The organism is Cupriavidus necator A5-1, assembly GCF_000744095.1.
In the GTDB taxonomy this organism is placed as follows: Bacteria; Pseudomonadota; Gammaproteobacteria; order Burkholderiales; family Burkholderiaceae; genus Cupriavidus; species Cupriavidus necator_A.
In genome coordinates, this window is sequence record NZ_JQLI01000001.1 from 2,912,811 (window position 1) to 3,141,439 (window position 228,629).

209 protein-coding genes and 5 pseudogenes (2 of these 214 cut by a window edge) are annotated in these 228,629 nt (G+C 65.6%); 114 read left to right on the plus strand and 100 right to left on the minus strand.

Going from position 1 to position 228,629, the window contains the following annotated elements; all coding sequences use genetic code 11:
* Window positions 1-1,069: the beginning of a PAS domain-containing protein gene (locus K307_RS44405; protein WP_155301138.1), read on the minus strand. It extends 1,754 nt beyond the left edge of the window; the window shows 1,069 of its 2,823 coding nt (coding positions 1-1,069); its start codon is at window positions 1,067-1,069; the stop codon falls past the left edge of the window.
* A gap of 236 nt (window positions 1,070-1,305) precedes the next feature.
* Between K307_RS44405 and K307_RS12935 the strand changes: the two genes are divergently transcribed.
* Window positions 1,306-2,265, plus strand: coding sequence for a substrate-binding domain-containing protein (locus K307_RS12935; protein ID WP_042878701.1), 960 nt, complete (start codon window positions 1,306-1,308; stop codon window positions 2,263-2,265).
* 313 nt (window positions 2,266-2,578) lie between these two features.
* Here the strand turns inward: K307_RS12935 and K307_RS12940 are convergent, their stop codons facing one another.
* The 4 genes from K307_RS12940 to K307_RS12955 all read right to left on the minus strand — a co-directional run bounded on the left by K307_RS12940 (window position 2,579) and on the right by K307_RS12955 (window position 7,073).
* Window positions 2,579-2,815 (minus strand): hypothetical protein, encoded by a 237-nt coding sequence (locus K307_RS12940; protein WP_155301139.1) that lies wholly within the window; start codon window positions 2,813-2,815, stop codon window positions 2,579-2,581.
* A gap of 526 nt (window positions 2,816-3,341) precedes the next feature.
* Window positions 3,342-3,974: a response regulator gene (locus tag K307_RS12945; protein WP_042878705.1), complete on the minus strand. Its 633-nt coding sequence runs from the start codon at window positions 3,972-3,974 to the stop codon at window positions 3,342-3,344.
* The gene (locus K307_RS12950; RefSeq protein ID WP_051974850.1) at window positions 3,971-5,980 is read right to left on the minus strand and encodes a response regulator; all 2,010 of its coding nucleotides are present in this window, start codon (window positions 5,978-5,980) and stop codon (window positions 3,971-3,973) included. Before K307_RS12950 ends, K307_RS12945 begins: the two co-directional genes overlap by 4 nt.
* A 226-nt stretch (window positions 5,981-6,206) precedes the next feature.
* Window positions 6,207-7,073 carry a LysR substrate-binding domain-containing protein gene (locus K307_RS12955; protein WP_042878707.1) on the minus strand — a complete coding sequence of 289 codons (867 nt, stop codon included), beginning with the start codon at window positions 7,071-7,073 and terminating at the stop codon, window positions 6,207-6,209.
* 125 nt (window positions 7,074-7,198) lie between these two features.
* Here K307_RS12955 and K307_RS12960 point away from each other — a divergent pair, with 125 nt between their 5' ends.
* The 4 genes from K307_RS12960 to metC all read left to right on the plus strand — a co-directional run bounded on the left by K307_RS12960 (window position 7,199) and on the right by metC (window position 11,797).
* Window positions 7,199-7,786 (plus strand): hypothetical protein, encoded by a 588-nt coding sequence (locus K307_RS12960; RefSeq protein WP_042878708.1) that lies wholly within the window; start codon window positions 7,199-7,201, stop codon window positions 7,784-7,786.
* A 107-nt stretch (window positions 7,787-7,893) separates the two neighbouring features.
* Window positions 7,894-9,516, plus strand: coding sequence for a rhodanese-like domain-containing protein (locus K307_RS12965; protein WP_042878709.1), 1,623 nt, complete (start codon window positions 7,894-7,896; stop codon window positions 9,514-9,516).
* A gap of 44 nt (window positions 9,517-9,560) precedes the next feature.
* Complete coding sequence (locus tag K307_RS12970; protein ID WP_051974851.1) at window positions 9,561-10,559, plus strand: Bug family tripartite tricarboxylate transporter substrate binding protein; 999 nt, start codon at window positions 9,561-9,563, stop codon at window positions 10,557-10,559.
* A 20-nt stretch (window positions 10,560-10,579) separates the two neighbouring features.
* The gene (metC, locus tag K307_RS12975; protein WP_051974852.1) at window positions 10,580-11,797 is read left to right on the plus strand and encodes a cystathionine beta-lyase; all 1,218 of its coding nucleotides are present in this window, start codon (window positions 10,580-10,582) and stop codon (window positions 11,795-11,797) included.
* 37 nt (window positions 11,798-11,834) lie between these two features.
* Here the strand turns inward: metC and K307_RS12980 are convergent, their stop codons facing one another.
* A complete protein-coding gene (locus K307_RS12980; protein ID WP_042878710.1) occupies window positions 11,835-12,740 on the minus strand; it encodes an NAD(P)-dependent oxidoreductase in 906 nt (301 codons plus the stop codon).
* Window positions 12,741-12,775: 35 nt separating this feature from the next.
* Window positions 12,776-13,759 (minus strand): aldo/keto reductase, encoded by a 984-nt coding sequence (locus tag K307_RS12985; protein WP_042878711.1) that lies wholly within the window; start codon window positions 13,757-13,759, stop codon window positions 12,776-12,778.
* Between the two features lie 111 nt (window positions 13,760-13,870).
* Here K307_RS12985 and K307_RS49420 point away from each other — a divergent pair, with 111 nt between their 5' ends.
* On the plus strand, window positions 13,871-14,581 hold the full coding sequence (locus K307_RS49420) for an MlrC C-terminal domain-containing protein (RefSeq protein WP_268989194.1): 711 nt from the start codon (window positions 13,871-13,873) through the stop codon (window positions 14,579-14,581).
* Window positions 14,582-14,965: 384 nt separating this feature from the next.
* Window positions 14,966-15,946, plus strand: coding sequence for a Bug family tripartite tricarboxylate transporter substrate binding protein (locus K307_RS12995; RefSeq protein ID WP_051974854.1), 981 nt, complete (start codon window positions 14,966-14,968; stop codon window positions 15,944-15,946).
* An 82-nt stretch (window positions 15,947-16,028) separates the two neighbouring features.
* Here the strand turns inward: K307_RS12995 and K307_RS13000 are convergent, their stop codons facing one another.
* The 14 genes from K307_RS13000 to K307_RS13075 form a co-directional block, all read right to left on the minus strand.
* Complete coding sequence (locus tag K307_RS13000; RefSeq protein ID WP_042878714.1) at window positions 16,029-17,351, minus strand: IS110 family transposase; 1,323 nt, start codon at window positions 17,349-17,351, stop codon at window positions 16,029-16,031.
* Between the two features lie 472 nt (window positions 17,352-17,823).
* The gene (locus tag K307_RS13010; protein ID WP_051974855.1) at window positions 17,824-19,383 is read right to left on the minus strand and encodes an amidase family protein; all 1,560 of its coding nucleotides are present in this window, start codon (window positions 19,381-19,383) and stop codon (window positions 17,824-17,826) included.
* A 158-nt stretch (window positions 19,384-19,541) separates the two neighbouring features.
* Window positions 19,542-20,816, minus strand: coding sequence for an oxalate/formate MFS antiporter (oxlT, locus tag K307_RS13015; RefSeq protein ID WP_042878719.1), 1,275 nt, complete (start codon window positions 20,814-20,816; stop codon window positions 19,542-19,544).
* A gap of 106 nt (window positions 20,817-20,922) precedes the next feature.
* Window positions 20,923-22,503, minus strand: coding sequence for a gamma-glutamyltransferase family protein (locus K307_RS13020; RefSeq protein WP_042878720.1), 1,581 nt, complete (start codon window positions 22,501-22,503; stop codon window positions 20,923-20,925).
* Between the two features lie 240 nt (window positions 22,504-22,743).
* Window positions 22,744-23,817: a GntR family transcriptional regulator gene (locus K307_RS13025; RefSeq protein ID WP_329955855.1), complete on the minus strand. Its 1,074-nt coding sequence runs from the start codon at window positions 23,815-23,817 to the stop codon at window positions 22,744-22,746.
* A gap of 26 nt (window positions 23,818-23,843) precedes the next feature.
* Window positions 23,844-24,761 carry a 2OG-Fe(II) oxygenase gene (locus tag K307_RS13035; RefSeq protein WP_230625649.1) on the minus strand — a complete coding sequence of 306 codons (918 nt, stop codon included), beginning with the start codon at window positions 24,759-24,761 and terminating at the stop codon, window positions 23,844-23,846.
* A 16-nt stretch (window positions 24,762-24,777) separates the two neighbouring features.
* Window positions 24,778-25,434, minus strand: coding sequence for a hypothetical protein (locus tag K307_RS13040; RefSeq protein ID WP_080745014.1), 657 nt, complete (start codon window positions 25,432-25,434; stop codon window positions 24,778-24,780).
* Window positions 25,435-25,565: 131 nt separating this feature from the next.
* Window positions 25,566-26,942 carry a cytochrome-c peroxidase gene (locus tag K307_RS13045; RefSeq protein ID WP_042878726.1) on the minus strand — a complete coding sequence of 459 codons (1,377 nt, stop codon included), beginning with the start codon at window positions 26,940-26,942 and terminating at the stop codon, window positions 25,566-25,568.
* A gap of 144 nt (window positions 26,943-27,086) precedes the next feature.
* A complete protein-coding gene (locus tag K307_RS13050; RefSeq protein WP_042878728.1) occupies window positions 27,087-29,363 on the minus strand; it encodes an alkaline phosphatase family protein in 2,277 nt (758 codons plus the stop codon).
* A gap of 491 nt (window positions 29,364-29,854) precedes the next feature.
* A complete protein-coding gene (locus K307_RS13055; protein WP_042878730.1) occupies window positions 29,855-30,664 on the minus strand; it encodes an NAD-dependent epimerase/dehydratase family protein in 810 nt (269 codons plus the stop codon).
* A 105-nt stretch (window positions 30,665-30,769) separates the two neighbouring features.
* Complete coding sequence (locus K307_RS13060; protein ID WP_042878733.1) at window positions 30,770-32,062, minus strand: MFS transporter; 1,293 nt, start codon at window positions 32,060-32,062, stop codon at window positions 30,770-30,772.
* Between the two features lie 150 nt (window positions 32,063-32,212).
* The gene (locus K307_RS13065) at window positions 32,213-33,154 is read right to left on the minus strand and encodes an SMP-30/gluconolactonase/LRE family protein (protein WP_042878735.1); all 942 of its coding nucleotides are present in this window, start codon (window positions 33,152-33,154) and stop codon (window positions 32,213-32,215) included.
* Between the two features lie 37 nt (window positions 33,155-33,191).
* Entirely contained in the window at window positions 33,192-34,736 is a 1,545-nt protein-coding gene (locus K307_RS13070) for a UxaA family hydrolase (protein ID WP_042878738.1), read from the minus strand.
* Between the two features lie 45 nt (window positions 34,737-34,781).
* Window positions 34,782-35,810 carry a Bug family tripartite tricarboxylate transporter substrate binding protein gene (locus K307_RS13075; RefSeq protein ID WP_042878739.1) on the minus strand — a complete coding sequence of 343 codons (1,029 nt, stop codon included), beginning with the start codon at window positions 35,808-35,810 and terminating at the stop codon, window positions 34,782-34,784.
* A gap of 259 nt (window positions 35,811-36,069) precedes the next feature.
* On the opposite strand from K307_RS13075, the gene K307_RS13080 reads away from it, so the two are divergent.
* Window positions 36,070-36,951 (plus strand): LysR substrate-binding domain-containing protein, encoded by an 882-nt coding sequence (locus tag K307_RS13080; RefSeq protein WP_042878741.1) that lies wholly within the window; start codon window positions 36,070-36,072, stop codon window positions 36,949-36,951.
* A gap of 49 nt (window positions 36,952-37,000) precedes the next feature.
* Here the strand turns inward: K307_RS13080 and K307_RS13085 are convergent, their stop codons facing one another.
* From K307_RS13085 to K307_RS13110, 6 genes are all read right to left on the minus strand, one after another.
* Window positions 37,001-37,732: a ribonuclease activity regulator RraA gene (locus K307_RS13085; RefSeq protein ID WP_042878742.1), complete on the minus strand. Its 732-nt coding sequence runs from the start codon at window positions 37,730-37,732 to the stop codon at window positions 37,001-37,003.
* A 30-nt stretch (window positions 37,733-37,762) separates the two neighbouring features.
* Complete coding sequence (locus K307_RS13090) at window positions 37,763-38,698, minus strand: dihydrodipicolinate synthase family protein (protein ID WP_042878743.1); 936 nt, start codon at window positions 38,696-38,698, stop codon at window positions 37,763-37,765.
* A 79-nt stretch (window positions 38,699-38,777) separates the two neighbouring features.
* Window positions 38,778-39,563, minus strand: a complete 786-nt coding sequence (locus K307_RS13095) for an SDR family oxidoreductase (protein ID WP_042877178.1) — start codon at window positions 39,561-39,563, stop codon at window positions 38,778-38,780.
* 107 nt (window positions 39,564-39,670) lie between these two features.
* Window positions 39,671-40,612: an NAD(P)-dependent oxidoreductase gene (locus tag K307_RS13100; protein WP_042878744.1), complete on the minus strand. Its 942-nt coding sequence runs from the start codon at window positions 40,610-40,612 to the stop codon at window positions 39,671-39,673.
* Window positions 40,613-40,624: 12 nt separating this feature from the next.
* Window positions 40,625-42,376 carry an IlvD/Edd family dehydratase gene (locus K307_RS13105; protein WP_042878747.1) on the minus strand — a complete coding sequence of 584 codons (1,752 nt, stop codon included), beginning with the start codon at window positions 42,374-42,376 and terminating at the stop codon, window positions 40,625-40,627.
* Window positions 42,377-42,396: 20 nt separating this feature from the next.
* Window positions 42,397-43,410 carry a Bug family tripartite tricarboxylate transporter substrate binding protein gene (locus K307_RS13110; protein ID WP_042878750.1) on the minus strand — a complete coding sequence of 338 codons (1,014 nt, stop codon included), beginning with the start codon at window positions 43,408-43,410 and terminating at the stop codon, window positions 42,397-42,399.
* Between the two features lie 347 nt (window positions 43,411-43,757).
* On the opposite strand from K307_RS13110, the gene K307_RS13115 reads away from it, so the two are divergent.
* On the plus strand, window positions 43,758-44,747 hold the full coding sequence (locus K307_RS13115) for a Bug family tripartite tricarboxylate transporter substrate binding protein (RefSeq protein ID WP_051974856.1): 990 nt from the start codon (window positions 43,758-43,760) through the stop codon (window positions 44,745-44,747).
* 206 nt (window positions 44,748-44,953) lie between these two features.
* On the opposite strand, the gene K307_RS13120 is transcribed toward K307_RS13115, so the two are convergent.
* The 4 genes from K307_RS13120 to K307_RS13135 all read right to left on the minus strand — a co-directional run bounded on the left by K307_RS13120 (window position 44,954) and on the right by K307_RS13135 (window position 49,385).
* Complete coding sequence (locus K307_RS13120; protein WP_042878751.1) at window positions 44,954-45,586, minus strand: helix-turn-helix transcriptional regulator; 633 nt, start codon at window positions 45,584-45,586, stop codon at window positions 44,954-44,956.
* A gap of 82 nt (window positions 45,587-45,668) precedes the next feature.
* Window positions 45,669-47,123 carry an N-acyl-D-amino-acid deacylase family protein gene (locus K307_RS13125; protein WP_042878752.1) on the minus strand — a complete coding sequence of 485 codons (1,455 nt, stop codon included), beginning with the start codon at window positions 47,121-47,123 and terminating at the stop codon, window positions 45,669-45,671.
* A gap of 130 nt (window positions 47,124-47,253) precedes the next feature.
* The gene (locus K307_RS13130) at window positions 47,254-48,366 is read right to left on the minus strand and encodes a DSD1 family PLP-dependent enzyme (RefSeq protein WP_042878753.1); all 1,113 of its coding nucleotides are present in this window, start codon (window positions 48,364-48,366) and stop codon (window positions 47,254-47,256) included.
* Between the two features lie 47 nt (window positions 48,367-48,413).
* Window positions 48,414-49,385, minus strand: coding sequence for a Bug family tripartite tricarboxylate transporter substrate binding protein (locus K307_RS13135; RefSeq protein WP_063771675.1), 972 nt, complete (start codon window positions 49,383-49,385; stop codon window positions 48,414-48,416).
* A gap of 411 nt (window positions 49,386-49,796) precedes the next feature.
* On the opposite strand from K307_RS13135, the gene K307_RS13140 reads away from it, so the two are divergent.
* Complete coding sequence (locus K307_RS13140) at window positions 49,797-50,552, plus strand: sulfite exporter TauE/SafE family protein (RefSeq protein WP_042878755.1); 756 nt, start codon at window positions 49,797-49,799, stop codon at window positions 50,550-50,552.
* Between the two features lie 70 nt (window positions 50,553-50,622).
* On the opposite strand, the gene K307_RS47785 is transcribed toward K307_RS13140, so the two are convergent.
* The 5 genes from K307_RS47785 to K307_RS13160 all read right to left on the minus strand — a co-directional run bounded on the left by K307_RS47785 (window position 50,623) and on the right by K307_RS13160 (window position 56,774).
* Window positions 50,623-50,730: a CstA-like transporter-associated (seleno)protein gene (locus K307_RS47785; protein WP_155301223.1), complete on the minus strand. Its 108-nt coding sequence runs from the start codon at window positions 50,728-50,730 to the stop codon at window positions 50,623-50,625.
* A gap of 66 nt (window positions 50,731-50,796) precedes the next feature.
* A complete protein-coding gene (ggt, locus tag K307_RS13145) occupies window positions 50,797-52,404 on the minus strand; it encodes a gamma-glutamyltransferase (protein WP_042878757.1) in 1,608 nt (535 codons plus the stop codon).
* Between the two features lie 271 nt (window positions 52,405-52,675).
* The gene (locus K307_RS13150; protein ID WP_419187117.1) at window positions 52,676-53,665 is read right to left on the minus strand and encodes a tripartite tricarboxylate transporter substrate binding protein; all 990 of its coding nucleotides are present in this window, start codon (window positions 53,663-53,665) and stop codon (window positions 52,676-52,678) included.
* Between the two features lie 290 nt (window positions 53,666-53,955).
* A complete protein-coding gene (locus tag K307_RS13155; RefSeq protein WP_051974857.1) occupies window positions 53,956-56,274 on the minus strand; it encodes a molybdopterin cofactor-binding domain-containing protein in 2,319 nt (772 codons plus the stop codon).
* 20 nt (window positions 56,275-56,294) lie between these two features.
* Window positions 56,295-56,774: a (2Fe-2S)-binding protein gene (locus K307_RS13160; protein WP_042878759.1), complete on the minus strand. Its 480-nt coding sequence runs from the start codon at window positions 56,772-56,774 to the stop codon at window positions 56,295-56,297.
* A gap of 229 nt (window positions 56,775-57,003) precedes the next feature.
* Between K307_RS13160 and K307_RS13165 the strand changes: the two genes are divergently transcribed.
* From K307_RS13165 to K307_RS13195, 7 genes are all read left to right on the plus strand, one after another.
* Window positions 57,004-57,906: a LysR family transcriptional regulator gene (locus K307_RS13165; protein WP_042878761.1), complete on the plus strand. Its 903-nt coding sequence runs from the start codon at window positions 57,004-57,006 to the stop codon at window positions 57,904-57,906.
* An 87-nt stretch (window positions 57,907-57,993) separates the two neighbouring features.
* Window positions 57,994-58,623 (plus strand): helix-turn-helix transcriptional regulator, encoded by a 630-nt coding sequence (locus K307_RS13170; protein WP_042878762.1) that lies wholly within the window; start codon window positions 57,994-57,996, stop codon window positions 58,621-58,623.
* A complete protein-coding gene (locus K307_RS13175; RefSeq protein ID WP_042878763.1) occupies window positions 58,613-59,584 on the plus strand; it encodes an ornithine cyclodeaminase family protein in 972 nt (323 codons plus the stop codon). The genes K307_RS13170 and K307_RS13175 overlap by 11 nt, the downstream gene beginning before the upstream one ends.
* Window positions 59,585-59,742: 158 nt before the next feature.
* The gene (locus K307_RS13180) at window positions 59,743-60,726 is read left to right on the plus strand and encodes a Bug family tripartite tricarboxylate transporter substrate binding protein (protein ID WP_042878764.1); all 984 of its coding nucleotides are present in this window, start codon (window positions 59,743-59,745) and stop codon (window positions 60,724-60,726) included.
* Window positions 60,727-60,740: 14 nt separating this feature from the next.
* A complete protein-coding gene (locus K307_RS13185) occupies window positions 60,741-62,279 on the plus strand; it encodes a M81 family metallopeptidase (protein WP_042878766.1) in 1,539 nt (512 codons plus the stop codon).
* A 32-nt stretch (window positions 62,280-62,311) separates the two neighbouring features.
* A complete protein-coding gene (locus K307_RS13190; protein ID WP_042878767.1) occupies window positions 62,312-63,448 on the plus strand; it encodes a DSD1 family PLP-dependent enzyme in 1,137 nt (378 codons plus the stop codon).
* A gap of 167 nt (window positions 63,449-63,615) precedes the next feature.
* Entirely contained in the window at window positions 63,616-64,449 is an 834-nt protein-coding gene (locus tag K307_RS13195) for a MurR/RpiR family transcriptional regulator (RefSeq protein ID WP_042881964.1), read from the plus strand.
* Here the strand turns inward: K307_RS13195 and K307_RS13200 are convergent.
* Window positions 64,436-65,287: an HAD-IIA family hydrolase gene (locus tag K307_RS13200; RefSeq protein ID WP_080745015.1), complete on the minus strand. Its 852-nt coding sequence runs from the start codon at window positions 65,285-65,287 to the stop codon at window positions 64,436-64,438. The two genes, K307_RS13195 and K307_RS13200, sit on opposite strands and share 14 nt — an antisense overlap.
* Window positions 65,288-65,641: 354 nt before the next feature.
* Here K307_RS13200 and K307_RS13205 point away from each other — a divergent pair, with 354 nt between their 5' ends.
* The 4 genes from K307_RS13205 to phnE all read left to right on the plus strand — a co-directional run bounded on the left by K307_RS13205 (window position 65,642) and on the right by phnE (window position 70,782).
* Entirely contained in the window at window positions 65,642-67,792 is a 2,151-nt protein-coding gene (locus K307_RS13205; RefSeq protein ID WP_042878769.1) for a phosphocholine-specific phospholipase C, read from the plus strand.
* Window positions 67,793-67,909: 117 nt separating this feature from the next.
* Window positions 67,910-68,857, plus strand: a complete 948-nt coding sequence (locus K307_RS13210; RefSeq protein WP_042878771.1) for a phosphate/phosphite/phosphonate ABC transporter substrate-binding protein — start codon at window positions 67,910-67,912, stop codon at window positions 68,855-68,857.
* 97 nt (window positions 68,858-68,954) lie between these two features.
* The gene (gene phnC, locus K307_RS13215) at window positions 68,955-69,737 is read left to right on the plus strand and encodes a phosphonate ABC transporter ATP-binding protein (RefSeq protein WP_042878773.1); all 783 of its coding nucleotides are present in this window, start codon (window positions 68,955-68,957) and stop codon (window positions 69,735-69,737) included.
* 22 nt (window positions 69,738-69,759) lie between these two features.
* Window positions 69,760-70,782: a phosphonate ABC transporter, permease protein PhnE gene (gene phnE / locus K307_RS13220; RefSeq protein ID WP_042878774.1), complete on the plus strand. Its 1,023-nt coding sequence runs from the start codon at window positions 69,760-69,762 to the stop codon at window positions 70,780-70,782.
* A 12-nt stretch (window positions 70,783-70,794) separates the two neighbouring features.
* Here the strand turns inward: phnE and K307_RS13225 are convergent, their stop codons facing one another.
* Complete coding sequence (locus K307_RS13225) at window positions 70,795-71,742, minus strand: LysR substrate-binding domain-containing protein (RefSeq protein ID WP_042878775.1); 948 nt, start codon at window positions 71,740-71,742, stop codon at window positions 70,795-70,797.
* A gap of 262 nt (window positions 71,743-72,004) precedes the next feature.
* On the opposite strand from K307_RS13225, the gene K307_RS13230 reads away from it, so the two are divergent.
* Window positions 72,005-73,054: a Bug family tripartite tricarboxylate transporter substrate binding protein gene (locus K307_RS13230; RefSeq protein ID WP_063771702.1), complete on the plus strand. Its 1,050-nt coding sequence runs from the start codon at window positions 72,005-72,007 to the stop codon at window positions 73,052-73,054.
* An 84-nt stretch (window positions 73,055-73,138) separates the two neighbouring features.
* A complete protein-coding gene (locus K307_RS13235; RefSeq protein WP_042881970.1) occupies window positions 73,139-74,740 on the plus strand; it encodes a gamma-glutamyltransferase family protein in 1,602 nt (533 codons plus the stop codon).
* A gap of 120 nt (window positions 74,741-74,860) precedes the next feature.
* On the opposite strand, the gene K307_RS13240 is transcribed toward K307_RS13235, so the two are convergent.
* A complete protein-coding gene (locus K307_RS13240) occupies window positions 74,861-75,805 on the minus strand; it encodes a COG4280 domain-containing protein (protein ID WP_051974858.1) in 945 nt (314 codons plus the stop codon).
* Between the two features lie 253 nt (window positions 75,806-76,058).
* Between K307_RS13240 and K307_RS13245 the strand changes: the two genes are divergently transcribed.
* The 5 genes from K307_RS13245 (at window position 76,059) to K307_RS13265 (ending at window position 84,111) form a co-directional block, all read left to right on the plus strand.
* A complete protein-coding gene (locus K307_RS13245) occupies window positions 76,059-77,285 on the plus strand; it encodes an efflux RND transporter periplasmic adaptor subunit (protein WP_051974859.1) in 1,227 nt (408 codons plus the stop codon).
* A 14-nt stretch (window positions 77,286-77,299) separates the two neighbouring features.
* A complete protein-coding gene (locus tag K307_RS13250) occupies window positions 77,300-80,464 on the plus strand; it encodes an efflux RND transporter permease subunit (RefSeq protein WP_051974860.1) in 3,165 nt (1,054 codons plus the stop codon).
* A 1-nt stretch (window position 80,465) separates the two neighbouring features.
* Window positions 80,466-81,920 carry an efflux transporter outer membrane subunit gene (locus K307_RS13255; RefSeq protein WP_042878777.1) on the plus strand — a complete coding sequence of 485 codons (1,455 nt, stop codon included), beginning with the start codon at window positions 80,466-80,468 and terminating at the stop codon, window positions 81,918-81,920.
* 105 nt (window positions 81,921-82,025) lie between these two features.
* A complete protein-coding gene (locus tag K307_RS13260; RefSeq protein ID WP_042878779.1) occupies window positions 82,026-82,706 on the plus strand; it encodes a response regulator transcription factor in 681 nt (226 codons plus the stop codon).
* Window positions 82,699-84,111 carry a sensor histidine kinase gene (locus tag K307_RS13265; RefSeq protein ID WP_051974861.1) on the plus strand — a complete coding sequence of 471 codons (1,413 nt, stop codon included), beginning with the start codon at window positions 82,699-82,701 and terminating at the stop codon, window positions 84,109-84,111. The genes K307_RS13260 and K307_RS13265 overlap by 8 nt, the downstream gene beginning before the upstream one ends.
* Here K307_RS13265 and K307_RS13270 read toward each other — a convergent pair.
* From K307_RS13270 to K307_RS13280, 3 genes and pseudogenes are all read right to left on the minus strand, one after another.
* Window positions 84,099-84,928, minus strand: a pseudogene (locus K307_RS13270) (MFS transporter); the annotation flags it as partial. The gene K307_RS13265 and the pseudogene K307_RS13270 overlap by 13 nt on opposite strands.
* A gap of 104 nt (window positions 84,929-85,032) precedes the next feature.
* On the minus strand, window positions 85,033-85,671 hold the full coding sequence (locus K307_RS13275) for a PQQ-binding-like beta-propeller repeat protein (RefSeq protein ID WP_042878781.1): 639 nt from the start codon (window positions 85,669-85,671) through the stop codon (window positions 85,033-85,035).
* Window positions 85,672-85,683: 12 nt separating this feature from the next.
* Entirely contained in the window at window positions 85,684-86,904 is a 1,221-nt protein-coding gene (locus K307_RS13280) for a hypothetical protein (protein WP_042878783.1), read from the minus strand.
* 117 nt (window positions 86,905-87,021) lie between these two features.
* Between K307_RS13280 and K307_RS13285 the strand changes: the two genes are divergently transcribed.
* Together K307_RS13285 and K307_RS13290 are read left to right on the plus strand one after the other, a co-directional pair.
* Window positions 87,022-87,801, plus strand: a complete 780-nt coding sequence (locus tag K307_RS13285; RefSeq protein WP_042878784.1) for a DUF899 domain-containing protein — start codon at window positions 87,022-87,024, stop codon at window positions 87,799-87,801.
* Window positions 87,802-87,809: 8 nt separating this feature from the next.
* Window positions 87,810-88,589, plus strand: coding sequence for a DUF2182 domain-containing protein (locus tag K307_RS13290; protein ID WP_042878786.1), 780 nt, complete (start codon window positions 87,810-87,812; stop codon window positions 88,587-88,589).
* Window positions 88,590-88,802: 213 nt separating this feature from the next.
* Here the strand turns inward: K307_RS13290 and K307_RS13295 are convergent, their stop codons facing one another.
* Window positions 88,803-89,750, minus strand: coding sequence for a LysR family transcriptional regulator (locus K307_RS13295; RefSeq protein ID WP_042878788.1), 948 nt, complete (start codon window positions 89,748-89,750; stop codon window positions 88,803-88,805).
* A gap of 139 nt (window positions 89,751-89,889) precedes the next feature.
* Here K307_RS13295 and K307_RS13300 point away from each other — a divergent pair, with 139 nt between their 5' ends.
* The 7 genes from K307_RS13300 (at window position 89,890) to K307_RS13330 (ending at window position 96,492) form a co-directional block, all read left to right on the plus strand.
* On the plus strand, window positions 89,890-90,870 hold the full coding sequence (locus tag K307_RS13300) for a Bug family tripartite tricarboxylate transporter substrate binding protein (protein WP_042878790.1): 981 nt from the start codon (window positions 89,890-89,892) through the stop codon (window positions 90,868-90,870).
* Window positions 90,871-90,928: 58 nt separating this feature from the next.
* A complete protein-coding gene (locus tag K307_RS13305) occupies window positions 90,929-92,299 on the plus strand; it encodes an MmgE/PrpD family protein (protein WP_042878792.1) in 1,371 nt (456 codons plus the stop codon).
* 2 nt (window positions 92,300-92,301) lie between these two features.
* Complete coding sequence (locus K307_RS13310) at window positions 92,302-93,267, plus strand: D-2-hydroxyacid dehydrogenase family protein (RefSeq protein WP_042878793.1); 966 nt, start codon at window positions 92,302-92,304, stop codon at window positions 93,265-93,267.
* Between the two features lie 96 nt (window positions 93,268-93,363).
* Window positions 93,364-94,353, plus strand: a complete 990-nt coding sequence (locus tag K307_RS13315) for a 2Fe-2S iron-sulfur cluster-binding protein (RefSeq protein ID WP_042878795.1) — start codon at window positions 93,364-93,366, stop codon at window positions 94,351-94,353.
* 85 nt (window positions 94,354-94,438) lie between these two features.
* Complete coding sequence (locus K307_RS13320; protein WP_042878797.1) at window positions 94,439-95,692, plus strand: aromatic ring-hydroxylating dioxygenase subunit alpha; 1,254 nt, start codon at window positions 94,439-94,441, stop codon at window positions 95,690-95,692.
* A 2-nt stretch (window positions 95,693-95,694) separates the two neighbouring features.
* Window positions 95,695-96,165, plus strand: a complete 471-nt coding sequence (locus K307_RS13325; protein ID WP_042878798.1) for an aromatic-ring-hydroxylating dioxygenase subunit beta — start codon at window positions 95,695-95,697, stop codon at window positions 96,163-96,165.
* Window positions 96,166-96,174: 9 nt separating this feature from the next.
* Window positions 96,175-96,492: a non-heme iron oxygenase ferredoxin subunit gene (locus K307_RS13330; RefSeq protein WP_042878799.1), complete on the plus strand. Its 318-nt coding sequence runs from the start codon at window positions 96,175-96,177 to the stop codon at window positions 96,490-96,492.
* Window positions 96,493-96,498: 6 nt separating this feature from the next.
* Here the strand turns inward: K307_RS13330 and K307_RS13335 are convergent, their stop codons facing one another.
* On the minus strand, window positions 96,499-97,401 hold the full coding sequence (locus tag K307_RS13335) for a LysR family transcriptional regulator (protein WP_042878801.1): 903 nt from the start codon (window positions 97,399-97,401) through the stop codon (window positions 96,499-96,501).
* Between the two features lie 452 nt (window positions 97,402-97,853).
* On the opposite strand from K307_RS13335, the gene paoA reads away from it, so the two are divergent.
* The 3 genes from paoA to paoC are packed head-to-tail and all read left to right on the plus strand — an operon-like array spanning window position 97,854 to window position 101,654.
* Window positions 97,854-98,498, plus strand: a complete 645-nt coding sequence (gene paoA / locus K307_RS13340; RefSeq protein ID WP_042878802.1) for an aldehyde dehydrogenase iron-sulfur subunit PaoA — start codon at window positions 97,854-97,856, stop codon at window positions 98,496-98,498.
* On the plus strand, window positions 98,495-99,445 hold the full coding sequence (locus K307_RS13345; protein WP_042878804.1) for an FAD binding domain-containing protein: 951 nt from the start codon (window positions 98,495-98,497) through the stop codon (window positions 99,443-99,445). The genes paoA and K307_RS13345 overlap by 4 nt, the downstream gene beginning before the upstream one ends.
* A gap of 4 nt (window positions 99,446-99,449) precedes the next feature.
* Window positions 99,450-101,654 carry an aldehyde oxidoreductase molybdenum-binding subunit PaoC gene (paoC, locus tag K307_RS13350; protein ID WP_042878806.1) on the plus strand — a complete coding sequence of 735 codons (2,205 nt, stop codon included), beginning with the start codon at window positions 99,450-99,452 and terminating at the stop codon, window positions 101,652-101,654.
* Window positions 101,655-101,694: 40 nt separating this feature from the next.
* Here the strand turns inward: paoC and K307_RS13355 are convergent, their stop codons facing one another.
* The gene (locus K307_RS13355; RefSeq protein ID WP_042878807.1) at window positions 101,695-102,522 is read right to left on the minus strand and encodes a universal stress protein; all 828 of its coding nucleotides are present in this window, start codon (window positions 102,520-102,522) and stop codon (window positions 101,695-101,697) included.
* 26 nt (window positions 102,523-102,548) lie between these two features.
* Complete coding sequence (locus K307_RS13360) at window positions 102,549-102,968, minus strand: Hsp20/alpha crystallin family protein (protein WP_042878808.1); 420 nt, start codon at window positions 102,966-102,968, stop codon at window positions 102,549-102,551.
* Between the two features lie 415 nt (window positions 102,969-103,383).
* Here K307_RS13360 and K307_RS13365 point away from each other — a divergent pair, with 415 nt between their 5' ends.
* Complete coding sequence (locus K307_RS13365; protein ID WP_042878809.1) at window positions 103,384-103,839, plus strand: universal stress protein; 456 nt, start codon at window positions 103,384-103,386, stop codon at window positions 103,837-103,839.
* A 337-nt stretch (window positions 103,840-104,176) separates the two neighbouring features.
* A complete protein-coding gene (locus K307_RS13370) occupies window positions 104,177-105,292 on the plus strand; it encodes a phosphoribosyltransferase family protein (protein WP_230625654.1) in 1,116 nt (371 codons plus the stop codon).
* A gap of 57 nt (window positions 105,293-105,349) precedes the next feature.
* On the opposite strand, the gene K307_RS13375 is transcribed toward K307_RS13370, so the two are convergent.
* The 5 genes from K307_RS13375 to K307_RS13395 all read right to left on the minus strand — a co-directional run bounded on the left by K307_RS13375 (window position 105,350) and on the right by K307_RS13395 (window position 110,145).
* Window positions 105,350-106,492: a 3-deoxy-7-phosphoheptulonate synthase gene (locus tag K307_RS13375; RefSeq protein WP_042878812.1), complete on the minus strand. Its 1,143-nt coding sequence runs from the start codon at window positions 106,490-106,492 to the stop codon at window positions 105,350-105,352.
* 398 nt (window positions 106,493-106,890) lie between these two features.
* Window positions 106,891-107,307 (minus strand): organic hydroperoxide resistance protein, encoded by a 417-nt coding sequence (locus tag K307_RS13380; protein ID WP_042881975.1) that lies wholly within the window; start codon window positions 107,305-107,307, stop codon window positions 106,891-106,893.
* A gap of 73 nt (window positions 107,308-107,380) precedes the next feature.
* Window positions 107,381-107,743 carry a hypothetical protein gene (locus tag K307_RS13385; protein ID WP_042878814.1) on the minus strand — a complete coding sequence of 121 codons (363 nt, stop codon included), beginning with the start codon at window positions 107,741-107,743 and terminating at the stop codon, window positions 107,381-107,383.
* Window positions 107,744-108,091: 348 nt separating this feature from the next.
* The gene (locus tag K307_RS13390; RefSeq protein ID WP_051975053.1) at window positions 108,092-109,351 is read right to left on the minus strand and encodes a sensor histidine kinase; all 1,260 of its coding nucleotides are present in this window, start codon (window positions 109,349-109,351) and stop codon (window positions 108,092-108,094) included.
* Between the two features lie 53 nt (window positions 109,352-109,404).
* Window positions 109,405-110,145: a response regulator gene (locus tag K307_RS13395; RefSeq protein ID WP_042878817.1), complete on the minus strand. Its 741-nt coding sequence runs from the start codon at window positions 110,143-110,145 to the stop codon at window positions 109,405-109,407.
* Window positions 110,146-110,391: 246 nt separating this feature from the next.
* Between K307_RS13395 and K307_RS13400 the strand changes: the two genes are divergently transcribed.
* The 3 genes from K307_RS13400 to K307_RS13410 all read left to right on the plus strand — a co-directional run bounded on the left by K307_RS13400 (window position 110,392) and on the right by K307_RS13410 (window position 112,459).
* On the plus strand, window positions 110,392-110,931 hold the full coding sequence (locus K307_RS13400) for a thioredoxin family protein (protein ID WP_042878819.1): 540 nt from the start codon (window positions 110,392-110,394) through the stop codon (window positions 110,929-110,931).
* Window positions 110,932-110,986: 55 nt separating this feature from the next.
* Window positions 110,987-112,021 carry an alpha/beta fold hydrolase gene (locus tag K307_RS13405; protein WP_042878820.1) on the plus strand — a complete coding sequence of 345 codons (1,035 nt, stop codon included), beginning with the start codon at window positions 110,987-110,989 and terminating at the stop codon, window positions 112,019-112,021.
* A gap of 117 nt (window positions 112,022-112,138) precedes the next feature.
* Window positions 112,139-112,459 (plus strand): fimbrial protein, encoded by a 321-nt coding sequence (locus K307_RS13410; protein WP_196251549.1) that lies wholly within the window; start codon window positions 112,139-112,141, stop codon window positions 112,457-112,459.
* Window positions 112,460-112,605: 146 nt separating this feature from the next.
* On the opposite strand, the gene K307_RS50620 is transcribed toward K307_RS13410, so the two are convergent.
* The 3 genes and pseudogenes from K307_RS50620 to K307_RS50630 form a co-directional block, all read right to left on the minus strand.
* Window positions 112,606-113,946: a fimbria/pilus outer membrane usher protein gene (locus K307_RS50620; protein ID WP_329955857.1), complete on the minus strand. Its 1,341-nt coding sequence runs from the start codon at window positions 113,944-113,946 to the stop codon at window positions 112,606-112,608.
* A 12-nt stretch (window positions 113,947-113,958) separates the two neighbouring features.
* Window positions 113,959-114,984, minus strand: a complete 1,026-nt coding sequence (locus K307_RS50625) for a fimbria/pilus outer membrane usher protein (protein WP_329955858.1) — start codon at window positions 114,982-114,984, stop codon at window positions 113,959-113,961.
* 116 nt (window positions 114,985-115,100) lie between these two features.
* A pseudogene (locus K307_RS50630) lies at window positions 115,101-115,870 on the minus strand (fimbria/pilus periplasmic chaperone).
* 197 nt (window positions 115,871-116,067) lie between these two features.
* Between K307_RS50630 and K307_RS50635 the strand changes: the two are divergent.
* Together K307_RS50635 and K307_RS13430 are read left to right on the plus strand one after the other, a co-directional pair.
* Window positions 116,068-116,421 carry a LuxR C-terminal-related transcriptional regulator gene (locus K307_RS50635; protein WP_051974863.1) on the plus strand — a complete coding sequence of 118 codons (354 nt, stop codon included), beginning with the start codon at window positions 116,068-116,070 and terminating at the stop codon, window positions 116,419-116,421.
* Between the two features lie 280 nt (window positions 116,422-116,701).
* Complete coding sequence (locus K307_RS13430) at window positions 116,702-117,007, plus strand: zf-TFIIB domain-containing protein (RefSeq protein WP_042878821.1); 306 nt, start codon at window positions 116,702-116,704, stop codon at window positions 117,005-117,007.
* 87 nt (window positions 117,008-117,094) lie between these two features.
* Here the strand turns inward: K307_RS13430 and K307_RS13435 are convergent, their stop codons facing one another.
* Complete coding sequence (locus tag K307_RS13435; RefSeq protein WP_042878823.1) at window positions 117,095-118,753, minus strand: hypothetical protein; 1,659 nt, start codon at window positions 118,751-118,753, stop codon at window positions 117,095-117,097.
* Between the two features lie 142 nt (window positions 118,754-118,895).
* On the opposite strand from K307_RS13435, the gene blaOXA reads away from it, so the two are divergent.
* A complete protein-coding gene (blaOXA, locus tag K307_RS13440; RefSeq protein ID WP_042878825.1) occupies window positions 118,896-119,732 on the plus strand; it encodes an OXA-1206 family class D beta-lactamase in 837 nt (278 codons plus the stop codon).
* Window positions 119,733-119,951: 219 nt separating this feature from the next.
* Window positions 119,952-120,662: a hypothetical protein gene (locus K307_RS13445; protein ID WP_080745017.1), complete on the plus strand. Its 711-nt coding sequence runs from the start codon at window positions 119,952-119,954 to the stop codon at window positions 120,660-120,662.
* A gap of 40 nt (window positions 120,663-120,702) precedes the next feature.
* On the opposite strand, the gene K307_RS13450 is transcribed toward K307_RS13445, so the two are convergent.
* On the minus strand, window positions 120,703-121,047 hold the full coding sequence (locus K307_RS13450; protein WP_042878827.1) for a hypothetical protein: 345 nt from the start codon (window positions 121,045-121,047) through the stop codon (window positions 120,703-120,705).
* Between the two features lie 219 nt (window positions 121,048-121,266).
* On the opposite strand from K307_RS13450, the gene K307_RS13455 reads away from it, so the two are divergent.
* The 11 genes from K307_RS13455 to K307_RS13510 all read left to right on the plus strand — a co-directional run bounded on the left by K307_RS13455 (window position 121,267) and on the right by K307_RS13510 (window position 134,856).
* Window positions 121,267-122,535, plus strand: coding sequence for an ROK family protein (locus K307_RS13455; protein WP_042878829.1), 1,269 nt, complete (start codon window positions 121,267-121,269; stop codon window positions 122,533-122,535).
* Window positions 122,536-122,548: 13 nt separating this feature from the next.
* Window positions 122,549-124,111, plus strand: a complete 1,563-nt coding sequence (locus K307_RS13460) for a sugar ABC transporter ATP-binding protein (protein ID WP_042878832.1) — start codon at window positions 122,549-122,551, stop codon at window positions 124,109-124,111.
* 267 nt (window positions 124,112-124,378) lie between these two features.
* A complete protein-coding gene (locus K307_RS13465; protein WP_042878834.1) occupies window positions 124,379-125,410 on the plus strand; it encodes an ABC transporter permease subunit in 1,032 nt (343 codons plus the stop codon).
* Between the two features lie 70 nt (window positions 125,411-125,480).
* The gene (locus K307_RS13470) at window positions 125,481-126,413 is read left to right on the plus strand and encodes an ABC transporter substrate-binding protein (RefSeq protein WP_042881981.1); all 933 of its coding nucleotides are present in this window, start codon (window positions 125,481-125,483) and stop codon (window positions 126,411-126,413) included.
* 40 nt (window positions 126,414-126,453) lie between these two features.
* Window positions 126,454-127,938: a glucose-6-phosphate dehydrogenase gene (zwf, locus tag K307_RS13475; protein WP_042878836.1), complete on the plus strand. Its 1,485-nt coding sequence runs from the start codon at window positions 126,454-126,456 to the stop codon at window positions 127,936-127,938.
* Between the two features lie 24 nt (window positions 127,939-127,962).
* A complete protein-coding gene (gene pgi / locus K307_RS13480) occupies window positions 127,963-129,603 on the plus strand; it encodes a glucose-6-phosphate isomerase (protein ID WP_042878838.1) in 1,641 nt (546 codons plus the stop codon).
* A 37-nt stretch (window positions 129,604-129,640) separates the two neighbouring features.
* Window positions 129,641-130,558 carry a carbohydrate kinase family protein gene (locus tag K307_RS13485; RefSeq protein WP_042878839.1) on the plus strand — a complete coding sequence of 306 codons (918 nt, stop codon included), beginning with the start codon at window positions 129,641-129,643 and terminating at the stop codon, window positions 130,556-130,558.
* Between the two features lie 245 nt (window positions 130,559-130,803).
* The gene (locus K307_RS13490; RefSeq protein ID WP_042878841.1) at window positions 130,804-131,151 is read left to right on the plus strand and encodes a toxin-antitoxin system TumE family protein; all 348 of its coding nucleotides are present in this window, start codon (window positions 130,804-130,806) and stop codon (window positions 131,149-131,151) included.
* Window positions 131,148-131,513: a MarR family transcriptional regulator gene (locus K307_RS13495; protein WP_419187118.1), complete on the plus strand. Its 366-nt coding sequence runs from the start codon at window positions 131,148-131,150 to the stop codon at window positions 131,511-131,513. The genes K307_RS13490 and K307_RS13495 overlap by 4 nt, the downstream gene beginning before the upstream one ends.
* A gap of 422 nt (window positions 131,514-131,935) precedes the next feature.
* Window positions 131,936-133,045 carry an ABC transporter substrate-binding protein gene (locus K307_RS13505; protein ID WP_042878847.1) on the plus strand — a complete coding sequence of 370 codons (1,110 nt, stop codon included), beginning with the start codon at window positions 131,936-131,938 and terminating at the stop codon, window positions 133,043-133,045.
* Complete coding sequence (locus tag K307_RS13510) at window positions 133,045-134,856, plus strand: PAS domain S-box protein (protein WP_042878849.1); 1,812 nt, start codon at window positions 133,045-133,047, stop codon at window positions 134,854-134,856. The genes K307_RS13505 and K307_RS13510 overlap by 1 nt, the downstream gene beginning before the upstream one ends.
* A gap of 80 nt (window positions 134,857-134,936) precedes the next feature.
* Here K307_RS13510 and K307_RS13515 read toward each other — a convergent pair whose 3' ends face one another.
* From K307_RS13515 to K307_RS13530, 4 genes are all read right to left on the minus strand, one after another.
* Window positions 134,937-135,419, minus strand: a complete 483-nt coding sequence (locus tag K307_RS13515; RefSeq protein WP_051974865.1) for a bacteriohemerythrin — start codon at window positions 135,417-135,419, stop codon at window positions 134,937-134,939.
* Between the two features lie 102 nt (window positions 135,420-135,521).
* A complete protein-coding gene (locus K307_RS13520) occupies window positions 135,522-136,052 on the minus strand; it encodes a cupin domain-containing protein (RefSeq protein ID WP_042878851.1) in 531 nt (176 codons plus the stop codon).
* Window positions 136,053-136,077: 25 nt separating this feature from the next.
* On the minus strand, window positions 136,078-137,202 hold the full coding sequence (locus K307_RS13525) for an alcohol dehydrogenase catalytic domain-containing protein (protein WP_230625656.1): 1,125 nt from the start codon (window positions 137,200-137,202) through the stop codon (window positions 136,078-136,080).
* An 81-nt stretch (window positions 137,203-137,283) separates the two neighbouring features.
* Window positions 137,284-138,348: a porin gene (locus tag K307_RS13530; RefSeq protein WP_042878853.1), complete on the minus strand. Its 1,065-nt coding sequence runs from the start codon at window positions 138,346-138,348 to the stop codon at window positions 137,284-137,286.
* Between the two features lie 279 nt (window positions 138,349-138,627).
* Here K307_RS13530 and K307_RS13535 point away from each other — a divergent pair, with 279 nt between their 5' ends.
* The 4 genes from K307_RS13535 to K307_RS13550 all read left to right on the plus strand — a co-directional run bounded on the left by K307_RS13535 (window position 138,628) and on the right by K307_RS13550 (window position 143,888).
* Window positions 138,628-139,980 carry a Rieske 2Fe-2S domain-containing protein gene (locus tag K307_RS13535; RefSeq protein ID WP_042878855.1) on the plus strand — a complete coding sequence of 451 codons (1,353 nt, stop codon included), beginning with the start codon at window positions 138,628-138,630 and terminating at the stop codon, window positions 139,978-139,980.
* 25 nt (window positions 139,981-140,005) lie between these two features.
* Complete coding sequence (locus tag K307_RS13540) at window positions 140,006-141,028, plus strand: FAD-binding oxidoreductase (RefSeq protein WP_042878857.1); 1,023 nt, start codon at window positions 140,006-140,008, stop codon at window positions 141,026-141,028.
* 38 nt (window positions 141,029-141,066) lie between these two features.
* Window positions 141,067-142,395: a M20 family metallopeptidase gene (locus K307_RS13545; RefSeq protein ID WP_042878858.1), complete on the plus strand. Its 1,329-nt coding sequence runs from the start codon at window positions 141,067-141,069 to the stop codon at window positions 142,393-142,395.
* 83 nt (window positions 142,396-142,478) lie between these two features.
* Window positions 142,479-143,888, plus strand: a complete 1,410-nt coding sequence (locus K307_RS13550; RefSeq protein ID WP_042878860.1) for an amidase — start codon at window positions 142,479-142,481, stop codon at window positions 143,886-143,888.
* Window positions 143,889-143,939: 51 nt separating this feature from the next.
* Here the strand turns inward: K307_RS13550 and K307_RS13555 are convergent, their stop codons facing one another.
* The 4 genes from K307_RS13555 to K307_RS13570 all read right to left on the minus strand — a co-directional run bounded on the left by K307_RS13555 (window position 143,940) and on the right by K307_RS13570 (window position 147,119).
* A complete protein-coding gene (locus K307_RS13555) occupies window positions 143,940-144,503 on the minus strand; it encodes a winged helix DNA-binding protein (protein ID WP_042878862.1) in 564 nt (187 codons plus the stop codon).
* 153 nt (window positions 144,504-144,656) lie between these two features.
* Window positions 144,657-145,304 (minus strand): 4-carboxy-4-hydroxy-2-oxoadipate aldolase/oxaloacetate decarboxylase, encoded by a 648-nt coding sequence (locus tag K307_RS13560; RefSeq protein ID WP_042878864.1) that lies wholly within the window; start codon window positions 145,302-145,304, stop codon window positions 144,657-144,659.
* A gap of 71 nt (window positions 145,305-145,375) precedes the next feature.
* Entirely contained in the window at window positions 145,376-146,386 is a 1,011-nt protein-coding gene (locus K307_RS13565) for a Bug family tripartite tricarboxylate transporter substrate binding protein (protein ID WP_042878865.1), read from the minus strand.
* A gap of 64 nt (window positions 146,387-146,450) precedes the next feature.
* Window positions 146,451-147,119 carry an RraA family protein gene (locus K307_RS13570; protein WP_051974867.1) on the minus strand — a complete coding sequence of 223 codons (669 nt, stop codon included), beginning with the start codon at window positions 147,117-147,119 and terminating at the stop codon, window positions 146,451-146,453.
* Between the two features lie 87 nt (window positions 147,120-147,206).
* On the opposite strand from K307_RS13570, the gene K307_RS13575 reads away from it, so the two are divergent.
* The gene (locus tag K307_RS13575) at window positions 147,207-148,100 is read left to right on the plus strand and encodes a LysR family transcriptional regulator (RefSeq protein WP_042878866.1); all 894 of its coding nucleotides are present in this window, start codon (window positions 147,207-147,209) and stop codon (window positions 148,098-148,100) included.
* 18 nt (window positions 148,101-148,118) lie between these two features.
* Here K307_RS13575 and K307_RS13580 read toward each other — a convergent pair whose 3' ends face one another.
* Window positions 148,119-149,021, minus strand: coding sequence for a LysR family transcriptional regulator (locus K307_RS13580; RefSeq protein WP_042878867.1), 903 nt, complete (start codon window positions 149,019-149,021; stop codon window positions 148,119-148,121).
* A gap of 224 nt (window positions 149,022-149,245) precedes the next feature.
* On the opposite strand from K307_RS13580, the gene K307_RS13585 reads away from it, so the two are divergent.
* The 5 genes from K307_RS13585 to K307_RS13605 all read left to right on the plus strand — a co-directional run bounded on the left by K307_RS13585 (window position 149,246) and on the right by K307_RS13605 (window position 154,565).
* Window positions 149,246-150,448, plus strand: a complete 1,203-nt coding sequence (locus K307_RS13585) for a CaiB/BaiF CoA transferase family protein (RefSeq protein WP_042881986.1) — start codon at window positions 149,246-149,248, stop codon at window positions 150,446-150,448.
* 13 nt (window positions 150,449-150,461) lie between these two features.
* Window positions 150,462-151,424, plus strand: a complete 963-nt coding sequence (locus K307_RS13590; RefSeq protein WP_042878869.1) for a hydroxymethylglutaryl-CoA lyase — start codon at window positions 150,462-150,464, stop codon at window positions 151,422-151,424.
* Window positions 151,425-151,446: 22 nt separating this feature from the next.
* Window positions 151,447-151,833: a VOC family protein gene (locus K307_RS13595; RefSeq protein WP_042878870.1), complete on the plus strand. Its 387-nt coding sequence runs from the start codon at window positions 151,447-151,449 to the stop codon at window positions 151,831-151,833.
* Between the two features lie 94 nt (window positions 151,834-151,927).
* Complete coding sequence (locus K307_RS13600) at window positions 151,928-152,905, plus strand: Bug family tripartite tricarboxylate transporter substrate binding protein (protein WP_042878871.1); 978 nt, start codon at window positions 151,928-151,930, stop codon at window positions 152,903-152,905.
* 211 nt (window positions 152,906-153,116) lie between these two features.
* Complete coding sequence (locus tag K307_RS13605) at window positions 153,117-154,565, plus strand: sensor domain-containing diguanylate cyclase (protein WP_230625658.1); 1,449 nt, start codon at window positions 153,117-153,119, stop codon at window positions 154,563-154,565.
* Between the two features lie 34 nt (window positions 154,566-154,599).
* Here the strand turns inward: K307_RS13605 and K307_RS13610 are convergent, their stop codons facing one another.
* A complete protein-coding gene (locus K307_RS13610) occupies window positions 154,600-155,541 on the minus strand; it encodes a LysR family transcriptional regulator (protein WP_042878873.1) in 942 nt (313 codons plus the stop codon).
* 103 nt (window positions 155,542-155,644) lie between these two features.
* Here K307_RS13610 and K307_RS13615 point away from each other — a divergent pair, with 103 nt between their 5' ends.
* The 11 genes from K307_RS13615 (at window position 155,645) to K307_RS13665 (ending at window position 165,586) form a co-directional block, all read left to right on the plus strand.
* The gene (locus tag K307_RS13615) at window positions 155,645-156,313 is read left to right on the plus strand and encodes an RraA family protein (RefSeq protein ID WP_042878874.1); all 669 of its coding nucleotides are present in this window, start codon (window positions 155,645-155,647) and stop codon (window positions 156,311-156,313) included.
* Complete coding sequence (locus tag K307_RS13620) at window positions 156,310-157,557, plus strand: pyridoxal phosphate-dependent aminotransferase (RefSeq protein WP_042878875.1); 1,248 nt, start codon at window positions 156,310-156,312, stop codon at window positions 157,555-157,557. Before K307_RS13615 ends, K307_RS13620 begins: the two co-directional genes overlap by 4 nt.
* A 158-nt stretch (window positions 157,558-157,715) precedes the next feature.
* Window positions 157,716-158,537: an alpha/beta fold hydrolase gene (locus K307_RS13625; RefSeq protein ID WP_051974869.1), complete on the plus strand. Its 822-nt coding sequence runs from the start codon at window positions 157,716-157,718 to the stop codon at window positions 158,535-158,537.
* A gap of 60 nt (window positions 158,538-158,597) precedes the next feature.
* On the plus strand, window positions 158,598-159,509 hold the full coding sequence (locus K307_RS13630; RefSeq protein WP_042878877.1) for a LysR family transcriptional regulator: 912 nt from the start codon (window positions 158,598-158,600) through the stop codon (window positions 159,507-159,509).
* 307 nt (window positions 159,510-159,816) lie between these two features.
* The gene (locus K307_RS13635; RefSeq protein WP_051974870.1) at window positions 159,817-160,788 is read left to right on the plus strand and encodes a Bug family tripartite tricarboxylate transporter substrate binding protein; all 972 of its coding nucleotides are present in this window, start codon (window positions 159,817-159,819) and stop codon (window positions 160,786-160,788) included.
* 29 nt (window positions 160,789-160,817) lie between these two features.
* On the plus strand, window positions 160,818-161,540 hold the full coding sequence (pxpB, locus tag K307_RS13640) for a 5-oxoprolinase subunit PxpB (RefSeq protein ID WP_230625659.1): 723 nt from the start codon (window positions 160,818-160,820) through the stop codon (window positions 161,538-161,540).
* The gene (locus K307_RS13645) at window positions 161,537-162,514 is read left to right on the plus strand and encodes a biotin-dependent carboxyltransferase family protein (protein WP_042878878.1); all 978 of its coding nucleotides are present in this window, start codon (window positions 161,537-161,539) and stop codon (window positions 162,512-162,514) included. The genes pxpB and K307_RS13645 overlap by 4 nt, the downstream gene beginning before the upstream one ends.
* 45 nt (window positions 162,515-162,559) lie before the next feature.
* Complete coding sequence (locus tag K307_RS13650) at window positions 162,560-163,339, plus strand: LamB/YcsF family protein (protein WP_042878879.1); 780 nt, start codon at window positions 162,560-162,562, stop codon at window positions 163,337-163,339.
* Between the two features lie 7 nt (window positions 163,340-163,346).
* On the plus strand, window positions 163,347-163,814 hold the full coding sequence (locus tag K307_RS13655; RefSeq protein WP_155301145.1) for an acetyl-CoA carboxylase biotin carboxyl carrier protein: 468 nt from the start codon (window positions 163,347-163,349) through the stop codon (window positions 163,812-163,814).
* Window positions 163,807-165,165 (plus strand): acetyl-CoA carboxylase biotin carboxylase subunit, encoded by a 1,359-nt coding sequence (gene accC / locus K307_RS13660; protein ID WP_042878881.1) that lies wholly within the window; start codon window positions 163,807-163,809, stop codon window positions 165,163-165,165. Before K307_RS13655 ends, accC begins: the two co-directional genes overlap by 8 nt.
* Before the next feature lies 1 nt (window position 165,166).
* Window positions 165,167-165,586 carry a hypothetical protein gene (locus K307_RS13665; RefSeq protein WP_042878883.1) on the plus strand — a complete coding sequence of 140 codons (420 nt, stop codon included), beginning with the start codon at window positions 165,167-165,169 and terminating at the stop codon, window positions 165,584-165,586.
* A gap of 242 nt (window positions 165,587-165,828) precedes the next feature.
* Here K307_RS13665 and K307_RS13670 read toward each other — a convergent pair whose 3' ends face one another.
* Window positions 165,829-166,329 (minus strand): DUF6496 domain-containing protein, encoded by a 501-nt coding sequence (locus tag K307_RS13670; protein WP_042881993.1) that lies wholly within the window; start codon window positions 166,327-166,329, stop codon window positions 165,829-165,831.
* A 235-nt stretch (window positions 166,330-166,564) separates the two neighbouring features.
* Entirely contained in the window at window positions 166,565-167,467 is a 903-nt protein-coding gene (locus K307_RS13675; protein ID WP_042878885.1) for a LysR family transcriptional regulator, read from the minus strand.
* Window positions 167,468-167,603: 136 nt separating this feature from the next.
* On the opposite strand from K307_RS13675, the gene K307_RS13680 reads away from it, so the two are divergent.
* The 4 genes from K307_RS13680 to K307_RS13695 all read left to right on the plus strand — a co-directional run bounded on the left by K307_RS13680 (window position 167,604) and on the right by K307_RS13695 (window position 171,733).
* Window positions 167,604-168,905 carry an alpha-hydroxy acid oxidase gene (locus tag K307_RS13680; protein WP_419187119.1) on the plus strand — a complete coding sequence of 434 codons (1,302 nt, stop codon included), beginning with the start codon at window positions 167,604-167,606 and terminating at the stop codon, window positions 168,903-168,905.
* Entirely contained in the window at window positions 168,902-169,582 is a 681-nt protein-coding gene (locus tag K307_RS13685) for an RraA family protein (RefSeq protein ID WP_042878891.1), read from the plus strand. The genes K307_RS13680 and K307_RS13685 overlap by 4 nt, the downstream gene beginning before the upstream one ends.
* On the plus strand, window positions 169,579-170,658 hold the full coding sequence (locus tag K307_RS13690) for a hydroxyacid dehydrogenase (protein ID WP_230625661.1): 1,080 nt from the start codon (window positions 169,579-169,581) through the stop codon (window positions 170,656-170,658). The genes K307_RS13685 and K307_RS13690 overlap by 4 nt, the downstream gene beginning before the upstream one ends.
* 70 nt (window positions 170,659-170,728) lie before the next feature.
* The gene (locus tag K307_RS13695) at window positions 170,729-171,733 is read left to right on the plus strand and encodes a tripartite tricarboxylate transporter substrate binding protein (RefSeq protein WP_042878893.1); all 1,005 of its coding nucleotides are present in this window, start codon (window positions 170,729-170,731) and stop codon (window positions 171,731-171,733) included.
* A gap of 12 nt (window positions 171,734-171,745) precedes the next feature.
* On the opposite strand, the gene K307_RS13700 is transcribed toward K307_RS13695, so the two are convergent.
* Window positions 171,746-172,750: a LysR family transcriptional regulator gene (locus tag K307_RS13700; RefSeq protein ID WP_230625662.1), complete on the minus strand. Its 1,005-nt coding sequence runs from the start codon at window positions 172,748-172,750 to the stop codon at window positions 171,746-171,748.
* Between the two features lie 101 nt (window positions 172,751-172,851).
* Here K307_RS13700 and K307_RS13705 point away from each other — a divergent pair, with 101 nt between their 5' ends.
* Both K307_RS13705 and K307_RS13710 read left to right on the plus strand, forming a co-directional pair.
* Complete coding sequence (locus K307_RS13705) at window positions 172,852-173,907, plus strand: aromatic ring-hydroxylating dioxygenase subunit alpha (RefSeq protein ID WP_042881996.1); 1,056 nt, start codon at window positions 172,852-172,854, stop codon at window positions 173,905-173,907.
* Between the two features lie 4 nt (window positions 173,908-173,911).
* Window positions 173,912-174,859 (plus strand): PDR/VanB family oxidoreductase, encoded by a 948-nt coding sequence (locus K307_RS13710; RefSeq protein WP_042878897.1) that lies wholly within the window; start codon window positions 173,912-173,914, stop codon window positions 174,857-174,859.
* A gap of 80 nt (window positions 174,860-174,939) precedes the next feature.
* Here the strand turns inward: K307_RS13710 and K307_RS13715 are convergent, their stop codons facing one another.
* Window positions 174,940-176,100: an acyl-CoA dehydrogenase family protein gene (locus K307_RS13715; protein ID WP_042878899.1), complete on the minus strand. Its 1,161-nt coding sequence runs from the start codon at window positions 176,098-176,100 to the stop codon at window positions 174,940-174,942.
* Between the two features lie 26 nt (window positions 176,101-176,126).
* Window positions 176,127-176,975 (minus strand): FAS1-like dehydratase domain-containing protein, encoded by an 849-nt coding sequence (locus K307_RS13720; protein WP_042878902.1) that lies wholly within the window; start codon window positions 176,973-176,975, stop codon window positions 176,127-176,129.
* Window positions 176,976-177,183: 208 nt separating this feature from the next.
* On the opposite strand from K307_RS13720, the gene K307_RS13725 reads away from it, so the two are divergent.
* Window positions 177,184-177,789, plus strand: coding sequence for a hypothetical protein (locus K307_RS13725; RefSeq protein WP_042878904.1), 606 nt, complete (start codon window positions 177,184-177,186; stop codon window positions 177,787-177,789).
* A 12-nt stretch (window positions 177,790-177,801) separates the two neighbouring features.
* Here the strand turns inward: K307_RS13725 and K307_RS13730 are convergent, their stop codons facing one another.
* The 4 genes and pseudogenes from K307_RS13730 to K307_RS13745 form a co-directional block, all read right to left on the minus strand.
* On the minus strand, window positions 177,802-178,011 hold the full coding sequence (locus tag K307_RS13730) for a biotin/lipoyl-containing protein (RefSeq protein ID WP_042878906.1): 210 nt from the start codon (window positions 178,009-178,011) through the stop codon (window positions 177,802-177,804).
* A 19-nt stretch (window positions 178,012-178,030) separates the two neighbouring features.
* Window positions 178,031-178,210 (minus strand): annotated as a pseudogene (locus tag K307_RS13735) (biotin carboxylase N-terminal domain-containing protein); the annotation flags it as partial.
* A gap of 44 nt (window positions 178,211-178,254) precedes the next feature.
* On the minus strand, window positions 178,255-179,073 hold the full coding sequence (locus tag K307_RS13740; protein ID WP_042878910.1) for an HpcH/HpaI aldolase/citrate lyase family protein: 819 nt from the start codon (window positions 179,071-179,073) through the stop codon (window positions 178,255-178,257).
* A 96-nt stretch (window positions 179,074-179,169) separates the two neighbouring features.
* Entirely contained in the window at window positions 179,170-180,348 is a 1,179-nt protein-coding gene (locus tag K307_RS13745) for a CaiB/BaiF CoA transferase family protein (RefSeq protein WP_042878911.1), read from the minus strand.
* A 237-nt stretch (window positions 180,349-180,585) separates the two neighbouring features.
* Between K307_RS13745 and K307_RS13750 the strand changes: the two genes are divergently transcribed.
* On the plus strand, window positions 180,586-181,509 hold the full coding sequence (locus K307_RS13750) for a LysR family transcriptional regulator (RefSeq protein ID WP_042878912.1): 924 nt from the start codon (window positions 180,586-180,588) through the stop codon (window positions 181,507-181,509).
* Between the two features lie 21 nt (window positions 181,510-181,530).
* On the opposite strand, the gene K307_RS13755 is transcribed toward K307_RS13750, so the two are convergent.
* The 8 genes from K307_RS13755 to K307_RS13790 form a co-directional block, all read right to left on the minus strand.
* Window positions 181,531-182,508 carry a threonine ammonia-lyase gene (locus K307_RS13755; RefSeq protein ID WP_042878913.1) on the minus strand — a complete coding sequence of 326 codons (978 nt, stop codon included), beginning with the start codon at window positions 182,506-182,508 and terminating at the stop codon, window positions 181,531-181,533.
* A 61-nt stretch (window positions 182,509-182,569) separates the two neighbouring features.
* Window positions 182,570-183,298, minus strand: coding sequence for an amino acid ABC transporter ATP-binding protein (locus tag K307_RS13760; protein ID WP_042881998.1), 729 nt, complete (start codon window positions 183,296-183,298; stop codon window positions 182,570-182,572).
* A 55-nt stretch (window positions 183,299-183,353) separates the two neighbouring features.
* Window positions 183,354-184,103 (minus strand): amino acid ABC transporter permease, encoded by a 750-nt coding sequence (locus K307_RS13765; protein WP_042878915.1) that lies wholly within the window; start codon window positions 184,101-184,103, stop codon window positions 183,354-183,356.
* Window positions 184,104-184,105: 2 nt separating this feature from the next.
* Window positions 184,106-184,798: an amino acid ABC transporter permease gene (locus K307_RS13770; protein ID WP_042878917.1), complete on the minus strand. Its 693-nt coding sequence runs from the start codon at window positions 184,796-184,798 to the stop codon at window positions 184,106-184,108.
* 57 nt (window positions 184,799-184,855) lie between these two features.
* Window positions 184,856-185,674: an ABC transporter substrate-binding protein gene (locus tag K307_RS13775; RefSeq protein WP_042878918.1), complete on the minus strand. Its 819-nt coding sequence runs from the start codon at window positions 185,672-185,674 to the stop codon at window positions 184,856-184,858.
* Between the two features lie 87 nt (window positions 185,675-185,761).
* The gene (locus K307_RS13780; protein WP_042878919.1) at window positions 185,762-187,231 is read right to left on the minus strand and encodes an aldehyde dehydrogenase; all 1,470 of its coding nucleotides are present in this window, start codon (window positions 187,229-187,231) and stop codon (window positions 185,762-185,764) included.
* 32 nt (window positions 187,232-187,263) lie between these two features.
* Complete coding sequence (locus K307_RS13785; protein ID WP_042878921.1) at window positions 187,264-187,869, minus strand: thiamine pyrophosphate-dependent enzyme; 606 nt, start codon at window positions 187,867-187,869, stop codon at window positions 187,264-187,266.
* Between the two features lie 4 nt (window positions 187,870-187,873).
* A complete protein-coding gene (locus K307_RS13790; RefSeq protein ID WP_042878923.1) occupies window positions 187,874-188,407 on the minus strand; it encodes a thiamine pyrophosphate-binding protein in 534 nt (177 codons plus the stop codon).
* Between the two features lie 125 nt (window positions 188,408-188,532).
* Here K307_RS13790 and K307_RS13795 point away from each other — a divergent pair, with 125 nt between their 5' ends.
* Complete coding sequence (locus K307_RS13795) at window positions 188,533-189,462, plus strand: LysR substrate-binding domain-containing protein (RefSeq protein ID WP_042878924.1); 930 nt, start codon at window positions 188,533-188,535, stop codon at window positions 189,460-189,462.
* A gap of 18 nt (window positions 189,463-189,480) precedes the next feature.
* On the opposite strand, the gene K307_RS13800 is transcribed toward K307_RS13795, so the two are convergent.
* The 3 genes from K307_RS13800 to K307_RS13810 form a co-directional block, all read right to left on the minus strand.
* Window positions 189,481-190,446 (minus strand): Bug family tripartite tricarboxylate transporter substrate binding protein, encoded by a 966-nt coding sequence (locus K307_RS13800; RefSeq protein ID WP_042878926.1) that lies wholly within the window; start codon window positions 190,444-190,446, stop codon window positions 189,481-189,483.
* Between the two features lie 277 nt (window positions 190,447-190,723).
* On the minus strand, window positions 190,724-191,728 hold the full coding sequence (locus K307_RS13805) for a tripartite tricarboxylate transporter substrate-binding protein (RefSeq protein WP_042878928.1): 1,005 nt from the start codon (window positions 191,726-191,728) through the stop codon (window positions 190,724-190,726).
* Window positions 191,729-191,922: 194 nt separating this feature from the next.
* Window positions 191,923-192,843, minus strand: coding sequence for a LysR family transcriptional regulator (locus K307_RS13810; RefSeq protein ID WP_042878930.1), 921 nt, complete (start codon window positions 192,841-192,843; stop codon window positions 191,923-191,925).
* Between the two features lie 156 nt (window positions 192,844-192,999).
* Between K307_RS13810 and K307_RS13815 the strand changes: the two genes are divergently transcribed.
* From K307_RS13815 to K307_RS13830, 4 genes are all read left to right on the plus strand, one after another.
* Window positions 193,000-194,205: a pyridoxal phosphate-dependent aminotransferase gene (locus tag K307_RS13815; protein WP_042878932.1), complete on the plus strand. Its 1,206-nt coding sequence runs from the start codon at window positions 193,000-193,002 to the stop codon at window positions 194,203-194,205.
* A gap of 192 nt (window positions 194,206-194,397) precedes the next feature.
* Complete coding sequence (locus K307_RS13820; protein WP_419187120.1) at window positions 194,398-195,231, plus strand: Bug family tripartite tricarboxylate transporter substrate binding protein; 834 nt, start codon at window positions 194,398-194,400, stop codon at window positions 195,229-195,231.
* Between the two features lie 10 nt (window positions 195,232-195,241).
* Window positions 195,242-195,940: an RraA family protein gene (locus K307_RS13825; RefSeq protein WP_042878936.1), complete on the plus strand. Its 699-nt coding sequence runs from the start codon at window positions 195,242-195,244 to the stop codon at window positions 195,938-195,940.
* A 119-nt stretch (window positions 195,941-196,059) separates the two neighbouring features.
* Window positions 196,060-197,022, plus strand: coding sequence for a TIGR03571 family LLM class oxidoreductase (locus K307_RS13830; protein WP_042878938.1), 963 nt, complete (start codon window positions 196,060-196,062; stop codon window positions 197,020-197,022).
* Window positions 197,023-197,029: 7 nt separating this feature from the next.
* Here the strand turns inward: K307_RS13830 and K307_RS13835 are convergent, their stop codons facing one another.
* Genes K307_RS13835 through K307_RS13845 form a run of 3 tightly spaced genes read right to left on the minus strand, consistent with a single transcriptional unit; the run spans window position 197,030 to window position 199,218 of the window.
* Window positions 197,030-197,446, minus strand: a complete 417-nt coding sequence (locus K307_RS13835) for a tRNA-dihydrouridine synthase (RefSeq protein WP_155301147.1) — start codon at window positions 197,444-197,446, stop codon at window positions 197,030-197,032.
* Window positions 197,367-198,287, minus strand: coding sequence for a LysR family transcriptional regulator (locus K307_RS13840; protein WP_051974873.1), 921 nt, complete (start codon window positions 198,285-198,287; stop codon window positions 197,367-197,369). The genes K307_RS13835 and K307_RS13840 overlap by 80 nt, the downstream gene beginning before the upstream one ends.
* Window positions 198,288-198,297: 10 nt before the next feature.
* Window positions 198,298-199,218, minus strand: a complete 921-nt coding sequence (locus K307_RS13845) for a LysR family transcriptional regulator (protein WP_042878942.1) — start codon at window positions 199,216-199,218, stop codon at window positions 198,298-198,300.
* Between the two features lie 166 nt (window positions 199,219-199,384).
* On the opposite strand from K307_RS13845, the gene K307_RS13850 reads away from it, so the two are divergent.
* The 8 genes from K307_RS13850 (at window position 199,385) to K307_RS13885 (ending at window position 206,698) form a co-directional block, all read left to right on the plus strand.
* A complete protein-coding gene (locus K307_RS13850; RefSeq protein WP_042878944.1) occupies window positions 199,385-200,206 on the plus strand; it encodes an ABC transporter substrate-binding protein in 822 nt (273 codons plus the stop codon).
* A 55-nt stretch (window positions 200,207-200,261) separates the two neighbouring features.
* Window positions 200,262-200,960, plus strand: coding sequence for an amino acid ABC transporter permease (locus K307_RS13855; protein WP_042878946.1), 699 nt, complete (start codon window positions 200,262-200,264; stop codon window positions 200,958-200,960).
* A 3-nt stretch (window positions 200,961-200,963) separates the two neighbouring features.
* On the plus strand, window positions 200,964-201,713 hold the full coding sequence (locus K307_RS13860; protein ID WP_042878948.1) for an amino acid ABC transporter permease: 750 nt from the start codon (window positions 200,964-200,966) through the stop codon (window positions 201,711-201,713).
* Window positions 201,688-202,416 (plus strand): amino acid ABC transporter ATP-binding protein, encoded by a 729-nt coding sequence (locus K307_RS13865; RefSeq protein WP_042878949.1) that lies wholly within the window; start codon window positions 201,688-201,690, stop codon window positions 202,414-202,416. The genes K307_RS13860 and K307_RS13865 overlap by 26 nt, the downstream gene beginning before the upstream one ends.
* A gap of 14 nt (window positions 202,417-202,430) precedes the next feature.
* Window positions 202,431-203,687, plus strand: coding sequence for an NAD(P)/FAD-dependent oxidoreductase (locus K307_RS13870; protein ID WP_042878950.1), 1,257 nt, complete (start codon window positions 202,431-202,433; stop codon window positions 203,685-203,687).
* 70 nt (window positions 203,688-203,757) lie between these two features.
* Complete coding sequence (locus K307_RS13875) at window positions 203,758-204,402, plus strand: 4-carboxy-4-hydroxy-2-oxoadipate aldolase/oxaloacetate decarboxylase (protein ID WP_042878951.1); 645 nt, start codon at window positions 203,758-203,760, stop codon at window positions 204,400-204,402.
* 37 nt (window positions 204,403-204,439) lie between these two features.
* Window positions 204,440-205,648, plus strand: coding sequence for an aminotransferase class I/II-fold pyridoxal phosphate-dependent enzyme (locus K307_RS13880; protein WP_042878953.1), 1,209 nt, complete (start codon window positions 204,440-204,442; stop codon window positions 205,646-205,648).
* Window positions 205,649-205,729: 81 nt separating this feature from the next.
* Window positions 205,730-206,698, plus strand: coding sequence for a Bug family tripartite tricarboxylate transporter substrate binding protein (locus K307_RS13885; RefSeq protein ID WP_042878954.1), 969 nt, complete (start codon window positions 205,730-205,732; stop codon window positions 206,696-206,698).
* Between the two features lie 87 nt (window positions 206,699-206,785).
* Here K307_RS13885 and K307_RS13890 read toward each other — a convergent pair whose 3' ends face one another.
* Both K307_RS13890 and K307_RS13895 read right to left on the minus strand, forming a co-directional pair.
* Window positions 206,786-208,252 (minus strand): PQQ-dependent sugar dehydrogenase, encoded by a 1,467-nt coding sequence (locus K307_RS13890; protein WP_042878955.1) that lies wholly within the window; start codon window positions 208,250-208,252, stop codon window positions 206,786-206,788.
* A 286-nt stretch (window positions 208,253-208,538) separates the two neighbouring features.
* Entirely contained in the window at window positions 208,539-209,111 is a 573-nt protein-coding gene (locus K307_RS13895; RefSeq protein ID WP_051975054.1) for a MarR family winged helix-turn-helix transcriptional regulator, read from the minus strand.
* A gap of 91 nt (window positions 209,112-209,202) precedes the next feature.
* On the opposite strand from K307_RS13895, the gene K307_RS13900 reads away from it, so the two are divergent.
* From K307_RS13900 to K307_RS13915, 4 genes are all read left to right on the plus strand, one after another.
* Window positions 209,203-210,180, plus strand: coding sequence for a Bug family tripartite tricarboxylate transporter substrate binding protein (locus K307_RS13900; RefSeq protein WP_042878957.1), 978 nt, complete (start codon window positions 209,203-209,205; stop codon window positions 210,178-210,180).
* 25 nt (window positions 210,181-210,205) lie between these two features.
* Window positions 210,206-211,762, plus strand: coding sequence for a sulfatase-like hydrolase/transferase (locus tag K307_RS13905; RefSeq protein ID WP_042878958.1), 1,557 nt, complete (start codon window positions 210,206-210,208; stop codon window positions 211,760-211,762).
* A 69-nt stretch (window positions 211,763-211,831) separates the two neighbouring features.
* Window positions 211,832-212,764 (plus strand): arginase, encoded by a 933-nt coding sequence (rocF, locus tag K307_RS13910; protein ID WP_042878960.1) that lies wholly within the window; start codon window positions 211,832-211,834, stop codon window positions 212,762-212,764.
* A gap of 167 nt (window positions 212,765-212,931) precedes the next feature.
* Window positions 212,932-213,456, plus strand: coding sequence for a host attachment protein (locus tag K307_RS13915; RefSeq protein WP_042878962.1), 525 nt, complete (start codon window positions 212,932-212,934; stop codon window positions 213,454-213,456).
* Between the two features lie 246 nt (window positions 213,457-213,702).
* Here the strand turns inward: K307_RS13915 and K307_RS13920 are convergent, their stop codons facing one another.
* Entirely contained in the window at window positions 213,703-214,413 is a 711-nt protein-coding gene (locus K307_RS13920; RefSeq protein ID WP_042878964.1) for a GntR family transcriptional regulator, read from the minus strand.
* 150 nt (window positions 214,414-214,563) lie between these two features.
* On the opposite strand from K307_RS13920, the gene K307_RS13925 reads away from it, so the two are divergent.
* Window positions 214,564-215,472, plus strand: coding sequence for a TauD/TfdA dioxygenase family protein (locus K307_RS13925; RefSeq protein ID WP_042878967.1), 909 nt, complete (start codon window positions 214,564-214,566; stop codon window positions 215,470-215,472).
* Between the two features lie 38 nt (window positions 215,473-215,510).
* Window positions 215,511-216,142, plus strand: a pseudogene (locus K307_RS51045) (aldehyde dehydrogenase family protein).
* Here the strand turns inward: K307_RS51045 and K307_RS50640 are convergent.
* Entirely contained in the window at window positions 216,061-216,654 is a 594-nt protein-coding gene (locus K307_RS50640; RefSeq protein WP_329955860.1) for a UTRA domain-containing protein, read from the minus strand. The pseudogene K307_RS51045 and the gene K307_RS50640 overlap by 82 nt on opposite strands.
* Window positions 216,655-216,785: 131 nt before the next feature.
* Window positions 216,786-216,986 (minus strand): annotated as a pseudogene (locus tag K307_RS50645) (GntR family transcriptional regulator); the annotation flags it as partial.
* A gap of 401 nt (window positions 216,987-217,387) precedes the next feature.
* Between K307_RS50645 and K307_RS13940 the strand changes: the two are divergent.
* From K307_RS13940 to K307_RS13950, 3 genes are all read left to right on the plus strand, one after another.
* Window positions 217,388-218,665 (plus strand): AI-2E family transporter, encoded by a 1,278-nt coding sequence (locus K307_RS13940; RefSeq protein WP_042878969.1) that lies wholly within the window; start codon window positions 217,388-217,390, stop codon window positions 218,663-218,665.
* A gap of 110 nt (window positions 218,666-218,775) precedes the next feature.
* Window positions 218,776-218,991 (plus strand): hypothetical protein, encoded by a 216-nt coding sequence (locus K307_RS13945; protein ID WP_042878971.1) that lies wholly within the window; start codon window positions 218,776-218,778, stop codon window positions 218,989-218,991.
* A 114-nt stretch (window positions 218,992-219,105) separates the two neighbouring features.
* Window positions 219,106-219,306, plus strand: a complete 201-nt coding sequence (locus K307_RS13950; protein WP_042878973.1) for a DUF3079 domain-containing protein — start codon at window positions 219,106-219,108, stop codon at window positions 219,304-219,306.
* 10 nt (window positions 219,307-219,316) lie between these two features.
* Here K307_RS13950 and K307_RS13955 read toward each other — a convergent pair whose 3' ends face one another.
* On the minus strand, window positions 219,317-220,489 hold the full coding sequence (locus K307_RS13955; RefSeq protein WP_042878974.1) for a zinc-dependent alcohol dehydrogenase: 1,173 nt from the start codon (window positions 220,487-220,489) through the stop codon (window positions 219,317-219,319).
* Between the two features lie 252 nt (window positions 220,490-220,741).
* Between K307_RS13955 and gabD the strand changes: the two genes are divergently transcribed.
* A complete protein-coding gene (gene gabD, locus K307_RS13960; RefSeq protein ID WP_042878975.1) occupies window positions 220,742-222,190 on the plus strand; it encodes an NADP-dependent succinate-semialdehyde dehydrogenase in 1,449 nt (482 codons plus the stop codon).
* A gap of 25 nt (window positions 222,191-222,215) precedes the next feature.
* Here gabD and K307_RS13965 read toward each other — a convergent pair whose 3' ends face one another.
* The 3 genes from K307_RS13965 to K307_RS13975 form a co-directional block, all read right to left on the minus strand.
* Window positions 222,216-223,082 carry a hypothetical protein gene (locus K307_RS13965; RefSeq protein WP_063771677.1) on the minus strand — a complete coding sequence of 289 codons (867 nt, stop codon included), beginning with the start codon at window positions 223,080-223,082 and terminating at the stop codon, window positions 222,216-222,218.
* A gap of 84 nt (window positions 223,083-223,166) precedes the next feature.
* Window positions 223,167-223,496: a flagellar transcriptional regulator FlhD gene (flhD, locus tag K307_RS13970; protein WP_051974877.1), complete on the minus strand. Its 330-nt coding sequence runs from the start codon at window positions 223,494-223,496 to the stop codon at window positions 223,167-223,169.
* A 71-nt stretch (window positions 223,497-223,567) separates the two neighbouring features.
* Window positions 223,568-224,194: a Crp/Fnr family transcriptional regulator gene (locus K307_RS13975; protein ID WP_080745018.1), complete on the minus strand. Its 627-nt coding sequence runs from the start codon at window positions 224,192-224,194 to the stop codon at window positions 223,568-223,570.
* Between the two features lie 381 nt (window positions 224,195-224,575).
* Between K307_RS13975 and K307_RS13980 the strand changes: the two genes are divergently transcribed.
* Both K307_RS13980 and K307_RS13985 read left to right on the plus strand, forming a co-directional pair.
* The gene (locus K307_RS13980; protein WP_042878978.1) at window positions 224,576-226,570 is read left to right on the plus strand and encodes a PAS domain-containing hybrid sensor histidine kinase/response regulator; all 1,995 of its coding nucleotides are present in this window, start codon (window positions 224,576-224,578) and stop codon (window positions 226,568-226,570) included.
* Window positions 226,571-226,679: 109 nt separating this feature from the next.
* On the plus strand, window positions 226,680-227,669 hold the full coding sequence (locus tag K307_RS13985) for a Bug family tripartite tricarboxylate transporter substrate binding protein (protein ID WP_042878980.1): 990 nt from the start codon (window positions 226,680-226,682) through the stop codon (window positions 227,667-227,669).
* Window positions 227,670-227,684: 15 nt separating this feature from the next.
* Here K307_RS13985 and K307_RS13990 read toward each other — a convergent pair whose 3' ends face one another.
* The gene (locus K307_RS13990) at window positions 227,685-228,539 is read right to left on the minus strand and encodes an IclR family transcriptional regulator (protein WP_042878981.1); all 855 of its coding nucleotides are present in this window, start codon (window positions 228,537-228,539) and stop codon (window positions 227,685-227,687) included.
* Window positions 228,536-228,629, minus strand: partial view of an IclR family transcriptional regulator gene (locus K307_RS13995; RefSeq protein ID WP_042878983.1) — the 3' end only. Its footprint extends 716 nt past the window's final position; the window shows 94 of its 810 coding nt (coding positions 717-810); the start codon falls outside the window, past its right edge — the gene reads right to left on this strand; its stop codon occupies window positions 228,536-228,538. The genes K307_RS13990 and K307_RS13995 overlap by 4 nt, the downstream gene beginning before the upstream one ends.

A 228,629-nucleotide genomic window follows, 5' to 3' on the forward strand; every position in this document is an offset into this window, starting at 1 on the left:
GTTGGCCGGCAGCCTGCAAGGCTTCACTGCGCCGCAACTGGTCCTCGATGCGCCGGCGCTCGGTAATGTCGCGGGCAATGCCGACCGTCCCGGCCGGCCGTCCGCAGCCATCGGCATACGGCGTCTTGATGGTCTCGACCCAGGTCCGCGAACCGTTCGCCTGCGTATGCGGCTCCTCGATGCGTTGCCGCTCGCCCGAAGCCATGGTCCGGGCATCGTCGGCCAGGTACCCCAGCGCCCGATCGTGTGGATAGAAATCGTAGTCGGTCTTGCCGATCAGCTCGGCGGGGTGCGCCACGCCCAGTGAAACCGCCAGGGCGCGGTTTGCGGCCACATAGCGCCCTTCCGTGTCCTTGACCCAGGCCAGGTCGGGAATGTTGTCGAGGATGGCGGCCATCCTGGTATTGGCATCGCGGATTTCCGCCGTATGCCGGTCGATGCGCGCGAACATCAGGTTCAGCGCCTCGACCAGTTCTTCGATTTCATCCTGCCCGTGCCGGGACCGGCGCAGGCTCAATGGCGCCGACGGTACGCCGGGCACGCGTTTGCGCAACCCCGTGGTGAGATAGACGATATGGCGCGTGGCAACACGATGGACGATCCAGAGAATAAAGAGCGCAACCAGGAAAGTCTTGGCCGCGTTGCTGGCCAGGATGACGACCGCCTGGCGCAGGATGTCGCGATAGACCTCATCGAGGCTGGCCTCCACGCGCAGCACGCCCACCTGGCGTTTGTCGTCGTTGCAGCAACTGATGGGAAACTCGCTCGCGACCACATTGCGCTCGGCGTGCGTGCCCCGATGCACTACCAGCGGGTGCATGGTCTGCGCCGTTTCACGCACTTCGACATAGCGGATATGGGGCAACTGCAGCATGCCGTCCAGTTGTTCCTGGACCAGGCGGCTGTCGAGTGACCAGAGCGAACTGCCAAGCGCGCCGGAGTAGCCTTCCTCCATCTCGCGGAAGCGATTCTGGATGCCGGCCACTTCAGCCTGGTAGCTGAGCGCAAGCTGCATGGCGGTCAGGAGCAGCGTGACGACGGTGCTGAACAGCACGACACGGGTCAGCAAGACTACCGCGATCCTTTCCCGCGGGGCATGCCACAGCTGCAACAACCATGCAGGGATGACCGACTTCAACTGACTTACTCCCGGATTTCTGACCAAGGTCCAACCGAAAAACCAAACCGAACTTTAACGGCTGTGGCCGCGCTTTTGCTGACGGCAGGTACAAACACCTAGGCGCGTGCGAGAATGGCGCGCGGGTAATCGATCAGAAAGCGATCAGAAAGTCGGAGATGGGGCGCATGGGTCGGATCCTGGTGGTCTGCTTGGTTGGCTTGCTGGCAGTCATGCACCACACCGTGGCCGGCGCCACGGAGATTGGCGTCATCCTGGCGGGCAACCGCAGCCAGTTCTGGCAGGTGCTCGCCGAAGGCGTGCGCAAGGCCGCAAGCGACGCGAAGGTCAACGTGATCATCCGCGCGCCCAATGAGGATGACCCGCAGGCCATCCGGGACAACCTGCAAGTGCGGATGATCCAGTCCATGCTGGAGCGCAAGGTGGACGGCCTGATTCTCGCGCCGATGCCGGTGGCGGCGCCCGCGACCCCTCCCATCATTGGCGTGCCCTTCCTCCTGGTCGACAGGGAGGGCGCCGATTACTCCGCGCCCCTGGTCGCCACGGACAACTACGCCGCTGGCCGCCGGGCTGCGCAAACCCTGCGCGGCGCCCTGCCCCACGGTGCCCGCATCGGCGTCTTCCGCGTCGCGCGGGATCTGCAGGCCACCACCGCACGCGAAAACGGGTTTATCGCCGCCGCCACGGAAATGGGTTTCCGGGTGGTACTGCAAACCTACCTGGGCTATGACATCCGGGGCATGCAGACCGCTGCCGCCGCGGCACTCGCAAAGCACGCGCAGGCGCTCGATGCCGTGTTCACGCCGCATGACATCTCGACCTTCAGCGTGGTGCGTGCGATCAACGCGCTGCCGAAAGGCAAGCGCCCCCTCCAGGTCGGTTTTGACTATTGGCCGAGCTTTGCGCCCAGCCTGCGCAACGGCGAACTCCACGCCATCGTTATTCAGCGGCCATTTAACATGGGCTATGAGGCCATGCGCGAGCTGGCCGAATCCATGCGGGCGAACCGGCCGCCGCGTCATATCCGGATCGGCACGCTCGTGGTGACGGCGGCACGGCTCGACGATGCCGATGTACGCGAGGAACTTGCGCGCTACGAGAAATCGCCCAAGGCACCGGGCCAATGAGGTGATGACCAGCGCTGTCAGGGAAATCCGAAGTGCAATTCAGTGCTGACTGACTGGCCGGCCACAACGGCGCCTCCGATAATCGCCACATAACAAGCTCTGATATGCGAAGAGCCGGCCGCAGGGATCAACGCAACGCCAGGACGACGGCGCATCAAGCGCCGCAATGCGTGACTGTGCCGGCTTTGGGCCCGTGCGTGGGGGCTTTGGGACGGCATACGGCTAGCCCGAACCGCGGGGTAGCCAGCCGTCCCCCTCTCTCCCTCTCTCCCCTTTCTCTTATCGGCACCCGCGAGGGTGAATGAACTGCAGGCTAGCAGGGCAGGAAACACGCCCGCGCCGCCTCGCTGGGCGTCAGGCCTGAGCGGAAATATATCCGCAGTCGTTCCAGCGTGAGGTAGTCCGGCACGTAGGCACTGGATACCAGGCCGGATCTCAGTGCGTATTCATGCAGGGCTGCAGCCCAGGCGTAGATGTCGAAGGGTGCCGTGGCCGCACCCTCCGGGCCCGCGCCACTGTCGGCGCCGTACCCGTCTTGGTCGTCAAACAAGCCAGTCCCCTGAAAAAACGCCGGATCATGCATCCGGCGCGCTGGTCGGCGATGCCGTGCCCGGGGCGCGGTTGCGTCACGCGCCCTGCCTCTCGCGCCTTGCCTCACGCACCATAAGCGGCCGGCCCCGCCCTGCTCGTCACTGGCGGAAAGACATACCAGGCCCCGTCGCCATGCCTGAAAAATACGATCGATAGCGTGCCTGTGACGCGGTCGGATTCCACGCATACGAATCGACTGCCGCACTCTCGCAGCCGCCCCACCGAGGCGACTCGCGGTGGATTCGCCACGGCTGGTCCCAGCCATTTATCCACCATCGACCGCAATGACTTGTCTGCTCCCATGCTTGCTCCACTTGCCTCCACTTGCGGGCCGCCCCGGCACTACCGGCCGACGTTGCAGCTTCCGTGATTCCATCGTATGCCGCGGGAGCGGCCACCGCATTCAGCGGACGATGAAAGCACGTTCAGCACTCCCTGAATCAATCGTAGGAAAATCCTGACACCGGCCGGCTGGGTGGCGCCGCCTACTCCTGCGTGAAGCCGTGCTTGATCGCATAGCGGATCAGGTCGGCGTTGTTCTGCAGGCCCAGCTTCTGCATCAACCGCATCTTGTGGGTGCTGATGGTCTTGGCGCTCAGCGAAAACGACTCCGCAATTTCGTTGACAGTCTGGCCGGCGGCGAGCCGTTGCAGCACCTGGAATTCCCGGTCCGAGAGCACCTCGTGCGCCGGAGCGTCTTCACCGCGCTGGTGAAAGACCATGGCGTCGACCAGCGCAGGGTCGATGAACTTGCCGCCCGCGGCCAGCTTGCGGATCGCCCCTAGCAGGATCTCCGGGTCGCTGTCCTTGGTCACATAGCCCCATGCCCCGGCACGCAGCGCCCGCGAGGCGACCTGTGCTTCGTTGTGCATGCTCAGGATCAGGATGGCAAGATCGGGCCACTCGGCCCGCACGCGGCGGATCAGGTCGATGCCGCTGATGCCCGGCATGGTCATGTCGAGCAGCAGCAGGTCGAACTCGCCGGCGCGCAATTGCTCGAGCACCGCGCCACCGTCCGCGGCCTCGGCCGCGACCACCACATCGGTGGTGGTGGCCACGATCTGCTTCAGGCCACTGCGGACGATGGCATGGTCGTCCGCAATCAGAACTCGAATCATGCTGCACTCACTTGGCGGGGGATATGAATGGAAACGGTGGTGCCGTTGCAGCGCTGGCTGTCGATATTCAGGCTGCCGCCGATCATGCGGGCGCGCTCGCGCATGCCGAGCAGGCCGTAGGAATCGCCCTGCAGCGCGGCCGCCACTTCAAAGCCCTGCCCGTCATCGCTGACGCACAGCAGCAGCCCGTCGGGCCGGTTGCTCAGTGACACCGTTACCCGCGCGGCGCGCGCATGGCGGGCGGCATTGGTCAGCGACTCCTGCACGATGCGGAACGCGGCGGTCGCCACCGCATCGTCCAGCTGCGGCTCGGGCCCGTCGACGGTCAGCCGGCAATGCGCGTGACGGCGGCGCCCGAAGTCTTCGGTGAGCCATTCCAGCGCCGACACGATGCCGTAGTTCAGCGCAGCCGGGCGCAGGTGGCTGGCCACATGGCGGACCATGCTGATGGTCCGCTCGACCAGCTCGCGCATCTCGTCGGCCTTCTGCTCGGCGGCATGGTTGCCGGCGATTTTCATGCGCAGCAGCGACACATCCATCTTCAGCGCGGTGAGCAGCTGGCCCAGCTCGTCATGGATTTCCAGCGCGATGCGCTTGCGCTCCTCCTCCCGCGCGGCCTCCAGGTGGCCGGACAGTTCCCTGAGCTGCTCGCGCGAGGCCAGCAGCTCCTGCTCGATGCGCTTGCGCTCGGTAATGTCCTGGAGCGTGCCGACCAGGCCGATGCAATGGCCTGCCGCGTCGCTGCGCTGCTCGGCCTGCCACTGCACGATATGATCGCACACGCCCCGATACCTGAGACGCACGTCAATGCTGGCGCTTCCCGGCGCTTTCATCAGCTGGCTGAGCGTGGCCAGGATCGTGCGCCGGTCCTCCACGTGCACATGACGCAAGAGTGCGCGCAGCGACCGGACCCGGCATTCGTCGACGCCCAGGATCCGACACATCTCCCTGGACAGTCGCACCGCGCCGTCCGCGGCGCTCCACTCCCAGTCGCCCAGCCGCGCCAGGCGCTGCGCATTCGCCAGGCTTGCCTCGCTGGCGACCACCTTCAGTTCGGCACGCTTGCGGGCGGTGATGTCGTACAGGCCGACGCAGGCGGCCGCGGTCTCGCCAAATGTGATCAGGCTCGTCGTGACGACGACCCAGAACGCGGTGCCATCGCGATGGCGCGCCTCGATCTCCAGCCCCGTGATCCGGCCATCGCGACGCAATTCCTGTACGGCCGCCCGCCGGGCTTCGGCATTGGCATAGCATTCCCGGATGTCAAACCCGGTTGCCTGCGCCTCGGTCAGCCCGAAGAGGTCACGGAACGGCTGGTTGCAGAACAGGATCCGGCCTTCGTCGATCGCGGTGATCACGAGCGGTACCGGACTGGATTCGACGATCGAGCGGAAGCGGGCTTCGCTGGCCGAGAGCGCCGCCTCCGCGCGGCAGCGCTCGGAGATCTCCTGCGTCAGGCTTGCGTTGGCCCGCGCCAGCGCCTGGGTGCGCTGTATGACCCGGTATTCGAGTTCGTCGCGCGCGCGCATCGCCTCCTGCTGCGCCGCACGTCGGATGGCGATCTCTTCCTGCAGGCTGGCGTTCTGCTGTGCGAGCCGGCGGTGCATGATCCGCAGCGACAGGTGCGTATTGACGCGCGCCATGACCTCGGCCAGCTGGAATGGCTTGATCACATAGTCGACGCCGCCCGCCGCGAAGGCGTCCATCATGTCGGCGGTGGCCGACAGCGCCGTCATGAAGATCACGGGGATATCCCGCGTTTGCGCCATCGCCTTCAGGCGCCGGCAGGTCTCGAGCCCGTCCATGCGCGGCATCTTGACGTCAAGCAGGATCAGATCGGGCTGGGAAAAACCGGCGCGCTCCAGCGCTTCTTCACCATCCTGCGCGACGAGCACGCACATCCCCTGCGCCTCGAGGTGCTGCGCAACGATGGCGATATTGGCGGGCACATCGTCCACGATCAGGATGGTGCGCCGCACTTGCGGCTCGTCGGTATCTTGACCCACGGTTGCTTGGCTGACGTTATTGCGGGTGCAGCATATCATCGCATCCCACTACCCCACATGGCCTCAAAATCACTCCCTTAAATCAAGGGTTTCCTGAACGGAAAATAGGGAAATCCTTACCCCATCGCCGCCATCGCGACGCACATATCGATGCGCAATCTTCTTCGTTCCCCTGCCGCGCATGCCGGCCTACGATCTCGCCTTCCAACCTGACCACAACACCCACTCAGGCACTGACCAGCCCCCGCTGCAACGCCGTCTTGAGCATCGAAAACACATGCCGCGCCACCGGATTGACCGCATTGGGCCGCGCCCACAGGTAATACGTCACGTCCGGCAGGCGCGGCAGTCCGTCGCTCTCGCCCAGGATGCGCATATCCGGGGCCAGCAGGTCGATGCTGCGCGCCGTAACACCGAGTCCGCCGCGCAGCGCGGCCTTGATGCCGATCAGGCTGGGCGCGAGGTAGGCGATGCGCCACGGCACCCCGGCCTGCGTCAGCGCGTCCAGCGACAGCTTGCGGAACAGGCTCGGCTCGTCGGCCAGGATCAGCGGCACCGGCGTGCCGCGCTCATAGACAAAGTCCGCCGCGCAAACCCAGATGGTGGGCGTGGTGCGCAGCGCAATGCCGTCAAGCGAAGTGTCCTCGCGCGTGGAAACGGTCAGGTCGATCTCGCCGCGGCGCAGCGACTCCATCAGGAAGGGGCTGCGGCCCACGTGGATTTCCAGTCGCAGCGCCGGCGAGGTGCGGGCGATATGCGACAGCAGCACCGGCAGGATGGTGTCGGCCACGTCGTGCGGTGCACCGATCCGCACCGAACCGGTCAGGTCGCCTTCGCGCAGCACGCGCAGCGCTTCGTCGTTAAGGGTAAGCAGTTGGCGCGCGTATTCGACCAGCTTCTTGCCGTGGCGGGTCAGCTGCTTGCCGCGGCCGTGCTTCTCGAACAGCGTCAGGCCGAGCTGCTCCTCGAGCCGCTGCATCTGCTGCGTGACCGCCGACTGGGTGCGCTGCACGTTCCCGGCGGCGGCGCCGAAGGTCTCGTGGTCGGCGATGGCCACCAGGGTGCGGAGCAGGTCAAGGTCGAGGTTACGCATTCATTAGAGCTGCTAATGGGTTTTCGTCAGGCATTAAGTGGTTTTCAGGGCAGGTGTTCATTACAGTGAAACAAGAAACATCGTTCTACCCCTCAAAAACAGAGATTGCAAGGATCGACCCCGCTATGTCCATCGCACAACAACGCCAGGCAGCCGTAGGAGACGCCATCGAATCCATTAGGGAAATCGTAGCCAGGAGCGGTGTCACGCGCGACGCCCTGGCCGAGGTCCTGACCCGGGTCGAGGACCTGGCGGCCCGCACCGAACTGTGGAACGAGGCCGACTACCCGCCGCCGGAGCCGGGCGAGCGCCAGGCGCGCTACCTGATCGCCGAGGACGCCGGCCAGACCTACGCGCTGTACCTGAACGTGATGCGCCCGGGCAAGCGCATTCCGCCGCACAACCATACGACCTGGGCCTGCGTGGCGGGCGTGAGCGGCATCGAGTTCAACGACGTCTATGTGCGTACCGACGACGGCAGCCAGCCCGGCGTGGGCACCCTGGCTTTCTCGCACACGGTGGAAGTCGGGCCGCGCCATGGCATCGCGCTGCTGCCGGACGACATCCATTCCGTGGAGATCCGTGGCGAGGACGTCATCCGCCACCTGCACATGTATGGCCGCTCGCTGGAAACGCTGACCGAGCGCCTGTCGTTCGACCTGGAAACCGGGCGTTGCCAGGTCATGAGCGTGGGCGTGCAGACGCGCCGCTGACCTGAGCTGATCCGGGCGGCGCTTCTCCATTCCCGCCGCCCTCCCCGACATGCAAGCCGGTTCCCTTCCCCGCGCGGGAAGGACGGCCCCCTTTTGCCCGGAATTCCATGCCGACGCCTTCCTTCACCACCGTCGATGCCGTCACGCTCAAGGGCTGGCTGCACGATGCCGACGAAATCGCCCTGTTCGACGTGCGCGAGCACGGCCAGTACGGCGAAGGCCACCCCTTCTACGCGGTGCCCCTGCCCTACAGCCGGCTCGAACTCGATGTCGGCCGGCTTGCCCCGCGCACCGATGTGCGCATCGTGCTGGCCGACGACGGCGACGGCGTGGCGCCGGCCGCCGCCCGGGCGCTGGCCCGCCTCGGCTATACCCGCCTGTTCGTGCTCGACGGCGGCATGCCCGCCTGGCGCGCGGCGGGCTACACGCTGTTTGCCGGCGTCAACGTCCCGTCCAAGACCTTCGGCGAACTGGCCGAGCACCACTACGGCACGCCGCGCGTGTCGGCCGACCAGCTTGCCGCGATGCAGGCCGGCCGCGCCGGCACGCGCGTGCCGGTGGTGCTCGATGGCCGGCCTGCCTCCGAATTCCACAAGATGAACATCCCGGGCGCGATCTGCTGCCCCAACGGCGAACTGGCCTACCGGCTGCGCGACCTGGTGCCCGATGCCGAGACGCCCATTGTCATCAACTGCGCGGGCCGCACGCGCAGCATCATCGGTGCGCAGTCGCTGATCAACTTCGGCGTGGCGAATCCGGTCTATGCGCTGGAGAACGGTACGCAGGGCTGGTACCTGAACGATTTCAGGCTGGAGCATGGCGGCACGGCGCGCTATCCGGACCACGCCACCCCGAGCGGGCTCGATGACGCGCGCGCTGCCGCCCGGGCGCTGGCGCAGCGTTTTGCGGTTCCGCATATCGCGCCGGCACAGGCCGCGGCCTGGCTGGCCGATCCGGCACGCACGACCTTCCTGTGCGATGTCCGTACCGCCGGGGAATTCGCGGCCGCCACCCTGCCCGGTGCCCAGCACACCCCCGGCGGCCAGCTGATGCAGGCGACGGACCAGTACGTGGGTGTGCGGCGCGCGCGCCTGGTGCTGTTCGATGCCGATGGCGTACGTGCCCCGGTCGTCGCGAGCTGGCTGCGGCAGATGGGCCATGACGCGGTCGTGCTGGAAGGCGGCCTGCGGGCCGGCCTGGACGCGGGCATTGCAGCCATTTACGGGCCGCAGGAGGAGGTCGTCGCGCCGCCCGCCGTCGAAGCCGCCGCGCTGGCCGCCGGGCTGCAGAACCGCTCGATGCTGGCGCTGGACCTGCGCGGCAGCATGGCCTACCGGGCCGGCCATATCGCCGGCAGCCGCTGGTCGATCCGCCCACGCCTGGCACAAGACCTGGCCGGGGTGCCGCACGACACCACCGTCGTGCTGATCGGCGCCGCCGACGCCGACGATCCTGCCGAACTCGCCCTTGCCGACCTGCGCGCGCTGGGCTTTGCCGACGTCCGCCGTTTGCGCGGCGGCCTCGCGGCCTGGCAGCGCGCCGGCTATCCGCTTGCCGAGGGCGCGCACGCGCTGCCCGACGCGCGCTGCATCGACTTCCTTTTCTTCGTGCACGACCGCCATGACGGCAACAAGGCGGCGGCACGGCAATACCTGGCCTGGGAAACCAACCTGGTCGGCCAGCTCGATGCCCAGGAGCTGGCGACGTTCCGCTTCCCGCCCGCCGCCTGATTGGTTCCTTCTCCCCTGTCCCATACAAGAACGAGGTCGCCCCCATGTCACGCATTCCGCAGTTCCTGTCCGCATTGCTCTCGCTTACCCTGCTCGGCGCCGGCCCGGCGGCTTCCGCGCAACAGCCGGTGGCGCCGGTGGGCGGCTTTCCGTCGCAGCCGTTGCGGATCGTCTCGCCGTTCCCGGCCGGGGGCGGCAACGACGCGGTCACGCGCATCGTTGCCACGCGGCTGTCGCAGGTGCTCGGACAGAGCGCGGTGACGGACAACCGCGGCGGCGCCGGCGGCAATATCGGCACGCGCTATGTGGCCGAGGCCAAGGCCGACGGCTACACGGTGCTGACCTCGCAGGTATCGGTGATGGCGGTCAACCCGACGCTGTACCGCGCGCCGGGCTTCGACCCCGTCAGGCAGTTCGTGCCGGTCACGCAGATCAATGCCGCGCCGCTGGCCATCGTCGTCGCCGCCGATGCGCCGTGGAAGACCTTTGCCGAACTCGCCACGCAGGCCAGGGCCCAGCCGCAGAAGATCACCTACGCCACGCCCGGCAACGGTACGTTGTCGCACCTGGTGGGCGTGGTGCTCGACAAGGACAGCGGCGTGTCGCTGCAGCACGTGCCGTACAAGGGCGCCGGGCCGGCGATCAATGACTTGCTCGGCGGCCAGGTCGACGTGCTGGTCACGTCGACCTCGTCCGTGGCGGGCTTTGTCCAGGCCGGCCGCATGCGCGTGCTGGCGGTGACCAGCCCGCGCCGGCTGGGTGTGTTTGCCAAGGTGCCCACGCTGGAAGAACTCGGCTACCGCAATGCGCGCTTCGAGGACTGGTATGGCTTCTTCGTGCCCGCCGGCACCGCGCCGGAACGCGTGGCGCTGCTGAACCGCGCCATGGTGCAGGTGCTGCAGATGCCCGAGGTCGTGAAGCTGATCAACGACGGCGGCAGCGATGTCATCGCCAGCAGCCCCGAGGCCTTTGCCCAGCAGCTGAAGCAGGACATCGCGCGGTGGTCGCAAATCGTGAGGCTGTCCGGCGCCCACGTCGACTGAGCTACCGGGACACGCCAGCCATGACGCATTCGCTCCCCACCCGGCTGGCGCACGCCGGCCGCATGTCCAACGTGCCCGGCGGCCAGCCAGTCAATCCGCCTGTCGTGCGCGCCAGCACCGTGCTGTTCGAGTCCGTGGCGCAGCAACGCGAAATGCGCGCCCGCCGCGACCATGACCGCCTCTTCACCTACGGCGCGCGCGGCAACCCGACCAACTTCGCGCTGGAAGACATGGTGACGCTGCTCGAAGGCGGTTACCGTACGCGCCTGTTCCCTACGGGACTCTGTGCCGCGGCGATGGTGATCCTGGCCTATGTGCGTCCCGGCCAGCACGTGCTGCTGCCTGACTGCGTCTACGAGCCGGTGCGCAACCTGGCCAGCGGCTTCCTGCGGCAGCATGGCATCGCCACCGACTTCTACGCGGCCGACGGCTCGGACCTTGCGGCGCAGCTGCGGCCAGAGACGCGACTGGTCTATGTCGAGGCGCCGGGCTCGCTGGCCTATGAAATGTGTGACCTGCCCGCCGTCGCGGCGCTGGCGCATGCGCACGGCGCGCTGGTCGCCGCCGACAACACCTGGGGCTCGGGACTGCTGTACCGGCCGCTGGAACTGGGTGCGGACATCTCACTGATGGCCGCGACCAAGTACCTGAGCGGCCATTCCGACGTGATGATGGGCACGGTGTGTACCACCGAAGGCGCGTGGGCCGAGCTTTCCGCTACGGCCGATGCCTTCGGCATGACGGTGAGCCCAGACGACGCCTACCTCGTGCAACGCGGCATCCGCTCCCTTGGCGCACGGCTCGCGCAACACCAGGAAAGCGCCATCGCCGCGGCAAGCTGGCTGCGCGCCCGGCCCGAAGTCGCGCGCGTGTTCTGCCCGGCACTGCCGGACGATCCCAACCACGCGCTGTGGCTGCGCGACTGCCATGGCACCAACGGCCTGCTTTCGTTCACGCTGCGGAGCACGGCACCGGTGGCGGCGGAGCGCTTCGTCGACAGCCTGCAGTTGTTCGGCATCGGCGCCTCGTGGGGCGGCTTCGAAAGCCTGGCGGTGCTGGCCGATATGCGCCGCGCGCGCAGCGTCACTGACTGGTCTGGGCACGGGCAGATGATCCGGCTGCATATCGGTCTGGAGGGGGTTGGTGACTTGCTGGCCGACCTGGAGCAGGCGTTTGCGGCGATCGTGGATCTTGGGAACGAGAAAGGGGACGCGCGCGCCGATACCCATCATCGGTAATCGGCGGCACGCGGACCAGGTACCGGCCGGCACGATGTCAGGGCTTCTCCGCTGGCTGCGCGCGCACCCCGGCTTCGCTCAACGCGCAAAGCGCCATGGCTGACCAGTCATGTTCGGCCCCGATGCCTTGTGCGCGCACGGCGAGAAAGCGATCGCGAACCAGGCTGGCAAGCGGCAGCGGAACACCGAGCGCCTCGGCAGCCGCCAGCATCAGCCGATTGTCCTTCTGGCCCAGCGGCAGCGCAAAGCCCGCCGGCTGGAAGCGCTGCGAGGCGATCATCGGGCCATAGATCTTGTACGGCGGCGCGTTGAAGTTCGCGTTCGTCAGCAGCCCGACCAGGTGCTCCGGGTCGATCCCTGCCTTGCCCGCCACTGCGCAGGCTTCGCCCAGCGTCTCGATGATCACCGACAGCATGAAATTGCCGATCAGCTTCACGAGGTTGGCCTGCGAAGGGTCTGCGCCGACGATACCGACGGACTGCCCAAGGTGTTCCAGCAGTGGCACCGCGACTTTCAGATGCTCGTCAGCGCCTGCGGCCATGATGAAGAGCTTGCGCGCGGCGGCGGCGTCGGGCCGGCCGAACACAGTCGCCGAGACAAAGCCAGAACCGGCCACACGGTGCCGGACGGTGAGATCCTGCGCCGTATCCACGCCGATCGTGCTGAGCGAGATATGCAGCGCGCCCGGCTTGAGGCCGGCGAGGATCCCCGTCTCGCCAAGCGTGACCGCAACGAGTGCCGTGTCATCGGCCACCATCGAAAAGACGACGTCGGACTGATCCGCAGCCTGCGCGGGACTTGCCGCGACCGTGGCCCCCGCCTTGCGCAGGGGTTCGGTACGTGCGGGATTGCGGTTGAAGACTTGCACCTTGAACCCTGATTCGAAAAGGTTCATGGCCATGGCAGCACCCATTGCGCCAAGGCCGATAAATCCGATCTGCATGATGAATCTCCTGATATTGAAATTGAACGGCCGTGCTACCGCAGCGACGGCGCCATGAATTCCGGACCGACCGCATCGGTCACATGTTGTGCGAGCAACGCATCGATGTCGGCCATGTCCTGTGCGCTCAGCTTCCATCCGAATGCGTCGCCGATGCCGCGTAGCTGGTCGGGGCGGCGCGCGCCCCACAGCGCAATCGTCGGTCCCTGGTCGAGGATCCAGCGGATCGCCAGCGCCAGCACCGATTTGCCATGGCGCTCGCGAGCAAGACCTGCGAGCGCATCGACGGCCGCCAGGTACTGTGCGAAACGGGGCTGCCGGAACTTGGGGTCCGAATTGCGCAGGTCATCGCCGTCGAACGAGGTGGACGCGTTCATCCGCCCGGACAGCAGGCCACGGCAGAGCGCACCGTAAGCCAGCACGGCAAGCTCATGCTTGCGCGCATACGGCAGTACGTCAGCTTCGATCGCGCGCTCGAACAGGTTGTACGGGGGCTGGACTGCCGCGAGCTTCGTGGCCGTCGAGACTGCGTCCATCTGCCTTGGCGAGTAATTGCTGACGCCGATGGCGAGGATCTTGCCTTCGGCGCGAAGTTTCTCCAGCTCAGCCGCGGTGTCTTCGAACGGCACCAGCGTGTCCGGCCAGTGCACTTGGTACAGGTCGATGTAATCGGTGCGCAAGCGGCGCAATGAATCCTCTATTTCCTGCCGGATGCGCGCGGGTGTGGCGTTGCGCCGCACGCCGCCATCGCCCCATTCGAGCGCGACCTTGGTCGCGATCACCGCATGTTCGCGCATGCCGGTCAGCGCCTTGCCAACCACTTCCTCTGAATGGCCGAAGCCATATACCGGTGCGGTGTCGATCAGGTTGATGCCATGATCGAGCGCACTGCGAATCGTCGCCACGGAGGCGTTGTCGTCAGTTCCGCCCCACATCCAGCCGCCTATCGCCCAGGTGCCCAGCGCAATGCGCGATACCGGGACAGGGATGCCTTCAATACGTGTGGTTTCGACATTCATGCTCAATCACTCCAAATAGGTGCTTAGCTGCAAGCGTCGGGCTGCGCTTTACCGCCGCCCGGGACGCGTACAATCTAGCTCATATATCGTTGAGCTGAATTCAACGAGTCATTGAAGCCCGCATACCTGGCACGGCACGGACGGCCGAGGAAGCCGGACGACCTGATGCGCCCCTCGTGCATCCGGATGCGCATCGGCGACAACTCGCTGTATCGGTGGGCGCTTGGCAATGGCCGGCAGACACTCGAACTCGACGTGCCTGGATCGATGAGTGCGAACGAATCCGACACGTTTGTCGATGCCGCGCTGAACGGTGTCGGGCTCGCGTATTGCCTCGAGCGCCGCGTTGCCGACGAGATCGCGGCCGGCCGGCTCGAAGTGGTGCTGCCGAAATGGGCGGTCGCCGGGCCGCCCATGGTGATGTATTACCCCAGCCGCCGGCAGACGCTGCCAGGTCTGCAAGGCGTTGGACGCCGGGGGCAACTGGCCGGATGCAGCTTTAACCTGGGCCCGTCGGTCCTGCTGCGAGTGGGAGGCGTGCAGGTCGTGGTGATCACCAACCGCCATCAATGCCACGAGCCCATGTTCCTTGAGATGTTCGGCATCGATATCGCAGCGGCACGCACGGTGGTGGTGAAATCGCGCGGCCATTTCCGCGCTGCCTTCGACGAGTTCTTCGCCCCCGAACAGATCTTCAGCGTCGACGCCCCGGGCCTGACCTCGCCCGTCTTGTCGCGCTTCGACTTCCGGCGGCTGCCCCGCCCAGTCGTCCCGCTGGACGCCATGACAGAGTGGACGCCGCACATCCGCCTGCTGAGCTGACCGCTCCCCCACTCGCCTTCGGTTCGCCATGCACACTACCAACCATGCGTGTGCGACCGGCGCGCAGTTCCCCGAGTATCGGGCGCTTTCCGGCGATGGCCAGTTGGCAGCCTGGGAGCGCTTCCATGGCTGGTGAGACCAGCCAGTACACACGCATGGGTCTTCCGGGCAGCGTATGGTGGACTGCATCGCCAGCCATCCCGAGGAGATGGTCCATTTGTCGGTCAGTGAAGTGGCCGATCGCACCGGCGCCAGTGAAGGGAGCGTGGTCGGCGCTCTATGAGGGTGCATAGCCGCAGAGGATCTGGCACGGACGTTGCGTCATAGACCGCCGCTGCAAACTGGTTGCAGCCTCAGTGGAGTTTGAGCTTTCGGGAGCGTCCGATGAAGAAAGTAGTTGTACGTCGGGCAGCCTTGGCGCTATCCATTTGCGTACTGGCTTTCAGTGCTGGTACTGCGCTGGCGCAGGCATATCCATCCAGGCCGATCAGACTGGTGGTGCCATTTCCGCCGGCCGGTGCAACGGATGTCTTGGGCAGAGCGATTGCCCAGAAGTTGTCCGAAGGACTCGGCAAGCCAGTGACGGTGGAGAACCGGCCTGGTGCAGGCAGCACCATTGGCGCAGACCTCGTCGCCAAGGCGGCGCACGATGGCTACACTCTGCTACTGGCGTCCGGTTCGCTTGCCATCGCATCTAACCTCTACAGCAAACTCAGCTTCGATATCCTGAAGAGTTTCACGCCGATATCGCTGGTAGGCCATGTACCCCATATGCTGGTCGTGAACCCTTCGGTCCCGGCGAATTCGGTTAAGGAACTGGTCGCGCTGGCCAAAGCCAGGCCCGGCCAGTTAAGCGCCGCTTCGCAGGGAAACGGCACGCTGTCGCACCTTGAACTGGAAATGTTCAAGATGTCCACGGGTGTCGACATACTGCATGTCCCTTATAAGGGCAGCAATAACGTCATGCCCGATCTGCTTGCCGGCAATGTCTCGGTGTTCTTCGACAGCGTTCCGTCGTCCATGCCGCTGGTGAAAACCGGCAAGCTCAAAGCACTGGGGGTTGTCGGGACCGAGCGCTTGCCCGCGAGTCCGGATATCCCGACGCTGACCGAAGCCGGGCTGCCCGGATTCGAAGTCAAGAACTGGTTCGCGCTACTTGCGCCGGCCGGCACACCCAAGGAGATCGTGGAGCTGCTCAACGCGCAGGTGCAAAAGGCCGTTGCATCTCCGGACTTGGTTGCGCGGTTGGCAAGTCAGGGCGTCATCTTGGAGGGTGGCACATCGAAGCAGCTGGCGGCAATGATGCAAAACGACGTAGCAAAGTGGGGCAAAGTCGTAGAAGCCGCAAACGTGCACCTGAACTGAATGCAGCGGACATGCATCGGGGACCCGGCCGCAAGGCTCTGCACTTCAAGCTCTCAAGAAACAGAAGTGAAGGTGGCTGTGTTCATGCGGCCACCTCTATCGGATTGACCTGAAACCCGAGGGCCGCGGCACGGCGTTTGAGGGCGGCAATATTGCGCTGGCGCTGCTGCTCCTCATAGTGCTGCTGGCCCTGGTCGACGAAGGCTTCGCCACGCGTGAGCATGAAGTACACCATCCGCGCGAGTTTATGGGCGACAGCGGTATTCGCGCGCGGTTTGTCCATGCGGGCGCACAGCCGGCGATAGAACGCGCCGAGCGCCGAGTCGCTGTGCGACAGACTCATGGCGGCCATCTTCAATGCCTGGCGCGCCCGGTTCGCCGAGCGCTTGGTGCCCGAGGCCAGCACCTTGCCGCCGCTGATCTTGGTGCCGGGGCACAGGCCTAGCCACGAACAGAAATGCTTGACATTGGCGAAGCGGCTGAGGTCCGTGCCGATCTCCGAGAGGATCTTCAGCACGGCAGTCGCGCCCAGTCCATTGATGCGCGTGAGGTCCACGCCCGCCCAGTTGGTCATGACCTGGCGGACATCGAATTCGGCACGCAGCTTGCTGCCGGCTCGGGGGACTTTGCCCAAGTCGATCTGGCACTGGCCCAACTTGCCCAGCAAGGCCTGCAGCTTCGTCTCGCACTCGGCCAGATGCCGTGCAATGTGGTCGTACATGGCCAGCGCCTGGGCGAGTACAAACAGATGCTCTTCGCGCCAGTTACCCGTCAGCGCCCGGGTGACTTCCTCGGCGCTGGCCTTGACGCGGCTGTGACGGTGGCGCGCCAGTACCTTTGGATCGCGCTCGCCGGCCACGATGGCGCGGATGATGGCCTGTCCGGTCATACCCATCACATCGGTGAGCACCTCGGTGAGCTGGATGTTCATCTGCACCAGTGCCTTTTGTATGCGCTGCACCCAACTGGCCTGCTCGGTGAGCAGCACTTCGCGCTGGCGGGCCACTGCGCGCACCACACACACCTCGCTGTCGGGGCGCCAGGCCGCGCGCAGCAACCCCAGGCTCATCAGCCTTTGCAGCCATTGGCAGTCCTGCACGTCGCTCTTGCGTCCGGGCATGTACTTCATCTGCCGTGCATCGACCAGCCAGACCTTCAGCCCGCGCTGCTCCAGCACTTCGTACACCGGGATCCAGTACACCCCGGTGGATTCCAGCGCCACCGTGTCGACGCCACATGCAATCAGCCAGTCGGCCATGGCGTTGAGGTCGTCAGTCATCGCGCCGAATTCGCGCACCGGGTCGTCAGTCGCATGGCGGGGCACGGCGACCCAGTGGCTCGATGCGCCGACATCGATCCCCGCCGCGTTGGGAAATACCTCGTCTTCTCGCTTGCGCATGGCCATGGCTTGCTCCAAGATCGTCAGTGAACGGCAGCGCCATGGGAAGCGTCGATTTCGACTCGATCTCTCAAACGGGATGCGCATCGCTGCGCTCACCACTGTCGCCGACGATTCCCGGACCAGGCTCAATAACGGGCTCACCCAGCAGCGAGGCCAATCGCTGCGAGCTCGCACCAATGGGTTATCGGTCATCTCGGCGCTGCCGTTCCCCTTTATAGTCGTTTCTTCGCGAACGCCGGGCACAGGCATGGGCATGGGCTCGGGAAGCTCAATAGCGTTTGAGCGACAGTATCTCGAAGGCGCGGCTGGGGCTTCAATCTGCGTAATGGCCATCCGAACGAAGTGGCTCTACCTGTCCACCGCAGATCACAACGGCATGATGGTTTCGTTTATCCAGTCCAGCTTCAAGGGCTTCGGATCGGGGAGCAAGCACCGTTGGCATGGGACAGGCCGCGCAGCAGAGCGGGCCATCGCTTTAAAAATGGGTTCTTAGTCGTTGCGCGCTAAGCCCCGGGGTGGAAGCAGGCATCTTGCGCGCGAGGGCCGCCTGCTCGAAACCATACGCGTATCGGATGAGTTGAGGTTCGCTCCACGGGCGACCGAGAAACTCCAGGCCGACAGGCACGCCGCGCGGGGCCTCCTCGGTGGGAGAAGAGAATCCGGCAGGAACCACAACGGCCGGGAATCCGGTCAGTGAAGCCAGAATGCCGTTGCGTTCTCTTTGGTCATACTCTCCAATCGGCACGGGCAGGCGCTTCTGATGCGGATAGATCATGGCATCGAGGTGGTTCTCCGCCATCACGTTCACCACCCGGATCTTGAGCGCGTCGATCTTTACCAGCCGGTCCTTGTAATCAGGCTCATTCAGGCCATTCTCGATGCCTTTGGCGGACTGCAGGAATTTACTCAGGCTCGGATGCGTTTTCCCGCTGGCGACGATGTCGTCCAGAGAATGTGCGGGAGCATTGTTTCCGACCGCCGCCAGGTACCGGTTCATGACGCTCTTGTATTCGTATTTCTGAACATCAAGTTGGCTGTTCAGCTTGTCGGTATCCAGTTCGGGAGTCGAGATTGGTACAACGACCGCTCCATTTTTCTTCAGAATATCAATCGCATGCGCCATGACGCGATTGACTTCCTCATGATCCGGCCCTGTCCCGAACAGGGATTGCATCACACCGATCCGCACGCCTTTTAGCCCGTTTTTATCCAGGTAGGCCGTATAGGTCCCGGGGATATGGCCCCAACTCATTGCGGTCACCGGATCCGTTTGATCGTACCCCGCCATGACGTCCAGCATGCGGGCGGCATCAGCCACCGAACGCGTGATCGGCCCTGCCTCGTCCTGCGTGAAGGAAACCGGCACAATACCCGAGCGGCTGACCAATCCAAGCGTAGGCCGAATAGACACGAGGCTATTGTTGGAAGCCGGGGAACGCAGCGAATTTGCCGTATCCGAGCCGGTTCCGATGGTGGCGAAATTGGCAGCCAGTGCCGCCCCGGTGCCGCCGCTCGATCCGCCCGGTGTCAACTTGAGGTCGTAGGGATTCTTCGTCTGCCCGCCCAACGAACTGACCGTAACCCCGCCCAGCGCGAATTCCTGAAGATTGGTCTTGCCGAGAATCACGGCACCACTTCTCTTTAGCCGGCCCACGACGAATGCGTCTTCGGTGGGCCGCGAACCAGCCAGCGAAGCCGAGCCTGCGGTCGTCGGCATGTCGGCAGTATTGTAATTATCCTTCAGCACCGTTGGAATGCACTGGAGTGGTTTCAATTTTCCGCTGCGGCGGAATTCGCGATCCATTTCATCCGCCTGGGCAAGCGCATCTAGATTTATGTATAGCATGGCATTCAATGCCGGACCCTGCTTGTCATACGCCTGAATCCGGTCCAGATATTGCTTGACCAGCTCATGGCAGCTCAAACGTCTGTTCTTCATCGCTTGATGAATGTCAGCGACGGAGGACTCCATTATGTTGAAGGATTTTTCGGAAGAATATGCTGTGAATGGCAGGATTCCAGACAGCAACGTCATCGCACTTGCCGCGCATCGTATCGAAAAATAATGTCTATTTGAGCGCATAGATAAGGTTATATTGTTCTGAACAAATAATATACAGTCCACCAATCGAGACTTGTACGGCGAAAATTTTTGATCGTTATGACAGAGAAATCAGGGTCGCCAGCCAGCTGTTATCTGAGATAACGTCGCCGTGCCGGCTTGAGAACAGCGATCGCCAGTAGTGCTGTCGCAACGTCAAGGGTAATGGCGACACCGAATACCGGCATCCAACTGCCGAGCCTTTCGTGCATCAGGGCAGCGAGCGGCCCGCCCAGGATCGAACCGATGCCCTGGGAGATGTAGAGCCAGCCGTAATTAGTCGTGGCATAGCGCGTGCCGAACGTATCGGTCAGCGTGGAGGGAAAGAGCGAGAAGATCTCGCCCCAGCCGAGGAACACGACGCCGGACAGCAGCACGAACAGCACCGCATTCTCGCGGGTCAGCAGCCACAGCGCCATCGCCACGCCCTCCAGCGCGAAGGCGAAGCACATGGTGTTCTCGCGGCCCCAGCGGTCGGATACCCAGCCGAACAATGGGCGCGTCAGGCCATTGGTGAACCGGTCGAGCGTCAGCGCGAGCGGCAGCGCGGCCATGCCCAGCACGGTCACGCCAGCGACGCCGAAGTCCTTGGCGAACGTGGCCATCTGCGAGGTCACCATCAGCCCGGACGTGGACATCATCGTCATCATGGCGAAGAGCAGCCAGAACAGCGGCGTGCGCAGCATCTGGCGTGTCGGCACATCGGGGACGGCCTTCGCCGGGGCGTGGGTTGCAAGGTGTACCGGCACCACCGCGCCATGCGGCGAACGCAGTCCCTGGGAAGCGAAGAACCCGATCACGGCGAACAGCAGCCCGAACTGCCACAAGGTGGTTTCCAGTCCCTTGCCGGCCAGGGCCGATGCGATCGGGAAGGTGGTGACAATGGCGCCCATGCCGTATCCCGCGGCGACCATGCCGACGGCAAGCCCGCGCCGATCGGGGAACCAGCGCACCATCTGCCCGACCACCCCGACATAGACAATGCCCGTGCCCAGTCCACCCACCACGCCATAGCTCAGGTACAGCAGGCCGACACCCTGCACCTGCGCCGCCAGCACCCAGCTCAAACCCGACAGCACCGTGCCAAGCGCAATCAGCCGGCGTGGCCCGAAGCGTTCGATCAGCGCCCCCTGGAACGGCGAAAAAAAGGTCTGCAGCACGATCAGCAGCGAGAACGTGACCTGCAACTCAGACAGTGGAACCCCCAGCTTGGCGGCAAGCGGTTTCGTGAACAGCGTCCAGACATACTGCGGGCTGGAAATCGCCATCATGCACAGCATGCCAAGCGCGAGCTGTATCCAGCGCTCGCGGGCCGCCGGCAAGGCTACGGCGGTACCTGCTGATGCGTTCTCTGCAACGGTATTCATCGGACTACTCCTTCAAACCAGCTTCGGGGGATCGGACAACGGGAACTGCGTAGAAGACCGGGATCTGCCGCCCGAGGCGCATTGGCAAGCGGCATTCCGGCGCGGATTACCAGGCGGCCACGGCGCCGTCGCTGCGGGGATCGAAGCCACCTTCATAGAGCCCGTTGGGGTGCAGCACGATGGCGCCGGCATGGCCCATGGTTTCGTCGTACGGCTGCAAGAGCTCGATCTCGTGGCCGAGCGCGCGCAAGGCATCGCAGGTCGCCTGCGGAAAGCGCGACTCGAGCTTGAGGGTGTCGCTGGTCTGGCCCCAGGTGCGGCCCAGCAGCCAGCGGGGTGCGTCGATCGCGGCCTGCGGGTTCATACCGAAATGCACGATGCGCGAGAACACCGCGCTCTGCGATTGGGGCTGGCCGTCGCCGCCCATGTTTCCGTAGACCAGCGTGCGGCCGTCGGCCAGGCGCGCCAGGGCCGGGTTCAGCGTGTGGAACGGTTTGCGCCCCGGCATCAGCGGGTTGCGCGCGGCGGGGTCCAGAGAGAAGCTGCAGCCGCGGTTCTGCCAGTTGATGCCGGAGGCAGGCAGCACGACGCCGCTGCCGAACTCGTGATAGATGCTCTGGATAAAGCTGACCGCCACGCCCTCGGCGTCGATCACACCCATCCAGACCGTATCCGCCGGGCCCATGCCCTCCCCCCACGGCAACGCCTGGCCGGGCCGGACCCGCGCGGCGGCGGCATCGAGCCAGGCCGGCGCAAGCAGCTCGCGTGGATCCACGTCCATGTACGCGGGATCGGTGATATGGCGGTCGCGGGCCAGAAAGGCCTGCTTGGTTGCCTCGACGCAGGCATGGACGTAGGGCGCGCCGGTCGATGCCATGGCACTGGCTGGCAGCAGATCGAGCAGGCGGTCAAGTTGGCCCAGGATCTGCAGCGATACCAGCCCCTGGGTGGGCGGTGGCATGTTATAGACGCGGCCGCGCGAGTGCGCCAGCACCAGCGGCGCCTTCCATACCGCGCGGTGTTCGGCGAGGTCCTGCAGGCTGAGCGGACTGCCGACGGCGGCCAGTTCCTGCGCAATGCTGCGGGAAAGGTCGCCCCGGTAGAAATCGTCCAGCCCCGCTTCCGCCAGTTGCTCCAGCGTGGCAGCCAGACGCGGCTGGCAAAAACGCGCACCGGCAAGCGGCGGCACGCCGCCCGCCAGGAAGGTCTCGGCAAACCCGGTTATTCCAGAGAGCTCATGGGCCCTCGCTGCAACGCAGGCCGCCTGGCTATGCGTGACCGGAACGCCGTGGCGGGCATAGCCGATGGCGTCGGCAAGCAGCCGCGACAGCGGCATGCGCCCGCCCAGCGCCTCGCGCGACCAGGTGCGTGCGGCATGCCAGCCTGACACCGTACCGGCCACGGTGTTGGCTGCCATCCCCCCTCGGAACGGGATCGTCGCGAGGCCCGCTTCACGGTAGCGCTCGATGCTGGCAGCCCCTGCGGCCGCGCCGCACGCTTCCAGGCCCCGGGGCGCCTCGTTCGGCCGCGCGATCAGCCAGAAGCTGTCGCCACCGATGCTGTTCATATGGGGATAGGCAACCGCGATCGTGGCGGCCGCCGCGATCATGGCTTCGACGGCGTTTCCGCCTTCGCGCAGGATCGCCAGCGCACTCTGGGAAGCCAGGGCGTGCGGCGCCACCGCCATGCCACGGCTGCCGCGTATCGGGTTCCGATGAACTATCACAATGTGCCCCGTAAATTATGTATACATAAAATTCACGGAACAAAAAGCAAGGCCTGTGCCACGCCATGCCTCGCCACAGGTATGGCGGCAGCCAATGCCGCGCCGGTCAAGGCGTTGCTGGCGATGGCGGGGAATTGTCCCCGGCTGGGGAAGGTAACGGAAGTGGGAAAGATTATGGCGCCGACGGCACCATATCAGGGCTTACCCGAAGCGCCTGCGACGCGGCGGTGCGTCGGTGGAGAGCGGGCGCTCGAGGTTGGTGCGGGCTTGTTCCAGCCGTTCGGTGGTCAGGCGGCTGACCTCGACGCGCCCTTCTTCGATATGGCCGGTCAACAACTCGACCGCGCGCGCGCCGTCACATGCCACCAGCGCAGCCAGGATATTAGCGTGCTCCTCATACGTGAGGGCGATGCGCTCGCCGTAGGCGAAATCGAGCCGCCGGATGATCCGGATGCGGTCCGTCACCTGTTGATGCACCGCGGCTGCCTCCGGGTTGCCCGCAGCACAGACGATGGTCCGGTGGAACGCCTCGTCCAGGTCGGCAACCTGGTTGCCGTCGGTCAGGCGTTCGGCAGGCGGGACTTGCCAGGTGGCTGCCAGCAACGCCAGGCACGAGCGGTCCACCCGCGGCAAGGCCGGCTGCTGGCACAGCCGCAAGGCGGCATGGGTTTCCAACTGGGTGCGCAGGTCATAAAGTGCCTCGAAGCGCGCCAGGTCGATCGGCACCACCTCCCAGCCGTTGCGGAAGTGCCCGCGCACCAGTCCTTCGGACTGCAAGCGCAGCAGCGCCTCACGTACCGGCGTGCGGGAGATGCCGAACCGCTCCGCGACATCGTTCTCGGAAAAGCGGTCGCCAGGCAACAGCCGGAACGCAAAGATGTCGTCCCGCAGGCTGAAGTAAGCACGTTGCGAACGGGACGATTCGCCGGTTATTGCCGCGCTGCCCTGGCGCTCCTGTGCCGCTGGCGGAGAGCCCGGAAAGCCGGAGTCTGCTTGGGGAGCTGAAGAAGGGCCTGGCAAGGGCGTCGAGCGGCGCATCGGACTGACATCGAAATGGGCATCGCTTTGGCGGGCGGCAGAGCGAGACGCGTGGCGTGCGCGAAAGCATACCACCGATTTGCGGGCATCCCGAAGACGTTGAAAACGGGCCGGACAGCACCGGGCGTCGGCCTGTGCCTGCGCGAGCAGGCAGGGGCCATCAAAGAAGCGGACAAGGCGACCAAGGCACTGCTGCCGTTGTTCGATCATGCTTGCGCTGAGCTTGTTGATCGCCATCCTGCAAGTGCGCTCTATCTCGGCCACTAACTGGACACACGATCCTTTCCGCCGGCGGGCACGAAGCGCCGCTGCCGCATCCATTTAGTGACGACCCATTTCTCGCCGGCCTGCACTGGCGCCCCCGCGTGCAGTGTCCTGCCGTCGAGTTGGCCGGCCGCATCGCAGTACTCAAAATACACCGCATTGCCCTTGCGCGGCGAAACCGCGAAGCCGATCTCGGGAAACGTGGTCTCGCCGCCGGCGTCGACATCGTTGAGATACACGACCAGCGTGCTGACCCGTTGCCCGCTGCGCGCCAGCGAAGCCTGGTTGGCCGCGTTGGTCGGCATCAGGAAATCGTAGTGCGGCGTGCTTTGCGCACCCACGCCATAGCGCAGCACCTGCAAGCCTTCGCCGTTCTCCACCGGCAACCGCATCAGCGCGGAGATGCGCTGGTCGAGGCGCGCCACCAGCGCGTTTTCCTGCGGCCGGAAGAACATGCCGTGGCTGGTGCGCTCGTCGCTAACCACCGTAAAACCCGTCGAAGGATCGACGGTAGTTGAGGGTGCCAGCCGCGGCTGCGCCATCGCGACCAGCGCGTCGCATTCGTCATGGCTCAGCACGCCTTCGAGCACCGCGACCGCCGGCTTGTCCATGCGCGACAGCACGCGCACCTCGCGATCGGCGGCGCCGAGCAGCGTGCCTCCCAGTCGCGCCAGGCGCACGCCGGGAGCCGCCGGCTTGCCGCGGGACACCGTGATGCTGTCCCGCGGCAAGGGCGCGCCCTCGCGGTACGCGCGCTCGAAGGCAGTCACCAGCTCGCGCGCGACCAGCGGATCGTAGCCCTGCGAGGCCAAGACCTGCACCATTTTGTCGGGCGCGCCGCCGCGCTGCAGCCCCTGCGTGATCCAGTCGCGCAGCGCGGAAGGGAAGTTGATGATGGCGAGCATGGTCTCTGACATGGCGGGCAGTCTCTGCTCAGCTGAGATCGTCGTTCGGGACCCAGCCATCCGTCGTCAGGCGGAAGCCTTCGCGCAACTGCATCGTCCCGGCCCCCTCGATCACGCGCGCGGCCATCGGGAATGCGCGCAGTGCTTCCGGCATTCGCATCCACGGCGCGGCATCGAGCTTGTAGGTGAACATCACCGCCGTCTGGGTCTTACCATCGAACGTTTGCGGCGGTTCCCAGCCGATCACCTTGTCGAGCGTCAGCTTCGCCACGCATAAGTCGCCCGGATGAGTGACCTTCCCGCCGTCGGGGGTGGGAACCTGGACCGGCTGGCGCAGATAGAATTTCGAGCCCTCCGACGAGAGAGAGTACTGCCGCACCTTCTTCTGCACCGTGCCGTCCCCGTTCTTGACCTCGACCATCGCGTCCTTCGCGGTGACCACGCCGAGCTTTTCGAGCACTGGCATTTGTACCGCGTCGCGCTCGGTGATCGGGCCATCCTTGTACTCGACGTTTACCGGCCAGTCGTACTTCGCCAGGCACAGGTTGCCCTTGTGCGAGAGATAGCTGTTCAGTGCGGCGGCAAAGGTTGCATGATCGGCCTTTGCCGCATGCTCAGCTGGCTTCGCCTTGTTGCATCCGGCCAGTGCCGCGGCAAAGCCCAGCATGCACAGCGCGCGCGCCATGTTCTGTTTCCTGGTCAAGCAGTGCATCATGAAGAGGGTCCATTCAGTTGATCGGGATTGCAGGAGCGGCACCACGCCGCCCCGCCCGGAGTGCGGGCCTGTGCGTTGCCAGCGAGGCGCCGAGGATTGCGTCAATTCACACAGGCGCCACTGGCCGGTGGGTTGGCCGGCGGCTTGTACCCGTCGGTCAGCGTGCCGAGAAAGCACACGAGGTCCTGGACGTCCTGTTCGGACATTGGCGTCGGCGAACCGGGGGCGCGCCCGTCGAGCGGCATCTGCGGGTCGATGTTGCCGACGTAGGCTGCTGGCAGGTCGTTGTATTTCTGGACGGTGCCGCCGACGTACTGGGTCGTGATCAGCCCATAGGTCGGGAAGCTGGCATCTGGCACGGCTTTCGGGGAACCGCCGATGGTCGGATACCAGAGTTCCGGATTGGTGTCTCGCGTGTTGTAGAAGCGTACCAGCTGCGTCAGCGAATGGATCACACCGTTGTGGAAGAACGCCTGGCGCGTCGCCGAATTACGCACCGTCGGCGCCTTGAACATGCCGCAGAACGCATTGGGCGCGCCGGGGGAGGCAGGCAGGTGGTCGGTCCGGAGCGGACCGCAGACACCCATGTCGAAATAGGTCGCCGAGGCGTTCGCCGGAATCTCCAGGTTGCGCGGAACGCCGATCGCCTCATACGAGAAATCGGTGAACAGTGCGCTGCTGCCGTTGAAACCCACACCCTGGTAGTGGCACGAGGCACAGTTGCCCCGGTTCGCGTCGGTGAACACGGCAAGGCCACGCAGCTCGGCAGCCGTCAGTTGCCCACCGGTCTTGTTGCCTGCCCACAAGTCGAACTTGCTACTGTATGGGTGGAAACTCGGGTCCTCCAACTGATACGCCTGCAGCGCAGCGACGATGTTGCTGAACGCGGTGTTCGTGTCGCTGAAGCCATTGTCGCCATACGCCTGCAGATAGAGCGGCGCGTACGAGGCCGCCTTCACCTTCGTGACCACGTCGGCGGGAGAAGCATTGTCCATCTCGACGGGATCGAGCAGAGGCAGCTTTGCCTGGTCGGCGAGCGTGGCCGCACGGCCATCCCACGTCAAGCCGCCGCCCGGCCCGGGCACGCTGATGCCATCCGGATTGTCAAGCAGATCGGAGTACGGTGGCGTGTTGTCCTTGTAACGCAACGACGGTGCCGCGCGCACTCCGGGCGACGTCAGGCCGGGTCCGCCGAGCTGGACGGCGAGACTGTTAGGCGGGCCGTATGCGTAGTTCGGGTCGTGACACGTCGCGCACGACATCTTGCCGGAACCCGACAACGTACGGTCGAAAAAAAGTTTTTTGCCAAGCTGGGCTGCAAGGCTCAGTGCCGGCGAGTCCGGGCGGCCGCTTCCGGAACCGCCAGAGGCGGTCGTCGGGTCGTTGCTACCGGCTGATGCGCTGCCCGCATCGCCGCCGCCGCAGGCGGCCAGTGTCAGCGAAAGCATGCACATGGCAACAGCCAAGAGCTTGCGCATGGTGATTTCCTCTTGCGAAGGTGGAGTGCTGGAACACGAATAACGGCGGCGGCTGGCTCTGCCTGCCGCCGCCGCTTCCCCACGGGCCGATCCTGTGGCACGGCAGTTACTGCCGCCGTGCCGCATCCGCGGGGGCGCTGCGCCTTACTTGATCGCCCAGACGTTGGTCTGATTGCTGTCCGGGCCTACTTGCGCGGTCGTGGTCACGTCGGAAGACTGCTTGGCGGTATAGGTCGCCGGGATCGCGTACGCATGGTTCATCGGACGGACGGAGTCGAAATGCGTATCGGCGCTACCCGCGTACTCCGGCAAGTTCAGGATGTTCCGCGCAATGAACTTCTCGGTGTACTTCGAGCGGTTCATGTACGAGCCATCGACCTGCGGATCGGCGATCTGGAACATGTCCTGCAGCGTGCGCACGAAGGAAAAGTGACTGTAGGCGTCGCTGTCGGCAATGCCCTTGGGCGCGTCCGGCTGGTTGGTCAACACGGCATAGACCGACTCGCCGTGGCCGCGATTGCCAAGCGTGTAGTTGGTAATCGACGAATCGACCGAGAAGGTGCCGTCCGCATTCGGCGTCAACGGCTTGGCCAGCGTCCCGTTTGAAGGATTCCAGCCACAGCATGAATTGAAACCGGAGGTTGCCGTGCCTTCGTCGAACATCAGCACGATGGCGACCTTCTTCTGGCGGTTTTCCCAAAGCGGCGACGCCTGGATCCTGGTCACGAGCTTCTGCACGTAGTTGTCGCCACGGGTAATGATCGCGCTGCCGCTGCAGTCGCTCGCCGTGACCGCGCCGTCAGCTGTCTTCACCGTGATGCCGTGCATGTCGTCGCACTGGTCTGGTATCACGAAGTTCAGGTTGCCGACGTTGCCGCTTTGCAGGTCTGCACCGAGCTGGTCGATCACATAGTTGCTCGGGATCGTGTAGTCGGTGCTGTTCTTCAGCGCAGCGTCCCACTGCCCACCGCCGAGCGTGCGGTTGCTGTACTTCCACTCCGGTGCGCTGCGCACGTTCTGGTACGCCATGCCCGGATGGTGCTTGGTCTTGTACAAGCCCGCCGGCATCGGCAGCACAGCCGTCGAACTGCCGATCTGCGCGGTGTTGCCGTTGAGCGTGCCGGGGGGATAGACATTGTCGGGCGCGGTGACCGCGCTGTCCGCGACGCTGTCGGTGCGGAAGTCCTGGCCCGGGTTCATCGATTCGCTATAGGTGCGCCACGTCATGCCGGCAGCCGCGATCGCGTTGAACAGGTTCGGGTGGCCGACGATGTTGTGGTTCACGTTCGGCGTCGAGGTGCAGGTGGCATTGAACGGCGACTTGGCGAGGCCTGGCTGCGTGTTGTCCGGCATTGGCGTGTCCTGCGGTGCGTTCGCGCCGGTCGCGTTGCAGTTCCACTGGTTGTCGTCCGTGATGCCCCAGTCATCGGCGCCGCCGAGCGCCGTGTAGTTCGGCTCGCTCGGGTTGCCGGTCGCGAAGTAGCTGGTGAACCGGTTTCCGGACGTCAGGAATGCATTGATGTGCGGCGCGTTTGGCGAATTGAGGATCGTCCGCGTGCCTTTGTTTTCCAGCATCACTATGAAGATGCTGTCGTAACGCGGGATGCCCTCGAGGTTGAAGGCGGCCTGTTGCGCCTGCAGGAACGTGATCGGCTTGCGCGTGTCCGCGGTCGTTGCCGTGGCTGCCGTCACATTGCCCATTCCGGTCAGTTCGGGGTCGCCGCCCGCAACGGCCAGCGCATCCGGATAGAGATCACCCCGATCGAACTTCTTCGTCGCGTACGTAAAGCGGTTGACGAGCTGGTTGGCTTCAGTCAGCAGCGCCGACTGCGCCGTCCCCGACGCCGAGCCGATGTCCGCCAGCACCGCATCGATGCTGACGCCGAGGCGCTGGGCCAGGTTGGCCTTCTCAACAGCATAGCTCGTGTCGTTCGCCTCGACGAGGCGCTCCACCTCGCTCGACAACGGGCTGATCACGACACCCCCGCCGATCTGTTCATTCACCTGATCCAGCGAGGCGCGCAGCACCATCCGGCTGGTGACGGCCGCGCCCGTCCCCGTGTTCACGGCCGAGGTACCAATATCGGCGATCAACGAAGTGGGGCCGCTGACGTTCAGCTTGAAGGCGCCATGCGCGTCGGTGGTAGCCGGATTCTCCGCGTTGTCACACTTGCCGTTCTCATTGGCGTCAGCGCAGACCAGGGCGCCCTGATAGTACCCGGGCTTCAGCGTGGGCTCGGTCGCGCTGCCGGGGACGAAGCCGCTGGTCGCGACGACGCCGGCAATGGACTGCGTGCCCTGGCCCGGGGCCGTGCTGGTGACAGCGCTGGTGCCGCCGTCTCCGCCGCATGCCGTCAGCACACAAGCCGATGCGACCGCGGTTAAAACAAGAATACTGCGAGGTGATTGGAACGTTGCCATTCCTGCTCCAGAATGTGGGGACCTGCCATTTTGATCAAGGCGGTCGGAATAATTTGGGGAAAGCGATCTTGGGTGACGCGCGATTAGTATTAGATGAAGACATGACAGATCTGTGTCGAGGTGCTGTTGATATCCAATGATATTATTATAATTTATTACAAGCCGGCTTAAATTATATTCATGTTTATTGATGTATAGACATTAGTAATCAATGCGAATTCAGGTTATGTTTTTGTTTAAGAATGTATTGACGTATGGAGATCGTGCGTGAGCGCGAATTGCGCTGCGGCAGCGGGCGGGCAGCGCTGCAATCCCGCCTCACCATCAACGGGGTGACGGCGGGACTGCGCATTAGCGGCTGAGGCAATGCGCGGTCAGCTCAGTCAGTGCGGGGCATGGCCCGGAGGAGCGGCGCGCAGTTCCCGTTCAAAGATAGCGAGCGCCTCGAGGAAGACACCATGCCGAGGCGATTCTCGCTCAACAGTACGCGTTCAATCGATATCCTCCAGCCGTCCCGTAAATTCGACAAGACAACCAAAACCGCCGTGGAACAGAGCTTCGCGCTCATCCTCATGGACACCGGATTCCAGGACGCTAGCTCCGTATCGCTCCGCATCATCCTCTGGCGCATAGCCAAGGAAGCGTACGTTGGCGTTGTCCCAACGATTTCTGGCATTGGCGGACACGCCATATGCGATAAGGAAGTGGTACTTCGGAGCATCTATCGCCCGGCGCGTCAACTGCACCATGTCTCTATGACTGATCCATGAGAAAAGGTGGCGTTCCACCGTGGGTTGGTCGTCTGGACGGAATGACCCGATACGCAGACACGCCACTGACAGGCCATATTTGTCCGCGTAGAGACGGCCAAGCGCTTCGCCAAAGACCTTGGACACGCCATAGCGGCTGTCCGGTCGCGGCATGACTTCGTCGTCGATCATCCGATCGCGGCGATGAAAGCCAACAGCATGATTCGAGCTGGCAAAAATCACGCGTTTGACGCCAGCCATGCGGGCCGCCTCGAACACGTTGTAGCAGCCTTCAATGTTCAGGCGGCGAATACGGTCCCATGTGTCCTCATCTGGAATGCCGGCCAGGTGAACGACACAATCGATTCCTTGCATCGCTTGTGCAAGCTGTTCGATGTCGGTAATGTCAGCCGTCACGACTTCTTCGCCGGCAGCAGCAGGCGCCTGGGATGCGACATCGGCAAGCCGTATCAGCTCGTAATGCCCTTGCAACCCTTTGCGCAGCGCACGGCCGATGTGACCGGCAGCGCCGGTAATCAAAACCCGCTTCATGTACAACTCCTTAATGGCGTGTGGTCGGCCTGCTTCCGCAAGCAGGCACTTCTGAAGGGAAGGATGGACAGCCGCCATCCTTGCTGAGGCAGCGCTGAACGCCGGCTATGCAGCGGACCTGCTCACCGCCGGTTGGCTCTGTGTGGCCCGGCCATTGATCACGAACACCATGGCCAGTACGCCCACCAGGTCGATCGTTGCGCCAAGCGCGAATGCGCTGCCGTAGCCGCCGAAGTACTGAACCGCGAAGCCGGTTACGGTGGGGCCGATGATGCCGGAGATATTGCCCATGAGGTGCACAAAGCCACTGACGCCGCCCAGATGCTTCCCCGGAACGAGTTCGTGCATCAGGGCCCAGCAAGACTGCGAGGCGGCGGTCAGGAATAGCACTGCAGCCGCAACCAGAGCCACTGCCGTCGCTGTCTGAGTAGCGAAACTCACTACGAGCATGGCGACTGCGGACAAGGCGAGCGGCACGACCGCAGAGAGCTTGCGTGCATTCAGCGGATTCTTCATGCGCTTGTAGATGAAATCGCCCACGAGGCCGCCGCCGAAATAGCCGATTGCGCCGCACGCCCAGGGAATCGTGCTCAGCATGCTCATCTGTTTCAGGTCGAGGTGCAGGGCATTGGTGAAATAGCTCGGCAGCCACGATACGAAAATGAACAGCGTGTAGTTCACGGCAAACAAGCCGGTGCCCAGCGCCAGTACGCTGGGCTTGAACAGATGCTCGCGCAGCGTCGTTCCGCGGTCGCCGTCATCGGCTGGGTGCGCGGCACTGCGGCTCTCTTCGATCAGACGCAATTCATCCGCGCCCACACGGCGGTTCTGTGCCGGGCTATCGGTAACGAAAAGGCGCCAGAATACGATCCAGATCAAGCCAATCAGCGCAATCACGACAAAGGAAATACGCCACCCGAAAGCGATTGCCACCAGTCCCACAATCGGGCCGGCGATGGCACTGCCGAGCGTTTGCCCCGAGAAGGAGAAGCCGATCATCCGGCCGGTTTCACTACGCGGGAACCAATTGGTAATGGTCCGGTTGGTGGTCGAATTCATCGGCCCTTCCCCGAAACCAAATAACGCACGCGTCAGCAGCAGGGTCGTGAAGCCGGTCACGCTGGCGGTGAGTCCACACACCAGTGACCAGCCGCCCATCGCCCAGGAAAAGACGCGTTTGGGCCCATAGCGGTCGGCAAGATGCCCGCCGACAAAGGCAAAGATGGAATAACCAAAAAAGAAGCTGCTAAAGACAATGCCGAGTTCCGACGGGGAAATGTCCAGCTCTTTGCTAATAATCGGGGCAACGACACCCAGCGCTGCGCGATCCATATAGTTGATCATACCGGCCGAAAATAGTAAGCCGGCGACTACGTATCGATATTTCCCAGACATCATTGCCTCCAAAAATTTATACTCTTTCTGACTGCGTTTATGCAGGCAAAGTCCCCGGTATCGGGGGCATCGCCTTGAAGCGGCAAAAAGAGTCCGCCACCACGAATTCATGCTGAAGTGAAGGGGAGCGATTGAGTACGGCAGAACGGAGATTCAGCCTCCGACGGCACCTTGCGTGTTCACATACAAGGCATAGAGCGACTGGCAAGAAGCCATAAAGAGCCGATTGCGCATCGGTCCCCCAAAACAGAGATTTGCACAGCGTTCCGGAAGTGCAATGCGCCCGATCAGTTTCCCCTCGGGCGACACACACATGACGCCGTCCAGATCGTCGCTGCCCATGCCCCAACCACACCAGAGGTTTCCGTGAATATCGCAGCGCATCCCGTCGATAGTTCCTGCGCCAGCATCGAGCAGGATCCTTCCGTTAGCGATACGCGTGCCGCCATCGACGACGTCATAGGCCCAAATCTTGCGCCCTGGCGTTCCTCGCGATTCGATCACGTACAAGATGCGCTCATCGGCGGAGAAGCACAGGCCGTTGGGCCCCTTCAGCTCCGTAGTCATCACGGTCGGCAAGCCCGACCCAGCATCGATCCGGTAGACCGAATGCGGCAGTTCCGGGATCGCGGCGCGACCTTCGTAATTGCCCTGTATTCCCATGGGCGGATCGGTGAACCAGACGGAGCCGTCGGATTTGACGACGACGTCGTTGGGCGAATTGAGGCGCTTTCCCTCAAAGCTGTCGATCAGCACCGTGAGGCTGCCGTCATATTCGGTGCGCACAACGCGGCGCCCGCCGTGTTCGCACGTGATCAACCGCCCTTGCCGGTCGCGCGTGTTGCCATTGGCGTAGCCGGACGGTTGCCGGTACACGCTGACCGCGCCAGTCTCCTCTTCCCACTTCAACATACGGTTATTCGGAATGTCGCTCCACAATAGAAAGCGGCCATCGCCGAACCAGACTGGTCCTTCCGCCCAGCGGAATCCAGTTGCGATCTGCTCCACGGCGGCGTAGGCGATCCGGTATTTCTCGAACTCCGGATCCAGCACCTGGATGCGAGGATCGGGGTATCGTGCACTTGGTTGCCACATGACTACTTTCCTTCTGGCTGTTCCCGTATACCGGAAATCAGCTCATGATGCCGATATGCCAGGGCACGAATTCGTTGTCCCCGAGCCCTAGCAGTTCGCTCTTCGACGCCTTGCCCGAAGCGGTACGCAGCATCAGTTGGAAGATCTCTTCGCCAACCTGCTCAATGGTTTTCTCGCCGTCGAGAATCGTGCCGCAGTTCAGGTCCATGTCTTCCTCCAGCCGGCGATACATCGGCGAATTCGTGGCCAGCTTGAGGCTGGGAACAGGCTTGGCGCCGAACATCGAGCCGCGTCCGGTGGTAAAGGCGATCAGGTTGGCGCCGCCGGCGATCTGGCCGGTAGCCGAGACCGGGTCGTAGCCCGGCGTGTCCATGAATACAAGCCCGTGCTGCGTGACCGCCTCGGCGTAACGGTACACCTCCATGAGCGGACCTGTACCGCCCTTCATCGATGACCCCAGTGACTTTTCGAAGATGTTTGCGAGGCCGCCCATCTGGTTGCCTGGGCTGACGGCGCCGTTGATCTGCACGTCACGTCCGACGGAATAGTCCTCCTTCCACCAGCGCACGCGTTCCAGCAGTTTCTCGCCGACGGCGCGGCTGGCGGCACGGCGCGTCAGCGTGTGCTCCACCCCATAGATTTCCGGCGTCTCCGACAGGATGGCGGTGCCGCCGTGGCGCACCAGCAGATCCACGGCCGCGCCCAGCGCCGGATTGGCGGTGATGGACGAGAACCCGTCCGAGCCGCCGCACTGCAGGCCCACGGTCAGGTGGCTGGCCGGCACCGGACGGCGCTCCACGCGATTGACCAGCGGCAGCAATTCCGTGACCGCGGCAATGCCGGCCTCAATGGTCTTGCGCGTGCCGCCGCTTTCCTGCATGACGAAGGTACGCAGCAAGGGGCCAGGTTCCAGAAACTGCGTGTCGAGCAGGCCGTTGAGCTGGTTGCGTTCGCAGCCCAGCCCCACGATCAGCGCGGCGCCCAGGTTGGCGTGGCGCGCATAGCCGGCCATGGTCCGGCGCAGCAGATCCATCGGCTCGCCGGTCATCTCCATGCCGCAGCCCAGCGAGTGACTGAACGCCACCACGCCATCGACGTTGGGGAAGTCTGCCAGCCGATCCGGCGTGAACCACTCCGCGATCTTGCGTACGACGGTGGCCGAGCAATTCACCGTGGAGAGGATGCCGAGATAGTTGCGCGTGCCCACCCGGCCGTCGGCGCGCACGATACCGTCGAAGCTCGCCTGCCGGCCGGCTTCGACCGGGACCACGGGCTGGTAGTCTCGGCCGAAGGCGTAGTCCCGCTCGTACTCCTGGAAGCTGACGTTGTGCGAATGCACGTAGCTGCCCGGCTGGATGTCGGCCGCGGCAAAGCCGATGCAGACGTTGTACTTCAGGATCGGCTCACCAGCCTTGATAAAGCGGGCGGCGATCTTGTGGCCGGCGGGCACCTGGCTGCGCACGCCCCAGGTTTCCCCCGGCACTTGCGCGCCGATGGCCACGTTCATACGGGCTACCAACACGTTGTCCGCAGGATGCAGGCGGATGCAAGGTCCGATGATGCTCTTATTCTGGGTTTCCATACTTCGTTTCCTGGATTGCGGATTCGGATAAAGGTCAGGCGGCGCTCACTCGGGCTGGATGCCGGCGCTCTTCACCACGCTGGCCCACTTGGGGACTTCGGTGGCCATGAACTTGCCAAAATTTTCGGGACTGGTGCCGAGGATAGTGAGGCCCTGCTCGGCGAACTTGGCGCGCAGCCCCGGATCCTTCAGGGCTACGCTGACTTCGTCGCTGATCTTGCTGGCGATGGCCTTGGGCGTCCTGGCAGGCACGAACAGGCCATACCAGGTCAGCACCTCGAAGCGGTTCAGCCCCGCCTCCGACAGCGTCGGCACCAGCGGCAGCGCCTGGGCGCGCGCGAGACTGGACACTGCGATTGCCTTGAGCTTGCCGCTCTTGATGAACGGCGCAGCCACCGGCACGTTGGCAAACATCACCGGCACTGTGCCCGCCATCACGTCGGTCAGCGCCGCCGACTCACCCTTGTAAGGCACGTGCGTCAGGCTGATGCCACTCATCGAATCGAACAGCGCACCGGCAATGTGCTGCGGGCCGCCAGGGCCCGACGAGGCATAGCTGCTCAGCTTGCCGGCGCGCGCGAGCGCGATCACGTCCTGCGCCGTACTGGCCGGCACCGACGGATGCACCACCATCACCAGCGGCATCGACACCACTTGCGTCACCGGCATGAAGTCTTTTAGCGGATCGAAGGGCAGCTTTGCATACATGCTCGGCGCGATGACCATGGTCGACTGCGACGCCAGCATGATCGAATACCCGTCGGCGGCCGACTGGGCCAGGTTGGCCGCGGCAATGGTGCCGGTGGCGCCGGGCCGGTTATCGACGATCACAGTCTGGCCCGTTTGCCTGGCGAGCTGGGTGCCGAGCTGGCGGGCCACGATGTCGGCGCCGCCGCCGGGGGCGAAGCCCACCACGATGCGGATAGTCTTGGTCGGATAGGCGTCGGCCGCGCCTGAAGGCGAGGCGCAGAGTGTCGCGACGATACCGGCAATCGCTCCGCAAAGCACAATGCGGCGGCGGCGCTCATCGTTGAGCCGGCGGCTGAAGGGCGTGATTGGGGGCGTGGTTGGCATGGCTGTCTCCTGGTTGTTATGTCCTGCTTTCGGCACCGGTGCATCGCGGCTCTTTGTCCACGGATGGGCCGGTGGTCGTGTTATCGGTTCAGGCCGCCAGCAGTTGCGCGTCCGGCATCACAAAGCCCAGTGTGCGTCCAGCGACTGCGCCAGTGACATCTCCTGGGGAATCCTGATTTGATTTGAGACAAATTTTAGGAACTGGCAGAATACAAAAACAGCATTGACCGCCTTCTTCAATCAATAGAATTTTTTTGTTATGGACACCCGCTACCTGCAGAGCTTCGTCGCCGTGGTCGAGTACGGTTCCTTCGCCGAAGCCGCGCGTCGCCTGGGCCTCACGGCAGCCGCAATTGCGGCGCGGGTCCAGGCGCTGGAGGACGCGCTGGATACCCCGCTGGTTCAGCGCGCGGGCCGCACGGTGCTGCCGACCCAGGGTGGCTTGCGGATCCTGCCCAAGGCGCGCGCGGTGGTGCGCGACGTGCGCGACCTGAGCGCGGTGGCGCATGACGACACCCTGGTGGGAGAACTGCGGCTGGGCGTGTCGACTTCCTCGTTGACCGGCCTGTTGCCGCCGATACTGGAAGGGCTCTATACGGCGCATCCGCAGCTGAAGATTTTCGTGGAGCCAGGCGCATCTTCACACCTGTACCGGCGCATCGTCTCGGGTGAGCTGGACGCTGGCATCATCGTGGCACCGCAGTTCACGATTCCCAAGGCGTTCGCCTGGCAAGTGCTGGTGGAAGAGCCGTTCATCGTGCTGGCATCGCAGGCCATGGCCGGCCGCAGCGCGCATGACCTGCTCGCCGGCGAGCCGTTCATTCGCTATGACCGCGGCGTGTGGGGGGGCATGGTGGCAGACCGCTACTTGCAGGAGCACAACATCGTGCCGCAGGAACGATTGGAGATCGATGCGCTCAATGCCATCGCCACCCTGGTCCACCAGGGCATCGGCGTCTCGCTGGTGCCAGACTGGACGCCGCCGTGGCCCGAGGGCCTGAACGTGGCGCGGATCCCGCTGCCCGGGTGGGCGCCGGTGCGCAAGGTGGGGTTCCTGTGGTCGCCACACGGAGCGCACGCCGCACTGTCGCAGGCATTCCTGGAGTTCGGCATGGCCTCGCGACGTGCACGGGGAAGCTGACCGCGCGCCCCCGCCATTCGGCGCGGGCGCGCGTTGGCGCCTGGAGCGTTTAGCGGTCCGCGCCTTCGCCTTCCGTCCAGGCCTTGTACCGCGCCTTGTTCTCATCGTTGGGCGGATACAAGCCGGGCAACGGCATGCCGCGCTCCACTTCCTGCATGATCCAGCCCTCCAGGCGCTCCTGTTCCACTGAGGCAGCAATCACTTCGTCAAGCATGGCGGCGGGAATCAGCACCGCGCCGTCCTGGTCCACCACGATGACATCGTTGGGGAACACCGCAACGCCGCCGCAGTCGATGGGTTCCTGCCAGCCGACGAAGGTGAGACCGGCGACCGAAGCTGGTGCCGCTGTGCCCTGGCACCACACCGGCAATCCCGTGCCCAGCACCCCAGCCACATCGCGCACCACACCGTCGGTCACCAGCCCGGCCACGCCGCGCTTGCGCAGGCGCGCGCACAGGATATCGCCGAAGATGCCGGCATCGGTCACACCGAGCGCGCCCACCACCGCAATGCAGCCGGCCGGCATGTCCTCGATGGCCGCGCGCGTGGAAATCGGCGAGCCCCAGGAGGCCGGCGTCGCCAGATCTTCGCGAGCGGGCACGAAGCGCAGGGTGAAAGCGCGGCCGACCAGGCGCGGCTGACCGGGTGCCAGCGGCTGCGTGCCGCGCAGCCAAACGTTGCGCAGGCCATGCTTGAGCAGCACGGTGGTCAGGGTTGCGGTGGTCACGCCTTGCAGAGCCTTGATCACACTTTCGTCGAGGGGAAGCGATTCGGTCGCCATGATGTTTCCTTGTTGCATTTGGTTTGGGGTTTAATCTGCCAGTGCCGCGCGCGGGTCATGCCTCGCCAGACGCCGCAGCAGGTGGTCCACCTCGTGGCGGGCCGTGGGCGACATGACGGCCGCCGGCTTGCGCTGCGCCGCCGAGGTGAGGATCCCGCGGCGCATCATCACGTACTTGCGCACGGCCAGGCCGGCGCCGGGCTGCTGCTCGTAGCGCAGCAGCGGCAGGTGCGCGTCAAAGAGATCGTGCGCGGCCTCGCGCTCGCCCTGGGCCGACAAGCGCACCATGTCGCAGAGCATATCCGGGAAGGAGTAGCCGGTATTGGCGCCATCGGCGCCGCGCTCCATTTCGTAGTCGAGGAACAGCCCGTTGTTCCCGCACAGGATGGCGATGTGCCGCATCGATGCTTCCTTCTCGAAGGCGCGCAGGGTGGAGATCTTTTCCAGGCCGGGCCAGTCTTCGTGCTTGAGCATGACGCACGAGGGCAACTCGCCGACGATGCGGTGGATCACGCCGGGCGTCATCTGCACCGAGAATGTCAGCGGATAGTCCTGCAGCACGAACGGCACGTCGGCGCCGATCGCGTCTACCGCCTGCCGGTAGTAGCCGACGATCTGGTCGTCGGTGCGCAGCGTGTTGGGCGGCGCGATCATGACGCCGGCCGCACCCAGGTCCATCACCTCGCGCGTCAGCGCGCGCATGGCGGCGAAACCCGGCGCCGAGACCCCGACCACCACCGGCAGCCCGCCCGCGCGCCGGATCATGCGCGCGGCCACGTCGATCGACTCGGCGTGCTCGAGCTTGGGCGCTTCGCCGAGCTGGCCCAGCACGGTCACGCCAGTCGCGCCGCAGCCGAGATAGAAGTCCATCAAACGATCGATCGAACTCACGTCGATCGATCCGTCGTCCAGGAATGGCGTGGGCGCGATGGGGAAGACGCCCTTGGCGTCAGCGGTCAGCAGCATCTTTGGTTCTCCGACGATGGCAGGTGATGGGGCGGGTTCGGTCTTGCCGAGGCGCGGGCGGCAGTCGCGCGCCTCAGCCTCAGATGCTCTGGATGAGGCCGCCGTCGACACGGATGGTGGAGCCGGTGATATAGCCGGCGCGGTCGCTGGCCAGGAATGTCACCGCATCGGCATATTCCTCCGGGCGGCCGTAGCGGCCCACCGCGATGGCGGCGGTGCTTTCGGCCGACACCTCCTCCACCGGGCGCTGCTCGCGGCCGGCCTTGGCTTGATCCAGGAAGCGGATGCGGTCGGTGGCGATGCGCCCCGGCAGCACGATATTGACCGTCACGCCGTCTCGGCCGACTTCACGCGCCAGGGTCTTGGACCAGCCCACCAGGGACAGGCGCAGCGCATTGGAAATGCCCAGGTTCGGAATCGGCGCGACCACGCCGGACGAGGTACTGGTGACGATGCGCCCCCACTGCCTGGCCCGCATGCCGGGCAGCACCCGGTCGGTAATCGCGATCACCGACAGCACCATGCTTTCGAAGTGCTTGCGCCACAGTGCCGTTTCCTGGCCGAACGCGGTGGTGGGCGGCGGGCCGCCGGTATTGTTGACCAGGATATCGACCTGGCCAAACTGGGCCTCGATGGCGGCGACATGGGTCTCGATCGACGCCAGATCCGCCAGATCCCAGGTGCGCGCAAGCGCCGTGCCCCCCTTGGCGGCGATCGTAGCCGCGGTGCGGCTTGCCGCTTCCTCATTGACATCGGCGACCACGACCTTCGCACCCTCCGCCGCCAGCGCCAGCGCGATGGCGCTGCCCAGGCCGCCGCCGCCGCCCAGCACCAGCGCTACCTTGCCTTCGATTCCTAGTTGCATGAATACCTCGCTTGAATAACTTGAAACGCCTGGATTGACTAATTACATTCGCCGCGAGCCTAGTGCCGGTCAGCGGTTGACCTGCCGGGCCGGGGGCAGACCGGCGCTCACGCCAACACCACCGGCGTCAGCGCCGCTCGCCCGCCCAGCACGGCTTGCACGTTATCCAGCATCAGCCTCAGCATCACCGCACGCGTTTCCCGGGTGGCCGTACCCGCGTGCGGAGACAGCAACACGTTGGGCAGCACGGTCAGCGGCGAATTGGCCAGCGGCTCGGACTCGAACACATCGAGCGCCGCGCCCCGGATCGTGCCGGCGCGCAGGGCCTCGCATAGTGCCGCCTCGTCGACCACGCTGCCGCGCGCCAGATTGAGCAGGTAGCCGTCCGGCCCCAGCGCAGCCAGTAACGCGGCGTCGACCAGGTGGCGATTCTGCTCGGTCGCGCGGCAGGTGAGGATCAGGATGTCGACCGAAGCGGCGAGCGCGAGGGGGCTCTCGCAATAGCGGTATGGCAGGCTTGCGCGCTGCGTGCCGGTGTAGGCCAGTTCCACACCGAAGGGCGCCAGCCGCTGCGCAATGCCCATGCCGATGCGGCCGAGCCCGACGATGCCGACGCGCTTGCCGGCCAGGCTGGTGGTGAGCGGGAAGTCGTCCTCGCGCCAGGCGCCGCCGCGCACATGGCGGTCGGCGGCGGGAATCCGGCGCAGCAGCGCCAGCAACAGGCCGATGCCGAGTTCGCAGACGGCCGCGTCCAGCACCCCGGGCGTGTTGGCGACCACGATGCCGCGCTTGGCGGCATGGGCGACGGGGATGCCGTCGTAGCCCACGCCGGAAGTCGCAATCACCCGCAACGCAGGCAGGCGGTCGATCACCGCCGCGGGCACCTGGTAATTGCTGCGCGTGACGATGGCGCGCACCGCGCCGCGCAAGGCGCCGTCAGCCGCAATCTCGGCCTCGGAGACGCAGCGGAATTCAGTGTCGATCGCGTCTTGCTGCGCAGCTTCGAAGACGCCGATGCGCAGCACGGGCTCACGTGTATCGCTTGTCATGTCCGCCCCTTCTTACTCAGGCGCCTTGCCGCGCGTTTCGGGCGCGCGCAGGAAGTCGAAGTCGACGCCCTGGTCGGCCTGCGTCACGGTCTGCAGGAACAACTTCAGGTAGCCGCGCGGCGCGCTCGGCTCAACCACGGGGGAGGCCGCGCGGCGGCGCTCCAGTTCCTCATCCGATACCAGCAGGGCCAGCTCGCGGCGGCTCACGCTCAGGCGGATGCGGTCGCCAGTTTGCACCAGCGCCAGCGGCCCGCCCACGGCGGCTTCGGGGGTCACATGCAGCACCACCGTACCGAACGCGGTGCCGCTCATGCGTCCGTCGGAAATCCGCACCATGTCCTTGACACCGGCCCGCGCCAGCTTGCGCGGGATCGGGATATAGCCGGCCTCTGGCATGCCGGGCGCGCCCTTGGGGCCGATGTTCTTCAGCACCAGGATGTCATTCGCGCTCACGTCGAGGTCGTCCAGGTCGATGCGCTCGATCAGGTCCTGCGCGTTCTCGAACACCACCACGCGGCCCTCGTGCTCCATCAGCTCCGCGTTCGCCGCGGATTGCTTGATGATTGCGCCGCCAGGCGCCAGGTTGCCGGCGAGCACGGCGATGCCGCCTTGCGGGTAGATCGGGTTGTCGATGCTGCGCACCACATCCTGGGCGAAGCCCGGGCCGGCATTGTCTATCTCCTCGCCCAGCGTGCGGCCGGTAACGGTCAGCGCATCGAGGCGCAGCAGCGGGCGCAGTTCACGCAGCAAGGTGGCCATCCCTCCGGCCTTGTGGAAGTCCTCCATATAATGCTGGCCGTTTGGTTTCAGGTCGAGCAGCACCGGGGTTTCGCGGCCCATGCGGTCAAGCGCATGCATATCGATATCCAGGCCCATGCGGCCGGCGATGGCCGCCAGGTGCACGATGCCGTTGGTCGAGCCGCCGATGGCCAGCAGCACGCGCATGGCATTCTCGAACGCGGCCGGCGTCAGGATGCTGTCGATAGTCAGGCGCTCGCGTGCCATCGCCACGGCGCGTGCGCCGGTCTCCTCGGCAATGCGGATGCGATCGGCAGTCACGGCCGGCGGCGTGGCACTGCCTGGAAGGCTCATGCCCAGGGCTTCGGCCAGGCAGGCCATGGTGCTGGCGGTGCCCATCACCGAGCAGGTGCCGACGCTGGCCACCAGCTGGTTATTGACCTGCGCGGCCTCCTCCGCGTCGATCTCCCCGGCGCGGAACTTGCCCCAGTAGCGGCGGCAGTCGGTGCAGGCACCCACCCGTTCGCTGCGGTGCGAACCCGTCAGCATGGCACCGGTGACCAGCTGGATCGCGGGCACGCCGGCAGAGGCCGCGCCCATCAGCTGCGCCGGCACGGTCTTGTCGCAGCCGCCGATCAGCACCACGGCATCCATCGGCTGGGCGCGGATCATTTCCTCCGTATCCATCGACATCAGGTTGCGCAGATACATGCTGGTCGGCGCGGCAAAGCTCTCGTGGATGGAGATGGTCGGGAATTCCATCGGCAGCCCGCCGGCGAGCATGATGCCGCGCTTCACCGCTTCGATCAGCTGCGGCATGTTGCCGTGGCACGGATTGAATGCGCTGCCGGTATCGGCAATGCCAATCACCGGGCGGTCGAGCGCCGCATCGGTATAGCCCGAGCCCTTGATGAACGCCTTGCGCAGGAACAGCGAGAACCCAAGGTCGCCATAGTTGGTCAGTCCCTTGCGCAGGCCTGTGTCCTTGGAGGAAGCGTCCGGTCCTTTGGGTTTATTAGTGGTCATGGGTCGTGGGGAGCGTCGGTTCAGCTATCGGAATTGATATGGGCGTCGGTGATGACCTTTTCCCAGCGTGTGACTTCGGTGCGCAAGCGCTCGGCCGATTTTTCAGGGGTGGTTGGCGGCAAGGCATAGACACCCTGCTTCAGAAACTGTGCCTTGACGTCGGGCATTGCCAGAATCCTGGCCAGCGCCGCATTCAGGCGCTCAACCACCGGCGCGGGCGTGCCCGCCGGTGCCAGCACGCCGAAGGTGGAGCTGACGTCCAGTGTGGGCATGCCGCTCTCTGCGGCAGCGGGCACGTCCGGCAGCATCGAGATGCGCTTGGGGGCCGCCACAGCGAGCGCGCGCAACTGGCCTGCCTTGATGAACGGCTGCGCCGCCGGCACCGTCTCCACCATCATGTTGACCTGCCCGCCCACCAAGTCTGTCATGGCGGGACCGCTGCCTTTGTACGGCACATGGGTCATGTCGATATTCGCATCTTTCTTAAAGATCTCAGCCGCCATGCGCTGCGGGGCGCCGGCACCAGACGACGCGTAGTTGAGCTTGCCGGGATTGGCCTTGCCGTACTTGACCAGTTCCTGGAGCGTCTTGACCGGCACCCTCGGGTTGACCACCACCACCAGTGGCACCGAGCCAACGACCATCACCGGGGCGAAGTCCTTGATGATGTCGTAACGCAAGTGCCCTTTTTCCAGGGTGGCCATGGTTGCATGGGACGTCAGTGCGCCCATCAGCAACGTATAGCCGTCTGGCGCGCTCCGGGCGACCACTTCCGCGCCAATATTCCCGCCCGCGCCTCCCCGGTTGTCAACCACCACTTGCTGGCCCAGCACCTCGCCCAGGCGGGTGGCAACGATGCGACCGATCACGTCCGTGGCGCCGCCCGGCGGATAAGGCACGACCAGCCGGATCGGCTTATCCGGATAGGCCGCGAACGCGGCGGGGGCAATGGTGAAAGCGGTCATGGCGGTGAGGGCGAGCAATCCTGCCCGCAGCAAGGTGCGACGAGTCGCATTGGGGATAGGGAAATCCATGTCGTCTCCGGTCTCTTGTTTTCAGCGCACCCACAGCCGGGGATGCGTCATGCACGGAGTTTGACGAAGACGGAAGGCAAAAAGAAGCGATCCCCAGACCGATTAACCAAAAGATTATTTTGGTTTCCGCGGCACCCAGCGCGGACCAGAGGCCGGCTAGCGCCGGCTTTCCGCGACAACGGTCCTATCGGCGCGGCGTATGCTGGCGTGTCAATTTCCGCAACGCGTACGAAGCTGCGTAGTTGCGCAGGCCCACTCAAGGTTTCCTTAAGACATTATCAAGAAGATATTAATTCTCCTTATGTTCTGCGGACCGTACAATCAGCCGAGCTCAAGGAGACGCCCTCATGCACACCATCCGAAACACGTACCTTCGCCACAGCATCCTTGCCCTGGCCGCCCTCTGCGCCGTGCCAGGCCTGGCAGTGTCGGCCGAAAAATATCCGTCGAAAGCGATCCGCCTAGTCGTCGCCTATGCGGCCGGTGGCGCCAACGACACCATCGCTCGAATTCTGGCGAAGGAGCTGCAGCAGAGCATGGGCCAGCCTGTGGTGGTGGACAACCGGGCCGGCGCCGGCGGCCTGCTCGGCTCGGACATGGTCGCCAAGGCGACGCCGGACGGCTACACGCTGCTGCTCGGCAGCGCCGGTGCGCAGACCATCCTGCCGGCGCTCAATCATAAGATGCCTTACGACCCGCGCAAGGACCTGGCGCCGGTGTCGCTGGTGGCCGAATCGGCCAACGTATTGCTGGTACGTACCGGCGTGCCGTTCAATAGCGTGAAGGAGCTCGTCGCTGCCGCGAAGCAGAAGCCGGGCGCCTACACCTACGCGTCCTCGGGCAACGGCGGCAGCCTGCACATCTCGGGCGCGCTCCTCGAGAAGATGGCCGGCATCAACATGCTGCATATCCCGTACAAGGGCAACGGCCCGGCGATCAACGACCTCTACGCCGGCAACGTGGACATGGGCTTCTCGTCGGCGCCGGTCGCCCTGTCGTCGCTAAAGACCGGCAAGGCCAGGGTGCTGGCGGTCACCACAAAAAAGCGCATCCGCTCGCTGCCGAACGTGCCGACCCTGGCCGAGGCCGGCGTGGCCGGCTACGACTTCTCCAACTGGTACGGTCTGTTCGCCACCGGCGGCACCGACCCCGCGGTCCTCGAGCAGCTCGCGCATGAGGTGAAGAAGGCGCTGGCCAAACCTGACGTGCTGGCCGCCCTCGCCGGGCAGGGCGTCGAACCCGAGAGCAGCACGCCGGCCGAGTTCAGGACTCGGGTGCATCAGGAACTGCTGCGCTGGGACCGGGACATCAAGACGATGAAGATCGTGGCCGAGTGAGCCGGCCCCCCGGGGGAAATGAGCTTCGATGTCGCCAGAATACCCCGATTTTTCCGCCCTTTCGGCGAGGCATATGCATGGCTCTACCGAACTATCACCTTCCCTGTCCGCCCTGCTCGGCAGGCAAAAGAATTTCGCCGATACCGGCTTGGCGTAGCCCGCGTTAGCGGAATTAATGCGGAAACGAGTCGAGCAGCACGCCAGCGTCACTTGGCATAGCTGTACACCGAGGCTCGCGAGACGCCCAGATGCAGCGCGACGATCTCCATGGCTCTACGCACCTCCATACAGCCCGACTCCTTGAGCTCGCGCATCAGTGCGCGGCGCTCCTGCGCCTTGAGGGAACGGGGCGTGGTAGCAAGCCGCGCAGCGAACTGGTCAATGCGGCGCCTGATGGCCTCGGCGCCGGCCGGATCGAGCGATTCGTCCACACCTGCTGCAGCAGCGCCGACGCTGCCAAACTGGCTCAGCACGTTTTGTAAGCCTCGGAAAAGCGTCAGGTCGACATTCATGCACAAGGCGGCCACGTAGCGGCCACTCGAATCCTTGATGCCTATGGACGTGCTCTTTGCCTGGCGGCCATCGGCGAACTGATTCGCGTAGTTCGCGATGACTTGCGGAAACTCCGGATCGGCAATGCGTGCGATACCGAGTTCTGTGGCCGGATCGCCAACCTGGCGGCCCGATAGATTGTTGTGGATCGCCAGGATGGCCTGCTTGGGATGCAGCAGGTCATGTACAACGACCTCACAGAAGGGCGCAAGGGTCTCGCCGAGACCCTGCGCGACCTGCTTAATTTGTTCAAGCAGCGCTTGCTGCTCCGCCGAAAGTTTTTTCATTTAGAAATAATATCCAGAATTAAGATATTTTGCCAATGAAACGGGGCAGGCAGGGCGCGGGGTGCGCCGGCGTGCTCGGCGATTACGCCCGCTCCCGCCGTAGCACTTGGCCGGGCCGCGCGCCGCTGGACTTGCCATCGCGCCACACGACGCTGCCGTTGACAAGCACGGTATCAATGCCTATAGCCGGTGCAATCGGCTTGGCAAATGACGCTCCCTCACCAACTGTTTCGGGATTGAGAACGGTCAAGTCTGCGAAGGCCCCTTCCCGCACAACACCACGGTCGGCGAGCCCGAAATTCCTGGCGGTCAGTCCGGTCATTTTATGGATCGCGGTCTCAAGCGAAAACAGGCCCAGGGACCGGCCGTAGTGGCCAAGAACACGTGGAAAGCTTCCCCAAAGACGCGGATGCGGAGAGTCGTCGTGGGGCAAACCGTCCGAGCCGATCATCGTCTGGTCGAACGCCAGTATGCGCTGCACATCCCGGTCGTCCATCATGTAGTAGATCGCACCGGCAGGGGACAGCCGGTCGACTACCTCTTCCTGAGTGCCACCGAGGTCGGCCATGATGTCCGCCAGATCCTTGCCGGCATACTGCGGCAGGGGCTTTGACCATGTCACGGTCACCCGGGTCGCATTACGCGTGCGATGCGCGGACAGAATGGTGGACGACGCCGGATAAGGATAGCAGTCGAGGCAAACCTCTTGCTTTTCCATGTGTTCAGCAATGAACTTCAGCGTTTCTGCGGAGCGACCATAATTTTTGACGCCAACCAGCTTATGGTGCGAGATGACCACCGGTACCCCGACTTCGCGACCGATGCGGAAGGTCTCGGTCAGTGATTGAATGATGTGGTCGCCCTCGTTTCGCATATGCGTGCAATAGACTCCGCCGTACTCGCGTAGCGGCTCGCATATTTCAATGACTTCTTCCGTTGGCGCCGCAATCGAAGGTTCGTAGAACAGCCCCGTTGACACGCCAATCGCGCCGGCGCGCATGGCTTCATCGACCAGCGCGCGCATGGCTGCGATTTCGTCCGGATTTGCCGGTAGGGAAAGATCATTCATCGTCGCGACACGCAACGTCGAATGGCCAACCAGCATGGCGCAATTCGTTGCCGCGGGCTGAGCGCGCAACGCTTCCAAATATTCTGCAAAGGTAGCGAACCGAAACCACGCTCCGCTATCATCGAGCAGGTTAAGCGGCGGGGTGACCGGATCGGGAATCTGCCGCGGCATCGGCGCCAGCGAAACGCCGCAATTGCCGCCGATCACGGTAGTGATACCCTGGCTGACCTTAGGAGCCATGTCCCCACCGGAGAGCATCAAGCGGTCGTCATGCGTGTGCGCATCGATAAAGCCAGGCGTCACCACAAGGCCAGACGCATCGATTTCCGTGGCTGCGCTGGCCCCCCGCAAATCGCCGATGCGCACAATACGGTCACCTTTGATACCCACCTCGCCGGCATAACGTGGAGCTCCCGTTCCGTCGACAATCGATGCATTGCGGATCATGACATCATATCGCTCACTCATCGGGTCCTCCTTTGTATCGTGTGCATCAATTGTTCCGGAAGCCGGGCTGTGTGGTGGTGCATCTCGTCGCGAGGTCGACGACGCGATAAATGCTTGTCAAAATCGTGCTAGCAGACCATCAGCATGGCAGTCAGAGCAGAGCGCCGCGCGCCGCAATGGGCCATAGTGCTTCGACCCTTCCAGCGCGTACGCAGACCAGAGAATCATAAAGATTGACGGTGGGATCGCAATGGCCGGGAATGAGCATAAATTTTTCGCCCAGCTCCACTGAAGCGAGACTGGGGGTAGCAATTACGCCATGTTCGTCCGATGCTTTCAGGTATTTCAGATCGCTGCGCTTCCACACCAGCGGCATGCCGGAATCAACACTGGAGGCCTTCAGGCCAGCATCCACGATAGCCCTCTCGCCAGTGGCCCTGCTCATCACCGTCGTCAAGACAAAGAGCGCATGCTCGAAGGGAATGTCGTCCTGCCCACGCGCATTTTCGCCGTAATCGCGATCCATGAAGACATAGGACCCACACTGAAGCTCGTTATAGACGCCGGAGTCGCGCTCGAGGAGGAACGTTCCGGTGCCTGCGCCAGCGATAATCTCAACCGGAATGCCACGTGCCTCGATGATTTTTTTTGTCCATAGCGCCAGTTCAGCGGCATCGCGAATTGCGGCAGTACGCTCCTGCGGCGTGCGCAGATGCTGGGCCGGTCCGTGATAGCATTGCAGCCCGGCAAAACGCAGCGGCGAGGAGACAATCAATTCTGCGAGATGCGCTGCTTCTTCACCTGGAGGGATGCCGCAGCGATGTGCGCCGACGTCGATTTCGATATAGACATCCACGCTCTTCCCGGATGCTTGTGCGGCGGCAGCCAGAGCCTGTATCTGCGAGGCATGATCGACCAGAACCCCAATGCGGGCGGCACCGGCAAGTTCCATCAGGTGGCGGATTTTCGCTGTACCGTCGATCTCGTTGCTAATGAGGATGTCGGTAACGCCGGCCTGGACAAACACGACAGCCTCGCTGACCTTCTGGCAGCAGATTCCGACTGCGCCAAGTTCAATCTGGCGTAATGCAATCTCCGGACATTTATGGCTCTTTGCGTGGGGGCGAAAGCGAACGTTTCGTCCTGTCACAGCATCCGCCATGCGTTTCAGGTTTCGCTCGAATGCATCGAGGTCAAGACCGAGGGCCGGTGTGTCGATTGAATTGAGCGAATCGCCTATCTGTGCTGCGTTCCAGGGGCCCATTTGAATTAGGTATCGTAGTTTGGAAGAAGGAGAGAAGAGACGATGTCTTAATCTAATTTTGCGCCAGAGACCTTGATGACATGAGCCCACTTTTCCGTCTCACGGTGCGATAGTTCTCGAAACTCCTCGGGCGTGCTGGGACTGGGTTCGGTATCGAGTGACTTAAAGCGCTCGCGCGATTCCCGATTCGCGAGTGCGCTACGAATCTCCGTATTCAGGCGATCAACGATTTCCTTTGGCAGGCCGGGCGGACCAATGATGCCACCCCAGGAAATGACTTCGAAGCCGGGCACGCCGGCCTCGGCAATGGAAGGGATATTCGGATAATTGCTCAGGCGCTGGCTTGCGGAAGTGCCAAGGGCGCGAACTCGACCGGCCTTCGCATAGGGACCGAGCACGGCTGAGTTCTCCATATAAACCTGTACCTCGCCGGAAATAAGGTCATTGATCGCGCCTGTAGCCCCCTTGTATGGCACATGGACCATTTGCATATTGGTCATCGATTTCAGGAGTTCGCCGCCAAGATGAGAGGTCGTGCCGTTACCGCCTGAGGCTATCGACAGCTTGCCCGGATTCTTTTTCGCGTAGGCGATCAACTCATTCACGTTCCTCACCGGCAGGTTATTGTTCACTGCCAGTATGTTGGGCACTCTCAGCACATTAGAAATCAAGGTCAGATCCTTGTCGACGTCATAAGGAACCTTGCTTAGAAGCGAACGGTTAGTGGCGAGCGAAACGACGCTGCCGTAACCGAGGGTATATCCGTCAGCGGGGGCACGGACGAGTTCCATGGTACCGATCACGTACGAGGCACCCGGCTTGTTGTCAACGACGAAAGGAACGCCCATTTGTACCGATAGTCGCGCCGCGAGCACTCGCATCAGGACGTCCGCCGCGCCTCCTGCGGCTGCCGGGACAATCAGCCTGATCGGTTTGTCCGGATAAGCCGCGAAGGCGGAAATCGGCAACGCTGTACACAGCGCTAACACAAACGTCACCAAAAAACGTCGGGAACTCATTGGGCCATCTCCTTTATGTGATTCGCGTGTTCGAGTCATTCCATCAGCCCCACGGTAGTCGCGTTGACCACCATGACGGTTCGGTACGGCTCACCCGCGAGCTGACGCCTGTCCGCCAGAATCCCACCGCTGTGAAGCTGCGCAAGGCCTGCACCTGCGCATCGCAGCTTCAATGGTACGGTTTGTTTCTAGACAAAATATCCAGAGCTAGATAAAATGTCAACAAGCAGGAAGTACGGAACAACTCGCGCCAGCCCCTTGCCCCGGAGATGGCCGGCGCGCCCGGGGGGCCACCAGGGATTGCGGCCTGCAGACCACGGAGCTACACCGCTGGTTCATAAGGTCCCACGTCGCCAAGCTGGTCGCTGCGGACACTCAAATGCCGCCCCAATAGGAGAGAGGCCCTTACGCATGGATACGGTAATTTTGGTCGTGGCACTGGGAGCCATGGTTGCTGGCTTCGTCCAAGGACTTTCGGGCTTCGCCTTTGGTCTCACCGCAATGTCGTTCTGGGCGTGGTCGCTGGATCCCAGGCTCGCCGCGTCAATGGCGGTTTTTGGGGCGTTAACGGGGCAGATCATTGCCGTGGTAACCATGCGCCGAGGATTCAAGCTGGGCAGGTTATTGCCTTTCTTGATCGGCGGCCTGGCTGGCATCCCCGTTGGCGTCGCGATTCTCCCGACGCTCGACCTTCAACTCTTCAAGGCCTTCCTCGGTACGTTCCTGGTGCTGTGGTGCCCCACGATGCTTGCCGTACGAAACCTGCCGAAGATCACGGCGGGCGGGAGGTTGGCCGATGGGATCGTGGGCGGCGTCGGGGGGATCATGGGTGGCATCGGCGGCTTCACCGGCACGATTCCCACACTGTGGTGCTCGTTGCGGGGATTCGACAAGGATGAACAGCGTGCGATCATTCAGAACTTCAATCTCGCCTTGCTACTTGTGACCATGGGCATCTACGTGGAAAAGGGAATCATGACACGTGACATGCTGCCGATGCTCGCAATCGTCGCGCCGTCGATGCTGATTCCCACTATCCTGGGCGCTCGGTTGTATGTTGGGATTTCAGAAGCGACGTTCCGCAAGATTGTGTTGAGCCTGCTCGCGGCATCCGGGGTCGCGTTGCTGACATCGTCCGTCCCGCATTTGCTTCAGCGTTTGGCGTAGGAGTTCTGTCGCAGTAACAGCAAGGCCGTGGAATTCGCGTGCCGAGATTGATGCCAATCGAACTCGCAGGCTAACAGCACCTCGGCCCGCCTCCACCATATTTTCGATCGACGGACTGAACGAAGAACTCGCGTCGAGACAGCACCTCATCGCACGGGTGACCCAGCGGGATGTGCAGACGCTTCCAATACTTTCGAAATCTCCAAGTTCATGACCGCTGCCCCCTGCTGAGTTCGACTCCAGATCAAATGCCGACCGGGTAGCCATCCTTGCGGTGATCGCATGCCGCTACATAGCCGCCATTTTCCAGGCGCAGAGCCGCCTGGGCGCTGCCGAACTCGGTATCAAAGCGTTTGGCAACCGTGATCGGATGCCCGCGTGAGGTCAGTCCTTCAATCACCGCTTGCGGCATATTCCATTCGACGGTAACGCCGTGATTGTCGTCAAGTACGCGCCAGCGCGGCGCATCGCTGGCCGCCTGCGGATTCAGCCCCTGATCGACCATGCGGGAGACCATCTGCATATGACCCTGCGCCTGCATGGATCCGCCCATGAGGCCAAAGCTCATCAGCGGCCGGCCGTTTTGCATCAGGAAGCCGGGGATGATGGTGTGGAATGGACGTTTTCCAGGCGCCACCTCGTTGGTATGGCCGTGACGCAGGTTGAAGCCCCAGCCGCGATTTTGCAAGGCGATGCCGGTATTGGGCACGACCACGCCCGAACCAAAGCCCTTGAAGTTGGATTGAATAAACGAAACCATCACGCCGTTGCGATCCGCCGTGGTCAGGTAGACGGTGCCGCCGCCGAGCGGTTTGCCGTTGCGGGCCGGCGCTGCCCGCTCGGGGTCGATCAACTTGGCGCGTTTTGCCAGATATGCCGGGTTGAGCAGGTCGGCCGCCGTTACTTCCGTCATGTGATCCACGTCGCCGACGTATTCATGCAGGTCGGCAAAGGCCAGTTTCATTGCCTCGATCTTCAGATGCGTCGCCAGCGCGCTATCCTGATCCATGCTCTTCAAATCGAAATGCTCAAGCATGCCCAACGCCATCTGCGCCGCAATGCCTTGGCCGTTAGGCCCGATCTCGTACAGTTCAACATCCCGGTAGCGGATGCTGATCGGCTCGACCCAGTCAGCCTTATGCGCGGCGAGGTCGGCTTCAGTGATCGCGCCGCCGGTATTGCGCGCGTGGTCGGCAATCGCGCGGGCCAGTTCGCCATGGTAAAAATCGTCGCCCTTGGTGCGCGCGATGCGCTCGAGTGCATTTGCCTGTCCCGGGCAAATGAAGCGCTCGCCCTGGAGCGGCGCCCGGCCGTTGGGGGCAAACGCTTCGCGGTAGCCCGGCTGACCGATCAGTTCGCCGACCTGTTTTTGCCACTGATTGTGGACATTGTGCGAAACCAGATAGCCTTCACGCGCATAGCGCAGCGCCGGTTCGAACAGGTCTTCGAACGGCAGGCTGCCAAAGCGCTCCCACATGGCGCGCCACGCTGAAACAGTGCCTGGAACGGTTACCGAGTCCCAGCCCCGCTTCGGCATCTCCTTGTATTTTGAAAAATACTCGCGCGTCCATGCGGCCGGTGCGCGGCCCGATCCGTTCAGACCGTGCAATTTGTTGCCATCCCAGATCAGCGCAAACGCGTCGCCGCCGATACCGTTGTTGCACGGCTCGACCACAGCCAGGGCGATTGCCGTGGCAAGCGCCGCATCGACTGCATTGCCGCCGCGCAGCAGCATCTGCAAGCCGGCCGCGGAGGCAAGCGGCTGCGAGGTCGTCACGACGTTGTCGGCGACCAGCGGCAAACGCTGCGACGTGTAGGGGAAGGTCCAGAAAGCGCTTTGATTCGATTGCATGTTGTCCTGATGTAAATAGCAGCCGACGCGAAGTCTGGCGGCGGCAAGCCGTTCAGCCAAGTATGTCGGTTGAAAGAAAGTCGGCGCAATTAGGCGCTTCGACGGAAAATATGCGATCAAAGCCGTGCATGCCGGCATTCACGAACTGCACGACAGCAGGGAATTCTCTACCGGCTGATCCGCCGGCTTTCCTCCTGACCGGCTGGCTGGCCTGAGATCGGGCCAGCCAGCAATTGGCAGTGCGGGCAACGCGAAAACACATCGACCCATATCAGTCCACGACGATGTTCTGTTGCTTGGCGAGCGTCCTCCACCGCTCCACGTCCTGCCCGATGGTGGCGGCGAACTGGGCCGGCGTGACGGGCATGGCTTCGGCGCCCTCCTTCAGGATCGCCGCCTTGATCTCGGGCTTGGACAAGACAGCATTGACGGCGGCGTTCAGTTGGTTGACGATCGCCGGCGGCGTGCCGGCCGGCGCCAGCAGGCCCCACCAGAGCTCGAACTCGTAGCCCGGCACCGCGCTGGACATGGGCGTGAGTTCCGGCGCGATCGCGCTCGGCCTGAGGCTGGTGATGCCAACGGCGCGCACCTTGCCGGCGCGGACCATCGGCAGCAGCGACGGGCCGGTGGAGATCAGCAACTGCGTCTGGTTGCCGATCAGGTCGGTCAAGGCGGGGGGCATGCCGCGATACGGGACATGCGTGATGAACAGGTTGCCGGCCATGGCCTTGAGCAGCTCGGTGCCGAACTGGTTGACGCCGCCCGGCCCGGACGAGGCGTAGTTGTACTTGCCTGGATTGGCGCGGATCGCGGCGATCAGTTCCTGCGGTGTCTTGGCGGGGAATGCGTTGTTGACCGCGACGATGAACGGCCCTCGCGCAAACATCGCCACCGGCGCGAAGCTCTTGACCGCATCGAACGGCAGTTTGGCCTGCACCGCGGCATTGGTTGTCATGCTGGACGACACGGCGACCAGCGTGTACCCGTCCGGGGCGGACTTGGCGACCATGCCGGTGCCGGTATTGCCGCTGGCGCCGGGGCGGTTGTCGATGACGACGGGTTGCTTGAGCTCCTCGCCGATCCCCTTGGCGACGATGCGCGCGAAGATGTCGTTGGAGCCGCCCGGCGGATAGGGCACGACGATGGTGATGGGCTTGCTTGGATACCCGCCCCGCGCGAAGACCGCGCCGGACACCAGGCTGGCAATTAGCGTGGCGGCGAGCGCCACGCTACGGGAAACGGATGCGGATGCTGATTTCAAAATGCCTCCATCTGTGTCCTTGTTGTCCCACGCGGGGCAGCCTGCTCCCGGCTGCGTCAGGCGGGCGGTAATCCAAGGCGCCTCGCGGGATGACATGACCGGTCACCTTAAACATGCAAGCCAGATGGCGCATGTCGAGGAACGCGGATCTTCGCCGGCATCAGTGTCTTCAGCCCACGCGTCCTGGACAATATATGCAATAGTAGATATTTTGTCCAGCATCGGATTGTTTATCGCGCCGGGCGGCGGATCGCGTACGTGTGACGACCGCTTCGCTCGATCCGGTCAGATCAGGCCTGGAGCTGGTCCCGGATCGGCAGCGTGCGGATGCGCTTGCCGGTGGCGGCAAAGATTGCGTTGCACAGCGCTGGCGCAATCGTCGGCGTCGCCGGCTCGCCGACCCCGCCGAGCGGCACGTCGAAGCGGCTCGGCAGCAGGTGCACATGGATCTCCCGCGGTGCCGCCGGCGCGCGCAACACCTCGTACTGGTGGAAATTGTCCTGCTGGGGACGCCCGTTCCTGAAGGTGATTTCGCCGCTGGTGGCAAGGCTGAGCCCCATGATGCAAGCGCCTTCGACCTGCGAGCGGATGCGATCCGGGTTCACGTGGGGACCGCAATCGACCGCAACGTCGATGCGCGGTACGGTGATGCTGCCGTCCTGGCCGACCACCACTTCCACCACCGCGGCCACGTAGGTCACGAAGCTGTAGCAGACCGCCAGGCCCAGGCCGCGGCCCGACGGCAGCTTGCGGCCCCAGCCCGCTGCGCCGGTTGCCACTTCGATGGTCTTGCGCAGCCTGCCCGTATCCAGCGGATACTGCTGCGGCGACTCACCGTAGTTCCAGGTGTCGCCCATCTGGCCAGGGTCCATGCGGCGATCCCGGCCCAGCAGCGCCAGCAGGTAGTCGCGATGATCCTGGCCCGCCGCCGCCGCCAGTTCCGCGGCGAATGACTGCACGGCGAAAGCGTGCGGAATATTGGACACGGAGCGGAACCAGCCGATGCGGGTACGCGCCGCCACCTCGGGGTTCTCCACCCGCAGGTTAGGGATGTCGAAGGGCACATTGATCGCGGACATGCCCAGCTCCACCGCCGATTCCGACTTGGCGCCGGCCGTGAAGGTAGAGCTGATAGACGACGCCGCGGTCCGGTGCAGCCAGGCGAGCGCCTTGCCGTCCGGCCCCAGCATGGCCTCCAGATGCTCCACCGAGACGGTGTGGAAGTAGTCGTGGTGGAGATCGTCGTCGCGTGTCCAGGTCACCTTGACCGGCTTGCCGCCCGTTGCCTTGGACAACAGCGCGGCCTCCGCGACAAAATCGGGCTTGGATTTGCGGCCGAAGCCGCCTCCCAGCAGCGTCACGTGGACGGTCACGTTCTCAGGCTTGAGACCCAGGGCCTTGGCCACGGTCTCGCGCGTGGCCTGCGGCGCCTGCACCGGTGCCCACACCTCGCAGGACCCGTTGCCCACCTTTGCCGTGGCGACCGGCGGTTCCATCGAGGCATGCGCGATATGCGGCAGGTAGTATTGCGCGGTGATCCGCTTGCCGCTGCCGGCCAGCGCCGCCATCGCGTCGCCCTGGTTTCTCACCACCCTGCCCGGCCGGTTGGCCGCCGCTTCCATGCTGGCCTTGAAAGCAGCCGAATCGTAGCCGGCGTTGGGGCCGTCCTCCCACTGGATCTTCAGCGCTTCGCGGCCCTTGATGGCGGCCCAGGTATTGGTGGCAAGCACCGCCACCCCACCCAGCGGATTGAACAGGGCCGGCGCCGGGCTGCCGGCAAGTGCCACGACCTTGACTACGCCTGGCACCTTTTCGGCCTGCGCCGCGTCAAAGCTGGCCACCTTGCCGCCAAAGACCGGAGGACGGGCGATGACGGCGTACAGCATGCCGTCCATGCGCACGTCGATGCCGTACTGCGCGCGGCCGGTGGCGATATTGCGGCCATCGATATTGCGCGTGCTGTCCTTGCCGATATAGCGGAACGCGGCGGGATCCTTGAGCTTTAGACTCGCGGCCGGGGGCACGGGCAGGCGGGCCGCGTCGCGCGCCACCGCGCCGTAGCCCAGCTTCCTGCCGCTCACGGCATGCCCCACCTCATGGTTGCGCGCCTGCACTTCGCTCACCGGCACGCCCCAGCGTGCGGCGGCGGCGGCTTCCAGCATCTGCCGCGCACTGGCGCCAACGCGCCGCATCGGCTCGAAGAAATGCCGGATGCTGCGTGAGCCGTCGGTATTCTGGTTGCCATAGCGCGCTTCGTTGCCCACGGCCTGCACCACCGCCACGCGGGCCCAGTCGGCTTCCAGCTCGTCGGCCACCACCATCGGCAGGCTGGTGCGCACCCCCTGCCCCATCTCGGATCGATGGCACACGACCGTGACGCGGCCATCCTCGCCGATCTGCAAGAAGACCAGTGGATCGTCCACCGCGCCACCCGGCATCCCGTCGCGGCCGTACTTCCTCGCCTCCTGCGCCAGCACGACGCCGTCCAGGCCGACCGTCAGTGCCAGTCCTGTCATCGCGCCCATGCCCTTGAGCCATCGGCGCCGACCTGCCGACGCGGGCGCGCCGGTGGTGGCGTCCTGCGCCGTTGCCAGGTCAGTACCGCTCATCCCGCTCATAAATGCCTGTTTCATTTAGCACCCCCCTTGCCTGCCACGTTCGACTTCGCCACATGCCGGATGGCGGCGCGGATGCGCGTATAGGTGCCGCAGCGGCAGATGTTGCCGCTCATGGCGCCGTCGATATCGGCTTCGCTGGGATGCGGATTCGCCTTCAGCAGCGCCGCAGCGGACATCAGCTGGCCGGCTTGGCAGTAGCCGCACTGGGCCACGCCGAACTGTTCCCACGCCGCTTGCAGCGCCTGCCCGACCTTGTCGGCCGCCAGGCCCTCGATGGTCGTGAGCTTCTTGCCTGCTGCCGCGGAAATGGGCGTGACACAGGAGCGGATTGGCTGCCCGTCCAGGTGCATGGTGCAGGCACCGCAAAGCGCCATGCCGCAACCGAACTTGGTGCCGGTCATTCCGAGGTGGTCGCGCACCGCCCACAGCAGTGGCGCATCGTCGGGCAAATCGAACTTCTGGGGCTTACCGTTTATGGTGATTGTTCTCATGTCTTCTTGTGGGGCGTGCCAGTTGGAACGGACGGCCTTGACAAGGCCGCACGCGGCGAATGCAACCGAGATTCTGGTGCGCGCGCGGCGTACCCGGAATGAAAGTCTTGGGAATTCATAGTTCCAGGCGTCGGAATTCTTCTTTATGCCGAAGCGCGTACAATCTAGCTCATATATCGTTGAGCTGAATTCAATGAGCCATTGAGGCAAGCCGCGCTACCTGTCTGCCATGCCCGCCTTCACCCGCACCGAGCTTGCCGATCTCAATGTGTTCGTCACCATCTGCCGCCGCCGCAGCTTCCGGCAAGCGGCCGTCGAGCTGGGGGTGTCGACCTCGGCGCTAAGCCACGCCATGCGCAATCTCGAAGCGCGGCTGGGTGTGAAGCTGCTCAATCGCACCAGTCGCTCGGTGGTGCCGACCGCGGCCGGCAGCGCACTGGCGGAACAGCTCGACAAGGGCTTTGAGACCATCGGCACGGCCATCGATCAGCTCGATCGCTACCGCACTTCGCCGGTCGGCCGCCTGCGTATCAACGTGCCGCGCGACGCGTCCCGCCTACTGATCGGCCCAATCCTGCCGGCATTCATCGAGGCGTACCCGGAGATCCAGATCGACATCACCGTCGACGATCGCCTGATCGACATCGTTGCCGACGGCTACGACGCCGGCATCCGCTACGGCGACACGGTCGCAGGCGACATGATCGCCGTGCCGCTGACGCCACCGTTGCGCTGGGTGATCGTGGGGTCTCCCGCATACCTGGTGCGGTGTGGGCGGCCGACGAAGCCGGACGACCTGATGCGCCACAAGTGCATCCGCATACGCATCGGCGACAACTCGCTGTATCGGTGGGAGCTGGGCAACGGAAGCCGCGCACTCGAACTCGACGTACCTGGCCCGGTAAGCGCCAACGAGACGGACACTGCCGTCGATGCCGCGCTGAACGGCGTCGGGCTCGCGTACTGCCTCGAACGGCGCGTGGCCGACGACATCGCCGCGGGCCGCCTTGAAGTGGTCCTGCCGAAATGGGCGGTCGCCGGTCCGCCAATGGTGATGTATTACCCCAGCCGCCGGCAGACGCTGCCCGGCCTGCGGCAACTGATCGACATGATCCGCTCGTCCAACATCTGACTGGACTGGCGACGGGCGCAAACGAGCGCCATGACACGCTGGATTTTCCTCCTTGACGAATCGTCTAGTTCTGGATAATCTATCCACATGACGAATCGAACCAAGGAGCAGCAAGCGCTGCTCGATCAACTCAAGCAAGTGGCGCAGGGCCTCGGCGAGACCCTGGCGCCGTTTTGCGAGGTCGTTGTCCATGACCTCCTCGATCCCGGGCACGCCATCCTGGCGATCCATAACAATCTTTCGGGTCGCCAGCCTGGCGAGCCCGCTACGGAACTCGGCCTGGCCCGCATCGCCGATCCGCAATACCAGCAAGTCATCGCCAACTATGCGAACCAGTTCGCCGATGGCCGCCAGGCCAAGAGCACGTCCATCGGCATCAAGGATTCCAGCGGGAAATACATCGCGGCCCTGTGCCTGAATGTGGACCTGACCCTGTTCCGTGGCTTGCAGAGCATGCTGGGCCAGTTTGGCAATGTCGGCGCTGCCGCGGGCGTCAGCGAATCGCTCGATCCGCTCGGCGCCGATGCCATCCGGGAACGCATCGACCAGTATGCGGCGCGGCTTGCGACGACGCCCCGTTCGCTGAAGGCGACCGAGCGGCGCGCGCTGATACGCGAGCTCAAGGAATCGGGCTGCATGGAGGTGCGCCGGGCGATGGAGATCGTCGCAATGCACCTGGGCGTATCGCGAGCAACGGTGTACAGCGATGCCAAGTGACGCCCGCCTGCTGCTGCTCGACAAGAACGAAGTGCAGGCCTTGCTACTGCCTGACGACGTCCTGGAAGCCGTGCGCGAGGCCTTCGTGCTGCATAGCGACGGTGAGGGCCGCGTATTCCCGGTAGTGCGGGAGCCCCTGGTAACCGGCGGCGTCTTCGGCATCAAGTCGGGGGACGTGCAGGCACAAGGCTTGCTGGGCTTCAAGGCCGCGGGATTCTGGCCGAACAACCGTCAGCTTGGCGGCGAGCCGCACCAGGCCACCATCATGCTGATCGATCCCGCTACCGGGCGGCCCGTCTGCCTCCTGGACGGCAATGCGGTCACGACCATGCGCACAGGCGCCGCGGGTGGCCTGGGGCTGCGGCAGCTCGCACCGGCGGACAGTACCCGCTTGTGCCTGTTCGGCACCGGTGTGCAGGCGCGCGTGCAGCTCAGCTTCGCGCTGCGGTTGTTGCCAGCGCTTGTCCAGGTCCGCTATGTCACGGTGGACGGCAAGCGCGACGCTGCTTTTGAGGCGCAGTTCGCGCACCGTTGCGAGATCTCGCCGGCGCGCGACTGCAATACCGCCGTGTCGGAGAGCGACATCGTGATCACCGCAACGCCAGGCGGCGGCGCCTTGTTCGAACCGCAGTCGGTGCAACCGGGAACGCACCTGAATTGCGTCGGCGCAGACACCAAAGGCAAGCGCGAGCTGCCCCAGGGCTTGCTGGAGCGGGTGCGCCTGTTCGTCGACGACCAGGCACAAGCACGCCAGATCGGTGAAACCCAGTGGGCTCCCGATACGCCGTGTATCGAACTGGGCGATCTGCTGACAGGAAAGGCGCGCGTGGACCGGCAACCGACCGACATCACGGTATTCGACATGACCGGCCTTGCCCTGCAGGACCTGACCGTCGCACGCCTGCTCCATCAGCGGGCTGGCGCGACCGGCGTGGGTTCCAGCATCCCGTGGTCGTGGTAACGCTTTAATCGATGTTCGCACTATGTAGGAGCCGCTTACTTTTCACGATGTCACCGCAGCCGCTGCGCGGCTTCGGCGCCTTGCCCGCGGCACGCCAGTGATGCGCTTCCGGACGGTCAAGGACCTCCATTCCTTCCTTTTTGTCCGGAGTTGGTTTCATGCGCCCCACCACTGCCTTCACGGCTCTCGCACTGATTGCCGCCTGTAGTTTCACCTCCTCTGCCCGCGCCGCGGACAACGCCTGGCCGCAAAAGCCGGTGACCGTCATCGTTGCCTCCGCTGCCGGCGGATCGGCCGACGTATTGACCCGAATCGTGCTGACGCACCTCGCCAGGGAAACCCACGCCAACTTTGTCGTCGACAATCGCCCAGGTGCCGCCGGCAATATCGGCATGGCACAGGTCAAGCGCGCTGCGCCGGACGGGTACACGATGGGCTACGGCAACATCAACACGCTGGCTATCAACCCTGCGCTGTTCAACAGGCTTCCCTATGATGTGCGACAAGACTTCGTGCCCGTGGGCCGCATGTTCTCCATCTACAACCTGCTGGTCGTCCGAGCCGATTCCCCGGTCAAGAACGTCGGCGAGTTGATTGCGCTCGCCAGGAAATCACCGGGCAAGCTTTCGTACGCGGCTGCGGGCACCGGCAGCAGCGGCCATATGGGCGGCGAATTGCTCAAGAAGATGGCTGGCATCGACGTGCTGTTCATTCCGTACAACGGCGACCCGGCGTCGCTGACCGACCTCGCCGGCGGCCGGCTCGACTACACCATTACCAATGCATCGGTGGCATGGCCACTGGTCAAGAGCGGCAAGCTGCGCGCGCTGGCGATCACCAGCCGCGAACGCGTTGCGCTGTATCCCAACGTGCCGACGCTGAATGAGTCCGGCCTGAAGGGCTATGAAAACGTCTCGTGGGGAGGCCTGGTGTTTCCCAAGGGCACGCCGCAGCCGATCGTCGATAAGGTTGGCACCGCGCTGGAAAAGGTGCTGAAGTCCGACAGCTTGCGCCAGGACCTGTCCAATGCCAACGCCGTCGCGGCCACGGGCAGCCGCGAAGACTTCATCCGCTTTATCGCCAGCGAGCAGAAGAAGTGGGCCGAGCTCGTCGAAACCGCGAAGATCCCCAAGCAGAACTGAGCATTCCGTCGACCATGTCCAATCCCCGCATTGCGATTCTCGGCTTTGCCATCGAATCGAACCGTTTTGCTCCAGTGTCCACGCGCGCCGACTTCGTGGGCCGGGCTTACCTTGCCGGCAGTGCGCTGCTGGCCGATGCCCGCGCTGCCGCGCCCGCGATGACGCCGGAGATCCCGGCCTTTGTCCGCCGCATGGATGCCAGCGGCCCGTGGACGCCGGTGCCGATTCTCTTGGCCAATGCAGAATCGGGCGGCCCCGTCGATCACGCCTTCTTCCTTGAGACGCTCGCTGTCTTCGAACGGGAACTGCGCGCCGCCTTGCCACTGGATGCCGTCTACATCTGCGAGCACGGTGCCGCCATCACCACCGAAGAGGATGATCCCGATGGCCTGGTCTTCGAGCTGGTGAGGTCCATCGTGGGACCGTCGGTGCCGGTCGTCGCCACAGTCGACCTGCATGCCAATGTGTCCGATCGCATGGTCGACGCGGTCGACACGCTTGTTTCCTATCGCCGCAATCCGCATACCGACATGGCGGAACGCGGCACGGAGGCGGCTGAGATACTCATGGAACTGATGCACGGCGCGCGCTTCTGCGTCGCGCATGTGCGCATGCCGGTTTGTGCGCCGCCGACCCAGTTGCTGACCGCGCCCGGCACCGGGCCTTACGCCGACATGATCCAGCATGCGGAAGCGCTGGACGACCCGCGCATCGTCAATATCTCGGTGGTCGGCGGCTTTGCCTTCGGCGATACGCCCAAGAACGGCTTGACGGTGATTGTCTCGACCCGCGGCGATGCCGGGTTCGCCCGGGAGACCGCCCAGGCGCTGGTGACGCCGGCCTGGCTTGGGCGCGCAGCCTTCACGCCCGAGTTGACGTCGCTTGACGAGGCGATCGCGCTGGCCAAGGCCGCCGGCGAGGACCACGCGCTGCCGCCCGTATTGCTGGCCGATGTGGCAGACAACCCCGGCGGCGGCGGACGCGGCAATACCCCTTTTCTGCTGAGGGCGCTATTGCGCGCAGGCGTGCGCGATGCCGTGCTGGGTGTGGTCACGGATCCCGAACTCAGCGCACAGGCCCATGCCCTCGGCGTGGGCACTGAATTCACCGCCCACTTCAATCGCGGCGAAAGCACCGCCTATTCCGAAGCCTTCAGCGCGCCCGCCACGGTACTTCGGCTGCATTCGGGGCAAGGCGTTGGACGCCGGGGGCAACTGGCCGGATGCAGCTTTAACCTGGGCCCGTCGGCCCTGCTGCGAGTGGGAGGCGTGCAGGTCGTGGTGATCACCAACCGCCATCAATGCCACGAGCCCATGTTCTTTGAGATGTTCGGCATCGATATCGCAGCGGCACGCACGGTGGTGGTGAAATCGCGCGGCCATTTCCGCGCTGCCTTCGACGAGTTCTTCGCCCCCGAACAGATCTTCAGCGTCGACGCCCCGGGCCTGACCTCGCCCGTCTTGTCGCGCTTCGACTTCCGGCGGCTGCCCCGCCCAGTCGTCCCGCTGGACGCCATGACAGAGTGGACGCCGCACATCCGCCTGCTGAGCTGACCGCTCCCCAACCATTGCCCCTTCGGTTCGCCATGCACTCTACCCTCGACACCCTCGATACACCCGCAGCCGTCATCGACGTGACGCGCATGCAGCACAACATCGATCGGATGCAGCAGCGCATGAATGCGCTCGGCGTGCGCTTCCGCCCCCACGTCAAGACATCCAAGTGCACGCCGGTCGTGCGTGCCCAGCTCGCCGCCGGCGCAAATGGCATCACGGTGTCCACGCTTAAGGAAGCCGAATATTTTTTTGCCGAGGGCGTCACGGACATCCTCTATGCCGTTGGCATGGCCGCGCACCGGCTTCCCCAGGCGCTGGCTTTGCGCCGGCGAGGCTGCGACCTGAAGCTCCTCACCGACAGCGTGGACAGTGCTGACGCGATTGCAGAATTCGGCCGAGCGAACGGAGAAGTCTTCGAGGTCCTGATCGAGATCGACACGGACGGCCACCGCTCCGGCATCCAGCCCGAGGACCCCGCGCTGCTGGACGTCGGCCACGCCCTGCATGATCGGGGCATGCGCCTGGGTGGCGTGTTGACCCACGCTGGCTCGAGCTATGAGCTTGACACCCCTGAGGCCCTGAGCGCCATGGCCGAGCAAGAACGTGCCGGCTGCGTACATGCGGCCGAGCGTCTGCGGGCGGCGCACCTGCCTTGCCCGGTGGTTAGCGTCGGCTCGACCCCGACGGCGCTTTCCGCCGCGCGGCTCGATGGCGTCACCGAGGTGCGGGCCGGCGTCTATGTTCTGTTTGACCTGGTGATGAGCAACGTGGGCGTCTGTACCACCGATGACATCGCGCTCAGCGTACTGACGACGGTGATCGGCCACCAGACCGACAAGGGCTGGGCCATTGTCGACGCCGGGTGGATGGCGATGAGCCGCGATCGCGGCACCCAGAAGCAGAAGCGGGACTTTGCCTATGGGCAGGTCTGCACGATCGACGGCACGGTGTTGCCGGGCTATGTGCTGAGCGGCGCCAACCAGGAGCACGGCATCGTGTCGCGCGAAGGCGTGCCCGATGCTGACATCGCCGGGCGCTTTCCGGTTGGCACGCGGCTGCGCATCCTTCCCAACCATGCGTGCGCGACCGGCGCGCAGTTCCCCGAATACCGGGCGCTCGCCGCAGGCGGTGAACTGGCGCTATGGGAGCGCTTCCATGGCTGGTGACACGGGCGCGGCAAGGATCGTACGCGGAAGTCTTCTACAATGGCGGCCATGTGTCCGCAGCGCCGGACGCGCGACGGAAACCATCCATGCCAGCGAAGAAGAAACTCCCGGGAAAGACCGCCCCGAGCAAGGCCGCCCCGAGCCCGCAGCAAGCCACGCTGAGCGCCATCGTGGCGCGCATCGACAGCATCCGCGACACGCTGGGTGCCACCGGCCAGCGCATTGCCGACTTCATTGCTGGCCATCCGGAGGAAGTGGTCCATATGTCCGTCAGCGAAGTGGCCGAGCGCACCGGCGCCAGTGAAGGCAGCGTGGTCGGGCTGTGCAAGACGCTCGGCGCCACCGGCTTCCAGCAGTTGAAGATCGTGCTGGCGCAGGAGATCGTGCAGCCGGTCCAGATGATCCACGAAGACCTGGAACCGAAGGACGATGCGGCGGCAGTCGTGCGCAAGATTTTCCAGAGCAATGTGCAGACCCTGCACGATACCCAGTCGACCCTGGATGTGGCCGCGCTGCAGCGCGCGGTTCATATCCTGAAGAAGGCCAAGCGCATCGAGATCTACGGCATCGGCAGCGCGGCCACCATCGCCGAGGATGCGCATTACCGCATGCTGCGCATCGGCCTTAACGTCAAGGCGGTGATCGATTCGCACGTGCAGGTGATCAGCGCGGCCTTGACGGGGCCGGATGTCGCGGTGCTGACCATCTCGCATTCCGGAAGCACGTATGAAACCGTGACGGCGACGCGACTGGCGAAGGAGGCCGGCGCGCACACCATCTGCATCACCAACTTCGGTAAATCGCCAATCCAGGCCTTCTCCGATGTGGTGCTGCTGACGATGGCGCGCGAGACCCACTTTCGCACGGAGGCAATGACCAGCCGGCTGGCACAACTGGCGATCATCGATGTGCTGATCGCCTGCCTGGCGCTGACTGACTACGACCGCGCGGTCAAGACGATCCGCCACACCTTCGACGTGCTGTCGCTCAAACGCTATTGAGCCTGGCGTGCAGGGCCGTGCGGCCGGCACACCATGTGTCAAGCAACTGAGCCGGGGTCTCCGCCTCCGCCCCGGAGCCGGTGCCAAGGAGCAGATATGACATGCCCATCGCGACCGCGCCCGCGGCATCGGTTGCCGGATTGTCGCCGATCATCAGCGCCTGCGCCGGGCTCGCCTGCAACCGCCGCAGTCCTTCGTGAAACAGCGCATCGGCGGGCTTGCCGATGATGCACTCGGGATGCACGCCGGCACAGGCTGTCAGCGCGGCGAGCAGCGCACCGGTTTCCGGCACGCAGGTGCCGTTGTCGCCGGGATGGCTGAGATCGGGATTGGTGACCAGCAGCCTGGCGCCGGCGCGCAGCACGTTCGCCGCCAGCGCCAGCTTGCCGTAGTTGAAGTCGGGATCGCGCGCCAGCAGCACCACGTCAGCGCCCTGTTCCACCAGTTGGCAACCGATCCGCTTCGCATAGCGGCGCAATGCCGGGCTGCCCAGCAACAGCACCCTCGCCTCGGGGGAGGTGCGGCGCAGCCAGTTCACAGTCATTTCGCCGGCAAGCACGAGTTGCTCCGGCGCAACGGCCAGGCCCATGCGGCGCAGCTTGCGCGACATGCCGGCCGCCGTGTCGGTCGAGTTGTTGGACACGATGGCATAGCGGCCCTGCAACGCCTCGAGCAATGCGACCGCGCCCGGCATGGGGGCGCCGTTGCGGATCAGCGTGCCGTCCAGGTCGACGATGTAGCGCCATGCCGGCGCGCGCCAGGGCGGCAGCGCCGCCCGCGGGATGGGAGCCTCGTCGGTCGCACGTTGGCCAGAGGGGAACCGCCTGATATCTGTCATCTTTGCGTTCGATTATTTTGAGCAACGCTCATTCTACATATTTTTTTTATTGAGCAATATTCATTGGATTGTCATGTAGGTCTTCTAGCATCCGTGTTGCCCCATCCCCCACCACGTGACACGGAACCTCCATGAACACCCTGCGAACGAGATGTCTCGCTGTACTGGCTGGCGTTGTACTGAGCTCGGCGCTTGCCGGCTGCGGCGGCGGAGAAGACTCCGCATCCACGGCAACGTCACAGCAACTTTCATCGGCACAAGCGAACGAGCAAAAAAAGCCGGCGGACACGCTGCGCTGCGCCCCCTGAGCCTCTGTTGATCTCCTCCCCACGCCATCGCCCACAGGTCAGCCACATGCAATCCAACGACAGACGCAATTTCCTCCGCACCGCCACCCAGGCCATGAGTGCCGCCGCCGCGCTCACGGTGCTGCCGCCGAGCATCCGCCGCGCGCTTGCCGTGCCCGCCGCTGTAGAGACGGGCACCATCAAGGACGTCAAGCACATCGTCATCCTCATGCAGGAAAACCGTGCCTTCAATCACTACTTCGGCACGATGAAGGGCGTGCGAGGCTTCGGCGACCGCTTCCCGATCCCGCTCGAAAGCGGCAAACCCGTCTGGTATCAGTCGGATGGCACGAAGGAGATCCCGCCGTTCCACCTGGACAAGCAGACCATGAACGCACTGCTGGTCCCGAGCACGCCGCACTCGTTCTCCGATGCGCAGGCGGCCTGGAACCAGGGCAAGTTCGGCATGTGGCCCAAGTACAAGAAGCCCTACTCGATGGGCTACTACAAGCGCGACGACATCCCCTTCCAGTTCGCGCTGGCCGAAGCCTTCACCATCTGCGACGCCTACCACTGCTCCATCACCACCGGCACGGATCCCAACCGCATCGTCTTCTTCTCGGGTTCCAACTTCAACCCGGAACTCGGCAAGAGCGGCGTCAACTGCACCGATACAGACTCCGAGCCGAACAACCTGCGCTGCTGGATCACGGGCGCGCTGCCGACGCCGGGCTACACCTATGCCGGCTCGTCCTTCCGTTGGCCGACGATTCCCGATGTCCTGCAAAAGGCCGGCATCAGCTGGCGCATCTACCAGAATCCGAACGACAACTGGACTGGCGCGATGCACGGAGGCCTGGCCTTCGATTCGTTCCGCACGGCGCCGCCGGAGTCGCCGCTGTACAAGGAAGGCATGAGCCTGTGGACCATCGAGGACCTGCAGCGCGACGTGATGAACGGCACGCTGCCCGAGGTAGTGTGGGTGCTGCCGACCAAGCTGCAGTCCGAACACCCGGGCGCGCCGTCAAGCCCGCAGCACGGCGGCAACTTCACCGCCCAGGTGCTGAACGCACTGACGTCGAACCCGGACGTCTGGAGCAAGACCGTGTTCTTCCAGACCTTCGACGAGAACGACGGGCTGTTCGATCACCTGCCGCCGCCGGCCGTACCCTCCTACAACCTGGACGGCACGCTCGCCGGCAAGTCGACGCTGCCGCTGGAAGGCGAGTATTTCTCGGACCCGGCACGCAAGTACCTGCATCCCCAGGACACCATCAGCGGCAACCTGCGCCCGTGGGGACTGGGACCGCGCGTGCCGATGTACGTGGTATCGCCATGGAGCAAGGGCGGCTGGGTCAATTCGCAGACCTTCGATCACACGTCGGTGGGCCGGTTCCTCGAGCAGCGCTTCGGCATCACCATTCCCGCCATCAGCCCCTGGCACCGCGCGGTCAGCGGCGATCTCACCTCGGCCTTCGATTTCGCCACGCCTAACGACCCGAAATTCCCCGCACTACCCGATACCAGCGACTACGCGATCATCGAAGCCCAGCAAAAGACCATGCCGGCGCCGACGCCGCCCGCCACGCCGCAGCCGCTGCTCCAGGAAATCGGCACCCGCTTCTCGCGCGCTCTGCCCTACGAGCTGCACACCAGCGCGCGCGTCGACAGCGCGGGCCGCAGCGTGACCCTGCTGTTCGCCAACAGCGGCGCGCAGGGGGCGGTGTTCCATGTCTACGACAAGCTGCACCTGGACCGCATCCCGCGACGCTACACCGTGGAAGCGGACAAGACCTTGTCGGACGCGTGGGACATCGTCGCAGACAACGGCAAGTACGACCTGTGGGTGCTTGGGCCGAACGGCTTCGTCCGCCATTTCACCGGCACCGCGGCTGCCAGCGGCGCGCAGCCGGAGTGCCAGGTCTGCTACGACCCGAAGAACGGCCAGTTGTACCTGCATATGCGCAACACCGGCAACGCCGCGTGCACCGTCACGGTACAGTCCAACGCGTACCGGAACGATGGCCCGTGGACGCTGACCGTACCCGCGGGCGGCGAGGTCGTGGAAGAGCGCTGGTCGCTGGAAAGGAGCGCGCGCTGGTACGACTTCAGCGTCGTGCGCGCGGACGACGCGAGCTACCTGCGGCGCTTTGCCGGCCGTCTTGAAACCGGCAAGGACAGCGTCAGTGATCCGGCCATGGCCATGCCCGCCGCGTGATTTCCGGCGCTTACTGATTTTTGACTATTGAGCGGGCGGCCTGCCTTGGTGCAGGCCGCTTGCCCATTCGCCGCCATCGGCGGCGGCTATACCACCGAGAGGGGAGGATCTATCACCATGGACCGCAGATTTTGCATCCGTACCATCACGGCAGTAGCGTTGGCGTGCGCCGGCCTGTCCGGCAGCGCGACCGTGTTCGCCCAGGCGCAGCACGATGGCAGCGCCGCCAGCCCGTTGCGCGTCGTTCTGATTCCGGCCGACGGTGGCACCGAGGACGGCACGAAGAAAGATTTCGAGCCCATCTTCGGCGCCATCAGCCAGGCCACGGGACTGAAATTCGATATCAAGATCGGACAGAGCTACGGCGCCGTGGTCGAGGCGATGTGCAATGGCGCCGCCGATATCGCCTGGTATGGCCCGGCCAGCTACCTGCAGGCCCGCGCCCGCGGCTGCGCGGAACTGCTCGCGCTCGCCGTGCGCGACGGCCAGTCGGTGTACTACTCGGGCATCTTCGCCCGCGCCGATGCCGGCATCTCGCGGATCAGTGACCTGAGAGGCAAGAAGATCGCGCTGGGCGATGTCAACTCGACGTCGAGCTTCAATGTGCCCGTGGCGATGATGCTGTCGTCCGGTATCCGGCCGGCCAGCGACGCTGCCGCGATCAGCATGGCCGGCAGCCACGCCAATGTGCTCAAGGCGCTGGCCGAGGGCCTGGTCGATGCGGGTGGTGCTTCGTTCGACTCCTTCGAGAAAGCGGCCAACGCGAATGCCATCGACCCCGCTAGGATCAAGGTGGTGGCGAAGAGCGCGCCGATCCCCTACCCGCCGCTGGCCATGCATCCAAAACTGAGCGACGGCGTCAAGGCGAGGCTGCGCGACGCTTTCAACAACATCAACAAGCTGCCCGGCATCACCAAAGACCAGATCCGCGGCTATGGCGGCAGCAAGGTCGACGGCTATACCTCAAAGGTGAGCGAAACCGACATGGCGGCCGCGGGCAAGATGTTCGACCTGGTGACCGACCAGGTCAAGACCGACATCATCAGGAAGGCAAGCGCGCGCTAAGTACTGTCTGCGTACCGAGTGCGTACCGTTTGCGCATGCCGGCCCCCTGCCCATGGCGGCGCCATGCCGCCTCTCCTATTCCTCCAAGCAGTCTCCCATGATTCATTTCCATAGTGTGTCTAAGGTCTGGCCAGACGGTACGGCGGCCTTGTCGGACATCGGCCTGTCGGTGCCGCGCGGACAATTCTGCGTGGTGCTCGGCCCCTCGGGGGCGGGCAAATCGACGCTGCTGCGTGCTGTCAATGGCCTGATGCGGCCGAGCACCGGGCGCGTGGCTATCGACGGCATCGAGCTGACCCGCGCCACCGAGCGCCAGCTGCGTCGCCGCATTGCCATGATTCATCAGCATTTCAACCTGACCGCGCGCATGAGCGTGGCGCGCAACGTGCTGGCCGGCCTGTTGCCGGCGGTATCGACGGGGCGCGCACTGCTGGGCTGGTTCGCCCCCGAACATCGCGCGCGTGCGTGCGCGCTGCTTGCCGGCGTGGGCCTGGACCCGGCGCACTTGCGCCGCCGCGCCGGCGAACTCTCGGGCGGGCAACAGCAGCGCGTAGGCATCGCGCGCGCCTTTATGCTCGATCCCGAAGTGATCCTGGCCGACGAACCGGTCGCCAGCCTTGACCCGCGCATTTCGCGCGACATCCTGACCCTGATCCGGGACGCCGCGCGTGCGCGCAACAGCGCGGTGCTGTGCAGCCTGCACCAGCTTGAGCTGGCGCGCGAGTTCGGCGACCGCATCGTCGGCATGCGCGGCGGCCGCATCGTATTCGACGGGACCCCTGCCGACTTCACCGACGAGGTGGTCGAGCGCTTGTATGGGGACGTGAGCTGGGAAGACGCGGCCTCCGGGCCCGCGGCCTCGCTGCCGATTGCCGCTTGATGGACGCTGGAAAGACACCACGATGAACAAACCTGCCCTGATGCCAATGCCCGGCGCCCAAGCCGGCTGGAAACTCGATCCGCCTTACACCGCCCGCCATCTGCTGATCGCGCTCGCTTTGCTGGCGGCGCTGCTCTACACCGGCCAGCGAACCGAAATGGACCGCATGCTCGCCATGACGGGCCAGGCCGTGGGCAACCTGCTTGGGCTGAGCCCCGAGTCGCAGGTGGTGCGCGGCCTGGGGCGGGTCGCCCAGTCGATGTGGCCACCGGCGCTGGGCGAACGGGAAGAAGTGGCGCGCCTGCCCGGGCTCGATCGCCAGCACCTGCCGATGTTCTCCCATATCGAAGTCCAGGAGAACCGCGAGCAGCACCTGAACCCGGCATCCCTGCAATGGGAAACGAAGCTGGAGCGCATCGAGTACCTGGTCAGGCCAGCCGGCTATTTGTGGACCGTATTCGTGAAGATGGTGCAGACCGTCGAGATCGCCCTCTGGGGCACCTTGCTGTCGGTGCTGGTGTCGATGCCGCTGGCCTGGCTGGCCGCGCGCAACTACACGCCGAAGCGGTTCACCTACACGCTCGCGCGCGGCGCGATCAGCTTGTTGCGCTCGGCGCCGGAACTGATCGTCGCGTTGTTCCTGGTGCTGGCCTATGGCTTCGGCCCGATCGCCGGGGTGCTGGCGCTGAGCCTGCATGCGGCGGGCTTTCTCGGCAAGTTCTACGCCGAGGATATCGAGAATGCCGACAACAAGCCCCAGGAGGCATTGGAAGCCATTGGCGCGGGCAAGCTTAAGACGCTCTGGTATGGCGTACTGCCGCAGGTGCTGCCGCAATACACGGCCTACACCCTCTACATCCTGGACCGCAACGTGCGCATGGCAACGGTGATCGGGCTGGTCGGCGCCGGCGGCATCGGGCAGGAACTCAAGGGCCGCTTCGACATGTTCCAGTACGGCCATGTTGCGACCATCCTGATTGCGATCTTTATCGTGGTGTTCCTGCTCGACCAGTTCTCGGCGCGCGTGCGTGCGAAGCTGATATAAGACCCGGCCCCGTCACGGGTCCACGGGCGTATCAACGGCGCGGATCGCGGCAGGCAGGACCGGGTCGCCCTCGAGCATCCGCCACAGCGCGTGCAGGGTGGGATTGCCGCTTTGCGCGGGCCGATAGGCGCAGATCTCCAGCTCCGAGCACCAGCTGTCGTTGCCGGCCCGCACCAGGGTTCCAGCCGCGAGCGCATCCGCCACGGTGCTTTGTGGCAGCCAGGCAACCCCCTGCCCTTCGCTGGCCATCTTCAGCAGCAGCATCGCCATGTCCGCCTCGTAGCATCGCAGCAGCTTGCGGTGCGCCTGCCCCGCCTCGAGAATGCCGTCGAGCACGCGGCCCAGCGTAGTGCTGGCGGTATAGGCAAGGAAGGGAATGGGCTTGGCCGGGTTGCCATCGAGCCGGAAAAGCGGCCCGCCACGCGAGGTCGGCACGGATACCGGGACCAGCAGGTCGGCGCCCACGCTGAGGCAGCGAAACCGTTCCGCGTCGAGCGAGACCGGCACCCGCGGATGGTTGTAGCCCAGCATCAGGTCGCAGCTTCCCTCGGACAATGCCACCACGGCATCCACCACATTGGCGGCAACCACACGCGCGTTGAAGGCGCCGAACTGCTTGCGGCACTGCTTGAGCCAGGCGGGCAGGAAGGTCAGCGACAGGGTGTGGCCCGCCGCAATTTCAATGGCCCGGCCGGGCATGGTGGTCTCGCGCAGCACCGCCGAGCGGGCTATCAGCAGCAGCGCCAGCGCTTCGCCGGCGGCGTCGCAGAAGGCGGTGCCGGCACGCGTCAGCGCCAGCGGATAGATATTGCGATCCACCAGCTCCGCGCCTGCCCACTCTTCCAATGAGCGAATGCGGCGCGACAGCGCCGACTGGGTCACGTGGCGCAGTTCGGCTCCGCGCGAAAAGCTGCGCGTGCGCTGCAGCACGAGCAGGTCCTCAATCCATTTCAGTTGCATTGCGTGGCTTCCATTAGAGGGCTGGGACGGCATGGCTATTCCATTTTCGCATGGCGCCATCGCCGATCCGCATCCCGAAACGCACGGACCGTGCCTAGAATCTGGCAATCCCAAACAGCGTTGCCCGCGGCAATCCCGCGGGCCCGGCATGACAGGCGTACAGAGCCGCGCCACAAGCGGCCGCACGCCAGATGTCCCGCAACCCCCGGCACGCCGTCGCATCGCCACGGTGCAGGCGCGCCATCACGGAGCCATCCCGATCATGTTCACGCAGTCGCTTCCGCTTGTGCGCACCACGATAGCGCAGGTCCGCACCCTCCTGACGGGCTCGCCCGTTTCCGTTCCATTGCGCGCCGGCCTGCTTGCCGCGCTGGGCGTTGCGGCCGCCATGGCCGCACCCGCCGCGTTGGCGGACTATCCTGATCGTCCGATCCAGCTCGTGCTGTCGTTTCCGCCCGCAGGCGCCACCGATGTGCTGGCCCGCGCGGTCGGCCAACGCCTGTCGCAGGAGCTGCATCAGCCCGTGGTGGTCGATAACCGGCCCGGCGCGGGCGGCGCGATCGGCATGTCGTATGCGGCCAAGGCGGCGCCGGACGGCTACACGCTCTACCTGGCGGCGGTGACCAACGCCGCCATTGCCGCGGCCACCTATTCCAGCCAGCCCGTGAGCCTGGCCAAGGACTTTGTGCCCATCGCCGGCATCGGCAACGTGCCCCATATCCTGGTCGTGCCGGCCTCGCTGCCGGTGCACACGGTGCCGGAGCTGATCAAGTACCTGAAGGCCGAGCCCGGCAAGTACAACTTCGCTTCGCAAGGCGCGGGCACGCTGTCGCACCTGGAGTCCGAGCTGTTCCGGCTGCGCACCGGTGTCGACGTGGTGCATGTGCCGTACAAGGGCAGCTCCTTCGCCATGCCGGACCTGATGGCAGGCCGGGCGGCGATGATGTTCGACAGCATTCCCTCGGCAATGCCTCACGTGAAATCCGGCAAGCTCCGGTTGCTGGGGGTGGCCTCCGAAAAGCGCGTGAGTTCGCTGCCGGAGACGCAGACCATGGGCGAGGCCGGTATTCAGGACTTCCGTGCCAACAACCTGTTCGGCCTGGTCGCGCCCAAGGGCACGCCGCCGGCGGTCGTGAAGAAGCTGGCCGCAGCCGCCAGGGCCGCCGTGGCGATGCCCGAATTTGCGCAGCAACTGGGCGCGCAGGGGGTTGAGGTCAAGTACACGCCCGCCGACGAGTTTGGCCGCATGATCGCCGAGGAAATGCGCACGTGGAACAAGGTCGCGCAGGCCGCCAAGGTCAAGATCGACTGACGCGGCCGACCGGCCTCTTTTTTTGCTCTCTCCCTGCAAGAGTGGCGCTTGCCGCCGCTCCCCATTGATTCCTTTCCCAACGACATGAACGCATTCTGGAACTTCCCCTATCGCTCAAAACGCGTACCGGTGCTGGCCGACAACGTGGTCGCAACCTCCCAGCCGCTCGCGGCGGCGGCGGGGCTGCGCATGCTGGCGCGCGGGGGCAATGCCGTCGACGCGGCGCTTGCTACAGCGATCGCGCTGACGGTGGTCGAACCTTGCATGAACGGCATCGGCGGCGATGCGTTCGCGCTGATCTGGGACGGCGAGACGCTGCATGGGCTCAATGCGTCGGGGCGGGCGCCGCGCGCCTGGACGCCGGACTCCTTCTCGCACCATGCGGCGATGCCGTTCACGGGCTGGGACAGCGTGACCGTGCCCGGCGCGGTCTCGGGCTGGCGCGCCACCTGGGAGAGGTTCGGCTCCTTGCCGTTCGAAGACCTGTTCGAACCAGCACTGGAATATGCGCGCAACGGTTTCGTGGTGTCGCCGACCGTGCACCGGCAATGGCAGGCGCAGATCGACGTGCTGCGCGGGCAGCCGGGTTTTGCCGAGGCTTTCGCGCCGCGCGGCCGCGCGCCGCTGCCCGGCGAACGCTTTACCTGCCCCGGCCAGGCCGAGACCCTGGCCCGCATCGCGCGCAGCGGGGGCGACGATTTCTACCATGGTGAACTGGCCAGCAAGATCGCCGCGCATGCGCGCGCCACCGGCGGCCGCCTCGACGAGGCCGACCTGGCCGCCCACCGCCCCAATTGGGTGGACCCGATCCGCATGGCCTATCGCGATGTCGAACTGGTCGAGATCGGGCCGAACGGCCAGGGCATCGGCGCATTGATGGCGCTGGGCATGCTGGAACATTGGGATATCGCGGGCGCCGGCGTGGACTCGGCGCGCGCCACGCACTTGCAGATCGAGGCGATGAAGCTCGCCTTCGCCGACCTCCAGGCCTATGTCGGCGATGCCGACGCGATGGCCGCCACCACCGGTATCACCGCGGCCGACCTGCTCGACCCGGCCTACCTGGCGGCACGCGCCCGCGCCATCGATCCGGAGCGGGCCTCGCGGCCGGGCCCAGGCAAGCCGCATAGCGGCGGCACCGTCTACATGACGGTGGCCGACCGCAGCGGCATGATGGTGTCGTTTATCCAGTCCAACTTCAAGGGCTTCGGCTCGGGTGTGGTGGTGCCCGGCACCGGCATCGCGCTGCATAACCGCGGCTGGGGTTTCACGCTGCAGCCTGGCCATCCGAACCAGGTGGCCCCCGGCAAGCGGCCGTTCCACACCATCATTCCGGGTTTCCTGATGCGGGGCGGCAATCCGCTCGCCGCCTTCGGCGTGATGGGCGGTTCGATGCAGGCGCAAGGCCACGTGCAGATGACCAGCCGCCTGGCCGACTTCGGCCAGAACCCGCAAGCGGCCTGCGACGCGCCGCGCTGGCGGGTGATGGACGACAACCATGGCGTGGCCCTGGAAGCGCAATGCCCCCCGGCCACCGTCGAGGCGCTGCGCGCGATGGGACACCCGGTGGAAGTGGCGGCGCCGGACAGCATGGAGTTCGGCGGCGCCCAACTGGCGATGCGGCTGGACCATGGCTACGCGGCGGCGTCGGACCATCGCAAGGATGGGTATCCGATGGGCTTCTGAACCGCGCCTGCGCACACCGCGTCAGGGACGGCCCCACCACTGGCCGCAGGAATCGATCGTCAGGCCGGGCAAGGTCCGATGCGCCGCATCGGCCATGCCGCCGCAAGGAATGCAAGTTCCTCAGGCGCGCGCACGCCGGACCGCACTAGCCGCCAGCAACGCCGTCAGTCCCACCGCGAACAGCGGCCCCGCCCTCTCGGCAGCGACGGCATGCAATGCCCCAATCTCCCACGCAGCCATCACCCAGGCCACCACGCCGATGGCCAGCCAGCCGTCGTCCACGAAAAGTCCCAGAATTTCCTCGGCTACCTTCGCGAGACGGCCGTGAGCGGGCGGAGGATCGCTGGCCGCTGTTTTTGGCAGCGCGGGGGACGTCTTACGCAGATGCCTGCAGAGATGAACCATACCCAGCGCAACGACGACGAAGACGCCGATCAGCGCAAGGATCGCCCAGTCTTCGCCCGGCCACGACAGGCCGATGCCCTCGCCCACCCAGAAGGTGCCGAATGCGGCGAGCATGACTCCGACGCCAAACTTGAGGGCATTCTCCGGAACCCTGGCCAGCGGCCGATGCAGCCAGAAGCCGAGCGCCACCACCAGCAGTAACGCAAGGCCAGCACCAATCGACGCAGGGAGGATCATGCGGCCGCCCGCACCAATCGCAATGACGATGAACACCACCTCAATCCCTTCCAGCATCACGATCTTGAAGGCGGTCGCGAACGCCACCGCATCGATCGCCCTGCCGGATGGTCCGGCTTGCCGGCGCAAGGCTTCGGTTTCCCTGGCGAACGCCTGTGCTTCATCGTGCATCGGCAAGATGCCTGCCGCCCGCAGCACCGCCTTGCGCAACCAGCGCATGCCGAACAGCAGCAACAGCGTACCGACGACCAGTTGGGCCACCGGCAGCGGAATCCTGGCGAGCGCGGGGCCTGCTCCTATGACCAATAGCGTCAGGGCGGCCAGCGAGGCTGCAGTCCCCAGCAGCGCCGAGCGCCAGCCGCGGACGGCGCCAACCGCCAGCACGATGGTGAGCGCCTCCACGAACTCGACCATGGAGGCCATGAATGCTGCAAGTATCGAAGGTCCTGCCGAAGTCCATTCATTCATGTCCGTCTCCCATTTTTCAGGACGGCGTGGATTCTAGCGATTGCGGGGGCGTCGAACGCTGTCGATTCGATTACAGATTCGTCATTCCCCTCGTCATCCCCCACTCCTTCGGACATTAACAATAGTTAATGAACCGCCAATCCGGCCTTAATTCGAGGCCATGCAAAGTGCCACTGCCGCTCGTCACATAACTATTGGGGTTGGACCTATGTACTCGCAAACAACACATCGGCACGGTGCCTGCCTGGCCGTCACGCTGGCAGTCCTTGCGCTCGCTGGTTGCGGCCCCGCCAGGCAGGCGAGTTCAAAGCCACCGACCCCGGAAGTCACAGTGGTCACCGTCAGGCGCTCCAGCGTTCCGGTCTCCGTGGAACTCCCGGGCCGCACCTCCGCCTACCTCATTGCGCAGGTTCGTGCTCGTGTTGACGGCATCGTGCAAAAGCGCAGCTTCGAGGAAGGCGCGGACGTCAAGGCGAACCAGACGCTGTACCAGATCGATCCCGCACAATATCGCGCCGCCCTGAACAGCGCGGAAGCGACGTTGCAAAAGGCGGAAGCGAACCTGGCCATGACGACCGCGCAGGCGGATCGCTACAAGGTCCTCATTACCGGCAACGCCATCAGCAACCAGGCTTACGACAACGCGGTCGCTGCCCAGAAGCAGGCCGCCGCCGATGTCGCCGCCGGCAAGGCCGCAGTCGAGATGGCAAGGCTCAACCTGGGATATACCGATGTCGTATCGCCGATTGCCGGTCGCAGCGGCGTTTCGCAGGTCACCCAGGGTGCCTATGTGCAAGGCAGCGCGGCCACGCTGCTGACCACGATCCAGCAGATCGATCCGATCTACGTCGACCTCAACCAGGCAAGCGTCGCCGGTTTGCAGCTTCGACGCGACGTCGCCAGCGGACAGGTAAAACTGCACGGCCTGGACCAGGCCAGGGTGACGCTCACGCTGGAGGACGGTACGCAGTACCCGCTGACCGGAAAGCTCGAATTCAGCGGCATTACGGTCGATCCGGCCACCGGCTCGGTGACGGTGCGCGCGATATTCCCGAATCCGAAGAATATCCTGCTCCCCGGCATGTTCGTGCGCGCCCGCCTCGAGCAAGGCGTGAATGACAACGCGTTCCTGGTGCCTGTCCCTGGCGTCGGTCATAACCCGCAGGGGCAGGCAACCGCGCTTGTTGTCGGCCCAGACAACAAGGTCGTCCAACGCACGATACAGGCGCAAAGCACGTCCGGCGACAAATGGATTGTCACCGGCGGCCTGAACGATGGCGAACGGATCATCGTGGCCGGCGGCCAGAAAGTGCAGCCCGGGATGCTGGTGCAGGCAGTCGAAGCGCAAGGCCAGACGGCGCAGGCCGCGGCAGAAGCAGACACCGGCGGCACGGCTGCAACGCGCCAGACTCCTGTGCTTGCGCAGGCAAGATAAGGGCGGACTTCGACATGGCACGATTTTTCATCGATCGCCCCATCTTCGCGATCGTCCTCTCCCTCCTCATCATGCTTGCGGGAGGATTGGCCATCCAGTCTCTGCCGATCGAGCAGTTTCCGCCAGTGGCGCCGCCCTCGGTCCAGATCAGCACCACGTATCCGGGGGCTTCCGCGACGACCGTGCAAAACACAGTTGTCCAGGTGATCGAACAGCAGATGAGCGGGATCGATAACCTGCTCTATATGTCTTCGACCAGCGACGATACCGGCCAGTCAACCACGACGCTCACGTTCGCCAGCGGCACCGACCCCAACATTGCCCAGGTGCAGGTGCAGAACAAGCTGCAGCTGGCCGTGCCATTGCTGCCGGCCCAGGTTCAGCAGTCCGGCGTCCGCGTCACCAAATCCACCAACGCGTTCCTGATGGTGATCGGCTTTGTGTCGGCTGACAACAGCATGAACAAGTTCGACATCGCCAACTACGTTGTCTCCAATGTCCAGGATCCGATCAGCCGGATCAATGGTGTCGGCAACATGAACGTGTTCGGTACGCAGTACGCGATGCGGATCTGGCTCGACCCGAACAAGCTCAATAGCTACGCCCTCACCCCGAATGACGTCACTGCGGCGCTGCAAAGCCAGAACGTGCAGATCTCCGGCGGGCAGCTCGGCGGAACGCCGGCCGTGCAGAACCAGCAGCTGAGCGCAACGATCACTGAAGCGACGCTGCTGCGCACGAGCGAGGATTTCGGCAAGGTATTGCTCAAGGTGCTGCCCGACGGTTCGCAGGTAAGATTGCGTGACGTCGCCCGCATCAATCTCGGTGCGGAAAGCTTCAATGTCGACAACAAGTACAGCGGCCAGCCCGCCTCCGGCATTGGCATCCAGCTCGCGCCGGGCGGCAACGCGCTGGTCACCGCCGCCGCGATACGCGCACGCATCAAGGAGCTGGAACCGTATTTCCCGCATGGGCTGAAGGTGGTCTACCCGAACGACGTCACGCCCTTCGTCAAGATCTCGATCGAAGAAGTGGTCAAGACCCTGCTGGAAGGCATCGTCCTGGTGTTCCTGGTGATGTACCTGTTCCTGCAAAGCTTCCGCGCCACGCTGATCCCCTCGATCACGGTGCCGGTGGTCTTGCTGGGCACGTTCGGCGTGATGTCGGCGCTTGGCTTCACCATCAACACGCTGTCGATGTTCGGCCTGGTGCTGGCCATCGGCCTGCTGGTGGACGATGCCATCGTGGTGGTGGAGAACGTCGAGCGCGTGATGCACGAGGAAGGACTGTCCCCGCTTGAGGCGACCCGCAAGGCGATGGGACAGATCAGCAGTGCGCTGATCGGCGTGGCGATGGTGCTGTGCGCGGTATTCGTGCCCGTGGCGTTCTCCAGCGGCACGGTCGGCGGGATCTACCGCCAGTTCTCGCTCACGATCGTTTCGTCGATGCTGCTGTCGGTATTCGTTGCGCTCTCGCTCACGCCCGCCTTGTGCGCCATGCTCCTGAAGCCACCGCGCGAGGATCATGGCGAGAAGAAGGGATTCTTTGGCTGGTTCAACCGCACCTTCGACAAGGGCCGGGACAAGTATGTGCACGGGGTACGGCACGTGGCGGCCCGCTCCGGACGCTGGCTGATCATCTACGCGGCGATCGTGGCTGCCGTGGGCATCATGTTTGTCAAGCTTCCGACGTCGTTCCTGCCGAACGAGGACCAGGGCTTCATGTTCGTGCAGGTCCAGACACCGCCGGGCGCCACGCAGGCGCGCACCGGCGCGGTACTCGACGAGGTCAGCAATTACCTGCTGAAGGATGAAGCGGCGATGGTCGACGCCACCTTCATGGTAAATGGATTCAACAATGCCGGCCGCGGTCAGAGCCAGGGCCAGTTGTTCGTCCGCTTGAAGGACTGGAGCCAGCGGAACAGTCCCGACCTGTCCGCCAAGGCCCTTTCCAAGCGCATCATCAAGCGCTATGCCTCCTACAAGGATGCCGTCATTTTCCCCGTCAGCCCACCGCCGATCCGAGGCCTGGGCGTTGCCGCCGGTTTTGACTTCGAGCTCGAGGACCGCGGCGGGCTGGGTCATGACGCGCTGGCCAAGGCCCGGGACCAGCTCCTCGCGCTGGCAAAGCAGGACCCGGACCTGGCACAGGTTCACTTCAACGGGCAGCAGGACAACCCCACGTTCAAAGTCAATATCGATCGCGAGAAAGCCGCCGCGCTCGGCGTCAGCCTCAGCGACGTCGACCAGACCTTCTCGACTGCCTGGGGCTCGCGCTATGTCAACAATTTCCTCGATACCGACGGACGCATCAAGAAGGTGTATGTGCAGGCCGATGCCCCTTATCGCATGAATCCCAACGACATCAATCTGCTCTATGTGCGCAACAGCGGCGGGACGATGGTGCCTTTTTCCGCGTTCGCCACGTCTGCGTGGACATACGGTCCGCCTGTCCTGCAGCGCTACAACGGCGTCGAAGCCATGGAGATCCAGGGCCAGGCCGCACCGGGCAAGAGCTCCGGGCAGGCAATGCTCGCCATGGAGCGGCTGGCGAAACAACTGCCCTCCGGTATCGGTTTCGAGTGGACCGGAACCTCGGCGGAGCAGCAGCAGTCGAGTTCACAGGCCCCCCTGCTGTACGGGTTGTCGATCCTGGTGGTGTTCCTGAGCCTGGCCGCCCTCTATGAGAGCTGGTCGATTCCGGTTTCCGTCATCATGGTGGTGCCGCTCGGCATCCTGGGCGCACTCGGTGCCACGTCATTGATGGGCTTGTCCAACGACGTGTACTTCCAGGTTGGCTTACTCACGACGATCGGTCTGTCGGCAAAGAACGCGATTCTGGTCGTCGAGTTTGCACGCGAGCGTCACGCCCAGGGCCTGACTGCCCTCCAGGCGGCAATCGAAGCGGCCCACATGCGGATGCGGCCGATCGTGATGACCTCCATGGCCTTCGTGCTCGGCGTGCTGCCGCTTGCGCTGGCAAATGGTGCAGGCTCGGCCAGCCAGAACGCGATCGGCACCGGGGTGATAGGCGGGATGCTGACCGCCACCTTTGTCGCAACGTTCCTGATTCCGATGTTCTATGTCGTGATCAGCAACAAGTTCGGCAGAAAGCAGCAACCGTCCGCGACGACAGCATCCTCGACGGCCGCAGCCGGCGCCAGCACAGGAGGACAATGAAATGAAGCCATACAGATGCGTCGCCAGTGCATTACTCATGAGCCTTGCCGCCGGGTGCTCGCTGCAGCCGGTGTACCAGCGGCCGGCAGCGCCGGTGTCTGCCGCGTTTCCCGCGGGCGAGGCCTACAAGACTGCTGCGGTCGGGACCGGCAGCGCTGCGCTGCCGGCTGCGGACATCGGCTGGCGCGACTTCCTTGCTGATCCTCGCCTGCAGCGGCTGGTCGAACTCGCACTGCAAAACAACCGGGACCTGCGCGTTGCGGCGCTGAACGTCGAGAAAGTCCAGGCGCAATACCGCATCCAGCATGCCGCATTGTTTCCACAGGTGAGCGCCGGCGCGAGCGCTTCGGCCACGGGCAAGTCGACCAGCAGTTCAGCCACCGGCGCGAACACCTCTCGCAACTATTCGGTGGGTCTTTCGGCGTCCTGGGAGATTGATTTCTTCGGCCGCCTGCGAAGCCTCTCGGATGCGGCGGCCGAGCAGTACCTGGCAAGTGCCTACGCGCGTCAGGCTGCCGAGATCCTGCTGGTGTCCGAGATCGCCGACCAGTACCTCGCCACGCTCGCGGACGACGAGCAGCTCGCGGTAACGCAGAGCACGCTGGAGACTGCGCAGGCAGCCTACAAGATCGTCAAATTGCAATTCGACACAGGCACCGCGTCGGAACTGGACTTGCGCCTGTCGCAGACCACCGTGGAACAGGCACAGGCGAATTACGCCGCCCAGGTCCGGTTGCGCGCACAGGCCGAGAATGCGCTGGTATTGCTGGTCGGCCAGCCGTTGCCGCCCGATCTGCCTCCACCTGTCAGGCTCGGCGCACAGCCGATCCTGACCGACATTCCGGCCGGATTGCCTTCGGATCTGCTGCAACGCCGCCCGGACATCCTGCAGGCCGAGGCGGTCCTGCGCTCGGAGAATGCGGACATCGGCGCTGCACGTGCGGCATTCTTTCCGAGCATCTCATTGACAGGCACCCTCGGCACGGCCAGCGCGGCGCTCGGAGGCCTGTTCGCGGCCGGTTCCAGCGCATGGTCCTTCGTACCCTCGCTGGTCATGCCGATTTTCACCGCTGGCGCGAATCAGGCCAACCTGGATGTCGCGACGGTGCAGAAGGACATCGGCATCGCGCAATACGAGAAGGCCGTCCAGACTGCTTTCCGCGAGGTTTCCGACGGGCTCGCGGCGCGCGGCACCTATGACAACCAGCTGGCGGCGCAACAGCGCTACACCGATACCCAGCAGCGCCGGCTGGAGCTGGCCAATATGCTGTACTCGAGCGGGACCGACAGCTATCTGAGCGTGCTGACCGCACAGACCGACTTGTACAATGCGCAGCTTGCGCTGGTCACGACACGCCTGAATCGGCTGACTAGCCTTGTGGACCTGTATCGCTCTCTCGGTGGCGGCTGGATCCAGCACACCGGCGACGCGCCGCGGGAGGCCGCAAGTGCCTGATTATCCCCTCGAGGGTGAGCCATTTTTGCCGGACCACCGCGTGCTGGCGACGGCATCGAGCTGAATCTAATATCTCACCAGACACTGCCTGGAGCCGGACTTATCATGAAACTACTGATCGTCGAGGACAATGAGCGTGTCGCCCAATTCCTGATGAAGGGACTGAAGGAAGCGGGACACACCGCGGATCATGCCGACAACGGGCGCGACGGCATGTTCCTCGCTGCCAGCGAGCCTTATGATGCGATCATCATGGATCGCATGTTGCCAGGCGGCATTGACGGCCTCGCCATCATTGAAATGTTGCGCAGGACTGGCAACAAGGTCCCTATCCTTATCCTGAGCGCCCTTTCCGATGTCGATGACCGCATTCGCGGCCTGAAGAGCGGCGGTGACGATTACCTGGTCAAGCCATTTGCCTTCGGCGAGCTGCTGGCACGTCTTGACGCCCTTCTGCGGCGCTCACAGGACAGTCGGGCGGAGACAACGCTCACGCTCGACGATCTGTCCATGGATCTGCTGTCCCATAAGGTAACGCGCGCGGGCAAGGCCGTCGCGCTGCAACCGCGCGAATTCAAGCTGCTTGAATACCTGTTGCGTCATGCAAACCAGGTGGTGACCCGAACCATGCTGCTTGAAAACGTGTGGGACTATCATTTCGACCCCCAGACCAATGTCGTCGATGTCCACGTGAGCAAACTGCGCCAGAAGATCGATGGCGGCAGCGGGCGGCAATTGCTGCGCACCATTCGCAATTCCGGCTACATGCTGACGGCAGATGATTAAGCTCTTGCGCTTTTCGGCACTGAATGTAGGACTTAGCTATGCCGCGGTAAGCCTGGTTGTGCTAGCCCTGTTCGCCACGCCGCTGTTGTATGCCTGGCGCAATACGATCGAGCAAAGCAGAACCGAGGTGCTTCAGGCCGATGCGCAAAACATGGTGAACCTTTTTGCCAGGCAGGGCGCCGATGCCCTTGCCACCGCAATCGGGATGCGCGTGGGCGGGCAACTCGGGGACGTGGGGAACACCCTCATTCTCTTCACCGATCCGACCCTGGCCAAACGTGCCGGCAATCTGCCCGCATGGCCTCGCGGGGTTTCCGAGTCGGCAGGCTTGCACATGGCGACCATTGACGCAGGCAACCACGTGGTCAGCGCCTTGCTGCTACACAAGATACTTCCTGGCGGGTATCACCTTCTATTGGGGCGAGACGTCAGCCGGTTTGAAAAGCTTGAAGCGTTGTTCCTGTATGGACTGGTGGGCGCAGCCGGCATCGTCTTGCTGCTCGGCGTCGTTGCAGGCGTGCTGGTTCGTCGCACGCTGCTCGCCAAGGTACACGACATCAACCAGGCGGCTTCCGCCATCATGCAGGGGAATCTCACCCACCGGTTGCCGGCACATGGCGGTGAAAATGAACTCAACACGCTCGTGGAGACGGAAAACCGCATGCTGGACCAGATCGAGCACCTGGTCGAGGGCATACGAAACGTGTCGAACGCTATCGCCCATGACCTCCGTACACCGCTGGCAGAACTACGTTCCCGCCTGGAGGAGCTGTCGGTGACCAGGCCTCGCCCGGAACAAACCTTCGCCGAGATCGATAGCGCAATCGCCGACGTAGACCGCGTCATTGGTATCTTCAACGCGCTGCTGCGCCTGGCTGAAATCGACTCCGGCACGCGCCGCTCCGGCTTTATTGAAGTCGATGCATCCGCAGTAGCAGGTGAAGCCGCCGAATTCTACCAACCCGTCGCAGAGCTGCAGGGGGTCGCGCTTTCCTTCGCGTCATCCGGGCTGCTTGCGCTGGCCGGCGATCCCCTGCTGCTTGCACAAGCGGTCGGAAACCTTATCGACAATGCGCTCAAGTATGCCCCGAAGAACGGGACGATCACCGTCGAGGCGTCGCGCCGCCCGGACGGGGCGGTCGTGATCGCCGTGTCGGACGATGGGCCAGGCATCCCCGACGAAGAGAAGCACAAAGTTCTCGAGCGCTTCTACCGCGGCGACGCAAGTCGCAGTACACCGGGTGTGGGATTGGGGCTCAGTCTGGTGGCCGCCGTCGCCAAGCTGCACGGCGGCGCCCTTGAACTGACCGACAATCATCCTGGGTTGAGGGCCACGCTTGTCCTCTTCCCTCAGGGGTGCGCTACCGGAGGGGGCGGGCCTCGTGCCCTGCCTTACCCGAGGTAACGCCGGCGTGCCGGCTTGAGTACGGCAATCGCCAGTAGTGCTGTCGCAACGTCAAGGCTAATGGCGACACCGAATACCGGCATCCAGCTGCCGAGCCTTTCGTCCATCAGGGCAGCGAGCGGCCCGCCCAGGATCGAACCGATGCCCTGGGAAATGTAGAGCCAGCCGTAATTAGTCGTGGCGTAGCGCGTGCCGAAGGTATCGGTCAGCTGGAAGGATAGAGTGAGAAGATCTCTCCCCAGCCGAGGAAGACGACGCCGGACAGCAGCACGAACAGCACCGCATTCTCTCGCGTCAGCAGCCACAGTGCCATCGCCACGCCCTCCAGCGCGAAGGCGAAGCACATGGTGTTCTCGCGGCCCCAGCGGTCGGATACCCAGCCAAACAACGGGCGCGTCAGGCCATTGGTGAAGCGGTCGAGCGTCAGCGCGAGCGGCCGTGCGGCCATGCCCAGCACGGTCACGCCGGCGACGCCGAAGTCCTTGGCGAACGTGGCCATCGGCGAGGTCACCATCAGCCCGGACGTGGACATCATCGTCATCATGGCAAACAGCAGCCGGAACAGCGGCGTGCGCAGCATCTGGCGGGTCGGCACATCGGGGACGGCCTTCGCCGGGGCGTGGGTTGCAGGGTGTACCGGCACCCTCGCGCCATGCGGCGAACGCAGTCCCTGGGAAGCGAAGAATCCGATCACGGCGAACAGCAGCCCGAACTGCCACAAGGTGGTTTCCAGTCCCTTGCCGGCCAGGGCCGATGCGACGGGGAAGGTGGTGACAATGGCGCCCATGCCATATCCCGCGGCGACCATGCCGACGGCAAGCTACCAGAGGGTTCTGCTGCGCGCAACGCACTATCGGGCGGATTACCATAGTGCCAGCTGCGCGGTCTCCTACTCGGTCAGTTGGTCGCGATGAAGACAGGCTACTCACGCCCCGGCCGCCGCACAGCCCTCACCTTTCCACTGTTACCACCCCCGCAAAAGAACTGCTCCCCACCATCGGACTCCAGCCCCGACACCCCCACGCCAGCCGGCATCTCGATGCTCTCGAGCACCGCGCCCGTGCGCGCATCGACGTGCCGCAGTTCGCTGGCATCGTCTTCCCAGGTGCCATGCCACAGTTCACCATCGACCCAGGTGACGCCGGTGACAAAGCGGTCAGAAGCAATGGTGCGCAGGATCGCGCCGGTCTGCGGATCGACCTGGTGGATCTTGCGTTCGCTGTACTGGCCGACCCAGAGCGTCCCTTCTGCCCAGGCGAGCCCGGAGTTGCCGCCGCCCGGCGGCGTGGGGATGGTGGCGAGTACGGCGCCAGTCTGCGGATCGATCTTCTGGATGCGCTCGCCGTCGATCTGGAACAGGTGCTTGCCATCGAAGGCGGTTCCGGCATTGGCCGCGACATCGAGCGAGCGCGCAACCTGCCCGTTGGCCGGGTCAAAGGCATTGAGCTTGTCCCCGGTGGCGATCCAGACATGCCTGCCGTCGTACGAGACGCCAGCCACGCTGTCGACGCCGGGGAACGGGCCGTATTCACGGAGGATTTGTGCGGAGGATCGTTTCATCATGTCTCCATGCTAGTCGACCGCCAGCGGCGTGGGGAGTAACAAAGTCGTCGTGAATCCCGGCACGGGCGGGGTCATCCAGCGGCGCGCACGGCCGTGGCCGATCGACTGGACCTTGCCGGCTGCGGCCAGCGCGTCGAGTGCGCGCTGCACGGTGCGCTGGCTGGCGCCAAGTGCAAGCGCGAGGCCGGAACTGGACCATGACTCGCCGTCGGCGAGCAGGGCCAGCACCGGTGCATTGCGGTCCTCGACTGGCTGCGCCAGCACTGCGACTTCGCGTGTGCGGCGCGGCACCAGCGTATAACCGCTCGGGGTGGCGCTGATGTCCGCCACCGTCCCGAGCACGGCGCGCAGCCTCCCCACTTCCACACGCAGGCGCGCGCGATGCGAGGCGTCGATGTTTCGGGTGCGGAAGGCCTGCGCGATCAGGGTGTCGCGGGGCACGTCTTCCGGCCAGGCTTCGGCCAGCGCGCGTGCCAGGGTGAACAGCACCGGGCGCGTGGCAAGCGACACCACCGTCCCGCCGTTGCGCACGGCAAGGCGGCAGGCGTCGACCACCAGCGCCTTTGATGTCAGCAGCGCTTCAACGTCTTCGAGCCGCAACAGCCTCGCTTCGCCGCGCGCGATCAGGCGTGCGGCGGGGGCATCGAGGATGCGGGAGGCGCTTTCGACTTCCGCTGCCAGCGCAGGAATGCCGGCAAGCATAGCGGCGCGAGTTGCCCTTGCGAGCGCGGCACGCGCGATACGGGCTTGCACGCGCCGCATGGCGATGCCTGCCAGGATCAATTCGTGGGTGGTTCGCAATGCAGGCGGCAAGCGCGCCGGATCGAGGCCGGCAAGCATGTCCTCGGCCTCGTCAAGGTGCCCAATTAGCAACAACCGCCGGATCCCGAGGTAGCGCGCATGCGCGCCATTGACGCGGTCGCCGTGCGCTTCCAGCGTCGCCCGGGCAGCGTCCAGTGACCTTGCCGGCCAGCCCAGCTCGCGCGCGGCGAGTGCGATCTCGGCCTCGGCGATGACGCACCGTGCGCGGGCCACCGGCGCTTTGCTGCCGAAGGCGCGCACCGCGCTTCGCACCAGGGCCTTGGCCCGCACCAAGTCGCCGAGTTGCGCCATGGCGATGCCGCGCAGCGCCAGCGCCGGCGCGTCTTCACGCAGGGCGACGCGGTTCAGCGCCCCGAGCGGGTCACCGGCCGCGAGTGCGCGTGCGGCGGCTGAGATCGTAGCGTCCATCGGAATCGCGCCACACTTGTCACTCCCTCCTTGTCGGTGCCGGCGCCTAATCTAGCACATGACTACCCGACCACGCGGCATATCGCAAACCGCACCACACCCACGGAGGCACCCACGATGACCACCCACCCCACCGCTACACGTGAAGCCTGGCTGGCTGCCCGTCTCGAACTGCTGGAGGCGGAGAAAACACTGACGCGGCGCAGCGACGAGCTGGCGCAGCAACGCCAGGCCTTGCCATGGCTGCGGATCGACAAAGCGTACCGCTTCGACACCGACGAAGGCAGCGCCACGCTGGCCGAGCTGTTCAAAGGGCGCTCGCAACTGCTCGTCTACCACTTCATGTTCGGGCCCGACTACAAGGCCGGCTGCCCGTCGTGCTCGGCAATTGCCGACAGCTTCAACGGCTTCGCCGTCCACCTGGCCAACCACGACGTCATGCTGACGGCCGTGTCGCGCGCGCCGCTCGCGAAATTGCAGGCGTACAAGCAGCGCATGGGATGGGCCTTCCCGTGGGCCTCGTCGGACGACACCGATTTCAACAGCGACTTCCACGTCGCGTTCACCACGGCGCAGCAGCGTGAGGGCGATATCGATTACAACTACCGGCGCGAGCCGGCGTTCGCATGGCGCCCGGAGCTGGCAGCCGGCGGCCAGGCGGCGGAAGACAAGTTTGCGGCGATGTGCGGCACCGACTCGGCCACCTACCAGCGTGACCGGCCCGGCATGAGCGCTTTTGTGATGGAGGACGGCGTGGTCTACCACACCTATGCCACCTATGCGCGCGGGCTCGACGGACTGTGGGGCATGTACCAGTGGCTCGACCGCGCGCCAAAGGGGCGCAATGAGACCGGCGGCGTCTGGTGGCGCCGCCATGACGAGTACGGCGAGCGTTGAGGCAAGCCATGGCGATCGCCGGCACGACCGTAACGCCCGAAGTCCGCGCAGGCATGGGAGTCTTCATCGGCGTCTGCGCCCTGCTCTTCGCCGCCAGCGCCACGGCAACGGTCATGCTGCACGACGCCATGTCCGCCATCGGCGCGATGCCGATGCCCGGCGGCTGGACCATGTCGATGGCATGGATGCGGATGTGCGGGCAGACCTGGGCCGGCGCCGCGGCATCCTTCCTCGGCATGTGGGTGGTGATGATGGCGGCGATGATGCTGCCGTCGCTGGCGCCAGTGTTGTGGCGCGTCACGGCCAGGCCAGGACGGTTCTACGCGGTGGCAGGCATTGCCTACTTTTTCGTGTGGGCGATGCTGGGCCTGGCAGTCTTTGCGCCGGGTGCCGCGCTGGCGGCGCTTGCGATGCACTGGCCGGCGCTGGCGCGCGCCATGCCGATGCTGGCCGGCGTGGTCGTGTTGTGCGCCGGCGCGCTGCAGTTCACCGCGTGGAAAGCCCGCCAGCTTGCGTGCTGCCGATACGCGCCCGCGATGCCCGCCGATGCCGGCGCGGCATGGCGCTACGGCCTGCGCCTTGGCCTGCATTGCAGCTATTGCTGCGCCGGGCTGACGGCGAGCCTGCTGGCCGTCAGCGTGATGGACCTGCGCGTGATGGCCGCGGTCACGGCAGCCATCACGGCCGAACGTCTCGCGCCCGCCAGTGCGCGGGTCGCAAAGAGGATTGGCGCCGTTAGCGTCAGCGCAGGCGTGTTGCTGATCGCGCGAGCGGCCGGGCTCGGCTAGCGCATCCCCGGCCGCTCGCTCGTCACCGCGCCACATCCGGCTCTCACCCTGGGCTGTATGCGTATCGCTTAGACGCAATCGCTCTAACCACTACAGACCTCTCCCCTCTCCCGCAGGCGGGAGAGGGGAGCAAACAGCGGTATTTGTCAGGACCATGGAGGCACGCGGCGGCGCGCTGGAGGGAACAAGCGCAGGCTGATCGCCCGCCCGCGCTCAACCGGCCGCGACGCGAGCCGTCTTGCGCTTGCCCGCCCGGCTCAGCCCCGACTTCGCCTCGACCTTGGTCGCCAGCAGCATGTCGTACAGTTGCTGCGCCGCCGGCGACAGCGACCGGCCGCGCCGCCGGATCAGTCCGATCGTGCGCGTCACCGTGGGATCGACCAGCGGCACGCTCTTGAGCGTGGGATGGTCGCCCGGTGGCATGGCCAGCCGCGGCACCGCGGCGATCCCCAGCCCGGCCTCGACCAGGCTCACCAGCGTGGAGACGTGGCGCACCTCGCAGTACCAGTGCGGGCGCACCGGCACTTCGGACAGCGCCAGGTCCAGCAGCAGCCGGTTGCCGCTGGCCTTGCCCACCGTCATGTAGTCGTACTGGCCCAGTTCCGCCCAGGTGGCCTGCTTCTTCTTCGCCAGCGGATGGCCGGGCGGGCAGGCCACCACGAAGGCCTCGCGCAGCACCGGCTCGAATTCCACGTCCGGCTCCTGCGTGCCGATGTAGTTGAGGCCGAAATCCGCCTCGTTGCGCACCACCATGTTGAGCACCTCGTTGGCGCCCTCGTCGACCAGCCGCACCACGATGCGCGGATAGCACGCGTGGTATTCGCGCAGCACGATAGGCAGGAAATAGCGCACCGCCGACGGCACGCAGGCGACCGTGACTTCGCCCGCGATCCGGGATGCGACGTCGCGGATGCCGAGCAGCGACTCATCCAGCCCGTTGAGCAGGTCGCGCGCCCGGCGCGAGAACTCGCGTCCCACCGCGGTCATCTCGACCGAGCGCGTGGTGCGGTCGAACAGGCGCACGCCCAGCGCATCCTCCAGCTTTTCGATCCGGCGCGACAGCGCCGGCTGCGACAGGTGTAGCTCGGCCGCGGCGGCGCGGAAGCTGCTGTGTTCGGCCACGGCGACAAAGGCGCGCAGATCGGACAGGTTTAAATTCATGCAGACCTTGCATCAATCGTAAGGAAATTTGCAATTCACAGTCTAGCACCGGCACGCCATCATTCGCACACCCGCTCCCGCCTGTCAGGCCGGGGCCGACCGAGAACAGCGCCCGACAGTGGCGCACCGGAGGAGACTGATGAACCCGACACGCCGGACCCTGCTCAAGGCCAGCGCCATGCTGCTGGCCACCACGGGCGGACTTGCCCGGGCGCAAGAACCCTTTCCCAACAAGCCGCTGCGCTACGTGGTGCCGGTCTCGGCCGGCGGCGGCTCGGACCTGATCGGCCGCACCGTGGCCGACCGCTGGGGCCGCGTGCTGGGGCAGTCGATCGTGGTCGAGAACCAGGCCGGCGGCGGCGGCGTGATTGCCTGCCAGATGACGGCCAAGGCCGCCGCCGACGGCTACAGCCTGATGCAGGGCTACGTGGCCACGCACGGTACCAACCCCGCCACCCGCAATGTGCCGTACGACCCGGTCAAGGATTTCACGGCGGTCGGCATGATCGGTGCCACGCCGAACGTGCTGGTGGTAGGCGCGAACGTGCCGGCGACCACGTTGGAGGCCTTTATCGCCTATGCCCGCAAGCAGCCGGGCGCGGTCGCCTATGGCTCGGCCGGCCCCGGTTCGCTGACGCATCTGACCATGGAGCTGTTCGCCCAGCAGATGAAGCTGCAGATGACCCACGCCGCCTACCGCGGCGTGGCGCCTGCCTTCAATGACCTGATCGGCGGCCAGACCCAGGCGATGTTCCCGGGCCTGTCGGCCGCGCTGCCGCACATCCGTTCCGGCCGCGTCAGGCCGCTGGCGGTGACCGGCCATGCGCGGCACCCGCTGCTCAAGGACACGCCCACGCTGGAAGAAGCCGGCCTGAAGGGCTTCGACGCGATGCAGTGGTATGGCGTGGTGGGCCCTCCCGGCATCCCGGCCAACGTGGTGGCCCGCCTCAACAGCACGCTGAACACCGTGCTCAAGAGCCCCGACCTGGCCGACAAGCTCTCCGCCGAGGCCTTGCAGCCCATGCCGATGACGCCCGACCAGTTCCGCCGCTATATCGCCGACGAGGTCAACCGCTGGGGCAAGCTGGCGCGCGACCGCGGCATCCGGCTCGATATGTGAGCCACCTGGACAGCAATTTTTTCTCTACCTCCGCTTTCACCGAACAAGGACAAATTTCATGGCACGCAACACCCATGTCGCCGCAGACCACAACGCCCCGCCCGTGACCCGCATCCTGGGCCGGTTTGTCGCGACCCATCCCAGCCAGGGCTGGAGCGAAGCGGTCGAGCACGAGGCCCATCGCACCTTCATGAACTGGCTGGGATGCGCGGTCGGTGCCGCGCACCATGAGGCCGCCGATGCGGCGCTGGCCGCAGTGGCGATGCTGCAGCCGTCGGCGCAGGCCACCGTGCTCGGCCGCGGCGAGAAGGTCGACATGGCCAGCGCGGCGCTGGTCAATGGCATCACCTCGCATACCTTTGACTTCGACGACACCCACCTCAAGACCATCATCCATCCTGCAGGCCCGGTGGCCTCGGCAGCGCTGGCGCTGGCGGAGCACACCGGCGCCACTGGCCGCGCGGTGGCCGATGCGGTGGTGCTCGGCATCGACGTGGCCTGCCGCGTCGGCAATGCGTTGTACCCGGATCACTACGACCGCGGCTGGCACATCACCGGCTCGACCGGCATGCTGGGCGCCGCGGCGGCCTGCTCGCGGCTGCTCGGACTGGACGAGGAGCGCGCCACCATGGCCCTCGGCATTGCCGCCTCGCAGCCGGTGGGCCTGCGCGAGCAGTTCGGCACCATGACCAAGCCCTTCCATCCGGGCGGGGCCGCGCGCGCCGGGCTGATGTCGGCGCTGATGGCCAGCCACGGCTATACGGCGAGCGCCCGCGCACTGGAAGCGCCGCGCGGCTTCATGCAGGTGATCTCCGCCAAGACCGACTGGAACGAGATCACCGACCAGCTCGGCGAGCGCTTCGAGATCTCGTTCAACACCTACAAGCCGTTCGCCTGCGGCATCGTGATCCATCCGAGCATCGACGCCTGCGTGCAGCTGCGCGAGCAAGGCGTGAAGCCCGCGGACGTCGAGCGCATCGAGCTGCGCGTGCATCCGCTGGTGCTGGAACTGACCGGCAAGAAAGAGCCGAGCGACGGCCTGCTGGCCAAGTTCAGTGTCTACCACGGCTGCGCCGCCGGGCTGATCTTCGGCCGCGCCGGCGAGGAAGAGTTCTCCGACGAGGTCGTGCTGCGCGACGACGTGGTCGCGCTGCGCCGCAAGGTCGTAGCCACCGCCGATGCGGCGGTCGATGAGGCCGCCGCCCATGTGCGCGCCGTGCTCAAGGACGGCCGCGAGGTCAGCGTCGAGGTCGAGCATGCGATCGGCTCGCTGCAGCGGCCGATGACCGATGCCAACCTGAACGCCAAGTTCCACGCGCTGGCCGACCCGGTGCTGGGCGAGCGCAAGGTCTCGGCGCTGATCGACGCGTGCTGGCAGCTCGGCGCCACCGCCGACGTGCGCACCCTCACCGCGCTAGCGCGCCCCTGACCATGACCCGTCCACGCATCGCCGTACTCGGCGACTACGAGCGCGCGCTGCCGCGCCTGGCGGACTGGACGGCGATCTCGGCCCGTGCCGAGGTCGGCTTCCACCATGAACCGCTGCGCGGCGCGGCGCTGGATGCGGTCCTGCGCGACGCCGACGTGCTGGTGCTGGTCCGCGACCGCACCCCGCTGGATGCGGCGCGCCTGCAACTGGCACAGCGCCTGAAGCTGGTGATCTATACCGGCACGCGCAACAACACCCTCGACACCGAGGCGCTGCAGGCGCGCGGCATCCCGGTCGCCAACACCGGCTGGGGCCCGTCCAAGGAAAGCACCTGCGAGATGACGTGGGCGCTGATCCTGGCAGCGGTGCGCCAGCTCGAGGGGCAGATGGCAACCATGCGCGCCGGCGGCTGGCGGCCGCAAGACAGCCTGCCGCTGCCCGGCGTGCTGCAGGGCAAGCGCCTGGGCCTGATCGGCCTTGGCGAGATCGGCAAGCGTGTGGCGCGCGTCGGCCAGGCCTTCGGTATGGAAGTCGTGACCTGGAGCCCGCGCATGACGCCCGAACGTGCGGCAGAGACAGGCGTGACCGCGGTCAGCCTGGAAACCCTGCTGTCGACCTCGCGCATCGTCAGCCTGCACCTGGTGCCGACGCCGACTACGACGCGGCTGATCGATGCCGAACGGCTGGCGCTGATGCGGCCGGACGCGATCCTGGTCAATACCTCGCGCGCCGCGCTGGTCGACATGGAGGCCCTGCCCCACGCGCTCGACCAGAAGCGCCCCGGCATGGCCGCGCTGGATGTGTACGACGCCGAGCCGGTCCCGCCCGATGCCCCGCTGCGCCAGCGCCGCGACGTGGTGATCACGCCGCATATGGGCTTTGTCAGCGAGCCGGTCTTCGCGACCTTCGCCAAGGGCGTAGTGGGCGCGCTGGAGACCTGGCTGCGCGACGCTGCCGACCTTTATTGATCTGGTGAATAGGTGATATAACCGCGATTCTATTGGCTGATTTTCCATGCTGAACCATTATTCCGTCACTACTACGACAACGGATATGGAGACGGCATGGAAGTCCTCGTCCTCCCCCAAGGGCAACGCCTCGATGTTCCCCACGGTGAAAACCTGCTGACTGCACTGCAGCAAAACGGCGTTCCCATTTCCTACAGCTGCATGGCCGGACGCTGCGGCACCTGCCGCTGCCGCGTCGTCGACGGCGATATCCATGAAGCCGGCGGCTATGCCTTCCACAATGCCGACCACCAGCCCGAACGGCACGTGCTGGCGTGCCAGTCGGTCGTGACCGGTGACTGCAGCATCGAAATTCCCGAACCGGACGAGGTTGTCGTCCACCCCGCCCGCATCGTCAAGGCAACCGTCACGGCGCTGGAAGACCTGAGCCACGATGTCCGGATGATCCGGCTGGCCCCGGCCAAGCCGCTCTCATTCTCGCCGGGCCAGTACGCCATGCTGCAGTTCACGCCGGACCATATCCGCCCCTACTCGATGGCGCGCCTGGCGAGCGACGGCGAGCTGGAATTCCACGTCCGCATGGTCCCCGACGGCCGCGTCACGAGCTATATCCGCGACACGCTGAAGGCCGGCGACACGGTGCGCGTCAGCGGCCCGCTCGGCACGTCGTACCTGCGCACCCGCAATGAAGACCCGATCCTCTGCATCGCCGGCGGCACCGGCCTGGCGCCGGTGCTGTCGATCGTGCGCGGCGCGATCGAAGCCGGCCTGCCCAACCCGATCCATCTTTACTTCGGCATCCGCTCGCCGCGCGACGCCTACGGCCTGCACTGGCTGGACGAACTCGCGCAGCGCCATCCGCGCCTGCGCGTGGAAGTCGTGTCCACGCTGCCCGCCAATGACAGCGACCTGCGCACCGGCCTGGTCACCGAAGCCGTGGCGCAGGACTTCGACGCGCTGGGCGGCTGGCGTGCCTACCTGTGCGGCGCGCCGCCGATGGTCGACGCGGCCACCCTGCTGCTGCGCGACAGGGGCGTGCGTCCCGAGCATATCTACGCCGACGCCTTCTACGCCTCGGGCACCTGAGCCCGGCAAGCCTCAAGACATCGAACGCGTGCGCGCAGGTTGCGCGACGCTGCACCGCTCCCCTGACAGGAAACCGGAGACAACCATGGACACCGCATCCACCCTGACCGAACCGGTCTGGAAAGACGACGGCATCAGCCGCATCCCGTTCCGCGTGTATACCGACCAGCAGCTTTACCAGCGCGAGCTGGAGCGCTGTTTCTACCGCGGCCACTGGAACTACGTCGGCCTTGAGGCCGAGATCCCGAACCCCGGCGACTTCAAGCGCACCGTGATCGGCGAACGCTCGGTGATCCTGGTGCGCGACCAGGAAGGCGAGATCAACGTGGTCGAGAACGTCTGCGCCCACCGCGGCATGAAGTTCTGCCGCGAGCGCAGCGGCAACCGCAAGGATTTCCACTGCCCGTATCACCAGTGGAACTATGACCTGAAGGGCAACCTGCAGGGCGTGCCGTTCCGCCGCGGCGTCAAGCAGGACGGCAAGGTCAACGGCGGCATGCCGGCGGATTTCAAGCCGCAGGACCATGGGCTGACGCGCCTCAAGGTCGCGGTGCGTGGTGGCGTGGTGTTTGCGTCGTTCGACCATGAGGTCGAGCCGCTGGAAGATTTCCTCGGGCCGGAGATCACCGGCTACTTCGATCGCCTGTTCAATGGCCGCAAGCTGAAGATCCTGGGCTATAACAAGCAGCGCATCCCGGGGAACTGGAAGCTGATGCAGGAGAACATCAAGGACCCTTACCACCCGGGCCTGCTGCACACCTGGTTCGTGACCTTCGGCCTCTGGCGCGCCGACAACAAGTCGCGCCTGGTGATGGACGAGCAGTTCCGCCACGCCGCGATGGTCTCGACCCGTGGCCAGGGCGGCAAGGGCGAAGTCACCTCGGGCGTGGCCAGCTTCAAGGACCAGATGGCGCTGCAGGACGACCGCATTCTCGACATCGTGCACGAGCCCTGGTGGGGCGATCCCACCGCGGTGATGATGACGGTCTTCCCCAGCGTGATCTTCCAGCAGCAGGTCAATTCGGTATCGACCCGGCATATCCAGCCGAACGGCCCGGATTCGTTCGACTTTGTATGGACGCATTTCGGCTTCGAGGACGACACCGAGGAAATGACGCGGCGCCGCCTGCGGCAGGCCAACCTGTTCGGGCCGGCGGGCTTTGTTTCCGCCGACGACGGCGAAGTCATCGAATGCTCGCAGGAAGGCTTTGCGCAGAAGCCGTGGCATCGCGTGCTGGCCGAGCTGGGCGGCACCACCGCCGAGAACACCGACCATATGGTCACCGAGACGCTGATACGCGGCATGTACGCCTACTGGCGCAAGGTGATGGAGATCTGACCATGGACTTCCAGGATTACTACGCCCTGCTTTCGCTCTATGCCGACTACACCGCCGTGGTGGACAGCGGCGAGTGGGACAAATGGCCCGACCTCTTCACCGACGACTGCGTCTACCGCCTGCAGCCGCGCGAGAACTACGAGCGCGGCCTGCCGCTGGCGACGCTGTCGTTCGAGAGCAAGGGCATGCTGAAGGACCGCGTCTTCGGCATCCGCGAGACGCTGTTCCATGACCCGTATTACCAGCGCCATATCGTCGGCGCGCCGCTGGTGCGGCAGGCCGACGGCGAGCGCATCGTTGCCGAAGCCAACTACGCGGTGCTTCGCACCAAGCCCGACCAGCTCACCGACGTGCTCAACACCGGCCGCTACCTCGACACCATCGTGCGCACGCCGCAGGGCCTGCGCTTTGCGTCCCGCCTTTGCATCTTCGACAGCGAGATGATCCCCAACTCGCTGATCTATCCCATCTAGGAGACAACCATGACGACCGAAACCTGGATCGAGGCCGCCGCGCTCGCCAGCGTGCCGCAGGACGACGTGATCGCCATCGAGATCCAAGGCCGCGAGATCGCGCTGTACGGCGTCGATGGCGAAGTCTTTGCCACCGACAACATCTGCACCCACGGCCATGCACGGCTGTGCGACGGCTTCCTCGACGGTCACGAGATCGAATGCCCGCTGCACCAGGGCAAGTTCGACGTCAGGAACGGGGCAGCGCTGTGCGCGCCGCTGACCGAGAATATCCGCGCCTACCCGGTGCGGATCGACGGCGGCAAGGTCTGGCTCGACCTGGGCTGAGCGCGCCTACTCGGAGAACAGGTCGAATACCTGCGTGCGCAGCCACTGGTTGGCCGGGTCCCGGTGGTAGCGCGCGTGCCAGAACAGATTGATCTGGATATCCGGCAGGTCCACCGGGTGTTTGACGTACTTCAGCCCGAAGTATTTGGCGCTGCGCTCGGCAAACTTCTGGGTGACCGTCGCGACCAGGTCGGTACTGGCAACGATGTCCGCCAGCGCGACAAAGTGCGGCACCCTTAAACGGATGCGCCGCTGCACGCCGCGCTTCGCCAGGATCTCGTCCACGCGGGCATGGCCGGTGCCGGCCGCAGTCACCACCACGTGCTCCGCGTCCTCGAAGTCGCGCAGCCGGACAGTACGCTTGTCCAGCGCATGGCCGGGCCGGAACATGCAGACATAGCGCTGGCGGAACAGCCGGCGCTGGAAGAACTCGGAAGCCAGCTCAGGCTGGTGGCCGACGGCCAGGTCGATCTTGCCCTGGCTCATTTCCTCTGCCAGGTTCACCGCGGTGTTGCGCACCGTGGCGACCGATACGCCCGGCGCCAGCTCGCGCAGCGCGCCCATCAGCTTCGGGATGAAATGAACTTCGCCAATATCGGTCATCGCGATATGGAAGTCGCGCTCGCTGCGCGCCGGATCGAAGTCGACCTTGCGGTTGAGCGCGGTGTGCAGCGCATCCAGCGCGTATGACACGGGCTCGGCCAGCTCCAGTGCCAACGGCGTCGGCAGCATGCCCTTGGCGCTGCGCACGAAAAGGTCATCGTCGAAGATGCGGCGCAGCCTCGCCAGCGCATTGCTGACTGCCGGCTGGCTCAGCTCCAGCGCCTTGGCCGTGCCGGAGACGGTGCGCAAGCGCAGCAGGTGTTCGAACACCACCAGCAGGTTCAGGTCGACGTTGTGCAACTCCATGTCTCGCTCTGCACGGCTTATTGATTCTGTGAATGGATGGTTATGCCGTCATTCTACGCCGTTATTTGTCCGCGGCTGCGGAGCACCCGCGCCGGTCTCTCTGCCGCGATGCCCTCGCTAGCGCCTTGATGGCGCACTGCCATGCAACCAGGAGCAGCAAGCATCACAATTCGCCCACCTCCCCGCTCACTGCGCACCCCTTTGGGGCCGATTGATGAATAGAACTTAAAAGCGCATTCGGATTTTCGTATCTAAACACTGGCGGCGATCCGATCTATCATTTTTCTGCACCTACTTAACTCGCGGTGCCTCAGCCGCCCGCCAGGCCCTGACGGCTTCCGGCGGCCCCGAACGGCCACGTAGTTCGCAACCCTGCACCCCCACAACCTGAACGCCGCGCCCCCGTCGGCGTTTCGCTTTTCTGGAAAGCGACCAGACAAGGACCCGAACGCATGGAAGACGTCAGCGACATCAAGCTCACACGGCGAGACCTGCTCAAGGTCGGCGCCGTTTCCGCGACCGGCGTGGCCCTGCCCGCCGTCGCCAACGCGCAGGCCGCGGCGGGCGGCGGCACCCAGGGTGGCGTGACCGGCGCCGTCTCGCTCGAAGTCAATGGCAAGCCATGGACGCTGCAACTGGATACCCGCACCACGCTGCTCGACGCACTGCGCGAGCATATGCAGCTCACCGGCACCAAGAAAGGATGCGACCACGGCCAGTGCGGCGCGTGCACGGTGATTGTCGACGGCCGGCGCATCAATTCCTGCCTGACGCTGGCGGTGATGCATGACGGCAGCAAGGTCACCACCATCGAAGGGCTCGGCGCGCCGGGCAAGCTCCACCCGATGCAGGCCGCCTTCGTCAAACATGACGGCTACCAGTGCGGGTATTGCACGCCGGGGCAGATCTGCTCGGCCGTTGCGGTGCTGGGCGAGATCCGCGACGGCATCCCCAGTCACGTCAGCGCCGACCTGAAGGCGCGCCCACAGCTCACCGCCGAGGAAATCCGCGAGCGCATGAGCGGCAATATCTGCCGCTGCGGCGCCTACTCAAATATCGTCGACGCGATCACAGAGGTTGCCGGGAGCAAGGCATGAAGCCCTTTACCTATGAACGCGCGCGCTCGCCCGCCGAGGCCGCCGCCGCGGCAGCGCGCACGCCCGGCGCGCGCTTTATCGCCGGCGGCACCAACCTGCTGGACCTGGTGAAGCTGGGCATCGAATCCCCGGCCCACCTGATCGACGTCAACCGCCTGGGGCTTGACCGGATCGACGCCACGCCGGAAGGCGGCCTGCGCATCGGCGCGCTGGTGCGCAATACCGACCTGGCGGCCGATGCGCACGTGCGGCGCGACTATGGCGTGCTGTCGCGCGCGCTGCTGGCCGGCGCCTCCGGGCAGTTGCGCAACCGCGCCACCACCGCCGGCAACCTGCTGCAGCGCACGCGCTGCCCCTACTTCTACGACACCAACCTGCCGTGCAACAAGCGCGTGCCGGGCAGCGGCTGTTCCGCCATCGGCGGCTTCAGCCGGCAGCATGCGGTGGTGGGCGGCAGCAGCAGCTGCATCGCCACGCATCCGAGCGACATGGCGGTGGCGATGCGCGTGCTCGACGCCTCGGTAGAGACCGTACGGCCGAACGGCAAGGCCCGCGTGATCCCGATTGCCGATTTCCACCGGCTGCCGGGGAACACGCCGCATATTGAGACCGTGCTGGAGCCCGGCGAGCTGATCACCGCGGTGACGCTGCCGAAGCCCATCGGCGGCGCACAGGTCTATCGCAAGGTGCGCGACCGCGCTTCGTATGCGTTTGCGCTGGTGTCGGTCGCCGCCATCGTGCAGCCCGACGGCACCGGCCGGGTCGCGTTGGGCGGCGTCGCGCACAAGCCGTGGCGCGTGGAAGCCGCCGAGGCGCAGATGCCGCAGGGCGCTCGCGCAGTTACCGAGCGCCTGCTTGCCGATGCCCGCCCGACTGAGGAGAACCAGTTCAAGCTCACGCTGGCTTACCGTACGATCGCCGCCGCGCTGGCGCAGGCGAAGGGATGACGACATGAAATTCGATACCCCCGCCACTACCAACCCGATCGACCAGCTCAAGGTAGTCGGCCACCCCGTCGACCGCATCGACGGCCCGCGCAAGACCACGGGCACGGCGCCCTACGCCTATGAGCGCCACGATGTCGCCCCCAAGGCCGCCTACGGCTACGTGGTCGGCGCCGGCATCGGCAAGGGCCGCATCGCGTCGATCAACCTGGACGAGGCGCGCCGCGCCCCCGGTGTCATCGACATCATTACCGCGCAAAATGCCGGCAAGCTCGCCAAGGCCGGCCGCAATACCGCCACGCTGCTGGGCGGCCCGGAGATCCAGCACTACCACCAGGCGATCGCGCTGGTGATCGCGCAGACCTTCGAGCAGGCGCGCGCCGCGGCGCAGTTGATCCGCGTGCGCTACGACCGCCAGCGCGGCGCTTATGACCTGGCGCAGGCGCGCGACACCGCGGCGAAGGTGGCCAACCGGCCGGACTCGGCGGTGGGGGATTTTGCCGGGGCCTTTGCGGCGGCGCCGGTGAAGCTCGACGCCACCTACTCCACGCCGGACCAGTCGCACGCGATGATGGAGCCGCATGCCACGGTCGCTGCCTGGCAGGGCGACAAGCTGACGGTGTGGACTTCCAACCAGATGATCGACTGGGCCCGCACCGACCTGGCCGCCACGCTTGGCATCCCCAGGGAGAATGTGCGCGTGGTCTCGCCGTTTATCGGCGGCGGCTTCGGCGGCAAGCTGTTCGTCCGTGCCGATGCCTTGCTTGCTGCCATCGGCGCGCGCGCGGTGCGCCGCCCGGTGAAGGTGGCGCTGACGCGCCCGCTGATGATGAACAACACCCCGCACCGCCCGGCCACGATCCAGCACATCCGGCTGGGCGCGTCGCTGGACGGCAAGCTCACCGCGATCGGCCACGACAGCTGGTCGGGCGACCTGCCCGGCGGCAAGCCGGAGAACGCGATCCAGCAAACCCGCCTGCTCTATGCGGCGCCCAACCGGCTGAGCACGCTGCGGCTCGCGTCGCTGGACCTGCCCGAAGGCAATGCCATGCGCGCGCCCGGCGAGGCGCCCGGCATGATGGCGCTGGAAGTCGCGATGGACGAGATGGCGGAGAAGCTGGGCATGGACCCGATCGCCTTTCGCATCCTCAACGACACCCAGGTCGATCCGGAGAAGCCGGGGCGCCCGTTCTCGCAGCGGCGCCTGGCCGACTGCCTGCGCATCGGCGCCGAGCGCTTCGGCTGGCAGGCCCGCAGCGCCAGGCCCGCCGCGCGGCGCGAGGGGCAGTGGCTGGTCGGCCTGGGCGTGGCCTCGGCGTTCCGCAACAACCAGGTGATGAAGTCCGCCGCGCGGGTGCGGGTCGATGGCAATGGCATCGTCACGGTGGAAACCGACATGACCGATATCGGCACCGGCAGCTACACCATCATCGCCCAGACCGCGGCGGAAATGATGGGCGTGCCGCTGGACAGGGTGCTGGTGCGGCTGGGGGATTCGGATTTCCCGGTATCGGCGGGATCGGGCGGCCAGTGGGGCGGCAACTGTTCCACCGCCGGCGTCTATGCGGCCTGCGTCAAGCTGCGTGACGCGATGGCGCAGAAAGCAGGCTTTGCCCCGCAGGAGGCCGTGTTCGACAGCGGCCAGATCCGCGCCGGCGGCCGCAGCGTGCCGCTGGCCAGCGTGGCGGCTGGCGCCGGTGAAGGCGGCATGGTCGCGGAGGATGTGCTGGAGTTCGGCGACCTCGACAAGCGTTTCCAGCAGTCCACCTTCGGCGCGCATTTTGTTGAAGCCGCGGTCGATGCGGCCACCGGCGAGATCCGCGTGCGGCGCATGCTGGCGGTGTGCGCGGCGGGGCGGATCCTGAATCCCAAGTCGGCGCGCAGCCAGGTGATCGGCGCAATGACCATGGGCGTGGGTGCGGCGCTGATGGAGGAACTGGCGGTCGACAAGCGTGTTGGCTTCTTCGTCAACCATGACCTGGCGGGTTATGAGGTGCCGGTGCATGGCGATATCCCCCATCAGGAAGTCATCTTCCTTGACGAGAGCGATCCCGCTTCTTCGCCGATGAAGGCCAAGGGTGTCGGAGAGCTGGGGATTTCGGGCGTGGGGGCGGCGGTGGCGAACGCGATCTACAACGCTACCGGGGTGCGTGTGCGGGACTATCCGATCACGCTCGACAAGCTGATCGGGAAGATGCCGCTGGTGGTCTGATGTTGCCGGCCCGACGTCGGTGCGACCTCGGGCCCGGCCTTCAGCGGGACAGGAACACCGGCAGCGCCGCCTGGTGCAGCAACGCCCGGGTGGTGCCGCCGAGCACCAGCTCGCGCAGCCGTGGCCGGCCATAGCCGCCCGCGACCAGCACATCCGCGTGCAGGTCCATGGCCATTCGCGGCAAGACCTCATCAGGATTACCGCCCGGCTCGACATGCAGGTCGGCGCTGACGCCATGACTGGCGAGCCAGTCCGCCAGGCGTACGCCGCTGGCCCGGTCCGGCCCATCCGCGCCGCCTTCGACGACAACAATCGACACGCCAGTGGCACTTGCCAGCCAAGGCAGCGCGTCGGCCACCGCCCTGGCGGCCTCGCGCCTGCCGTTCCAGGCGATGGCGACGCGGCCCGGCAGCACCGGGCAAGCACGGCCGGGAATCAGCAGCACCGGCCGGCCCGCATGCAGCAGCACGTATTCCGCGGTGCCCGCCATCGGCGCCGGAATGCCCGCGTCGCCGCCGGGCGGACCGGGCAGGATCAGGTCGGCATAGCGGCCTTCGTCGGCAAGCGCCCATCCGGCTTCCGCCTCGACCACGAAATGCCGGGTCGTGACAGCAGCCGATACCTGGCGCGTGCCCTCCTTCAAGACGGCCTCATGCGCCGCGGTCAGGCGCTGCAAATGGCCGGCCGCGAGCCCGGCGTAGCTGCCGGCTTCCGCGCCGGCGCCACGGAAGGGCTCGAGCTGCGTGCCGGTCGCCGTCAGGCCGACGACAGTGCCGCCGCTTTGCGCGGCGAGTCGCGCGGCGGCCTCGATGCGGGCCGCGCGGGCATGGTCTTCCCGCAGGTCGACCAGGATGGTCCGGAAGTGCATGGCGTGATCCTGTGTGTGGCGGTCCGCTAGCGGACGTTGATCGTCTTCTGCGGCGTGGCTTCCTTCTTGGGCAGCACCAGGCGCAGCACGCCGTTTTCAAAGACCGCGTCGACCTTGTCCGCGTCGACGTCGGAATCCAGCGCAAAGGCGCGCCGCATCGTGCCGCGGTAGCGTTCGCGGCGGATCACCCGCTCGCCCTCCTTCTCTTCGCTGGAACGCTCGACCCTGGCGGAAATCACCACCGTCCCCCGCTCCACCGATACCTCGATATCCTCCTTCCTCGCGCCGGGGATCTCCGCCGTCACCGTATAGTCTCGCTCCGTCTCGCTGACGTCCACCTTGATGCCCCCACCGCCTTCGGCCGCGCCGCGCAGCGTGCGCAGCACTCCCTGGAGCATGTCGCCGATGGGTTCGATGGAGAACGGGTCGTACCTGTTGCTGCCCATGATGCCTCCTTGCTCTGGCGATTGCCGCCCGGCACTTGCCGGCGAGTCCATCGTGACACGGCCGGGCGGCGTGGATTTGCGCCGCGTCAACGATGCATGGGGGACGCGCACCGGCGCAACGGCAACGCCACCCGGCAACGTCCCTGCCAGTTCGACCGGCGGGCATATGGTGACGTTCTACCCCGCACCTGCGGCCCTGCCCGGGGTGGTGATAAGTGCAGCCTGCAGCACTGTTGCGTGCTCATCAGGGTCTGCTGCCGCCACTTCCAGCCCCCGGCGACTGTTCGCGAAGGAACCGAGCACGATTTGCCTGCGCCGGGTTGATCAACGTCAAGTCCGTATCGCTGCCACCGGCTACGCTAACTGCAACGAATCGCAACAGAAATTCGTCGACAGATACCCCAGGAGACACACCATGTACCAGCGCATCCTGCTCGCCGTGGACGGCAGTCGCTCGTCCGACCTGGCCCTGAGCCAAGCCGTCATCATCGCCCGGGCCACGGGTGCCGAAGTCAAGGTGCTGTACGTGGTGGACGATTCCGATGTCTACTTCGAGGCCAGCTATTTCGACCCGCGCGAGCTGGTCGAAAACCTCGTGGCCCATGGGCGCAAGGCGCTGGACGCCGCCACGGCCCGCCTGACCGACGCCGGTATCCGCAGCACCGCGCAACTGGACGAGAAGCCGGTGGCACCGGGCCGGATCTCGACGACCATCGTCACCGAAGCCGATGCCTGGAATGCCGACCTGATCGTCATGGGCACCCACGGCCGGCGCGGCGTCAGGCGCCTGCTGATGGGCAGCGTGTCCGAAGGCGTGCTCGCCAGGGCCAGCAAGCCGGTGCTGCTGATCCGCAGCGAGACCGAAGGCTGACCTCCGTCGCGCCGGGAAACCGCCCGCCCGGCTGCGACCGACCATATACCACTGCGTATTCCCGCCCCGGGCCCAGTCCGGCGGGCCTGGCTGCGGCCTCGCCCTCCGCCACCTTCTACACTGATTTCCATGAGCCGCTACCAGACGCGTTTCCAGACCCGTGAGCATGCCGGCACGGAGCTGGCGGGGGCCTTGCGCGCCTATCGGGGCACCGGCGCCCTGGTGCTGGCGATCCCGCGCGGCGGCGTGCCGGTCGGGCGCATCGTCGCCGATACGCTGGGTGCCGACTTCGACCTGGCGATGGCGCGCAGGATCGCACCCGGCGTGGCCCTGGACGATGCCGGCGCAACCTGGCGCACCGGCGAAGACGATTCCTGCAGCGAAGCGGACGAGCGGCGCGACGCCCTGTTCGACGAGCTGCGCCGCCAGCGCGCGGTCTATACGCCGCTGCGGCAGCACTGCGACCCGCACGCGCGTGGTGATCGTGGTCGACGACGGGCTGGTCAGCGGCGCCACCATGTATGCCGCGCTCGCGCGCCTGCGCAAGCGCCATCCGGCGCGCATCGTCTGCGCGCTGCCGGTGGCCGCCAGGGCCGGCCTGGAACGGATCCGCGCGCTGGCCGCCGAAGTCGTCTGCCTGGACACGCCGGAGCGCATCGCCAGCCTTGCGCACTACTATCGGGAGTTCGAGCTGGTGAGCGACGACCGGGTCAGGCAACTGCTGGCCAGGACGCCTGCCCAGGCCGGCCCGGGCGCCGGGCAACGGGCGGGCGCCGGCCTGCCATCGCTCAGCGCGGCCGTGCAGGTACCGTATGGCAGCGGCTGGCTGCCAGCCATGCTCGAATCCGGCCCCGATCCACTGGGCGTGGTGCTGATGGTCTATGCCGGCGGCGCGCAACGCCGCGCCGCCCGCAGCCACTACCTGGCGCGCAAGCTGCGGGCCAGGGGCTTCGCCACCATGCTGGTCGACCTGCGCCCGGACAGCCGCGTCGACGACGCCCCGGCTTCCGACCTTGACGACCTGGCGGCGCGGCTGCGCCAGGCGCTGGACTTCCTGCGCGCCCGCACGCCGTTTGCCAGCTTGCCGGCGGGCTTGCTCAGTACCGGCAGCGCCGCCGCGGCAGCGGCCCGAGAAGCCGCGGCCAACCCGGACCGGCTCGCGGCCCTGGCCTTTGTCGCGGGGCGCGCGGACCTGTCCGGCGACGCAGCCCTGCGGGAGCTGGAAACACCGGTCTTGCTGATGTGCGCCAGCGGCGACCCGGAGAGCATCCGGGTCAACGACCTGGCTTTCGGGCAGATGCGCGGCCCACGGCAGTTGCGGCTGATCCCGACCAACGGCCGCAGCTTCGAAGAGCGCCCGGCGCTGGCAAGCATCGCCAGCCTGACGGCGGACTGGTTCGAACAGCTACTGCCCGCGGCACCACCCGCCGTGCTCGCCTACGACGCGCACTGAAGCGCCCTGCGCTTGCGCCGGCACGGTGAACCGGCCGGCGGTCGATCAGCGTCGTTGCTACGGCTTCGAATAGAGCCCGCGGCGTACGTTGACCGCCTCACTAAGCATGTCCAGCACTGCCACCGAATCGTCCCATCCGATGCAGGCATCGGTGATGCTCTGTCCGTATGTCAATGCAGACGGATTGTGCTCGCCTGGGGTGAACTTCTGCGCGCCGGGGAGCAAATTGCTCTCGACCATGACCCCGAAGATGGCTCGATTGCCGCTGCTGATCTGTTGCGCCACGTCGCGTGCCACATCGATCTGCCGCTGGTGCTGCTTGTTGCTGTTGGCGTGGCTGAAATCCACCATCAGCGAGTTGCCGAGCCCGGCCGCTTCCAGTTCCCGGCAGGCGGCCGCCACGGAATCCGCATCGTAGTTCGGGGCCTTGCCGCCGCGGAGAATGACATGGCAGTCCGGGTTGCCCTTGGTGTGTACCGTCGCCACCTGCCCGTTCTTGTGCACCCCCAGGAAGTGGTGCGGACGCGATGCGGCCTGGATGGCGTCAATGGCAATCTTGATATTCCCGTCAGTGCCATTCTTGAAGCCGATCGGCGCCGAAATGCCAGAAGCCAGCTCGCGATGCACCTGGCTCTCGGTGGTGCGGGCACCAATCGCGCCCCAGCAGATCAGGTCTCCGATGTACTGCGGCGAGATCACGTCCAGGAACTCGCCCGCCGCCGGCAAGCCGAGGCGGTTGATGTCGACGAGCAGGCTGCGCGCAATGCGCAGGCCCTCGTCGATGCGAAAGCTCTCGTCCAGATACGGGTCGTTGATCAGCCCTTTCCAGCCCACGGTGGTACGGGGCTTCTCGAAGTACACACGCATCACGATCTCCAGCGACTCGGCGTAGCGCTGCCGCTGCGCCATCAACCGCCGCGCGTACTCAAGTGCAGCCTGCGGGTCGTGGATCGAGCAAGGTCCCATGATCACAAGCAGCCGGTCGTCATTGCCGTGCTGCATGCGCGCGATACGCTGGCGCGTCTGGGTGACCAGGGATTCGACGGGCGTGTTCCGGATGGGGAAGAAACGGATCAGGTGTTCAGGCGGAGGCAGTGGAATGATGTCATCGACGCGGGCATCATCGGTCACGCTGGTGCGGTCCGGCGGCGCCTGCCAACCCTCGGCAATGGTGGGCGGTGATTTCTGTGGACCATTCATGGCTGGCTCCTGGGGAACTGGGACAAAAAAATCTCCGGCGGATGCCGGAGATCCAGGTTCGGATGCGCTACTTTAATCCATGCGCCGCCCTCTCGTCCGCCGCGGCGGTGCGGAAGCCAACCGAAGACGTCAAAAATGGAATGAGCGCATGGAAATCATGCGTGCAACATCAGAATGGGCTGAGTCAAGGTCCGAAACTGCCTGGATGCCTCGGGCCGCCCGGCCAGCCGTAGCCGTTGACCCGGATGACATCGATGGCCCAGGGCACGCAGGGCACCTACCCTCGCGTACCGCTTGTGTGCTCCCCTCTTCCGCTTGCGGGCGAGAGGGGAGCAACCCGTCGGCGTGTCGGCGCTGCAGCTATCTGAGGGCCCGGCGGAACATCGCCGTTACATCCCTCAAACGATACGGATCGCTACGTCAATATTCCCCCGCGACATCTTGGAGTATGGACAGGTCTGGTGCGCGCCCGCCACCACCGCCTCGGCAGCCTCTCGCGGCACGCCCGGCAGGTTCACGTTCAGCCGCGCCCGCAGAAAATATCCGTCGTCATTCATCGCAAGGTCCACTTCCGCGTCGACCGCGACGTCCTCCGGCAGCACGATATTCTGCTTCGCCGCGGCTTTCTTCATCGCGCCGATAAAGCACGCCGACCAGGCGGCGCCAAACAGCTGCTCCGGATTGGTGCCGGCGCCGGCGCTGCCCGGCGACGACAGCTTGATATCGAGCCGGCCATCGTCGCTGCGCGCAGCGCCTTCGCGGCCTCCGGAAGTATGGGTCTTGCCGGTGTAGAGGATCTTTACGGATTCGGTCATGGCATGGTCCTTGTTGAGGATGAAAAAAAGAAGCCTGGCCAGCGTGCACCGCTCAGCCAGGCCGGAGGGGAAATCAGGCAGCGGCGTGCAAGGCGGCGCGGTCGCCGTTGGCCGGCGCATGCTCGCTCTCGGTATAGCCGTCGCGGTTGCTGATGCGGGCGATGGTGGCGGCGTCGCCGGCACCGCGCGCGCCGTCCGTGAAGACATCGTGCGTACCGATGCGTGCGCCGTCCACGAAGGGATTGCGCTCACCGGTGCGGGCGCCGTCCGTGAAGGCGTCGCGGTCGGCCGGGCGGGCCGCGGCGATGCCGCCGACGTCGTGGTCGCCCGGGCGTACAGCGGCGGAGGCGGCCTGCGCGGCGGCGCCCAGGGCGGCGGCGATGGCCACGGTGGTTACGATCTGGCGGGCCAGGCGGGAGAAGTTGGTAGCAGGCATTTGGACGCTCCGTGTGTCAGTTGCAGTGCTCGGTCGATGGGCCGTTGCCGCAACGAACGGCGTGGCCGGTATCGCGGCGCCGGCTGGGAGATCGGTGATCTGCCGTGGCGCCGCGCCACGAGATGCATTGAAGCCGACCGGTGTATCTGGCAAATAGCAGGACGGCGCCGGAATGGTCAGCGCACGTATCTCCGCTGACGCCAGATACAAAGCCATACAAAACGACGGGCGAGCGCCAGGGACGGCAGGGCCGCCAGCCACCTAAGCGCGGCAGGAGGAAGGGGATCAAAGGAAGGAAAGACAACCGGCGCCGGGCCGCCGCCGATGACGGCGCCGCCACATCGCGCGCTAAGCCGGCAGCGTCAAGGTGGCCTGCAGTCCACCCCCGTCGCGATTGGCCAGCGCCAGCGTGCCACCCAGCGCCTGCGTCAGCTGCTGGGCGATCGCCAGCCCCAGGCCGGTGCCGCCGGTGCCACGGTTGCGCGAGGTTTCGAGCCGGTAGAACGGCTGCATCACCCGCTCCAGCTCGGCCTCCGGAATGCCCGGCCCCCGGTCCCGCACGGAGATGGCCAGCGCGCCATCGGCCTGCCGCGAGGCGGCCAGCGTGACGTCGCCGCCGAACTTGACCGCGTTGTCGATCAGGTTGGCCAGGATGCGCCGCAGCGCCTGCGGGCGTGTCAGGATCGGCGTGCCGGCCCTGCCCTCCACTTCGACATTGTGCCCGGCGTCGAGATAGTCGCCCGCCAGGCTGTCGAGCAGCGCATCGGGGTCGATGCGTGCCTGGGCCTCGCTGGCGCCGTGCAGCGTGCGGGCATAGGCCACGCCCTCGCGCACCAGCTGCTCCATCGCGCGCAGGTCGTGGTAGAGCTTGTCCTGCGCCTCGGATGGCTCCATCAGGTCCACGCGCAGCCGCATGCGCGTGATCGGCGTCTGCAGGTCGTGCGAGATCGCGGCCAGGATCTGCACGCGCTCGGCCAGGTAGCCGGCAATGCGCGCCTGCATGGCGTTGAAGGCGGCCGCGGCGTGGGCGACCTCGGCAGGACCGCTTTCAGGGAGCCGGTCGGCCCTCAGGTCCGGGCCGAGGTTCTCCGCCGCGGCCGCCAGCTGGTGCAGCGGCCGCGTCACCAGCCGCACCGCCATCCAGGCGCAGCCGGCCAGCAGCGCCAGCTGCACCGCCAGCAGCACCGGCAGCCAGGACGACAACAGCGTGCCGGCCGGATGCACGTCGATGGTCAGCGGGTTGCCGTCGCGCAGCCGCAGGTGGACCTGGAAGCGGTCGCGGCTGCCGGGCACCTTGCTGGCAGTGACCTCGTAGCGGCCCTGCAATGCCTGCGCGATGGTGTCCACGGCCCGCCGCGCCGCCTCCGAACGCGGCGCTTCGCCGGGCGTGCCGGCATCGAGCCGGTAGCTGTAGTTCTGCCGCCGCATCCGGTCCAGCCAGGCGCCGCGCTTTTCCGCCGGCAGCATGTCGAGCATCGCCACCGAACTGGCCACGTCCATCTCCAGGTTGCCCAGCATGAGCCGGTCCGCCACCTCCGTGCGCTCCATCATCACCAGTCCGAAGGACAGCCCCTGCGCCAGCACCAGGCCAACCAGCAGGATCACCATCAGGCGCGCGAACAGCGTGCGCGGCCACGCCAGCACCCTGCGCGCGCCGCCGTTCACGGCCGTGCCTCGCGGATCTCGACGGTCGCGGTGAAGACGTAGCCGCCGTTGCGCACGGTCTTGATGTAGCGCGGCTCCCGCGCGTCGTCGTCCAGGCGCTGGCGCAGGCGGCTGACCAGCAGGTCGATGGAGCGCTCGAACAGCTCGGCGTCCCGCCCCTGGGTCAGGTTGAGCAGCTGGTCGCGCGTGAGCACGCGCTGCGGATGGTCGACGAACACGCGCAGCAGCCGGTACTCCGCGCCGCTGAGCGCAACGATCACGTCCTGCTCGTCGAGCAGGTGCCGCGCGGTGGTGTCCAGCCGCCAGGGCCCGAAGGCCAGCACGCTGGCCGCCTCGGTGACCTGCAGGTTGGGCGGCAGCATGCGCGTGCGCCGCAGCACCGAGCGGATGCGCGCCAGCAGCTCGCGCGCGGCGAAGGGCTTGACCAGGTAATCGTCGGCGCCCATCTCCAGCCCCAGGATGCGGTCGGCCTCTTCGTTGCGGGCGGTCAGCATCAGCACCGGCAGGTGGCGGCGCTCGCTGGCGCGCAGGTCGCGGCACAGCGCCAGGCCGTCCTCGCCGGGCAGCATCAGGTCGAGCACCACCAGGTCGACCGCACCCTTGTCCAGCCCTGCGCGCATCTCGCGGCCATTGGCGGCCAGGGTGACGCGCATGCCGCTGCGCTCCAGATACGCGGCCACCAGTTCGCGGATCTCGCGGTCATCGTCGACAATAAGGATATGGTCCTGCTGGGTCATGGGGCGCCTGCAAAACGGGGCGTAATGGTCCTGTGGATGATGGGGCGGCCGTGCGCGGCCTGGGCCCGGGTGCCGCCATTATGCGGCGGCCGGTGGAGCGCTTTGTATCGCTCTGTATCTGGAACGGGGGCAGACATGAAACATTGCAATCTGGCCCGGTTCCGGAAACAACCGGGATACGCACGGGCGGTGAAATGCGGCTAACGCACCTCGTCCGTGCCCGTCACCCTGTCCGGAGCCTGAACCATGTACCCGATCTTTCGCACCCTGCTGGCCGCCACGGCCGTCGTCGCGGCCGTCTATGCCGCGGCACCTTTTGCCGCACCGTCCGCCGGACCCGGCGATTACGGCAAGGCGCCGGAGTTCACCGGCATCGAGAAGTGGCTGAACTCTGAGCCGCTGACCGTCGCCGGGCTGCGCGGCAAGGTCGTGCTGGTCGATTTCTGGACCTTCGACTGCATAAACTGCATCCGCACGCTGCCCCATGTACGGCAGTGGTACGACAAATACCGCGACCAGGGGCTGGTGGTGGTCGGCGTGCATACGCCCGAGTTCGCCTTCGAGAAATCGACGGCCAACGTGCAGGCCGCGATCAAGCGCTTCGATATCCGCTACCCGGTGGCGCAGGACAACGCCTATGCCACCTGGAACGCCTGGCGCAACCAGTACTGGCCGGCGCTGTACCTGATCGATGCCAACGGCCAGGTGATTTACAAGCATTTCGGCGAAGGCAATTACAAGGAAACCGAAGCGGCGATCCAGCAGGCACTGGCTGCGCGCAAGTAAGCGCGCGGCCTTTCACGCACAACCCTTCCACGCACAACAACAAAGGGACATTGTCATGCCAGAATCCATCAACCCCCGCCGCCGGCTGCTGTTCGGCAGCGCCGCCGTGGCCGCCGTCGCCGCCACGGGGCTGGACCTGATCGGCAGCGCGCACGCGCAATCCGACGGGCCCGGCAGCGCGGGCGCGCCGCCCGCGTTCGGACCGCTCAAACAGGTCGACGCCGGCGTGCTCAATATCGGCTACGCCGAAGCCGGCCCCGCCAGCGGCCCGGTGGTGATCCTGCTGCATGGCTGGCCCTACGACATCCACAGCTTTGCCGAGGTGGCGCCGCGGCTGGCGGCGGCGGGCTACCGCGTGATCGTGCCGCACCTGCGCGGCCACGGCACCACCCGCTTCCGCTCCGAGCAGACCCCGCGCAACGCGCAGCAGGCCGTGGTGGCGCTGGACATCATCGCGCTGATGGATGCGCTCGGCATCGCGCAGGCGATCCTGGCAGGCTATGACTGGGGCGCGCGCACCGCCAATATCATCGCCGCGCTGTGGCCCGAGCGCTGCCGCGCGATGGTGTCGGTCAACGGCTACCTGATCAACAACCGCGAGCGCAACAAGGCGCCGCTGCCGCCGGCGCTCGAGCACGGCTGGTGGTACCAGTACTACTTCGCGACCGAGCGCGGCCGCGCCGGCTACGAAGCCAACCGGCGCGACTTCAACCGGCTGATCTGGAAGGCGAATTCGCCTCGCTGGGACTTCAGCGACGCCACCTTCGCGCGCGGCGCGGCATCGTTCGACAACCCCGACTACGTCGCCATCGTCATCCACAACTACCGCTGGCGGCTGAGCCTGGCCGAGGGCGAGCCCGCCTACGACGCGCTGGAACAGCGCCTGGCGGCGGGGCCGGTGATCGGCGTGCCGACCATCACGCTGGACGGTGATGCCGACGGGGTGGTGCCGGCCACGGACGGCAAAGCCTATGCGGGCAAGTTCTCGGGCAAGCGCGTGCACCGCATCGTCAAGGGTGCCGGGCATAACCTGCCGCAGGAGGCACCGGACGCCTTTGCGCAGGCGGTACTGGATGTGGCGCGGCTTTGAGCAGGGGCCAGATCGCGGCTACAGGTAGTTCATGGTGAAGGTCAGCGCCGCATTGACCGACCCTCCCAAGATGGTGCTGCCGGTCTGGTAGTAGCGAGCCTTGAGCGGCACCGTGAATTGAACTCGCCTGTGACGCCCGACGTCACGGTCCACATGGGGATGTACCAGCGCAGCGAGTTCTCCGTCCTCGGCAGCACCACGGCTCCCACCTCGTTCAGGATTTCCGTGAACAACTGTCCCTCCGGCATCAACACGGTCAGGTACCAGCTGGATGCGGTCACGACCATCCTGAACGCCAGCAATTCGGTTGTCGCCCTGGACAGCGCCTCGACGGCCGGCGGCGTCGGCCTGCAGATACTGGACGATGCCGGCAACCCCCATCCGCTGGGCACTCTTCGGGCGGTTCCCGGGTATAGCCCCGCAGGGGGCAAAACTTAGCCGGCGCGGCGGCCATTTCTTGATACTACGAAGCAGCATGCTGGGCTCCATGTCATTGGTGGAACGGACACCGGAAACACCTAGGCATGAGCGCAATCTTGCGTCCGCGCTCTGGTAGTGCGCCGCGCCTTCGCATCGGCAGGGTCTCAGCGGCAGCCCGCCTCCACGATCTGGTACTGCGCCGCGGCTGTCGGATCGGCCTTGGGCAGCGCATAGTCGAGCCGGCACATCCCGGCCGTGCCCTTGCCCCAGCTCACCGTGAGCTGGCCGGTGTCGGTCTTCAGGCCGCGCACGATGATGCGGCCGGCCTGCGCGACGGTACCGACCGAATGGCCCCCGGCATCGATCACCTCCGCCCCGAACGGCAGCGGCATGTCATCGGCCCCGGTGGCGCGCAGGATCGCAGCGCGGCCGGGGTTGTCGGTCTCGAACTTCATCCGCACGATGGCACCTGCGGTCGGGGCGATATGCTGCTGGGTGGACTTCAGCTCGACGCTCATCGGCAAGCCCTTGGGGTCGATCTCGATCTGGTTGGAAGCAAACGGCGTGAGGGTAGGCACGATCGCATGGCCCCACGGATCGACCCGCAAGCCGCTGGCATTGGCGAGGCGGGCGCCCGCCGCGTCCCTGGTCTCGACAATGGCCATGGTGTCGCCCACCGTGGGCGTGAAGGCCACGCCGCCGGCGTAGGCGACGATGCCGCCGCTGATCCCTAACGAGGCCTGGGTGTAGTTGCGGCTGGTGCTGGCGCTGCCGGTCACCGTGGCCACCGGAGAGATATAGGACGCGTTCGCGCCGATGCTGCCGGCGCTGGCGCTGGCGCCGCCCGTGGTGTAGCCGGCGTTCAGGCCGTAACTGAAGGCGTTGTCCACGCCGAGCACGCCGGTGACCGTTTCCTGGAGGGAAGTGCCGCCGCTGGTGTCGTGTCTCAGGCTGGTCATGGAATACGGCGCCTGCGGGTTCTTCCCCAGCGGGATGCCGACCGTGAGCATCACCCGGGTATCCCACTTGCCGCTGCCGATATTGAACTGGCGCGATGCCGATACGCCGTAGTTCATGCGCTTGTAGCTGTTGTTGTAGCCCGCCTGGAACTGCGTATCGGTGTCGCTGCGGTTCCAGTAATCCTGCGTCGAGCCGGTCAGGTAAAGCGAGCCATAGCCCCGCGGCAGCGCCTGGTTGATCGTCACCTGCAGCCGGCCGCGCTGGATGCCGTTCATGGCGAAGCCCAGGCCGCAGCTTTCCAAGTCCATCAGCGCGATGGCATCGGCCGTGCTCAGGAAGCCGCTGCTGGAATAGCGGTAGGCCGCCAGCGTCAGGTTGGTGTTGGTCGGCGTCAGCAGCTTGCTGTACGACAGGCGCGCGCTCTGCCCGTTGCGGGTGACGCTGTTGGCGAGGCGAGCGGAGGCCTGGGTCACGTCGGCGCCGAAGGCACCGTAGTCGGTATTCAGCGCCACGCCCGCCACCGCCGACATGTAGTTCTCTGCCACCGACGGTGACGATCACTTCCAGGTCGCCGCCGTATCCGGTCGGGTAAAGTCATTGATCTCGAACGCGCCCGGTGCAACGGTGGTTTCGTAGAGGATGTTGCCGTTCTGGCGGATCTGCACCCGTGCATTGCTGTTGGCAATGCCGTGGATGGTCGGCGCGTAGCCGCGCTGCGATTGCGGCAGCATGCGGTCGTCGGTCGCCAGCTGCACGCCGCGAAAACCCACGCTGTCGAACATGATGCCCTCGGTGAACGCGTCACCGATGATCAGCTGGCTCTGCAGCGGCGTGATGGCGCGCTGCAGGCTGGTCTGCACGCTCTGGTAATGGGTGCCGGCCTGGTCGTTATGGGTCAGGTTGCCGAGATGGCGGAAGCGCCAGGCCCCCACGTTGAAACCCGCGTTCAGCCCGAGATAGCTTTGCGTGCTCGACACGCCCAACATGTCGGTGTGATAGACATTGGCGTTGTACTGCAGCCGCGCGGCGGCCACGCCGTTGTCCCAGTACTTGGGATCGACATAGCCGCGCGCCTGGCGCGACATGGCGATCTGCGGCACGGTGATGTCCAGGCGCTGCTCGCCGTTGTCGAAGGCAGCCGAGGCATCCTGGACCAGCTCGGGCAGCGGCGCGCAGGCGTTCTCGTCGCCGAGCCGTTCGGCGGCGCCCGGCACCAGCTTGCCCAGGTCCACGCCGATGCGCTCCATCATCGCGCGGTTGAAGCATGGCTTGACGTTGCGCTTGTCGCCCCCGACCTGGCGCATCTTCACTTCCCCGCGTCCCAGCCAGACCTGGTTGACGTAGAGGTCTGCGCGATAGTCGCCGGGCAAGGCGACGTTACCCTTGCTGAAGCGGCTGATATCGATCTTGCCGGAGCCCGACTGCTGCAGGAACTTGTCGTTGAATTCGACCTCGGCCACCAGGGTGGAACCGGCCACGTCGGGAGTTGCGGCCCACGCGCCGACGCCGGCAAACAGCGACAGTATCACCGCGCTTACAGGCCGCAGCCGGGAGGGGAAGTGAGGAGTTTTTTTCGTTTTCATTGCTGTCAGTGCCAGACTGCCGGCTATCCGCGGGCAAGACCTGCCCCTGCCGCTGCCACGGCATACGTCAAGAGGGAAAGAGGATCAGGAAGTGGGCCGGGCCAGCCGGCCTGGGACTAGCGAGGAACCTGCCGGGCCTGCGCGGTGCCCAGCGCAGCCTCGCCCTTGACCGCGCCGCCAAAGTCATTGATGGCGTCGTATTGCACCTTGGTGTCCGGCGCTTGCACCGCTTCGTCGGTCAGCGGAAAGACCGTGGTCTCGCCCGGAGCGACCATGCCGCCCTCTTCGAATCTGGCGGTCTTGCCGGCGCCGACCACATCCACGCGCGCAAAGGAGACGTGTACGGGGTCGGGTTGCACGCTTCGATCGCGGGCCGGCCACCTGTCTGGGTCGGGCGCCAGACGATCTTTGCCGGGGCGTCTTCGACCCTGTCCTTCAGGCCCGCCGGGCGGAAGAACAGCTTGATGCGGCTGCGGAATGCCAGTTGCAGCTTGTTGGCACCGGCATCCTCGGCGGCCGGCTTGGGCGGAATCTCGAGCACGTTGAGCCAGAACACCGATTCGCGATCCTGCGGTAGCGGCTCGCCGGTATAGATGATGCGCAGCGTCTGCCCTTTGCCGGGATCGATGCGGGTCACTGGCGGCGTTACGGTGAAGGGGACCTCGACCGAGGCGGGCGCAGCCTTGGGATCGCCCTTGTCCAGCCACACCTGCGTCACCGCGGGCGACTTGCCCTCGTTGGTCAGCTTGATCGTGGTTTCCGCTTCGCTCGCGTTGTAGATGACCCGGGTGCCCGCGATCACCACGGAGGCATTGGCCTGCATCGCACCTGCCAGGCCGAGCACAGTAAGGCCGGCGGCGATGAAGGATTTGAGGGTCGTATTCATGATGTCTGCAGGATGGATGGGAGGGCCGGCCAGTCTTGCAAAAGAGACCGCGGAGCGTGCCGGTAACGCGCTCCGCGGGTTCAGGGGACTTATTGGTAGGCGAGCGTGTACATCACGCTGGAGTTCGCAAGGCCAGGGCCTGTAGCACCGGTGGCTACGTATTCAGCGTAGTAAGGCAGGGTTGCCTGCTGCAGAGCATGCGCAATGCGGGTGCCCTGGGCCTCCTGAGCAAGCGCGGCGACATGGCCGAGCTGCCGCTGGCCATCGTCTCGGCGTTCCAGCACCGGCCGTTCCTGGGCAAGTCGGTGCAGCATGAAATGGAGATCCTCGGCATTGCGCGCTCGGCCGCCAGCCCGGCGCAGGTGCTGAGCCCGCGCGAGATCGAGGTGATCCGCCTCTATGTCGGTGGCATGTCGGTCTCGGAGGTGGCGCAGCACCTGCACCGCAGCATCAAGACCATCAGCACCCCACCCACAAGCACAGCGCAATGGAAAAGCTCGGCATCCGCAGCGATGCCGAGCTGTCCCACTACGCAGTGCGCAACGGGCTGACGTGAGCCCGGTATAGGCCCTCATGGTCCCGCCGCCGCCGGCCCCTTCAGAGCGGGAACGGGGGTGCGGGCGTTGGATGGGGAACGGGTTTCGGGAGGAGACAGAGGCATACCCGCTTCGACGGCGGTGCGGGCGACAAATTCCGCGCTGCCCCTTGCCCGTGGGCAGGCCGCCGCTTTGATTGTGGCCCTCAGAGCACGTTTTACCCGCCCATTGTGGCGAACCAACGCCCGCCGCGCCGGTCCTATCACGACAGTTTCACAGCAAAGAGGAGAACCTCATGGATTGTCCGGTATGCCCGCAGACGCAACTCGTGATGTCCGAGCGCCAGGGTATCGAGATCGACTATTGCCCCAAATGCCGCGGTGTATGGCTGGATCGCGGCGAAGTCGACAAGATCCTGGAACGCTCCGCGGCCCCCGCCGTGCCAGCGCACCCCGCCGCGGTGCAAAGCCCGCCGCTGCAGCGGCATGGCTACGAGCGCGGCTATGAGCAGGACCGCCGCCATGGCGACCGCGACCGTCATTACGAGCGCGAGCAGAAGCACTACCGCAAGAAGAGCATCTGGCACGAGTTGTTTGATTGAGGTTCCACAGGCGTGGTGTCTTTGCATCCGACACCCGCCAAACTTACCCAAGGGGCGACATGCAGTCGCCCCTTTTGTCTTTCCACCCTAGCCACCCTTGCGCCGCCTCCCCGCCTCCGCCGCGGCATCGCGCAACTCCGGCGGCAACGCCCGGATCTCGGCCGCAAAGAACGCACGCTCCGCCGCACGCAGCGAGGGCAACTGTGCGGCCAGCCGCTCCACCGCAGCACAGGCCTTCGCCGTCGCGCCCTGCTCATGGGTGAGGTACCACGCCGACTCCAGCAGCAGGTTGGCCAGTTGCAGCGGCCCGAGCCTGACGTGGCCGGCGTCATGGTCCTCCAGCGCGAAGGCCGCCACCGCGGACCAGCGCACGAAGCCCTTGGCCGGCGCGAACGGTGCGTGCAAGGGACGCAGCGCATCGATGGCTTCGGCCACCGAGAGCGGCCGCTGGCGGCGGAACGCGGCCATGCTGGCCGCCGCCGGCGCGCCGCGGCCCTCGCCCTTCCCGGCCTGCGGTGCGTCCGGTCCGCTGCTGCCGCGCGCGATGCGCAGCAGGAAGATCGCATTCCAGGCGGTGCCGCCGCCCACGCCGAAACGGTCGCAGATCCATTCCGACAACCCCAGCCAGCGCATCGCCTGCCGCTGCACCGCGCCCGCCGACAACTCGCGTGCCGCATCGATCCGCCCATGCCTCCAGAACAGCCACAGGCACAGGCCGATATTGGCGGCGGCATGCTGCACGGCATCGACCGAATCCGCTTCATAGGCCGCCTGCAGCGCGCCGGCAAAGGCATCCAGCGCCCGCTGCGCGGCCTGTGCCGGCGGCACCGTACCGGCGCCTGGCGCACGCATGGCCTCGGCCTTATGCAGCAGCGCTTCCAGGTTCAGCACTTCAAAGCGCAGCCGCGGGTTGTAGCGCGCCACCAGGCCCAGCTCGGCATCGGCGCGCAGCGCGGCCAGCCCCGCGCCGGCGCCATCATTGTCCCCGCGGGTGTAGCGCTCCCACGCGCGCACCACGTGCCCCATGGCGGCGAAGGTCGGCATCGCCGCGTGGCTATCGCCGCCCTGCGCCAGCCGGTCGAAGCGCCGCAGCGCGGCCCGGCTTTGCTCCAGCCGGCCGCAGCGGCGCCACGCCAGGCTCTCCTTGAGGAGCGCCAGCGCTTGCTGGAAGCCGTCGGCGGCGCTGCGCTGCGCCGTGCGGAAGGATTCCGCCACGGCGGAGCCGTGCGCGCCGGCATAGCCGTCCTGCGCGCTGCGCATGGCCTGGGTCAGCTGGCTCCAGAAGGCCATGTCGCGCATCACGTAGCCGACGCCGTCGATGCCGCCTGGCGCGGGCGCGAGCGCCACCGCACTGAAGCCCAGGTGCCGCGCCACTGCGGCCGGTCCCACGGTGCGGCCGTTCACAACGAAACGCAGGCGCCGCGCGCTCCCGGCCGTGATCCAGAACGGCCCGCGGCTGCGGTGCGCCGGGTTGGCCGTGTCGGGATCGCGCCGTACATCCGCACCCCACCCGACCGCCACCTGCCAGCGCGCGAAGTCGGCAAACGCGCGCGACACCAGCATGCGCAGGTTGGCCGCCGCCGGGAACGCGCAACGCACCGCCGACGCCGGCACACTGCCCTCGCCGGCGCACTGCGCGTGCCAGATCCGCGCCAGCAGCCACACTGACTGGTAGCGCGCCGGTTGGCCATCGACCCGGTACGGGGCGGACAGGTCGATTTGGATGAGGGCGGGAGTGGCTGGCATCGGGCAATCAGGCGTCTTGGCGGTGCGAGCCCGGCATGATACGCAAGTTACAGCGGCGCCGGTTGGCGTTGCCTGGGCGCTCTCCTATGCTGCGCACCACGGTCCGGGCCCGGATTGCCACTCAACTCCACTCTCCACTGCCATGAACCATCGCCTCACCCGTTTGTTGACACCGGTGGCCGTCGGCCTCGGCCTGCTTGCTTCCCTCACCGCTGTCGCGGCCCCGAAGGAAGTCCCCCTGGACGCCGCGCCACTGTTTCGCGAGACCGGCACCGCCGGCACCATGGTCATCTACGACCTGCGGCGCGACCGGATGCTGACGTACAACCCGCAACGCGCTGCCACGCAGTACTCGCCGGCTTCGACCTTCAAGATCCTCAACTCGCTGATCGGCCTGGAAAGCGGCGCCGTGGCCGATGTCGACCATGACAAGCTGCCATGGGACGGCAAGGTCTGGCTGGTCGGCGGCAAGGCCATCCTGCCCGACGCATGCAACGCCGATGTGCCGCTGCGCGTGGCCTTTCCCAACTCCTGCGTACCCGCTTACCAGGCGCTGGCGCGGCGGGTGGGCAGCGCGGCGTACCGGCGCTACTTGAGCGCATCGCACTATGGCAATGCCGACAGCTCCGGGCCGGTCGACCGCTTCTGGCTCAACGGCACGCTGCGGATCTCGGCCTACCAGCAGATCGACTTCCTGAAGGGGTTGGTGCAGCGCACGCTGCCGTTCTCGGCGGCCACGTTCGCGGCCGTGGACGACATCACGGTGATGGAGCGCGGCGCCGGCTACACGCTGCATGCCAAGACCGGCTGGGCGGATTCGGCGCAGCCCGCGGTGGGCTGGCTGGTCGGGTGGGTCGAGCGCGGGGGGGACGACTACCTGTTTGCGCTGAACCTCGACATGCTGCGGCCGGAGCATACCAAGGCGCGGATGGAGATTGCCCGCGCTGCGCTGCGGCAGGTGGGGGCGTTGCCGGACTGAGGCGTACCGCCCGATCCCCTCCTCGAGAATCTGCTTTTTCATTTTGTCTTTCGGAGTATTCCGATTCACGCATCGATTCCGGATCGATAGCTTGGCTCGGCCGGCATTTTCGCGGTCTCCCGACGCTGCTTCGCAGTCTTGGAACCTGCCGGCGCCTGTGTCTAACGGGACAGCCAGAGCCGTCCCACTCCGGAGGTGAATCAAATGAGAAAGTTGGCAATGCCGGCAGCAATGCTGTCGGCTATCGCGCTGCTGGCCGCATGCGGTGGTGGCGGGGACGACGGTGGTAACGCGCCTGCTCCGGCGCCGGCGCCCGTTGGTGAACCACTGCCGAGCCTGACCGCACCGCAGCCCGGCTCCACCGCCGCGGTGGGCAACGGCAGCGAAGGCCTTTGGACCAATCTGACGACGGCCACGCTGATCGACAGCCGCGGCAAATTCATCAACCTCGGGATACTGGGCGTGCTGGGAGGCACGTTCCAGTTTGCCGGTTCGACGTGGACGCTGGGCCCTGATACGTTCTATGAGCATGGCTACCTCGAGCCGGTCACCGGCACGGGCACGATCACGCTGAGCAACCGTTTTGACGGAACCTATGCCCCCGTGCTTACCGGTGGCTCCAGGACGATCTCCGGCAGCTACGATCCAGCCAACGCGCTTGCCGTGAACCAGGCAGCGATCGCCGGCAGCTGGAAGCAGGACGAATTCGAGATGCAGATCGACGAAGCCGGCAGCCTCACCGGCACTTACACCAGCGGCACCCGGGTCTGCACGCTGCAAGGCTCGGTGACGCTGGCAGAGCCCGGCTCGGCCGAGAACCTTTATGTCGTGAATGTCGTGGCGGGTACGTCGACAAAACCCGGTACGACCGGCTGCGGGTTGTCGGTCGGCACCGGCGGGTACTTCGTCACGCAGATGTCGAGGCAGTAAGCCGCACGGCGGCGCCCCCGGCGCTGCGAGCGGGCCGCCGCTAGGCCTTACCTGTCAGCTGCCTCAGCCGCTTCTGCACGATCTCCTCGTGCAGCGTCAGCGCAGCCTCCAGCGTGGGCGACCCAAAGCTTTCGTTGTCCTGTTCCTCCATGCCCGTCACGCGCGTGACAAAGAGCACTGGATTCCCCATGGCCTCGGCGACGCCGCGGAAGCGCGTGGTGACCGTGGTGCCGCCGCTGTCCTCCAGCACGGTGCGGCGGAACACCGGGTCGTTCCCCTCCATCCAGCGTTGCCATTCTTCGCGGCCGGGCACCTGAACCGGCCGGTTCTTTTTGTCGAGGATGTAGAAACGGCTCCAGTTGCCGGGTTCTGCACGGGCTTTCATAAAGGGCTCCCCGCTGCCAGTGATTGCCTTTCCACGCTAGCCGCCGCCATGCCTGCAGGCAAGGCGGCGCCGTGCCTCCTGCCGGCCGCGGCGGCTCATGAGGCGGATACGCCATCCGGGTTTTCCCGTGGTTGAGTTCTTCGTCCCCGTATCATTTAATTCAACATGAATTAATTAATACTGCTCGCCCCTGAAGCGGGCCGACAGGACGGAGACAAGATGACCGCATCTAAAGCGGGCCGTGGCGTGAATTCCGCCAGCCTGCGCCTGTACAACGAACGCGCGCTGCTGCTGGCGCTGCGCCGTGCCGGTGAGGCTTCAAAGGCCGACCTGGCGCGCATGGCGCAGCTGACCAACACGGCGGTCGGCAGCATCGTGCAGACCCTGGCCGAAGAAGGCCTGATCGAGCAGGCCGGGCGCCGCACCGAAGGCCAACGCGGCCAGCCCGCCAGCCTGATCCGGCTGCAGCCCAAGGGGGCGTTCGGCATCGGCGTGCGGCTGGACCGGGGCAGCATAGAAGTGGTGATGGTGGACTTTGCCGGCCATATCCTGGCCAGCCGCGCCCATCAGCTGGTGCTGCCCCACCCCGACCAGGCACTCGAGACCGTGCGGCACGACATCGCGGAGATGCGCGCCCTGCTCAGCGCCGCCGAACAGAAACGGCTGCTCGGCATCGGCGTGGCGCAGCCGTACAACCTGGGCGCCTGGCTGCGCGAGCTCGATGTGCAGGGCGAGGCCTTCCAGGCCAGCTTCCGCGCCTGGGACCAGGCTGACTTCCCGGCGATGCTCAACGCCGCCACCGGCCTGCCCGTCTTCAGCGAGAACGACGGCACCGCCGCCGCGGTGGCAGAACTGTTCTACGGCCGGCATCACGCCCAGCACTTTCTCTACGTGTTCCTCGGGCCGGCCATCGGCGGCGGCGTGGTGCTCAATGGCGACTGCGTGCGCGGTGTGTCCGGCAATGCCGGGGATATCGCGATGATGCCGGTGCCCCCGAGCACGCTGTCATCGGCGCCCGCCGTGGCCGGTAACGGCAGGCGACGCGACATCCTGCTGTCGCGCGCTTCCCTCAACGCGCTGACGCGCCACCTGCGCCACCACGGCGTGACGGTCAACGGGCACGCCGACCTGCAGCGCCAGGTCGAGTTGGGCCACCCGGCCGTCGAGGAATGGATCGACGACTGCGTCGATGCGCTGGCCCCCGCGCTGCAATCCGCGCTGGCGGTGATCGACGTGCCGCTGGTGATCTTCGACGCGGATATCGACGGCGGGCTGGTGCCCACGCTGATCGCGCGCCTGCAGCAGGCGCTGGACGAGAGCGCGCCCGAAGCGCGCGCCCCCGCCACGGTGGTACGCGGCTGCTTTGGCGCCAACGCCGGCGCGGTAGGTGCCGCATCGCTGCCGATGTTCATGAACTTCTCGCCGCGCGCCGAACTGCTTCGGGGTGCGTCCGCCATCGTTCCGGAGGCAAGCCATGCCATTGTCTGAAGCCATGGGGGCGATGCCCCTGCCGCCGCACCTGCACGCCGCGCAGGCAAGCGGCCCCGCTCCCCTGCTCGAACTGCGCAATATCTCCAAGACCTTCCCGGGCGTGAAGGCGCTCAGCAACGTGCAACTCACCGTCTATGCCGGCGAGGTCCATGCGCTGATGGGCGAGAACGGCGCCGGCAAATCCACGCTGATGAAGATCCTGTCCGGCGCCTATATCGCCGACGGTGGCGGCGAATGCCGCATCGCAGGCGAGGCGGTGGAGATCGACGGTCCGGCCACGGCGCGCGCGCATGGCGTGGCCGTGATCTACCAGGAGCTGAGCCTGGCGCCCAACCTGAGCGTGGCCGAGAACATCTACCTGGGCCGCCACCTGCACCGCCGCGGCATGGTCGACCGCGCCGCCATGGCGCGCGGCTGCGAGGCCACGCTGGCGCGGCTGGGCGCGGATTTCACGCCGGAGACGCCGGTGCATACGCTGTCGATCGCGCAGCGCCAGCTGGTGGAGATCGCCCGCGCGGTGCATTTCGAGACCCGCATCCTGGTGATGGACGAGCCCACCACGCCGCTGTCCACGCGCGAGACGGACCGGCTGTTCGCGCTGATCCGCCAGTTGCGTGCCGAAGGCATGGCGATCATCTATATCAGCCATCGCATGGCAGAGATCGATGAACTGGCCGACCGCGTCACCGTGCTGCGCGACGGCTGCTTCGTCGGCACCCTGGAGCGCGAGCAGCTGACGCGGGCCGCACTGGTCAAGATGATGGTGGGTCGCGACCTGTCTGGCTTCTACACCCGCACCCATGGTGAGGTCGAACCGGGCGAGATCATGCTGTCCGTACGCAATATGTCCGACGGCCGCCGCGTGCGCGCGTGCAGCTTCGACCTGCGCGCCGGCGAGGTGCTGGGCCTGGCCGGGCTGGTCGGCGCCGGCCGCACCGAGCTGGCACGGCTGGTCTTTGGCGCCGATGCGCGCACCGAGGGCGCGGTTTTCGTCGCCGGCACGCCGCTGGCCGTCACCAGCCCGCGCCAGGCGATCGACGCGGGCATCGCCTACCTGACCGAGGACCGCAAGCTGCAAGGCCTGTTCCTCGACCAGAGCGTGCACGAGAACATCAACCTGATCGTGGCGGCGCGCGATGCGCTTCGCGGCGGGCGCCTCAACCGCACCACCGCGCGGCAACGCACTGCCGGGGCGATCCGGTCGCTCGGCATCCGCGTTGCGCATCCGCAGATCAATGTGGGGTCGCTGTCCGGTGGCAACCAGCAGAAGGTGATGCTGTCGCGCTTGCTGGAAACGCGGCCGCGCGTGCTGATCCTGGACGAGCCCACGCGCGGTGTGGATATCGGCGCCAAGGCGGAGATCTACCGGCTGATCAATGAGCTGGCGCGTTCCGGCGTGGCGGTGCTGCTGATTTCCAGCGAACTGCCTGAGGTGGTCGGCTTGTGCGACCGCGTGCTGGTGATGCGTGAGGGCGAACTGGTTGGCGAGGTGCCCGGGAGTGCCGATGCCGCGGTCATGCAGGAGCAGATCATCGCGCTTGCAACGGGGGCTGGCCAGCCCACCCTGCACTAATCAAAGCTGATTGTTCGCGGGGAGAGGGCCGGTGCGTGCCATCCCGACGGCGTACGCACAGCAATGGCCTCGGCTTGGCCGCAGGCGCGCGTCGGCCAGCGGTCCGTGCCAACGCCTTGCCCTCTCCCCCGGCCCCTCTCCCCCTCATGGGAGAGGGGAGCAAACAAGCGGCACAGCAAACGCAAACGCAATCGCAATCACGACCGCGCGGAAACGTAACGAAAAACCGGCCGACACAGGCCCGACATTCAGCGATCAGGAGACACCATGCGCAATCCCCTCCATCCCACGGCCCACGCGGCCGCGGCTGCCGCCCCTGCCAACCGACCTGCCCTGGCCGGCGCCACTGGCCGCGCCACCACGCAGGAACGCCTGCGCGCCCTCGGCATGCTGCCGGTGCTGGTGCTGCTGTGCCTCGGCTTCACGCTGCTGACCGAGAACTTCGCCAGCCTGCAGAACCTGTCGATCATCGCGCAGCAGGCCTCGATCAACCTCGTGCTCGCCGCGGGCATGACCTTCGTGATCCTGACCGGCGGCATCGACCTGTCGGTCGGGTCGATCCTGTCGGTGTCGGCGGTGGTGGCGATGCTGGTATCGCTGATGCCGCAACTCGCCGCGCTGAGCGTGCCGGCGGCGCTGCTGTGCGGGCTGTTGTTCGGCCTGATCAACGGCGCGCTGATCGCCTTCATGAAGCTGCCGCCCTTTATCGTGACGCTCGGCAGCCTGACCGCGGTGCGCGGGCTGGCGCGCCTGGTCGGCAATGACAGCACGGTCTACAACCCGGATATCGGCTTTGCCTTCATCGGCAACGGCGACCTGCTGGGCGTGCCATGGCTGGTGGTGATCGCCGCCGCCGTGGTGGCGGTGTCGTGGGTGGTGCTGCGCCGCACGGTGCTGGGCCTGCAGATCTACGCGGTCGGCGGCAATGCCGAGGCGGCGCGCCTGTCGGGCATCAAGGTATGGGTGGTGCTGCTGTTCGTCTATGCGGTGTCGGGGCTGCTGTCCGGGCTGGGCGGCGTGATGTCGGCGTCGCGGCTGTATGCGGCCAACGGGCTGCAGCTGGGCCAGTCGTATGAACTCGATGCGATCGCCGCGGTGATCCTGGGCGGTACCAGCTTTGTCGGCGGTGTCGGCTCGATTGCCGGCACGCTGGTGGGCGCGCTGATCATCGCGGTGCTGTCCAACGGGCTGATCCTGCTGGGCGTGTCGGATATCTGGCAATACATCATCAAGGGCCTGGTGATCATCGGCGCCGTGGCGCTCGACCGCTATCGCCAGAAGGGCTCTGCCCGTACCTGACAGTCGGCCCGACAGGAGACAGAACGTGATCCAACCCATCCTCAAAGCCCTGGCGGCAGGCGCCCTCGCCATGCTGTGCGCGCTCCCCGCCGTGGCACAGACGCCTGCGCAGCCCGCGTCCGCGCCAGCCCAGCAACGCCAGTTGAAAAAAGTCGGCGTGACACTGGGCTCCCTCGGCAACCCGTATTTCGTCGCACTGGCGCGCGGCGCCGAGGCCGCGGCCCGGCAGGTCAATCCGCAGGCCAAGGTGACGGTGCTCTCGGCAGACTATGACCTGAACAAGCAGTTCACCCATATCGACAGCTTTATCGTCGCCAAGGTCGACCTGATCCTGATCAACGCCGCCGATGCGCGCGCAATCGAGCCGGCGGTACGCAAGGCGCGCAAGGCGGGCATCGTGGTGGTGGCGGTCGACGTTGCCGCCGCCGGCGCCGACGCCACCGTGCAGACCGACAACACCCAGGCCGGCGAGCTGGCCTGCGGCTTTATCGCCGAACAGCTCAAGGGGCGCGGCAACGTCATCATCCAGAACGGCCCGCCGGTGTCGGCGGTGCTCGACCGCGTCAAGGGCTGCAAGACAGTGCTGGCGCGGCATCCGCAGATCCGCATCCTGTCCGACGACCAGGATGCCAAGGGTTCGCGCGAAGGCGGGCTGAACGTGATGCAGCTGTACCTGACGCGCTTCCCGAAGGTGGATGCGGTCTTCACCATCAACGATCCGCAGGCCGTGGGCGCGGACCTGGCCGCGCGCCAGCTCAACCGGCGCAGCATCCTGATCGCCTCGGTCGACGGCGCGCCGGATATCGAGGCCGCGCTCAAGGCCGACACGCTGGTGCAGGCCTCGGCCAGCCAGGACCCGTGGGCCATCGCGCGTACCGCGGTGCAGCTCGGCGTGGACATGATGAACGGGCAGCGCCCCGCCAACCCGACCGTGCTGCTGCCGTCCACGCTGGTGACGCGCGCCAATGTCGGCCAATACAAAGGCTGGGCCACGCCGCGCTGAAGGCAATGGCCGGCCCTTTCACACCCTTACTTCCTTTGACATGATCGACAGCAACCCTGCCGGTGCCCAGGCTCCGGAATTCGACTTCGTACTGTTTGGCGCCACCGGCGACCTGGCGCGGCGCAAGCTGCTGCCGGCGCTGTTCGACGCGCACGCCGCCGGCTCGCTGCATCCGCGCGGGCGCATCCTGGCGCTGGGCAGCCAGCCGCTGGCGCATGATGCATACCTGTCGATGCTCAACGATGAAGTGCTGCCGGGGCTAGCCGGCAACGCGGCGGCCTCGGCCTGGCAGAGCTTTCTGGACCGCATCGTCTACCTGCAGGTCGATGCCAATGCCGACGCCGGCTTCGATGCGCTGGCCGAGCTGGTCAACGCACGTGCGGCGCAGGTGGTGGTGTGCTACCTCGCCACCGCGCCGCACCTGTTCGTCAAGATCTGCGAGCAACTGGCGCGCGTGGGCCTCGCCGGCGAGCGCAGCCGCGTGGTGCTGGAGAAGCCGCTCGGCCACGACCTGGCCTCGTCCGAAGCGATCAACGCCGAAGTCGCGCGCCATTTTGCCGAGGACCGCATCTACCGGATCGACCACTACCTGGGCAAGGAGTCGGTGCAGAACCTGATGGCGGTGCGCTTCGGCAACGTGCTGTTTGAACCGCTGTGGCGACGCGAATGGGTGCGGCAGGTACAGATCACGATTGCCGAAGAACTCGGCGTGGAGCGCCGCGGCAACTTCTACGACGGCATCGGCGCACTGCGCGACATGGTGCAGAACCACCTGCTGCAGCTGCTGTGCATGGTGGCGATGGAGCCGCCCACCAGCCTGTCGGAAGACGCCATCCGCGACGAGAAGCTCAAGATCCTGAAGGCACTGCGCCCGATCCGCCCCGAGGACGTCGCCGAGAAAGTGGTACGCGGCCAGTACTGCCGCGGTGCCGCCGGCGGCGATCCCGTGCCCGGCTACTCGAGCGAGGCGGGCATCGCCGCCGACAGCCACACCGAGACCTTCGTCGCCATCCGCGCCGAGATCGCCAACTGGCGCTGGGCCGGCGTGCCGTTCTACCTGCGCACCGGCAAGCGCATGCAATCGCGCGTGGCTGAGATCGTAATCCACTTCCACGACGTGCCCTACCCGCTGTTCCCGCATCCGCTGGGCACCATGGCGGGCAACCGGCTGGTGATCACGCTGCAGCCGGAGGAAAGCATCAGGCTGTATTTCCTGACCAAGCAGCCGGGCGATACGCAGGTGCTGCTGCCGGCCTCGCTCGACCTGCAGCTGACCAGCGCCGCGCCACGCGTGCGCCGCGTCGGCGCGTATGAACGGCTGCTGCTCGACGTGATACGCGGCCGGCTGGGCCTATTCGTGCGGCGCGACGAACAGGTCCAGGCGTGGCGCTGGGTCGCACCGATCCTGAAGGCGTGGGAGAACACCACCGCGCCGCCCAAGCTGTACACCGCCGGCACCTGGGGCCCGGCGGCCTCCAGCGCCCTGCTGTCGCGCGATGGCCTGGCCTGGCATGAAGAGATGTAGTCCGAGTATTGCTGAGGAACCGAGATGACCACTTCCCTACCCGCCTGGCATGCCCTGCGCGCGCACGCCGATACCCTGCGCGGCGCCCATATGCGCGACTGGTTCGAGGGCCCGCACGGCCAGGCGCGTGCCGAACGCTATGTCGCGGAAGCCTGCGGCCTGACGCTTGACTACGCCAAGAACCGCATCACTGACGAGACCCTGGCGCTGCTGTTCGCGCTGGCCGCGGAGGCACGCGTGGGCGAGCGGCGCGACGCCATGTTAGCCGGCGAAGCGGTCAACACCACTGAACACCGCGCGGCGCTGCATGTCGCGCTGCGCGCCTATCCCGAGGACGGCTATCGCGCGCTCGGCGTGGCGGTCGGTGATGATGTCGCGGAGGTGCTCGCGCAGATGGAGCGCTTTGCCGGCGCGGTGCGCAGTGGCGCTTGGACCGGCTTTGATGGGCGCGCCATCACGGATGTGGTCAATATCGGCATCGGCGGCTCGGACCTGGGCCCGCGCATGGTATGCCGCGCGCTGGCCGACCCGCAGGCGGCCGGCCCGCGCCTGCATTTCGTCGCCAATGTCGACGGGAGCGACCTCGCCCACACGCTGGCCACGCTCGATGCCGCGACCACGCTGGTGATCGTCTGCTCCAAGACCTTCACCACGCTGGAGACCATGGCCAATGCGCATACCGCGCGCGACTGGTTCCTGCATCAGGGCGCGACACAGGCAGCACTGGCGCGGCATTTCGTGGCGGTGTCGACCAATCGCGAGGCCGTGGGCGCATTCGGCATCGACCCGGCCAATATGTTCCCGTTCTGGGACTGGGTCGGCGGGCGCTTCTCGCTGTGGTCTGCGGTGGGGTTGTCGATTGCCGTGGGCATCGGCTTCGACCGCTTCCGGCAGCTGCTCGACGGTGCGCGCGCGATGGACCTGCATTTCGCGGGCGCGCCACCGGCGCAGAACCTGCCGGTGATCCTCGGCCTGCTCGATGTCTGGTATCGCAGCTGCCTCGGTGCCGGAAGCCGCTGCGTGGCGCCGTACTGCGAACCGCTCGAACTGCTGCCGGCCTTCCTCCAGCAGCTGGAGATGGAAAGCAATGGCAAGTCCGTGCGGCTGGATGGCGGCACGCTGGATGCCGGCTCGGCGGCGGTGGTGTGGGGCACGACGGGCACCAATGGCCAGCACGCCTACTTCCAGATGATGCACCAGGGCTCGCAGTTGGTTCCGGTCGACTTCATCGCCACGCTGGAGCCTGTGTGCGACCTGCCCGGCCACCATACCAAGCTGCTCGCTAACTGCTTTGCGCAGGGCGAGGCGCTGCTGCGCGGGCGCACCGCGGACGAAGTGCGTGCCGAAGGCGTATCCAACGAAACGCTGGTGCCGCACCTGGTCTTCGAAGGCAACCGGCCCAGCAATACGCTGCTGATGCAGCGGCTCGACCCGTTCCACCTGGGCGCGCTGCTGGCGTTGTCTGAGCACCGCACCTTCGTGCAGGGCGCGCTGTGGCAGATCAACTCCTTCGACCAATGGGGCGTGGAACTCGGAAAGAACCTGGCCGCACCGATCCAACGCGAACTGGAAGGCGCGCCGGCAGGCAGCGCCGCCGCGCACGATGCCTCGACCGCCGCGCTGATCCGCCGGGCGCAGGCGGCGCGCGCCGCGGTGGCCGGCTGAGCCGGCTGCGCAAATCAAGACATCACAGGAGACACCCATGTCCATGCCCCTTCCCCGCTACGTCGTATTTGGCGAGGCGCTGACCGACATGGTCCGCCAGCCCGACGGCAGCTGGCTGGGCCTGCCCGGCGGCTCGTGCTGGAACGTGGCCCGCGTCGGCGCCCGGCTGGGGATTGCCACCGCGTTCGCCGGCGCCGTCAGCCAGGACCTGTTCGGCGACGACCTGGCGCAGGCCAGTGCCGAAGCGGGGCTGGACGCCCGCTTCCTGCAGCGCGTGGCGCGCTCACCGTTCCTGGCTTTTGTCGCGTCGCGCCATCCGCCGCAGTATTTCTTTGTCGGCGACGAGAGCGCGGACCTGCATTTCGACCCGGCCCGGTTGCCCGCAGGCTGGCGGCAGGCGGCGGAGGTGGTGCATTTCGGCTCCATCAGCCTGGTGCGCCAGCCGCTGGCGGCACGGCTGTGCGAAGAAGCCACGCTGGCCGCGCAGGCGGCCAAGCGGATTGCCTTCGATCCCAACTTTCGCGACCTGATGCGCGCGCCCGGCTACGCCGACGTCCTCGCACACATGCTGCGGCTGGCCAGCTACGTCAAGATCTCCGATGAAGACCTGACCGGACTGTATCCCGCGCTCGATACCAACGCAGCACTGGCGCAGGTACGCGCCATGGCGCCCGATGCCACCTTCATGCTGACGCGCGGCGCGCACGGCATGACGTTGCTCAAGGGCAGCCTTGCCGTCGAGCAGCCCGCGCTGGCAGTCGAGGTGGCCGACACCGTTGGCTGTGGCGACGCGGCGATGGGCGGCTGGATGGCCGGCGTGCTGTCGGGCGCTGCAGCCGACCTTGCCGCGCAGGCGCGCCTGGCTGCCGCCACGGCGGCCGTCGCTGCGACCCGGGCCGGCGCGTATCCGCCGCGGCGCGAGGAAGCGGAAGCATTGCTGGCCGCTATGGCATGAAGGCCGGCGACAGGAGCCGCAGGCGATCAGCTACGGGAAAGCCGGAGTCAGCAGGAAAGCCCTTTGGGAAAGCTCCTAATATGCGCCAGATTTCGATAAAGTAACCCCCTCATTACATTGTCGGTGGCAAAGTGATGCGCTAGCTATACGAGCCTTGGCCACATGCAACGTTATTTGGTCGCCCTTGCGGGCACACGGAACTCTGCAAGCGGTCGGGCTCGCACAACTTATCACACTGTGATAGCATGCCTATGCGCGACCGTAGCCTCGACACACTGTTGGACCTGGCTGGACTCCGCTTCGTCATAGATGACGAACGCTTGCATTGGGTGAAAATCGTGGTGCGCACCTGCCCTGTCTCGCAGGAACGCCCTCACGGACTGAGGTATTCGCTGACACTGCACGACAAGATTGGCCGCCGTTTGCTTGGCTTCGACAATGCGCACGGCATCAACGAGGGATCCGGGCCAGGCGTGCGGACGCGCATTGAATACGACCACCAGCACATGGCCGCGGGCGTTCGATTCTATGACTACCAGGATGCTTCGACGTTGCTGGACGATTTCTGGACAGAGGTCGATAAGATCGAATGATGAGCGGCAACCTCAAGATTGGCATCGCCTCACTGGAAGACTTCAAGGCCCGCACCAGGGCTATCGCCCGCGGCGAACGCAAGCCCGGAAAGGATGAGCCAAAGGTCTGGTTTCAATCGCTGGACGTGCTGGCCAAGGTCCTGTCCCCAGCCAATCGCCAATTGCTTGCGCTGATCGCCGAAACGAATCCTGAATCGCTCGAAGAGCTATCGGAGAAAACCGGACGCGCCGTGTCGAACCTGTCGCGGACGCTCCGCACGATGGAGGGCTACGGCCTGATTCACTTCGAGCAAGGCCCACGCCGCAGGCTTGCTCCGCGCGTTGACTACAGCGGCGTGGAACTTGAGCTTGCTTTTCACTAGCGTCGGCTGACTTGGTTGGCTAGCTACGCAAACCTGCAGCTGACGACGGAAGGCCAGTGCATCGCGCCACGCTCCCGCCATATGATCGATGCCTGCCTGCGCAAAGGCCTATTGGTGCGCACCTGCGACGCCAGCGGCGGCATAGCGCTTCACGACCCCGCCTTGTACTTCGTCTCCTTGACGATCTTTCGCTTGGCGAGCACGCTACTACCCCCCTTGACTACATTGCATCAATCGATGCGACGCGCGGCCGATGCCGCCCGCCCTCTCCCAGCCCGGTCCTAAGTTGGGTTGCCTCCACATACCGCACCGCCTTATCAGACCGGAAGCTGTAAAATCAGCAAGCGCGTTTCCTCGGTGCAAAATCCACCCATTCACGAAGTGCACCAGCGCCCGACGGGGGAAACTGAGTGAGTTGCCATATGAATCGCAGAGAAGCCCTACGCGCGTGCGTGTATGCCGGCCTGATGGGCATGATGGGATCCACGTTTGCATCAAGGCAATCTCCCCGCGTGGTGTTCCTTAACCCTGGCGAGGCAGTCCTGCGCGGCACGGGGCAGCATTGGCAACTGGTCTCTAAATTCATGCACATGGCCGCAACGACGTTCGATATGCGGCTAGAGGTTCTTTACGCGGAGCGTGATCATTTGCTCATGCAACGCCAGGCCGAGGAAATCGCTCAACGTAGCGACCCGCCAGACTACGTGGTGATGGTCAACGAGAAGATGGCCGCGCAGCAGATGCTTAAGACGCTGGCACGATCGCCGGCAAAGGTGTTGGTCATCCACAACGACCTCACGCCCGACCAGCGCCGCCAGATCGGAAATGAACGAGAACAATTGCCGAATTGGATCGGCACGCTGACAGCAAATGCCGAGCGCGGCGCCTACCGCTTGATGCAATATCTTTATCAACGGCTTGGCCAGCGCGAGGCGCAGGTGATTGGCATTACGGGAGACCCCAATACGCCTGTCTCGCTGGAGCGAGCCGCTGGCGTCGCTGCGTTCCTGGCTCAGATCCCAAATGCGCGCATCCGTCAGTTGGTCTTTAGCGACTGGAGCTACGCCGATAGCAATCAGAAGGCTCGCGTGCTGCTCGCCCGGTACCCCGAAACCAATGTGATCTGGGCCGCGAACGACGTCATGGCGCTGGGCGCAATGGATGCTGTCAAGGCACGCAACGCCCGCGTTCTGGTGGGAGGCGTGGGCGCATTACGGGAGACGCTTGCGAGTGTGGCTGACGGAAGCATGGCGGCCGTCGTAGCGGGAGACTATTTTATCGGTGCCTGGGCCATGGTACTGCTGCATGACTACCATAAGGGCAAGGACTTTGCCACGTCCGGAGGCGCTCGCCTGAAGCTCGACTTTCTGCGCATCATTCACCGTGAGAACGCCGCCCGCTTCGCCGATGTCGTTTTCAGGCCCGGTGCGACTCTAGATTTCGGGCGTTACTCAAAGCACCTGCACCCAAGTCCCGGCGCCTACGATTTCAATCTGGAACATCTCTTGACAACCACGACCAAAGTCTCGTGATGCATCTGTCGCCACGGCTTGCTCTGGGCTCGCTCAGTCTGCACACCAAGCTGATGCTCGCGCTCGTCGTGCTGGTCGCGACCGTCGCCGGCACCTCCGCATATATCCTGGTCGAACATGAGCGGAACCGCCGACTTGTCGAACTGGGGGAGCGCGCCACCAGAATCGCTGACTTGTACAGCCGCTCACTGGCTCTGCCCTTGTGGAATATCGATCTGGGCGCTATCGAGAGCCAGCTTGCCGCGCTTGCACCGAATCCCGAGGTCGCCGAATTCACCGTTACGGCCGTGGGCTACGGAACGGTGTCCACTGTGAAACGCGAGTTGAACCCTGGTGATGCCGTGGTGCGTATCAGACCGATTGAATACGGCCCGCCTGGCAACGCGCCGAGGGAAAAGATTGGTGAGATCCGCGTCGTCCTGACGAAGGCAGTAACTCAACAGGCAATCAGCGGCGCCCGTCGGGCCATTCTCGCCATCATGACGGCCGTCGTTGCTGTGCTCTATGCCGCGACCTTCCTGCTGCTGAAACGGATGGTGCGCAGCCCGATCAATCGCCTTGAAGAAATGGTCGATCGGATCGCCGGGGGGGACCTTTATGCTACCTGCCCCGTGGAATCCGGCGATGAGCTGGGCCGGCTCGCCATGCGCGTCAATGTCATGGCTGAGCGCCTGCGCGAATCGACGCTGCGCCTGCGCGACAGTGAAAGGAAATATCGCGGCATCGTTGAGAATGCGGTTGAGGGCATTTTCCTGCTCGATCAGAAGGGGCAGCTGAGCGAGGCCAATCCTGCGATGGCGCAACTGCTTGGATATGGCAGCGCGATCGACCTGATTGCGACAGCGGAGAACGATCCGGGCAAAAGACCGTTTTCTCCGACGCAGGCTGAGGCTTTGTTTGAGATCCTGCGCGCGAAGGGTGAAATCCTCGGGCTCGAACTGCAATTAAGTCGCCTTGACGGCACTCCCATCTGGGTTCAACTGAATGCGCGTGGCCTGACCGAAGACGATGGCAGCTTGCGCCTTCTTGAAGGCTTGCTGACCGATGTGACCGCTCGCAAGCACGCCGTGGAGAGCCTGAGGCTCCAGCGCGATCAGCTCGAAGTGGAAGTCAGCGAGCGCAAACGGACCGAGCTCGAACTGCTGGCATCGCGCGAACGGCTACAGCAACTGTCCGCCCACCAGGAAGCGATCAGAGAGGAAGACAGAAAGCACATCGCAATGGAAATTCACGATGAGCTTGGCCAGCTGCTGACTGCGTTAAAAATGGACGTGTCGTTACTGAGAATGCAACTGCCGGCCGGTTCGGCTGCGATGCACAAGGCCGATGAGATGCGCGACCTGGTCGAGAAAACCATACAGATCGTGCGCAACGTGGCCAGCCACCTTCGACCGACGGCACTGAATTATGGCCTCGCCTCCGCACTGGAATGGCTCACTGCGGATTTCAGCCGTCATACCCAGATCCCCTGCCACTTCGACGCCAAGGGTCCCGAACCGAGTCTGCCGGACCCGCGCGCGACGGCGATTTTTCGTATCGTGCAGGAATCGCTGACCAATATTGCCCGCCATGCCAACGCATCGCGTGTGGATGTCACGCTGGCCAACACCGAAGCGGGTATCGAGTTGACCGTCAGCGACAACGGACAGGGCTTCGACATCGTTGCCGCGCGGGCAGGCCACTCGTACGGTCTCCAGGGCATGGCCGAGCGCGCCCGGCTGATCGATGCACAACTGGATATCGACAGCGAGCCGGGCTGCGGTTCGGTCATACGTCTGCATATTCGGGATGATTCCATTTCCTCCGAGTGATGCATCAACCGTCTTCCCTTCGACAGTAGCCGTGCCACGGCGCGGCCTCGGCATGTTCATGCTCCCACCTCGCTGTGACGCTAGGCTGCACGCATGTCGCGGCGAAGCACCACCGGCGCACCGCCGTACGTCTTCTTGTTGATCCAGGCAGACAGCGCGGAATCCATGTAGGCGGCATGCGCAGGAAACCAGTCCGCCAATGCCTGCGCCAGCCGCCTGACGTCGGCCAGCCCGAGTTCCCCGAGGCACAGTTTCGCGTTGACTTTCTGCACGGCGTCAATGACGCGCTCATGCTCGTCGATATGGCACTCGGCGGCCGGGAAGTCCGTCTTCTCCATCCACGCCTTCTCGATCGCGAAATGTGAATGGATATGGGCCTCTAGGTCCTGCAGGCACACGGCCGCCGTGTCCGGCGAGCAGTCAGCCAATGTGTTCACCACCTCAACAAACTCCTGATGCGCCGCATCGATCGGCCCATGGCCCAGCAGCATGGCATCCGACCACGCAAGCGCCACGCACGCATCCGCGGCGGGCGGCGTGCCGATATCCGGTCTTTCTTTCATTGCATCCTCTCCTCGCAAGCTCGCCACCGGCGCCGATATGCCGCTGCTGTGGATCGGTGGCATTGACGCCGCCACCGATCACAACGCGAGTTGCCTCAGCCTTTATCTGTTGGCGCCGATAAGCACCGCCACCATGATGGCGGGCTGCTCGCCGCGGTTGCGCCACGCGTGCCGCGTCCCGTTCTGGATGACGATGTCGCCCGCCTTGAGGTGACGGACTTCCCCGCCATCCACTTCCAGCCACAGTTCCCCCGATACGATGATGTCGTAGTCGACCGACAGTGTCTTGTGCATGCCGGAGCCATCGGGCTCGAAGGCTTCGGCAAGGCCGGGCAGGTGGCGGGCATATTCCTCGCCTGCTGCCACAGGATCGAACTGGTCCGACGCCATGACGGAGTCGGGCGGAAACTGGACGACGATCAGGCGCGTCCCGTGCGGGTCAGGCGTCACGGACGTGACCGTCACGGCCGGATCGGCGCCGTCATGCGGCAGAGACGGAACGGCTTGCGTGGCCCACGTCAGCGTCGTGCGGAAGCCGGGGACGGCGGCATAGTCATGGGTGGTGGCCACCGGGCCATCCGAAACAATCACGGAACGGCCGTCCCGCTCACCGGTTACGATGCGTCTTACCATTGCTTTCTCCTTGACCGGCTGCCGGTTACTGGACGACAACCACGTTGACGAACCCGCCGGCGCGCTTTTCTGCCGTAGCGAGGGCTTCATTGACCTGGTGCAGGCCAAACCGCTGGTGTTCGAAGATGCCGAGGTCGAGCGTGCCCGCCGCCGCCATGGCGGCGAGTTCTTGGCCTTCCGCCACGGAGAACCAGAGCGACCCAATCAGGCTGATCTGCGCACACATCAGTTGATGGAGGTTGACGGGCATCGGGTCCGACATCGCGCCGATCTCCACCATGCGGCCGCCGCGCCTGAGTGCCGCAATGCAGTCCAGCGTGATTTGTGAAGAAGCACCTGGGCCGATGGCATCGACAAAGGCGTCCGCGCCGATGCCGTCCGTCTCGGCGCGAACCCAGTCGGCCAGCGACCGCGCGCCGTGGGAAAGAATGCGGATCCGCTGCGGATCGAGCGCGCGGACGCGTTCCAGCAAGTCGAGGTTCCGCGCCACGCACAGGATCCTGGTTGCACCCATGGCCCGCGCGATCTGCACGGCGCCGAGCCCGAGCGTGCCGGTAGCGCCGCTGATCAGTACCGTCCGCCCTGCCCCGACGCCCGCCTTGCGCAGGCCCGAATACGCCGTGCCCAGGTACCCGAAGCGCGCGGCCTGCTCGAAGGTGACCGCTTCGGGCAGCTTCACCAGCCCGTCGGCCGGCGCGGTGGCAAACTCACTGAAGCCGCCATACGGGTATTGCTGGTAGATCCGCTTCGACTCCGGTCCGAAGCCGAAATAGCCCTGGAAGGTATAGGCCGTGCAGTTGATCGGCTCGCCAGTGCGGCATGCATGGCAGGAGCCGCAGGAGCGCCCGGGATTGAGATAGACGCGGTCGCCGGGGACGATGCCAGTCACCTGGCTGCCCACTTCGGCCACCACGCCGGCGGTGTCCAGGCCGTAGATGGCAGGCAGGTCCGGCACCGTCAGGTAAGCGCGCTCGCCGTAGTTGCTCATCACGTTCCGAAGGTTCGGAACCACGCCCGCGGCCTTGACGTCGATCAGCACGTCGGTCTGGCGAAGCAATGGCGGACGGTGGATCGTGTCCAGCCGGAACCGGCCAGCGGGCTCGTGGACGCGTGCTGCCTGCATGGTGTTGTCGGTTGCGCGGTCGCTCATGTCATTGTCTCCTGTGATCTTTGATGACTCTTACGTTGATCATCAATTGATTTTAAACTGTTACTGCCAAAAAAATTTCCTTCAGAACGCGTGCAAGATTCCGAGGTTTGCCGCGACCTGCGTCCCTCCGGACGAAGGGCCGGGTGCGAGGCTGATCCAGGCTTGTCCGCCAAAGGCTTTCTGGTAGACCAGATCGGCGTAGATGCTGGTACGCTTCGAGAACGAATAGAGCAGCGTCAGCGTTCCCTGCATGGCTTTCTGCTTGTTCAGCGTGTCATTGCCCTGCATGAACTGGTAGGCGGCGTTCAGATGCCAGGCGGGCGAAAATGCCCAGGTCACGTCGCCCTCATAAACGGCGACGCGCGCACCCGTCGCCGTGTTTTGCGTATTCGTGTACATCAGGGCGGCCACGGCGGGGCCGATGGCATAGGACGCGCCAGCGCCAAGGTTCCGGATGCCGTCGTTGCCGCCATTCAGCTCGGGGTATTTGACATAGGTGTAGGCGGCATTCAGCCTCAGGTCGCCAAGGTGGTAATTCACACCGGCGCTCTGGCCGCTGCCCTTGCCAAAAGAGCCAGCTTGCTCGCCGAAGCTGTATTGCGCGCCGAACGAGAGGCCGCCGAGCGACGGACTCTGGTACTTGACGGAGTTCGGAATGGCAAGGCCCGCGACCCGGTCAAAATCGAACGAGCCCCCGGGCGTATTGGGCACCCCCAGGCCTGAAAATGGCCCTTGCCGCAAGCTGATGCAGCTCACAAACGGAAATGCCGTGCCCCAGTGATCGAGCGCCAGCGAATAGAACATGTAATCCATCTGGTTGCCGAACGTGAGCGTCCCGAGCTTGTCGTCACGAATCCCGACATAGCTTTCGTGGCCGAACAGGTTCCCGATGGACTGGCCGTTCTTCAGTGAAAACTGGCCTTCCAGCTTGAACACCGCATGCAGGCCACCGCCCAGGTCTTCCGTGCCGCGGAAGCCGAACAGGTTTGGCGCCTGCGTTCCGGGGTCGGCCACCACAGTGCTATGGCCGCCCTGGTTGGATACATACATCACACCGGAATTAATAATTCCATAGGCCTGTACGCTGCTTTGCGCATGCGCCGCGCCCGCCAAGCCCAGGCCGCAGGCGGCAATCGCCTTCGCCATCCTCATTTCATGTCTCCCCGTATTTTGCTTTGATTGCCGGCGCGAGCCTCAAGGGTCGCAAGGGCATGCGCACGGTCTCCAATGGCCATCGTCAGTGCAGATCCCCTCCTGCGTGTCGCCCTGACATCACCTACGCCGATACAACGATCCACTATCGATCCATTGTTCGTAGAAGTTTGATATAACTTCGATTGACAGTCAATCTATGATTTCGTAATCTTCGATCGCACCGTGGCAATCAGCCATGGCAGACACCCACCCACACGAGGAGACCTCAAGATGAGCGACAAACCCGTCATCCGCCGGCGCAGCAGCGAGGCAAAGAACAACGAGATCAGTAATGCGCGCGTCAATGACGCCAAAGTGCAGAGTCAGTACCAGCCGTACAAGGACGCGGCCTGGGGCTTTATCAACCACTGGTATCCGGCCCTGTTCAGCAATGAGCTGCCGGAAGACGGCGTGGAGGGCATCCAGATCTGCGGCATTCCGATCGTGCTGCGCCGCGTGGACGGCAAGATCTTTGCCCTGAAGGACCAGTGCGTTCACCGGGGCGTCCGGCTGTCCGCCAAGCCGATGTGCCTGACCAAGGACACCATCAGCTGCTGGTATCACGGCTTCACCTTCGATCTCGAGAGCGGCAACCTGGCGACCATCGCGGGCAACCCCGATGACAAGCTGATCGGCACGACTGGCCTGACCACCTACCCGGTGCAGGAAGTCGCCGGCATGATCTTCGTCTTCGTGCGCGAGGACGACTACCCGGACGAAGACGTGCCTCCGCTGTCGCACGACCTGCCGTTCCGCTTCCCCGAGAACAGCGAGAAATTCCCGCACCCGCTGTGGCCGTCTTCGCCGAGCCTGCTCGACGAGAACGTCGTCGCCCACGGCATGCACCGTACCGGCTATGCCAACTGGCGCATTGCCTGTGAGAACGGCTTCGACAATGCGCACATCCTGGTCCACAAGGACAACGCCATCATCCATGCGAAGGACTGGGTGCTGCCGCTCGGTATCGTCCCGACCGCTGACGACTGCATTAGCGTGGTCGAAGAGGAGAACGGCCCGAAGGGGATGGTGCAGTGGCTGTTTACCGAGAAGTGGAAGCCGATCCTCGAGAACGAGCGGGTCGGTCTCAAGGTGGAGAACCTGAGCGCGCGTCCGTATCGCACGTCCGTCGTCCTGCCCGGCGTTCTCATGGTGGAAAACTGGCCGGAAGAGCATGTGGTCCAGTATGAGTGGTATGTGCCCGTCACCGACGACACCTACGAATACTGGGAAGTCCTCGTCAAAGTCTGCAACACCGAGAAAGAGCGCAAGGACTACAAGTACCGCTTCGACTATCTGTACAAGCCCCTGTGCCTGCACGGCTTCAACGATTGCGACCTGTATGCGCGAGAGGCGATGCAAGACTTCTACGCGGATGGCACGGGCTGGGACAACGAGCAGCTGGTGGCAACGGATATCTCGCCGATCACCTGGCGCAAGCTGGCATCGCGGTGGAACCGGGGCATCGCCAAGCCCGGCCGCGGTGTGGATGGTGCCGTCAAGGCGTCGAGCCTGCGGCTGAAGAAAGCTTCGGAAGGCAAGCAGGCCACGGCCTACTTCGTCGAAAAGATCGAAGCAGACGAGTAATCAACGCGGCAACCGAGGGATCCGAATGTCTACTGTCAAGAACGTCGCGTTTCGCTTTCGCGACGGAACCACCAGATCGGTTGCCGTGCCGCACGGCGAGAGCGTGCTTGACGCCGCTCTCGCCGCCGGCGTGCCGCTGATCCACCAGTGCCGCTCCGGCAGTTGTTCGAGCTGCACCGCGCGGCTGGCCGAAGGCCAGGCAGGCATGCGCGCCGGCGCCGGTTCGACGCTGCTGCGCAGCGAATACGATGCGGGCGAGCGCCTGTTGTGCCTGACCGAGCCCGACACCGACTGCACCTTCGACCTGAACTATGAGAGCGATGCGGGGGCCGGGCGCGCCGTCAAAGTCAACGCCTTTGTCGACAGCGTCGAAAAGCTGGCGCCCAATGTCGTGCGTCTCACGCTCGAACTCGCCGACGGCGAGGCCTTTGACTTCAAGCCGGGCCAGTTTATCCAGGTCCGTGTTCCCGGCACCGACATCGTCCGCAGCTATTCGCCTGCCAGCACGGCTGCCGACCTGCCGAAGATCGAACTGCTGATCCGCCTGCTGCATGACGGCGTCATGTCAGGCTATCTCGAGCAACGCGCCGCCCGCGACGACGTGCTGGAGCTCGAGGGCCCGTATGGCAGCTTTTTCCTGCGGGAGAAGGTGCGCGCGCCTCACATCATGGTGGCGGGCGGGACGGGCCTGGCGCCGATCCTTTCCATGATCGACGCCATCCGGAACACGTCGGGGCGCAAGCCACCCGTGCTGCTCAGCTTTGGCTGCGCAACGCCCGATACGCTGTTCTGCCTGGATGACATCGCGCTGCGCGAGCAGTGGCTGCCCAATCTCTCGGCGCGGATTTCGGTGGCCCGGGACGCGACGGGAGACCTGCTGAGCGGGAACCCGGTCGATGCCATTCGTGACGACGATGCCGCCCACGCCGACACCGTCGCCTATCTGTGCGGCCCCCCGGCAATGATCGACGCAGCCACCCGTCGGCTCGCCCAGATCGGGGTCCGTCCGGAGAACATCTACGCCGAGCAGTTCGCACCATCGAACTAGCTGCGCATCCCCCCAGAAATCCCCAGGAGACAGCATTCGTGGAGCCAACCATTACCCTACCCTTTTCGCCAGAGCAGCAAGGCTGGTATGAAAAGGCCTGTGCCCGGATCGATGCCAGGCGCCTGCAGCAGCTTCTGTTCGACCTGACGGACATCCACAGCCCGACCGGCGCTGTCCGCGACGTGAGCCAGTTCATGGCGGACTACATGTCCAAGGCGGGCCTGAAATCTGAATACCGCCCGATGAACGCTCGCACCGGCAACGTCGTCGGGGAGAAGCGCGGCAGCGGCGGCGGCGCGGCGCTGATGCTGTACGCACCGATCGACACGCATCTTGAAGGCGATGCCAGTGACCGGCCATGGGCAGGCGTCACGGATCACGTCGACCTGCGTCCCACCGCCAGGATGGTGGGAGACTGGGTCTATGGCCTCGGCTCCTCCAATCCGAAAGCCATGGCGGCAACCTTGACCGAGGTGGCGACGGCGCTGGTCGAGGCCGACGTGCCGCTCGTGGGCGACCTGATCCTGGCGATGGCGGACGGCGGCATGCCTGTCAATGTCCCCGAGCGCGACAACGCCGGCATGTCAGGGGGCGTCACGCATCTGCTGTCGCGTGGTGTCGCGCCTGACTTTGCCGTCATCATGAAGCCGTGGAACTGGGTCTACCACGAAGAGCCAGGGATGGGCTGGTTCAGGCTGCGGGTCAACGGGACGCTGGGCTATACGGGCGTACCGCGCGGCACGCCGGGCTTCCGCAGCTCGGTGGTCCCCGCGGCGCATGTCATCCTGGAACTGGAGCAGTGGCTGGTCGATTACGCGGAACGAAATACTTCCGGCGTCGTCAAGCCACACGGCTGGATCGCGGGCGTGCGCGCCGGCTGGCCGGAGCGGCCGGCGTTTCCTTCGGCGGTCACCGAGATCTTTTTCGACGTCCGCATCAATCCGCGCACCAGTCCGGCTGACGTCAAGGCCCAGGTTGCGCAATTCGTCGCGGATCTGCGCGCCCGGCGCCCGGAGCTTGATCTCGACTGGGAGATGTACGGTTCCGTTCCCGGCGGCAGCACACCGCCATCCAACTGGATCATTCAGTCGGCCAGGCGCGGATGGGAGCATGTCGAAGAGCGCCCGCACGGCGTTCCCGACCTGCTTGGCGGACAGACCGACGGTGCCGCGTTGCGCCGCTTCGGCATTCCGACCGCACGCATCGGCTGGCCATGGCCGGCCGAGGGTTCACCTGAAAGCGTGGCCGAGGGGCTGGGCGGCATGGGTGCGACCTATGTCCCTGACCTGCTGCCTTGCGCGCGGAAGATCATGTACGCCGTGATCGACACGCTCACGCGCACACGCACGGAACTCGGCCTTCGCTGAAGGAGCGGGCATCCCTTCGTCGCATCGGGCGGTGAAGGCAGGACGCCCATCCTCACTTGACAGAACTCTCGGACCAATTGCTCATGCCGAATACAGACCTGCACTACTGGGAAGCCGCGGAACTCGCACGCAGGATCCGCACGCGCGAGATCTCGCCAGTAGAAGTCACCGAAGCCATCCTCGACAGAATTTCCAGCCTCGATCCGGCGCTGCATGGCTACGCCCTGGTCCTGCCTGAACAAGCACTGGCACAGGCGCGCGAAGCCGAACGTGCGCTGATGCATGACGGGCCGCTGGGGCCGTTGCACGGTGTCCCGGTGGCAGTCAAGGACCTCTGCTGGCTTGCCGGTTCCCCCACCGCCGCCGGCACCACGATCCACAAGGATTTTGTCCCGTCGGAAGATTCCACCGTCGTCAGCAAACTGAAGGCGGCGGGAGCTGTCGTGCTCGGGAAGCTGCAGCTCACCGAAGGCGCCTTCGCCACCCATCACCCAAGCGTACTGGAGCCCGTCAATCCCTGGCACCCGAACCATTGGGCTGGTGCGTCCTCCAGCGGCTCCGGCGTGGCCACGGCCGCAGGACTTTGCTACGCATCGATCGGGACGGATACCGGCGGCTCAATCCGCTTCCCGGCGGCGGCCAACGGGCTGACCGGCATCAAGCCGACGTGGGGTCGGGTCAGCCGCTACGGTGTCTTCGAACTGGGCGCGAGCCTTGACCACGTGGGTCCGATCGCCCGCAGCGCCGCCGACGCCGCGCTGATGCTCGGGGCCATTGCCGGCCACGATCCGCGCGATCCGACTTCGCTCCCGCAAGCCGACCTGGCATTGCCCACCGAGGGGCAGGACCTGCGCGATCTCCGGATCGGTGTCGATTGGCAATGGAACAGCGAGGGCACGGATGACGTCATCAGCCAGGCCATCGGCCGGGTCATCGACGTACTCAGGGGACTTAACGGGCAGATCCGGGACATTCGCTTTCCCGAGGTTCGCACCGTCGTCGACGAATGGGAAATCAACTGCGGCGTCGAAGTCGCGGTTGCGCATGCGGGCACTTTCCCACGCCTTTCGGCGCAATATGGGCCAGCGCTGACCAGGCTGATCGAGATTGGCCGCAATACCAGCGCGATGCGCTACCAGGAAGCGCTGCTGAACCGTGCCGCCTTGCGTGGCAAGGTCAACAAGCTGATGCAGGACATTGATCTGCTGGTCGTCCCCGTGCAGCCGTTCGCCGCACCGACACATGAGCAACTTGGCGCGCTGGCACAAGATCCCGAGCTGAATAGCCGACTGATCCAGTTCACGGCGCCATTCAACTCGACCGGGCATCCGGCGATGACATTGCCATGCGGATTCACCGGGAGCGGCATGCCGATCGCATTCCAGCTCGTGGCACGCCATGGCGAGGAAGCGCTGTTGTGCCGTGCCGGCATGGCCTTCCAGCAAGCCACCGACTGGCACCGGCGCCATCCGGATATCAATCTCCGGAACTGACGCGGTGTTATGAAATCAGGCCGGCGGGGACCGGCCTGATTTCCCTCAGCATCAGCTGTCGGTACCTGGCTCACCAGGCTCGTCATCTCGCAACGGCGTGATCGTCGCCGAATCGCGCGCCGCTTCCTCATAGATACCAGTCAGCAGCGAAAGGAAACGTGACGCCTTTTCAAATTTCTCTGAAACCTCACTGATTTCTTCCAGCCGTTTTACCAGAATCTCGGCCCTGACCTTGTAATACTCGTCCGTCAGCTTTACTCCCAGTTCACTGACAGTGTACGAATAGGTCTTGCTGTTCTTGTCCCTCTGCTTCTCGATCAATCCTGCTGTCTCGAGCTTGCGCAAGCTGTACTGGATGTTCGGAATATCATCGCGATTCATCAGGCGGGCAATGGTGGCACTATTCTTCGGCCGATCCTGCATTCTGATGACGTGGAGAATGACGTGCTCCTCGTATTTGATATCCACATCGGCAGCAATCGTAACCATCCCCGTGGAAAGAACAAAACGGGAAAATGCCTCATTAAATCGGATCAGGGACCACTCGAATTCCGTGGCCTTGTGCTCCAGATCCGTTTTTGCGAGATGCCACCCGCGATAGAATTTCGGTTCCATTGATTGACCGCCCTATTTCGATTGCCGATCCAGCGCGCCGATAAACTGGCGCGGCTGGCAAATAACAGGCCTCGATTATCTCACAACGTGGGCGGTTTTCTCCCCTCTCCCGCTTGCGGGAGAGCGGCAAGCAATCTGGCGTCGGACCGCCTGTCAGCTAAGCCCGAAGCGCTCCAGCGTCCCGGCAAGCCCCAGCAACTCGACCATGGTCTTGCCTTGTACCAGTTGCTCGCGCATCCAGTCTTCCCTCTCTTCCCGCTCGGCACTTTTTGCCAGCACGGTTTCAACCTCGCCGGCGGCAACCACCACGAGTCCGTCGCGGTCTCCGACAACAATATCGCCGGGCGCGATCGATACTCCGCCCACGCACACCGGCACATTCACCCTGCCGGGCTGGTTCTTGTTGGTGCCTTTGATCGACAGGCCACGGCAGAACACCGGGAAGCCCATCTCGATAATGGCGCTGCCATCGCGCACGGCGCCGTTGCTGATGAGCCCCGCCAGGCCGACCTGCTGTGCCGCCAAAGTCAGCACATCGCCCCACGGGCCCGCTTCGGTAAAGCCCTTGGCGTCGAGCACCAGCACGTCGCCGGGACGCGCCTTGGTCAGCGCATAGTGGACCATCAGGTTGTCGCCGGGACGCAGGTCCACGGTGAGCGCGGGCCCGGCCATCCTGAGCGTCGGGTCCAGCGGCTTCAGGCCGCCGTCCAGCGCGCCCTTCTGGCCTTGCGCTTCGTGCAGGGTTGCGGTGCCGAAGGCCTTCAGGCGTTCGAGTTGCTGTGGCGTCGCGGAATGGATCATGGCGATGTAGGTGATGGAATAGCGAAGCGATGGCAGAGAGAAGCGATGGCAGAGAGAAGTACGAAGCGCGCTTAGTCGACGGTGGCGCCTGAGCGCTTGACGATCGACTCCCACAGCGGCAGCTCCTTGCCGATAAAGGACCGGAACTGCGCTACCGGGCCGCTGACATCGCGCGAGCCCAGCTCGGCGAGCTTCGATGCCACGCTTGCGTCGTGCAGCACGCGGTTGAGTTCGGCGTTAAGCCGGTCGACCAATGCCTTCGGGGTCTCGGCAGGGACAAACAGCCCGTACCAGTTCTCGATCACGAAGTTGGGGAAGCCGATCTCCTGCATGGTCGGCAGGTCAGGCAGCGTCCTGGCACGCTGGGCGCCGGTGGTCGCCAGCGGGCGGATGCGCCCGGACCTGAGCTGCGGCGCGAGTGCCGTGGTGGTATCGAAAGCAATCGGCACCTGGCCCGCCAGCACATCGCTGAGCGCAGGGCCCTGGCCACGGTATGGCACGTGCAGCATGTCGAGGTGCTTGTCGAGCTTCATAAGCTCGCCGGCCAGATGCTGCGGGCTGCCGCTGCCGCCGGAGGCATAGCTGTACTTGCCCGGCGCCGACTTGACCAGCTCGACCAGTTGCGGCGCAGTCTTCGCAGGAACGGACTGGTTGACATACAGCACCAGCGGCACGGAGGCAACCATGCCCACGGGCGCCAGGTCCTTGACCGGGTCGATCTTCAGCTTGTAGAGATTGCGGTTGATCACGATGCCGGTGTTATTGCCCAGCAATACCGTGCAACCGTCCGCCTTGGCGCGGGCGACGAACTCGGTGCCGATATTGCTGCTGGCTCCGCCTTTGTTGTCGACGATCACCGTGGTGGCAAGACCCTTGGACAATCCGGGCGCCACGATGCGCGCCAGGATGTCGGTGGTGCCGCCCGGAGGATAGGGAGAGACCAGCCGGACGGTCGGGCACGGGTAGGCGGCTTCGGCCGTCGCAACGCTGGCAAGCGTGGCGCAAAGGATGGCGCCGCACAGCACATCGAACTTACGGCGGTCCGCACGCACTGCAGCGCGGGCCTTGAAATTGTTGGACATCGTTTGTCTCCGTGGATCGGGCCGGTTCGCCGGTCGGACTGCCGGCTTTGGCCCGAAGGCCGCCTTAGCCGGCGGCGCGTTGCAGCGTGTGGTAGCCGTGCTGGCGACGGGCGTCCGACAGCGTTGCGCCGGCCAGTGCCGCCGCCAGGATCTTCTCTTCCGCGGCGCGCGTGGCCAGCGCCTTTCGGAACACTTCCTCCGCCCTGCCTTGTGGCACCACGACGATGCCGTCGGCATCGCCGATGACAAAATCGCCGGCGCAAACCCGGACGTCGCCAAGACTCACCGGTACGCGCACCGCTTCCACCTGCACCCGGTCCTTGCCGGTGCGCATGAATCGGCCTCGGGCATAAAGACGGTAATTGGCCTGCTCGGCCTCCTCGGTGTCGCGGCACACGCCATTGATGACCGTACCTGCGATGCCACGATGCGCGGACAGCGCGCTGAGGATGCCGCCCCAGACGGTGCAGTCGGTGCGGCCGCCGTTGTCGAGCACCACGACGGCGCCGGCTGACACTTCATCGAGGTAGTCGCCGACGCTGCCGGGTGCTGCCGTATCCACCGGCGCATAGCGCACGGTATAGGCCTGGCCGAACAGCTTGCCTGCGCCCGCAATGCGCCCGATGCCGTGCGCGCTGCCGGGCAGCCGGAAAAAGTCCAACGCGTCGGAAACCTCCGCGGTGGTCAGTGCCTTGGCTGCTTCGATCCAGTCGGCTTGTGTCTCCTGCGTCATCGCTCACTCCTTGTGTTGATGCAATGGAGTTTCGAGTAAAGTGATGACGAGATCAAACATCGTTTTTTGGATATAACTTCATTAAAAATGAACCAAAGGCAGCTCCGCTACTTCTGCGAGGTGGTCGACGCCGGCAGCGCAGCCGAGGCGGCGAAGCGGCTCTTCGTCGCGCCGACGGCGATCAGCATGCAGCTTGCGCAGCTGGAGGAAAGCGTTGGCGCGCCCCTGTTCGACCGCACGCACCGGCCCATGACGCTGACGGCGGTTGGCCGTTTTCTCTATCCACGGGCTAGGGATGTGCTAACCATGCTGGGCAGGCTGGAGGAGGAAACGCGCGCCGTTGCGGCGGGCAGCGGCGGCTGGCTCGGCATCGGGTTTACCCGCTCGGCGATCTTCAGCATCCTGCCGGCGGCGGTGCGGCGCTTCCGCGCGGCGCGGCCGAACGTGCAGGTCGACCTGCTTGAGCTGCTGTCTGAGCACCAGCCGGAGCAACTGAGGCGCGGGCGCATCGATATCGGCATCTCGCGCTACGTCGGGGTCTTCGAACAGGCGCCGGACCTGGTGTACACGCCGCTGTTCCATGATCCCTTCATCGCCGCCGTGCCTGCCAGCAGCAGCCTGGGCAAGCGCAAGATGATACGTGCGGAGGAGCTGAACGGGATGTCGCTGATCCGGTATCCGAAGGACCCGCAGAGCGGCTTCGCGGCGCACATGATGGCGCTGCTGCGCGATGCCGGCGTGGGGTGCGTGGCCGGACACGAGGCGATCGAGATCCACACCGCGCTCGGCCTGGTGGCGGCCGGCCTGGGCTTTACGCTGGTCGGGCATTCGGTGGCCGATGGCAACCGCTCCGACATTGCCTTTGTCCCGATCACGGGGCTCAAGGGCACGGCGACCATTGTCGCGGTCACGCGCAAGGACGACGACAGCGCGCTGGTATCGTCATTCCTTGCCGCGCTGCAGGCCGATGCGCGTGACTGAAGGACTGTGTGTGATGCGCTACGCCCCCGCCGCGCGCAGGTGGTCAAGCAGCTTCTTCGCCTCGGGCAGCAGTCCTGCTTCCGTCTTCACCCCCAGCCACAGGGTGCGCGACGCCCAGGCGTCGGACAGGTAGATCGCTTGCAGGCCGGCGCCCAACAGCTCCGGCCGCACCGCGCCATCCGGCAACACCCCGATCCCCAGCCCGGCCTCGATCATCCGGCAGATGGCATCGAAGCTGCTGACCTGGATCCGCAGCCGCACGACCTTGTCCAGTGCGGAGGCGGCATCGGTCAGGCGCTGCAGCAGCGAGCTGCCCTGGTTAAGCCCGACATAGTCATGCTCGAGGGTCTCCTCGAAGCTCACCTCGGACCGTGTCGCCAGCGGGTGGCCGCTAGGCACCAGCACGACCAGGCGGTCATGCCGGTAGGCGAATTTCTCGATGTCATACGCGGGCACGTTGTCGGCAAAGACGCCGAGATCGGTTTCGCCGGAAACCAGTGCCGCCACCACGTCCTGGCTCAGGCGCTCTTCCAGGCTGATGCGGATCATGGGCTGCGCGGCCAGGAAGGCCGCGATATCGCCGGGCAGGAACTGGATCACAGCTGAGGTATTGGCCCAGACCTTGACGTGCCCGCGCACGCCGATGGCGAAGTCGCTCATGTCGCCCGCCATCCGGTTGACCTGGTCGAGCACGCTGCGCGCATGGTGAACCAGCTCATGCCCCGCGGGCGTGAGTTCCAGCCCCCGCCGAACGCGCAGGAATAGTGCGCAATCGACCGTGCGCTCCAGGTCGGCGATCCGCTTGCTCAGCGCCGACAGCGTCATGTGGGACTTGTTCGCGGCCTGGGTCAGGCCGCCGGTCTGGGCCACCAGCAGGAAGATGCGAAGCGACTGGAGATCGAAATGGGCGGGATTGATCATGGATGGCCTTCGCTCCATGCAGGAGCCCGTTGCCGTGGCCGAGGCAGCCAGCAGCATTGAAATTCCGGAAAGGCTAGTGAAGCGCTTTTGGCTTGTCAATCAGGAGCCAGCGTCAGAATGACGGCCCCTCCCTTTCCCCACAGGAAAGGTTGGTTGAAAAACCATTGATTATCAAGCGCCGGTTTTTGACCCAATATCGCCTGCACACAGTGGGAGCCATGGTCATGGAACGAACGAAGTCAAAGCCCCTTGCAGGCATACGCGTCCTGGAACTGGGACAGCTGATTGCAGGGCCGTTTGCGGCACGCATGCTGGCCGCATTCGGTGCGGAAGTCATCAAGGTCGAACCGCCGGGGACCGGCGATCCGCTGCGCAAATGGCGGATGTTGCACGAGGGGACTTCGGTCTGGTGGGAAGCGCAGTCGCGCGACAAGCAGTCCGTCACGCTGGACCTGCGCACCCCGGAAGGCCAGGACGTCGCGCGCCAGCTCGCGGCGCAATGCGATGTGCTGATCGAAAACTTCCGCCCCGGCACGCTGGAAGGCTGGGGCCTGGGCTGGGACCGGCTGCAGGCGCTCAATCCGGGCCTGGTGATGCTGCGGGTTTCCGGCTACGGCCAAAGCGGCCCTTACCGGGACCGTCCCGGCTTCGGTGTCATCGGCGAGGCGATGGGCGGGCTGCGCCACCTGAGCGGCGAGCCGGGCCGCACGCCGGTGCGCGTGGGGGTTTCCATCGGTGACTCGCTGTCCGCCCTGCATGGCGTGATCGGGGTGCTGCTGGCGCTGCGCCACCGCGAGCAGAACGACGGCAAGGGCCAGGTCGTCGACGTCGCCCTGTACGAGTCGGTCTTCAACATGATGGAAAGCCTGCTGCCGGAATACTCGGTATTCGGCGCCGTGCGCGAGCCGGCGGGCAGCAGCCTGCCGGGCATTGCGCCCACCAATGCCTATCGCTGCGCCGACGGCAAGTACGTGCTGGTTGCCGGCAATGGCGATGGCATCTTCCGGCGGCTGATGGACATGATCGGCCGGCCCGACCTGCGCGACGATCCCGCGCTGGCGCACAACGATGGCCGGGTCGCCCAGGTCGGCAGGCTCGACGCCGCCATCGGCGAATGGGCGGCACAACGCAGCCTGGACGAGGCGCTGGACGCGCTCAATGCCGCGCGCATCCCCGCCGGCAGGATCTACGACATCGCCGATATCGCCGCCGATCCCCACTACCGTGCGCGCGACATGATCCTCGACGCGCAACTGCCCGACGGCACACCCGTCCAGCTGCCGGGCATCGTCCCGAAGCTGAGCGATACCCCCGGCGAACTGCCAAACCCCGCGCCCACGCTCGGCCAGCACACCGACGAAGTGCTCGCGGGCCTGGGCATCGGCACCGCGCAACGCGCCGCCTGGCGCGCCGCGGGCATCATCTGACAAGGAGACCGGCATGCATGCCAAGCGAGTACATATCCAGGAAGTCGCCACACGCGATGGCTTCCAGAACGAGGCCCGGTTTGTCGAAACCGACGACAAGGTCGCCCTGATCGACGACCTGAGCGCGTGCGGCTACGCCAAGATCGAAGTGACCTCCTTCACCTCGCCCAAGGCGATCCCGGCGCTGCGCGATGCAGAAGCCGTCATGCATCGCATTGCCCGGCGCGAGGGCGTGGTCTACACCGTGCTCGTCCCCAATGTGCGCGGCGCCGAACGCGCGCTGTCCTGCCAGGTCGACGAGGTCAACCTGGTCATGTCGGTCAGCGAAAGCCACAACCGCACCAATCTGCGCATGTCGCGCGAGCAGTCGTTCGCGCAGCTCGCGGACGTGATCCGGGTGGTGCGTGAAACGCCGACCGCGATCAATGTGTCCTTGTCGACGGCGATGGGCTGCCCGATGGAGGGCGACGTGCCGCTGGAGCAGGTGCTCGGCTGGATGCAACGCTTCGCGGACCTGGGGGTACACGGCGTGACGCTGTGCGACACCACCGGCATGGCCTTTCCGTCGCAAGTCGGCACGCTGTGCGCGGCCGCGCGCCGGCAATTCCCGGGGCTCGAACTGACGCTGCATTTCCACAATACCCGCGGACTCGCGCTTGCCAACACGCTGGCCGCGCTGGACCAGGGTATCGACCGCTTCGACGCTTCGCTTGGTGGCCTCGGCGGTTGCCCCTATGCGCCGGGCGCGACCGGCAACGTCTGCACCGAGGAACTGGTCCACATGCTTGAGCTGGATGGCTATGACACCGGCGTCGACCTGGCGAGGATCCTGGACGCCTCCGCCCGGCTGCCCGGCCTGATCGGCCACGACGTCCCGAGCCAACTGCTCAAGGCAGGCCGCCGCCTCGACCTGCATCCGATGCCGGCCGCGGATGCCGTGCCTGAGCAGAAGGCCTTCCGCACGCCAGCAGCCTAGACCATCCCACGAGGAAACGATCATGTCCCTTATCGACCATCTCGATCATCTTGTCCTGACCTGCGTCGACGTGGAAGCCACGCGGCACTTCTACACGGAAGTCATGCAGATGAAGCTGGAAACCTTTGGCAACGGCCGCCTGGCTTTCCGCTTCGGCAACCAGAAGATCAATCTCCACCAGCGTGGTGCCGAATTCGAGCCCAAGGCCCACCTTCCCGTGCCCGGCGCGCTCGACCTGTGCTTTATCGCGTCGGTTCCGCTCGACGAGGTGATCGCGCATTTGCAGCGCTGCCAGTGGCCGATCGTTGAAGGCCCGGTGGCGCGCACCGGCGCCACGCAGAAGATCCGCTCGGTCTACGTACGCGACCCGGACCTGAACCTGATCGAGATTTCGGAACTGGTCGACTGAGGCGGCCACCGCAAACGGCGTCCGGCCTTGCGCCGGAGGCTACAGACCTGAAATGGCAACACGTACCGCAGAAGTCGGTCGAGGAGACACAACCATGAAGCGAATCCATATCGCTGCAGCAACCCTACTGGCCATGGCCACCATGGTCGCCACAGCACCGGCGTACGGCGCCCGCGCATACCCGAGCAAGCCGGTCACGCTGATCGTGCCCAGCGCGCCGGCCGGTTCGACCGATATCGTCGCGCGGCTGATTGGCGAACAGCTCCAGGCCGCACTGGGGCAGCCCGTGGTCGTCGACAACCGGCCCGGCGCCAGCGGCAATATCGGCACCGAGGCGGTCGCACGGGCCGCCCCGGACGGCTACACGCTGCTGCTCCAGTATTCCGGCTACCACGTCGGCAATCCGGCGCTGTTCCCGCAGATCCGCTGGAAGCCGTCCGGCTTTGCACCGGTAGCCCTGGTCATGCGCGCGCCGCATGTCATTGCCGTCAGCGCGAAGCTCCCGGCGAAGTCGTTGAAAGAGCTGGTGGACTATGGCAAGTCGAATGGCAAGGGGCTGTTCTACGCCTCGTCCGGCAATGGCTCGATCCAGCATATCGCCGGCGAGATGTTTGGCCGGCAGACCAAGGTCCCGATGACGCACGTGCCGTACAAGGGCGCCGGCCCGGTCATCACCGACCTGATCAGCGGCCAGGTCGATATGTTCATCACCACGCCGCCGAGCGTCATCGGCCATGTGCAGGCCGGCAAGATCAAGGCGCTTGCCTACGCCGGGCCGAAGCGCCATCCCTCGCTGCCCAACGTGCCGACCACCGCGGAAGCCGGCCTGCCGGGCTATGAGGTGGAGTCCTGGTTCGCGCTGTTCGCCCCGGCCAACACGCCGCCGGCCGTGGTCGAGCGGCTGTCGCAGGAGGCGAAGAAGATCGTGGCCAGCGACGCCTACAAGAAGAAGGTCGAGGAGCAAGGCGCCTTCGCTGCCTACATGGGGCCGCAGGAGCTGGGCAAGTTTGTCGACCAGGAACTGGCGACCTGGGCAAAGGTGGTCAAGGACTCCAATATTCGCGCGGACTAAGTGCCGGCTTGTCCTGGGAGAACGGCGAACCAGTGCCGGATACGGTTCGCCGGAACGGCGCGCTGCCGTTCGAAACGGTGGCCAGGTACTACAATGTGCGCATATAAGAAGAAGGGCCTCCTTCGTGCGCCACATGATCCACTTTTTCGCTCGCAGACCCTTTCACCGCCCGGCGTCCCTCATTGTCGCCGCCAGCCTTGTCCTCGTATGCATGATCGCCGCCCTGGGCGGGCTGGCCCTGCTGCAGATGCGCCGGGATGCACTGGACAATGCCAGCGAAGCGTCGGCCAACCTGGCGCTGACGCTGGAGCGCAGCATCACGCGCAACCTGCAGATCCACGCACTGGCCATTGGCGGGGTGGTCGAGGCCCTGCACGATCCGTCGATCATGGCGATGGCCCCGGGGCTGCGCCAGCGCCTGCTGTTCGACCGGTCCATCAACGCTGAAGACATGGGTTCGTTGCTGGTTACCGATGCCAACGGCAACCTCATGTTCGATTCGCACCAGTGGCCGCCGCGTCCGGTCAATGTGGCCGATCGCGATTACTTCCAGGCGCATCGCAACGGCACTGACGCCGGCCTGTTCCTGAGCCGGCCGTTCCAGCCGCGCCTGACGCCGGAGAACAAGTCCATCGGCATCAGCCGCCGGCTCTCCAACCCGGACGGCAGCTTCGCCGGTATCGTCGTCGGCACCTTGCGCCTGAACTACTTCCGCAAGCTGTTCGACGGCGTGAGCCTTGGCGAGGGCGGCACCTTGACGCTGCTGCGCACCGACGGGCCAATAATCATGCGGCGTCCCTATGACGCGGCCTCGATCGGACGCGACATCTCCGCCAGCCCTTCGTTCGCACCGCTGCTGCATGGCACGCAAGGTTCGTTTATCGGCGTCGCCGCGGTGGACGGCGTGCAGCGCCTCTACAGCTTCAGGCGTATCCCGGGCTTCCCGCTGATCGTCGTGGTGGGGCGCGCCACCGACGACGTGCTGGCGCCCTGGTATCGCCGCGCGTGGCTTTTTGCCTCCCTGATCGGCGCCATGGACGCGGCCATCATTGCGCTGTCGGTGCTGCTGTCGCGCCAGTGGCGCCGCCGCGTCGACATGGAAGAACACCTGCGCTGGATGGTCAACACCGATGGCCTCACCGGGCTGGGCAGCCGGCGCGCGCTCGACGACGCCGCCGACGTGGAATGGCGGCGCGCGCGGCGGCACGGCCAGCCGCTGTCGCTGCTGATGCTCGACGTCGACCACTTCAAGCAGTTCAACGACCGCTACGGGCACCAGGCCGGCGACGACGCGCTAGCCGCGGTGGGCGCCTGCATCCAGCGGCACGTGCGGCGCCCGGGCGACTATGCGGGCCGCTACGGCGGCGAAGAGTTCGCGATCCTGTTGCCCCACACCGATGCGGCCGGTGCGGCCGTGATCGCCGAAGCCGTGCGCGCGGCGGTCCAGGCCTTGCGGATCCCGAACGCCGCGGGGCTCGACGGGATGCTGACGGTCAGCGTGGGCGTGGTGACCGACGACAACCGCGCGGGCAGTGATGAAATCTTCGGCGAACTGCGCGCCTTCCTGCGCGCCGGCGATGAGGCGCTCTACCTGGCCAAGCGCTCCGGGCGCAATTGCGTGGCGACGTTCAGCGCCACGGCGGCGGCGCTGGCGTCCTGAACTGGCCTGCCTGAGGACCACGTTCCCCGGCAATTCAGCCAGCGGAGGCTGCCGCACCCCGACGCCGCGGCCTTCGCTCCACGACTTTTCCCGCTGACAGGGCAGCGATCGCCGCCTCGATCATCGGGTTTTCGCGGCTGGTCGACCACGCCATCGCCGTCGTGACCACATTGACCGCTTCCTTCAGCGGCCTGACCACCACGTTGTCGGAGGCGGCCTTCTTCAGCGACGCCGGCACGAGTGCAATCCCTTGTCCGCAGCCGACAAAGGCAATCTGGGACGACACGGTTCGTACTTCGTGAAGCACGCGGGGTGAGAAGCCGACCGCCCTGCAGGTCGCGATCAGGCTGTCGTAGTAGACCGGGCTCACATGCCGGGAGAACATCACGAACTCCTCATCCGCAAGCGATGCCAGCCGAATGCGCGGCATCTCTGCCAGAGGGTGAGACCTGGGCAGCGCGACAGCGAGCCGGTCCTGCTTCAGCGCGATGGACTTGATGGACGGCCCCAGGTCGCCTTCAAGACGGGCGAACGCGAGGTCTACGTCCCCTCGCTCCAGCGCGGGCACCGCATCCACGCTGTCGATCTCCTTGACCGATACGGTCAGCTGCGGGTGTTCCGCCTTCAGGTGGTCGATCAGCGGGGGCAGCGTGTCGACCATCGCCGACGAGATCGCGCCGATGGTCAACAGGCCGCTCTGTCCCTGCACGGCCTCGCGCACCGCCAGCTCGAGCCGCTCCAGTTGCTCGGCGAACTTGCGTACCGCCGGCAATATCGCCGCGCCCGCGGGCGTGAGTTTTGCACCGCGCCTGGACCGCTCGAAGAGCTTTACCTTCAGCGCGTGCTCGAGGACCTGGATCTGCTCGGTCAGCGGCGGCTGGGACATTCCCAGCCGCTTGGCGGCGCGGCCGAAGTGCTCTTCCTCCGCAACGGCCAGGAACAACCATAGATGCCGAACCAGTCTGAAGTTGATCATGGCTTTGATAGCTTTGGCGTATGAAAAGCTTACGTTCTTCGGAATTTACATATCGAACTCTAGCGCCGATAGTGCAAACCAAGCAACCACTGAGGACGCCGGAATGCACCCGCAAACCCTGCTCGACCGCCTTGCCACACTCGATACCAACACGGTATCGGACGCGCTGGATTTCCTGAACCTGCCCGGCGCAACGTACGGGATCCGCCCCCTGTGGGACTGCCCCAGGATCGTTGGCAGGGCGAGCACCGTCCAGCTCGGCGCCAAGACCGATGCCGCGCCGACGGCACATCTGATCACCCCCGTCATCGCGCAGATCCAGAGCAACGACCGCATCCTGGTGATCGCCGGCGGGCTCGAAGGCATCTCCTGCTGGGGCGACATCCTCGCCAATGCGGCGACCGCCAAGCAGGTGCGCGGCTCCGTCATCGACGGCCTGAGCCGCGATATCGAAGGCAGCGAATCCATCGGCTATCCGGTCTTTGGCCGCGGCGTGACCATGATCAGCGCGCGCAACCGGGTGGTGCAGCTCGGCGCCGGGGAGCCTGTGGTCTTCGCCGGCGTGGTCGTGAACCAGGACGACTATGTCATCGCGGACCGCTGTGGCACGGTCTTCGTCGCGGCCGCGCGCATTAAAGACGTGCTGGACCTGGGCGAGCGCATCGCCCGCCGCCAGGACGGAATGGTCCAGGCCGTACGCGCGGGCCGCCCCGTGGAGGAAGTGATGCACGACAAGGAATTCGAAGCCATCCACAGCAAGGAAGCAAAATGAGCGCCGCAGACAAAGCGCTGTTTGAATCGGCGCTCGACATCCAACGCCTGAACGTCAACCTGGCCAGCGTCCAGGCCTCGGCAACCTATCGGATGATGGACCGGGTGGCGGCAAAGCGGGCTTCCGGTGCCAAAGTCATTTCGCTGAGCGCCGGCGAGCCGGACTTCGACACCCCGGCGCTTGTGTGCGATGCCGCCATCGCAGCGATCCGCGCCGGCCATACCCGGTACACGCAAGTGGCAGGCATGCGCGCGCTGCGGGAAGCCGTTGCCGCCAAGTTCCAGCGTGACAACGGCCTCGACGTCGGCTGGCAGGACACCATCGTCTGCACCGGCGGCAAGCAGGTGATCTATAACGCCTTGTCGGCCACGCTCAACGCCGGCGACGAGGTCATCGTTCCCGCGCCTTATTGGGTCAGCTACCCGGAGATGGTCCAGCTTTCCGGCGCGACGCCGCTGATTGTGTCGTGCGGGGCCGACGTCGGCTTCAAGCTGACCCCGGCCGCGCTCGCGCGCGCCATCAGCCCCAGGACGCGCTGGCTCATCCTGAACTCGCCGTCCAACCCCACCGGTGCCGTCTATACGCGGGAGGAACTGGCCGCGCTCGCCGAGGTGCTGCTGGCGCACCCGCATGTGCTGGTGCTGTCGGACGATATCTATGAGCACCTGACGTTCGACGGGGCGCGTTTCCATACGCTGGCCGCGGTCGAACCGCGCCTCGCGTCCCGCACGCTGACTATGAACGGCGTTTCCAAAGCGTACGCGATGACCGGCTGGCGCATCGGCTTCGGCACGGGTCCGCGCTGGCTGCTGGAGGCCATGGAGAAGGTCCAGGGGCAGCAGACCTCGGGCACCTGCTCCATCTCCCAGCACGCCGCGCTGGCCGCGCTGACGGGGCCGCAGGACTTTATCCGTGAGTCGCGTGCCGTCTTCGAGGAGCGGCGCGACCTGATGGTCCGGATGCTCAATGAGACGCCGGGGTTGTCATGCCTGGTGCCTGGCGGCGCGTTCTATGCGTTTGCGTCGTGCGAGGGGTTGCTAGGGAAGCGCACGGCAGCCGGGACGCTGCTCAGTACCGATGAGGACGTCGCAGGGGCGCTGCTGGATGAAGCCAATGTGGCGGTAGTGCATGGCAGTGCCTTTGGGCTGGGCCCCTATATCCGCATTGCCTATGCGCTCGACACCGAGTCGCTGCGGCAGGCGTGCGAGGCGATCCGGCAGTTCTGTCTTTCGCTGCGGGATTAAGGCACGCACCCTGCCGGTTTGCTCCCCTCTCCCGCTTGCGTCCCCGCTTGCGGGAGAGGGAGCACACAAACGGTAATTCCAAACCGGCGGCCCCGCGACAGGTTCGCCAGCAGGCAGACGGTCGGAGCAACCAGGTCGACCGCTTATTCGCCCCAAACATGGAGTTCGCCAGCGTGTCACAAAGCACTCTCACCAAGGAACGCCTCCACCTGTCAGTCAGCGGAACCGACATCGAACTGTCCGCACTCCATAGCCCCGGCAAGCACCCTCCGCTGGTCTTCCTGCACGGCTTCGGCTCGACCAAGGAAGACTATGCGGACGTGGTCCTACATCGCGCACTCGCAGATCGCGCAGTGCTCGCCTATGACGCGCCCGGTTGTGGCGAAACGGAATGCCGGGACCTGTCCCGGATCTCGATTCCCTTCCTGGTAGAAACCGCGCTCGCAGCGCTCGAGCACTTCGGCATAGAAAGGTTTCACCTGGTCGGTCATTCCATGGGCGGCCTGACTGCCTTGATGCTCGCCCACCGCGCACCGGAGCGCGTGCTGAGCTTCATCGACATCGAGGGCAATGTCGCCCCGGAAGATTGCTTCCTCAGCCGGCAGATCGTCTCGCATCACAGCGAGGACGCGGATCACTTCCTTGACGAGTTCATCGAACGTACCTGGCATTCCCCGTATTTCTCCAGTCCGCTGTATGCGGCAAGCCTGCGCCACAAGGTGCGCGCCGGCGCAGTACGGGGGATATTCGAATCGATGGTCGACCTGTCCGACAACGCCGACCTGATGACAAAGTTCCTGGGCTTGCCCTGTCCGAAGATGTTCATGTACGGAGAGCAGAACGCCTCGCTTTCCTACCTGAAGCAACTCCAGAGCCATGGCGTGGAACTGGCGGAGATTCCGCTGTGCGGGCATTTCCCGATGTACTCAAACGCGCCCGCGATGTGGGAGCGGATTGCCCGGTTCCTGGCGCGGGTGTAAAGCCATGAGCGCCAACGCCGGGGCAAGGCCGCCCCTTCAGGCTCGCACGCTTGCTCCGCAATGAATACGCGCTTCGTGGAAGCCTTTCTTTGCGTCGTCAGGCTGGGCAGCTTCAGGGCGGCAGCGCAGAAACTTCACGTCTCCCAAGCTGCCATATCCAGCCGGATCAGCGCACTCGAGCAGGAGCTTGGCGCCCGCCTGTTCGACCGGGACGCGCGCGACCTACGCCTCACACCGGTTGGACTGCGGCTGCTGAGCTATGGCGAGCGCATGCTCGAGCTCCAGCGGGAGATGATCGCCATCGGGCAAGGCGACGCAAAGCTGCTCGGGCCGGTCCGGATTGGAGCGGTCGAGACCGTCGTTCATACCTGGCTGGTCGACTTCATCCACGAGCTGCAGTCATCGTATCCGAGCATCGAGGTACAGCTCAGTTGCGAGTCCACGGAGCGCCTGCACAGAAGCCTGCGCGACGGCGAGATCGACATTGCGCTGCAGACCGATGCCGTGGTCGGCGACGGCATAGTCAACACGCACTGCCTGCCGATGTCCCTGCGCTGGGTCGGGCCACCGGCCACGTACAGGCATGGGACCGAGCCACTGCCGTCACTGCTCGAAGGCTCCGTTGTGACGTTGACGGCAGGCTCCCAGCCGCATATCGCGCTGAAGGAACTGTACCGGCAGGCTCGCCTGCCCTTTGGCCGCGTTCATTGCGTGGGCTCCATCGCCGCCATCGTCCGGCTGGTACGGAACGGGTTCGCCAATGCCTTGATGCCGCCGGCAGCGGTTCGCGATGACATCGAAGCGGGACTGCTGCGCATCATTCCTTGCGACGTATCGCTGCCGAACCAGCGCTTCGTCATCAGCTATCGCGACAACCAGGCCGCCGAGGCCATCAGTATCGTCGCTGCCCTGGCGTGCGGCGCGGCTGACAGCTTCTCGCAGTCACTTTCCCCACCCTACGCGCCAGACTAAGGCGCGGCGGCACCAGGGAGGCGCGCCAGCCGTCACTCTGAAAGAAATTTCTTATCAGAACGTGTCCGAAAAACCCGTTTGCCACGCGCCGGGACAGTGGTCAACATTGCTTCATCTGCGGAGCCCCCGGGGCACCGGCAGGTTCCAGGCAGATTCGATAGCCTGGGCGTATGGAAATGCTACGAACTTCGAAATTTACTTATCCATAGCCAACGCCAAGACTTGTATCGGCACCACTCCTGCTTCCGAGCGTTGTTGCGTGTTCCGTTCCCACGATCTGTTCTTGCCCCCATGAAGGAAGACTGCCATGAAGTTCGCCACTACCTGCCTGGTTGCCTGCCTGACGCTTGCCTCGAACATCCCCACCGCAAGCGCCGCCGACTACCCGACCAAGCCGATCCGGCTCGTCGTTCCGTATCCTGCGGGGGGCTCCACGGACGCGGTTGCGCGCATGGTCGGGCACAAGCTGACGGCGAAGTTTGGCCAGCCCGTTGTCGTGGAAAACAGGCCTGGCGCCAGCGAGGCCATTGCCGCGAGCTTCGTGGCGAAATCGGCACCGGACGGCTACAACATCCTGTTGGCCACGATGACGGGGCTCTCGGTCAACCCGAGCCTGTACAGCAAGCTCTCGTATGACCCGAGCAAGGACTTCGCGCCCATCATCCAGGCAACGACCATCCCCAGCGTTGTCGTGGTCAACCCGAAGGTACCGGCGCAGTCCATGGCGGAGCTGCTCAGGTTCCTGAAGGGCAAGCCCGGCAGCGAGGGCTATGCATCGGCTGGCAACGGTACGCCAAGCCACCTCGGCATGGAGCTCTACAAGCGGGTCACCGGCGCCAATGTCGTTCATGTGCCTTACAAGGGGGGCGCTCCTGCGCTCCAGGACCTGATGGCCGGCCAGGTGCAGATCATGATGGCGCTACTGCCCGAAGCGATGCCGCTGGTCAAGGCCGGCAAGCTCAAGGCCCTGGCCATCACCACCACGAAGCGGTCCGCCGAGTACCCCGACCTGCCCACCGTATCCGAATCCGGCATGCAGGGCTTCGAGATGATCTTCTGGCAGGCCTTTGTCGCGCCGGCAGGAACGCCCAAGGACGTGGTTGCGAAGCTCAACCAGGCCATCGATGAAATCCTCCGCGACAAGGAAACCCGGGCCAAGCTGCTCGAGATGGGCCTGGAACCCGCCGGCGGGACTCCGGAGCAACTGGGTTCGCTGATGAAGAGCGAGACCATCAAGTGGAAGAAGGTCATCGACGACGCCGGCATCAAGCTCGATTGATACCGGCAGCAGCGAAACGGAGTGTACGAGTGGATATCACAACGATGGCCGTCGAGGAACAAGCGCCGCCGATGGCAGGCGGCGCCCAGCGAACGCTGAGGGTTCAAGCGGCGGGTACCTGCGCACTGCTTCTCGACGCCTGTGCCGGTGAATTCGACCCGGCGGCACAGGAACGCGTCTGGGCGCTTTCTGCCCTGCTTTCGGCGGGCAAGGTGCTTGATGGCATTCGGGAAACCGTTCCCGGCGTCAACAACCTGCTTGTCGTCTTTGACCCCGAGCTTCTGCATCCGGCCAAGGCTCGTGAATGCCTGCCCGGACTATGGGAGACGCTGGAAGTCAGTGCGCGCGCGGGCCGGGATATCGAGATCCCCGTGGTCTATGGCGGGGATGTCGGCGAAGACTTGCCGGCCCTGGCCGCAGGCGCCGGCCTCGACATCGAAGCCTTTGTCAGCCTGCACAGCGCCGCTGTCTACTCGGTGGCCTGCATTGGCGCATACCCTGGCTTTGCCTTCCTGACAGGACTGCCTGCCAGGCTCGCCACGCCCCGCCTGCAGGTACCCCGGATGAAGGTGGCGAAGGGATCCGTGGCGATCGGTGGCAGCCAGGCCGGGGTGATGCCTTGTACTGCACCCTCCGGGTGGCATCTCATCGGCTTGACGGAGTTGACCATGTTCGACCCGAGCCGCGGCGTGCCTTGCCTGCTCGCTCCGCGGGACCGGGTGCATTTTCGGGTTAAGGGAATCGAGTCATGATTGAAGTACTCTCCACCGGCACGCCGAACATCGTCGAGGATCTGGGCAGGCCGGGTCATCTTGGCATCGGGGTTGGCCATAGTGGCGCCATGGATGCCATGGCGCTGTCGCTGGCCAACGCACTGGTTGGCAACCACGACGGCGAAGCCGGGATCGAGATCAGCCTCTTCCCGTTCCGCCTGCGCTTTCAGTCCGACACCGTATTCGCTTGTACCGGCTCGGACAGCCGCCTGCTCCTGGACGACAGCGTGTTGGCGCCCTGGTGGGGCCGACGCGCCAGGGCCGGCCAGGTCCTGGTTATCGAACGTCCCCGCCGGGGCGCGCGCGCGTACCTGGCCTTCTCGGGCGGCATTGACGTTGCACCCGTGCTGGGCTCTCGCTCCACTGACCTCAAGGGCGGATTCGGAGGTTGGGAGGGGCGTGGACTGCGGCGCGGGGACGTACTGCCGGTCGGAAACGTGGCAAATCCGGTGCTACAGGCGTCGGGCCTGGGCCTCATCCCCAACGATATCCCCCCTTTCTGGCAGCAACTGTCCCAAGGGTGCATCGCGGTGCGGGCCGTGCCCGCTGCCGAGTACGAGGATTTCAGCGACGAGGCAAGAACTGCCTTCACCACCACTGAGTACAAGGTCACGCCCGACGCGAACCGGCAAGGTTATCGCCTGGCCGGCGAAGCGCTGACGCTGAACCGGCCGCTGGAACTACTCTCGCACGGCATCGTGCCAGGAACGATCCAGGTCCCGCCCTCCGGACAACCCATCGTCCAGCTCGCGGAAGCGAATACCTGCGGCGGCTATCCGAAGATCGCCACCGTGATCGAGGCGGACCTCTGGCGGCTTGCACAAGCGCCTGTGGGCTGCAGCGTGCGATTCACGACCGTCGACCAGGACCAGGCAATCGCCGCCTCGAAAGCGCAAGCCGAAGAACGCGCGTCCCTGCGCAGCAACATCGCGCTGATGACGCGACGCAGCTAAGCCACCCTTCCCGCCTTCCAACCACATCCACATACAGGGCCAACCATGACCACGCAGAATGCAGCATCCTTGCGCGTCGACCTCAACTCCGACATGGGCGAGGGCTTCGGCGCCTATCGCATGGGCGACGACGAAGCCATCCTGAATATCGTCAGCTCCGCCAATATCGCCTGCGGCTTGCACGCCGGCGACCCGGAGATCATGGCCAGGACCTTCGCGCTGGCGAGGGAGCGCGGGGTTGCGGTGGGGGCCCACCCCGGCTTCCCGGACCTGTGGGGCTTCGGGCGACGCATCATTCCGTTCAGCACCGGCGAGATCGAGCGGCTGGTCGCCTACCAGATTGGCGCTGCCCAAGCCCTTTCCGCGTATGCGGGCCATCCCATCACCTACGTCAAGGCGCACGGCGCCTTGGGCAACCTGACCCAGACCGACGCCGAGGTCTCCACCGCGATCGCACGGGCGATCAAGGCGGTTGATCCGAAGCTGGTCTGCCTGACGTTCGCGAATGGGCATCTCGAGCGCATCGGTAAGGAGATGGGCCTGCGCGTGTGCGCTGAAGTGTTTGCGGACCGCGCCTACACCGACGAGGGCCACCTCGTGCATCGCAAGGTCCCTGGTGCGGTGCTGCACGACGCGCAGGAGGCCGCGGCACGAATGCTGCGGATGGTTCGCGCCGGCGCCATCGAAACCATCTCCGGCAAGCTGGTACCCGCGCCGATCGAGTCGATCTGCGTGCACAGCGATACGCCGGGTGCGATTGCCATGGCCGCGCAAGTGCGGCGCACGCTGGAGGAGGCTGGTGTCACCGTGCGGTCCTTCAGCTGAGGTGGTCATGTCGATGGACATCGCGTTTGTTGAGCAACTTATCGGCATCCTGGAGCGTTCGAGGCTGTCTGAGCTCAAGTATGCCGAGGATGGAGGGCGTGTCCGGCTGGTGCGTTCGGGCCACCCGGAGATTGCGGGAATATCTCCGGCGCTTGCGACACCAATGCAGGACACGTCCGCACTGGCCCATGCTGCTTTACCCGTCCAGCTCGCGCCGAAGGAACAAACCGTATCAGCGCCGCTTGCCGGCATGTTCTATTGCGCCCCTGCCCCGGGTCAGCCGCCATTCGTGGCGGTCGGTGACCTGGTCGAGGAAGGACAGCAGCTTGCCATCATCGAGGCCATGAAAATGCTGAATGCCGTGGAAGCCAATCTCAAGGGACGGGTGGTCCGCGTTGCGGCTGCGGATGGCGCAGCGGTCGAAGCCGGCGCCCCGCTCTTTGCGATCGAGCCTGCGGGAGACGGCGATGTTTGAAACGGTGCTGATCGCCAATCGAGGCGAGATCGCGCTGCGGGTACTGAGGGCCTGCCGCAAGCTTGGCATCCGGACGGTTGCCGTGCACTCGGAAGTCGATGCAAACCTGCGCCACGTCGCCCTCGCCGACCAGGCGTTGTGCATCGGACCAGCGGCCGCCGGCCGCAGTTACCTGGACCAGAACGAACTGCTGCTGGCAGCCAGGCTGTCGGGGGCCGAGGCCGTCCATCCCGGGTATGGGTTCCTGTCGGAGAACGCGGACTTTGCCGAAGCCGTGGAGAAGGCCGGGCTGGTATTCATCGGGCCTACCGCGGCGTCGATCCGGCGCATGGGCGACAAGATCAGCGCCAAGCGCGCCATGATCGAAGCCGGTGTCCCCTGCGTTCCAGGCTCCGAAGGCGTATTGACGGATGACTTGCAGGCAACCGCTGCACTCGCCGACAAGGTAGGCTACCCCCTGATCGTCAAGGCGGCAGGTGGCGGCGGTGGGCGCGGCATGCGCATCGTGCGCGCCGCCAATGAGCTGGCGCAGGCGGTCGCGATGACCCGGGAGGAAGCCGGGCGGGCCTTCAACAACCCGGAGGTCTATATCGAGAAGTTCCTCGAGCATCCCCGGCATATCGAAATCCAGGTGCTTGCGGACGCGCACGGCAATGCCGTCTGGTTGGGCGAACGCGACTGCTCGATGCAGAGACGCCACCAGAAGGTCATCGAGGAATCCCCGGCACCCGGCATTTCACGCGAGGAGATCGCCAGGATCGGTGAGCAATGTGCCAGGGCGTGCCGGCATATTGGCTACCGTGGTGCCGGCACCTTCGAGTTTCTCTACGAAGATGGCGCCTTCTTCTTCATCGAGATGAACACCCGGGTGCAGGTCGAGCATCCGGTCACCGAACTCGTCACCGGGATCGACATCGTCGCCGAGCAATTGCGCGTCGCACGCGGCGAACCACTGTCCTTCCGGCAGGAGGATGTGCAGTTCCGCGGGCATGCCATCGAATGCCGCATCAACGCGGAGCACCCCTGGCGGTTCACGCCGGCTCCCGGGCGCATCACTGAGTGGATTCCCCCTGGCGGTCCCGGGATACGCGTGGAATCCCATCTCTATGCCGGCTATACGGTGCCACCGAACTACGACTCCCTGGTCGCAAAGCTGCTGGCGCATGGCGCCACGCGCGAGGAAGCGATCGCGCGCATGCGTGTGGCCCTGGATGAGCTCGTGCTGGGCGGCATCGACTCGAACGTGGCGCTGCACCGGGTACTGATGGACGAGCCTGGCTTCACCCAAGGCGGCTATGACATCCATCATCTGGAGCGATGCCTGGAACAGGGCCTGAGGGAGCGCAACTGACATGAAACTGGAAGATATCGAGCGGCTGGCTCAGCGTCTTGCGCACAGCCCGGTCGGGACGCTGGAACTCGAACTGGAAGGGAAGCGCCTGGTGTTGCAACGCCAGGCGGACGGCGAGGGGGTGGAGCCTGGTGGCGCCAGTCAAGGTATGCCTCAGGCAGTAGCACCAGACGGAGCGCTCGATTTCATACGAGCGCCCGCGGCAGGCGTGTTCTACGCCAGTCACCCGCTGGCGGAAGAGACCTTCGCGCTGGTCGACCGCCCGGTTGAGGCCGGCGAGGCAGTGGGTTACCTGCGTGTCGGTTCAGTGCTCAGTGCGGTCAACGCTGAGGAACGCTGCGTGCCAGGCGAGCAGCTTGTGGAAAGCGGCACGTTGGTTGGCTTTGGGCAGGCGCTTTTCGCGTTCGCGAAGGTGTCGTAGGCGTCAGCTCACGGCCTGACATCTTCGTCACACGCTGCCGGTTTGCTCCTCTCCCCCGCTTGCGGGAGGGGCCGGGGGAGAGGGCAGGCACAGGCATACCGAGACGGGTCACTTCGTCGACGCTCCGGCCCTCTCCCAACTCTCTCCCGCAAGCGGGTCGCAAGCGGGAGAGGGAGCACCCAAATGGTGATTCAAGACCCGGCGGCTCCGCGACGGATGAGCGGGCCTGCAAGGCAGCGGCGCTAGCGAGCTGACTCTTTCTTTGCCGCACGCGTGCGAGCGGCCTTGCGGGCCGCTTCGGAGCGCCCGGCAGCCCCCTTGGTGCTGGCAGCCTTCTTGGCGGCGGCCGAGCGATCGGCCGCAGTGCGCTTGCTTGCCGCGCTCTTGGCCTGGGCGGACAGCGCCTTGGGAGAAGCGCCGGCGGTGCTCTCGCGCTTGAGTGCCTTGAGCGCAGCCTGGGAGCGCTTGGCCGTGCTTTCTGAACTCGCACGTCGCGGCGCAGCTTGGGCGGCGGTGGACTTGGTTTCCGCCTTGGTCGCGCCCTTCTTCGGCGGTACGTCGACGCCGGCGCGGCGCGCCTCCGATAAGCCGATCGCGATGGCCTGCTTGGCCGAGCGCACGCCGTGCTTGCCCTTTCGCACGGCTTCAATCTCGTCGTGAACGAAATGGCCGGCCTGGGTGGTCGGCGACTTGCCTGCTCTCTTGTCTGCCCTGGCTTGGGCTATGCTCGATGCCCTTGGCATGGTCGTCTCCATGACGGCCGCGGTCATCCGGCATGGGCCATGGCAGATGCATGTCCCGCGGCGCTGTTCAGGGCCCGCCATCTGCCGACGGGTTAGTGATATCCACGCTGATATCCACGCAAATGCCGTTCCAGGCTGGCCATCCGTGCGCCCACCGCCACTCACAGAGACGGCCGTAGTACTGACGCGTGAGAAATCTGTGCACCTTGCGACGAATTTACTCTGCGAAACCGGTCTACACCAGGCAACGCGGCGCCTGGAATTCGATCACGTCCTTGATAACGTCGCGCATCTCCGTGATCAGCAGGCGCGCGTCGTCGCGACGCCATTGCACGACATAGTGCAGCGGTTCCAGCGCGCCGCCCTTCTTCAGGATCTGCAACACCCCGCGCGCTTCCAGCGCTTCGGCCCATTGCTTGGGCATGAAGGCGAAACCCAGTCCCTCCGCCACCATGCCGACCACCGCGCCCCAGCTGTTGCACACCAGACGACGGTTGACCGCCATGCCGCGGGTGGCCAGCCACTGGTCGAGCACCCGGGTGCCGCCCGCGCCGACCGGCAGGGACAGCAGCAATTGCTCCGCCATCAGCCGCCGCGGATCGTCGGTGCCGGTCTGGTCGATAAAAGACTCGGTCGCGACCCAGACAAAGTCGACCTGCGCGATCCGTTCCGACGCGAGGCTGCTGCGCGATGACGGTCCGGCGATCACCGCGAGGTCGAGTTCGCCATCCTCCAGGCGCTGCTCCAGCACCTGACCGATATCGACGTAGGGCTCGAGCTGAAGCTCGGGATGCCGGATCGCCGTCTGCCGTACCAGCCGGGGCAGCCAGGTCAGGCCGCTCAATTCGCCCAAGCCCACACGGCATCGGCCTTGCAGGCCACGGCTCTGCCCTGCCGACTGCTGCAGCTCGGCGGCGACCCGCAGCAGTTCGCGGATGCGCGGCAGCATCTGCTCGCCCTGCGCCGTCAGCTCGGCGCGGCGGCCGCTTCGGTCGAACAGCTGCACGCCGAGGGAGGTTTCGAGCTCGGCCACCCGCTTGGACAGCGACGACACGGACAGGTGGCATCGCTCGGCGGCTACCGAGAAGTTGAGGCAGGTCGCGGCCCAGTAGAAGGCTTCCAGTTGCTTGAGGGTCATGGGATCAGGGCTAACCCGAGGGGGCGATCATTGTTTCCTAAAAGCGAAATTATAGCTTCGTTATTTTTCGCTTTTATCGATTCCTTGCGGTTGCTAGATTGAAGCCTAGTCGTCGCCCTGGCCCCCTATATCGATCATGTCAGCTCTTCATGCCCCTGCTGCAGACAACGCTTCTGACCGCGCCACAGATGCCGTCAGCACCGCTTCCGCGCCGCGCGTGAGGACCGCAACCGCAAGCGGCGCAGCCACCTTGCGCAGGCAAGTGCTTTCGCTGAACGACCTTGAACCGCTCGCCCGCCGCCGCCTGCCCCGGCCGCTGTACGCCTACGTCAGCGGCGCGGTGGAGGACAGCGTCTCGCTGAAGAAGAACCGCCGCGCCTTCGCCGAGATCGCGTTGCGGCCGCGCGTGCTTGCCGGCGTGGCCACGCGCGAACTGGGCTTCGAGCTGTTCGGCCGGCGCTATGCCGCCCCCTTCGGCGTTGCGCCCATGGGCATTGCCGCGCTGTTCGCTTACCGCGGCGATATCGTGCTGGCGCAGGCCGCGCAGCAGGCCGCGGTGCCGGCGATCATGAGCGGTTCATCGCTGATCCGGCTGGAAGAAGTGATGGCGGCCGCGCCCGGCACCTGGTTCCAGGCCTACCTGCCCGGCGACATGGCGCAAATCGACGGGCTGTTGTCGCGCGTCGAGGCGGCAGGCGTCGGGACGCTGGTGATCACCGTCGACACGCCCGTTGCGGGCAATCGCGAGAACAATGTGCGCGCCGGCTTCTCGACACCTTTGCGGCCAAGCCTGCGCCTGGCATGGCAAGGCATCACGCATCCACGCTGGCTACTCGGCACCTTTGCGCGCACGCTGCTGCGGCACGGCATGCCGCATTTCGAGAACGCCTATGCGCACCGCGGCGCGCCCATCCTGTCGTCGCGCGTGCTGCGCGACTTCTCCGACCGCGCACATTTCACCTGGACGCACCTTGAAGCCATCCGCCGTCGCTGGAAAGGCACGCTGGTGGTCAAGGGCATCCTGACCGCGGAAGACGCCTTGCTGGCGCGCCGGCACGGTGTGGACGGAATCATCGTCTCGAACCACGGTGGCCGGCAACTTGACGGAGCCATCGCGCCACTGCGCGTCCTGCCTGAGATCGTTGACGCCGTGCCCGACCTGCCGGTGATGCTCGACAGCGGCGTACGCCGCGGCACGGACGTGATCAAGGCGCTCGCGCTCGGCGCGCGTTGCGTCTTCATCGGCCGGCCGTTCGCCTATGCGGCGACAGCAGGGTCCACCCCCGGCGTGGCACACGCCATCGACTTGTTGCAGGCCGAGATCTCGCGCGATATGGCGATGCTCGGCCTGACCCGGCTGGCAGACATCGGCCCTGCCTGCATCCGGCCTGCCGCTTCACTACCCCACATGCCCCATCACCCGGAGACTTATCGATGAGCACGCTTCACGGCTTCCGCGTCCACCCCAAGCCGGCGCCGACCGTCAGCAACGCGCTGCTGGAACGCTACCGCGGCTTCCCGGTGGCCAATGTCAGCGACGCAATGAGCCGCACCGTCGGCACCACGCAGCTGCGGCCTTATCACCGGCGCGATGGCGTCATGGCTGGCCGCGCCCTCACCGTGCGCACGCGCCCGGGCGACAACCTGATGGTGCACAAGGCCCTCGACCTCTGCGGTCCCGGCGACGTGATCGTGGTCGATGCCGGTGGTGCCGGTCCCAATGCCATCATCGGCGAGATCATGCTCGCGCTGGCGATCGCGCGCGGCGCAGCGGGCTTCGTCATCGACGGCCTGATCCGCGACAGCGATACGATCGGCAAGGAGACGCTGCCCGTGTATGCACGCGGGGTCTCGCACCGCGGTCCTTACAAGGATGGTCCCGGCGAGCTGCATGTGCCTGTCTGCATCGACGGCATGGTGGTGCGCCCCGGCGACCTGGTGCTGGGCGACGGCGACGGCCTGCTGGTCGTTGCGGCCGAGGATGCCGAGGAAATCGCCGCGCGCGTGGAGAACGTACAGCGCACCGAAGCAGCGGTGCTCGAGTCGATCGCGCAAGGCCGCGCGGATCGCAGCTGGGTCGAGCGCACGCTGCGCGAGAAAGGGGTGGCCGTATGAACGCGCCCGTCCTGCCGATGCCCGCCGCCGGCACGGTGGTCCGTTTCGACCACTGGCTCGACCCGGCCTTCGACCGCATCATCACGGCCACGCCAGGCCTGACGTTGCACACCTGCGCCCGCGAAGGCGCCGACGCGGCCGCCTGGGCCCGACTGTCCACCGCCCACGTCTACCAGATCTCTGCCGCCAAGGACGAGATCCCCCGCCGCTGGTTCGCCGACGCCGCGCTGCTGGCGCGCTGCCCCAACCTTCTGGCGGTGTCGTCCAGCGGCTCCGGCTGCGACACCATCGACATCGGTGCCTGCACCGAAGCCGGCGTCGCGGTGCTCAACCAGGCCGGCGGCAACGCCGACTCGGTAGCAGAGATGACGCTGGGCCTGATGCTGGCGGTGCTGCGCCGCATCGCCGAATCCGACCGCCGCCTGCGCGCGCACAACTGCGAGAGCCGTGAGGACGTGATGGGCCACGAACTGCGCGGCCGCACGCTCGGCCTGGTCGGCGTGGGCCACGCTGGCCGCCGCGTCGCCGCGCTCGGCCGCGCCTTCGGCATGCACGTGATCGGCTGCGATCCGGCGCTGGATGCGGCTGAGCTGGCCGCACGCGGCGCGCAGGTGGTGCCCTTCGAGGAATTGCTGCGCAGTGCCGACGTGGTGTCGCTGCATTGCCCGCGCGACGTCACCACGCTGCGCATGATGGATGCCGCGGCCTTTGCCGCCATGCGGCCGGGCAGCATCTTTGTCAGCACCGCGCGCGGCGGAATCCACGATGAGGGCGCGCTGCATGCGGCGCTGGCCAGCGGCCATCTTGCCGGGGCCGGCCTGGATGTGTGGGAGCAGGAGCCGCCACCGCGCGAGAACCCGTTGCTCGCGCTGGACAACGTCGTTGCCACTTTCCACACCGCCGGCGTCACGCACGAAGCGCGGCGCAGGAACGCCGAACTGGCCGCCACTCAAATCGTCACGCTGCTGGCCAGTGGCGAGCGGCCCGAGCGGCTGGTCAACCCCGAAGTCTGGCCGCGAGCGCGCCTGCGCGTCGCGGCTGCGATGCAGGCGGCCGTGTCATCGGTCGCATCTTAGCCCGCAAGTCCGCGAACTATTCTTCACCTATAACAGGCCGGCACAAGAGACCGGCGAGGAGACACCAACCATGCACACGACCCCAGACCAACGGCGCCGGCACTTCCCCCTTCGCCTGGGCGGCGCGCTCGCGCTGGCCTGCGGCCTTGCCGCAGCGACCGGCGCACAGGCAGAGGCGCCCTATCCCAACCGCCCGATCCAGATGATCGTGGCCTACGGTCCCGGCGGCGGTACCGACCTGGTGGCCCGCCTGCTGGCCCGCCACCTCGAGAAGCAGCTCGGCGGCGCCACGGTGGTGGTTCAGAACAAGCCCGGCGCGGGCGGTGCCATCGGCTTTGCCGAACTGGCGCGGGCCGCACCGGACGGGTACACCATCGGCTTCATCAACACGCCGAACTTGCTGACCATTCCGATCGAGCGCAAGACCACCTTCACCTGGCGCAGCTTCGACCTGATCGGCAACCTGGTCGACGATCCGGGCGCCTTCACCGTGCACAACAGCGACCGCATCGACTCGCTGGCGGCGCTGGTGCGCCATGCCAAAGCGCACCCGGGAGAGGTGTCGGTTGGCACCACCGGCGTAGGCTCGGACGACCACCTCGCCATGCTGCTGTTCCAAAAGGCCGCGGGCGTCAAGCTGACCCATGTCGGCTACAAGGGCGCCGGCGACGTCCGCGCGGCACTGGTGGGGCAGCAGCTCACCATCGGCGCGATCAACGTGGGCGAGGCCCTGCAGTACCAGAAAGGCGGCTCGCCGATCAAGTTCATCGGACAGATGGGCGCGACACGGGCGGCGCTCGCCCCGAATGTGCCCACCTTCCGCGAGCAAGGCTTCGACATCGAGCTGGCTTCGCTGCGCGGCCTCGCGGCGCCCAAGGGCCTGCCCGAGCCGGTCAGGAAGAAGCTGGTGGATGCCATGGCAAGCGTGGTCGCCGATCCGCAGTTCCGTCAGCAGGCCGAGGCGATGTATGCGCCGCTGCGCTACCTCGCGCCGGCGGCCTACAGCGCGGAGCTGGAGCGGGGCGAGGCGGGCTTCCGTCAGCTGTGGAAGGAAATGCCGTGGCAGGAGAACTGAGCGTGCTGGCGGTTATCGCTTAGTACTCTTTGCAGGTTTGCGCCCGGCATCCTTGCGTCGCTTCGGCGAGGCGTCATCCGCTGGCAATGCGGGGATCGCCGGATACTGATCGAAGGTCTGCTTGACGAGCTGCCGCAACCAGACGATAGCGGGATCGTGGTGAAAGCGCGGGTGCCAGTACTGGCTCAGCGCGAACGGTGGCAAAGCAACCGGCGGCTTCACCACGCGCACCACGCCATAGCGGCTGAAGACGTTGGCAAGCTCCTCGGGCACGGTGGCGATCAGGTCCGGCTCCCGATCCATCAGCAGCGGCACGCTCAGGAAATGTGGTGTGTAGACATAGACGCGCCGCTTCAGTCCGTGGCTCTCGAATGCGGCGTCGTAGGCCGGGCTCGAGCGCCCCGCCAGGCTGACCGCGATGTGCGGCATGGTCTCGAACTGCTCGACAGTCAGCGTGTCGCCAACCGTCTGGTTGCGGCTGCTGACGATGGTCACGAATCCATGCATGAACAGCTGCTGCTGGAACAGCGCCTCGGGCGCCGTGCGCACTGAGCCCAGCACCAGATCCGCCTCGCCAGAGGCGAGCAGCCCCTCGATCTGCGGCATCGGTACCTGCAAGGTGCGCAGCGAGCAACGCGGCGCGATCGCGCGCAGGCGTTGCATCAGCGGCGGCAGGAATACCAGCTCGCCCATGTCCGTCATGCATAGCGTGAAAGTGCGCTGCATGGTCGCCGGGTCGAAGCTGGACTGCGGCAACACGCGCGTCTGCATGGTCGTCATGACGTCGAGGATCGGCCCGGCCAGGCCCTCGGCCTTGGTCGTCGGCGTCATTCCTTGCACGGTCTTGACGAACAACGGGTCATCGAAATAGCTGCGCAGGCGGTTCAGCGCGTGGCTCATCGCGCTTTGCGTCAGGCCGAGTTGCTCGGCCGCACGCGTCACATTGCGCTCGCGGAGCATGGCGTCGAACACGGCCAGCAGGTTGTAGTCGAACGGAGCGTTATGCACGGCGTACATCCTTACTATGACCTGCATGCGATTGACGCATAGTGAGCCCCTGCCTAATCTCCTGTCAAGGCGGCCCCGAGAGGCCGCAAATCGATACAGGGGACAGGATGATGTTTGTCAGGAACACCTGGTATGTGGCGGGCTGGGACAAGGAAGTCGGGCCCAGCGACTTGTTCAGCCGGACCATCATCGGCATCCCCGTGCTGATGTACCGCGCGGAGGACGGGAAACTGGTGGCGATGGAGGACCGCTGTTGCCACCGCGGCGCACCGCTATCGGTGGGTCGGCGCGAAGGCGACTGCGTGCGCTGCATGTACCACGGACTCAAGTTCGATCCCACCGGCCAATGCATTGAAGCGCCGGCGCAGCAGCGGATTCCCCCGCATGCGCGCGTGCGGACCTTCCCCGTGGTCGAGCGCAATCGCTGGATCTGGATCTGGATGGGTGACGCGGAAGCGGCCGATCCGGCGCTGATCCCTGACACCCACTGGCTGGACGACCCGGCGTGGCGCAGCCTCGATGGCTACATCCACTATGACGTTAACTACCTGCTGATCGCCGACAACCTGCTGGACTTCTCGCACCTGCCCTTCGTGCATCCCACCACGCTTGGGGGCAGCGAGGACTACGCGGGAGTCCAACCGAAGGTCGAGCGTCTCGAGGACGGCGTGCGCATTACGCGCTGGACCATCGACACCGACGCCCCGCCGTTTGCGAAGCAGGTCAAGGACTGGCCGGGAAAGGTCGACCGCTGGAACATCTACAACTTCACGCTGCCGGCCATCCTGCTGATGGACTCCGGCATGGCGCCGACCGGGACCGGGGCACCCGAAGGCAGGCGCGTCGACGCTGCCGAGTTCCGTGGCTGCCAGGCCCTGACGCCGGAGACGGAGAACTCCACGCACTACTTCTTTGCCCACCCGCATAATTTCGCGATCGACCAGCCGGAGGTCACCCGGTCCATCCACCAGAGCGTGGTGGCCGCGTTCGACGAGGACCGCGACATCATCACCGCTCAGCAACGCTCGCTGGCACTCGCGCCTGACTTCAGGATGATCCCGTTCTCGATCGATGCGGCCCTGTCCCAGTTCCGTTGGGTGGTCGCGCGCCGGCTGGAAGAAGAAGCCGCCCAGCGCGGGCAGGCGCGACTGCTGAAGGAGGCATGACGTGATGGAACTGGTTGTCACCGGATTGCGTGCGGAAGCAGAAGACGTGCTGGGCGTCGAATTGCGCTGCCCGTCGCGTGCAGCGCTGCCAGGCTTCGAGCCGGGCGCACACGTCGACGTGGCGCTGCCCAATGGCCTGACGAGGCAATACTCGATTGCCAGTTCGGCAGCCGACGTCGGGCGCTATTGCCTTGGCATCGGCCTGGCACCGACATCCCGCGGCGGCTCGCGCTACGCGCATGAGCGGCTTCGACTGGGCGATCGCCTGAAGATCGGCACGCCGCGATCGTTGTTCCGGCTGGAAACGTCCGCGCCAGGACATCTGTTCATTGCGGGCGGCATCGGCATCACGCCGATCCTCAGCATGATCCGCCGGTGCGTCGAGCATGGACGCGAGTGGCGCCTGTTGTACTGCGTGCGCACCCGCGGCGCTGCCGCCTACCTCGACCGGCTTGCGTCCCATTCCGATCGCGTTGTCGTGCATGCCGATGACGAGCATGGCGGCGAACGGGTCGACCTGGGCGCTGCCCTGCGCGAGATGCCTGCCGGCTGGCATGTGTACTGTTGCGGCCCCGGGCCGATGATGGACGCCGTGTCGCATTGCGCCCGGGAAGCCGGCATCGAGCCCGGCGCCGTACACTTCGAGCGTTTTGGCGCCGATACCGAGCGGGGCGACAAGCCCGACGGCGCTTTCGAAGTCAGCTTGCTGCGGCATGGCGGGCGTTTCACCATCCCCGCTGGTGAGAGCATCCTGTCCGTGCTGGAAGCGAATGGGCTTTGCCTGCCGTCAGCCTGTCGCGAAGGCCTGTGCCGGAGTTGCGAAGTTCCGCTGGTTGCCGGCGCCGCGGACCATCGCGACTACGTGCTGAGCGAGGAGGAGCGGGCCGCGAACCGGTCCATCCTGATCTGTGTTTCCAGGGCGCAAGGCGGGGAGCTAGTATTGGATATCTGACGACTGCGAGACCGCAAGCGGCAAAAAAAGACCCGCTCGAAGGCGGGTCGCAAGGTCCAGGAGACCACTGAAGCGAAAACTCAGAACGAGCGCGGCATCCCCAGGATGTGCTCGCCGACGTAGGAAAGAATCAGGTTCGTCGAGATCGGCGCCACCTGGTAGAGGCGGGTCTCGCGGAACTTGCGCTCGACGTCATACTCCGCCGCGAAGCCGAAGCCGCCGTGATACTGCAGGCAGGCATTGGCCGCTTCCCAGGACGCATCAGCCGCCAGCAGCTTCGCCATATTGGCTTCGGCACCGCAGGGCTGGTGCGCGTCGAACAGCTTGGCCGCCTTGAACCGCATCAGGTTGGCCGCTTCCACGTTGACGAAGGCCCTGGCGATGGGGAACTGCACGCCCTGGTTCTGGCCGATCGGTCGGCCGAAGACGACGCGCTCGTTGACGTACTTGGTCACCTTGTCGATGAACCAGTAGCCGTCGCCGATGCACTCGGCGGCGATCAGCGTGCGCTCGGCGTTAAGGCCGTCGAGGATGTACTTGAAGCCCTTGCCTTCCTCGCCGATCAGGTTTTCCGCCGGGATTTCCAGGTTGTCGAAGAACAGCTCATTGGTCTCGTGGTTGACCATGTTGATGATGGGCTGCACCGTCAGGCCCTTGCCGATGGCCTCGCGCAGGTCGACCAGGAAGATCGACATGCCTTCCGACTTCTTCTTGCACTCGGCCAGCGGCGTGGTGCGGGCCAGCAGGATCATCAGGTCGGAATGCTGGACGCGAGAGATCCATACCTTCTGGCCTTTGACGACATACTTGTCGCCCTTGCGCACGGCGGTGGTCTTGATCTTGGTCGTGTCGGTGCCGGTGGTCGGCTCGGTCACGGCCATCGATTGCAAGCGCAGTTCGCCGCTGGCGATCTTGGGCAGGTACAGCTTCTTCTGCTCGGCCGAGCCATGGCGCAGCAGCGTGCCCATGTTGTACATCTGGCCGTGGCAGGCGCCAGAATTGCCGCCGGCACGGTTGATTTCCTCCATGATGACGGACGCCTGAGTCAGGCCCAGGCCCGAGCCGCCATACTCCTCCGGGATCAGCGCTGCCAGCCAGCCGGCGGCGGTCAGCGCATTTACGAACTCTTCAGGGTAGCCACGGACCTCGTCAATCTTGCGGAAGTACTCCGACGAGAACTGGCCGCACAGATCGCGCACGGCTTCACGGATTTCCTGGTATTCATCGATTCTGTTCTGCACAGCCTGGTCTCCAACAACTTTTTGGGTTAGTTCAGTTCAGCGGTCGCGCTCATCGCGAGGGCGCCGTCTTCATGGCGGATCCACAGCTCGACGGTCTTGCCGTCCTCGCTGCGCTTCCCGCAGACAAAAATGCGCTGGGGCACGAAGGTCGGCCGCACGCCCCGGAACGAGAAGCTCCTGACCACTGCGTCCGGCAGGTTCTTGCGCACCAGTTCGAGCAGCAGCATCGCTTGCAGCGGGCCGTGGACGATCAGGTCCGGGTAGTGCTCGACCGCGGTCACGTACTGCTTGTCGTAATGGATGCGATGGCCGTTGAACGTCAGCGCGGAGAAGCGGAACAGCAGGACGGGATCCGTCGCCACCTCATGCACCCATTCTTCGCCCGTCGGCGCCGGCACCGGTTCCCGTGTGGGCGCGTTCGGCGATGCGTTCTCGCGGTAGACGATGTCATGTTCTTCGGTAACCGCCAGTCCGTTGCCACCGTAGTACTTGTGCTCGACCGTCACAAAGGCCAGCGAGCCACTGCGTCCACTCTTGGCGCTGACATCGAGGATGCGCGACACCTTGGAGGCGGCATCGCCAATGCGCAGCGGCTGGTGGAACCACAGACGGCCGCCGGCCCACATGCGGCGCGGCAGCGGCACTGGCGGCAGGAAGCCACCGCGGCTGGCGTGACCATCGGAACCAATCTCGGACTGCCGGTGCAGCGGGAGGAAATAGAGCCAGTGCCAGAGCGGTGCAATGGCGTCGCCGCGAACGGGCGCCGGGTCATCGTAGTCGAGCGTCGCCGCGAGCGCCTTGACAGGAAACGCCGTGATCTCGTCCTGGCTTTCGGTCGTCTTCCCAACCCATTCTTTCAACTTCACAACGTCCATCACGTCTCTCTGTGGTCTGATTGCCTGGCCTCCACTATGCACGGTGTCGCCGCCGCTTCCAATTCGAAAGTTCGGAACGAGCCATTCGCTTCGACAGAAAGCATGGGCCTGTGGGATACCCGAATGCAGTGTTCGGAAGAAACGGATTTACTGGGGCGCAAAGTGCAGCGAGCATCTGGGCAGTTGACACAGCGTTGAACTGCTTTCCATGCAAGTCCAGATTCGTTGCCGCAGCCGTGTGTCCCTGCATCGGCTCACCCCGGCCTTCCCCTTGCGGATTACCGCGTCCCGCGGACAGCACATACTCGCTGCGCGCGGCTTCTCACGCACCCTGCGCGAAGGCCTGACCGTCAGCATCCCGGCGTTCGCGTCCATCGACCTGCACCTGGCAGGCAGCCTGTTCAGCCCCAGCGCCTGCGACCTCGTGCTGGACGACGCCGCGGTGGATCTGCGCACTGTCATGAAGGTCGGGGCATCGGCTCCCAAGGTCGAATACCTGCGCGAGCTGATCTCCGGGACCGTGTTCCACCACCCGCAGCAGGAGTGGAATGCGCGAGTGATGGCCAGTGCGCTCCAGACCACACCCGACCGGATCCGCAGCGCGCTGTTCCGGCAAGGAGCCGCCTTTACCCAGATCTGCCGGACGCAGCGGCTGATGCGGGCGCTGTTCGAGTCAATCCAGTCGAACCTGTCCGTGGCGGACCTGAAAGCCCGCATTGGCTGGGCGGACAGCCGCGACCTGGAGGCGTCCTTCTACGACTGGTTCGGCGTCTCCCTGCAAACGGTTTCGCGTCTGCGGGAAGACAGCCTCTAGTCCGCTACCGGCCTACTGCAGCTCGATCAGCAACTGGCCGGCCCGGACCAGCGTGCCGGGCTGGATCAGGATGCTCTTCACGATGCCGCCGGCTTCGGCGACGACGCTGGTCTCCATCTTCATCGCCTCGATGGCTGCCAGCGTGTCGCCCTTGGCGACAGTCTGTCCCGGACTGACGTCCACCGAAATCACGCTGCCCTGCATCGGCGACGCCACCTGCATCGGGTCAGCCGGGGTCGCCAACGGGCTTCTTGCCCTGGCCAACCAGGTAGCTTTCGTCAGCCTTGAAGCGGTGCTGGGCGAAGCGGTCCTGGTAGGAATAGATGGCGACGGTGCGGATGCCAAGCTCGCTGGCGGCGCGCATCACGCGAATGGCGATCTCGCCCCGGTTGGCGATCAGGAGACTGCGGATTTTCTTCATCTTGCTTGTGGGAACTCAGAAACCTTGGAATGCACTCGGGCCTGTCAGGAAGTGCCTCGTCCGGCTTGCTTCAGCAGATCCGCGGCACGCGCGATCACGGGCGCGTCGATCATTTCGCCTTCCAGCTGGAACGCACCGGGGCTCGACTTGGCGCCATCGATGACGCGCTGTGCCCACGCCAGTTGTGCTTCGGTAGGCCGGTATGCCGCGTTGACCTCGACTACCTGCGACGGATGGATGCAGAGCTTTGCGCCGAATCCCAGCCGGCGGCCACGGGTGCTCGCGGCGCGCAGTTCATCGACATCGGAGATGGAGACCGTCACGCCGTCCACCGGCGCCGCAATGCCCGCGGCCCGGGAGGCCAGGACCAGCATGGAGCGGAAGAACAGCAGCTCCTGGTCGTCCCCTTCGATACCCAGCTCCGTGCGGAAATCGACGGTGCCGAAGATCAGCCGCTCGACGCCAGGCGCGGCGGCAATTTCGGCCACGTTAGTCATGCCGGCGGCGGTCTCGATCAGCGGCAGCACCTCGATCTCCGGCGGCAGGTGTTTCGCGACCTCGGCGATTTGCGCCGCGCTCTCCGCCTTCGGCAGCACGACGCCCTGTACGCCCGGCTTCAGGCATGCGCCCACGTCATGCTCGAACCAGCGCGTCTGCGTGGCGTTGATGCGGACCAGTCCGGTGCCGCCTGCCGCCAGGTAGTCCGCCAGCAGTTGCCTGGCGCGATCCTTGTCGCTCTCGGAGACGGCATCCTCCAGGTCCAGGATGACGCGATCGGCGCCCGATGCGTGGGCCTTGGCAAAGCGCTCCGGCCGGTTGGCGGGAACGAAGAGGTAGGAACGGGCGATGGCGGTGGTGGTCATGGGAGGGCTGTCTGGCGGATGGGCGAGCGCCTCCCCCGGCCATCAGGTGGCCGCGAAGAGGCGGGAATAGGGAACGGCCGTGGTCCGGCCGGAGGATCAGATGGCGCCTTCGGTGCGCAGGCGCGACACGTCGTCGGCGGTGTAGCCGAGTTCGCGCAGGATGCCTTCGCTGTGTTCGCCCAGGGCCGGGATGGCGTCCATGCGCGGCTCGAACGCATTCGGCAGGCCGGGCGGCAACAGTGCCGGAATCACGCCCACCGGCGACGAAACCGACGTCCACCGCTCGCGTGCCTTGAGCTGCGGGTGGTTCCAGACATCGCGCATATCGTTCATGCGGGCGTTGGCGATCTGGGCGCGCTCCAGCCGCTCGACCACCTGGTCGATGGTCAGTGCGGAGTAGACGTCGGTGATGATCTGCGTCAGCTCCTCGCGGCTCTTGGCCCGCTGTGAGTTGGTGACGAAGCGCGCGTCGGTGGCAAGCTCCGGCCGTTCCAGCACGACCCGGCAGAAGGCCTCCCATTCCCGTTCGTTCTGCAGGCCGAGGATGATGGTCTTGCCGTCGCCGGCCGTGAACGGGCCATAGGGGAAGATGGTTGCATGCGAGGCGCCGGCGCGCGGCGGCGGCGTGGCGCCGTCGAAGGCGTAGTAGAGGGGATAGCCCATCCACTCGACCATGCTTTCCAGCATCGATACGTCGATATGGGCGCCCTTGCCCGTCTTGCCGCGCTGCAGCAGCGCCGCCAGGATATTGGTGTACGCGTACATGCCGGCGGCGATGTCCGCGATCGAGCAGCCTGCCTTGGACGGGCTCTCCGGCGTGCCGGTGATGGAGACGAAGCCCGACTCGGCCTGGATCAGCAGGTCATAGGCCTTCTTGTCCCGGTAGGGGCCATCGTTGCCATAGCCGGAGATATCGCAGACGACGATGCCGGGATAGCGCTGCGACAGCGCTTCGTAGGACAGGCCGAGCCGGTCGGCGGCGCCCGGCGCCAGGTTCTGGACCAGCACGTCAGCCTTGTCGAGGATCTTCTGCAGGATGGCCGGCGCTTCCTGGTGTTTCAGGTCCAGGGCCAGGCTTTCCTTGGAGCGGTTGGTCCAGGCGAAGTGCGACGACATGCCGTCCACTCTCTCGTCATAGCCGCGGGCAAAGTCGCCGACCTTGGGTCGCTCGATCTTGATCACGCGCGCGCCCAGGTCGGCGAGCTGGCGGGTACAGAACGGCGCAGCGATTGCATGCTCCAGGGAAACCACGGTAATGCCATCGAGGGGACGCATAACAGCCTTTTTTCGGGAAAGATTGCGTTCAGACTGCCATGGCAGCAAAGAACGACTGGGATTCGGTCGGCGATGCAGTTCGCCTCGCAGAGAGTCTCGCAGCGACGGAAGCTTCAGTAAATCTCGTTTTCTCGAAGCGACCGTTCGCCTGTGCCGAAACCACCAGCCGTCCTGGGGGGCCTGGCCCGGTTTGCGACAAATGTGACGCCTTGATACAGTGCAGGGGAAGGAGCGCATATGCATTTTGATTTTGCCGACCTCAGGCTGTTTGCACGCATCGCCGAGGAGGAAAACCTGTCGCGCGGGGCGAAAAAGGCATTCTTGTCGCCCGCCGCGGCCAGCGCACGGCTCAAGGCGCTGGAAGATCAGCTGGGCACCCGCCTGTTCTACCGCGAGAGCAAAGGCCTCGCCCTGACACCCGCCGGCGAGCGCCTGCTGCGGCATACCCGTGTGATCGAGCGCCAGTTCGAGCATGTCAAAAGCGAATTCGAGGAGTATTCCAAGGACACGGTCGGCCATATCCGCATCTTTGCGAACACGACGGCCGTCACGGAGTTCATGCCGGAGGTGCTGGCGCGCTTCATGTCGGAGCGCCCTGCCGTCACCGTCGACCTGCAGGAACGCCTGACGCGGGACATCATCCGCGGGGTCCTGGACGGCAGCGCGGATCTCGGCATCATCTCCGGGCCACTGAATTCGGAAGGGCTGGAGGTCATCCATTTCAGTACGGACAAGCTGGTACTGGCGACACCGGTCGGCCATCCGCTGACCCAGAAGCAAGACCTCACCTTCGACGACACGCTCGACTACGAGCATGTCAGCCTGCATGAAGGCAGCACCCTGCACGCCTTTCTTACCGAACTCGTGCGCGACCAGCGGCGCAAGCTCCAGATCCGCATCCAGATCCGGAGCTTTGAAGCCATGTGCCGGATGATCGAGGCCGGCGTCGGCATTGGCGTGGTGCCGTTGTCCGCGGCGTTGCGTCACAAGCAGACGATGAAGATTGAAATCATCGAACTGCATGAACCGTGGGCGATACGGGAGCGTGCGGTGATCGTGCGGGAACTGGAAGGGTTGCCCGGCTGCGCCAAAGCATTGATCGATGAACTGATCGAAGTGGCGCAGGCGGCGGGCGGGAGCCCGGCGAACATTGGGGGATAAGACGTCCCCCGCGTCTCCCCGCTATTGACCGGCAAGCGCCCGCGCGTAGACCCCTGGATCGACATTGCCACCCGAGCAGATTGCGACAACGGTCTTTCCGGCCAGGTCTGCCTTGTTCTCCAATAGCGCCGCCAGGCTGGCGGCGCCACCTGGCTCCACCACCAGCTTGAGCAGGCGAAAAGCCGTGGATACCGCGCGCAGCGCCTCCTCGTCATTCACGCCCAGGCCCTTCACCTCATGGCGCAACAGCACATGGAGCGGCCGGGTACCTGCGACCGGGCCGGCAATTCCGTCCATGACCGTCTTCGGCACCGGATCATTCCTCTGTGGTACCCCGCTCGCCAGTGAGCGCGCCATCTTCTCGAAACCGGCCGGCTCGACAATGTGGGCCTCTATCCGCGGCCATCTCGACTTCACTGCGGTGATCACCCCCGAGGCAAGACCGCCACCGCTGCAATTCACCAAGATGGCGTCAGGCGCCACCCCGCGCGCCTCGAGCTGCTCGCAGATTTCCAGCCCTGCCGAGCCCTGCCCCGCCATGATGTCGTAGTCGTCAAACGGTGGGATGAAAGTCAATCCCCGCGCCTCCATGAGCTGGCGTGCCACCTGTTCACGCTCCTGCGTGTCCGGGTCGTACAGCACGATTTCCGCGCCCCACCAGCGGCAGCTTTCGATCTTGATGGCGGCGGCCGTTGTGGGCAACACGATCACCGCCGGACAGCCGATGAGCCTGGCGCCGGCCGCAACGCCTTGCCCATGGTTACCCGCCGAGTAGGTGACGACGCCCCGCCCGAGGCTGTCGGCATCCAGCGAGAGCATCTTGTTCAGCGCGCCCCGGATCTTGAAGGACCCGGTGCGCTGCAACGACTCGGCTTTCACATACACATTGCAGCCGCAAGCGGCATCCAGCATCGGCGACTCGATGATTGGAGTGCGGGTGATGTATCCGGACAAGCGCTCGGCGGCCGCCTGTATGTGCTGGATGTCAAAGTCTTCCATGATTACGTCGCAGAGATATACGTTGGCAAGGCGGATCCGGGCCGTCGGCCGGGATCCGGATTCAGTGATTCCGCAGGTCCGACAGGAACTTCCTGGCACGATCGCTCTGCGGCTTCGAGAAGAAGCTGTCAGGTGTGCCGCTTTCCACCAGGCTTCCGTGGTCCATGAACCACACGCGATCGGCTACCTCGCGTGCAAAATTCATCTCGTGGGTTACGCACATCATGGTCATGCCGTCGCGCGCCAAGCTCTTCATCACCTGAAGGACCTCACCGACCATTTCCGGATCCAATGCGCTGGTGGGCTCGTCGAACAGCATGGCGGGCGGGTCCATGGCCAGGGCTCTTGCAATGGCAACCCGCTGCTGCTGTCCGCCGGAGAGCTGGCCCGGATAGGCATCGGCCTTGTTCGCCAATCCCACTCGCTCCAGCAACTGTCCGGCCCGATTCCTTGCCTCCGATTTCTTCTTGCCGAGCACAGTCACCGGCGCCAGCATGATGTTCTCCGCCACCGAGATATGCGGGAACAGGTTGAAGCTCTGAAAGACAAAACCCACGTGGCTGCGGAACTTGTTGATATCCACCGTCGGCGAATTGATGTCCTGGCCATCGAACTCGATGGTTCCGGCCTGGATCTCCTCCAGGCGGTTGACCGTACGGATCAGCGTGGATTTGCCAGAACCGGACGGGCCACAGACTACGATGACCTCGCCCCGCGACACCTCCGCCGAGATATCGTCCAGGGCGTGGTAGCCGCCGTACCACTTGTTGATGCCCTTGAAGCTGATCATTGGCTGCTTCGATGCTGCTGCGTATTGCATTGCGAATGTCTCCATGTAGCGCCGGTTACTCGGCGGCCACCGTCTGCGGCACTGCCGGCCGCTTCGTTGGTTTCGAGGAAGTCCCCGCACGTTTGCTTGCGATACGGCGTTCCACATGGCGCGCCAGGCTGCTCAGGGCAAAGCCGAGCACGAAGTAGACCACCGCCAGGATCAGGAACACCTGGAACGGCTTGGTCAGCAGCATGGTGTTGACCTGGTTGGCCGCGAACGTCAGTTCGTTGACGCTGATGACATAGGCCAGCGAGGTGTCCTTGATGATCGAAATGAACTGGCTGATCATTGACGGAATCATGTTGTAGAGCGCCTGCGGCAGCACCACCTTGACCATGGTCTGCATGTAGGTCAGGCCTACCGCACGGGCTGCCTCGGTCTGCCCCTTAGGCAACCCCTCGATGCCGGCCCGCACGATCTCCGCCAGGTAAGCCGCCTCATAAAGCACCAGCGTCACCAGCATGGTGGTGAAACCGCTGACCGCCCTGCCTGTCAGCACGGGCACGAAGAAGTAGACCCAGAGAATAAACATGATCAGCGGGACACCGCGCACCAGGTAGATAAACCCGATGGCAGGCGAGCGTAGCCAGCGGAACGGCGAAATGCGCGCCAGCGCAACGGCCACGCCCAGCGGGAAGGCCAGTACCAGCCCCAGCGCGGACAACAGCAGCGTGATGGCCAGCCCGCCAAGCGGCCCGTGCGGGTACTGGCCGAGGAGAAGCATCTCCCCGTTGTCGCGAAGAATCGAAATGATGCTTTCCATGCTCACCTCGCCTTGATCTGGTAGTGGCGCTCGAGTGCCGTGCCACAAGTCATGATCAGCACGGATATCCCTAGGTATGCGAGCGTCGTGAACAGGTAGACCTCGACCGTCCTGAAGGTATCGCTCTCGATCTGGCGGGTGACGTAGGTAAGCTCCAGCACGCCAATCGTCATGGCCAGGCTGGTGTTCTTGAACAGCAGCACCGTGTGGCTGATCAACGGCGGCAGCGCAATGCGGATCGCCTGCGGCAGGATCACCTTCCGGCATGCCTGCAGGTAGGTCATGCCCAGCGCGCGTGACGCCTCAAGCTGTGCCTTGGGGATCGACCGGATACCACCGCGGAGATCCTCGGACATGTAGGCCGCCATGCACAGTCCGATCGCGATGAACGCAAAGACGAACTCGCTATGGTTCTTGTTGAACCACTGCTGGACGCCCTCCGGCAGCAGCGTCGGGATGCCGAAGTACCAGAGGAAGATCTGGACCAGGATGGGAACGCTTTGGTGGTATTCGACGTAGGCGGCCACGGCCGCCTGGGCCCAGCGGACATGGCTGAGGCGGATAACCGCCAGCACGGTCCCGAGCGCCAGCGCCAGCATCCACGCGAGTACGGCAAGTTCGAGCATCGTCACTAGGCCGCCGGCGATCAGGCGGGGGTACTCGCCTTGCAACAGAATTGAGAAATCCAGGTTCATGCGCGTACAAAGTAGGTCGACAAAAAAAGGGCCGGCACCGAGCCGGCCCGCCCGGGATCAACCCTTGATCTGCTCTACCTTGAAGTCACGTCGCAACTTGTACGCGGTGCTACTGCCCAGCCACTTGTCGAAGATCTTCGAGGCTTCGCCGGACTTCTCCATCGACTGGAGCACGCCATTGACGTGGGTGATGAAGGCGCTCTCGCCCTTGCGCATGCCCAGTCCCCATTGCTCGTGCATGACCGGAGGCTCGAGAATTTCGATCGGCGTGGAGGGGTCGGACTGCAGCTTGAACTTGACCAGCATCATCTCGCCGAGTGCGAGCCCCTCGACGCGGCCCTGCTGCAGCGCCAGGAAGGCGGTGGGGGCGTCCTGGAATGTCACCGTGCTCGCCGTCGGCACTGCCTTTTTCACGGCAGTCTCGGAGGTGGAGCCCTTGTTGGCACTGACGCGCTTGCCGGCGAGGTCGGCGACGGACTTGAAGCCTTCGGAGCGCTTCACTGCAACCTTGGTCAGGCTGACGTAATACTGGTCGCTGTAGGCGATCTGCTGGGCCCGCTCGGGCGTCCAGCCCAGCGCGGCCGCGAGGATGTCGACGCGCCCCTGCTGCAGCTCGGGAATGCGAGCGGCCACGGCGATCTGCTTGAGTTCGAGCTTGACGCCTAGGCTCCTGGCGATGGCATTGCAGAAGTCGACGTCATAGCCCTGCACCTCGCGAGTCTGCGGATTGCTGAAGCTGAAGGGCTCCACGGTGCCGAGCACGCCGCAAACCAGCGAACCACGCTGCCTGATGTCCGCCAGCTGGTCCGCGAAAGCACTGGTTGCGGTCACGGACAGCGTGAGTGCAGCCATCGCGACTGCTGTGATCTTGCGCATTTGCGTCTCCTCTTTGTATTTGTGGGCAAAACGGTCCCCTCCCCTGCAGCACGTGCTGCAGGCGATGAGGCTTGGGAAAAACAGGAATCAGCGGATGGTGAACGGATTGCCGGTGGCGACCCCCGTGTTGATCCACACACTCTTGGTCTGCAGGTACGACTCGATGGCGGCGATGCCGTTTTCCCGGCCGAGGCCCGAGTCCTTGTAGCCGCCGAACGGCGACATGAAGCTGACGGCGCGATAGGTGTTCACCCAGACTGTGCCCGCCTGGATCTTCTCCGACATGCGGAAGGCCCGGCCGATATCGGAGGTCCAGACCCCGGCGCCGAGCCCGTAGCAACTGTCGTTGGCAATCGCGATGGCTTCGGCTTCGTCCCGGAACTTCAGGATGGACAGCACCGGCCCGAAGACCTCCTCCTGCGCGATGCGCATCCCGGGCGAGACCCTGGCGAAGATGGTCGGCTCGACAAACCATCCCTCGCCGCAGGACGCCGGCTTACCGCCGAGCAGCAGTTCCGCGCCTTCATCCTGTGCGATCTTGATATACGACAGCACCTTTTCATACTGCGCCGGCGTCGTGATGGGCCCCACCTGCGTGGAGGCATTCATCGGGTTGCCCAGCTTTGCCGTGCTGGCAAGTGCCAGCAGCTTCCCGACAAAGACATCGTGGATATCTTCCTGCAGCAGCAGCCGTGAACCGGCGATGCAGGTCTGGCCGCTCGCAGCGAAGATGCCGGAGACTGCGCCGTTGACCGCGTCATCCAGGTTCGCATCGTTGAAGACGATGTTCGGCGACTTGCCGCCGAGCTCCAGGCTCACGTGCTTGAACTGCGCCGCACATTGCTGGTTGATCACGCGCCCGGTGGCATCGGAACCGGTAAAGGTCACCTTCTTGACCAGCGGATGGGTCACCAGCGGCGAGCCCACCTCCGCGCCAAACCCGGTCACGACGTTGAAGACGCCCGCGGGAAAGCCTGCTTCCTCGAACAGCAGCGCAAGCTCAAGCGCCGACACGGAGGTGAACTCCGACGGCTTCACCACCACGGTACATCCCGCGGCCAGGGCGGGCGCGATCTTCCACGCCAGCAGCATCAGCGGCGAGTTCCACGGCGTGATGGCCGCCACTACGCCCAGCGGCTCGCGCCGCGTGTAGTTGAAGTAGCCCTTCTTGTCCAGGGGAATGACCGTGCCTTCAATCTTGTCGGCCAGGCCCCCGAAGTAATAGAACCACTGCGGCAGGTACTTGAGCTGCGCGCCCATCTCCGCCAGCAGCTTGCCGTTGTCCTGCACCTCGAACTCGGCCAGCCGCTCGGCATCCCGGGCAATCAGGTCGCCGAGCTTGCGCAGCAGCGCGCCACGCTGCGTCGCCGTCATCTCTGACCACGGGCCGGAGCGGAACGCCACGTCGGCCGCCTGCACTGCGCGGTCGACATCCGCTTCGGTGCCGCGGGCCACTTCGGCCCAGGTCTTTCCAGTATAGGGGTTCTGGGTTTCAAACCAGCGGCCATCGCTCGCATTCACGAAGGTGCCGTCGATGAACATTTGATACTGCTTCATGGCGCAGTGCTTTCCGGGTTCGGGTTGGCAGGCTAGAACGGCGCGAAGCCGAGATGCTCGCGGAAACGGTTCTTGACGAAGGTGCCATCGCGCGGCGGCAGCGCCCGCTGCGGCTCGTCGGTCGAGATATAGACCTGCGCCACGGTCATGCCGTCGGCCTGCTTGATGACTTGCGCGAGCTTGCCCAGCTCATCGATATCGGAAATTTCGAGCGTCGTCGGCACGCCGACAGCCTTCGCCACCTGGGCCAGGTTGGTGCCGAGGCTGGTGTGGCTCTGCTGCATACCGGTCTCGCCGAAGTGGCCGTTATCGAGAATCACGATATTCAGGTTCTTCTGCTGCTGCGCCGCTGCCGTCGCCAGGCTTCCGATGCCCATCAGCTGCTCGCCGTCACCGGTGATGGCGATCACGGTTTTCTCGGGCTGCGCGATGGCAAGGCCGAGCGCCAGCGAGGTGGAGCCGCCCATCGCGCCCCACAGGTAGAAATTGCCGGGACGGTCGCCGGCGGCAAACACATCGTATGAAGGCGAACCGAGGCCCGATACCACGAGCGCGTCAGGAAATTGCTTCAGCAGTTCGGCAACGAAGTTGCGGCGGTCAAGGCCGGGATTGGCGGGCTTGGAGGTAGAGGTAGTCATAGGATCAGCGCATCCACTTTTTACGGCCGATAAGGCTCTGGGACAGGAGAACGGCAACGCGGTTGCCAGCGTCGAAGGCGGAAACCAGGCCGGCGTCGACCAGCTCGGCGGCTTCATCCGGCGAGTTCACGCGATAGACCGTGATGCCCATCAGCTCCAGCGCGCGCTGGGTGGCCAGGCCCATCGGGTTCTGCCAGGGATTGAACTCAGCGTACTCGCCGCGCATGGTCACGAGGGTGAAGAATGGGAACTGGCAGCTCTCCAGCAGCGAGAACATGTTCACGCAGTTGCCGACACCGCTGCTCTGCATCAGCAGCACGGCGCGGTCTCCGCCCAGCCAGGCGCCGCTGACGACGCCCACGCCTTCTTCTTCGGTGGTCAGCACCACGTCGCGGATTTCCGGGTCGGCCTTGGCGCGTCGGATGACGTGCGAGTGGCCGGCGTCGGGCACGTAGGCCACCTGGCGCACGCCGTTTTGTTTGAGGGCCTGGAAGATGTCCTCTTGCCAGGCAAGGGGCTCAGAGTTGTTAGTCGTCATGGTCGCAAGTAGAGGAAAGGGGGACAACGTTTGCTATCATAGAGTTGACTAGCTAGCGATATGAAATACAATTAATTGATGCCTGCAATCACAAAGTTGAATGCCGGCCTGGAGCCTTCAGAGATATGGACATCAAGCAGCTTCGCGCCCTGTTAGCCATCGCCGAGACCGGCAGTGCCACCAAGGCGGCCGAGCTGCTGCGCATCGTGCAGCCGGCGGTTTCCAGGCACGTGCGCCTGCTCGAGGAGGAACTAGGTGTCGAACTGTTCGAGCGCGAGCGCCACGGGATGGTCCTGACCGAGGCCGGCCGGACGCTGGTCGAATACGGCCGCAGGGCGCTGCAGGAACTCGACCGCGCCAAGGCAGAGATCATTCCGGCGCGGGGCGCGATTACTGGCACGGCCGTCATTGGGCTTCTCCCCAGCACTTGTGAGTTATTGGCAGCGGAGCTGGTTGCCACAGTCAAAGCCAGGCATCCGCAACTGGTGGTGCGCATCAACGTGGGCTACGCAGGAAACCTGCTCCAGTGGCTCGAGGCCGGCGACGTCGAGGTCGCCCTGCTCTACGACACCAAGAGCTCTCCCGGCCTGCAGGTCGAAGCACTGCTCGATGAACAGCTCTACCTGGTGGGACCGGCAGGCACGCTTGCGCCAGGCGAGGAGCAAACCGTCGAGCGCTTCCGCGACCTGCCGCTGATCCTGCCCAACGCTCCGCACGGGTTGCGCAGCGTGGTCGAGCATGCCTGCGCGGTCGCCGGCTTCAGCCCCACGATCGCGGTCGAGACCAACTCCCTGGCCGTGCAGAAGAACCTGGTGGCAAAGGGCTTCGGCCACACCGTGCTGCCCAGCTCCGCGGTGTCCGAGGAAATGGAAGACGGCATCCTTGCCGGCGCCCCGATCGTCTCGCCCAAGCTCTCGCGCCGCATCGTGCTCGCGCACGCCGCCACGCGGCGGCCGACACCGGCGGCCGGCTTCGTTTCCGAGGAGCTGGTCGCGCTGATGAAGCGGCTGGTGGTCGACGGGGCATGGCCGGGCGCCACCTGGGTCAGCGACTGACGCAGCGGCGGCGCCACGTCAGTCAAGCTCGATGTTCCCGGCCTTGATGACTTCTGCCCAGCGGCGCGTCTCCGCCTGGACAAACCTGGCTGCCTTGTCCGGACTGGAATCCATGATCGGCTGCACGCCGATCTTCTCCATGCGCTGACGCACCTCGGGATCCTTGACCACCGCCTGCAAGGCGGTGCTCAGCTTCTCGATGATTGGGGCCGGCGTACCCTTTGGCACCATCACCATGTTCCACAGCGACGTTTCATAGTTGGCGTAGCCCGCTTCCTTCATCGTCGGCACGTTGGGCAGCACGCTGGAGCGCGTTGCCGTCGTTACCGCGAGCGCCTTCAGGCGACCGGACTGGATCATCGGCGCGGCCGTCGACACCGCATCGGTGATGAGCTGGATATCGCCCGAAATCACCGACTGGATCGCCTGGCTGGCGCCGCGGAACGGTACATGAGTGAGGCTCAGGTGCTCCTGGTACCGCAGCAGCTCGACCGCCATATGGACGGCGCTCCCCTTGCCGGCAGAGCCGTAGCTGTACTTGCCCGGATTCTTCTTGATGTCTTCGACCAGCTCCTTCGCCGTGTTCGCCTTGACCGAGGGATTGACCGCCAGCACCATCGGCACCGCCGCGACTACGCAGACGGGCACGAGCGCGTTGACCGGGTCGTACGGCAGCTTCTTGTAGAGCGTGGCGTTGATGGCGTGCGAGCTGGTGCCGAACAACAGCGTGTAGCCGTCCGCCGGGCTTTTCGCGACCACGTCAGTCGCGATGGTGCCACCGGCCCCTGCCTTGTTTTCCACCACGACCGACTGCCCGAGCAAGGCGCCGAGCTTGTTCGCCACGATGCGCGCCACCACGTCGGTGCTGCCGCCGGCGGCGAAGCCTACGACCAGCCGGACGGGATGGTCGGGATAGGCAGCCTGGGCGTGCGCGCTGAACGAAATGAGCGCACCGATCCCCACTTGAGCAAGCAAGCGTTTCATGTCTCTTCCAGGTAGATAGTTTTGGTTGGATGGCGCATTGCGCGGCGACACCCTTTGAAACGATGGTAGCGAGCAACCGTGGCGACGGTGAAATAGAAAATTCCGCTGCTGCTATCAAGGGGTGGCATGCCTGGGGCTACTACTGCGGTGTTAACCCGAAGCTCCGCGCCGAAGAAATCGCCGCGTAAACGCAAGTACGCCGCGCAGCCATCGCCGCGCGGCGTACATTCAAGGTCCAACGGAACGGAAGCGCTGGCGCGCTACCGGCTGCAGGATGTCAGTCGGCCTCCACCTTCATGGTCTTCAGCAGCGGCTGCCACTTGTCGCTTTCCGCCTTGAGCCAGGTCCGCAGCCCCTCCGGCGTCTGCTTGTCTACCGGCACGACCTCCGCACCCAGGTCGTCAAGCCGCTTGGCCACGGCAGGATCCTTCAATGCCTGCTGCAGCGCCTTGGTCAGCCTGGCGGTGACCGCGGGCGGCGTGCCCTTGGGCGCATAGATCCCGTGCCAGACCTTCATCGAGAAGCCCTTCAGGCCGCCTTCCTGCAGCGTCGGCGCATTGGGCAGCGCCTTGATGCGGCTAGGCGTCGTCACGCCATACAGCTTGACGCGATTGGCGTTGATATGCGACAGCGTCGAGGTGGTCTGGTCGCACAACAGGTCCACCTGCCCACCCAGCAATGCCGTCAGCGCGGGGCCGGTGCCCTGGTAGGGAACGGAGGTCATCTTGACTTTGACTGCCTCCTCGAACAGCAGGCCGCATAGCTGCGAAACCGCGCCAAGGCCGGCATTGGCCAGCGAGACCTTCTCCTTGTTCTGCGACACGTACTTGATCAGCTCCGCCGCGTTTGCCGGCGGCAGGTCCTTGCGGCCCAGCAGCGTCATCGGCACATCCGCCACCTGCCCGATGTACTCGAAATCCTTAAGCGGGCTGTAGGAGAGCTTCTTGTACAGCGCCGGCGCCGTCGCCATGCCATTGTGGTGGATCAGGATGGTGTAGCCATCCGGCTGCGCCCGCGCCACGAATGCGGCCGCCACCGTGCCGCCGGCGCCGAGTTTGTTTTCCACGACAACGCTCTGCCCCAGCTCCTTCGACATGGCCTGCCCAAGCGCCCGCGACACCACATCGGTCGGGCCGCCGGCCGAGAACGGCACCACCAGCGTAATCGGCTTGGACGGATAAGCGTCTGCCGCCAGCGCCCCCGCGGAAAACGCCAGTCCGAGCGCCCCGCCCGTGATCCACTTCATACCGGCCAGCATGGCCTTACCCGCTTGAACGCCCATATCACCGTCTCCATGTCGCCGGCGCGTGCTTGCTTGTCGCGCCGGTCGGTTTATCAAACGGAGACTAGAGTGCGGGATAACGGCACCGGAGGGAATCCGGATTTATCGAATGGGTCATACGGCTGGGCCGAACGCAGGCCGGCGGCGCGAGGCCCAGGCCCGGCCGCGGCCAGCCCGCGGAGCGCCGGCACGGCTCAGCTAGCGGCAGCCGCGAGATCGTGTGGGCCGCGCCGGAAATCGCAGACACGCTGGCTGACCTCTGCGATCACATCGAGCGCGCGGGTGAAGGCGTCGTTGCGGAACACCGCCGAGTACACCAGCGGCGGGGGCATCGGCTCGCTTGGCACGACGCGCAGCAGGCCTCTTTCAATATCCGGGGCGAAGTAGTCGAGAGCCAGCTGGCTGATGCCAAGGCCTTCGATGGTCAGCTCCCTGAGCACGGTCAGGCTGTTGGTCGAAAAGACCTTCCTGAACCGGAATCCATGTTCGCGGCGCCATGGGCCGTAGTAGGTATTCTTGGCTGAGCCGGCGGCCTGTTCCAGGACGGGATAGTCGGCAAATTCCTCCGGCTGCAGTGGCCTGTCCGGCAATGCCAGCCGCGGGCTTGCCATCCACAAGTCCTCCACGCGCCCCACCTCGACGGTCTTGTAGGCATCGCCCCAGAACGTCCCGGGCAGGATGGCCAGATCGATTTTGTTGGCCTCCAGGTCATCGAACAGGTTCATGCCGGCGTCCACGACCGGCTCAACCTGCAGCGCCGGATACCTGCGCTTGAGTTCCCGTATCAGTTCGGTCAGCCAGGTCAGGGCAATCAGCTCGGTGACGCCGATGCGGTACGTCCCCGCGACCTCGTCCGCCTGCCCCACCTCGGCCGCGATCCTCTCCCTGAGGCGCATCGCGTCCTGCGCAAGGATCAACAGCCGCGAACCCGCGTGGGTTGGTACCAGGCCTTTGGGCATGCGATGGACCAGCTGCACGCGCAACGCCTGTTCGAGTTCGTTGATCCGCTTCGACATGGCGGACTGCGTGGTATGGAGCTTGGTGGCCGCAGCGCTGAATGAGGCGAGCGTTACGCTGAAGTAAAACGCCTCGAGCTGCTTGAACGTCACATTCATGATGGTGGATGGGGGCTGGATCGACCTGCCCTATTCTCGCATCCGCAGGCCGCAGCCCAAGAAAAAAAGGAATACCTCCGTCATCTAATTCCTCGTTTGTTGGACAGAGATCGATAGCAGATACTTTTTCGCAAGTTCAGCCCCGCGCGAGTATCCATGCTTCCTCTCACCGACCGCCTCAACAGAATCAAGCCTTCCCCGAGCTCCATGGCAGGCCAACGTGTGCGCGAGCTGCGCGCCGCCGGCCGCGACGTCATTGGCCTGACGGCGGGGGAGCCCGACTTCGAAACACCGCTGCATATCCGGGAAGCCGCCTGGGAAGCGATGGTCGCAGGCAAGACACGCTATACCGACGTAGGCGGTACCGCCGATCTGCGCGAGGCTGTCGCGCGCAAGTTCAAGCGTGAAAACGGGCTGAGCTACAGCACCAATGAGATCATCATCAGCACCGGCGCCAAGCAAGTGATTTTCAACGCGATCCTCTGCACCGTGCAGCAAGGCGACGAGGTCATTGTTCCCGCACCGTACTGGGTTTCGTATCCGGATATCACGCTGTTCGCAGGCGGCGTCCCGGTGTTCGCGCCTTGCAAGGCGGAGAACGGCTTCAAGCTGACGCCGGAGGCGCTCGAACGCGCCATCTCACCGCGGACCCGCTGGCTGATCCTGAATTCACCGAACAACCCGAGCGGCGCCGCATACTCCCGCGAAGAACTGGTCGCGCTCGCCGCCGTGCTGGAGCGTCATCCCCATGTCTGGGTCATGACGGACGACATCTATGAGCACCTGATGTATGACGAGGCCGGCTTTGTCACGATGGCGCAGGCCGCGCCCGCACTGAAGGATCGCACGCTCACCATCAACGGCGTGTCAAAAGCCTATGCCATGACGGGCTGGCGGATCGGGTACGCCGGTGGCCCCGCCGCACTGGTCAAGGCAATGGTCAAGCTGCAGTCCCAGAGCACTTCCGGCGCGAACGCCGTCGCCCAGGCCGCCGCAGTCGCAGCTCTCGAAGGGCCCCAGGACTTTATCTCCGCCAACCGGGACATGTTCCGGGCGCGCCGGGATGCGGTGGTCGCGGCCTTGGGCAAGATCGACGGCATTGCCTGTGAAGCGCCTGCAGGCGCGTTCTATGTCTTTGCCTCGTGCGAAGGACTCTTCGGCTCGCGCACGCCAGACGGGCGAGTGATCCGCAACAGCGACGACTGGGTTTCCTGGGTGCTGGAATCGCAGGACCTCGCAGTCCTCCAGGGATCCGCCTACGGCGTCGATGCCCACTTCCGGCTGTCATTCGCCACCAGCATGGACCAACTGGCCGAAGGCGCGCGCCGAATCGACGCAGCCGCTGCAGCACTGATCCGATAAGTCCTTCCGCAAATCCCACTTCCCGCCCCCGCCATGAACTCACTGCTGAAGCGTCTGTGCTCCCCGAGCGCCCTGCGAATCGTAGCGGCAAGCCTGTCGCTGCTTGCCACTGCCGCGCATTGCGAAGAGCCGTATCCGTCCAAACCGGTTCGAATCCTTGTGGGCTTTTCTCCAGGCGGATCGAACGATATTGTGGCCCGGTTGATCGCCCCCAAGCTGGCCGAAGCGTTGGGCAAGCAAGTCCTGATCGACAACAGGCCAGGCGCAGGCGGCAACATTGCTGCCGACACCATGCTGAAAGCGCCGGCGGATGGCCATACCCTGATGATCTGCACCACGGGCATGCTGTCGATCCAGCCCTTCCTGCAGAAGATGACCTATGACCCGCAGACGGACATCATCCCCGTTTCCCTGATCGCCAATACGCCATACATCGCCCTCGTCAATGCGTCCCTTCCCGTGCACAACGTCAAGGAGCTGGTCGCGTATGCAAAGGCCAACCCCGGGAAAGTGAACTTCGCTTCGTCGGGCAATGGCACCGCAGGCCATCTCGCGGGGGAAATGCTGAAGCTGCGCGCGGGCATCAACATCGTCCACGTCCCATACAAGGGCACCGGGCAAGCCATGACAGACCTGCTGGGCGGTCAGGTTTCCCTGATTTTCGACCAGCCGATCAGTTCCCTGCCCTATGCAAAATCCGGCAAGCTGCGGGTCCTTGGGGTGGCCGCCACGCAGCGGCTGAAATCGCTGCCTGATGTCCCCACGTTCGCTGAGGCGGGTGTCCCCGGCTTCGACCCGGTGGCATGGACCGGCCTGTGCGCGGCGAAAGGCACGCCCTCCAACGTGATAGCCCGCCTGCAACGCGAAATCCAGCAAGTCCTGCACCAGCCGGATATTGCACAGCGCCTGAGCCAGGACGGCATGGAGGTGGTGGGCAGCTCTTCAGAGAAGTTCCGAGAGTTCCTGGTCACTGACAAGCGCAAGTGGTCGGGGGTCATCAAGGAAGCCAACGTTACGCTGAACTGAGAGGTCAGGCATGGAAACGAAAGACAAAGCGAGCGATATCCAGCGTGACTTTGAGCGGGTCTCGCCGGAGCTGGTCGCGCAGGCTTCCCGGTTCGCATCCTCCATCCTGGCCGATGTCGCCGGCCGCAGAGGTGGCATGCATGGCCGCATCGCGCCGCTGGACAGCCGCAGCCGGTTCTGCGGCCCGGCGCTCACGGTCGAAGTGCGGCCCGGTGACAACCTGATGATCCATGCCGCAATGGCTATTGCCCGGCCGGGCGATGTCATTGTGGTGGACGGCAAGGGCGACCAGTCCTGCGCATTGATGGGTGCCATCATGGCCAACCAATGCAAGGCGATCGGCGTGGCTGCCGTCGTCCTGGATGCCGCGGCCCGCGATGCCGAAGAGATCCGCGAACTAGGGTTCCCGATGTATTCGGTGGGCACCAATCCGAACGGACCGACCAAGCTCGTGCCGGGCCGGGTGAACCACCCGATCCAGTGCGGGGGCGTAACGGTCCATCCGGGCGATCTAGTTATCGGTGATGCGGACGGTGTCGTCGTGGTCCAACGCGAGCACGTCGCTGCCCTGCTCGCCAAGGCAGCCGACAAAGTCGCCGCCGAACGTAGCCGCATCGACGGCATCCGCTCCGGCAAGGCGCTACGCCCATCGTGGCTGGACGCATCGCTGCAGGCAGCAGGTGTGCTCAGGGCCGGAGAAAGTCTCTGATACGCACGCGAGGCGCGTCACCGCGCAAGTCTTCGCCATGTCCGTCCACCTCCTCTGCGCGAGCCTGGTCCCGTGCTAGCATGTTAGTCTTGCTCCGCGCCGCGTAGAAGGAGTCCAGGATGGAAGGCAAACCGTCCGGGCAGACAAGTACGTTCCACCGCGTCTTCCGCGACAAGGAACTGTCGGTGGGACTGGTATTGCCCATGCTCAGGGCCGGCGAGACGGTGGTCGACTTCGGCGAGCAACTTGCGCTGGCGGCCCTGGCAGACTCCCTGGGATATCGCGCGCTGTGGATCCGCGACGTGCCGCTCAACAGCGCGGACTATCCCGACCCGGTCGGGCACCTCGATCCCTGGGTCTTTCTTGGCGCGCTGGCAGCCAGGACCGGGCAAATTGCGCTGGTAAGCGGCGCCATCGTCCTGACGCTCCGGCATCCGTTGCATATCGCAAAAGGCGCCATCTCCACCAGCGTGCTGTCGCAGCAGCGATTCATGCTCGGGCTGGGATCGGGCGATCGGCCTCCCGAGTACGCCGCCTTCGGCAAGGACACGGACGAACGGCGCGAATTGTACCGGCGCAACTGGGAGACCGTTGCCGCTGCCGTCACCCTGCCCTCCCGCGTCGTCCCGGACCTGGCTGCACAGGATGCGCCAGCGTTATTCCTATTGCCCACGCTGCCTGACAGCATCCCAATGCTCGCGGTAGGCTCAGGCGGCCAGAGCGTTGACTGGATCGCCCGGCATGCGAGCGGCTGGATTACCTACCATCGGGAAGCCGAAGCCCAGCGCGCACGGCACAGCATGTGGAGAGCGGCGGTAGAGCGTGCCGCGCCGGATGCGTTCCGTGCCTTCGGCGTTGCCATGCGCCTGGACCTCAGCGCGAACCCGAATGCGCCGGCAACGCCGGTACCGCTTGGATACAGCGTCGGCCGGCATGGTCTGGTCAGCCTGTTGCAGGACATGCGTGACGGCGGAACGCATCACGTGCTGCTCAACCTGCCGGCTTCCGGCAGGCCTCCCCGCGAGGTGATCGAGGAGGTAGCGGCGGAAGTCCTGCCAGCCTTTCATACGGCTGACGTCTAGTGCGCGATCACGCGGCGATTTCCGAAGCCTTGATATCCGCAATCGGCGCAAGCACGGCGCGGTCGAACTCAGCCAGCGCACTCCGCTGCCGCACCCGGTGCGGCCAGTCCGGATTGCTCAGCGCGCCGCGCCCGAGCGCAACGATATCGGCACCGTCCTGCATGACCTCGATGGCGCGCGCAGGGTCATGGAGGTTGCCGTTGGCGATGATGGTCACCCCGGGCGCATGCTTGCGGGCGAGCTGCACCAGGCTCTCGCCTTCGTTGCCGAACGCCGGCCGCCACGCTTCGAATTCCGTCACGTGGACTGCAGCGATTCTCCCAGACTGAATTCTGAGAGACCCACTACGGCGCGCCCCGGCGCCTTGTCTGCCTGTGCCTCGCACCAAAATCGCAGCACTGCCGGGCAATGTCCGCAACGGCATAACCGAGTGCCGCCTGGTGTTGCTTCAGGAACACGGCAAAGTAGGTAATGCCCGGCGCAGGCGGGTCGGTGCGCACGTGCTGCAGGCGCTTCTGCCTGATCTCCTGTTCGAACAAGTGCAAAGGCACGCAGCTCACCCCCATGCCGGCTTCTACGAGCCCGGCGAGCGCGACCAGGCTGTTGCTGCCTGACACGCGATGGGGCTGGATACCAGCCTGCGCAAACAAGGTCTCGCAAAGTGCCGTAAGGCCGGAGCCCGCGTCCTGCTCGATCAGCGGCAGTGCCGCGAGGTCCTGCAGCGAGACGACCGCATTGCCCTCGAAAGCGCCGCTCGGACAAATCCACCCGAACGGCACCGATTGCAGCCTGACCGATGCCATGGCCGGCACGATATAGGCTTCGGGCAGCACCGCCAGATCCAGTCGCCCGTCCAGCACCTTGTCGCGCAGCGAGGCGGACAGGTCGACGTCCGGCTGCAGCGTGACCTGCGGATACACGCCATTGAGCCTTCGCACCAGGCTCGGGAACCACGTCAGCGCAACGAGTTCCGTAATGCCGATGTGCAGGACGCGCGCAACGTGCTTCGCGGACGCCTTGACCTCCTCCAGGCGCGCGGATGCCGCCAGGAAACTCTCGCACAGCTCGAGCAGTTCCTGTCCTTTCGGCGTCAGCGCGGCTTTCCTGCCCGAGCTGTCGAACAGCGGCGCCGCCGAGATACGCTCCAGTTCCTGCAAACGCTTGGTCGCAGCGGATTGGGTGACGTGAAGCTTGGACGCGGCCCGTTGCACGGTGCCCAGTTTGGCGACCCAGTAAAACGCTTCCACTTGCTTGATGGTGATCATGCAACCCCTCTCACTCTCGTATGTCCGTCGCCGGTGCTTGATAGGAATGCTCGAAGTCGCAAGTGCTGCGCGCGAGTTCGACCACGCTGCGCAGGAATGGCATCGCCACATCGGAGCGAATCAACGTCACGTAGCGCACGCGCGGCAGCTTCGGCGTGACGTTCAGTTCCACCAGCTGCCCTGACTCCAGCAGGTTCCGGATCACCGAGCGGGGCAGGTACGCCACGCCAAGCCCGGAGGCGGCAATGCCGACCAGCGCGACCAGGCTGTTGCTTGAGATGGTATTGCGCGGCACCACGCCGTGCCGTCGCAACCATTCACCGATCAGGATGCCGGAGCCCGACAGGTTGCCTTGCGTAAGCAAGGTGTATTCGCTTATCCGGGACAAGGGCATGCGGCCCGTTCCAGGTCGCAAGCCCGGCGTGCAGAACCACTCGTTCTGTACCTCGGCCAGCTTGTCCTTCACATAGCCCGTGGTGGCAAACGCGTCGGGAAGGATGGCGAGGTCGAGTTGTCCGGCCTGCAGCCGCTCGCGCAAATGCACGCTGTAGTCGACTTCCGGCTCGATCGTGACGCGCGGATACGCCGCCTGGATTGCCTCAAGCAGCCGCGGCAGCCAGGTCAGCGCGGTCAGCTCGGTCACGCCGAGGCGCAGCTTGCGGGTCAGCACCTCCTTGCTGGCGATCCGCTCCAGCAGCAGGTCCCGCTGCATCAGCACGGCTTTGGCTCGGTTGAGCACTTCAACCCCTTCCACCGTCAGCCGCACCGTGCGTCCGGCGCGATCCAGCAGCGGATAGCCGAAGTCGTCTTCGAAGTCGCGGATATGCCGGGACACCGCCGAATGGACCACACCGAGGCGCCGCGCCGCCGCATCCACCGACCCTGTCTCCGCGATCGCAGCCAGGGCTTCCAGTTGCTTGATCGTCGTCATGGCCTTAGGGGTAACCCCATCCTTTCGTCACAATTTTGAATGAGATAGCGCCTGAAAATGTCGCTTTAACTAATTATATCCATCTGCAAGAATCGTTTTCACGGTGCGCAATCGGACCTGCGCCACTGACGACGAAGACCCACAGACCACTGCCCCTGGAGAAACCATGAAGCCCATCATCAAAGCGAGCTTTGCCGTACTGGCCTGTGCCGCGGCCATGGCCGCACCTGCCCACGCCGACCAGCTGGCCGACATCAAGTCCCGGGGCACGCTGGTCTGCGGCGTGCTCAGCAACCTGGAGCCGTTCGGCTTCCAGGACCCGTCCACCCGCGAACTGGCCGGCTACGACGTCGACTTCTGCAAGGCCATCGCCAAGTCGCTGGGCGTAAAGCCCGAGCTGAAAGTGGTATCGCTCGAAGCGCGCATCCCCGAGCTGAGCCAGGGCCGCGTGGACATCCTGGCTGCGGTGCTCGGCTATACGTCGGCACGCGCCGAGCAGATTGCCTTCTCCGACAGCTACTTCGTCAGCGAGCAGAAGCTGGCGGTCAAGGCCAGTGGCGCGTTCAGGCAGCGCGATGACCTCGCCGGCAAGCGGATCAGCACGATCAAGGGATCGAGCACGCAGAACTTCGTACAAAAGGTACTGCCGTCGGCCCAGCTCGTCAGCTACGACGACGCCCCGTCCGCGTTCATGGCACTGGTGCAAGGCAAGGTCGACGGCTTCGGCCTGTCGGAGTCGATGCTGCGCCGCTTTATCGCCAAGCTGGGACCGTCCGGCAACATCCAGGTGATCACGCCCGCCCTCGGGCAGGAAGCGTGGGGGCTGGGCATCAAGAAGGGCGAGCCGGCACTGGAGAAGGCCGTCAACACCGCACTGGCCGACATGGAGAAGTCCGGCGAAGCGCAGCAGATCTTCGACAAGTGGCTGGGGCCCAAGACCTTGTTCCAGATGAAGCGGGAATTCCGCATCCAGCCGATCAAGGGCTGAGAACACAAAGGCGGGGCCGTATCTGTTGATTTCGGCCCCGCTCCAGGAGCAAGCCATGCTTTCCCACTTCAACTTCACCGCGATCCTTGCCGCGCCGTACGGCGAGCAGCTGCTCAAGGGCCTGCAGCTGACCGCGTGGCTCACGATCTCGAGCTGGACGCTCGCCTTCGTGCTCGGCACCGTGCTCGCCACCGTGCGCGTCTCGGGCAACCCCATCGCCGAACGCTTCGTGGCCGGCTACGTCGCCTACCACCAGAACGTGCCGATGCTGGTGCATATCCTGCTGTGGTACTTCGGCATCCCGACGCTGCTGCCCGAAGCGGCCCAGAACTGGGCCAACGCCAACGGCGGCGAGATGATCTTCGCCGGCATCGCCATCGGGCTGTGCATGGCCGCCTACTTCTCCGAGGATATCCGCAGCGGGTTGCGTTCGATCCCGCACGGGCAACACGAGGCGTCGCGCTCGCTCGGCCTGAGCTACCTGGGTTCGATGCGCTACGTGATCCTGCCGCAGGCGTTCCGCATCGCGCTGCCGCCCTTCATCAACCACACCGTGCTGCTGTTCAAGAACACCAGCCTGGCGATGGCGGTGGGTGCGGCGGAGATGACCTATGCCGTGCGCGAAGTCGAGAACCACACCTTCCGCACCTTCGAAGCCTACATGCTGGCCACGGCGTTCTACCTGGCGGTGTCCCTCGGCCTGATGGCGATCGGCGCGGCGATGGCGCAACGCACGCGTATCCCGGCGAGATAAACCATGATCGATATTCTTCGCGACAACTGGCATCTGCTGCTGCTCGGCCAGTACCCCAACGGACCGCTCGGCGGCCTGGCGCTGACGCTGCTGCTGTCCGTGCTGGGACTGGTGCTCTCGTTTCCGATCAGCATCGTGCTGGCGGTGGCGCGGGTCTCGCCCTGGAAGGTGTTCCGGGTGCCCGCCACGGTACTGGTCTACATTGTCCGCGGCGTGCCGCTGGTGATGCTGATCTTCTGGAGCTACTTTCTGGTGCCGCTCCTGCTTGGCCAGAGCGTGACGGGCTTCACCACGCTGCTGTGCACGCTGGTGATCTACGAGGCGGCCTATCTCTCCGAAGTGATCCGGGCCGGCATCGAGGCACTGCCGCGCGGCCAGACCGAAGCGGCCCGCGCGCTCGGCCTGAGCCATGCGCAGACCATGACCAAGGTGATCCTGCCGCAGGCGCTCTACAACATGATCCCGAGCATCGTCAGCCAGTTCGTGTCGACCATCAAGGAGACCTCGCTCGGCTATGTCATCAGCGTGCAGGAACTGACCTTCTCCGCCAACCAGGTGAACACCAACCTGCTGACGCGGCCGTTCGAAGTCTTCCTGATCCTGGCCCTGACCTATTTCGCTGTCTGCTTCTGCCTGACCCAGCTGGCGCACGCCCTGGAGCGTCGCGTCACGCGCAGGAGGAGTGGAAAGACCAGCGGCAAGACCGCACCCGTACGGAGCATTCAAAATGATTCAGTTCTCCAAAGTCAATAAGTGGTATGGCGACTATCACGCCCTCGTGGACGTGACCGCTGAAGTGGGCCGCGGCCAGGTCGTGGTGGTGTGCGGCCCCTCGGGGTCGGGCAAGTCGACGCTGATCCGCACAGTGAACCGCCTGGAAGAAATCCAGAACGGCACCATCCGGCTCGACAACCAGGACATCCACTCGCCGGCGCTGAACCTGAACAAGTTCCGCAGCCACGTCGGGTTCGTGTTCCAACAGTTCAACCTGTTCCCGCACCTGTCCGCGCTCGACAACGTCTGCCTGGCGCCGGTCAAGGTCGCGGCGAAGAGCAAGAGCGAGGCAAAGAGCAAGGCCATGTCGCTGCTCGAGCGCGTCGGACTGGCACACAAGGCGGGGGCCTACCCGCAGCAGCTCTCCGGGGGCCAGCAACAGCGCGTCGCGATTGCGCGGGCGCTGGCAATGGACCCGCCGGTGATGCTGTTCGACGAGCCGACCAGCGCGCTCGACCCGGAAATGGTCGGCGAAGTGCTGAACGTGATGAAGGGACTGGCCAGGGACGGCATGACCATGGTCTGCGTCACGCACGAGATGAACTTCGCGCGGGAAGTCGCCGATCGCGTCTGGTTTATGGACAAGGGCGCGATCCTGGAGGAAGCGTCGCCGGTCGACTTCTTTGCCTCGCCTCAGCATCCGCGGGCGCGCGCCTTCCTGTCTGACCTGCGCTCGCATTGAGGACGCCCCGGATCATGGAACACAACAACGCGCCGGGCTCCGCCATCGTGGTCGGCGCCGGGATCGTCGGACTCTCCATCGCCTTGCGGCTGCGCATGGATGGGTATCAGGTAACCGTCACCGACAACAACGCGCCAATGTCGGGGGTCTCGTCCGGCAATGCCGGCTACCTGTCGGAAGCGAACATCTTTCCGCCGGCGACACCGGACCTGCTACGCAGGCTGCCACGGCTACTGCTCGACAAGGACGGTCCTCTGGTCGTGCAGCCGCGTTATGCGCCGCGGCTGTTGCCGTGGGCGTGGCGCGCCGTGGCGGCGCTGCGGCCGCAACCGTACCAAGCCGTGCTGTCGAACATGGCAGCGCTCACGGGCCAGGCCATCGCGGCTTTCGACGAACTGACGCGGGAGGCATCGGCGCAGCATCTTGTCAGCCGTGACGGCGGACTGGTCGCGTTCCGAAGCGAAGCCGCCCTCGATGCGAAATGCCGCGCCCTGCCCGTGTGGAACAGCTATGGCCTTGCCGCGGAGCGCGTGTCGGCCGCCAGCGTTCGGGAACTCGAGCCGGCGCTGTGCCCGGACATCGCCGGCGGCATCTTTTATCCGAACGCCGGGCGCTGCAGCAACCCGCGTGGCCTGGGTGAGCACTACGCCCGGCGGCTGGTTGAGCTGGGCGGCGCGATCCTGCGCGATGAAGTGCGCGCTGTCCGCCAGGCGGCACCGGGTCGTGCGGAAGTGGTCACCGCAACCGGAACCCATTCCGCCGCGAGCGTCGTGGTGGCAGCGGGCTACCGGTCGGGGCCTTTGCTGGCGGCGCTCGGCTACCGGGTACCGCTGGCGGCGGAGCGCGGCTATCACCTGATGTTGCCGGACGCCGGCATCTCGCTGCGCCGCCCGGTCGTATTTGGCGAACCCTTCTTCGCTGCAACGCCGATGGACGAAGGACTGAGGCTGGCCGGCACCGCCGAGTTTGCTCATGCCGACGCGAAGCCGGACATGGATCGCGCCAGCATGCTGTTCCGGCTTGCCCGCGCATACCTGCCCGGCATCCGTGGCGCCGCCGCCAGGCCGTGGATGGGCGTGCGCCCGTCCTTTCCGGACGGCATGCCCGCGATCGGCCGCGTCGGGCACGCACCGTCCGTGTTCTATGCCTTTGGCCATGCCCATAGCGGCCTCACGACCTCGGCGATCACCGCACGGTGCGTGTCGAGCCTGGTCCGTGACGTGCCGCCGCCGCTGGAACTCGCGGCGTTTCGGCTCGAACGCTTTCACTGAACTCACTGGACGATTAAACCTGCCACGCCCTCCCGCAGGGAGGGTCGCTCTCGACTACCCGGAGACAACCATGCCCGAAATCACCCAATCGCAACTCGACACGCTCAATCGCCTGGGCGCCGCCACCATCCACGAGGCCCAGGGCCAGCGCGGCGCCGTCGATCCCCGCATCGCCCCGCTGGATCCGTCGATGCGCGTGGTCGGCCCTGCCCTGACCATCGATATCCGGCCCAGCGACAACCTGATGATCCACTACGCCCTGACCAAGGCTAAGCGCGGCGACGTGCTGGTCATTGACGCCAAGGGCTTTGTCGATGCCGGCCCGTGGGGCGACCTGCTGACGCTGGCGGCGCAGAAGATCGGCATCGCCGGGCTCGTCATCGACGGCGCGGTACGGGATGCCAGCGCGATCGTCGACATGGGCTTCCCCGTGTTCTGCCGCGGGCTGTGCATCAGGGGCACCAACAAGTTCCAGCCGGGCAAGGTCAATGTTCCGGTCACCGTCGGCGGCGTGGTCGTGCGCCCCGGCGACATCATCATGGGCGACCGCGACGGCGTCGTTGCCGTGGTCCAGGAAGAGGTCGAACAAGTGATCGCGGCCAGCGAAGAGCGCGAGCGCAAGGAAGCCGCCATCCGCGAGCGCCTGGAGAGCGGCGCGACCATGGTCGAACTGCTGGGCCTGCAGGACACGCTCAGGCGCCATGGCCTTGCCTGAAACCCTCGATCAACTGCCAACGCAAGGACCTTCACAAATGCATCCATCCATCATCAGCAGCCGCATGGGCCTGATCAAGCCGTCGCCCAGCATCGCCGCCAAGGCACTGGTCGACGATCTGCGCGCCCAGGGCCAGAACGTGCTCGACTTCACCATCGGCGAGCCCGACCTGCCGACGCCCGCGCATATCGGCGCCGCGGCCAACGCCGCCATCGCCCGCGGCGAGACCAAGTACACCAGCACGCTTGGCACCCCCGTGCTGCGGCGCGCCATCGCCGCCAAACTCGGCCGTACCCTCGGCCTGGACTACGGCGCGGACGAGATCGTGGTGGGCTGCGGCGCCAAGCAGGTGATCTTCAGCGCGCTGACCGCATCGTTGGAAGACGGCAACGAAGTCATCATCAGCGCACCGTACTGGGTCTCCTATCCCGACATGGTCACGATGAACGGCGGCACGCCCGTCATCGTCAGGTGCGATGCCGACGTCGGCTTCAAGCTGACCGCGGCCGCGCTGGAAGCCGCCATCACGCCACGCACGCGCTGGCTGATCCTGAACAGCCCCAACAACCCGACCGGCGCGGTCTACACGGCCGCGGAACTGCGCGACCTGTGCGTGGTGCTGGAGCGCCATCCGCACGTCTGGGTGATGAGCGACGAGATCTACGAGCCCTATGTGTATGACGGCGGCACCGCCGTTTCCCCGCTGGCGCTGATGCCGGCGCTGAAGCAGCGCTCGTTGCTGATCAACGGCATGTCCAAGGCCTATGCCATGACCGGCTGGCGCGTCGGCTATGGCGCCGGCCCGCGGGAACTGGTCAAGGCCATTAGCACCATCCTGTCGCAAAGCTCGACCTGCACCAGTTCCGTGTCCCAGGCCGCCGCCGTGGTGGCGCTGGAGGGCGACCAGGCGTGCGTCGGCGAGATGGTCGGCATCTTCGAGCAACGGCGCAATCGCATGGCGGCGCTGTTGAACGAGATCCCCGGAATTGCCTGCACGCCGTCAGCAGGCGCCTTCTATCTCTACGCGTCGGTCAAGGGCCTGCTCGGCAAACAGACGGATACCGGCAAGTTCCTGGAAACCGACCTCGACGTGGTGATGTTCTTCCTGAACAAGGCCGGCGTGGCGGTGCTCGACGGCACGGCATATGGCCTCTCGCCCTACCTGCGCTTTTCCTTCGCGACGTCGCTGGAGGTGATCGAAGAAGGGTGCGAGCGCCTTAAGCGAGCCGTGGCGACGCTGCGGTAATGCAACTCCCGCCGTGCGCCGGGACCTGCCAACGCACGGGGGCACCTGCAACACCGAAGCACGACAACAATGGAGACACAAGTGAATCGTAAAGGCTTCCTTCGCCTCGCCATGGGCGCGCTGTGCGCCGTCGCATTGCCGCTCGCCCACGCCCAGGCCTACCCCGACAAGGCCATCCGCTTCGTCGTGCCATGGCCCGCAGGCGGTGCCGCCGACGCGGTCGGACGCCTGGTCGCGCAGGCGCTGACCACGCAACTGGGCCAGACCGTCTATGTGGAGAACGTCGCCGGCGCGGGCGGAAATATCGGCACCGCGCAGTTCGTGCGCAGCAAGCCCGATGGCTACACGCTATACCTGGCGACCAGCTCCACCAATGCTGCGAGCCCTCACCTCTACAAGCGCACGGGCTTCGAGCCGGCCAAGGATTTCACGCCGGTGGCAGCCGTGGCGGCGATTCCCAGCATCCTGGTGGTGCCGGCGGCCTCCCCCTTCAAGACGCCCAGGGACATCATCGAGATCGCCAAGGCCAAACCCGGCAAACTCTCCTACGGTTCCGGCGGTGTCGGCGCATCCGCCCATCTCGCCGGTGAGCTGTTCAAATCCATTGCCGGCATCGACGTGATCCACGTGCCGTACAAGGGTAGCGGCCCCGCCATCTCGGACGTGATGGCCGGGCAGCTCTCCTACATGTTCGACACCGGTGCCGTGCCCTACATCCGCGGCGGCAAGCTCCGTGCGCTGGCCGTCGCGGCGGACAAGCGGCTAACTCTGTTCCCGGAGGTACCGACCTTTGCCGAGCTCGGCATCAAGGGGATGCAGATGAACGCCTGGTACGGCATCGCTGCGCCTGCAGGCACCCCGGCGCCGGTTGTGGCCCGCGTCAACGCCGCCATCAACAGCGCGCTCGCCTCCCGGGAACTGCCGAAGCAACTGGCCAATATCGGCGCCGAAGTCCGGACCGGTACGCCGGCGGAGTTCTCCAGGTTCTGGGACACCGAACTGAAGCGCTACGAGACGCTGGTCAAGCTGACCGGCGCCACCCTGGACTGAGCTGCACCCGTGGTCTTGCGCCGCGGCTGCCGCCATTCATGGCGCATCCAGTCCGGCTGCGGAACCTGCCTGGCCGCACAAAAGGCTTCACGGCGTGGCGCCCGACGCATCAATCCGAAACACCCGCCCGCTCGTCGCCGACGTGCCCGGATCGGCCAGCACGTATAGCGCCTTCCCGTCATCCACGCCAAAGGAGAACACACTACCTGGGATGGTCACGTTCCAGTCGACCTGTTCGGCGGCAACGCCATCGCGGTACACGAAGCTCTGCAGCTTGCCCGTGCAAAGGTCGGAATAGAAATACCGCCCATGCAGCGCCGGGTTGGCACTGCCCCGGTACACATAGCCGCCGACGATGGCACAGACGCCCGCGTCATGGCTGTATTCGAAGACAGGCATGGTCAGCCCGGTCTTGTCGCACGTGGCCGCACCCACGCAGGCGGTGCCCTCGGTCCGGTTCCAGCCGTAGTTCAGGCCCGCGCTGCTGGCTGGCGCCACGTCAACTTCCTCGCGCTCGTCCTCGCCGACATCGGCGATATACAACAGCCCGGCGTCGAACGAGAACCGCCACGGGTTGCGCATGCCGAGGGCCCAGATTTCGCCGCGACTGCCGGACTGGCCGATGAACGGATTGCCGGCGGGCACGCCGTAGCCGGACGCGCCGCTGACGTCGATGCGCAGCATCTTGCCGAGCAGCGTCCCCGTGTTCTGGGCGTTGCCCGCCGGATCGCCGCCGCCGCCGCCGTCACCCGTGCCGATAAAGAGCATGCCGTCAGGGCCGAACGCGAGCTGGCCGCCGTTATGGTTGGAAAAGGTGCCATGCGGGATCGACAGTAGCACGGTGCCCGATGCCGCGGCGATATCCGGGTTCGCGGCCGACACGTTGTAGCGGGCGATGGTGATGGCACCGTTAGCGTCGGTGTAATAGACGTAGAAGCGGCCGTTGGTCCCATAGCCGGGATCGAACGCCATCGACAGCAGCCCGCGCTCGCCATCGGTGGTCGTCAGCGCAGCGATATCCAGGAACGGCGTGGCAACCAGCGCGCCGTTGCGCACGATCCGGATGCGGCCGGCGCGCTCGACCACGAACAGGCGCGAATCGCCGGCGGGCGCGGTCAGGAAGATCGGTGCGGACAACCCGCCGGCAACCTGCGTCAGCGACAACTGCAACGTTTCCGGCGCACCGTAGGCCACGCTGGCCAAAGCACCGGCGCCCGCGCTCACCGCAACGCTCTGCGAGGGCGGCTGCGGCTTGTAGAGCGCGGTGCTCGTCAGCACGCTGGCGGCAGTGACCGTATAGCTGCCGGCAGCCAGGTTGGACAGCGTGGTCGACTGGGTCACGGTCTGGAGGAACTCGCCGGGCCCCAATACCGTGACGGCCGCCGACGTCCCGGACGGCAGGCCGGAAATGGCGAGCGTCAGCGTGCCCGTGCCCGTGCCCGTGCCGCTGGCGCTGTCACTGCCCCCGTCTCCCCCGCCCCCGCCGCATGCGGCGACACCCAGGCAGCAGGCGATGAAGAATCGGCATAGCGAGGATCGTAGTGCGACGGACATGGCGCGCTCCTGTCACGGCTGCGGCACTGCCTGCCATGCAAGAACCGATCCACGGCGCCCGCACAAGTCCCGCCGGCCTTTCCGGCGGCAGGCGCGCCTTTGCTTTGTAAAAAATACTTCATGCCGCGCGCGGCATTCGCGAGCGGCCGGGTGTTGACGCGCGACTAGCGCCGGGGGCCGCCGCGGCGCAGCACGCTGACATCGTCCGGATTGTCCAGGTAGCAACTCTGCGCGTTGTCGCCGAGATCCACCTCGCCGTGCATGAACACGTTCGCCCAGCGCCGCGCTACGCCCGGTTTCCTCGCCACACCTGCAGCGGATGCCACGCCGGCGCAGCGTCTTCCGGCTGCGGCAGCGCCTGCGCCTCGGCCAGCATCGCCTGCGCTTGCGCCTGCAGCTTGTCCAGGCAGCGCGACAGCACGCGCGCTTCTTCCGCCGTCAGGCATGCGGCCAGCCTGGTATTGAAGCTCCTGGCTTGCCTGAAGGCGGTGCGGTAGACCGCCTCGCCTTCCTCCGTGAGCGTGAAGGCGGCCGCGCGCCGGTCCTGTGCGCGTGTGTCGCGGCGCACCAGCCCGCGTTCGACCAGCGCATGCACGGCGCGGCTGGCCAGCACCTTGTCCAGGCCGGCGCTGGCGGCCAGCTCGGTCAGCCGGGTGCCCGGCTGCTCGCCAAGGAACGCGATCATGCGCCATTCGCGCCGGGTGACGCCCGCCGTGGCGCGCAGGTGCAGCCCCGCCGCGCCCAGCGCGACGCGGTTCAGGTGGTAGACCCGGTAGTTGATGAAGTCGACCAGCCGCTTCGGCCGCTGCAGGCGCACGCCACCATCGGTTGCCCTGCCCTGCGTTTGTCCTTGCGCCATGCCCGCCCCAAATTGGTTGACTTTGTCAATTATATGCGCGGGTGTTAGCTTGCCATCCATGCCGGCCGCCGGCACATAAACAGGAGACATCGTGAGCCCCCGCCCCTTCCTTCCCCGCCTGCTTGCCTGCCTGGTGGCCGCGGCCGCTGCCTGGACCGCCCCCGCCGGCGCCCAGTCCGAGCGCCCGCTGCGCATCCTGGTCGGCTACCCGGCCGGCGGCACCGCTGATCTGGCCGCGCGCCTGGTCGGCGACAAGCTGCGCGAGACGCTGAACCAGACCGTGGTGATCGAGAACAAGCCCGGCGCCGGCGGACGGCTGGTGATGGGCTACGCGCGCACGCAGCCGGCCGACGGCAATACGCTGGTGGTGGCCAATTCGGCGGTGATGACCATCGCCCCGCTGGTCTACCGCAAGCTGAACTACGACATCCAGCGCGATTTCGCGCCGGTGGCGCAGGCGGCCAACTTCCAGCTGGCGCTGGCCACCGGTCCGGGCAGCCCGGCGCGTACGCTGAAGGACTACGTGGCGTGGCTGAAGGCCGGTCCGCAGAACAACTCCTATGCCTCGCCGGCGCTCGGCAGCATCCCGCATTTCTTCGGGCTGATGATCGGCAAGCAGGTCGGCGTGGAGATGCTGCACGTGCCGTTCAACGGCTCGGCGCCGCTGATGAGCGCGCTGGTCGGCGGGCAGGTGCCGGCCTCGGTCGACACGCTGGCCGACCTGACCGAGATGCACCGCGCCGGGAAGGTGCGCGTGCTGGCGACCTCGGGCACGCACCGCTCGGTGGCACTGCCGGACGTGCCGACGTTTACCGAACTCGGCTACAAGGGCATCGAGGGCGAAGGCCGCTACGGCCTGCTCGCGCCGGCAGGCACGCCACGCGCGGTACTGGACAAGCTCAACGCGGCCATCGTCAAGGCGGTGCAGTCGCCAGACGTGCGCGACAAGTTCCTGAAACTCGGGCTGGAACCCGCCACCGGCCCGGCCGAAGCCTTTGCTGGCGTGCTGAAGGCGGATGCAGCCAGGTGGGCGCCGGTGGTCAAGGCCTCCGGCTATACCGGCGATTAACCCGCAACCAGGCCGGCGACCGACCATGGCGATCCGCAATACCCTCTTCATCATGTGCGACCAGTTGCGTCGCGACCACCTCGGTTGCTACGGGCACCCCACGCTGCGCACGCGCAATATCGACGCACTCGCCGCACGTGGCGTGCGCTTCGACCGCGCCTTCGTCACCTCCGGCGTCTGCGGCCCCAGCCGCATGAGCTTCTACACCGGCCGCTACGTCAGCAGCCACGGCGCCACCTGGAACCGCGTGCCGCTGTCGGTCGGCGAAGTCACGCTGGGCGAATACCTGAAGGACAGCGGCCGCGCACTGGCGCTGGCGGGCAAGACCCATGTGATGCCCGACAATGCCAACCTGAAGCGCCTGCACCTGGACGGCGGCACCGAGCTGGAAACGCTGCTGCGCAGCGGGCATTTCACCGAGGTCGACCGCCATGACGGCCACCATGCCGAGCCGCGCAGTGGCTATGCCGAGTGGCTGCGCCGGCAAGGCTACGACAGCGCCGATCCGTGGACCGACTACGTGATCAGCGCCGAGAACGAGCACGGCGAGATCGTCTCCGGCTGGCAGATGCGCAACGCCGGCCTGCCCGCACGCGTGGCCGAGCCGCATTCCGAGACCGCCTACACCGTCGACCAGGCGATGCAGTACATCGGCGCGCGCGGCGACGAGCCGTGGGTGCTGCACCTGTCGCTGGTCAAGCCACACTGGCCCTACCTGGCGCCCGCGCCGTACCACGCCACCTACCAGCTCGACGACTGCCTGCCGCTGCGCCGCCACGAGGCCGAACTGGAAGACCCGCACCCGGTGCTGTCGGCCTACCGCACGCAGGAGGAATGCGCCAACTTCATGCGACAGGAGGTCTCCGACACCGTGCGCCCCGCCTACCAGGGCCTGATCCAGCAGATCGACGACCGCCTGGGCCTGCTGTGGGAGCAACTGGAGCGCCTGGGCCGCTGGCAGGACACGCTGATCGTCTTTACCGCCGACCATGGCGACTTCCTCGGCGACCACTGGCTGGGCGAGAAGGAGCAGTTCTACGACACCGTGCAGAACGTCCCGCTGATCGTCTACGACCCTTCGCCCGAGGCCGATGCGACGCGCGGCACCGCGCAGGCGGACATGGTGTCGGCGGTCGACGTGGTGCCTACCGTGCTGGACGCGCTGGAGCTGCCGCCGGCCGACCACCGCCTCGAGGGCCGCTCGCTGCTCGACCTGACGCGTGGGCGAGGCAGTGGCTGGCGGGATTTTGTCGTGTCGGAGCTGGACTACGCCTACCGCGGCGCGCGCGTGGCGCTGGGCCGCCATCCCGGCGAATGCCGCGCGTGGATGGTGCGCGATGCGCACTGGAAGTACGTGCATTGGCAGGGCTTCCGGCCGCAGCTCTTCGATCTGCGGAACGACCCGGACGAGTACTTCGACCTGGGCAGCGATCCCGGCCATGAGGCGGTGCGCAGCGCCATGCGCCTGCGGCTGCTGGACTGGTTCTGCACGCTCAAGCCGCGCGTGACCGTGACCAACGAGGAAGTCGCGGCCAAGACCAACGTGTACAAGCAGGCGGGGGTGTTCTTCGGCGTGTGGTAAGGGGCGGGGCGAACCCCGCGGGTACGGAACCTGCAAACAGCATGACGTCCGTACTCACGATCACCCGCCATGAAACCTGTCACGCTGATTGGCGCACCCACCGATGTCGGGGCCAGCACACGCGGCGCTTCGATGGGCCCCGAGGCCCTGCGCGTAGCCGGCCTGGTGCCGGCGCTGGTGCGCACCGGCCTGGACGTCGAAGACGCCGGCAACCTCGCCGGCCCCGACAACCCCTGGCAGCCGCCGCGCGACGGCCTGCGCCACCTGGACGAAGTGGTGGCATGGAACCACGCCGTCCACGACGCCAGCCTGCGCGTGCTGCAGGCCGGGCGCGTGCCGCTGCTGCTGGGCGGCGACCACTGCCTGGCGATCGGCTCGATCAGCGCGGTGGCACGGCATTGCCGGGCCACCGGCAAGACCTTGATGGTGCTGTGGCTCGATGCGCACGCCGACGCCAATATCGGCACCACCACCCCGACCGGCAATATGCATGGCATGCCGGTGGCCTGCCTGTGCGGCCACGGCCCGCAGCCGCTGATCGCGTTGGCGGGCGAGGTGCCGGCGGTGACGCCCAGCGCGATCCGGCAGATCGGCATCCGCAGCGTCGACGCCGAGGAGAAACGCCGCCTGCACGAACTGCAGCTGGCCGTTTTCGACATGCGCTACATCGACGAGAACGGCATGCGCCACACCATGCAGCAGGCGCTGGCCGGCATCGACGCCAACACGCACCTGCACGTCAGCTTCGACGTGGATTTCCTCGACTGCGCGATCGCACCCGGCGTGGGCACCACCGTGCCGGGCGGGCCTACCTACCGTGAAACCCAGCTGTGCATGGAGATGATCGCCGACACCGGCCGCCTGGCTTCGCTCGACGTGATGGAACTCAATCCGGCCTGCGACGTGCGCAACCAGACCGCGCACCTCGCAGTAGACTTGATGGAAAGCGTGTTCGGAAAATCCACCTTGTGGCGCCCGCCTGCGCCCGACACATCTGCCTGAAAAAGTTGCACAGCGTGCCTGTCGATACTGCAACCGCATGGCGCATGCGCCACCCGGGTGGTGCGGCGGTGGCGCGGGCAACCAGTCCGGTGGTACGTGCGGCGATGGCGTATGCCTTGCAACGTGGTCAACAAGGCCCGGCATTCGGGCCCGCAACCGGAGCGATCATGAAGAACATCTGGATTCTTGTGGCGGACGAATCCGTCGCCCGCATTCTTGCCTCGCATGGCGACGGCGCGCCGCTGGCGGTGGTCGAGGAAATCACTGATGCCGCCGCGCATGCCGACCGTGCCGACCTGCGCCGCGATGCCTATGGCCGCCGCGGACATGCGTCCATGCAAGGCGGCGCAGGCCGCCCCGGCACCCACCAGAGCGGACCGTCCACGGTCACATCGTCCGCGGGCGAGGATGAACTGCATCAGGAAGCGCAGCTGTTCGCGCACCGCGTGTCGGACTACCTGGCCGATGCGCGCAACAAGCAACGTTACGAAGAGCTGGTGCTGATCGCTGCGCCGCGCTTCCTGGGCCTGCTGCGCAAGACCCTGCCCAGCGCCGTAAGCGACAAAGTCACCAAGGAAATCGACAAGGACTTTGCCCATGTGCCCCACAACGATCTGCACCAGCGGCTGACCGGTGAGGGCGTCGTGCCCGCGCTCCGGGTGGAACGCATCAATATGGGCCGCGATCGATAGCACGGGTGCGCGGCCGCCACGCCACTGCGTGGGCGGCCGCAACGATCTCAGCGGCTGCCCGCGGCGCCGCTGCTGGAGCCAGTGGAACCGCTGGACGTGCCGCCCGGGCTGGTGGTGCTGGTGGCGCCGGAGGTGCTTGCCGCGGGTAAAAGTTACCGCGCGCGGCGCCCGGCACCGGCAGCGAAGTTCAGCGCTTGCTGAAAACGCCGCCAGGCACGCTGGCGTGGCGGCGAGCTCGCCCACCGCCTAGCGCTTCAGCGTCCACTTGTAGGCATAGCGGTCCGGACGGAACAGCAGTTCTCCGCAAAACAGCGGCACGCCCTCGATGTCATACGGCGTGCTGCGCAGGCGCAGCAACGGATCGCCCTCGGCAACGCCGAGGCGGCGCGCCACTTCGGCGGGCGCGGCCACGGCACTGGATTCCATCGCCACTTCCTTGAAGCGGTAGCCCAGCCGGCTTTCGAACAACGACATCGCGTCGTTGGTTTCCAGGTCCTCCTGGGCCAGGCGCCGCATCAGCGCCTCGCGTCCCATCAGGTTGAAGTAGGCCACCGGCGCATCGTCCCAGTAGCGCACGGTGGCAACGCTCAGCACCTTTTCCGAGGCGTCCAGGTTCAGCACCGCCGCCACGAAAGCCGGCGCACGCACCAGCCGCACCCCTGCCAGCTTGCCGTAGGCCAGCTTGCCGCGGGCGCGCGCGGTCTCGTAGAAGCCACTGAGCGCACCGAGGCTGGGCGTATCGGTGGGCCGCGTGACGAAACTGCCCTTGCCGTTGACCTTCTCGATCAGCCCCGCGTTGTGCAGCCCCGCCAGGGCCTGGCGCACGGTGATGCGGCTGACGGAAAACTCCGCCATCAGCTCCGCCTCGGACGGCAGCTTGGCGCCGGGGACCAGGCTGTTGCTGACGATCCGCTGGCGAATCTCGTTTTCGATCTCTTTGAACTTGGGCAGCAACACGTTGTGTTCCGCCTGGCGGCGGCTCCGATACGGGGGATTGGGGATTATACCTATCATGACAGGTTGCAGCGCAAACCCATTGACCTGTTATAACAGGTAATGGCAGTATCCGACGTCATCGCCGCCCGACACAAAGCAAGGAGACAACGCATGCAAGCCACCGCCCTCACCCTCAGCCCGGAAGCCTTCCGCGCGCAGGACCCGGAATCCTGGCCGTTTTCCGTGCGCCGCTGCACGCCGACCATCGGCGCGGAAGTCGACGGCATCGACTTCCGCGAGCCGCTGGACGACGACACCTACCTGGCGCTGCGTGCGGCGCTGCTGAAGTACAAGGTCCTGTTCTTCCGCAAGCAGGCCATCACGCCGGCGCAGCACGTGGCCGCGGCGCGCCGCTTTGGCGAGCTGGAAGTGCACCCGATGCTTGCCAACCACCCTGAGCATCCGGAGCTGGTGGTGTTCGGGCGCGACGGCGAGAAGCGCGGGCGCGAGAACCTGTATCACTCCGACGTAAGCTGGCGCGAAATCCCGTCGATGGGTTCGATGCTGCGCTGCGTGACCTGCCCGGATGTCGGCGGCGACACCATCTGGGTCAATATGGCAGCGGCTTACGAGAACCTGCCCGGGCAGGTGAAGGCACGCATCGACAACCTGAAGGCCGTGCATGACGCGATGCCAACCTTCGGCGTCGCGCTGAGCGAGGAGAAGTACGCCGAGATGCGCGCCAAGTACCCGCCGATGGTGCACCCGGTGGTGCGCGCCCATCCGGAGACCGGCGAGAAGATCCTCTTCGTCAACGAGGGCTTCACCACGCATTTCGCCAACTTCGCCAAGGGGGAGCCGTATCGCATCGGCTCCGACTACCGCCCGGCAGAGCTCGACCTGCTGCAGTACCTGTATCGCCAGGCCGCCGCGCCGGAATACCAGGTGCGCCTGCGCTGGCAGCCGGACACGATCGCGTTGTGGGACAACCGTTCCACGCAGCACTACGCCGTGCAGGACTACTTCCCGGCAGTGCGCCACATGAACCGCGCCACCATCATCGGCGACCGCCCGGTGTGAGCCGCGCCGAACCACCGACCTTGCAGAAAAAAACGCACATGAATATCGTCGACAAGTTCTACATCAACGGCCAGTGAGTACAGCCCGCGCCGAGCGCGACCCAGGCCGACATCATCGACCCGACCACCGAAGCCGTCGCCGGCAAGCTCGCCATGGGCACCGCCGCGGACGTGGAGCAGGCGGTGGCCGCCGCCCGCGCGGCCTTCCCGGCGTGGTCCGCGTCGAGCCGCGAAGACCGCATCGCGCTGCTCGAGCGCATCATCGCCGCCTACCAGGCGCGCCTGCGCGACCTGGCCGCGGCCGTGCGCCAGGAGATCGGCGCGCCGGTCACGCTGGCCACCAACGCAGGCGCTGCGCGAGTTCGAGTTCGAGACCGCGCGCGGCAAGAGCTACCTCCTGCGCGAGGCCATCGGCGTGGAGGTGCTGATCACGCCCTGGAACTGGCCGCTGAACCGACACCGAGTTCGGGCTGGCGGCCTACATCGCCTCGTCCGACCCCGCGCGCACGCGCAGGCTGGCCGCGCAACTGCGCGCCGGCAGCGTGCGCATCAATGGCGCGATGCTGGATGTCACCGCCCCGTTCGGCGGCTACAAGAGCTCCGGCAACGGACGCGAGTTCGGCCCGGAGGGCATTGCCGAGTTCTTTGAAACCAAGACGGTGACTGGCTGACCGGCGCGCCTGACCTCTGCGGGCGTGCCCGTGGCGATCAGGCGCCCGCCGCAGAGCGCACCCTCAGCACGGAGGTCGTGATGTCGCGCGGGATCCAGATGCGCGCACTGTCTTCGCCGGCACGGGCCAGCACCATGTGGTGGTCGTAGTAGTGCGGCCGGTACAGGCCGCGCAGCCACTGCCACCGGACGCCCGTCGCCGTCGCGCATCAGCCGCATCACCGAGAGCAGCGCGGCGCCCATGGGCTCGTCCAGCAGCGGCGCCACGTGCGCGTCCGCCAGGCAGCTGAAGATGCTCTGGTCCGCCTGGCTGATGCGCACGCCGCCGCGCTCAAGCAAGGCCAGCACCGAGGTCTGGGTAATCGCCTGCGGCGTCAGCAGGGGCGCCAGTTCCGGCGGGGTGTACATAGTGACGCACGAAACCGGGCGCCCTTCCCGGCTGCGCACGCGCACGATGCGCAACACCGCCTGCATCGGCGGCACATCCAGCAGCGGCGCACTTCGGCCGGGCAAGGCAGCATGCCGTACTCGATCAGCCGGATCGCGGTCTCGCCGATGTCCTCCACCAGGTTGCCCGCCAGCCGCCAGGTCCGCGCCAGGCCAGGCGCGCGGCTGGCATGGTCCTTGTTGAGGAAGGTCCCGTGGCCGGCGCGCCGATATACCAGCCCTTCCTTGACCAGTTCGGAAAGCGCGCGCCGCATGGTTACCCGCGCCACCTTATATTGGTCCACCAGTTTTAATTCAGGAGGCAGACCGGTCTGGTCGAAAATGCCGCTGGCGATTTGCCGGCGCAGTATGAGGTAGATCTGGTGATAACGCGGCACAGGAGTACTGGATTTCGCCATGGTCGTCCGGATGAAACCTGATTGCAACGCCTTGATCCGTAAGAGTTGTCCGTTGGGGCGGCGGCGCCTTCGGGGCAAGGTCCGAAGTAGCCCGAACGATATCGCAGGATTTCCGGTGACCTCAATGGGACATTAAATGGAACATTTTCAGAGTTTTCGGAAATACAACAGAAATGGGGAATCCTGCCATATTCCCGGACCCTGATTTTTATTAAATACTTCACGCGAAAATGGCATTCCCGGCAATGGCTGCACCGGTTTGCGGGATTACCCATGCAGCCATGCGCGGGACACCTGCCGCGCTTGTCTGACACCAGCTGGCGGCGGCGTCCGACAGCCGGCGGCTGCGGGCCGGCTAAGCTTCATAGACAGCGCCAGGCCTTTCGCCGAAGCGCCTGGCTATGTCGAGCATTCCCGATCCCAATCCCTCCCCGCTGCCGCCCGCCCCGCCAACGGAACCCATGTCAGCCGATAACGGCCTTCGCGCGCGCGTAGCCGGAACCGGCGATGATGCAGCCGCCGCCGTGGCGGAAGCGGCGGCTGGCGCGGAAGGCACCGCCGAGCTTCCGGTCGAAACGCCGGCGGTGGTGGTGACCCCGTCCGATGCGGTCAGCGCGGCGCTGCACCGTGCCAGCACGGCGCTGGTGGTGCTGGCCTGCCTGTTCTCTCTGTATGCGCTGCACATTGCGCGCGACTTCCTGGTGCCGGTGATGATCGCCATCGTGATGGCCTACCTGCTCGATCCGCTGGTATGCGCGCTGCAGCGGCTGGGCCTGCCGCGCGCGCTGGCCGGCACCGTGGTGGTGCTGGCCTTGCTGTGCGCGCTGCTCAGCGGCGCCTACCTGCTGCAGGGGCAGGTGGAGTCCATCGTCAACAGCCTGCCGGAGGCGGCCAGCAAGATCTCGCGCTCGATCGGCGCGCTGCTCAGCGGCGACGACTCGATGTGGCAGAAGGTACGGCGCGCCGCCACTGTGCTAAGCGGCACCGGGCAGCCGCCGGCGCGCGGCGCGCGCGTGGTGGTGGAACATCCGGACCAGATCAACAACATGCTGCTGGCCGGCTCGGTGAGCATGTTCGCCATGGCCGGGCAGGCGGTGGTGGTGGTGTTCCTGCTGTACTTCCTGCTGCTGGCCGGCGACACCTTCAAGCGCAAGTTCATCAAGATGGTGGGCAGCACCATCTCGGAGAAGAAGATCAGCGTGCATATGCTGGACGAGGTCAACCTGTCGATCCGCCGCTACATGGGCATGTTGCTGGTGACCAATGCCGGCCTGGGCGTGTGCACCTGGCTGTTGCTCAAGTGGCTTGGCGTCGACAACGCCGGCAGCTGGTCGATCGCGGCGGCGGCGCTGCACCTGGTGCCGTATTTCGGGGCGATGGCAATCTCGGTGTGCCTGGGCGTGGTGACTTTCATGCAGTTTGGCACGCTGGCCATGGCCGCGGCGGCGGCGGGCGGATCCTTGCTGATTGCGACACTGATTGGCTCGGTCATCACCACGTGGATGACCGGGCGCATGGCCAAGATGAACGCCGTGGCGGTGTTCGTCGCGCTGCTGCTGTTCACGTGGCTGTGGGGCGTGTGGGGCATGCTGCTCGCGATCCCGCTGATCACCATCGTCAAGGTCGTTGCCGATCACGTCGAAGGGCTGAAAGTGGTGGCGGAGTTCCTTGGCGAGTAACCCTTGGCCCATCATTGGCCTGTCCCCGGCGCTTGCCGCACCTATACTGGAAACGCGAATGCTGCACCACAGCATTTCTTGCTGCGGAGTTCGCGCTGGAGGAAAACCATATGTCTTTGTGCGACCTTTGCCTGTCGCAACTGGAGCGGCCCGGCCATGTGCCGCCCCATCCGAAACTGGCAATATCCGCCACGCTGCGCACCGCCAGCGGCCAGAACGCGTTCGTGTACCGCTGCGACCGCTGCGGTCAGACGCTGCTGCTGGCTGCTGACGACGGAGAGGCGCCCGACCGCTGGACGCGGCTGGACGCTGACGGATGGAATTGAATGGCGTTCAGCACGGGCGCGCTTGCGGTGCGCCTTGACGGCGCGCAAATCCCTGTCGCGCACGCGTGGACATAATGGCCTCGGCGGCCATCCTCCGGCCGCCCACCACACGCCATGGCCAAGAAATTCCCCCTGCATCCCAGCCACCCCGAGCGCGTCTGCTGGGGCTGCGACAAATACTGCCCCACCGACGCCATGGGATGCGGCAACGGCTCCAGCCGCACGCAGCATCCCATCGAACTGCTCGGGGAAGACTGGCTGGAGTTTGGCGACTGGGGCATCGAGGCCCCAGCCAAGACCAGCGCCGGCGCCTGAGCCCCTGCCGCTAGCCGACGCGCATCACCACCTTGACGCAGCCGTCCTGCTTTTCGCGGAAGGTCTGGTACATGCCGGGGCCTTCCTCCAGCGTCACGCGATGGCTGATCACGAACGACGGATCGAACTCGCCACGCTGGATGCGCCGCAGCAGGTCATCGGTCCAGCGGTTGACGTGGGTCTGCCCGGTACGCACGGTCAGGCCCTTGTTCATCAACGCGCCCATCGGGACCTTGTCGATCAGCCCGCCATAGACGCCCGGCACCGACAACACGCCCGCCGGGCGGCAGACGTAGATCATCTCGCGCAGCACATGGGGCCGGTCGGACTCCAGCATCACGGCCTGCTTGACCCGGTCATAGGCCGAATCGAGCGAGCCGGTGGCATGCGCCTCCAGCCCGACCGCGTCGATGCACTTGTCCGGCCCTTTGCCCCTGGTCTGCTCGTTGAGGGCTTCGGGGATGCTGACCTGCCCGAAGTTCAGCGGCGTCGCGCCCAGCTCCTCGGCCATGGCCAGGCGCTCTGGCACCCGGTCGATCGCGATCACGCGCTGCGCGCCCTGCAGCAGCGCACTCAGGATGCAGAACTGCCCCACCGGGCCCGCGCCCCACACCGCGACGATGTCCTCGGGCTGGATCTCGCACTGCGCCGCGGCCTGCCAGCCGGTGGGCAGGATATCGCCCAGGAACAGCACCGATTCATCCGAAAGCCCGTCCGGTATCTTGACCGGCGCGACGTCGGCATAGGGTACGCGCACATACTCCGCCTGGCCTCCGGCATAGCCGCCGGTCAGGTGGGTGTAGCCGAACAGGCCGGCGGTGCTGTGGCCGAACACCTTTTCCGCGTTCGCCTTGTTGCGGTTGGTGCGCTCGCACACCGAGAAGTTGCCGCGGCGGCACTGGTCGCATTCGCCACAGCAGATAGTAAAGGGCACCACCACGCGGTCCCCCACGCGCAGGCGCCGGTTCTCCGGCCCGACCTCGACCACTTCGCCCATGAACTCGTGGCCCAGGATGTCGCCCTTTTCCATGCCCGGCACGAAGCCGTTGTACAGGTGCAGGTCTGAGCCGCAGATGGCACAGCTCGAGACCTTGACGATGGCATCGCGCGGATGCTCGATGACAGGGTCGGGAACCGTGTCGCAGCGGATGTCGTGCTTGCCATGCCAACAGAGTGCTTTCATGGGGATTCCTTGCGTATTCCGGGCCCGCAGCCATCGGCTGCGCCAATGGCACAGGCTGACGCAAGCTCTGTTCCAATGCGCCGAGGCAGGCACTGCAAGGCCACATGCGTGCCGGCGCGTGGCCGGCCCTGACGTTTTACACGCGGGTGGCAGCAAGAACTACAACGCGCAGGAGGATTACAATCCTCTTCACCCACCACGCCTTTTCACCGAGACCCCGGGCATACGCACCGGGGATCCACCGAGACGACCATGCTGAACCTCAAGGATGCTTCGCTGCTGCGGCAGCAGTGCTATATCGACGGCCGCTGGATCGATGGCGAACGCCGCATCGACGTGACCAACCCCGCCACCGGCGAGCGCGTGGGCCAGGTGCCGCAACTGGGCGCGGACGAAACCCGCCAGGCCATCGAGGCCGCCAACCGCGCGCAGCCCGCCTGGCGCGCGCGCACCGCCAAGGAACGCTCGGCGCTGCTGCGCAAATGGTTCGAGCTGATCATGGCCAACCAGGAAGACCTGGCGCGCATCATGACGGCGGAACAGGGCAAACCCATCGCCGAGGCGCGCGGCGAAATCGCCTACGCGGCCTCGTTCATCGAATGGTTTGCCGAAGAAGGCAAGCGCGTCTACGGCGACACCATCCCCGCACCGGCCAGCAGCCAGCGCATCGTCGTCACCAAGGAGCCGGTGGGCGTATGCGCGGCCATCACGCCCTGGAACTTCCCCGCGGCGATGATCACGCGCAAGGCGGGCCCCGCGCTGGCGGTGGGCTGCACCATGGTGCTCAAGCCCGCCTCGCAGACGCCGCTGTCCGCGCTGGCGCTGGTGGCGCTGGCCGAGCGCGCGGGCATTCCGGGCGGCGTGCTGTCGGTGGTGACCGGTTCGGCCAGCGCCATCGGCGGCGAGATGAGCAGCAACCCGCTGGTGCGCAAGCTGACCTTTACCGGCTCGACCGAGGTCGGCCGCGTGCTGATGGCGCAGACCGCGTCGACGATCAAGAAGGTGTCGATGGAGCTGGGCGGCAACGCGCCCTTTATCGTGTTCGACGATGCCGATCTCGACGCCGCCGTGGAAGGCGCGATCGTTTCGAAGTACCGCAACGCCGGCCAGACCTGCGTCTGCGCCAACCGCATCTACGTGCAGTCCGGCGTGTACGAGGCCTTTGCGCAGAAGCTGGTGGCCGCGGTGGCGGCGCTCAAGGTCGGCAACGGCATGGAGGACGGCGTGCGCATCGGCCCGCTGATCGACGACAAGGCCGTGGCCAAGGTCGAGGAGCATATTGCCGATGCCGTCGGCAAGGGCGCACGCGTGCTGCAGGGCGGGCAACGCCACGCGCTCGGCCATTCGTTCTTCCAGCCCACCGTGCTGGCGGACGTGGCCCCCGGCATGCTGGTGGCGCGCGAGGAAACCTTCGGCCCGCTGGCGCCGCTGTTCCGCTTCGACACCGAGGACGAGGTCGTGGCCATGGCCAACGATACCGAGTTCGGCCTGGCCAGCTATTTCTACGCGCGCGACCTGGGCCGCGTCTGGCGCGTGTCAGAACGGCTGGAATACGGCATCGTCGGCGTGAACACCGGGCTGATCTCCACCGAGGTGGCGCCGTTCGGCGGCGTCAAGCAGTCGGGCGTGGGCCGCGAAGGCTCGCACTACGGCATCGACGACTACCTGGTCATCAAGTACACCTGCATGGCGGGGATCTGAGGCCGCCGCCGCGCCGCGCCTGCCCTCAGCGCGCGGCGCGCGGACCGGCAGCGCTGCCGACCGGCCCGGGCCGGCTGTCGCCGCGCAAGCGCTCGATCTGGTCGTGGAAGCACTGCATCTGCTCGAACTGATAGCTGGCCCGCTCCAAGCTGTAGCGCGTGCCAAATCCGTGCAGCGCGTCATCGGCGCCGCGCGACAGCCCTTCCAGCGCTTGCGCCAGTGCGCGCCCTTCCACGCTGCGGTGCCGGCGCAACCGCCACGACAAGGACTCCTGGCCCGGTCGCAGCAGGCTCTGGTCGAGGTAGCCAAGCCGTTCGGCCGTTTCCAGCGCGTCATACAGTGCCGACAGGTAGGCGCAAACGGACGACAACCGCTGGTTCATCTCTCCGCCGAGCCGCAGCAACTGCTGCGCGCACGCGCGAAAGCGCTCGGCCGCATACGGCTCGCCACAGCTGACGGTTTCCTGCGCATAAGCGGCACAAGCGGCATAAGCAGCATAAGCGGCCAGTGGCCGCACCGAGGCCGCCAGCCCCGGCGGCAGCACACTGGTGTAGTGGCTGGCGATGGCCCGCTGCAGCGCAGCGTCGAGTTCGCAGCAGGTGGGCACGTCCGCGTCGACGTAGAACTCCAGCAACGCCGGCTGGCCCTGCCCCATCGATACCACGGTACGCGCGGGCAGGTGCCTGGCCGTGGCCAGCACTGCCAGCACGGCGTCGGCGCAGCCGTGAACATCGCCCTCGCCGCCCAGCGCCTGCACGATGTCCTGGGCCTGCAGCGGGCCGACGATTTCCGTACGGATCGCCGCGGGCATGAAGGCGCCCCCGCGCCCGCACCGGCCCGCCATGGCTGCGTGCAGGTTCATCCCGACATGGGTGATCGCATTGCCCGTCATATAGCCCTCCGAAGTTGAGTCCTGTGCCCGACCTGCCGGGCGATGTTCCGATGTTGACCAGCACGCCTGCCGACGGCCGCGGCGTCATGCGTGATCGCCGCCGTCCTGCGACGCCATCACGATCGCCGCATGCATGTTCTGCAGCGCGTGCGGCGGCCCGGTCCCGGTCAGGCCCGCCAGCAGCCGGCTGTCGTCCAGCCGGAAGCGGCACAGCACCAGGTTCGAGCGCGCCAGCGCCACCATCTGCGCCGGCGTCAGCGCCGCCAGCGCGCAGCCCAGCTCCCGCCCGAGGCCGAGCCGGAACAGGGCCTCGGCCTCGTTCTCGCGCATCAGCCGCTGCACCAGCAGGGGGTAGGACAGGTTCAGTTCCTTGATTTCGCTGACGATCCCGCTGGCGGCTGGCTTGGGCTCGATGGCGACATCCCATCGCCCCGCTCTGGCTGGCCGGCGCCGTCATTCGAGGCGCGATGCGTTGCCGGCACACGCTACGGGCCCCGATGGCAGGGCCGCCGCCCCGTGCTCTGGCGCAGGCGTACGCTCAGAGAGCGTCGGGCGCTCGGCGATGGCCCGCAACGCGTGCCGTCGGCCAGCCACAGCAGGAAGGTCACCAGCCGCTCCTCGGCCGTCATCAGTGCCAGCATGGTCTGCAGCGCCCGCGCGCGCTGCGCCTGGCGGTCCAGCGCCAGGAATAGCTGGTTGCCCAGCGCGGGTGTGTGCGCGGAGGCGGCGCGCAGCACCTCCACCGGGATCCGGCACAACTTGGTGTCTTCCAGCGCTGTTGCATAAGACACATATTGCGGACGGGCCAGGCTATCCAGGCCCACCATGTCGCCGGGGAAGTGGAAGCCGACCACCTGGGTGCGCCCGTCCTCGGTCGTGACATGCGTCTTCACCGTACCGACACGGATCGCGTACAGCGCGCCCACGGGGTCGCCGAGCAGGTATAGCGACTGGCGCTTGCGCAGCCGCACCGTGTGCAGCTGCGCCTGGGTGTCCGCCGGAGCGCGGCCCGCGCGCACCAGCCCGCCCGCCAGGCAGAGCCGTGCCACCTGGCAGCTGGCGCAGCATGGCACCGGGTCGGGCGGCGGGGGGCGTTCGCGGAGCTGGGTCATTGGCGCCTCTTGCAAGCGCCCGGAGGGCGGATAAATGACATGTTTGTGCCAGGCGGCGGGATCGAATACATCATTCCGTGACAAATATTGACGGCGTAAAAAACCTGTGACGCATTCTTGCGGACGGAGGATTTCTGAACCATCTGTACATTCCCAATCTCCGCTCGGAATCTTCCGACTTTGCGCGGAGGCCGCGAATCCCGCCCAGCGCGGCAAGAGCCGGGGGCACCTGGCGCGAATCGTGCTGCGCCACGGCTGTCACCAGGGCGCGGCGCTTGCCCCGCCGGGTTCCGGCTGGCGTATGCTTGCAGCACGACGACGATCGCGCACCGGACGCCCTCCCCCGAACACATATCGGGAAAACGCCGTTCAGGACATGCCATGAAAAAAGCCCCCGCCGACCCGCAGGACCTTGCCGGAACCGCCCGCGGTCAAGCCGCCGGCCCCGTGTCGGCGGAGATCCCGGCCGGCGCGCCGCGCGATGCGCAAGCGGACCTTTCGGCCGATGCGTCCTATCGGACCCTGGTGGAATCGATCCAGGACTACGCCATCTTCACGCTCGACGTCGACGGCCACGTGTCCAGCTGGAACAAGGGCGCGGCACGCATCAAGGGCTACACCCGCGAAGAGATCCTGGGCAAGCACTTCTCGCAGTTCTACACGCCGGATGCGATCGCCCGGCACTGGCCCGGGGCCGAACTGAAGGCGGCCGCCGAGATGGGCCGTTTCGAGGACGAAGGCTGGCGCGTGCGCAAGGACGGCACCCGCTTCTGGGCCAACGTGGTGATCACCGCGCTGAGGAACGCCGACGGCCGCCTGATCGGCTTCGGCAAGGTCACACGCGACATGACCGAGCAGCGCCGCAATGCCGAGGCGCTGCGCCAGAGCGAAGAGACGCTGCGCCTGCTGGTCGAAGGCGTGAAGGACTACGCGGTCTTCATGCTCGACCCCGGCGGCCATGTCATCAGCTGGAATTCCGGCGCGTCATACATCAAGGGCTACCGCCGCGACGAGATCATCGGCCGCCATTTCTCCGTGTTCTATCCGCCCGAGGACGTCGCCGCCGGCAAGCCGGCCCGGCACCTGGAGCGGGCCAGGCGCGGCGGGCGCATCGAAGACGAGGGCTGGCGCGTGCGCAAGGACGGCTCGCTGTTCTGGGCCAATGTCACGCTGACCGCCGTCTACGACGAATCGCGCGCGCTGCGCGGCTTTGCCAAGGTCACGCGCGACATGAGCGAGCGCCGTCGCCGCGAGGAGCTGGAGCGCTCCAGCCAGCGCATGAACGAGTTCCTCGCCACGCTCTCGCACGAGCTGCGCAACCCGCTGGCGCCTGTGCGCAGCGCGCTGGGCGCCATGCGCCTGGCCCCCGGCGACGACTCGGTCGCCGAAAAGAGCCTGCGCCTGATCGAACGGCAGGTGGGCCACCTGAGCCGGCTGGTCGACGACCTGCTCGATATCGGCCGCATCACCTCCGGCCGGATCGAGCTGCGCACCGAGCCGGTCGAGTTCAACGAGATCGTCGCGCTCGGCATCGAGGCCGCGCTGCCGGCGCTGGAAGCCAAGTCGCAGCGAGTGGACGTGCAGACTCATGCCAGCGCGATCCCCATGAATGCCGACAAGACCCGGCTGGTTCAGGTGATGCAGAACCTGATGCTCAACGCGTCGAAGTTCTCGCCGCCGGGATCGTCGATTGCGATCGTCACCACCATGCAGAAGCGGACGCTGCTGATACAGGTGATCGACCAGGGCCGCGGTATCGCACCGGAGGCGCTCGAAGACATCTTCAACCTGTTCGTGCAGGAAAGCCGGCCGGGCACGGACACGCAGGGCGGGCTGGGCATCGGCCTGTCGCTGTGCCGCTCGCTGGTCGAACTGCACGGCGGCACCATTGCCGCCAGCAGTGCCGGCCCGGGGCTGGGCAGCACCTTCACGCTGCGCCTGCCGCTGCCGGCCTCGCATGAAAACACTACGCCGCAGCCGTCCCGGCCCGCCGCGCAGGCGCTGCAGGCGCAACGCATCCTGCTGGTCGACGACAACCGCGACGCCGCCGACAGCCTGGCCATGCTGCTGGAGATGTGCGGCCACGAGGTGACCATCGCCTACGACGGCGCCGAGGCGCTGCACGTGGCGCCGCGCTGCCGCCCGCAAATCGCGCTGATCGACCTGGCCATGCCGGGCATGGACGGCTTTGAGGTGGTGCAAGCCATGCGTGGCGTGGCCGGCACCGAGCAGACGCACTTCGTGGCACTGACCGGCTTTGGCCAGCCCGCCGACCGGAAGCAAACCGAAAAGGCGGGCTTTGACGCGCACCTGGTCAAGCCGGTGGAGCTGGAAACGCTGTTCGGCACCATCGCCCGGCTGCAGCATCCGGAGTGACGCGTTCCCCGCGCCAAACCCCATCTTCGCCAATGCCAAACCCGCGGCCGCGCGCGCTGCGACACACTGACGGCCGTTCCATCGCACAAGACACAGAAAGGAGACAGCGATGCAGGGTTGGAAGGTGGGGATCAGGCGCGCAGCCACGGGGCTGCTGATGGCGTTCGCCGCCACCGCGGCGGGGACCGCCCTGGCGGACTATCCGGACAAGCCGGTGCGACTGGTAGTGCCGTTCCCGCCGGGCGGCGCCACCGACCTGCTGGCGCGCGAGATCGGCAATGCGCTGTCGGTGCGGCTGCATCAGCCGGTGGTGATCGACAACCGGCCCGGCGCCGGCGGCAACCTGGCGGCGATCGCCGTGGCGCGCGCGCCGGCCGACGGCTACACGCTGCTGTTCGGCACCTTCGGATCGCTGGCGGTCAACAAGAGCCTGTATGACAAGCCCGGCTACGACCCGCTAAAAGACTTCGCCCCGGTGGCCCCGGTGGCCTACCTGCCCAACGTGCTGGTGGTGCACCCAAGCGTGCCCGCGCGCAATGTGCAGGAGCTGCTGGCGCTGGCGCGCAAGGAGCCGGGCAAGCTGACCTATGGCTCGTTCGGCAATGGCTCGTCGTCGCACCTGGCGGGTGAGCTGTTCACGCACCTGGCCGGGGTCAACATCACGCACATCCCCTACAAGGGCAGCGCGGCGTCGATGACCGACCTGATCGGCGGGCGCATCACCATGATGTTCGACAGCGTCTCGACCGCGCTGCCGTATATCCGCGACAACCGCGTGCGCGCGCTGGCGGTCACCACGCAGAAGCCCTCCGACCAGCTCCCCGGCGTGCCCACGCTGGCCACGGCCGGCGTGCCCAACTACGAACTGACCGCCTGGTTCGGCGTGGCCGCGCCGGCCGGCACCCCCAAGGCAGTGATCGACCGCCTCAACGGCGAGATCGTGGCCGCGCTGAAGCAGCCGGAAATGGCGGCAAAGCTGGCCAGCCAGGGCACGGTGCCGTTCCCGGCCACGCCGGCGCAGTTCGGCAGCTATATCCGCGCGCAGTACGAGAAATGGGACGCCATTGTCAAGGGCGCCAATATCCGGCTCGATAACTAAGCCAACCGGCCAGCTTCACTGGGCCTTCAGCGCCCCGAAGCGCCACGACAGCCGCCGCGCCGCCTGCCGCACCAGTGCGGCGGTGGCGCCTTCGGTGCTGCTGTCGAAGCTGCCGCTCGAGCCCATCACCGCGATCACCAGCGCCAGGCTGCCGGTATGGTCGAACACCGGCGCAGCCAGCGTGTCGATGCCGGGCACCGGGTGGCTGAGCGCATTGTCGACCTGCGCGGCACGCACGCGCGCCAGCCGTTCGGCATAATCCCGGGCCAGCTTGCCGCCAGCGGCGAGCCCTTCCGAGGCCGCCGCGCCGGCCATGCGCAGGTGGTCGGATTCCAGCAAGCCCGCCAGCACATTCTCCGGCAGGCAGGCCGCCACCGTGCGGCCGATCGCGGTATGGACCAGCGACAGCACCGTGCCCACGCGCAGGCTCACATGTTGCGGGCGTGCCGCCTCCTCCAGCCGGACCACGGTCGGCCCCAGCGGCCCCAGCACCGCCATCGCCACGCTCAGGCCGGTGGCCCCGGCCAGCTCGATCACTTCCGGCTCGGCCTCGCGCGTGGGCGACAGCCGCTGCAGCGCGATCAGGCCCAGTTCCAGGCCGAGCGGCCCGCACAGGTAGTTGCCCGCGCCGTCGCGCGCCAGCAGGCCGGTCTTCTGCAGGCTCACCAGGTGTGGGAAGGCCTTGGCCGCGGGCATGCCTGCCGCCAGCGCCAGGTCGCGCAGCGCCAGCGGCCGGCCCGCCGCGACCAGCGCGGACAGCAGTTGCCCGGTGCTGTCGAGCGACTGGATGCCGCGTTGCGGCTTGCCGCCTTCGGTTTCCCCGTCGGGGGATTGCGGGGCTTCTGCGATCGGATCTTTCGCACGCGTCATGCCGGACGTCCCTGTTCCTGCCGCAGCGCGGCGCCGATGTCCGTGGCCGCCGCCTGCAGCGCCTGCGCGGCCGCGCCGCGCCAGTCAACG

Coding starts and splice junctions, on each gene's coding strand:
- K307_RS12935 (WP_042878701.1), top strand. CDS start 1,306: ATGGGTCGGATCCTGGTGGTCTGCTTGGTTGGCTTGCTGGCAGTCATG.
- K307_RS12945 (WP_042878705.1), bottom strand. CDS start 3,974: ATGATTCGAGTTCTGATTGCGGACGACCATGCCATCGTCCGCAGTGGC.
- K307_RS12955 (WP_042878707.1), bottom strand. CDS start 7,073: ATGCGTAACCTCGACCTTGACCTGCTCCGCACCCTGGTGGCCATCGCC.
- K307_RS12960 (WP_042878708.1), top strand. CDS start 7,199: ATGTCCATCGCACAACAACGCCAGGCAGCCGTAGGAGACGCCATCGAA.
- K307_RS12965 (WP_042878709.1), top strand. CDS start 7,894: ATGCCGACGCCTTCCTTCACCACCGTCGATGCCGTCACGCTCAAGGGC.
- K307_RS12970 (WP_051974851.1), top strand. CDS start 9,561: ATGTCACGCATTCCGCAGTTCCTGTCCGCATTGCTCTCGCTTACCCTG.
- metC (WP_051974852.1), top strand. CDS start 10,580: ATGACGCATTCGCTCCCCACCCGGCTGGCGCACGCCGGCCGCATGTCC.
- K307_RS12980 (WP_042878710.1), bottom strand. CDS start 12,740: ATGCAGATCGGATTTATCGGCCTTGGCGCAATGGGTGCTGCCATGGCC.
- K307_RS12985 (WP_042878711.1), bottom strand. CDS start 13,759: ATGAATGTCGAAACCACACGTATTGAAGGCATCCCTGTCCCGGTATCG.
- K307_RS12995 (WP_051974854.1), top strand. CDS start 14,966: ATGAAGAAAGTAGTTGTACGTCGGGCAGCCTTGGCGCTATCCATTTGC.
- K307_RS13000 (WP_042878714.1), bottom strand. CDS start 17,351: ATGGCCATGCGCAAGCGAGAAGACGAGGTATTTCCCAACGCGGCGGGG.
- K307_RS13010 (WP_051974855.1), bottom strand. CDS start 19,383: ATGACGTTGCTGTCTGGAATCCTGCCATTCACAGCATATTCTTCCGAA.
- oxlT (WP_042878719.1), bottom strand. CDS start 20,816: ATGAATACCGTTGCAGAGAACGCATCAGCAGGTACCGCCGTAGCCTTG.
- K307_RS13020 (WP_042878720.1), bottom strand. CDS start 22,503: ATGGCGGTGGCGCCGCACGCCCTGGCTTCCCAGAGTGCGCTGGCGATC.
- K307_RS13025 (WP_329955855.1), bottom strand. CDS start 23,817: ATGGCGATCAACAAGCTCAGCGCAAGCATGATCGAACAACGGCAGCAG.
- K307_RS13035 (WP_230625649.1), bottom strand. CDS start 24,761: ATGTCAGAGACCATGCTCGCCATCATCAACTTCCCTTCCGCGCTGCGC.
- K307_RS13040 (WP_080745014.1), bottom strand. CDS start 25,434: ATGGCGCGCGCGCTGTGCATGCTGGGCTTTGCCGCGGCACTGGCCGGA.
- K307_RS13045 (WP_042878726.1), bottom strand. CDS start 26,942: ATGCGCAAGCTCTTGGCTGTTGCCATGTGCATGCTTTCGCTGACACTG.
- K307_RS13050 (WP_042878728.1), bottom strand. CDS start 29,363: ATGGCAACGTTCCAATCACCTCGCAGTATTCTTGTTTTAACCGCGGTC.
- K307_RS13055 (WP_042878730.1), bottom strand. CDS start 30,664: ATGAAGCGGGTTTTGATTACCGGCGCTGCCGGTCACATCGGCCGTGCG.
- K307_RS13060 (WP_042878733.1), bottom strand. CDS start 32,062: ATGATGTCTGGGAAATATCGATACGTAGTCGCCGGCTTACTATTTTCG.
- K307_RS13065 (WP_042878735.1), bottom strand. CDS start 33,154: ATGTGGCAACCAAGTGCACGATACCCCGATCCTCGCATCCAGGTGCTG.
- K307_RS13070 (WP_042878738.1), bottom strand. CDS start 34,736: ATGGAAACCCAGAATAAGAGCATCATCGGACCTTGCATCCGCCTGCAT.
- K307_RS13075 (WP_042878739.1), bottom strand. CDS start 35,810: ATGCCAACCACGCCCCCAATCACGCCCTTCAGCCGCCGGCTCAACGAT.
- K307_RS13080 (WP_042878741.1), top strand. CDS start 36,070: ATGGACACCCGCTACCTGCAGAGCTTCGTCGCCGTGGTCGAGTACGGT.
- K307_RS13085 (WP_042878742.1), bottom strand. CDS start 37,732: ATGGCGACCGAATCGCTTCCCCTCGACGAAAGTGTGATCAAGGCTCTG.
- K307_RS13090 (WP_042878743.1), bottom strand. CDS start 38,698: ATGCTGCTGACCGCTGACGCCAAGGGCGTCTTCCCCATCGCGCCCACG.
- K307_RS13095 (WP_042877178.1), bottom strand. CDS start 39,563: ATGCAACTAGGAATCGAAGGCAAGGTAGCGCTGGTGCTGGGCGGCGGC.
- K307_RS13100 (WP_042878744.1), bottom strand. CDS start 40,612: ATGACAAGCGATACACGTGAGCCCGTGCTGCGCATCGGCGTCTTCGAA.
- K307_RS13105 (WP_042878747.1), bottom strand. CDS start 42,376: ATGACCACTAATAAACCCAAAGGACCGGACGCTTCCTCCAAGGACACA.
- K307_RS13110 (WP_042878750.1), bottom strand. CDS start 43,410: ATGGATTTCCCTATCCCCAATGCGACTCGTCGCACCTTGCTGCGGGCA.
- K307_RS13115 (WP_051974856.1), top strand. CDS start 43,758: ATGCACACCATCCGAAACACGTACCTTCGCCACAGCATCCTTGCCCTG.
- K307_RS13120 (WP_042878751.1), bottom strand. CDS start 45,586: ATGAAAAAACTTTCGGCGGAGCAGCAAGCGCTGCTTGAACAAATTAAG.
- K307_RS13125 (WP_042878752.1), bottom strand. CDS start 47,123: ATGAGTGAGCGATATGATGTCATGATCCGCAATGCATCGATTGTCGAC.
- K307_RS13130 (WP_042878753.1), bottom strand. CDS start 48,366: ATGGGCCCCTGGAACGCAGCACAGATAGGCGATTCGCTCAATTCAATC.
- K307_RS13135 (WP_063771675.1), bottom strand. CDS start 49,385: ATGAGTTCCCGACGTTTTTTGGTGACGTTTGTGTTAGCGCTGTGTACA.
- K307_RS13140 (WP_042878755.1), top strand. CDS start 49,797: ATGGATACGGTAATTTTGGTCGTGGCACTGGGAGCCATGGTTGCTGGC.
- ggt (WP_042878757.1), bottom strand. CDS start 52,404: ATGCAATCGAATCAAAGCGCTTTCTGGACCTTCCCCTACACGTCGCAG.
- K307_RS13155 (WP_051974857.1), bottom strand. CDS start 56,274: ATGAGCGGTACTGACCTGGCAACGGCGCAGGACGCCACCACCGGCGCG.
- K307_RS13160 (WP_042878759.1), bottom strand. CDS start 56,774: ATGAGAACAATCACCATAAACGGTAAGCCCCAGAAGTTCGATTTGCCC.
- K307_RS13165 (WP_042878761.1), top strand. CDS start 57,004: ATGCCCGCCTTCACCCGCACCGAGCTTGCCGATCTCAATGTGTTCGTC.
- K307_RS13170 (WP_042878762.1), top strand. CDS start 57,994: ATGACGAATCGAACCAAGGAGCAGCAAGCGCTGCTCGATCAACTCAAG.
- K307_RS13175 (WP_042878763.1), top strand. CDS start 58,613: ATGCCAAGTGACGCCCGCCTGCTGCTGCTCGACAAGAACGAAGTGCAG.
- K307_RS13180 (WP_042878764.1), top strand. CDS start 59,743: ATGCGCCCCACCACTGCCTTCACGGCTCTCGCACTGATTGCCGCCTGT.
- K307_RS13185 (WP_042878766.1), top strand. CDS start 60,741: ATGTCCAATCCCCGCATTGCGATTCTCGGCTTTGCCATCGAATCGAAC.
- K307_RS13190 (WP_042878767.1), top strand. CDS start 62,312: ATGCACTCTACCCTCGACACCCTCGATACACCCGCAGCCGTCATCGAC.
- K307_RS13200 (WP_080745015.1), bottom strand. CDS start 65,287: ATGACAGATATCAGGCGGTTCCCCTCTGGCCAACGTGCGACCGACGAG.
- K307_RS13205 (WP_042878769.1), top strand. CDS start 65,642: ATGCAATCCAACGACAGACGCAATTTCCTCCGCACCGCCACCCAGGCC.
- K307_RS13210 (WP_042878771.1), top strand. CDS start 67,910: ATGGACCGCAGATTTTGCATCCGTACCATCACGGCAGTAGCGTTGGCG.
- phnC (WP_042878773.1), top strand. CDS start 68,955: ATGATTCATTTCCATAGTGTGTCTAAGGTCTGGCCAGACGGTACGGCG.
- phnE (WP_042878774.1), top strand. CDS start 69,760: ATGAACAAACCTGCCCTGATGCCAATGCCCGGCGCCCAAGCCGGCTGG.
- K307_RS13225 (WP_042878775.1), bottom strand. CDS start 71,742: ATGCAACTGAAATGGATTGAGGACCTGCTCGTGCTGCAGCGCACGCGC.
- K307_RS13230 (WP_063771702.1), top strand. CDS start 72,005: ATGTTCACGCAGTCGCTTCCGCTTGTGCGCACCACGATAGCGCAGGTC.
- K307_RS13235 (WP_042881970.1), top strand. CDS start 73,139: ATGAACGCATTCTGGAACTTCCCCTATCGCTCAAAACGCGTACCGGTG.
- K307_RS13240 (WP_051974858.1), bottom strand. CDS start 75,805: ATGGCCTCCATGGTCGAGTTCGTGGAGGCGCTCACCATCGTGCTGGCG.
- K307_RS13245 (WP_051974859.1), top strand. CDS start 76,059: ATGTACTCGCAAACAACACATCGGCACGGTGCCTGCCTGGCCGTCACG.
- K307_RS13250 (WP_051974860.1), top strand. CDS start 77,300: ATGGCACGATTTTTCATCGATCGCCCCATCTTCGCGATCGTCCTCTCC.
- K307_RS13255 (WP_042878777.1), top strand. CDS start 80,466: ATGAAGCCATACAGATGCGTCGCCAGTGCATTACTCATGAGCCTTGCC.
- K307_RS13260 (WP_042878779.1), top strand. CDS start 82,026: ATGAAACTACTGATCGTCGAGGACAATGAGCGTGTCGCCCAATTCCTG.
- K307_RS13265 (WP_051974861.1), top strand. CDS start 82,699: ATGATTAAGCTCTTGCGCTTTTCGGCACTGAATGTAGGACTTAGCTAT.
- K307_RS13275 (WP_042878781.1), bottom strand. CDS start 85,671: ATGAAACGATCCTCCGCACAAATCCTCCGTGAATACGGCCCGTTCCCC.
- K307_RS13280 (WP_042878783.1), bottom strand. CDS start 86,904: ATGGACGCTACGATCTCAGCCGCCGCACGCGCACTCGCGGCCGGTGAC.
- K307_RS13285 (WP_042878784.1), top strand. CDS start 87,022: ATGACCACCCACCCCACCGCTACACGTGAAGCCTGGCTGGCTGCCCGT.
- K307_RS13290 (WP_042878786.1), top strand. CDS start 87,810: ATGGCGATCGCCGGCACGACCGTAACGCCCGAAGTCCGCGCAGGCATG.
- K307_RS13295 (WP_042878788.1), bottom strand. CDS start 89,750: ATGAATTTAAACCTGTCCGATCTGCGCGCCTTTGTCGCCGTGGCCGAA.
- K307_RS13300 (WP_042878790.1), top strand. CDS start 89,890: ATGAACCCGACACGCCGGACCCTGCTCAAGGCCAGCGCCATGCTGCTG.
- K307_RS13305 (WP_042878792.1), top strand. CDS start 90,929: ATGGCACGCAACACCCATGTCGCCGCAGACCACAACGCCCCGCCCGTG.
- K307_RS13310 (WP_042878793.1), top strand. CDS start 92,302: ATGACCCGTCCACGCATCGCCGTACTCGGCGACTACGAGCGCGCGCTG.
- K307_RS13315 (WP_042878795.1), top strand. CDS start 93,364: ATGGAAGTCCTCGTCCTCCCCCAAGGGCAACGCCTCGATGTTCCCCAC.
- K307_RS13320 (WP_042878797.1), top strand. CDS start 94,439: ATGGACACCGCATCCACCCTGACCGAACCGGTCTGGAAAGACGACGGC.
- K307_RS13325 (WP_042878798.1), top strand. CDS start 95,695: ATGGACTTCCAGGATTACTACGCCCTGCTTTCGCTCTATGCCGACTAC.
- K307_RS13330 (WP_042878799.1), top strand. CDS start 96,175: ATGACGACCGAAACCTGGATCGAGGCCGCCGCGCTCGCCAGCGTGCCG.
- K307_RS13335 (WP_042878801.1), bottom strand. CDS start 97,401: ATGGAGTTGCACAACGTCGACCTGAACCTGCTGGTGGTGTTCGAACAC.
- paoA (WP_042878802.1), top strand. CDS start 97,854: ATGGAAGACGTCAGCGACATCAAGCTCACACGGCGAGACCTGCTCAAG.
- K307_RS13345 (WP_042878804.1), top strand. CDS start 98,495: ATGAAGCCCTTTACCTATGAACGCGCGCGCTCGCCCGCCGAGGCCGCC.
- paoC (WP_042878806.1), top strand. CDS start 99,450: ATGAAATTCGATACCCCCGCCACTACCAACCCGATCGACCAGCTCAAG.
- K307_RS13355 (WP_042878807.1), bottom strand. CDS start 102,522: ATGCACTTCCGGACCATCCTGGTCGACCTGCGGGAAGACCATGCCCGC.
- K307_RS13360 (WP_042878808.1), bottom strand. CDS start 102,968: ATGGGCAGCAACAGGTACGACCCGTTCTCCATCGAACCCATCGGCGAC.
- K307_RS13365 (WP_042878809.1), top strand. CDS start 103,384: ATGTACCAGCGCATCCTGCTCGCCGTGGACGGCAGTCGCTCGTCCGAC.
- K307_RS13370 (WP_230625654.1), top strand. CDS start 104,177: ATGCCGGCGCAACCTGGCGCACCGGCGAAGACGATTCCTGCAGCGAAG.
- K307_RS13375 (WP_042878812.1), bottom strand. CDS start 106,492: ATGAATGGTCCACAGAAATCACCGCCCACCATTGCCGAGGGTTGGCAG.
- K307_RS13380 (WP_042881975.1), bottom strand. CDS start 107,307: ATGACCGAATCCGTAAAGATCCTCTACACCGGCAAGACCCATACTTCC.
- K307_RS13385 (WP_042878814.1), bottom strand. CDS start 107,743: ATGCCTGCTACCAACTTCTCCCGCCTGGCCCGCCAGATCGTAACCACC.
- K307_RS13390 (WP_051975053.1), bottom strand. CDS start 109,351: ATGGTGATCCTGCTGGTTGGCCTGGTGCTGGCGCAGGGGCTGTCCTTC.
- K307_RS13395 (WP_042878817.1), bottom strand. CDS start 110,145: ATGACCCAGCAGGACCATATCCTTATTGTCGACGATGACCGCGAGATC.
- K307_RS13400 (WP_042878819.1), top strand. CDS start 110,392: ATGTACCCGATCTTTCGCACCCTGCTGGCCGCCACGGCCGTCGTCGCG.
- K307_RS13405 (WP_042878820.1), top strand. CDS start 110,987: ATGCCAGAATCCATCAACCCCCGCCGCCGGCTGCTGTTCGGCAGCGCC.
- K307_RS50625 (WP_329955858.1), bottom strand. CDS start 114,984: ATGAAAACGAAAAAAACTCCTCACTTCCCCTCCCGGCTGCGGCCTGTA.
- K307_RS50635 (WP_051974863.1), top strand. CDS start 116,068: ATGCGCAATGCGGGTGCCCTGGGCCTCCTGAGCAAGCGCGGCGACATG.
- K307_RS13430 (WP_042878821.1), top strand. CDS start 116,702: ATGGATTGTCCGGTATGCCCGCAGACGCAACTCGTGATGTCCGAGCGC.
- K307_RS13435 (WP_042878823.1), bottom strand. CDS start 118,753: ATGCCAGCCACTCCCGCCCTCATCCAAATCGACCTGTCCGCCCCGTAC.
- blaOXA (WP_042878825.1), top strand. CDS start 118,896: ATGAACCATCGCCTCACCCGTTTGTTGACACCGGTGGCCGTCGGCCTC.
- K307_RS13445 (WP_080745017.1), top strand. CDS start 119,952: ATGCCGGCAGCAATGCTGTCGGCTATCGCGCTGCTGGCCGCATGCGGT.
- K307_RS13450 (WP_042878827.1), bottom strand. CDS start 121,047: ATGAAAGCCCGTGCAGAACCCGGCAACTGGAGCCGTTTCTACATCCTC.
- K307_RS13455 (WP_042878829.1), top strand. CDS start 121,267: ATGACCGCATCTAAAGCGGGCCGTGGCGTGAATTCCGCCAGCCTGCGC.
- K307_RS13460 (WP_042878832.1), top strand. CDS start 122,549: ATGCCCCTGCCGCCGCACCTGCACGCCGCGCAGGCAAGCGGCCCCGCT.
- K307_RS13465 (WP_042878834.1), top strand. CDS start 124,379: ATGCGCAATCCCCTCCATCCCACGGCCCACGCGGCCGCGGCTGCCGCC.
- K307_RS13470 (WP_042881981.1), top strand. CDS start 125,481: ATGCTGTGCGCGCTCCCCGCCGTGGCACAGACGCCTGCGCAGCCCGCG.
- zwf (WP_042878836.1), top strand. CDS start 126,454: ATGATCGACAGCAACCCTGCCGGTGCCCAGGCTCCGGAATTCGACTTC.
- pgi (WP_042878838.1), top strand. CDS start 127,963: ATGACCACTTCCCTACCCGCCTGGCATGCCCTGCGCGCGCACGCCGAT.
- K307_RS13485 (WP_042878839.1), top strand. CDS start 129,641: ATGTCCATGCCCCTTCCCCGCTACGTCGTATTTGGCGAGGCGCTGACC.
- K307_RS13490 (WP_042878841.1), top strand. CDS start 130,804: ATGCCTATGCGCGACCGTAGCCTCGACACACTGTTGGACCTGGCTGGA.
- K307_RS13495 (WP_419187118.1), top strand. CDS start 131,148: ATGATGAGCGGCAACCTCAAGATTGGCATCGCCTCACTGGAAGACTTC.
- K307_RS13505 (WP_042878847.1), top strand. CDS start 131,936: ATGAATCGCAGAGAAGCCCTACGCGCGTGCGTGTATGCCGGCCTGATG.
- K307_RS13510 (WP_042878849.1), top strand. CDS start 133,045: ATGCATCTGTCGCCACGGCTTGCTCTGGGCTCGCTCAGTCTGCACACC.
- K307_RS13515 (WP_051974865.1), bottom strand. CDS start 135,419: ATGAAAGAAAGACCGGATATCGGCACGCCGCCCGCCGCGGATGCGTGC.
- K307_RS13520 (WP_042878851.1), bottom strand. CDS start 136,052: ATGGTAAGACGCATCGTAACCGGTGAGCGGGACGGCCGTTCCGTGATT.
- K307_RS13525 (WP_230625656.1), bottom strand. CDS start 137,202: ATGAGCGACCGCGCAACCGACAACACCATGCAGGCAGCACGCGTCCAC.
- K307_RS13530 (WP_042878853.1), bottom strand. CDS start 138,348: ATGGCGAAGGCGATTGCCGCCTGCGGCCTGGGCTTGGCGGGCGCGGCG.
- K307_RS13535 (WP_042878855.1), top strand. CDS start 138,628: ATGAGCGACAAACCCGTCATCCGCCGGCGCAGCAGCGAGGCAAAGAAC.
- K307_RS13540 (WP_042878857.1), top strand. CDS start 140,006: ATGTCTACTGTCAAGAACGTCGCGTTTCGCTTTCGCGACGGAACCACC.
- K307_RS13550 (WP_042878860.1), top strand. CDS start 142,479: ATGCCGAATACAGACCTGCACTACTGGGAAGCCGCGGAACTCGCACGC.
- K307_RS13555 (WP_042878862.1), bottom strand. CDS start 144,503: ATGGAACCGAAATTCTATCGCGGGTGGCATCTCGCAAAAACGGATCTG.
- K307_RS13560 (WP_042878864.1), bottom strand. CDS start 145,304: ATGATCCATTCCGCGACGCCACAGCAACTCGAACGCCTGAAGGCCTTC.
- K307_RS13565 (WP_042878865.1), bottom strand. CDS start 146,386: ATGTCCAACAATTTCAAGGCCCGCGCTGCAGTGCGTGCGGACCGCCGT.
- K307_RS13570 (WP_051974867.1), bottom strand. CDS start 147,119: ATGACGCAGGAGACACAAGCCGACTGGATCGAAGCAGCCAAGGCACTG.
- K307_RS13575 (WP_042878866.1), top strand. CDS start 147,207: ATGAACCAAAGGCAGCTCCGCTACTTCTGCGAGGTGGTCGACGCCGGC.
- K307_RS13580 (WP_042878867.1), bottom strand. CDS start 149,021: ATGATCAATCCCGCCCATTTCGATCTCCAGTCGCTTCGCATCTTCCTG.
- K307_RS13585 (WP_042881986.1), top strand. CDS start 149,246: ATGGAACGAACGAAGTCAAAGCCCCTTGCAGGCATACGCGTCCTGGAA.
- K307_RS13590 (WP_042878869.1), top strand. CDS start 150,462: ATGCATGCCAAGCGAGTACATATCCAGGAAGTCGCCACACGCGATGGC.
- K307_RS13595 (WP_042878870.1), top strand. CDS start 151,447: ATGTCCCTTATCGACCATCTCGATCATCTTGTCCTGACCTGCGTCGAC.
- K307_RS13600 (WP_042878871.1), top strand. CDS start 151,928: ATGAAGCGAATCCATATCGCTGCAGCAACCCTACTGGCCATGGCCACC.
- K307_RS13605 (WP_230625658.1), top strand. CDS start 153,117: ATGATCGCCGCCCTGGGCGGGCTGGCCCTGCTGCAGATGCGCCGGGAT.
- K307_RS13610 (WP_042878873.1), bottom strand. CDS start 155,541: ATGATCAACTTCAGACTGGTTCGGCATCTATGGTTGTTCCTGGCCGTT.
- K307_RS13615 (WP_042878874.1), top strand. CDS start 155,645: ATGCACCCGCAAACCCTGCTCGACCGCCTTGCCACACTCGATACCAAC.
- K307_RS13620 (WP_042878875.1), top strand. CDS start 156,310: ATGAGCGCCGCAGACAAAGCGCTGTTTGAATCGGCGCTCGACATCCAA.
- K307_RS13625 (WP_051974869.1), top strand. CDS start 157,716: ATGGAGTTCGCCAGCGTGTCACAAAGCACTCTCACCAAGGAACGCCTC.
- K307_RS13630 (WP_042878877.1), top strand. CDS start 158,598: ATGAATACGCGCTTCGTGGAAGCCTTTCTTTGCGTCGTCAGGCTGGGC.
- K307_RS13635 (WP_051974870.1), top strand. CDS start 159,817: ATGAAGTTCGCCACTACCTGCCTGGTTGCCTGCCTGACGCTTGCCTCG.
- K307_RS13645 (WP_042878878.1), top strand. CDS start 161,537: ATGATTGAAGTACTCTCCACCGGCACGCCGAACATCGTCGAGGATCTG.
- K307_RS13650 (WP_042878879.1), top strand. CDS start 162,560: ATGACCACGCAGAATGCAGCATCCTTGCGCGTCGACCTCAACTCCGAC.
- K307_RS13655 (WP_155301145.1), top strand. CDS start 163,347: ATGTCGATGGACATCGCGTTTGTTGAGCAACTTATCGGCATCCTGGAG.
- accC (WP_042878881.1), top strand. CDS start 163,807: ATGTTTGAAACGGTGCTGATCGCCAATCGAGGCGAGATCGCGCTGCGG.
- K307_RS13665 (WP_042878883.1), top strand. CDS start 165,167: ATGAAACTGGAAGATATCGAGCGGCTGGCTCAGCGTCTTGCGCACAGC.
- K307_RS13670 (WP_042881993.1), bottom strand. CDS start 166,329: ATGCCAAGGGCATCGAGCATAGCCCAAGCCAGGGCAGACAAGAGAGCA.
- K307_RS13675 (WP_042878885.1), bottom strand. CDS start 167,467: ATGACCCTCAAGCAACTGGAAGCCTTCTACTGGGCCGCGACCTGCCTC.
- K307_RS13680 (WP_419187119.1), top strand. CDS start 167,604: ATGTCAGCTCTTCATGCCCCTGCTGCAGACAACGCTTCTGACCGCGCC.
- K307_RS13685 (WP_042878891.1), top strand. CDS start 168,902: ATGAGCACGCTTCACGGCTTCCGCGTCCACCCCAAGCCGGCGCCGACC.
- K307_RS13690 (WP_230625661.1), top strand. CDS start 169,579: ATGAACGCGCCCGTCCTGCCGATGCCCGCCGCCGGCACGGTGGTCCGT.
- K307_RS13695 (WP_042878893.1), top strand. CDS start 170,729: ATGCACACGACCCCAGACCAACGGCGCCGGCACTTCCCCCTTCGCCTG.
- K307_RS13700 (WP_230625662.1), bottom strand. CDS start 172,750: ATGTACGCCGTGCATAACGCTCCGTTCGACTACAACCTGCTGGCCGTG.
- K307_RS13705 (WP_042881996.1), top strand. CDS start 172,852: ATGTTTGTCAGGAACACCTGGTATGTGGCGGGCTGGGACAAGGAAGTC.
- K307_RS13710 (WP_042878897.1), top strand. CDS start 173,912: ATGGAACTGGTTGTCACCGGATTGCGTGCGGAAGCAGAAGACGTGCTG.
- K307_RS13720 (WP_042878902.1), bottom strand. CDS start 176,975: ATGGACGTTGTGAAGTTGAAAGAATGGGTTGGGAAGACGACCGAAAGC.
- K307_RS13725 (WP_042878904.1), top strand. CDS start 177,184: ATGCAAGTCCAGATTCGTTGCCGCAGCCGTGTGTCCCTGCATCGGCTC.
- K307_RS13730 (WP_042878906.1), bottom strand. CDS start 178,011: ATGCAGGTGGCGTCGCCGATGCAGGGCAGCGTGATTTCGGTGGACGTC.
- K307_RS13740 (WP_042878910.1), bottom strand. CDS start 179,073: ATGACCACCACCGCCATCGCCCGTTCCTACCTCTTCGTTCCCGCCAAC.
- K307_RS13745 (WP_042878911.1), bottom strand. CDS start 180,348: ATGCGTCCCCTCGATGGCATTACCGTGGTTTCCCTGGAGCATGCAATC.
- K307_RS13750 (WP_042878912.1), top strand. CDS start 180,586: ATGCATTTTGATTTTGCCGACCTCAGGCTGTTTGCACGCATCGCCGAG.
- K307_RS13755 (WP_042878913.1), bottom strand. CDS start 182,508: ATGGAAGACTTTGACATCCAGCACATACAGGCGGCCGCCGAGCGCTTG.
- K307_RS13760 (WP_042881998.1), bottom strand. CDS start 183,298: ATGATCAGCTTCAAGGGCATCAACAAGTGGTACGGCGGCTACCACGCC.
- K307_RS13765 (WP_042878915.1), bottom strand. CDS start 184,103: ATGGAAAGCATCATTTCGATTCTTCGCGACAACGGGGAGATGCTTCTC.
- K307_RS13770 (WP_042878917.1), bottom strand. CDS start 184,798: ATGAACCTGGATTTCTCAATTCTGTTGCAAGGCGAGTACCCCCGCCTG.
- K307_RS13775 (WP_042878918.1), bottom strand. CDS start 185,674: ATGCGCAAGATCACAGCAGTCGCGATGGCTGCACTCACGCTGTCCGTG.
- K307_RS13780 (WP_042878919.1), bottom strand. CDS start 187,231: ATGAAGCAGTATCAAATGTTCATCGACGGCACCTTCGTGAATGCGAGC.
- K307_RS13785 (WP_042878921.1), bottom strand. CDS start 187,869: ATGACTACCTCTACCTCCAAGCCCGCCAATCCCGGCCTTGACCGCCGC.
- K307_RS13790 (WP_042878923.1), bottom strand. CDS start 188,407: ATGACGACTAACAACTCTGAGCCCCTTGCCTGGCAAGAGGACATCTTC.
- K307_RS13795 (WP_042878924.1), top strand. CDS start 188,533: ATGGACATCAAGCAGCTTCGCGCCCTGTTAGCCATCGCCGAGACCGGC.
- K307_RS13800 (WP_042878926.1), bottom strand. CDS start 190,446: ATGAAACGCTTGCTTGCTCAAGTGGGGATCGGTGCGCTCATTTCGTTC.
- K307_RS13805 (WP_042878928.1), bottom strand. CDS start 191,728: ATGGGCGTTCAAGCGGGTAAGGCCATGCTGGCCGGTATGAAGTGGATC.
- K307_RS13810 (WP_042878930.1), bottom strand. CDS start 192,843: ATGAATGTGACGTTCAAGCAGCTCGAGGCGTTTTACTTCAGCGTAACG.
- K307_RS13815 (WP_042878932.1), top strand. CDS start 193,000: ATGCTTCCTCTCACCGACCGCCTCAACAGAATCAAGCCTTCCCCGAGC.
- K307_RS13825 (WP_042878936.1), top strand. CDS start 195,242: ATGGAAACGAAAGACAAAGCGAGCGATATCCAGCGTGACTTTGAGCGG.
- K307_RS13830 (WP_042878938.1), top strand. CDS start 196,060: ATGGAAGGCAAACCGTCCGGGCAGACAAGTACGTTCCACCGCGTCTTC.
- K307_RS13835 (WP_155301147.1), bottom strand. CDS start 197,446: ATGCCGTTGCGGACATTGCCCGGCAGTGCTGCGATTTTGGTGCGAGGC.
- K307_RS13840 (WP_051974873.1), bottom strand. CDS start 198,287: ATGATCACCATCAAGCAAGTGGAAGCGTTTTACTGGGTCGCCAAACTG.
- K307_RS13845 (WP_042878942.1), bottom strand. CDS start 199,218: ATGACGACGATCAAGCAACTGGAAGCCCTGGCTGCGATCGCGGAGACA.
- K307_RS13850 (WP_042878944.1), top strand. CDS start 199,385: ATGAAGCCCATCATCAAAGCGAGCTTTGCCGTACTGGCCTGTGCCGCG.
- K307_RS13855 (WP_042878946.1), top strand. CDS start 200,262: ATGCTTTCCCACTTCAACTTCACCGCGATCCTTGCCGCGCCGTACGGC.
- K307_RS13860 (WP_042878948.1), top strand. CDS start 200,964: ATGATCGATATTCTTCGCGACAACTGGCATCTGCTGCTGCTCGGCCAG.
- K307_RS13865 (WP_042878949.1), top strand. CDS start 201,688: ATGATTCAGTTCTCCAAAGTCAATAAGTGGTATGGCGACTATCACGCC.
- K307_RS13870 (WP_042878950.1), top strand. CDS start 202,431: ATGGAACACAACAACGCGCCGGGCTCCGCCATCGTGGTCGGCGCCGGG.
- K307_RS13875 (WP_042878951.1), top strand. CDS start 203,758: ATGCCCGAAATCACCCAATCGCAACTCGACACGCTCAATCGCCTGGGC.
- K307_RS13880 (WP_042878953.1), top strand. CDS start 204,440: ATGCATCCATCCATCATCAGCAGCCGCATGGGCCTGATCAAGCCGTCG.
- K307_RS13890 (WP_042878955.1), bottom strand. CDS start 208,252: ATGTCCGTCGCACTACGATCCTCGCTATGCCGATTCTTCATCGCCTGC.
- K307_RS13895 (WP_051975054.1), bottom strand. CDS start 209,111: ATGGCGCAAGGACAAACGCAGGGCAGGGCAACCGATGGTGGCGTGCGC.
- K307_RS13905 (WP_042878958.1), top strand. CDS start 210,206: ATGGCGATCCGCAATACCCTCTTCATCATGTGCGACCAGTTGCGTCGC.
- rocF (WP_042878960.1), top strand. CDS start 211,832: ATGAAACCTGTCACGCTGATTGGCGCACCCACCGATGTCGGGGCCAGC.
- K307_RS13915 (WP_042878962.1), top strand. CDS start 212,932: ATGAAGAACATCTGGATTCTTGTGGCGGACGAATCCGTCGCCCGCATT.
- K307_RS13925 (WP_042878967.1), top strand. CDS start 214,564: ATGCAAGCCACCGCCCTCACCCTCAGCCCGGAAGCCTTCCGCGCGCAG.
- K307_RS13940 (WP_042878969.1), top strand. CDS start 217,388: ATGTCGAGCATTCCCGATCCCAATCCCTCCCCGCTGCCGCCCGCCCCG.
- K307_RS13945 (WP_042878971.1), top strand. CDS start 218,776: ATGTCTTTGTGCGACCTTTGCCTGTCGCAACTGGAGCGGCCCGGCCAT.
- K307_RS13950 (WP_042878973.1), top strand. CDS start 219,106: ATGGCCAAGAAATTCCCCCTGCATCCCAGCCACCCCGAGCGCGTCTGC.
- K307_RS13955 (WP_042878974.1), bottom strand. CDS start 220,489: ATGAAAGCACTCTGTTGGCATGGCAAGCACGACATCCGCTGCGACACG.
- gabD (WP_042878975.1), top strand. CDS start 220,742: ATGCTGAACCTCAAGGATGCTTCGCTGCTGCGGCAGCAGTGCTATATC.
- K307_RS13965 (WP_063771677.1), bottom strand. CDS start 223,082: ATGACGGGCAATGCGATCACCCATGTCGGGATGAACCTGCACGCAGCC.
- K307_RS13975 (WP_080745018.1), bottom strand. CDS start 224,194: ATGACCCAGCTCCGCGAACGCCCCCCGCCGCCCGACCCGGTGCCATGC.
- K307_RS13980 (WP_042878978.1), top strand. CDS start 224,576: ATGAAAAAAGCCCCCGCCGACCCGCAGGACCTTGCCGGAACCGCCCGC.
- K307_RS13985 (WP_042878980.1), top strand. CDS start 226,680: ATGCAGGGTTGGAAGGTGGGGATCAGGCGCGCAGCCACGGGGCTGCTG.
- K307_RS13990 (WP_042878981.1), bottom strand. CDS start 228,539: ATGACGCGTGCGAAAGATCCGATCGCAGAAGCCCCGCAATCCCCCGAC.